Source organism: Clostridium ihumii AP5 (assembly GCF_000612845.1).
GTDB lineage: Bacteria > Bacillota > Clostridia > Clostridiales > Clostridiaceae > Clostridium_J > Clostridium_J ihumii.
This window is the reverse complement of record NZ_CCAT010000045.1, coordinates 1-230,686: the sequence shown is the minus strand read 5'-3', so window position 1 is coordinate 230,686 and position 230,686 is coordinate 1. Positions and strand designations below refer to the sequence as shown.

The 230,686-nt window shown below is 25.3% G+C and carries 212 protein-coding genes, 1 riboswitch and 1 other annotated feature (1 of these 214 cut by a window edge); of the genes, 158 read left to right on the top strand and 54 right to left on the bottom strand.

Annotated elements, in window-relative coordinates:
* The 5 genes from BN346_RS08950 to BN346_RS08930 all read left to right on the top strand — a co-directional run.
* Positions 1–176, top strand: the 3' portion of a protein-coding gene (locus BN346_RS08950) for a heavy-metal-associated domain-containing protein (protein WP_040327982.1). The gene continues 28 nt to the left of window position 1, outside the view; only the last 176 of its 204 coding nucleotides appear in the window; the start codon falls outside the window, past its left edge; it ends in the stop codon at positions 174–176.
* A gap of 195 nt (positions 177–371) precedes the next feature.
* Positions 372–803, top strand: a complete 432-nt coding sequence (locus BN346_RS08945; protein WP_040327981.1) for a nucleotidyltransferase domain-containing protein — start codon at positions 372–374, stop codon at positions 801–803.
* The gene (locus BN346_RS08940) at positions 787–1,242 is read left to right on the top strand and encodes a HepT-like ribonuclease domain-containing protein (protein ID WP_040327980.1); all 456 of its coding nucleotides are present in this window, start codon (positions 787–789) and stop codon (positions 1,240–1,242) included. Before BN346_RS08945 ends, BN346_RS08940 begins: the two co-directional genes overlap by 17 nt.
* A gap of 43 nt (positions 1,243–1,285) precedes the next feature.
* Positions 1,286–2,065 (top strand): pseudouridine synthase, encoded by a 780-nt coding sequence (locus BN346_RS08935; protein WP_040327979.1) that lies wholly within the window; start codon positions 1,286–1,288, stop codon positions 2,063–2,065.
* A 101-nt stretch (positions 2,066–2,166) separates the two neighbouring features.
* Entirely contained in the window at positions 2,167–2,559 is a 393-nt protein-coding gene (locus tag BN346_RS08930) for a hypothetical protein (RefSeq protein ID WP_040327977.1), read from the top strand.
* Positions 2,560–2,608: 49 nt separating this feature from the next.
* Here the strand turns inward: BN346_RS08930 and BN346_RS08925 are convergent, their stop codons facing one another.
* The gene (locus BN346_RS08925; RefSeq protein WP_051540220.1) at positions 2,609–3,133 is read right to left on the bottom strand and encodes a DUF6512 family protein; all 525 of its coding nucleotides are present in this window, start codon (positions 3,131–3,133) and stop codon (positions 2,609–2,611) included.
* Positions 3,134–3,301: 168 nt separating this feature from the next.
* Here BN346_RS08925 and vanR point away from each other — a divergent pair, with 168 nt between their 5' ends.
* The 3 genes from vanR (at position 3,302) to BN346_RS20505 (ending at position 6,216) form a co-directional block, all read left to right on the top strand.
* A complete protein-coding gene (gene vanR / locus BN346_RS08920) occupies positions 3,302–3,994 on the top strand; it encodes a VanR-ABDEGLN family response regulator transcription factor (RefSeq protein WP_040328069.1) in 693 nt (230 codons plus the stop codon).
* A complete protein-coding gene (locus tag BN346_RS22320) occupies positions 3,987–5,081 on the top strand; it encodes a sensor histidine kinase (RefSeq protein WP_423219651.1) in 1,095 nt (364 codons plus the stop codon). The genes vanR and BN346_RS22320 overlap by 8 nt, the downstream gene beginning before the upstream one ends.
* 217 nt (positions 5,082–5,298) lie before the next feature.
* Positions 5,299–6,216, top strand: coding sequence for a VanZ family protein (locus BN346_RS20505; RefSeq protein WP_051540218.1), 918 nt, complete (start codon positions 5,299–5,301; stop codon positions 6,214–6,216).
* A gap of 44 nt (positions 6,217–6,260) precedes the next feature.
* On the opposite strand, the gene BN346_RS08905 is transcribed toward BN346_RS20505, so the two are convergent.
* The 3 genes from BN346_RS08905 to BN346_RS08895 form a co-directional block, all read right to left on the bottom strand.
* Positions 6,261–6,770: a QueT transporter family protein gene (locus BN346_RS08905; RefSeq protein WP_040327975.1), complete on the bottom strand. Its 510-nt coding sequence runs from the start codon at positions 6,768–6,770 to the stop codon at positions 6,261–6,263.
* On the bottom strand, positions 6,760–7,464 hold the full coding sequence (locus BN346_RS08900) for a radical SAM protein (protein WP_040328064.1): 705 nt from the start codon (positions 7,462–7,464) through the stop codon (positions 6,760–6,762). Before BN346_RS08900 ends, BN346_RS08905 begins: the two co-directional genes overlap by 11 nt.
* A gap of 154 nt (positions 7,465–7,618) precedes the next feature.
* Positions 7,619–8,260, bottom strand: a complete 642-nt coding sequence (locus BN346_RS08895) for a PHP domain-containing protein (RefSeq protein WP_040327974.1) — start codon at positions 8,258–8,260, stop codon at positions 7,619–7,621.
* Positions 8,261–8,470: 210 nt separating this feature from the next.
* On the opposite strand from BN346_RS08895, the gene BN346_RS08890 reads away from it, so the two are divergent.
* From BN346_RS08890 to BN346_RS08850, 9 genes are all read left to right on the top strand, one after another.
* The gene (locus tag BN346_RS08890) at positions 8,471–9,538 is read left to right on the top strand and encodes an ABC transporter substrate-binding protein (protein WP_040327972.1); all 1,068 of its coding nucleotides are present in this window, start codon (positions 8,471–8,473) and stop codon (positions 9,536–9,538) included.
* Positions 9,525–11,198: an ABC transporter permease gene (locus BN346_RS08885; RefSeq protein ID WP_040327970.1), complete on the top strand. Its 1,674-nt coding sequence runs from the start codon at positions 9,525–9,527 to the stop codon at positions 11,196–11,198. The genes BN346_RS08890 and BN346_RS08885 overlap by 14 nt, the downstream gene beginning before the upstream one ends.
* Complete coding sequence (locus tag BN346_RS08880) at positions 11,188–12,144, top strand: ABC transporter ATP-binding protein (protein ID WP_040327968.1); 957 nt, start codon at positions 11,188–11,190, stop codon at positions 12,142–12,144. The genes BN346_RS08885 and BN346_RS08880 overlap by 11 nt, the downstream gene beginning before the upstream one ends.
* A 276-nt stretch (positions 12,145–12,420) precedes the next feature.
* Positions 12,421–12,711, top strand: coding sequence for a hypothetical protein (locus BN346_RS08875; protein WP_040327967.1), 291 nt, complete (start codon positions 12,421–12,423; stop codon positions 12,709–12,711).
* Between the two features lie 141 nt (positions 12,712–12,852).
* On the top strand, positions 12,853–13,461 hold the full coding sequence (locus BN346_RS08870; RefSeq protein WP_040327966.1) for a hypothetical protein: 609 nt from the start codon (positions 12,853–12,855) through the stop codon (positions 13,459–13,461).
* A gap of 286 nt (positions 13,462–13,747) precedes the next feature.
* Positions 13,748–14,677, top strand: a complete 930-nt coding sequence (locus BN346_RS08865) for a DUF2156 domain-containing protein (RefSeq protein ID WP_242838412.1) — start codon at positions 13,748–13,750, stop codon at positions 14,675–14,677.
* Positions 14,678–14,700: 23 nt separating this feature from the next.
* Complete coding sequence (locus BN346_RS08860) at positions 14,701–15,246, top strand: GNAT family N-acetyltransferase (protein WP_040327963.1); 546 nt, start codon at positions 14,701–14,703, stop codon at positions 15,244–15,246.
* Positions 15,247–15,363: 117 nt separating this feature from the next.
* Positions 15,364–15,696, top strand: coding sequence for a phage holin family protein (locus BN346_RS20500; RefSeq protein WP_051540215.1), 333 nt, complete (start codon positions 15,364–15,366; stop codon positions 15,694–15,696).
* 189 nt (positions 15,697–15,885) lie between these two features.
* Positions 15,886–17,172, top strand: a complete 1,287-nt coding sequence (locus BN346_RS08850) for an alpha-L-fucosidase (RefSeq protein WP_040327961.1) — start codon at positions 15,886–15,888, stop codon at positions 17,170–17,172.
* A 50-nt stretch (positions 17,173–17,222) separates the two neighbouring features.
* On the opposite strand, the gene BN346_RS08845 is transcribed toward BN346_RS08850, so the two are convergent.
* Positions 17,223–17,678 carry a VOC family protein gene (locus tag BN346_RS08845; RefSeq protein ID WP_040327959.1) on the bottom strand — a complete coding sequence of 152 codons (456 nt, stop codon included), beginning with the start codon at positions 17,676–17,678 and terminating at the stop codon, positions 17,223–17,225.
* 47 nt (positions 17,679–17,725) lie between these two features.
* On the bottom strand, positions 17,726–18,772 hold the full coding sequence (locus BN346_RS08840; protein WP_040327957.1) for a YdcF family protein: 1,047 nt from the start codon (positions 18,770–18,772) through the stop codon (positions 17,726–17,728).
* A gap of 277 nt (positions 18,773–19,049) precedes the next feature.
* Between BN346_RS08840 and BN346_RS08835 the strand changes: the two genes are divergently transcribed.
* Positions 19,050–19,325: a hypothetical protein gene (locus tag BN346_RS08835; protein ID WP_051540213.1), complete on the top strand. Its 276-nt coding sequence runs from the start codon at positions 19,050–19,052 to the stop codon at positions 19,323–19,325.
* Positions 19,326–19,398: 73 nt separating this feature from the next.
* Here BN346_RS08835 and BN346_RS08830 read toward each other — a convergent pair whose 3' ends face one another.
* Positions 19,399–20,109 carry a metallophosphoesterase family protein gene (locus BN346_RS08830; RefSeq protein WP_040327955.1) on the bottom strand — a complete coding sequence of 237 codons (711 nt, stop codon included), beginning with the start codon at positions 20,107–20,109 and terminating at the stop codon, positions 19,399–19,401.
* 673 nt (positions 20,110–20,782) lie between these two features.
* On the opposite strand from BN346_RS08830, the gene BN346_RS08825 reads away from it, so the two are divergent.
* The 7 genes from BN346_RS08825 to BN346_RS20495 all read left to right on the top strand — a co-directional run bounded on the left by BN346_RS08825 (position 20,783) and on the right by BN346_RS20495 (position 27,180).
* Positions 20,783–21,004 (top strand): YdbC family protein, encoded by a 222-nt coding sequence (locus tag BN346_RS08825; RefSeq protein ID WP_040327953.1) that lies wholly within the window; start codon positions 20,783–20,785, stop codon positions 21,002–21,004.
* A gap of 345 nt (positions 21,005–21,349) precedes the next feature.
* Positions 21,350–22,198: a GNAT family N-acetyltransferase gene (locus BN346_RS08820; RefSeq protein WP_040327952.1), complete on the top strand. Its 849-nt coding sequence runs from the start codon at positions 21,350–21,352 to the stop codon at positions 22,196–22,198.
* 22 nt (positions 22,199–22,220) lie between these two features.
* Positions 22,221–23,189, top strand: coding sequence for a GNAT family N-acetyltransferase (locus BN346_RS08815; RefSeq protein ID WP_040327951.1), 969 nt, complete (start codon positions 22,221–22,223; stop codon positions 23,187–23,189).
* Between the two features lie 45 nt (positions 23,190–23,234).
* Positions 23,235–23,996, top strand: coding sequence for a class I SAM-dependent methyltransferase (locus BN346_RS08810; protein ID WP_051540211.1), 762 nt, complete (start codon positions 23,235–23,237; stop codon positions 23,994–23,996).
* A gap of 157 nt (positions 23,997–24,153) precedes the next feature.
* Positions 24,154–24,711, top strand: coding sequence for a sigma-70 family RNA polymerase sigma factor (locus tag BN346_RS08805; protein WP_040327950.1), 558 nt, complete (start codon positions 24,154–24,156; stop codon positions 24,709–24,711).
* 2 nt (positions 24,712–24,713) lie between these two features.
* Positions 24,714–25,751 carry a DUF4179 domain-containing protein gene (locus tag BN346_RS08800; protein WP_040327949.1) on the top strand — a complete coding sequence of 346 codons (1,038 nt, stop codon included), beginning with the start codon at positions 24,714–24,716 and terminating at the stop codon, positions 25,749–25,751.
* 25 nt (positions 25,752–25,776) lie between these two features.
* Positions 25,777–27,180: a VanZ family protein gene (locus tag BN346_RS20495; RefSeq protein WP_051540209.1), complete on the top strand. Its 1,404-nt coding sequence runs from the start codon at positions 25,777–25,779 to the stop codon at positions 27,178–27,180.
* A 51-nt stretch (positions 27,181–27,231) separates the two neighbouring features.
* Here BN346_RS20495 and hflX read toward each other — a convergent pair whose 3' ends face one another.
* Together hflX and BN346_RS08785 are read right to left on the bottom strand one after the other, a co-directional pair.
* Positions 27,232–29,034, bottom strand: a complete 1,803-nt coding sequence (gene hflX, locus BN346_RS08790) for a GTPase HflX (protein ID WP_040327948.1) — start codon at positions 29,032–29,034, stop codon at positions 27,232–27,234.
* Between the two features lie 505 nt (positions 29,035–29,539).
* Complete coding sequence (locus tag BN346_RS08785) at positions 29,540–30,529, bottom strand: alpha/beta fold hydrolase (RefSeq protein WP_040327947.1); 990 nt, start codon at positions 30,527–30,529, stop codon at positions 29,540–29,542.
* Between the two features lie 255 nt (positions 30,530–30,784).
* Between BN346_RS08785 and BN346_RS08780 the strand changes: the two genes are divergently transcribed.
* From BN346_RS08780 to BN346_RS08765, 4 genes are all read left to right on the top strand, one after another.
* Positions 30,785–32,209: a phospholipase D-like domain-containing protein gene (locus BN346_RS08780; RefSeq protein ID WP_040327945.1), complete on the top strand. Its 1,425-nt coding sequence runs from the start codon at positions 30,785–30,787 to the stop codon at positions 32,207–32,209.
* Between the two features lie 782 nt (positions 32,210–32,991).
* Positions 32,992–34,014, top strand: coding sequence for a GH25 family lysozyme (locus BN346_RS08775; protein WP_051540207.1), 1,023 nt, complete (start codon positions 32,992–32,994; stop codon positions 34,012–34,014).
* Between the two features lie 442 nt (positions 34,015–34,456).
* A complete protein-coding gene (locus BN346_RS08770) occupies positions 34,457–34,918 on the top strand; it encodes an 8-oxo-dGTP diphosphatase (protein ID WP_040327943.1) in 462 nt (153 codons plus the stop codon).
* Positions 34,919–35,435: 517 nt separating this feature from the next.
* Complete coding sequence (locus BN346_RS08765) at positions 35,436–36,791, top strand: nucleotide sugar dehydrogenase (protein WP_040328054.1); 1,356 nt, start codon at positions 35,436–35,438, stop codon at positions 36,789–36,791.
* A gap of 42 nt (positions 36,792–36,833) precedes the next feature.
* Here BN346_RS08765 and BN346_RS08760 read toward each other — a convergent pair whose 3' ends face one another.
* From BN346_RS08760 to BN346_RS08740, 5 genes are all read right to left on the bottom strand, one after another.
* Positions 36,834–37,421 carry a hypothetical protein gene (locus BN346_RS08760; RefSeq protein WP_040327941.1) on the bottom strand — a complete coding sequence of 196 codons (588 nt, stop codon included), beginning with the start codon at positions 37,419–37,421 and terminating at the stop codon, positions 36,834–36,836.
* A 102-nt stretch (positions 37,422–37,523) separates the two neighbouring features.
* The gene (locus BN346_RS08755) at positions 37,524–38,261 is read right to left on the bottom strand and encodes a hypothetical protein (RefSeq protein WP_040327940.1); all 738 of its coding nucleotides are present in this window, start codon (positions 38,259–38,261) and stop codon (positions 37,524–37,526) included.
* 144 nt (positions 38,262–38,405) lie between these two features.
* Entirely contained in the window at positions 38,406–38,984 is a 579-nt protein-coding gene (locus BN346_RS08750) for a DJ-1/PfpI family protein (RefSeq protein WP_040327939.1), read from the bottom strand.
* A gap of 12 nt (positions 38,985–38,996) precedes the next feature.
* A complete protein-coding gene (locus tag BN346_RS08745) occupies positions 38,997–39,542 on the bottom strand; it encodes a DUF2087 domain-containing protein (protein ID WP_040327937.1) in 546 nt (181 codons plus the stop codon).
* Positions 39,543–39,950 carry a hypothetical protein gene (locus BN346_RS08740; protein ID WP_040327935.1) on the bottom strand — a complete coding sequence of 136 codons (408 nt, stop codon included), beginning with the start codon at positions 39,948–39,950 and terminating at the stop codon, positions 39,543–39,545.
* 402 nt (positions 39,951–40,352) lie between these two features.
* Between BN346_RS08740 and BN346_RS08735 the strand changes: the two genes are divergently transcribed.
* From BN346_RS08735 to BN346_RS22235, 5 genes are all read left to right on the top strand, one after another.
* Positions 40,353–40,826, top strand: coding sequence for a GNAT family N-acetyltransferase (locus BN346_RS08735; RefSeq protein ID WP_040327934.1), 474 nt, complete (start codon positions 40,353–40,355; stop codon positions 40,824–40,826).
* A gap of 28 nt (positions 40,827–40,854) precedes the next feature.
* A complete protein-coding gene (locus BN346_RS08730; RefSeq protein WP_051540203.1) occupies positions 40,855–41,685 on the top strand; it encodes a DUF2785 domain-containing protein in 831 nt (276 codons plus the stop codon).
* A 109-nt stretch (positions 41,686–41,794) separates the two neighbouring features.
* Entirely contained in the window at positions 41,795–42,634 is an 840-nt protein-coding gene (locus BN346_RS08725) for a DUF2785 domain-containing protein (protein ID WP_040327933.1), read from the top strand.
* Positions 42,635–42,738: 104 nt separating this feature from the next.
* Positions 42,739–43,308 (top strand): GNAT family N-acetyltransferase, encoded by a 570-nt coding sequence (locus BN346_RS08720; RefSeq protein ID WP_040327932.1) that lies wholly within the window; start codon positions 42,739–42,741, stop codon positions 43,306–43,308.
* 6 nt (positions 43,309–43,314) lie between these two features.
* Positions 43,315–43,446: a hypothetical protein gene (locus tag BN346_RS22235; RefSeq protein WP_278245511.1), complete on the top strand. Its 132-nt coding sequence runs from the start codon at positions 43,315–43,317 to the stop codon at positions 43,444–43,446.
* A gap of 65 nt (positions 43,447–43,511) precedes the next feature.
* Here BN346_RS22235 and BN346_RS08715 read toward each other — a convergent pair whose 3' ends face one another.
* The 4 genes from BN346_RS08715 to BN346_RS08700 all read right to left on the bottom strand — a co-directional run bounded on the left by BN346_RS08715 (position 43,512) and on the right by BN346_RS08700 (position 49,685).
* Entirely contained in the window at positions 43,512–46,157 is a 2,646-nt protein-coding gene (locus tag BN346_RS08715) for an acyl-CoA reductase (RefSeq protein WP_040327931.1), read from the bottom strand.
* Between the two features lie 2 nt (positions 46,158–46,159).
* Entirely contained in the window at positions 46,160–47,287 is a 1,128-nt protein-coding gene (locus BN346_RS08710) for a LuxE/PaaK family acyltransferase (protein ID WP_040327930.1), read from the bottom strand.
* Positions 47,288–47,301: 14 nt separating this feature from the next.
* Entirely contained in the window at positions 47,302–48,804 is a 1,503-nt protein-coding gene (locus BN346_RS08705; RefSeq protein ID WP_040327928.1) for an ATP-binding protein, read from the bottom strand.
* Positions 48,805–48,962: 158 nt separating this feature from the next.
* Positions 48,963–49,685 carry a LytR/AlgR family response regulator transcription factor gene (locus BN346_RS08700; protein ID WP_040327925.1) on the bottom strand — a complete coding sequence of 241 codons (723 nt, stop codon included), beginning with the start codon at positions 49,683–49,685 and terminating at the stop codon, positions 48,963–48,965.
* Between the two features lie 381 nt (positions 49,686–50,066).
* On the opposite strand from BN346_RS08700, the gene BN346_RS08695 reads away from it, so the two are divergent.
* The 6 genes from BN346_RS08695 to BN346_RS08670 all read left to right on the top strand — a co-directional run bounded on the left by BN346_RS08695 (position 50,067) and on the right by BN346_RS08670 (position 54,452).
* Positions 50,067–50,894 carry a sugar nucleotide-binding protein gene (locus BN346_RS08695; RefSeq protein ID WP_040327923.1) on the top strand — a complete coding sequence of 276 codons (828 nt, stop codon included), beginning with the start codon at positions 50,067–50,069 and terminating at the stop codon, positions 50,892–50,894.
* Between the two features lie 188 nt (positions 50,895–51,082).
* Positions 51,083–51,304 carry a hypothetical protein gene (locus BN346_RS08690; RefSeq protein ID WP_040327921.1) on the top strand — a complete coding sequence of 74 codons (222 nt, stop codon included), beginning with the start codon at positions 51,083–51,085 and terminating at the stop codon, positions 51,302–51,304.
* 172 nt (positions 51,305–51,476) lie between these two features.
* Positions 51,477–52,424, top strand: coding sequence for a GNAT family N-acetyltransferase (locus BN346_RS08685; RefSeq protein WP_040327920.1), 948 nt, complete (start codon positions 51,477–51,479; stop codon positions 52,422–52,424).
* Between the two features lie 131 nt (positions 52,425–52,555).
* Complete coding sequence (locus BN346_RS08680) at positions 52,556–52,762, top strand: hypothetical protein (protein WP_040327918.1); 207 nt, start codon at positions 52,556–52,558, stop codon at positions 52,760–52,762.
* 335 nt (positions 52,763–53,097) lie between these two features.
* Entirely contained in the window at positions 53,098–54,024 is a 927-nt protein-coding gene (locus tag BN346_RS08675) for a GNAT family N-acetyltransferase (RefSeq protein WP_040327916.1), read from the top strand.
* Positions 54,025–54,245: 221 nt separating this feature from the next.
* On the top strand, positions 54,246–54,452 hold the full coding sequence (locus tag BN346_RS08670; protein ID WP_040327915.1) for a hypothetical protein: 207 nt from the start codon (positions 54,246–54,248) through the stop codon (positions 54,450–54,452).
* A gap of 77 nt (positions 54,453–54,529) precedes the next feature.
* On the opposite strand, the gene BN346_RS08665 is transcribed toward BN346_RS08670, so the two are convergent.
* The gene (locus tag BN346_RS08665; RefSeq protein WP_040327913.1) at positions 54,530–55,138 is read right to left on the bottom strand and encodes a class I SAM-dependent methyltransferase; all 609 of its coding nucleotides are present in this window, start codon (positions 55,136–55,138) and stop codon (positions 54,530–54,532) included.
* A 195-nt stretch (positions 55,139–55,333) separates the two neighbouring features.
* Here BN346_RS08665 and BN346_RS08660 point away from each other — a divergent pair, with 195 nt between their 5' ends.
* From BN346_RS08660 to BN346_RS08590, 15 genes are all read left to right on the top strand, one after another.
* Positions 55,334–56,113: a GNAT family N-acetyltransferase gene (locus tag BN346_RS08660; protein ID WP_040327910.1), complete on the top strand. Its 780-nt coding sequence runs from the start codon at positions 55,334–55,336 to the stop codon at positions 56,111–56,113.
* Positions 56,114–56,135: 22 nt separating this feature from the next.
* Positions 56,136–56,786 carry a hypothetical protein gene (locus BN346_RS08655; RefSeq protein WP_040327909.1) on the top strand — a complete coding sequence of 217 codons (651 nt, stop codon included), beginning with the start codon at positions 56,136–56,138 and terminating at the stop codon, positions 56,784–56,786.
* Between the two features lie 3 nt (positions 56,787–56,789).
* On the top strand, positions 56,790–57,308 hold the full coding sequence (locus tag BN346_RS08650) for a GNAT family N-acetyltransferase (RefSeq protein WP_040327907.1): 519 nt from the start codon (positions 56,790–56,792) through the stop codon (positions 57,306–57,308).
* 23 nt (positions 57,309–57,331) lie between these two features.
* Positions 57,332–57,958 carry a YdcF family protein gene (locus tag BN346_RS08645; protein WP_040327905.1) on the top strand — a complete coding sequence of 209 codons (627 nt, stop codon included), beginning with the start codon at positions 57,332–57,334 and terminating at the stop codon, positions 57,956–57,958.
* A gap of 293 nt (positions 57,959–58,251) precedes the next feature.
* Entirely contained in the window at positions 58,252–58,530 is a 279-nt protein-coding gene (locus BN346_RS08640) for a CD3324 family protein (RefSeq protein ID WP_040327903.1), read from the top strand.
* A 166-nt stretch (positions 58,531–58,696) separates the two neighbouring features.
* The gene (locus BN346_RS08635; RefSeq protein WP_040327901.1) at positions 58,697–59,866 is read left to right on the top strand and encodes a hypothetical protein; all 1,170 of its coding nucleotides are present in this window, start codon (positions 58,697–58,699) and stop codon (positions 59,864–59,866) included.
* A 23-nt stretch (positions 59,867–59,889) separates the two neighbouring features.
* Positions 59,890–60,816 carry a GNAT family N-acetyltransferase gene (locus tag BN346_RS08630; protein WP_051540201.1) on the top strand — a complete coding sequence of 309 codons (927 nt, stop codon included), beginning with the start codon at positions 59,890–59,892 and terminating at the stop codon, positions 60,814–60,816.
* Positions 60,817–60,912: 96 nt separating this feature from the next.
* Positions 60,913–61,452: a GNAT family N-acetyltransferase gene (locus tag BN346_RS08625; protein ID WP_040327900.1), complete on the top strand. Its 540-nt coding sequence runs from the start codon at positions 60,913–60,915 to the stop codon at positions 61,450–61,452.
* A gap of 41 nt (positions 61,453–61,493) precedes the next feature.
* Positions 61,494–63,239 (top strand): ABC transporter ATP-binding protein, encoded by a 1,746-nt coding sequence (locus tag BN346_RS08620; RefSeq protein ID WP_040327898.1) that lies wholly within the window; start codon positions 61,494–61,496, stop codon positions 63,237–63,239.
* On the top strand, positions 63,236–64,996 hold the full coding sequence (locus BN346_RS08615; RefSeq protein WP_051540199.1) for an ATP-binding cassette domain-containing protein: 1,761 nt from the start codon (positions 63,236–63,238) through the stop codon (positions 64,994–64,996). Before BN346_RS08620 ends, BN346_RS08615 begins: the two co-directional genes overlap by 4 nt.
* A gap of 44 nt (positions 64,997–65,040) precedes the next feature.
* A complete protein-coding gene (locus tag BN346_RS08610) occupies positions 65,041–65,643 on the top strand; it encodes an HAD family hydrolase (protein ID WP_040327896.1) in 603 nt (200 codons plus the stop codon).
* Between the two features lie 183 nt (positions 65,644–65,826).
* The gene (locus BN346_RS08605) at positions 65,827–66,795 is read left to right on the top strand and encodes a transposase (RefSeq protein ID WP_040327895.1); all 969 of its coding nucleotides are present in this window, start codon (positions 65,827–65,829) and stop codon (positions 66,793–66,795) included.
* Positions 66,796–66,994: 199 nt separating this feature from the next.
* Positions 66,995–69,022, top strand: a complete 2,028-nt coding sequence (locus tag BN346_RS08600) for a sigma-54 interaction domain-containing protein (protein WP_040327894.1) — start codon at positions 66,995–66,997, stop codon at positions 69,020–69,022.
* 237 nt (positions 69,023–69,259) lie between these two features.
* Positions 69,260–69,991 (top strand): gamma-glutamyl-gamma-aminobutyrate hydrolase family protein, encoded by a 732-nt coding sequence (locus BN346_RS08595; RefSeq protein ID WP_040327892.1) that lies wholly within the window; start codon positions 69,260–69,262, stop codon positions 69,989–69,991.
* Positions 69,992–70,008: 17 nt separating this feature from the next.
* Positions 70,009–71,316 (top strand): APC family permease, encoded by a 1,308-nt coding sequence (locus BN346_RS08590; protein ID WP_040327891.1) that lies wholly within the window; start codon positions 70,009–70,011, stop codon positions 71,314–71,316.
* Positions 71,317–71,384: 68 nt separating this feature from the next.
* On the opposite strand, the gene BN346_RS08585 is transcribed toward BN346_RS08590, so the two are convergent.
* The 3 genes from BN346_RS08585 to BN346_RS08575 form a co-directional block, all read right to left on the bottom strand.
* Positions 71,385–72,344, bottom strand: coding sequence for an LCP family protein (locus BN346_RS08585; RefSeq protein WP_040327890.1), 960 nt, complete (start codon positions 72,342–72,344; stop codon positions 71,385–71,387).
* A gap of 424 nt (positions 72,345–72,768) precedes the next feature.
* On the bottom strand, positions 72,769–72,972 hold the full coding sequence (locus BN346_RS08580) for a hypothetical protein (RefSeq protein WP_040327889.1): 204 nt from the start codon (positions 72,970–72,972) through the stop codon (positions 72,769–72,771).
* Positions 72,973–73,169: 197 nt separating this feature from the next.
* Entirely contained in the window at positions 73,170–74,243 is a 1,074-nt protein-coding gene (locus BN346_RS08575; RefSeq protein ID WP_040327888.1) for a VanZ family protein, read from the bottom strand.
* 318 nt (positions 74,244–74,561) lie between these two features.
* On the opposite strand from BN346_RS08575, the gene BN346_RS08570 reads away from it, so the two are divergent.
* The 11 genes from BN346_RS08570 to BN346_RS08520 all read left to right on the top strand — a co-directional run bounded on the left by BN346_RS08570 (position 74,562) and on the right by BN346_RS08520 (position 85,661).
* Complete coding sequence (locus tag BN346_RS08570) at positions 74,562–75,248, top strand: response regulator transcription factor (RefSeq protein ID WP_040327886.1); 687 nt, start codon at positions 74,562–74,564, stop codon at positions 75,246–75,248.
* 167 nt (positions 75,249–75,415) lie between these two features.
* Positions 75,416–76,306, top strand: coding sequence for a sensor histidine kinase (locus BN346_RS08565; RefSeq protein WP_242838411.1), 891 nt, complete (start codon positions 75,416–75,418; stop codon positions 76,304–76,306).
* A 267-nt stretch (positions 76,307–76,573) separates the two neighbouring features.
* Entirely contained in the window at positions 76,574–77,236 is a 663-nt protein-coding gene (locus BN346_RS08560) for an ABC transporter ATP-binding protein (RefSeq protein ID WP_040327884.1), read from the top strand.
* Between the two features lie 12 nt (positions 77,237–77,248).
* Positions 77,249–79,828 (top strand): ABC transporter permease, encoded by a 2,580-nt coding sequence (locus BN346_RS08555; RefSeq protein ID WP_040327882.1) that lies wholly within the window; start codon positions 77,249–77,251, stop codon positions 79,826–79,828.
* A 250-nt stretch (positions 79,829–80,078) separates the two neighbouring features.
* On the top strand, positions 80,079–81,953 hold the full coding sequence (htpG, locus tag BN346_RS08550; protein WP_040327880.1) for a molecular chaperone HtpG: 1,875 nt from the start codon (positions 80,079–80,081) through the stop codon (positions 81,951–81,953).
* 128 nt (positions 81,954–82,081) lie between these two features.
* Positions 82,082–82,165, top strand: a riboswitch (cyclic di-GMP riboswitch).
* Between the two features lie 24 nt (positions 82,166–82,189).
* A complete protein-coding gene (locus BN346_RS08545) occupies positions 82,190–82,672 on the top strand; it encodes a carbohydrate-binding protein (protein ID WP_040327878.1) in 483 nt (160 codons plus the stop codon).
* A 308-nt stretch (positions 82,673–82,980) separates the two neighbouring features.
* Positions 82,981–83,496 carry a GNAT family N-acetyltransferase gene (locus BN346_RS08540; protein ID WP_040327876.1) on the top strand — a complete coding sequence of 172 codons (516 nt, stop codon included), beginning with the start codon at positions 82,981–82,983 and terminating at the stop codon, positions 83,494–83,496.
* Positions 83,497–83,599: 103 nt separating this feature from the next.
* Entirely contained in the window at positions 83,600–84,412 is an 813-nt protein-coding gene (locus tag BN346_RS08535) for a GNAT family N-acetyltransferase (protein WP_040327874.1), read from the top strand.
* 11 nt (positions 84,413–84,423) lie between these two features.
* Positions 84,424–84,957, top strand: coding sequence for a GNAT family N-acetyltransferase (locus tag BN346_RS08530; protein ID WP_040327872.1), 534 nt, complete (start codon positions 84,424–84,426; stop codon positions 84,955–84,957).
* Between the two features lie 54 nt (positions 84,958–85,011).
* Positions 85,012–85,269 (top strand): hypothetical protein, encoded by a 258-nt coding sequence (locus tag BN346_RS08525; protein WP_040327871.1) that lies wholly within the window; start codon positions 85,012–85,014, stop codon positions 85,267–85,269.
* A 185-nt stretch (positions 85,270–85,454) separates the two neighbouring features.
* Positions 85,455–85,661 (top strand): helix-turn-helix domain-containing protein, encoded by a 207-nt coding sequence (locus BN346_RS08520; protein WP_051540197.1) that lies wholly within the window; start codon positions 85,455–85,457, stop codon positions 85,659–85,661.
* 119 nt (positions 85,662–85,780) lie between these two features.
* Here BN346_RS08520 and BN346_RS08515 read toward each other — a convergent pair whose 3' ends face one another.
* Positions 85,781–86,851 carry a DUF6709 family protein gene (locus BN346_RS08515; RefSeq protein WP_040327869.1) on the bottom strand — a complete coding sequence of 357 codons (1,071 nt, stop codon included), beginning with the start codon at positions 86,849–86,851 and terminating at the stop codon, positions 85,781–85,783.
* Between the two features lie 228 nt (positions 86,852–87,079).
* Between BN346_RS08515 and BN346_RS08510 the strand changes: the two genes are divergently transcribed.
* Positions 87,080–87,724, top strand: a complete 645-nt coding sequence (locus BN346_RS08510; RefSeq protein ID WP_040327868.1) for a hypothetical protein — start codon at positions 87,080–87,082, stop codon at positions 87,722–87,724.
* A gap of 33 nt (positions 87,725–87,757) precedes the next feature.
* Here BN346_RS08510 and BN346_RS20490 read toward each other — a convergent pair whose 3' ends face one another.
* A complete protein-coding gene (locus tag BN346_RS20490; protein ID WP_051540196.1) occupies positions 87,758–88,645 on the bottom strand; it encodes a hypothetical protein in 888 nt (295 codons plus the stop codon).
* Positions 88,646–88,901: 256 nt separating this feature from the next.
* Here BN346_RS20490 and BN346_RS08505 point away from each other — a divergent pair, with 256 nt between their 5' ends.
* The 5 genes from BN346_RS08505 (at position 88,902) to BN346_RS08485 (ending at position 93,522) form a co-directional block, all read left to right on the top strand.
* Positions 88,902–89,219: a MazG-like family protein gene (locus BN346_RS08505; protein ID WP_040327867.1), complete on the top strand. Its 318-nt coding sequence runs from the start codon at positions 88,902–88,904 to the stop codon at positions 89,217–89,219.
* 213 nt (positions 89,220–89,432) lie between these two features.
* Positions 89,433–90,890 carry an NAD(P)/FAD-dependent oxidoreductase gene (locus BN346_RS08500; protein WP_341350017.1) on the top strand — a complete coding sequence of 486 codons (1,458 nt, stop codon included), beginning with the start codon at positions 89,433–89,435 and terminating at the stop codon, positions 90,888–90,890.
* Positions 90,890–92,128 (top strand): NAD(P)/FAD-dependent oxidoreductase, encoded by a 1,239-nt coding sequence (locus BN346_RS08495; RefSeq protein WP_040327865.1) that lies wholly within the window; start codon positions 90,890–90,892, stop codon positions 92,126–92,128. Before BN346_RS08500 ends, BN346_RS08495 begins: the two co-directional genes overlap by 1 nt.
* Positions 92,128–92,490, top strand: coding sequence for a DUF1667 domain-containing protein (locus BN346_RS08490; protein ID WP_040327864.1), 363 nt, complete (start codon positions 92,128–92,130; stop codon positions 92,488–92,490). Before BN346_RS08495 ends, BN346_RS08490 begins: the two co-directional genes overlap by 1 nt.
* Before the next feature lie 93 nt (positions 92,491–92,583).
* Positions 92,584–93,522 (top strand): AEC family transporter, encoded by a 939-nt coding sequence (locus tag BN346_RS08485; RefSeq protein WP_040327862.1) that lies wholly within the window; start codon positions 92,584–92,586, stop codon positions 93,520–93,522.
* Positions 93,523–93,598: 76 nt separating this feature from the next.
* On the opposite strand, the gene BN346_RS08480 is transcribed toward BN346_RS08485, so the two are convergent.
* On the bottom strand, positions 93,599–94,339 hold the full coding sequence (locus BN346_RS08480) for a FadR/GntR family transcriptional regulator (protein ID WP_040327860.1): 741 nt from the start codon (positions 94,337–94,339) through the stop codon (positions 93,599–93,601).
* A 527-nt stretch (positions 94,340–94,866) separates the two neighbouring features.
* Here BN346_RS08480 and BN346_RS08475 point away from each other — a divergent pair.
* From BN346_RS08475 to BN346_RS08455, 5 genes are all read left to right on the top strand, one after another.
* On the top strand, positions 94,867–96,585 hold the full coding sequence (locus tag BN346_RS08475) for a methyl-accepting chemotaxis protein (protein ID WP_040327859.1): 1,719 nt from the start codon (positions 94,867–94,869) through the stop codon (positions 96,583–96,585).
* A 233-nt stretch (positions 96,586–96,818) separates the two neighbouring features.
* Positions 96,819–97,799 carry a hypothetical protein gene (locus BN346_RS08470; protein WP_040327858.1) on the top strand — a complete coding sequence of 327 codons (981 nt, stop codon included), beginning with the start codon at positions 96,819–96,821 and terminating at the stop codon, positions 97,797–97,799.
* A 176-nt stretch (positions 97,800–97,975) separates the two neighbouring features.
* A complete protein-coding gene (locus BN346_RS08465; RefSeq protein WP_040327857.1) occupies positions 97,976–98,158 on the top strand; it encodes a (2Fe-2S)-binding protein in 183 nt (60 codons plus the stop codon).
* 137 nt (positions 98,159–98,295) lie between these two features.
* On the top strand, positions 98,296–100,527 hold the full coding sequence (gene pflB / locus BN346_RS08460) for a formate C-acetyltransferase (RefSeq protein ID WP_040327856.1): 2,232 nt from the start codon (positions 98,296–98,298) through the stop codon (positions 100,525–100,527).
* A gap of 134 nt (positions 100,528–100,661) precedes the next feature.
* Entirely contained in the window at positions 100,662–101,468 is an 807-nt protein-coding gene (locus tag BN346_RS08455; protein WP_040327855.1) for a MerR family transcriptional regulator, read from the top strand.
* Positions 101,469–101,507: 39 nt separating this feature from the next.
* Here the strand turns inward: BN346_RS08455 and BN346_RS08450 are convergent, their stop codons facing one another.
* Complete coding sequence (locus tag BN346_RS08450) at positions 101,508–102,065, bottom strand: NAD(P)H-dependent oxidoreductase (protein ID WP_040327853.1); 558 nt, start codon at positions 102,063–102,065, stop codon at positions 101,508–101,510.
* A 423-nt stretch (positions 102,066–102,488) separates the two neighbouring features.
* Here BN346_RS08450 and BN346_RS08445 point away from each other — a divergent pair, with 423 nt between their 5' ends.
* Positions 102,489–102,818, top strand: a complete 330-nt coding sequence (locus BN346_RS08445) for a hypothetical protein (RefSeq protein WP_040327851.1) — start codon at positions 102,489–102,491, stop codon at positions 102,816–102,818.
* A 151-nt stretch (positions 102,819–102,969) separates the two neighbouring features.
* Here BN346_RS08445 and BN346_RS08440 read toward each other — a convergent pair whose 3' ends face one another.
* The gene (locus BN346_RS08440) at positions 102,970–106,173 is read right to left on the bottom strand and encodes a DEAD/DEAH box helicase (protein ID WP_051540194.1); all 3,204 of its coding nucleotides are present in this window, start codon (positions 106,171–106,173) and stop codon (positions 102,970–102,972) included.
* Positions 106,174–106,508: 335 nt separating this feature from the next.
* Between BN346_RS08440 and BN346_RS08435 the strand changes: the two genes are divergently transcribed.
* Together BN346_RS08435 and fsa are read left to right on the top strand one after the other, a co-directional pair.
* Entirely contained in the window at positions 106,509–107,705 is a 1,197-nt protein-coding gene (locus BN346_RS08435; protein ID WP_040327850.1) for an iron-containing alcohol dehydrogenase, read from the top strand.
* A gap of 178 nt (positions 107,706–107,883) precedes the next feature.
* Complete coding sequence (fsa, locus tag BN346_RS08430) at positions 107,884–108,531, top strand: fructose-6-phosphate aldolase (protein ID WP_040327848.1); 648 nt, start codon at positions 107,884–107,886, stop codon at positions 108,529–108,531.
* A gap of 152 nt (positions 108,532–108,683) precedes the next feature.
* Here fsa and BN346_RS08425 read toward each other — a convergent pair whose 3' ends face one another.
* Entirely contained in the window at positions 108,684–109,295 is a 612-nt protein-coding gene (locus BN346_RS08425) for a PilZ domain-containing protein (RefSeq protein WP_051540193.1), read from the bottom strand.
* Between the two features lie 264 nt (positions 109,296–109,559).
* On the opposite strand from BN346_RS08425, the gene BN346_RS08420 reads away from it, so the two are divergent.
* Together BN346_RS08420 and BN346_RS21915 are read left to right on the top strand one after the other, a co-directional pair.
* Entirely contained in the window at positions 109,560–110,360 is an 801-nt protein-coding gene (locus BN346_RS08420) for a DUF368 domain-containing protein (protein ID WP_040327846.1), read from the top strand.
* Between the two features lie 451 nt (positions 110,361–110,811).
* The gene (locus BN346_RS21915) at positions 110,812–110,961 is read left to right on the top strand and encodes a hypothetical protein (protein ID WP_187372132.1); all 150 of its coding nucleotides are present in this window, start codon (positions 110,812–110,814) and stop codon (positions 110,959–110,961) included.
* 128 nt (positions 110,962–111,089) lie between these two features.
* Here the strand turns inward: BN346_RS21915 and BN346_RS08415 are convergent, their stop codons facing one another.
* Complete coding sequence (locus BN346_RS08415) at positions 111,090–112,763, bottom strand: glutamine--tRNA ligase/YqeY domain fusion protein (RefSeq protein WP_040327844.1); 1,674 nt, start codon at positions 112,761–112,763, stop codon at positions 111,090–111,092.
* 79 nt (positions 112,764–112,842) lie between these two features.
* Positions 112,843–113,108, bottom strand: a binding site (T-box leader).
* A gap of 277 nt (positions 113,109–113,385) precedes the next feature.
* Here BN346_RS08415 and BN346_RS08410 point away from each other — a divergent pair.
* Both BN346_RS08410 and BN346_RS08405 read left to right on the top strand, forming a co-directional pair.
* Positions 113,386–115,416 (top strand): methyl-accepting chemotaxis protein, encoded by a 2,031-nt coding sequence (locus tag BN346_RS08410; protein WP_040327841.1) that lies wholly within the window; start codon positions 113,386–113,388, stop codon positions 115,414–115,416.
* 135 nt (positions 115,417–115,551) lie between these two features.
* Complete coding sequence (locus BN346_RS08405) at positions 115,552–116,097, top strand: phosphatase PAP2 family protein (RefSeq protein ID WP_040327839.1); 546 nt, start codon at positions 115,552–115,554, stop codon at positions 116,095–116,097.
* A 55-nt stretch (positions 116,098–116,152) separates the two neighbouring features.
* On the opposite strand, the gene BN346_RS08400 is transcribed toward BN346_RS08405, so the two are convergent.
* Entirely contained in the window at positions 116,153–118,594 is a 2,442-nt protein-coding gene (locus BN346_RS08400; RefSeq protein ID WP_040327837.1) for an ABC transporter substrate-binding protein, read from the bottom strand.
* A 268-nt stretch (positions 118,595–118,862) separates the two neighbouring features.
* On the opposite strand from BN346_RS08400, the gene BN346_RS08395 reads away from it, so the two are divergent.
* The 14 genes from BN346_RS08395 to BN346_RS08330 all read left to right on the top strand — a co-directional run bounded on the left by BN346_RS08395 (position 118,863) and on the right by BN346_RS08330 (position 136,608).
* On the top strand, positions 118,863–119,591 hold the full coding sequence (locus BN346_RS08395; RefSeq protein WP_040327835.1) for an HAD-IB family hydrolase: 729 nt from the start codon (positions 118,863–118,865) through the stop codon (positions 119,589–119,591).
* Positions 119,592–119,745: 154 nt separating this feature from the next.
* Positions 119,746–120,186: a DUF134 domain-containing protein gene (locus tag BN346_RS08390; protein ID WP_040327833.1), complete on the top strand. Its 441-nt coding sequence runs from the start codon at positions 119,746–119,748 to the stop codon at positions 120,184–120,186.
* 339 nt (positions 120,187–120,525) lie between these two features.
* Positions 120,526–121,281, top strand: a complete 756-nt coding sequence (locus tag BN346_RS08385) for a hypothetical protein (protein ID WP_040327831.1) — start codon at positions 120,526–120,528, stop codon at positions 121,279–121,281.
* A gap of 383 nt (positions 121,282–121,664) precedes the next feature.
* Positions 121,665–122,633 carry a DUF2971 domain-containing protein gene (locus tag BN346_RS08380; RefSeq protein ID WP_040327830.1) on the top strand — a complete coding sequence of 323 codons (969 nt, stop codon included), beginning with the start codon at positions 121,665–121,667 and terminating at the stop codon, positions 122,631–122,633.
* Positions 122,634–122,759: 126 nt separating this feature from the next.
* Complete coding sequence (locus BN346_RS08375) at positions 122,760–123,191, top strand: hypothetical protein (RefSeq protein WP_040327829.1); 432 nt, start codon at positions 122,760–122,762, stop codon at positions 123,189–123,191.
* A 469-nt stretch (positions 123,192–123,660) separates the two neighbouring features.
* The gene (locus tag BN346_RS08370) at positions 123,661–124,365 is read left to right on the top strand and encodes a response regulator transcription factor (RefSeq protein WP_040327827.1); all 705 of its coding nucleotides are present in this window, start codon (positions 123,661–123,663) and stop codon (positions 124,363–124,365) included.
* On the top strand, positions 124,362–125,834 hold the full coding sequence (locus BN346_RS08365) for a HAMP domain-containing sensor histidine kinase (protein WP_040327825.1): 1,473 nt from the start codon (positions 124,362–124,364) through the stop codon (positions 125,832–125,834). The genes BN346_RS08370 and BN346_RS08365 overlap by 4 nt, the downstream gene beginning before the upstream one ends.
* 43 nt (positions 125,835–125,877) lie before the next feature.
* Positions 125,878–126,936, top strand: a complete 1,059-nt coding sequence (locus BN346_RS08360) for a LolA family protein (RefSeq protein WP_051540191.1) — start codon at positions 125,878–125,880, stop codon at positions 126,934–126,936.
* A gap of 41 nt (positions 126,937–126,977) precedes the next feature.
* The gene (locus BN346_RS08355; protein ID WP_040327823.1) at positions 126,978–128,108 is read left to right on the top strand and encodes an efflux RND transporter periplasmic adaptor subunit; all 1,131 of its coding nucleotides are present in this window, start codon (positions 126,978–126,980) and stop codon (positions 128,106–128,108) included.
* Positions 128,101–128,781 carry an ABC transporter ATP-binding protein gene (locus BN346_RS08350; protein WP_040327822.1) on the top strand — a complete coding sequence of 227 codons (681 nt, stop codon included), beginning with the start codon at positions 128,101–128,103 and terminating at the stop codon, positions 128,779–128,781. The genes BN346_RS08355 and BN346_RS08350 overlap by 8 nt, the downstream gene beginning before the upstream one ends.
* 1 nt (position 128,782) lies before the next feature.
* Positions 128,783–129,967, top strand: coding sequence for an ABC transporter permease (locus BN346_RS08345; RefSeq protein WP_040327821.1), 1,185 nt, complete (start codon positions 128,783–128,785; stop codon positions 129,965–129,967).
* A 569-nt stretch (positions 129,968–130,536) separates the two neighbouring features.
* On the top strand, positions 130,537–131,478 hold the full coding sequence (locus BN346_RS08340) for a GTP-binding protein (protein WP_040327819.1): 942 nt from the start codon (positions 130,537–130,539) through the stop codon (positions 131,476–131,478).
* Between the two features lie 86 nt (positions 131,479–131,564).
* On the top strand, positions 131,565–132,587 hold the full coding sequence (locus BN346_RS08335) for a threonine aldolase family protein (protein WP_040327817.1): 1,023 nt from the start codon (positions 131,565–131,567) through the stop codon (positions 132,585–132,587).
* 592 nt (positions 132,588–133,179) lie between these two features.
* Complete coding sequence (locus BN346_RS08330) at positions 133,180–136,608, top strand: pyruvate carboxylase (protein WP_040327816.1); 3,429 nt, start codon at positions 133,180–133,182, stop codon at positions 136,606–136,608.
* A gap of 143 nt (positions 136,609–136,751) precedes the next feature.
* Here the strand turns inward: BN346_RS08330 and BN346_RS08325 are convergent, their stop codons facing one another.
* Positions 136,752–137,273 carry a TetR/AcrR family transcriptional regulator gene (locus BN346_RS08325; RefSeq protein ID WP_040327815.1) on the bottom strand — a complete coding sequence of 174 codons (522 nt, stop codon included), beginning with the start codon at positions 137,271–137,273 and terminating at the stop codon, positions 136,752–136,754.
* A gap of 253 nt (positions 137,274–137,526) precedes the next feature.
* Between BN346_RS08325 and BN346_RS08320 the strand changes: the two genes are divergently transcribed.
* From BN346_RS08320 to BN346_RS08310, 3 genes are all read left to right on the top strand, one after another.
* The gene (locus BN346_RS08320) at positions 137,527–137,718 is read left to right on the top strand and encodes a helix-turn-helix transcriptional regulator (RefSeq protein ID WP_040327814.1); all 192 of its coding nucleotides are present in this window, start codon (positions 137,527–137,529) and stop codon (positions 137,716–137,718) included.
* A 138-nt stretch (positions 137,719–137,856) separates the two neighbouring features.
* Complete coding sequence (locus tag BN346_RS08315; protein ID WP_040327812.1) at positions 137,857–138,726, top strand: radical SAM protein; 870 nt, start codon at positions 137,857–137,859, stop codon at positions 138,724–138,726.
* 439 nt (positions 138,727–139,165) lie between these two features.
* Positions 139,166–139,825, top strand: coding sequence for a flavin reductase (locus BN346_RS08310; protein ID WP_040327810.1), 660 nt, complete (start codon positions 139,166–139,168; stop codon positions 139,823–139,825).
* Between the two features lie 56 nt (positions 139,826–139,881).
* Here BN346_RS08310 and BN346_RS08305 read toward each other — a convergent pair whose 3' ends face one another.
* Positions 139,882–140,091: a cold-shock protein gene (locus tag BN346_RS08305; RefSeq protein WP_040327808.1), complete on the bottom strand. Its 210-nt coding sequence runs from the start codon at positions 140,089–140,091 to the stop codon at positions 139,882–139,884.
* 358 nt (positions 140,092–140,449) lie between these two features.
* On the opposite strand from BN346_RS08305, the gene BN346_RS08300 reads away from it, so the two are divergent.
* From BN346_RS08300 to BN346_RS08290, 3 genes are all read left to right on the top strand, one after another.
* Positions 140,450–143,761 (top strand): collagenase, encoded by a 3,312-nt coding sequence (locus BN346_RS08300; protein ID WP_051540187.1) that lies wholly within the window; start codon positions 140,450–140,452, stop codon positions 143,759–143,761.
* A 136-nt stretch (positions 143,762–143,897) separates the two neighbouring features.
* Entirely contained in the window at positions 143,898–144,275 is a 378-nt protein-coding gene (locus BN346_RS08295; RefSeq protein ID WP_040327807.1) for a hypothetical protein, read from the top strand.
* A 415-nt stretch (positions 144,276–144,690) separates the two neighbouring features.
* Positions 144,691–145,401 carry a GNAT family N-acetyltransferase gene (locus BN346_RS08290; protein ID WP_040327804.1) on the top strand — a complete coding sequence of 237 codons (711 nt, stop codon included), beginning with the start codon at positions 144,691–144,693 and terminating at the stop codon, positions 145,399–145,401.
* 21 nt (positions 145,402–145,422) lie between these two features.
* Here BN346_RS08290 and BN346_RS08285 read toward each other — a convergent pair whose 3' ends face one another.
* A complete protein-coding gene (locus tag BN346_RS08285) occupies positions 145,423–146,196 on the bottom strand; it encodes a DUF4931 domain-containing protein (protein ID WP_040327802.1) in 774 nt (257 codons plus the stop codon).
* Between the two features lie 582 nt (positions 146,197–146,778).
* On the opposite strand from BN346_RS08285, the gene hpdB reads away from it, so the two are divergent.
* From hpdB to BN346_RS08265, 4 genes are all read left to right on the top strand, one after another.
* Positions 146,779–149,466: a 4-hydroxyphenylacetate decarboxylase large subunit gene (gene hpdB / locus BN346_RS08280; RefSeq protein WP_040327801.1), complete on the top strand. Its 2,688-nt coding sequence runs from the start codon at positions 146,779–146,781 to the stop codon at positions 149,464–149,466.
* Positions 149,467–149,470: 4 nt separating this feature from the next.
* A complete protein-coding gene (gene hpdC, locus BN346_RS08275; RefSeq protein ID WP_040327799.1) occupies positions 149,471–149,728 on the top strand; it encodes a 4-hydroxyphenylacetate decarboxylase small subunit in 258 nt (85 codons plus the stop codon).
* Between the two features lie 11 nt (positions 149,729–149,739).
* Complete coding sequence (gene hpdA / locus BN346_RS08270) at positions 149,740–150,675, top strand: 4-hydroxyphenylacetate decarboxylase activase (protein ID WP_101541689.1); 936 nt, start codon at positions 149,740–149,742, stop codon at positions 150,673–150,675.
* A 99-nt stretch (positions 150,676–150,774) separates the two neighbouring features.
* Positions 150,775–151,419, top strand: a complete 645-nt coding sequence (locus BN346_RS08265) for a Crp/Fnr family transcriptional regulator (RefSeq protein WP_040327796.1) — start codon at positions 150,775–150,777, stop codon at positions 151,417–151,419.
* A 60-nt stretch (positions 151,420–151,479) separates the two neighbouring features.
* On the opposite strand, the gene BN346_RS08260 is transcribed toward BN346_RS08265, so the two are convergent.
* The 3 genes from BN346_RS08260 to BN346_RS22230 all read right to left on the bottom strand — a co-directional run bounded on the left by BN346_RS08260 (position 151,480) and on the right by BN346_RS22230 (position 154,071).
* Positions 151,480–152,379 carry an FAD-dependent oxidoreductase gene (locus BN346_RS08260; RefSeq protein WP_040327793.1) on the bottom strand — a complete coding sequence of 300 codons (900 nt, stop codon included), beginning with the start codon at positions 152,377–152,379 and terminating at the stop codon, positions 151,480–151,482.
* 13 nt (positions 152,380–152,392) lie between these two features.
* Complete coding sequence (locus BN346_RS08255; RefSeq protein WP_040327792.1) at positions 152,393–153,811, bottom strand: NAD(P)/FAD-dependent oxidoreductase; 1,419 nt, start codon at positions 153,809–153,811, stop codon at positions 152,393–152,395.
* A 137-nt stretch (positions 153,812–153,948) separates the two neighbouring features.
* Positions 153,949–154,071 carry a hypothetical protein gene (locus tag BN346_RS22230; protein WP_278245510.1) on the bottom strand — a complete coding sequence of 41 codons (123 nt, stop codon included), beginning with the start codon at positions 154,069–154,071 and terminating at the stop codon, positions 153,949–153,951.
* 1,031 nt (positions 154,072–155,102) lie between these two features.
* Here BN346_RS22230 and BN346_RS08250 point away from each other — a divergent pair.
* The 3 genes from BN346_RS08250 to BN346_RS08240 all read left to right on the top strand — a co-directional run bounded on the left by BN346_RS08250 (position 155,103) and on the right by BN346_RS08240 (position 157,333).
* A complete protein-coding gene (locus BN346_RS08250; RefSeq protein ID WP_040327790.1) occupies positions 155,103–156,410 on the top strand; it encodes a hypothetical protein in 1,308 nt (435 codons plus the stop codon).
* Between the two features lie 48 nt (positions 156,411–156,458).
* A complete protein-coding gene (locus tag BN346_RS08245; RefSeq protein WP_040327789.1) occupies positions 156,459–156,938 on the top strand; it encodes a tetratricopeptide repeat protein in 480 nt (159 codons plus the stop codon).
* A gap of 191 nt (positions 156,939–157,129) precedes the next feature.
* Positions 157,130–157,333: a hypothetical protein gene (locus BN346_RS08240; protein ID WP_040327787.1), complete on the top strand. Its 204-nt coding sequence runs from the start codon at positions 157,130–157,132 to the stop codon at positions 157,331–157,333.
* Between the two features lie 89 nt (positions 157,334–157,422).
* On the opposite strand, the gene BN346_RS08235 is transcribed toward BN346_RS08240, so the two are convergent.
* From BN346_RS08235 to BN346_RS08205, 7 genes are all read right to left on the bottom strand, one after another.
* Positions 157,423–157,686 (bottom strand): hypothetical protein, encoded by a 264-nt coding sequence (locus BN346_RS08235; protein WP_051540185.1) that lies wholly within the window; start codon positions 157,684–157,686, stop codon positions 157,423–157,425.
* Positions 157,687–158,050: 364 nt separating this feature from the next.
* Positions 158,051–158,767: a DUF6320 domain-containing protein gene (locus BN346_RS08230; RefSeq protein ID WP_040327786.1), complete on the bottom strand. Its 717-nt coding sequence runs from the start codon at positions 158,765–158,767 to the stop codon at positions 158,051–158,053.
* A gap of 18 nt (positions 158,768–158,785) precedes the next feature.
* Entirely contained in the window at positions 158,786–160,081 is a 1,296-nt protein-coding gene (locus BN346_RS08225) for a hypothetical protein (RefSeq protein WP_040327785.1), read from the bottom strand.
* A gap of 246 nt (positions 160,082–160,327) precedes the next feature.
* Complete coding sequence (locus tag BN346_RS08220) at positions 160,328–161,044, bottom strand: DUF6320 domain-containing protein (protein WP_040327784.1); 717 nt, start codon at positions 161,042–161,044, stop codon at positions 160,328–160,330.
* A 21-nt stretch (positions 161,045–161,065) separates the two neighbouring features.
* Positions 161,066–162,349: a hypothetical protein gene (locus tag BN346_RS08215; protein WP_040327783.1), complete on the bottom strand. Its 1,284-nt coding sequence runs from the start codon at positions 162,347–162,349 to the stop codon at positions 161,066–161,068.
* 115 nt (positions 162,350–162,464) lie between these two features.
* A complete protein-coding gene (locus BN346_RS08210) occupies positions 162,465–163,697 on the bottom strand; it encodes an aminopeptidase (RefSeq protein WP_040327782.1) in 1,233 nt (410 codons plus the stop codon).
* 502 nt (positions 163,698–164,199) lie between these two features.
* On the bottom strand, positions 164,200–165,006 hold the full coding sequence (locus BN346_RS08205; RefSeq protein WP_242838410.1) for an N-acetylmuramoyl-L-alanine amidase: 807 nt from the start codon (positions 165,004–165,006) through the stop codon (positions 164,200–164,202).
* A 489-nt stretch (positions 165,007–165,495) separates the two neighbouring features.
* On the opposite strand from BN346_RS08205, the gene BN346_RS08200 reads away from it, so the two are divergent.
* The gene (locus tag BN346_RS08200; RefSeq protein ID WP_040327779.1) at positions 165,496–166,200 is read left to right on the top strand and encodes a response regulator transcription factor; all 705 of its coding nucleotides are present in this window, start codon (positions 165,496–165,498) and stop codon (positions 166,198–166,200) included.
* Positions 166,172–168,307 (top strand): sensor histidine kinase, encoded by a 2,136-nt coding sequence (locus BN346_RS08195; RefSeq protein ID WP_051540183.1) that lies wholly within the window; start codon positions 166,172–166,174, stop codon positions 168,305–168,307. The genes BN346_RS08200 and BN346_RS08195 overlap by 29 nt, the downstream gene beginning before the upstream one ends.
* Before the next feature lie 50 nt (positions 168,308–168,357).
* On the opposite strand, the gene BN346_RS08190 is transcribed toward BN346_RS08195, so the two are convergent.
* Positions 168,358–169,029, bottom strand: a complete 672-nt coding sequence (locus BN346_RS08190; protein ID WP_040327777.1) for a hypothetical protein — start codon at positions 169,027–169,029, stop codon at positions 168,358–168,360.
* Between the two features lie 364 nt (positions 169,030–169,393).
* Here BN346_RS08190 and BN346_RS08185 point away from each other — a divergent pair, with 364 nt between their 5' ends.
* Positions 169,394–170,290, top strand: a complete 897-nt coding sequence (locus BN346_RS08185; protein WP_040327775.1) for an RNA methyltransferase — start codon at positions 169,394–169,396, stop codon at positions 170,288–170,290.
* A 43-nt stretch (positions 170,291–170,333) separates the two neighbouring features.
* Here the strand turns inward: BN346_RS08185 and BN346_RS08180 are convergent, their stop codons facing one another.
* The gene (locus BN346_RS08180; RefSeq protein WP_040327773.1) at positions 170,334–171,410 is read right to left on the bottom strand and encodes a M24 family metallopeptidase; all 1,077 of its coding nucleotides are present in this window, start codon (positions 171,408–171,410) and stop codon (positions 170,334–170,336) included.
* 821 nt (positions 171,411–172,231) lie between these two features.
* On the opposite strand from BN346_RS08180, the gene BN346_RS08175 reads away from it, so the two are divergent.
* The 4 genes from BN346_RS08175 (at position 172,232) to BN346_RS08160 (ending at position 176,970) form a co-directional block, all read left to right on the top strand.
* Positions 172,232–173,338, top strand: coding sequence for a HEAT repeat domain-containing protein (locus BN346_RS08175; protein ID WP_040327772.1), 1,107 nt, complete (start codon positions 172,232–172,234; stop codon positions 173,336–173,338).
* 98 nt (positions 173,339–173,436) lie between these two features.
* The gene (gene nagA, locus BN346_RS08170) at positions 173,437–174,531 is read left to right on the top strand and encodes an N-acetylglucosamine-6-phosphate deacetylase (protein WP_051540181.1); all 1,095 of its coding nucleotides are present in this window, start codon (positions 173,437–173,439) and stop codon (positions 174,529–174,531) included.
* A 30-nt stretch (positions 174,532–174,561) separates the two neighbouring features.
* Positions 174,562–175,812, top strand: a complete 1,251-nt coding sequence (locus tag BN346_RS08165; protein WP_040327771.1) for a Gfo/Idh/MocA family protein — start codon at positions 174,562–174,564, stop codon at positions 175,810–175,812.
* Positions 175,813–176,328: 516 nt separating this feature from the next.
* A complete protein-coding gene (locus tag BN346_RS08160) occupies positions 176,329–176,970 on the top strand; it encodes an undecaprenyl diphosphate synthase family protein (RefSeq protein ID WP_040327770.1) in 642 nt (213 codons plus the stop codon).
* Between the two features lie 45 nt (positions 176,971–177,015).
* Here the strand turns inward: BN346_RS08160 and BN346_RS08155 are convergent, their stop codons facing one another.
* On the bottom strand, positions 177,016–178,653 hold the full coding sequence (locus tag BN346_RS08155) for a SulP family inorganic anion transporter (RefSeq protein ID WP_040327769.1): 1,638 nt from the start codon (positions 178,651–178,653) through the stop codon (positions 177,016–177,018).
* Positions 178,654–179,057: 404 nt separating this feature from the next.
* Here BN346_RS08155 and BN346_RS08150 point away from each other — a divergent pair, with 404 nt between their 5' ends.
* The gene (locus BN346_RS08150) at positions 179,058–179,993 is read left to right on the top strand and encodes a patatin-like phospholipase family protein (protein WP_040327768.1); all 936 of its coding nucleotides are present in this window, start codon (positions 179,058–179,060) and stop codon (positions 179,991–179,993) included.
* A gap of 45 nt (positions 179,994–180,038) precedes the next feature.
* Here BN346_RS08150 and BN346_RS08145 read toward each other — a convergent pair whose 3' ends face one another.
* Positions 180,039–181,643, bottom strand: coding sequence for an amidohydrolase (locus tag BN346_RS08145; RefSeq protein WP_040327767.1), 1,605 nt, complete (start codon positions 181,641–181,643; stop codon positions 180,039–180,041).
* 548 nt (positions 181,644–182,191) lie between these two features.
* Here BN346_RS08145 and BN346_RS08140 point away from each other — a divergent pair.
* The 5 genes from BN346_RS08140 (at position 182,192) to bioA (ending at position 187,707) form a co-directional block, all read left to right on the top strand.
* Positions 182,192–182,377 (top strand): hypothetical protein, encoded by a 186-nt coding sequence (locus BN346_RS08140; protein ID WP_040327765.1) that lies wholly within the window; start codon positions 182,192–182,194, stop codon positions 182,375–182,377.
* A gap of 82 nt (positions 182,378–182,459) precedes the next feature.
* Positions 182,460–184,457: a methyl-accepting chemotaxis protein gene (locus tag BN346_RS08135; protein ID WP_040327763.1), complete on the top strand. Its 1,998-nt coding sequence runs from the start codon at positions 182,460–182,462 to the stop codon at positions 184,455–184,457.
* 190 nt (positions 184,458–184,647) lie between these two features.
* Positions 184,648–185,640 carry a biotin synthase BioB gene (gene bioB, locus BN346_RS08130; RefSeq protein WP_040327761.1) on the top strand — a complete coding sequence of 331 codons (993 nt, stop codon included), beginning with the start codon at positions 184,648–184,650 and terminating at the stop codon, positions 185,638–185,640.
* A 16-nt stretch (positions 185,641–185,656) separates the two neighbouring features.
* The gene (gene bioD, locus BN346_RS08125) at positions 185,657–186,343 is read left to right on the top strand and encodes a dethiobiotin synthase (protein WP_051540179.1); all 687 of its coding nucleotides are present in this window, start codon (positions 185,657–185,659) and stop codon (positions 186,341–186,343) included.
* Between the two features lie 11 nt (positions 186,344–186,354).
* A complete protein-coding gene (bioA, locus tag BN346_RS08120; RefSeq protein WP_040327760.1) occupies positions 186,355–187,707 on the top strand; it encodes an adenosylmethionine--8-amino-7-oxononanoate transaminase in 1,353 nt (450 codons plus the stop codon).
* Between the two features lie 45 nt (positions 187,708–187,752).
* On the opposite strand, the gene BN346_RS08115 is transcribed toward bioA, so the two are convergent.
* Entirely contained in the window at positions 187,753–188,829 is a 1,077-nt protein-coding gene (locus tag BN346_RS08115) for a DnaD domain protein (RefSeq protein WP_040327758.1), read from the bottom strand.
* 925 nt (positions 188,830–189,754) lie between these two features.
* Here BN346_RS08115 and hcp point away from each other — a divergent pair.
* On the top strand, positions 189,755–191,398 hold the full coding sequence (gene hcp / locus BN346_RS08110) for a hydroxylamine reductase (protein WP_040327756.1): 1,644 nt from the start codon (positions 189,755–189,757) through the stop codon (positions 191,396–191,398).
* Positions 191,399–191,684: 286 nt separating this feature from the next.
* The gene (locus BN346_RS08105; RefSeq protein WP_040327755.1) at positions 191,685–192,383 is read left to right on the top strand and encodes a hypothetical protein; all 699 of its coding nucleotides are present in this window, start codon (positions 191,685–191,687) and stop codon (positions 192,381–192,383) included.
* A 667-nt stretch (positions 192,384–193,050) separates the two neighbouring features.
* Here the strand turns inward: BN346_RS08105 and BN346_RS21595 are convergent.
* Positions 193,051–193,191, bottom strand: a complete 141-nt coding sequence (locus BN346_RS21595) for a hypothetical protein (RefSeq protein WP_158644468.1) — start codon at positions 193,189–193,191, stop codon at positions 193,051–193,053.
* Entirely contained in the window at positions 193,184–194,488 is a 1,305-nt protein-coding gene (locus BN346_RS08095) for a hypothetical protein (RefSeq protein ID WP_040327753.1), read from the bottom strand. Before BN346_RS08095 ends, BN346_RS21595 begins: the two co-directional genes overlap by 8 nt.
* Before the next feature lie 232 nt (positions 194,489–194,720).
* Between BN346_RS08095 and BN346_RS08090 the strand changes: the two genes are divergently transcribed.
* The 26 genes from BN346_RS08090 (at position 194,721) to BN346_RS07970 (ending at position 220,649) form a co-directional block, all read left to right on the top strand.
* Positions 194,721–196,073: a D-serine ammonia-lyase gene (locus tag BN346_RS08090; RefSeq protein ID WP_040327752.1), complete on the top strand. Its 1,353-nt coding sequence runs from the start codon at positions 194,721–194,723 to the stop codon at positions 196,071–196,073.
* A 785-nt stretch (positions 196,074–196,858) separates the two neighbouring features.
* Positions 196,859–197,755 (top strand): LysR substrate-binding domain-containing protein, encoded by an 897-nt coding sequence (locus tag BN346_RS08085; protein ID WP_040327750.1) that lies wholly within the window; start codon positions 196,859–196,861, stop codon positions 197,753–197,755.
* Positions 197,756–198,085: 330 nt separating this feature from the next.
* On the top strand, positions 198,086–199,036 hold the full coding sequence (locus BN346_RS08080) for an L-lactate dehydrogenase (RefSeq protein WP_040327748.1): 951 nt from the start codon (positions 198,086–198,088) through the stop codon (positions 199,034–199,036).
* Positions 199,037–199,254: 218 nt separating this feature from the next.
* Complete coding sequence (saoT, locus tag BN346_RS21840) at positions 199,255–199,512, top strand: thioredoxin-like (seleno)protein SaoT (protein ID WP_242838409.1); 258 nt, start codon at positions 199,255–199,257, stop codon at positions 199,510–199,512.
* Positions 199,512–200,609 (top strand): efflux transporter SaoE, encoded by a 1,098-nt coding sequence (gene saoE / locus BN346_RS08075; RefSeq protein ID WP_040327746.1) that lies wholly within the window; start codon positions 199,512–199,514, stop codon positions 200,607–200,609. The genes saoT and saoE overlap by 1 nt, the downstream gene beginning before the upstream one ends.
* Positions 200,610–200,633: 24 nt before the next feature.
* Positions 200,634–201,089: a Cys-Cys-COOH (seleno)protein SaoC gene (gene saoC, locus BN346_RS08070; protein WP_040328033.1), complete on the top strand. Its 456-nt coding sequence runs from the start codon at positions 200,634–200,636 to the stop codon at positions 201,087–201,089.
* Positions 201,090–201,168: 79 nt separating this feature from the next.
* Positions 201,169–202,338, top strand: a complete 1,170-nt coding sequence (gene saoX, locus BN346_RS08065; protein WP_040327744.1) for an ABC transporter substrate-binding subunit SaoX — start codon at positions 201,169–201,171, stop codon at positions 202,336–202,338.
* Positions 202,339–202,363: 25 nt separating this feature from the next.
* Positions 202,364–202,543, top strand: coding sequence for a hypothetical protein (locus BN346_RS08060; protein ID WP_158644467.1), 180 nt, complete (start codon positions 202,364–202,366; stop codon positions 202,541–202,543).
* 21 nt (positions 202,544–202,564) lie between these two features.
* Positions 202,565–203,122 (top strand): ABC transporter substrate-binding (seleno)protein SaoB, encoded by a 558-nt coding sequence (gene saoB / locus BN346_RS08055; RefSeq protein WP_341350018.1) that lies wholly within the window; start codon positions 202,565–202,567, stop codon positions 203,120–203,122.
* The gene (gene saoP, locus BN346_RS08050; protein WP_242838408.1) at positions 203,080–203,889 is read left to right on the top strand and encodes an ABC transporter permease subunit SaoP; all 810 of its coding nucleotides are present in this window, start codon (positions 203,080–203,082) and stop codon (positions 203,887–203,889) included. Before saoB ends, saoP begins: the two co-directional genes overlap by 43 nt.
* A complete protein-coding gene (saoA, locus tag BN346_RS08040; protein ID WP_040327736.1) occupies positions 203,886–204,665 on the top strand; it encodes an ABC transporter ATP-binding protein SaoA in 780 nt (259 codons plus the stop codon). The genes saoP and saoA overlap by 4 nt, the downstream gene beginning before the upstream one ends.
* A gap of 16 nt (positions 204,666–204,681) precedes the next feature.
* Positions 204,682–205,320, top strand: a complete 639-nt coding sequence (gene saoL, locus BN346_RS08035) for a MerB-like organometallic lyase SaoL (protein WP_238493465.1) — start codon at positions 204,682–204,684, stop codon at positions 205,318–205,320.
* Positions 205,321–205,349: 29 nt separating this feature from the next.
* Complete coding sequence (saoD, locus tag BN346_RS08030; protein ID WP_242838407.1) at positions 205,350–205,685, top strand: DsrE-related protein SaoD; 336 nt, start codon at positions 205,350–205,352, stop codon at positions 205,683–205,685.
* Between the two features lie 219 nt (positions 205,686–205,904).
* Positions 205,905–207,053, top strand: a complete 1,149-nt coding sequence (locus tag BN346_RS08025; RefSeq protein WP_040327734.1) for a double-cubane-cluster-containing anaerobic reductase — start codon at positions 205,905–205,907, stop codon at positions 207,051–207,053.
* 34 nt (positions 207,054–207,087) lie between these two features.
* Complete coding sequence (locus BN346_RS08020) at positions 207,088–207,846, top strand: acyl-CoA dehydratase activase (RefSeq protein ID WP_040327732.1); 759 nt, start codon at positions 207,088–207,090, stop codon at positions 207,844–207,846.
* 107 nt (positions 207,847–207,953) lie between these two features.
* Positions 207,954–208,130 carry a hypothetical protein gene (locus BN346_RS21590; RefSeq protein ID WP_158644466.1) on the top strand — a complete coding sequence of 59 codons (177 nt, stop codon included), beginning with the start codon at positions 207,954–207,956 and terminating at the stop codon, positions 208,128–208,130.
* A gap of 468 nt (positions 208,131–208,598) precedes the next feature.
* The gene (locus BN346_RS08015) at positions 208,599–210,290 is read left to right on the top strand and encodes a peptide-binding protein (RefSeq protein ID WP_040327730.1); all 1,692 of its coding nucleotides are present in this window, start codon (positions 208,599–208,601) and stop codon (positions 210,288–210,290) included.
* 84 nt (positions 210,291–210,374) lie between these two features.
* The gene (locus tag BN346_RS08010; protein WP_040327728.1) at positions 210,375–211,337 is read left to right on the top strand and encodes an ABC transporter permease; all 963 of its coding nucleotides are present in this window, start codon (positions 210,375–210,377) and stop codon (positions 211,335–211,337) included.
* A 10-nt stretch (positions 211,338–211,347) separates the two neighbouring features.
* The gene (opp4C, locus tag BN346_RS08005; RefSeq protein ID WP_040327726.1) at positions 211,348–212,175 is read left to right on the top strand and encodes an oligopeptide ABC transporter permease; all 828 of its coding nucleotides are present in this window, start codon (positions 211,348–211,350) and stop codon (positions 212,173–212,175) included.
* Between the two features lie 10 nt (positions 212,176–212,185).
* Positions 212,186–213,130, top strand: a complete 945-nt coding sequence (locus BN346_RS08000; protein WP_040327725.1) for an ABC transporter ATP-binding protein — start codon at positions 212,186–212,188, stop codon at positions 213,128–213,130.
* A 34-nt stretch (positions 213,131–213,164) separates the two neighbouring features.
* Positions 213,165–214,151: an ABC transporter ATP-binding protein gene (locus BN346_RS07995; RefSeq protein ID WP_040327722.1), complete on the top strand. Its 987-nt coding sequence runs from the start codon at positions 213,165–213,167 to the stop codon at positions 214,149–214,151.
* A 34-nt stretch (positions 214,152–214,185) separates the two neighbouring features.
* A complete protein-coding gene (locus BN346_RS07990; protein ID WP_040327720.1) occupies positions 214,186–215,157 on the top strand; it encodes a nucleoside hydrolase in 972 nt (323 codons plus the stop codon).
* 663 nt (positions 215,158–215,820) lie between these two features.
* Complete coding sequence (locus tag BN346_RS07985; protein WP_051540171.1) at positions 215,821–216,237, top strand: HIT family protein; 417 nt, start codon at positions 215,821–215,823, stop codon at positions 216,235–216,237.
* Positions 216,238–216,631: 394 nt separating this feature from the next.
* Complete coding sequence (pckA, locus tag BN346_RS07980) at positions 216,632–218,221, top strand: phosphoenolpyruvate carboxykinase (ATP) (RefSeq protein ID WP_040327719.1); 1,590 nt, start codon at positions 216,632–216,634, stop codon at positions 218,219–218,221.
* Positions 218,222–218,515: 294 nt separating this feature from the next.
* Positions 218,516–219,658, top strand: a complete 1,143-nt coding sequence (locus BN346_RS07975) for a hypothetical protein (RefSeq protein WP_040327717.1) — start codon at positions 218,516–218,518, stop codon at positions 219,656–219,658.
* 97 nt (positions 219,659–219,755) lie between these two features.
* A complete protein-coding gene (locus BN346_RS07970; RefSeq protein ID WP_040327716.1) occupies positions 219,756–220,649 on the top strand; it encodes an undecaprenyl-diphosphate phosphatase in 894 nt (297 codons plus the stop codon).
* A 394-nt stretch (positions 220,650–221,043) separates the two neighbouring features.
* Here BN346_RS07970 and BN346_RS07965 read toward each other — a convergent pair whose 3' ends face one another.
* Positions 221,044–221,904, bottom strand: coding sequence for a ComEC/Rec2 family competence protein (locus BN346_RS07965; RefSeq protein ID WP_040327714.1), 861 nt, complete (start codon positions 221,902–221,904; stop codon positions 221,044–221,046).
* Positions 221,905–222,566: 662 nt separating this feature from the next.
* Between BN346_RS07965 and BN346_RS07960 the strand changes: the two genes are divergently transcribed.
* Entirely contained in the window at positions 222,567–223,277 is a 711-nt protein-coding gene (locus BN346_RS07960) for a lysophospholipid acyltransferase family protein (protein ID WP_040327712.1), read from the top strand.
* A gap of 57 nt (positions 223,278–223,334) precedes the next feature.
* Here BN346_RS07960 and BN346_RS07955 read toward each other — a convergent pair whose 3' ends face one another.
* Both BN346_RS07955 and BN346_RS07950 read right to left on the bottom strand, forming a co-directional pair.
* Entirely contained in the window at positions 223,335–224,783 is a 1,449-nt protein-coding gene (locus tag BN346_RS07955; RefSeq protein WP_040327711.1) for an NADP-dependent glyceraldehyde-3-phosphate dehydrogenase, read from the bottom strand.
* A gap of 93 nt (positions 224,784–224,876) precedes the next feature.
* Positions 224,877–225,200, bottom strand: a complete 324-nt coding sequence (locus BN346_RS07950; protein ID WP_040327709.1) for a hypothetical protein — start codon at positions 225,198–225,200, stop codon at positions 224,877–224,879.
* A gap of 58 nt (positions 225,201–225,258) precedes the next feature.
* Here BN346_RS07950 and BN346_RS07945 point away from each other — a divergent pair, with 58 nt between their 5' ends.
* Positions 225,259–225,708, top strand: a complete 450-nt coding sequence (locus tag BN346_RS07945) for a hypothetical protein (protein ID WP_040327708.1) — start codon at positions 225,259–225,261, stop codon at positions 225,706–225,708.
* Between the two features lie 233 nt (positions 225,709–225,941).
* Here BN346_RS07945 and BN346_RS07940 read toward each other — a convergent pair whose 3' ends face one another.
* Positions 225,942–226,166, bottom strand: coding sequence for a DUF378 domain-containing protein (locus BN346_RS07940; protein WP_040327707.1), 225 nt, complete (start codon positions 226,164–226,166; stop codon positions 225,942–225,944).
* A 162-nt stretch (positions 226,167–226,328) separates the two neighbouring features.
* On the opposite strand from BN346_RS07940, the gene BN346_RS07935 reads away from it, so the two are divergent.
* The 4 genes from BN346_RS07935 to BN346_RS07920 all read left to right on the top strand — a co-directional run bounded on the left by BN346_RS07935 (position 226,329) and on the right by BN346_RS07920 (position 230,258).
* A complete protein-coding gene (locus tag BN346_RS07935) occupies positions 226,329–226,694 on the top strand; it encodes a hypothetical protein (protein WP_040327706.1) in 366 nt (121 codons plus the stop codon).
* Positions 226,695–226,973: 279 nt separating this feature from the next.
* Positions 226,974–227,417: a hypothetical protein gene (locus tag BN346_RS07930; protein WP_040327705.1), complete on the top strand. Its 444-nt coding sequence runs from the start codon at positions 226,974–226,976 to the stop codon at positions 227,415–227,417.
* A 509-nt stretch (positions 227,418–227,926) separates the two neighbouring features.
* Positions 227,927–229,333 (top strand): cysteine--tRNA ligase, encoded by a 1,407-nt coding sequence (gene cysS, locus BN346_RS07925; RefSeq protein WP_040327704.1) that lies wholly within the window; start codon positions 227,927–227,929, stop codon positions 229,331–229,333.
* Positions 229,334–229,586: 253 nt separating this feature from the next.
* The gene (locus BN346_RS07920) at positions 229,587–230,258 is read left to right on the top strand and encodes a DUF3298 and DUF4163 domain-containing protein (RefSeq protein ID WP_040327702.1); all 672 of its coding nucleotides are present in this window, start codon (positions 229,587–229,589) and stop codon (positions 230,256–230,258) included.
* The last annotated feature ends 428 nt before the right edge of the window (positions 230,259–230,686 follow it).

The following is a 230,686-nucleotide window of genomic DNA, read 5'->3' as shown; positions in this document are numbered from 1 at the left end:
GAATTGGAAATCAAGAAGTGAAAACACAAATAAAAAATGCGTTAGAAAAAATCGATGGTGTAAATAATGTATGTGTCGATATGGCAAGAGGAAGTGTTGAAGTTATTTATAATAATCCAGCAACACCAGAAGAAATTAAAAACTGTATTGAAAATGCAGGATGCAATATTAAATAATATGAGAAATAGATGTACTTTTATTAAATGAGAAGTATATCTATTTTTTTATAAATTATATTTTAATTTTGATAGATGAAATAAACCATTAAAAAAGAACAATAAATTCAAAAAAGCCATATTGTTTAAATGATTAAGTTAATAGGATATAATATTATTGAATGGAAATTTTAAATATGAAAAGGAGGATAAGTTTTGAATAAAACACAATATATATATGAATTAAAAAAACTTAATACCATAATAAGTGTTTGTGAATTTGGAAGTTATAGAACTAAGTATTGGGTTGAAAACAGGAGTGACATAGATTTAGCCATTGTATTGTATCCTAATGTTAGTTTTGATGATACTTTAAATATAGAAGATAAAATAGAAGAATTGAGCAAAGAATATTATAAATATGATAATATTCATTTAACGTTTATTATATTTAATGATTTTGCAAATAAATATGCAAGAATGGCAGTTGATAGTGATATAAAATATATAGTGAACGAAGAAAAATGGTATGATTTCCAACATTATGTATTAAAATTTGCTAGGAATAATAGAGAGTTTGAAAAGACTTTAAAGATAGATGAACAATATTTCTATTTTGGAGGTATTATAGATGAGTCCTTATTATAAATATAAAAAAGAAAAATTTTTGGAAAAATATAAATGTGCTTATGATAACTTAGGAGATTTAAAAGATACTATAAAAGAATATAAAAAAAATAATAGCAGAATAATAAGAAGGGCAATGTTTGCATTTTTTCAAGACTTTACCGAATATGTAATAGATATGTGTGAAAGCTATATAGTTATAAATGAAGGAAAATTGACAAGTTCAACTACATCAATAAAACTTATTGAACAAGCTTCACTTATGGGTTTTTTTGACGAAAATCTTAAAGCATATTTAATAGTTGCAGTTAAACTTAGAAATAGGTACACACACGATTATTATCAAAGAGAGTTTAGTGAAGAACAAATAGAAAAATTTTGCTTTGAAGAGTTAGCTTATTTAGAAATATTTTTAGAAGAAAGTAAAGATAAAGTCATACTAAGATATAAAAAACTGTAGATGAATTACAAATTTATTTTACAAAAGATAAGAGTGAGGAAACATGAGATTAGATAAATTTTTAGCAGAAGCATCAGTTGGAACACGTAAAAATGTTAGAGAGTACATTAAAAAGGGATTAGTGAAAGTTAATGGCAAAGTTACTAGAGAACCTTCATTAAATATTAATGAAAAGGTAGATAGTATAAAATATAATAATAATGTCATTGAATATAAAGGAAAAGTATATTATATGTTTCATAAACCACAAGGATGTATAACAGCAAGAAAAGATATAAATACAAAGACAGTTTTAGACTTTTTTGAAGATACTGATATGGATGGGATATTTCATGTTGGAAGATTAGATAAGGATACAGAGGGATTACTTTTATTTACTAATGATGGTGAGTTTGAGCATCACTTGATGTGTCCTGAAAAACATGTTGAAAAAAAATATTTTTTTATAGCATTAGGATCTTTAAGTGAAGAAGATGTAAATAAAATAGAAAATGGACTTTATATTGGACAAGGTGAAAAAATTACTAAGCCTGCAAAGTTAGAAATTATAAAACATGGTGAATTTGAAGAATTTGAAGAAATAAATATTAGAGATTTTTATAAAGCTAAAACTGATAGATACAAGCAACCTGTTATATCAGGGCATCTTACAATTTCTGAAGGAAGAAAACATCAAGTAAAACGTATGCTAAAAGCTGTAGGTTGCTATGTTATATATTTAAAAAGAGTTGCTATTGGAAATTTAATTTTAGATGAAACATTGGAAAAAGGTAAATATAGAGCTTTAACAGAACATGAGGTTGAAAAATTATTTAAACAATAAAGAATTAATTTGGCTATGGAAAAATAAAATCCAAAGTTAGGATTATTAATTTATAAAGATAATATTTTAATTTTGAGTGATGTAAGAAATGGGTGTGAATAGTGGAGAAAAATAAATTAGTGAAATGTACAAGATTTTTATATTCTACATTTTTAATTTTAACTATAATTATGCTATTTATGGTTTATAAAGATTTTAGTGGCAAGATGGGTTTAACATTAGGAATGATATATGTTTTTTTTACTTTCTTTATAATTTTATATACCATTATAATAATTGTTGTAAATTTTAAAAAAAGCAAAGACAAAAATATAGTAAAAAGATTAACAAGATTTATTATGATATTTTTATTAGTAGGTATTTTTAATTATATTTTAGATAAAATATTTACACCTTCTGACATAAATTTAGTGAAAAATTTTTCAATAGCTCTTGGATTAGCTATTGGTGTATCATTTTTTGATGTTATACTTTTAAAAAATAAAGAAAATTAATATATAAAAATAATAGCCATTAACTTAAATATGGCTATTTATTTTTTTATTATTTTCCATAGGTTTTAGATACAGGATCAAGAAATAATCCAATATGAGGTGGATAAAAAGTAAATATAAAAAAACAATAAGTTAATATGATAATACCTATCCAACCAAGGCGTATAGAAATTAATGAGTAGAAGCAGTTTGTTTGTAGAAAATGAAAGCTAAAATAATAAGCAACAAGTACACCTAATATGAAAGTACCAATATCAGCTATAAGAAAATGATTTCCGATAATGCCTACATAGGTATAAAATGAAGTGATTATTACAAATATACCTAACAAAATAGAAAGCAACTTTACTGGAACAAAATTCACAATGTTTTTTCCATATAAAAAATATTCAAAAATGCTGAAAATAAGCATAGGCGTAAAAAGCAACTTTAAGTGTTCAAAAGTACTTTCATTAACAGCACTAAATATTGCAACTAAATTGTTTTTACCAGACCACTGATAAGTAAAATGCAAAAGTGTACCTAAAACTATTGTGAAAATAGCACCAAGAATATGGTAATATTTTAAACTCATAACAAATATCCCCCCTCAAAATATTTTATGATAAGGAAAAATTCATTATGTCACTCTCCCAATAAAAGTTTATTACCATATATAGATAAAAAAGTATTATTTTTGTATAATTGAATTATTATTATGAAATTTACAAATTAGAAAATTTATAGATTGAAAGGGGATTTTATAAATTTGAATATTTTATTAGTGGATGATGAAAAGGAGATTGCAGATTTAGTAGAGGTTTATTTAAAAAATGAAAATTTTAATGTATATAAATTTTATACTGGAAAAGAAGCAATTGAATGTATAGAAAAAGTTGATTTTGATCTTGCTATATTAGATGTTATGCTTCCAGATATTGATGGATTTAAGATATGTCAAAAAATTAGAGAAAAATATTTTTTCCCAATAATTATGTTAACAGCTAAAATTGAAGATATTGATAAGATAAAAGGATTAACATTAGGTGCTGATGATTACATAACTAAACCATTTAATCCATTAGAACTTTCAGCTAGGGTAAAAAGTCAATTAAGAAGATATACAAGATATAATAAGGTAGAAGAAGAAAATAATTTAAATGAATATGATTTTAATGGATTATTAATTAATAATGAAACACATAAATGCATTTTATATGGAAAAGAAATATTATTAACACCAATAGAGTTTTCGATTTTGTGGTATTTATGTGAAAACAGAAGTAAAGTAGTTTCATCAGAAGAACTTTTTGAGTCTGTTTGGAAAGAAAAATATTTAGATAACAATAATACTGTTATGGCTCATATTGCTAGATTGCGTGAAAAAATGAATGAGCCATCAAGAAAGCCTAAATTTATAAAAACAGTATGGGGAGTTGGTTATACTATTGAGTAATGAGAGGAAACCTATAGATAAGAGTTTAAGAAATACAGTATTATCTAAAATATTTATTACAATATCAATCACTACAGTGATATTTTTTATTTTCTTAGCAATTGCTTATATTATATGTCATATGTTTACTTTTAAAGGGGACGAGCCTATATATATTTTGGGTGGTATAATCAAGTATGTATTTCCATTTATATTAATAGTTATTTGGTTTGTTGAAATTTTAATAATTATTATTTCATATTGGAAAAAAGCTTTAAGGTATACAGATATTATTATAGAAGAAAGTAAGAAACTTATAAAAAATGATGATGAAAAAGTAGAATTACCGTTGGAACTAAAAGATGTAGAAGAACAAATGAATAGTGTAAAGCAAATAGCAATTAAAAACATGCAATTAGCAAAAGAGGAAGAACAAAGAAAAAATGATTTAATATTCTATTTAGCACATGATTTAAAGACGCCTCTTACTTCTGTTATAGGATATTTAACACTTTTAAATGATGAAAAAGAAATATCAAAAGAATTAAGAGAAAAGTATTTAGCCATTTCTTTAGATAAGGCGGAAAGGTTAGAAGAATTAATTAATGAATTTTTTGAAATTACAAGATTTAATTTAAGTAGGTTAATTTTAGAGAGGCAAGAAGTTAACTTAACGAGAATGATTGAACAAATTTCATATGAGTTTAAACCATTATTTAAAGAAAAGAATATTGAATGCAAATTAAATATTGAATCAGATCTTAAAATCCAATGTGACGTAAATAAAATGGAGAGAGTTTTTGACAATTTAATAAGGAATGCTATTAATTACAGTTTTGATAATGCTATAGTTGAAATCGAAGCCAAAAGATATAAAAACAAAATATACATGTGTTTTACAAATGAAGGTAATACTATACCAGTAGAAAAATTAGAACGTATTTTTGAACAGTTTTATAGGTTAGATAGCTCTAGAGAATCTAAAAAGGGTGGCTCTGGATTAGGGCTTGCAATAGCAAAAAAAATAATTGAACTTCATAATGGAACAATAAAAGCAAATAGTGCAGATAATAAAATAAAATTTGAGATATTAATTCCAGGATCGTAAGAAAATCGTATGATTTTAGTAATAAAATGATAAGTAAATAGTTTTAAATAAAGAATAAAAGGCATTTTGAATCTTGATATTATAATAGTATCAAAGTTCAAAGTGCTTTTTTATTGTATAGGAATTTGAATTTTTATGAATAGAAAAGTTGAGGTGTGTATTGATATTTGAGAATAATATTATTCCAAGAAACGCAATTATTAAGAGGGGGACAATTATGAAAAACAAAGCAAGAAAAACGAATTTAATGAGTAAAATGATTAATATTATTTTAGGTCTAATAACTATTGTATATATATTAGCAGTATTAAAGATTATAGTTTTTAAAAGTGGTTTTATAACAGGTCTTAGAAGTTTAAATCTTAAACCATTTGGACTTATTAAAGATGTATATTTAGAAAATGAAAATTTAGATGTAATTTTTAAAAATATACTTGGTAATTTCGCATTATTTATTCCAATGGGAATATTAATTCCTTCATTATTTAAAAAAGTTGATATGAAGAAATCTGTGATTATATGTTTTTTTGTAAGTTTAAGCTTTGAAATAATTCAATATATTTTTGGAATTGGATTAAGTGATATTGATGATTTAATATTAAATACATTAGGTGGATTTATAGGGACATTAATTTATTTTAAATTTCTTAAAAAAGTTGATAAGAAATTAAATATGAGGATAAGCACAGTGTGTTTTTTAAGTATTTTTGGTATATGTGGAGTTGTAGCTTTGTATTTGTATCAACCTAATATGCTACCATCACAAATTAAGTTTGTTAATAAGGAAATATTAAATGGATTAGATATAAGTAACAGTGATGTAGAGGGTTTATGCTTAGAGGTTTATGATAATTCTTTCAAAGTTGATATAGAAAAAAGATTTTTTAGGGATGATTATATAAATAGAAATATTGATGGAATATATGAATTAGAAAAAGATGCTCAATTTTTTCTAGAGGAAAAAGAATTCAAATATTCGCCTAATGGAAACATACAAAAAATAAAAATAACATATTCAAAAATATCAAAAGAACAATTTAAGAAAATAATTGAAGAGAAAGAATTAAGTATAAATTTTTGGACTTCACAAGATAATAAATGCAAAAATGTTGTAATAAGAAAATTTTTAAATTAGAAATAACGTACCTTTATTCCAAATGAATGAAGGTACGTGTAATTTTATTTTCTAAATTTTAATATTTCTATTAAATTTCTATTTTTATTAATTAAATTTAATAAAGGTACACCAACAAGTGTTATAACAACAAATTCTCCAATGGCAACCATAAAGGTCCAAAACCAAAAAGATTCTTGTGCACCAAAAACTACTGTAATTTCAAAAGCAACTATAAAACTAAAAAAAGATGGCCAAAGACTGGCGATAAATAAACTTTTTAAGTTGTCTCCTAGAAGCTTTTTAGTTTTTACAATCATTAATAATCCTAATAATGATGCAGTTGAGCCAAAAAGTGCATCTATAATTCCAAAAGGTCCAAGCATATTTGACATAAAGCATCCAATTATTAGTCCAGGAATATAAAGTGGATCTATAAATGCAAGCAATACCATAACCTCAGAAATCCTAAATTGAATTGCTTGATAACTTAAAAAGTAAAAAGCAAATGTAACAACAACATATAATGCAGCTACCATAGATGTTCTTACAAGAAAGTTTGTTTTATTCTTCATGTTTTTCTCCACCTACACCAAAATCAGTGTTGTTCCATAAAATTTCTATTGAAGGATTATTTTCAAGATGTCCATATTCATTTTTAAACCATTTAATTAAAGTAGGATCAGCTTTAATATCTGTAGAATTATTAATATAAACATTAATACATCCACGCTGAAAATATTTTTGAAGTATTTCCATATCATTTTTAATCATTTCTTTTGTTTGACCCTTTATACCAACCATAAGGCAAATGGAAGGAAAGTAACTTGCAACTTCTTCTGGATTACTAAATATGACACCTTTTTTTAAGACTTTGTTTCTGAAATGATCATCAAAGGTTTCAATTCCACACTTAAAAGTAATAGGAATTTGAAAAAAATCTCTCATTTCATTTAACCGTTCACGATACATGTAATGACTCTCAAAGTAAAGATGTTGAATTCCTTTTTCAACAACAACTTTTTTTATGTCTTTAAGAGTTTCCATTGGTAACTCAAAGCAACTTCCTGAATTTATAACTTCAAGACTTTTAAAGTTTCCAATTACATGTTTTAATACTAATTGATTTGTAGCAATTATATCATTCATATCTTCTGAATTATCATCAATATAATCACAAAAAGAACAATGCCCCCATTGACATCGCCTAGATTTTAATAGGACGATTTCACGGGGGTTTTTACGATCAATAATACTATAACGTTCTATTGACATATATATCAACCCCTTGTTTTTTAATAGTGGGTACCAAGGAAACACTCTTAAAGACAAAATTAATTATAACATATAGGTAAAGGATGTAAAGAATTTTGGAATAAAAAAAATAAAGCTACAAATATTATGTAGCCCTATTTATGTAGATTTATTTTAATGTATCAAATATGTTAATTCTTTCAAAAGAACAGCCTTTTCTTATAACAGGACAATAATTTTTTTCTTTAACTGCTTTTATAAAGTCAGCTTCATTTTTTATGTTTTCTTTAAATTCAGTGGCAAAACATCCAACTTTTTCAGTTATATGTGAGTCTCCAGCACCAAAGCAACCTAAATTAAATTCAGTAGCAATTGAATAAGCATAAAGATTAGCATGTGGCATTGTACTTCCATTAAAAGTTTCAACTCCATCTAAAAGATTATGAAGTGTTTTAATATTATCACCGAGACCTCTATTATTATTTCTATATGGATGAGCGCAAATTGCAACACCATTTTCTCTTTTTACTATTTCTAAAAGTTCTTTGGCATGAAGTTTTTCTTTTGGAAGTTCTTCTAATCCAAAAACCAATATATCTCCTTCATAAGTTAGTATTTCTGCGCCAACTATAACTAGAATTCCATCCATTGTAAAAGAAGAACCTAAATCTCTTCTTAAACCATTGCTTTCATGGTCGGTTACACAGATACCATCTAAACCTATTTTCTTTGCTGCACAGATAGCTTCTTCTAAAGACATCAAACTATCACTGGAATATCTATTTTCATGTAAATGAGTATCTATTATCATAAGTTTTACCCCCTAAGTTAGAACAAAATATAATAAAAATATTTTTATGTTAATATTTTCATTATAACATTGAGGTGTAGGAAAACTTCATAGGAATATCCAATAAATAAAAAATAACTATTGGAAAAATGAATAGGTTTACAGGTGATGATATGATATAATTAAAAAATAATAGGAAAATTAAATAAATTTGCAAGGGAGAATGTCACAATGAGTAAGACGAAACGACTTTTAAGTATGATTATGGCAGGAATGCTTTCATTTTCATTAGTAGCTTGTGGTTCTAATTCAGAAAATAAGAATGCATCAAAAGAAAAAACAAATGCTGGGGAAAAAGTTGAAGGTACTTTAAAAATAGTTACAACTTCAGAAAGTTATAAAGAACTATTTGATAAATTTACAAACGAAACAGGAGTTAAAGTAGAATTCTTGTCAATGTCATCAGGTGAAGTTTTATCAAGAACTTTAGCTGAAGGAAATAAACCTATGGGAGATGTTTGGTTTGGAGGCGGAATTGATGCTTTCATGGAAGCTAAAGAAAAAGGTTTATTAGAACAATGTGATTTTGAAGGCTCAGATAAAATTGCAGAACAATTTAAAGATAAAGAAAATTATTGGTTTAGTAAAGGGTTAACTATAGTTGGATTCATTACTAATGATGATATATTAAAAGAAAAGAATTTAGATGCACCTAAAAAATGGTCTGATTTAGCTGATCCTAAATATAAAGATGAAATATTAATGTCTAACCCAGCTGTTTCAGGAACAAACTATGCAGTAGTTAATTCATTACTTCAAAATAAAGGTGAAGAAGAAGGATGGAAATACTTTGAAGAATTAAATAAAAATATACCATTCTATTCTAAAAGAGGAAAAGATCCTAATCAAAAAACTGCAGCAGGAGAAGTTGCAATAGGAATTACATATTTAGATAATACTGTTGAAAAATTAAAAGATGAGCAAAATGTAAGTATAATATATCCAGAAGATGGTATGCCATGGATGCCAGATGGAGTAGCTGTATTTAAAAATGCAAGTAATACTCCGGCAGCAAAGAAATTTATATCATGGTTATTTGAAGATGAGAACTTAAAAGAACTTGCAAGAATAGATGGTAAAGATACAGTTAAATTAGTAAAGCCAAGTCTTGAAGGTGTTGAACTTTCAATATCAAAGGACAAGCTATTAAAACAAGATTTATCACTATTTGGAGAAAAAAGGGATGCCATATTAGAAAAATGGAACAAGATGGCTGGAGATAAAAGTGAAACAAAATAGTGTTAATAAAAAGGTATCTAGTTTAGGTACCTTTTTTAATAAAATTTTTGAAAAAGGATTATTTATAATAGTTGTAGTCCTTATATTAATTTTTATATTATGGCCTATTTTAAATGTTATAAAGGAAAGTTTTTTATTAGATGGCAAGTTCACTTTAAATTTATATAAAGAGTTAATACAAAATAAAAGTAGGCTTATATATAATAGTGTTTTTGTAGGGGTATTAACAATGATATGTTCTACAATAATATCTATATGCATAGCTATTTATGCATCATTTAGTGATAATAAAATTAGAAAAATAATTACGGTAATATTAATGATTACTATGATATCTCCACCATTTGTATCTTCATTGGCATATATAAATTTATTTGGAAGACGTGGGCTTATAACACATGGAATTTTAAATTTAGCAATAAATCCATATGGATGGAAAGGTATAGTTATGATGCAAACTATATCAAATGTATCAATAAATAGTTTATTACTTATGGGAATAATAAGTGGTATTGATAAAAATCTTTTAATGGCATCACAAGATTTGGGTTCATCACCATCGTATGCTATAAGAAAAGTGCTTTTACCATCAATGATTCCAGGAATTATTGTTTGTGCACTTTTAACATTTATTAGATCATTATCAGACTTTGGTACACCAATGGTTATTGGTGGAGCATTTGATGTTTTAGCCACAGAAGTTTATTTAAATATAATAGCAAATTCCAATATTGCAATGGCATCTGCTATGAGTGTTCTAATATTAATACCTTCATTAATTGCTTTTTTTGTTTATAGATATTATATGAAAAAATCTAATTTATTAGTGGAAGGAAATAATAAGATTATTTCTAATGATAATGAATTTAACCTAAAGGGTGCAATGAAAATATTTTTAGTGAGTATAACTTTATTTTATATCACTGTAATGTTACTTCAATATGGTAGCATTTTTATATCATCCATTTCAAAATTTAGGAAAGGTAATTTTATATTCACTTTAGAAAATTATCAAAATCTGAAAAATTATAATATGAGTTGTTTTATAAGAAGTATAGTGTACTCACTAATTACAGGTGTGGTAGGTAGTATACTTGGAATGATAATTGCATATTTTACAGAACGAAGAAAAATAAGAGGAATGAAAACATTAGATTTTATTTCAACATTACCATATATAATTCCAGGAACATTCTTTGGAATAGGATATATATTGGCCTTTAATGGACCAATAATTTCTTTAACTGGTACTGCTACAATAGTGATTTTAAATTGCATTTTTAAACAAATGCCAATGACAACAAAAGCAAGTAGTGCTGCTATAGTACAAATAAATGGAGAAATAGAAGAGGCAGCGAAGGACTTAGGTGCAAGTAATATACATGTTATAAAAGATATTATAATTCCAAACTTGAAAACTGCATTTGTAGTTGGATTTGTAAATAATTTTACTGCAACAATGACAACAGTTGGAGCTATAATTTTCTTAGTTTATCCAGGTCAAAAGGTAGCAACACTAGAAATGTTCGATGCAATTCAAACAGGAAATTATGGAGTTGGTGCTGCTATTGCAACTATAATAATTATTATAACGTTATTTGTTAATTTAGTAGTATCTAAAGTGATTTTAGGAGAAAAGAGGTGCAAAGATGTATCTTAAATTGAGTAAATTGAGTAAAAGCTTTGGGGATAAAAAGGTTTTAGATAATTTAACGCTAGACATAAAAAAGGGAGAATTATTATGTTTACTTGGTCCATCAGGTTGTGGAAAAACAACTGCACTTAAACTTATTGGTGGATTTTTAAAAGAGGATTGTGGAAGCATACAAATAGATAGTGAAGAAATGACATCTTTAGAGCCAGAGCATAGACCAGTATCTACTGTTTTTCAATCTTATGCACTTTTTCCTCATATGACAGTTTTAGAAAATGTTATATACGGATTGAAATTTAAAGGATATAAAAAAAGAGAAGCTATAAAAGAAGGAGAGAAATATTTAGATATTGTTGACTTATTAGAACATAAAAATAAAAAAATAGGACAACTAAGTGGTGGACAACAGCAAAGAGTTGCACTAATAAGATCACTTATAGTAAAACCTAAGGTATTATTACTTGATGAGCCATTAAGCAATCTTGATGCAAAGCTAAGAGTGAAAATGAGAGAAGAAATTAAAGCATTGCAAAAACAATTTAATATAACTATGATTTTTGTAACTCATGATCAAGAGGAAGCATTAAGTATTTCGGATAAGATAGCTGTTATGAATGGTGGAAAGCTTGAGCAAATAGGAACACCAGAAGAGATATATAATAGACCAGTCAATAGTTTTGTACTTGATTTTATAGGAAATTCTAACATTATAAAAGATGGAAATGGTAAAAGTATATTTGTAAGACCAGAACATATAAAGATTAATAAAAGTTCAGGAAATTTAAAAGGTAAAATAATTTCTAGAATATTTATGGGGTCATATTTAACTTATATAGTTCAAACAGAACAGGGAATTATAAATGTAAAAGAAACAAATGTTCAAAATGAATTTTATGAAGTAAATGAAGAAATATATCTAGAGTTTTCTAAATGTGGCTCATTTGAAGAATAAATATAATAAATTAAAACTATCTAAAGAAAAATTTTATTTTAGATAGTTTTTTATTTTATATAAATTTAAAGAACAATATGTGTTAGCACAAGATTTTTAAATGATATATCAAAATAAAGGAATTTATTGGATAAATTTATGCAAATATATTATAATAAATAGGAGAGTTGAATTCATGAAAATTTAAAAATAGTATTTAAGTAAAAGTTATAGATAGGATAAAATAAAAAGAAGGGATATACTAAATTAAATCAGTATATTATAGGTAAAATATAAATGTTTTTTATGGTACTTATTAGTGCTATATTTATTACAAAATTCCAATATGGTAGCTTTATAAATTGTTTAGGTATGGCCATTATTGGTGGCCTAGTAATTTATAAAGGACTAGAAAAAATTAGTTCAACTGTTAAGATAAAGAATACAACAAATTTAGTAATGGGAACAATAATTATACTTGGAGCAATTGCTAATTTATTTTTAGAAAATTATATGGAGTTAGTTATGTCAATATTAATTATATGTGGAATAACTGTTAGTTTGATTCTAGAGAAGTCTCAAAGTTAAATAATAATATTATTTATAAATGCTGTTAATAAAAGGTTATTAACAGCATTTATATTTTATATAGAAAATACTTCTAGGATATTTTAATAATATTAGAAAAAAATAATTATATAATAAAATATTTAAGGAAGGATTTATTATATGTCTAAAAAACCGCGCTATTTTGTTATAATATCACATTGTTTATTGAACCCTGGAACTAGAGTACATTTATTAGGAAAAAGCTTTGGATTATGCAAAAAAATAGTTGATTATTTCTTGGATAAAAATATTAGTATTATTCAATTGCCATGCCCTGAGTTTACGGCTATGGGATATTTAAGAAACCCTCAAGGGAGACAGCAATATGATAATATATTTTTTAGAAAGCATTGCAGAAAAGAATTAGAGTCTTATGTGGATATGATATGTGAATTAAAAAATAATGATAATACACCATTATGTTACATAGGTGTACAATCAAGTCCAACTTGCAGTATATATTGGGGAAAACATAAAACAAATAAATATAAAACAGAATCTATGAATCCTGATCCAGATGCTAAAGAAGGTGATGGTGTTTATGGTGTTATGACTAGTGTTTTAGATGAAATGTTAAAGGAAAAAGGAATAAATATTCCTTATTTAGAGGCACCGGTAAAAGAAAGTATTGACTCAGAAAAAAGTATAAGATTTTTCAATCAATTATATGATTTATTTAATGTGCCTAAAGAATATAGGCATTTAGAAAAATTCTTAGAAAAAAAATAATATATCAAATTAAAAAATAAAATATTGGCATAAAGAAACATGTATATTACTAGATTTATTTAACTGTATAAGGTTAAATAAATCTAGTTTTATTATATTGCACAGTATTGGTTTTAGAAATTTGATTTCTATGTAATAAGTAGTAGAAAAAAAGTAAAAATAAATAATTTTCAATCTTATAAACAAAAATATAAAATATGTGTTAAAATAATTAATAAAGATTATTAATAAAGGTTAAATATTAATTAATTTGAATTATTAACCAAGATATGAAAATTATTTACAAATGTTTTTGCTTAATATGGGAAAGGTTGATGAGATGAATTTTAAAAAACTTGAATTAGAAGACAAGAGTTTATTTGAAAATTATATATATCCGTACAATTTTTTAAGTTGTGAGTATTCATTTACTACATTATATATATGGAAAGATGCATGTGATGTTCAATATACAATTTATATGGATGCATTGATAATTAAGAAAAAAGACTTTGAAGGTAACTATCATTTTATGCAGCCATTAGGTTATAAAGATGAAGACTTAGAAGTTATATTAGAGGAATTAAAGAATTATAAAGAAAATAACAATATGAAATATATATTTAAGGATTTAGATGAAGAGTTTGTAGAAAAAACAAAAGTAATCCTTACAAATCATGAAAAAGTTCAAATTGAAGAGGATAGAGATAACTTTGATTATTTATATGAATCAGAGAAACTTATAAGTCTTTCAGGAAAGAAACTTCATAAAAAGAAAAATCATTATAATGCTTTTGTAAAGAAATATGAGTATGAAGTTAAAGAAATAAATAGTAAAGAAATAATTGAAGATGTAATTGAAGTAGCTAATGAGTGGTTTAATAAAAATGAACATAAAGATGAAATACTCTATTATGAAAATTTAGGGATAAAAAATATTTTAAGAAATATTGAATTTCTAAATTTAAAGGGAATTGCTACTTATGTAGATAATAAAGTGGTTGGAGTTACTGTGGGTGAAAAATTAAATAATAATTTAGCTATTATACATATAGAAAAAGGTGATATAGACTATAGAGGGATCTATAGTTTTATAAATAGAACTTTCATTATGGATTATTTTAGTGATGTTAAGATAATTAATAGAGAACAAGACTTAGGTATCGAAGGGATGAGAAAAGCTAAAATGGCATATTATCCAGTAAAACTTGAAAAGAAGTTTATTTTAAATTGGTAATTTTAATATGAAAGGTTGATTTTATGAAAAATTTATTACAAGGAAAAAGAATAAAACTTACGGCTATAGAAAAGAAAGATATACCTAAATTTACAGAATGGTATAATGATACTAATTTTATGAGACATTATGATGTTATAAGTGCAGTTCCTAAAACAACAGAAGAAGTAGAAAAAATAGTTTATGAAGTTACAAATTCCAATGAACAGTATATTTTTGCTATAAGGGATATTGAAAGTGGTGAATTTATAGGAGTTACAGGATTTGAAAATATTCTTTGGAATAATGGTACAGCACTTATATACATAGGTATAGGAAATGAAAAGTATAGAGGAATGGGCATTGGCGAAGAGGCTATGCAGTTAGCCATTGAATTTGGATTTAGAGAATTTAATTTTTATAAAATATGGTTAACTGTGTTAGAATATAATTTTTCAGCAATTAAGTTGTATGAAAAAATAGGATTTGAAAGAGAAGGAGTAAATAGAGAATTTATATATAGAGATGGAAAAAGATATGATTTATATAATTATGGATTATTCAGGAGTAATTGGATTTTAAAAGCATAAACACATTAAAAAATAACTTTTGTAATTAACAGTATCGAATTGAATTGATGAAGAATATATTAATAATATGCTATAGCAATTAGATTTTAGTTATAGTTAATTACAGGAGTGATAATAATGGAACAAATAAAGATTATATTACAAAGGTTAAAAAATCCATCCGTTATAATGAGTATAGTATCACAAATTATTACTATATTAGTACTTTTAAATGTAAATGTGGACAAACAAGCAGTTACAGGAGTTGTAACTGCAATATGTACTATTTTAGTTTTATTAGGTATATTATCAAATCCTGATACTAATACTAAAGGATATGGTGATGATATGATACAATGTGATCATTGCAATAAACTTACTAAGCATGTGTTAGTTAACGGTAAAATGGTTTGTAGTGAATGTGGAAATGAAAACAGTAATAAAAGTGAAAATAATGATAATAAAATATAGATAGAAATCTAGTAGGGTGTAATATTATGCCCTACTTTATTTATATTGTTGTTTTTTTATTTGAAATTATAATAAATCTTTATATAAATTAACAATTATTTAATTTAATATATTTCTGATGTAATGAATAGTATTTATTGATAAAATTTAATAAGAGAGTCTGTAATTATGGGGAATGGGGGAAGTAGGATGGAAAATAATATTTATCTAGAGAGAGAAGAGAGAACATTGTGGTTTCAAGAAGCAAGGTTTGGTATGTTTATACATTGGGGATTGTATGCAATACCAGCTTTAGGAGAATGGATAAGGTCACAAAAGAATATAACAAATGAAGAGTATCAAAAGTACTTTAATGAATTCAATCCTAAAAATTATAATCCAAAGGAATATGCAAAGCTAGCTAAAAGAGCTGGAATGAAGTATGCAGTTATGACAGCAAAACATCATGATGGATTTTGTCTATTTGATTCAAAGTATACAACATATAAGTCTACCAATACTAAATGTAAAAGAGATTTAATTAAAGAATATGTAGAGGCTTTTAGAGAGGAAGGTATTAAAGTTGGACTTTACTATTCATTATTAGATTGGCATCATGAAGATTATCCAGCTTATGGTGACAGACATCATCCAATGAGAAATAATGAAGAATTTAAAAATAAGACACATAAAATTGAGAATTATGTAAAGTATTTTCATAACCAAGTCAGAGAATTGCTTACAAACTATGGGAAGATAGATATTATGTGGTTTGATTTTTCATATGATGATATGACTGGTGAAAGATGGCAAGCTACAAAGCTTATGAAAATGGTTAGAGATCTCCAACCACATATTATAGTAGACAATAGATTAGATGATAAGAAAAATATAAAAAAAGCAAATTTATCACCGTATACTGGAGACTTTGATTCACCAGAACAAATAATTCCCCCAAAAGGAGTTGTTGATGAAAATGGAAATAAAGTTCCTTGGGAGGCTTGTATAACTTTAAATAACAATTGGGGTTATTCAGCATTTGATAAAGATTTTAAAAGTACTAAACAAATAGTTAGGGCATTAGTAGAATGTGTGAGTAAAAATGGAAATTTAATTTTAAATGTTGGACCAGATGCAAATGGAGAAATTCCTAAAGAATCTTCAGATATATTAGAAGAAGTAGGTAATTGGATGAAGTATAATGGTGAAAGCATATATAAGTGCAAGGCTAGTATGTATGCAAAACCTGAATGGGGACGTTATACTCAAAATGAGAAAAATCTTTATTGTCATATATATGATAGAGGAATTGGTTATGTAAATTTAAATAACTTGAGAAATAAAGTTGAATTTGCAACATTGTTAAAAGATGGAAGCGAAATAGAGATTGATTTTCCTTGGATGGCAGAAGAGTTTGTTAAAGATGCTTTTTTAAATCTTAAAACTTCAAAGTTACCAGATGAAATAGATACAGTTATAAAACTTAAACTTATTTAAAAAAATATAGGGATAATTCATTTAAATAATGAAATTAATCCCTATGTTTTTTAATCTACACACTCCATAAGTTCAAGAATTATGCCATCTGGATCTTTAAAATAAACTGCTTTACTTTTTCCAAAACCTTGATTTGTAAAATCAAAGTATTGAGGAGTTGATAAAAATTCAACACCTCTAGATATTAAGTCCTCATAGACTTTATCAATATTTTTTACATAAAAACATAATTCAGATATTGATGTTTGTGTTAATGAATTTTTAAAAGTAGTTGTATCTGTAGAAGCAAATTGAATTAACTCAACGGGTGGAGTCATAATATGATTGCTACCATTAAGATAAGCAACTTTAACTGAGCAATTTTTTAATCCAAACAGAGCATCAGTAGATTCACCCTCCATAACCATTTGACCCTTAAATTTTAAACCTAAAGTATTTTGATAAAAGTCGATTGAACGATTTATATCAGATACAGTTAAGCCAACATGAGCGATATTTTTAATCATAAAAAACCTCCAACAATATAAGTTTTATAAAACTTATTAAATTCATTTTATAAATAAGGTGCAACAAAGAAATGTTGAACTAAGGCTGAAATTAAACTTAAAATAAAAATTGAAGAGACTACAATAATATGTCTTTTCTTATGCATTACCATAATAGCTATATATTCTCTAATTAAAGCATTAGGCAAAAAATAAAGTGCTGTTTTAGATCCAATTCCATTACTTTTTAACCCAGCCATTTTTGCATATAAAGCAGCTCTAAATAAATGAAAATTATTTGTAACAAAAATACTATTATATTTTTTACCTGTACTATTATCCATTATTTGCTTTGAAAACTTCATATTTTCAAAAGTGGTAGTTGATTTATCTTCTATCAATGTATTTTCGAAAGGAATTCCTTTATCAATAGCATATTTTTGCATAGCTAAAGCTTCTGAAATTTTCTCGTCACTTCCTTGTCCACCAGAGAATACAATCTTAGGTGGAGTTGTAATTTTACTTTGCTTGTTATAAAAGGCTATAGCTTTGTCAATACGACTGGCAAGAAGTGGTGGGACTCTATCACCTATTAGTCCACTACCTAAAACAATTATAAAATCTTGATTTAACTTCGGTTTATTAAATTGATAAATAAAAGATATCATTAAGAAATTAAATACATCTAGGAAATAGTAAATTGCTATAAAAGTAAAACTACTAAAGAAAATATTTACTTCAGGTGAAAATACATTCTTTGATAATACAAAAGTTAAAATTAGATATAAAACTAGTCCCATAGCTATAAAGAAGGTTAATAAATTAGAAAGTCTTTTACCTTCACGACTTATAAGAATTTTAGCATTTATAAACAATCCAACAATAAGAGCGTAAATTCCAAATGCAAAAATAAATAAAGCTAATAGTATAAAAATAAGAGTTATACCAATAAGAAATGGATTTCCAGTGGTAAATGCAATGTATACAGTTGATAACATAGCAGTAAATAAAAAAACATTAAACAAAAATCCATTTATAAGTTTTCGAGAGTCTATCATATATGAAGCAAAGAAAACTATGAATGTAAATATTGTTAATACTAATAAAAAGTACATTATAAACCTCCTAAAAATAATTTCAAATAATATTAATTTATCATAAAAGTACATAAATTATAATAGAAAAAAATAACTTATATAGTTATTTATAGTTAATATATTAGTTTTATTTACATATTTATTAAAAAAATTAATTTATTAACACAAATGTTACAAAATTTTATACAGAATTCGATAAAAATAAAAAAGTTTTGATATTAATATATAGCATATGATTAAAAAGATGGGGTGATAAAATGATTAAAGATTTTTTAAATAATGAATGGGATGTTAAATGTTAGAATTATCAAAGCTTATATATGAAACCAGAAATGCTATCAAGAAAATAGGAAAGAATGAGTATATAACTATAATTCAGGAGGAACAATCAGGTCATTTACATATATGGTTATTTCCTAGATGCCAGTGGATGAATGAAAAATTTGATGATTCATTAAGCTCAATTAGAGATATAATGGATTATGCAAGGAAAAATCTAAAAAATCAAGAACAAATTGAAAATATATTAAAAACAGTAGAAAAGATAAAAATAGAAATTAATAAGAAATAGTACTATATATTAAAATAATAGAAAGGGTATATAAAAATAGACTCTTTCTATTATTTTAAGAATTAAATTTCAATTATTCAACATAAAATTCTTTTAAATCATCTAATCTTAAACATGCCATTCGTCCATGGTCACAACAGTTACCAGTGTCTATACAAATTTTATTTTTATAAACTTCATCATACCAAATCTTATATGGAAGTTCAGAGGTTAGCTTGAGTCTACGATTTAAAGATGGTCTTGGGGTATGTCCAAAAATTATAGTGTAGTTATTATAATTTTTAAGACCTTCTGACTTTAAAAATTCATCACGTATCCACAATAATTCATGAGCTTGAGCATATAAAGCATTTTCAAAATCCATAAATTCAATATCTAATTTTAAAAGAGAAATATCAATCCCTGCATGAACTAATAAAAATTTATTATTAATAATTTTAAAGTATTCAAGTGAGTTCAAATAATCTAGAATTTTATTCTGTTCTAATTTATTTAATTTATAAAAATCCTCTTTAGTTTTATCATTTCCATTAATATCCCAATGATTCATTTCATATTTATCATTTAAATTTAAAGCATCAAGCATCATGCGTTCATGATTACCCATTAAAGATATTATATTATTATGATTCATTACATATTTAATAACGCCAATAGAATCATTTCCTCTATCTATCATATCACCTAAAATATATAATGTATCAGAAATTTTAAGATTAATAACTTCCACTAATTTTTTTAATCTATCAAGCCTTCCATGAATATCGCTAACTACATAAATCATGTTATCACCACATTTCTATAGAATAATTGGTATAATTTTATATTATTTTAAATGATTTGTCACTTTATTCAAATAAATAGATTTAAATATAGGGTTCCAAGTTCATCATCATAATTATTAGTTCCAAAACTTGGATACCCTTAAGATTGAGACTAGCTCGGAATCATTTTATAGTAAGTATTTCTTTTGAAAGCAATATATTTACAGCTAAAAGAATAGTTTTGAATTCGAGCTTGTTTCCCTATATATATATAGCTTTCCAAGTTGAAAGATGAAATTATTCTTATTCTAATTGAGAAAGAACAAATTAAAGTGTTATATAAAAATTAACAATGAAAGATAAAACTGAAGTCTCAGTTTTTGAAATCAAATTTTACAATAATTTTTAAAGCAAATAATTTAAATATCATATAAAAACTAGTTTTTATGTGTTTATATTTTTAGATATTAGGAACAAAGAGAGTAATATCTACCATAACCTTTCACTCTTAGTTCTTAATTGGTTCCAAATATAAAAATAGGAATAACATGTAATTTTAGTAGTATCATTTGATAAAAAGATTACTTTAAATTTGAACACTATATAATTTACAAGAAAAAGTATTATAATTATGTTATTAGGATAGAATTTAAACTAATAAATAAGTAAGATTCTAAGAAGAGGTGGAGTAAAATGGCAGATATAAAATTTGAAATTGAAAAAGAAATTGGCAATATTTCTGAATCATCAAAAGGATGGACAAAGGAATTAAATTTAATAAGTTGGAATGGTAAAGAAGCTAAATATGATTTAAGAGATTGGGCACCAGAACATGAAAAAATGGGTAAGGGTATTACCTTGTCTCTTGAAGAATTAAAAAAACTTAAAGAAATACTTAATAGTATGGATATATAGAAAAGTCTTAAGTTAAAATAATTTTATGAACAAGAAAAAGCATCTATAGTATAAGTTGAAATCTATAGGTGTTTTATTTTTGTATAAGAATTTGAATTTTAAAAAATGGAAATTAGTCTAAGACTAAATAGAAATTAATTTTTAAATATTAAGAATAAATCTAGTATACATATAGGATAGAATTTATTCTTGAACAATTGATGGTAAACTTAAGAAATAATTTAATTTTATATAATAAAGTTTGTGTTTGCAAATTAAATAATAAGAAAATTTTGAAAATTTTACGGATTGTGATACAATTAAAAAGTAAATTTACAAATTATAACATATATAAGAGAGGGGAAAATGAAGAAAGTAGAAGTATTAAATTTAATAGAAAAGATTTCACCACATGCTAAGTTATATGTGAAAAATGAGTTTGAAAAAGAAAGTGTACAAGTTATATATGCTAGTCCTAATAATAATGGGGTATTTATATGTGTTGATAATGATGATTGTTGTATTTTTTATACAATATTTATTAATGAAAGTGGTGTAAAAAAAAGTTTACAAATAATAGAATGTACAATTAATGAATATATATCTAAGGGGCTATCAAAAGAAGTATGTTTTAATGTTTATGGTGAAAATATTGAAATTATTAAATTAGTAAGAAATTTAGGGTTCAAATTAGATATGGAAGGATATCATCTTGAATATCAAAACAAAAAAATATTAAATTTAGAAGAATGTGAATTAATTGAGAAAAAATTTGAAGAGAATATGGTAGATTCATTTATTAAGCTATTTGATAGTGCATATTATAAGCTTAATTTAGAAAATAATTGGGAGTTAAATAATCATCTTAAAAATAAAGAATACTTTGAGAGAAAACTTATTGAATTAAGCAAGTTAAATGCAGTAAGTTCATTTTGGTTAAATAATGAATTAGTTGGTGCATATATTTTTGAAGATGATTATATTACAGATATAGTTGTAGAGCCTTTATTTCAAAATAAAGGTTATGGAAGTTATATATTAAAAAAATGCATTGAAAATATGATAGAAAACAACTCTATTAAAAATATAAGACTTAGAGTTGCAAAATCTAATGTTGGTGCAAAAAAGTTATATGAACTAAATGGATTTAATGAGATTGCATATTTTTCAGAACACACATATGAAAATTACCAAGGAAATAGTTTAAAGCCTTGATTTTATAAGGAGAAAATACAAAATGATTAAAGATATAAAAGTATGTAAAATGATAGAAAAAGATGTTAATGAAGCAAAGGAAATTTGGATGAATCAGTATAATTTATATTGTAATAATATTAAATTTCCTTCATATTGGAAAGAAAAAAGTGAGTTATTAGAAAATTTTTTGAACTGGAAAATAAAAAATGAAAATGCTATTGTAGCAAAATTAAATGATAAAGTAATAGGATTTTTAGCTTATGATGAATTTCCATTCAATGGAGAGAAGTCTACATTTTGTCCTGCGATAGCACATTCAGCAGTTGAAGAATACAAGGAAAGTGTATATTTAGAAATGTATAAAAATGTTTCTCAAAAATGGGTAAATAGAAATATTTTCAATCATATGTGGACAATATTTTATAATGATGAAAAACTTAAAAATATTTTATTTGATTTAGGATATGGATCATATTTAATAGATGCATTTAATGATGTAAATATAAGTAATATTATTTATGAAAAATCAGGATATAAAATAAAAAAGGCAACTATTGAAGATGTAGATATATTATATGATCTTGTGGAAGAATCAAATAGATATTATGCTTCTGCTCCATTATTTTTAAAAAGAGATGAATTAAATAAAAATGAAATTGAAGAAATAATAGTAAAAAATAATGTTCTTATCGTATGGGATAAAGAAATAGCAATAGGATTTGTAAATTTAACTATAGCAGATGAAAATAATTTTATAGATATGTCTATTATAAATTGTGCACTAATAGATGAGATAGGCATTTATATAAAATTGGAATATAGAAATAAAAAAATAGGAATTGAACTTTTAAGGGAAATAATTAATTATTGTAAAGAACATAAAGTGGAATATATTCATGTTGATTTTGAAACTGCAAATTTATATGGAAATAAGTTTTGGAGAAAGTATTTTACTCCAATGTTGCTATCCATGAGAAGAACAATTAATAAAGATATAAATGATATTTAAAAAAGTAGCTTAATTTCAAATATATATAAAGTGAGGAAAAATTTTATGTACAAAGATAAATGCAATTCAAAAAACAGATTTAGTGGTATGGCTGAAAATTATAATAGATTTAGACCAACATATTCAAGTGATACTATAAGATTTTTAAATGATGCTATTGATTTTAATGAAAACTTAGTTTTAGCAGATATAGGTGCTGGTACAGGAATTTCAAGTAAAATGTTTTTAGAAAATGGAAATGAAGTATATGCAGTTGAACCAAATGAAGATATGCGAATAGTATTGGAAAGAGTACTTAGTAAATATGAAAAGTTTCATTCAGTTGAAGGATCTTCAGAAGTTACCAATTTACAGTCTGAATCTATTGATGTTGTTATATCAGCACAGTCACTCCATTGGTTTAATCCTAAACTTGCCACAAAAGAGTTTTCAAGAATTCTTAAGTCTAATGGAATGATTGTAGTGCTATACAATATTAGAAGAAATAACTTAGAAGGATTTATGAGTGAATATTCTGATCTTATTAGTAAATATGGTGAAAAATATATTAATAAATCAGATGATAATTTAATATCAAAGTTTTTTGGAGAAAGAAAGGTTTATGAAAAAATATTATATAATCCTCAAGTAGTTAATTTTGAAGAATTAAAAGGAAATTTAACATCATACTCATATGTACCAAAAGAAAATAATCCTAAGTTTAAAAATATGATAGAAGAGCTGAAAAATATATATGATAAATATAATAAGGATGGAAAAATCACTTTGGAATATGATACATACGTAAGTTGTTGCAAAATTAAATAAAAAAAATAATAAATTATAAAAACTAGGCATTTAAAAAATTAAGTGTCTAGTTTTTTTATTTAATAATTTAATATTTTTAAGTTCATATTGATAGATATTACATATTTGGATACGAAGTATTATATAGATAGAGATTATATAGATAAGGAAGGCAAAAATGAAAATAAATGAAAATAACTTTATAGATGAATTAAAGAAAAAGAATGACAAAGCAATAGATTATATTTTAGATAGTTATGGTTGGATAATAAAGACAATAGTTAAGAAATACTTATATAATTTTGAAAATATTAAGGATGAATGTATAAACGATATACTTATGGCTGTTTGGACTAATATAGAAAGTTTTGATGATTCAAAAGGAGATTTCAAGAATTGGCTAGGTGGAGTTTCAAAATATAAAGCAATTGATTGTAAGAGAAAATATGGAAGATGTTTGGAGTATGAAAACATTGATGATATGGAAATAGCAACAAGTAATAATGAATATGAAAAATTTATAGAAAATGAATTAGATGAGGATATAGATGAACTTTTAAATTGTCTTAAAAAAGAAGATAGAGAGCTTTTTTTAAAACTATATGTAGAAGAAAAAGAGATTAATGATATAAGTAGTGAAATGGGCATAAAGCGAGAAGCTGTTTATAATAGAGTTTCTAGAGGAAAAAAGAAATTAAAAAAATATATGAAGTTTATAAATTTTAGAGGAGTATAGAAATGAGTAAAAGTATTTATGAAATGTTTAATGATAGCAATATAGATTTAAACTTTGAAGAAGTAGAAACATTTAATGACATTGAAAAGCAAAACATAAAAAGAACTTTTAAAAAGAAGGTTAAAAATAATAAAAGCAATAAAAAATTTAAAATAGCGATGGTTATGGGGCTTCTGATAGTTACAGGTTTGTTTGGAACTAATATGGGAAAAACAGTATTAGCTGAAATAAATATAGTAAGTGTAGATATAGCTAATAAATTGGGAATAAATAAAAATTTAGACGAGTATAAAACTGTAATAGATAAGAGTATTACTAAAAATGGTATAACAATTAAATTAAATGAAGTGATTTTAAACGAAAATGAATTAATAGTTTCTACAACATTAAAATCACATGATAAAAAAATGGATGAATCTGATATGCACTCATTTGCTGAGCTTTATATAAATGGAAAAGAAATAAAAAGTACAGCTAGTGGAAGTGGCAAAAGGGTAGATGATTATACCATGGAAGAAGTAATAAGTTATAGGTTAGATGATGATTCTATAAGTGGAGATATAGATGTAAAAATAAAATATAAAAATGTATTATTAAAAGGTAATGAAGTAAGTGGTCCATGGATTTTTGAATTTAAAACTAATGGTGATGAGTTAGCCATAGATACAAATAAGATAAAGCTTGCATATAAATTTAAACTTGATGATATGTCACAAGTAAATTTAAAAGAGTATACAAGCAATAATATAGGAGAAAAAATATATTATACAAAAACAAAATCAAAAAATAATGTAAATTATGATTTAATACTTAAAGGAACTGATGATTTAGGTAATAAAATAGAGTTTTATATGTCTAGTGAGGTAGATGGAGAAGGTATATTCAAGAGAGATAGTTTACAAGAGCCTTTATCTAAAGATGCTAAAATTTTAACTCTTACACCATACGCATCAGAATTTCCTAAAAAAGGTGGAAAACTAGATAGTAATTTTGTGAAAGTAGGAGAAACATTTGTAATTGATTTAATTAATAAAAAATAGAAGTATGTATTTAGGGGGAAAGTCCATGAATTATATTATGGAAGTAATGCCGATATTTCCAATAGTATTTGCAATTACTTTAATTATTTATTTTATAATATGTAAATTAATAAAAAATAAGAGAAAAAAGCCATCAAAATATAAGAGTGTTGCTGAGTTCACACTTGTTGGGTGGAGTGTAATGTTCTTATATGTTACACAAATTATGACCTTTGGAAATGGATTAGGTGAAAGGATAAACTTACAACCATTACAGCCTTTTTATATAGGTGCAAAATATGGATTGAATAACGCAGGTTTGATTAGTCAAATATTGCTTAATATAGCAATGTGTATACCACTTGGAATTTTAATTCCTATTGTTTTTAAAAAATGTAGCAATTTTATAAAAGTATTTATAGTATCCTTTGGTATTACATTTGTTACTGAGCTAAGTCAACTTTTAACAGAGAGAAGTGCCGATATTGATGATATTATAGCAAATACATTAGGTGGAGTTTTAGGATTTTCTATATATGTTATTTGTTATGGAATTTACTACTTAATTAAAGAAAAAAAGCATGGAAAGGTTATAGGAATAAAAAAATATTCAATAAAATTAATTGGAGCTTTTATAGTTATAGTTTTAACTATAAGTCCATTTGTAATTATAAAAATTATAAATGTTAAGAGTGAATTAGGTTATGTATATTATGGGCATTTAAAACCTAAAAAAGTAGAAGTTAGTGATAATATTAGTAATGAAGAAAGTACAGGAATTGTATATAAGTATGAAAAGAAAGAATCTATTGAGGATTTGAAAAGTAGACTTATAAGTTTAACAGGATTTTCAGGAGAGTTTTATAATGAAAATGATACTTATGTTTTAAAAAATGGAGAGAGTAAGAGAATATTTATTTATGACTATAATAGATGGAGCGTAGACTATAATTATGGTGAAGAATTAGAAGTTAATAAATCAAAATTACTAAAAGGTGATGATGCAGTTAAATTGGCTATAGAGCATCTTGAAAAGTTTGGAATAAAAAAAGAAAATGTAAAATTCAAAGAAATTTCAAATGAATATGGAGATGATAATTTACATTTAATTTTTACAGATAGAAAAAACAATGAAAATGAAATAGTTTGGGGAGATTTAGCTGTAGCACTTAGTGAGAATGGCAGACTTTTAAGTATTGATGACAATAGAGTAAATTTTAAGAAATATAAGGACGTGGAAACTATTTCACCTAGAAAATCAATTGATATTGCATGTGATGTTGGTGTTGGTGATTGGAATGGAACAGCATATGTATCAGAAATAAATGCATCATATTATTTTAATAAGGATACAGGATTTTTAATTCCTACTTGGAAGATAGAATCCACCTTAAAAGCAGAAAGTAACAATGAATATGAATGGAAACCAAATATTGATGCAACTAAATAAAATATTAGAGGACTACTTAACTTAAGTAGTCCTCATTATTTTATTGGATTTCTAAATTTCAAAATTACTACATTTTTTATAAATTTCTTCATTAAGAAGTGTTTTTATATAAGTTCCATCTTCGGTGAATTCTTCTTTAATAATATTAGAATATTTATGAAGAATAGGAATTAAATGCTGACTGTCATATGGAATGACAAATTCCTTTTCACTCATATTAATAGGAATTTCCTCACCTATAATGTCTAGTAATTTATCTAAATTTATATTGTTTAATGCACTAACTTCAATTAATTTTTTATCCTTTAGAGCTTCTTTTAATGTATTTAAGTTTTCAGTAGAAACATTATCAATTTTATTTAGTACAAGTATAGTATTTTTATCTTTAGCACCAAGCTCATCGAGTACAGTGTTAACAGAATTAATTTGAGATAAAACATTTTTATTTGATGCATCAACTACGTGTAAAAGTAAATCAGCATCTACAACTTCTTCTAATGTAGATTTAAAGGCTTCAACAAGTTCATGAGGAAGTTTATTTATAAATCCTACAGTATCAGAAATTGTAATTTTTCTACTGTCATTTAAAGTTATAGCTCTTATTGTAGTATCTAATGTGGCAAATAGCATATCTGCTTCAAAAACATCTTTTTTGCTTATAGTATTAGATGCTGATGCCTTACAAAGCTGATTTCTAAGTGTTGATTTTCCTGCATTAGTATATCCAACGATAGCTACACTACTTATATTATTTTTAACACGTTTAACTTTTTGAACACCTCTAGTGTCAACTATTTTAGAAAGTTCATTTTTTATGTCTTCTATTCGTTGTTCAATATGACGTTTATCAGATTCAAGTTTCTTCTCGCCAGGACCTCTTGAACCAATACCTCCTTTAACACCAACACCACCTTTTATTTTATCAAGATTAGCATTTGAATTCCTTAATCTAGGAAGTTTATGATTAAGCATTGCAAGTTCTACTTGAAGCATGCTTTCTTTAGTTTTTGCACGTTTAGCAAATATATCTAATATTAAATTTGTTCTATCAATAACTTTGCAATTTAAAACATTTTCTAAGTTTCTAACTTGAGAACCAGAAAGTTCATCATCAAAAATTATTAAATTTGCATTTTTTACTTGTTTAATAGTTAGTATTTCATTAAGTTTACCTTCACCTATATAATAAGTTGGATTTATAGTACTCCTTTTTTGAAATATTTTTTCTAAAGGCACAATATTACAAGCTAAAGAAAGATTATATAGTTCTTTAAGACTTTCTAAAGTGTCAGTACCTATTAAAAGAGCTCTTTCTTTAGTGTTATCTGTAAGATTTAAAGATAATATATTTTTTTCAATATAAGAAACTTTTTCTAAAAAATTTAAGTCAAGAACTTCTTCTAATGTTTGTGTTTCTATAATTTTAGATGTTAAAATATTATCGCATATATCACAAAAAGCCATATTTATTTTACAATCATTAATATTATCATTAGTTACTACAGATAAGAAAGCATCTAATTTTAGTGATAATAATAAAGAAGTATCTATTGAAGAAGTTTTATTATTCATAGGTAAATGAGTATGAATAACTCTAAAACCACTTAATTTATTGGCTGAAATTTCAGTAATGTTTATTTTTACTGTATTAATATTGCCTATTGAAATATTGGTTATATTTCCACGTCTATCAATTACCACATTAAGTTCTTTTTTTAGTAAGTTACTAATAGTATTTAATTCACTTATCAATTCATAAGAAGCAATACAGTTTTTATCTATTTTTAATTCAAATAATTTTTCAAGCCTTTCAAGTATAAATTTTTTTACTCCATCTATATTTCCAGTTATCATATAAAATCCTCCGTTTCAAAATAAAAGTTTAAGAAATTAGTATATTTATAAAATTTTTAAGCTCATTCTAATGATCCTCCTACATTTTATAAAAAATAAAAGCCGCAAAACCATATTGCAATAAAGCAATACACTTTGCGGCTAAAATATTAGCTATTTAAAATGTTAATAATTTAATTAAATTTATAGAGTAAGTTTATATGAAATAAAAATAAACTTAATTATAAATTTAATTTCTAAAATTAAAAACCGCAGGTGCTAAGCCTACGGTCAAAATTCACAAATTTAATAAACTAAATATTATTATGTTTAATTTATAATATTAGCTTTTGACGGTAGACTAAATATTTTATTATTTGAATAGTTTTTAATTCTATTATTATTAATTAACATTATTAAGTCTCCTTTCAAAACTAATATATTTTTTATACATTTGATAAATTTATTATATCATATAAGAAAACAAAAAGTAAAAATATTCCATGAAAATATTAAGAATATTTTGTTAACTAATATTATAAATTTCATCTAAAAATTTTTTGCTTTCATTTGCAATGATTTCAGGTGTATATAAATATATTGAATGTTTGCCAGGAGAAGTAATTAGTTTACTATGTTCAAATTTTGATAAATAATTTTTATAATAGTCTACACGGCTACTTATCAAATTAGATTTTTCTATTCGTTCTTTTTCAGTTAATGGAACAGCAAGAAAAATACATATAGGAGTTTTAGTTGGTAATTTTAAGTTAAGTGATTTTTTAGAGTTTGATATTGCTGAACTAAATTCATTGACAACGTTATTAGAAAGCAAATTTTTATATGTTAAAGCTTTATATATTTTTTTATCATTATCAGATATCAAATTTGAATTTAGAACATTGCAATCAAAAGTAATAGATGGAACCAATCTATGAACACCGAGTTTTACAAGTAATGATTGTAATTTTATTAATAATATTTCTGAAGATTTAATACCTTGAGAAACATATGCTTCAGGAAAACCAATGTCAAGTCCAATTATTCCTTTAATTTCTTTAGGATACTTTTGTGCCCAGTAAATTGCCTCAATACCAGATATTGAATGAGGAAATAACACATAAGGTGGTTTTTCACCTGCTAAATTTAATGCATTCCTAGTTTCATATATAATTGTATCAAGATTTCTTGGATCACTTGATGTGGCACTAAAGCCATAGCCTAATTTATCAACAAGTGCGATTCTATAATCATTAGATAAATTTTTATAAAGAGGTTTCATATCTATTATAGATGCGGTATTGCCTAAACCAGACATAAAAACACATGTAAGATTGCCTTCACCCTCAGCATAAACATGAATAGTTTTCTTGTTTATTTTTACTAATTTGCCAATAGGTTGTAATATAGTTGATTCTTTTTTTAGTTGTATTTTATTGTTTATATAACATAGGAAAATAACAGAAAGTAAGAGAATAAAAGAATTAACAACAATTTTTTTGAAATATTTTTTCATGAAATTCACCATCCTTAAATAATAAGTAAATTAATTTTAACATTCTAAAATTAAGGGGAATTTTAGAAAAGATTAAGAATTTATTAAATTAAAGGGAAGTTGAAAATTTATATTATATGAAATTATTAAATTTATAATAATTAGTACATATAAAGTAAACTTAAATATTAATTAGCATATATTATGGTAAATAATAACTTATATAAAGATTTAAGTTAGTGATTAGAGCATAGTTAAATTGAGGTGAATATTTATATGATTAAACATTCAATTAAATGGATATTACTTATGATATTATGTTATTTTCTTGTATTTGGAGTATTAATTTTTGATTTTAGCAAAGAAGTTAGTGAAGAATATAAAAATACTTATAATGTAGAAAGATTTTATTCAAATAATGTTGGACCAGATAGAGCATTAGTAGTAGATTCACCTAAAGATGCAGCATTAACAAGAATAAATGTAATAGCAAACACAAATGAAACTTTAGATATAGCGTATTATGCTATAGAAAATGATGGGTCAACAGAAGCATTTATAGGTCTTATATTAGATGCCGCAGATAGAGGAGTACATATAAGAATATTATTAGATGGAATGACAACAACGATAAAATATAAAAATGATGCAAGTATATATGCACTTTGTAATCATCCTAATATTGAAGTTAAAAAGTATGAACCACTGAAAATATTTATGCCTTGGCGTATAAATAATAGACTACATGAAAAATATATTATTTCAGATAATGAAATTGTTATACTTGGAGGAAGAAATATAGGGGATAGGTTTTGGGGACCTGAAAATTATGATGGAGAAATTACCTATGATAGAGATGTACTTGTTTATAATAGTGATAAAACAAGTAAAGATAGTGTATTGCCTCAGGTTTCACAATATTTTAATGACAATTTTAATGGAAACTATAGTAAACCGTATGTAAAATGGTTATCAAAGAAGCAAGTAAATGATGGGCAACATAGAAACATTGAATTAAAAGAAAATATAGCTTTTATAAAAAGAAAATATGGAAAATATTTTGAGTCAAATATAAATTGGAAAGAGATTACATGTGAAACTAATAAAATAACACTTATTCATAATCCTGTTAATAGATTTAAAAAGGAACCTTGGATATTGTATGAAGTAAAAGAACTTATAAAAAATGCAAAAAATAAGGTTTTTATACAAAGCCCATATATTGTTTTGGGAGATAAAAGTATGCAGGATATATTTAATAACAAAAATAATGTAAGGATAGATGTATTAACTAATTCAGAAGCATCAACACCTAATTTACCAGCATATGGAGGATACTTAAACTATAGAGATAAAATTGTAAAATCAGGTGCTAATATTTACGAATATCATGGAGAATATTCCATTCATGCAAAGACATATATGATAGATGATGATATAAGTTTAATAGGTTCATTTAATTTAGACCCAAGAAGTGCATATTTAAGTACAGAAACAATGTTAGTCATAAATAGTAAAGAATTAAATAATGAATTAAGAAAAGTAGTAAATAAATATATGGATAAAAGTTTAATTGTAGGTAAAAAGGGAAAATATGAAGTGTCACAGAAAAGTATAGATAAGAGAGAAATAGGAAAATTAAAAAAAGTAGCATTAGAATTTACATCACTTTATGCTAAATTTTTTGAATTCTTATTATAAATTTACTTTATTAAAGATAATAAATCCCTTTAAAATAGATTATGTTATTTTAGAGGGATTATATGAATTTGTAATCTATACTAATTTTTATTATAATTAAGAATTTTCTTTAAATTAAGGAAGAGGAGAAACAATAAAATTATACATATAAATATACATATTATGCCATCATAATGCATTATAAAATTTATATCCGCTCTAGTTGAGTCTTTAATATAAATAATTTCTAGAAATAAAAGTCCAAGTAAGTAATAAGTAACAAATTTGTTGCTTGTAGTTCTATTTATATATAGTATCTGACAAAATGAAAATACTAATAAAATTATTAAACGAAAAATAAAGTTTGAAAAACTCAATGATATAGGGTAAATGATTTCTATACGCATATTTAGTAACACTATTAGTATAGTTATTATAAATAAAAAGAGATTTAAAATAAAATTTTTATAAAAATTCATGACAAAATCCTTTCTATACTGTAATGAAGTCATATTACAACAAAATTACATTAAATTCAATTTATTTAAAATGTTTAAACAAATATTAAGAACATTATTAAAAACGTAATCATATTGAATTTAAAACTTTTATATTTAGTACATTTTTACAAGATTATTATAAAATTTATATTTGAAAAAGTTATATTGTAAATATATGTGAGTCACTAATTTGTATTAAATAATATAATAAAGTGTAGTAAAAATAATAATATATTAAAATGCACTTTAGATAATAAAGATTTATATAAAATTATTAAAATGTAATTTAAGGAGGAAGAAGATATGCAAAGTAGAAGTTCCTCAAATTACCAAGGCATAGATATTTCTAATTGGCAAGGAAATGTAGATTTTAGTCAAGTGAAAAATTCAGGAATAAAAATAGTTTATATGAAAGCTAGTGAAGGTATAAACTATAAAGATACTTCTCTAGAACAAAATTATAGTAATGCTAAGGGACAAGGATTAAAAGTTGGATTCTATCACTTTTTTAGAGGAGATGCTATAGGTGAGGCTCGATGGTTTGTAGAATGCATTAAAAATAAAGTTTCAGATTGTTTATTAGCATTAGATATAGAATCGGATTGTGGGATGGATGCAAGTACACTAACTAGTGCATGTATAACATTTTTAGAAGAAGTAAAAAGATTAACAGGAAAAAATGTTGTAGTATACACTTACACATCTTTTGCAAATGGAGCTTTAGATTCAAGACTTTCAAAATATCCAGTTTGGATAGCTCATTATGGTGTTAATACTCCAGGAGATAATCCTATTTGGTCATCATGGGTAGGATTTCAATATAGTGATCAAGGACAAGTTTCAGGTGTAAGCGGAAATTGTGATCTTGATGAATTTACTAATGGAATTTTTAATGGTGAGGTAACTCTTGAAAAAAATGAAGGAATTGTTACAGCTAATGTATTAAATGTTCGAAATAAACCAGATGGAGAGATAATAGGAACATTAACCGATGGACAAGTTATAAAAATAGATAAAAAAGTAGATAATTGGTATTCAATTTATTTTGGAAACAGTGGGGGATATGTAAGTTCAAATTATATAAAAACAGAGTTTGGAAAGGATAATAGTAGAAAGGAGTCAGTGGATATGAAAACAATAGTACTTTATGTTGGTGATATGGATGCAAATGCAGCTATATATGTAGCACAAAAAAATCAATGTCCTATGATGAAAAAAAGCGATTTTGAATCTAGTGGATTAAAAGCGGATAAAATAATAACTATAGGTGGAAAACCTGGTTCAGATAGATATACAAGTTTAAAAGATGCAGCTAGTTTAGTTTAGAATTTTAAATAAAAACTTTAAAAACTCTTAATAGTTTAATGCTACTAAGAGTTTTTTGACGTATATCATTAGTGAATAAATAGCAATACAAAACAAAGAAAATTTTGAAAAATATAGCAATATATATTATAATGTTAGAGATTAGAAAACTAAGGGAGATATTTACATGGGAGATATTATAACAATATTAGGTTTAGTTTTAGCAATATTTTTTATAATGGTATGAAAAAGTAGAGGTAAAAAAGCATATAAATACATAGGTATAGGGATAATTTTATTATGCTTAGTGTATATAATTCCTAGTTTTGCAAGAGGATTTGTTAAAGGATATATGGAAAGTGGAATATAAATAAATTATAAAAGGACTAAATAGAAAAATTTAGTCCTTTTATAATTATATATATTAATTAAATTTATGAGAAAGATTTTAGGAGTGGGTTTTATGGAAAATTTAGAATTAACCAATATGGTTATGATAGTAAATGAAAAGGATAATAAAGTGCTTGTTCAAAATAGAGTTAAGGGTGGCTGGACAGGAATTGCATTTCCGGGGGGGCATGTAGAAAAGGGAGAATCAATAATTGATTCAGCTATAAGAGAAGTTAAAGAAGAAACAGGGCTTGATATTAATAATTTAGAGATTTGTGGTATAAAAGACTGGTATATAGATGAAAAAAATAAAAGGTATATGGTAGTACTTTTAAAAACAAGCTTTTATAGTGGAACTTTAATTGAAGATGGAGAAGAGGGAGATGTCTTTTGGGTGAATTATGATGAGATTCATTCATTAAATTTAGCAGATGGATTTGATAAAATGATAGATATTATGTTTAACAAAAGTATTAATGAATATTTTATATTTAAAGATAAAAATACATTAGAGTGGAAGGAAATATTGAAGTGATATAGTAGGTTTACATGGTGAAAAATGAATTTGTTAAAGTATCAAATAATAATTCTAATTAATTTAGTTGAAAATTGAAGGTGAATATTAAAATTAAAGCCTGCTAAGGTTAAAACATCAAATATGAAGGTGCTATAGCTTTTAGACATAAAAGAAAAATAACTGTTAAACATTTTAAAATGAACAATAATTTTAAAATTATTTTCATGAAATTAATAATTAAACTATAAAATTAATTTAAAAAATATGTAATAGATTGCAGATGTTAAGAATATATTAAAAGTTAACTGATATGTTACAAAGATAAAGCTATAATTCAACAAAAAATACTATGAAAGAAGAGTAAAATTAATTTACAATAAATTTATTTTTATAATATAAAAGTTAATGTTATAGATGTCAGTATAGTGTTTAAAAATAATTTTAATATTTGAACAATCTTTAAGTTAAAACTAGCTTGTGAATATATTAAATTTAAAATATTTTCCTATAATATTAACTATAGATGGGGGAAGTTATTAATATGTTAAGTGAACTAGTAGACCAAAACACAAAGCTTGCTGTAGTTGGATTAGGTTATGTAGGATTGCCTTTAGCAATAGCATTTGATAGAAAAGTAAAAGTTGTGGGATTTGATGTTAATTCTGAAAAGATAAATAAATATAAGTTAGGAATAGATCCAACAAATGAGGTTGGAGAAGAAAAAATAAAAAAAGCAACTATTTATTTTACTAGTGAAGAAAAGGATCTGAAAGAATGCAAATTTCATATAGTATCAGTACCAACACCAATCAAAGATGATAATACTCCAGATTTATCGCCTGTAATATCAGCAAGTGAGATAATAGGAAGAAATTTAACTAAAGGATCAATTGTTGTATATGAATCAACTGTATACCCAGGAGTTACAGAAGATATATGTGTGCCAATATTAGAAGAAAAATCAGGATTAAAATGTGGAGTAGATTTTAAGATTGGATATTCTCCAGAAAGAATTAACCCAGGTGATAAAGTAAAAAGATTGGAGAAAATAGTGAAAGTAGTTTCAGGAATGGATGATGAAACTTTAAATGATGTAGCTAATGTATATGAACTTGTAATAGAAGCTGGAGTTTATAGAGCTAAAAGTATAAAAGTTGCAGAAGCTGCAAAAGCAATTGAAAATGCACAAAGAGATATAAATATTGCATTTATGAACGAGCTATCTATTATATTTAATAAAATGAATATAGACACTAAAGCTGTAATAGATGCTGCATCTACAAAGTTTAATTTTATAAAGTTAAATCCAGGATTAGTTGGCGGACATTGCATAGCTGTAGATCCATACTATTTGATATATAGTGCTAAAAAAGCAGGAATAGAATCTCAGGTAATTTCAGCAGGAAGAAGAATAAATGATAGTATGGCAAAGTTTGTAGTGGAAAATACAGTTAAAAGCTTAATAAAAGCAGATAAAAGGATAAAAGGTTCTAAAGTAGCTGTATTAGGAATGACATTTAAAGAGGATTGTCCTGATACTAGAAATTCAAAGGTTATAGATATCATTAGTGAATTAAAAGAATATGATATAGATGTAATTGTGACTGATCCATATGCAGATAAAGAAGAAGTGAAAAAGTATTATAATTTAGCTTTAGTAGATCTAAAAGAAATAAAAAATGTTGATGCAATAATAATTGCTGTATCTCATAGTGAATATAGAAATCTAGAAGTTAAAGATTTAATAAAATTATATGAAAAAGAACAAGTGTTAGATGAAGTTGCAGTAGATATAAATAATGAAGAGAAAAAACTAGTTTTAATAGATGTTAAAGGTATTATAGATAAAGATGAATGTCTTAAAAACAACATAAATTATTGGAGTTTATAACAAACGGCTTAAGTGGATCATATAAGAAAATATGATCCATTTTTATTTTAAGAGATATAAGTCTTCAGGTATTATCAAATTAGAGATGTCTAAAATTTCTGAAGAAGAAAAGTTCATACTTTCAACAATCCAATGATTATTTTTCTTTGAATAAGTTATATCTAAAATTTCAGAGTTACGTAATTTATGTTCACTAATGGCATTTCCATCAGAAGTTTCTATTATTGTTGTGTAGGGATCTATTTTAAGAATATCCTTAAAGGTTGATTGTGAAGGGATAATATTATTAAAACAACATTTAGTCAAGAATTTGTTTAATTGCCATATATCAAGCACGTTGTTGGTGTCATTATCATAGGAAACAATAAGTTTGCTACCATCCTTAAGTTTTCGTATTTCATAAGTTATATTTGTAAGTTTACGTGTTACAAGTGGAGATCCATAAGTTTCATCAATAGATTCTTTTTTTAACGATAAAGAAATCAATTTTCGTATATCAATAGGTATGTTAGGCTTTAATATATTCAATGTATCAACTCCTATATAAGATTTAATATTAAGATTATAATAGAAAATTGTGGTTATTATTGCAAAAACACATATTAAAATTGTTAATAAAAATTTTTTCATATATTACACCTGCATAAAGTATGGAATTTTTATAAATTAAAAATCTACAATAATATATTTATTTGGTAAATTATTGTAGACTTTATAAAAGTATTTGTCAAATTATTTTACAACAGCTATATAAATAGTATCACTATTATAGAAATTTTTAATATAAGTTCCTAAATCCCAACTATAAGTACTAGGATTTATCATTCCTAAGTATTGAGATGGAGTTTGACCAGGTTTATGACACCAGCCACCATCACTGCATTGTAACATAAAATGATAATCATACATGCCTTGTTGATAACCAACTCTTAATGCAATTCTATACTCATTAGAATTTATAGGTGCTGTTGCAGAATTTATTAAACGGCTAGATCTGTTAGCTTTAGATAAATCATTTAAAACATATTTGGCAACTGTATTTACATCAGCCTTTTGACCTCTTCCAATAGGGCTACCAGATGAATAATATAAATCACCAGGATTTAAAAATGCATTAAATCTTGATGCATATCCATAACAATTTATTTTAGTAGTTGTAACAGAAGTATAATCCCAAGCAGCACCAGTATCTGAAGTTGACATTGGAACATTGTATAAGTTAGAATCATTATTATTTTTATTTAGCAAATTATTATTAACATCATTTAGAATGCTATTTATTAAATCTTTATCAAAATCTGAAGTAGAATTAATATATTTTTTTACCTCATTTTTACTAACTACTTCCCCAGATGAAGTTTTTATAAAGTCATTATTCTTTTGTGAATTATCATCTGAGGCAAAAGCAGGAGATGATAATGAAAGTGTAATTGCAATAGCCATAATTACACTTAAAAATTTTTTAAACATAATAAGACCTCCAAAATATTTTTAATTACATACATATTTTACCATATATATATTTTGAAATATTGTTTTAATAAAAATTTAACAATTTAAATTGAAAAAATATATTAAAAATAACAGTCATTAATAATAATGACTGTCGCTAAGCTACTTATTAGTTATTATTTTTATAAATTCAATTTTATCATTTTCATCTTCAAACATTTTAAAATAATCTAAAATTTCAATAGCAAAGTCTATAAATGCATATCCTTGAGCAGTTATAATATTATTATCTTTTACAACTCTATCATAAATAAAGTTTTTCCTAGGAAATGGGTCATCTATTTCATTAAATTGTTTTATATGTGAGTCAGTCCAGGTAGTAATTGAGGTGGTGTATTTTTTATTATCTAGAATGGAAGCTTTAGCAAGAAATAGTGGAGCTGAACATATGGCACCTATAAGTTTATTGTTTTTATCTAACTTTTGTATTAATGTTATTAATTCTGGGCGTAATTCTAAATTCCAACCACCAGGAATAATTAAAGCATCAACATCTTTAATTAAGACATCACTAACAAGGCTTAATGATTTATAAATAAGTCCTGATTTACTTTTAATTAATTTACTTTCATAAGATATTGAAATAATATCTTTATTTAAGTTAGCACTTAAATTATGAACTAAAAAGTTAACTTCAAAATCAGCCATTTCATCATAAATGAATAGTAATATTTTCCCCATAAATAAATCCTCCTAATTTAACTCATATATATTATTTTCCCTTTTAAGGATTTTTTCTTCAATAAGGCCTCTACGTAAAGTACAAAAATCATCATAAAAGTCAGCAAGGATTAGATTAACTTCTTTTTCAGTATATTTTTTATTAGAGGAAAAATTTTTGCCTATTTCTTCTAAGATAATTTTTCTTTTCTTTTGCTGAACAGGAATAGATTTTAACTTTCCATATTCAAAAAACGAATTTAAAACATTATTTTTATACTCATTTTCACGCTTTATTTGTATATCACTTTCAAAAGTGTTCATATTAATTACATCATTTAAACTTAATGCAAGTATAGTGTTATTTAAATGATACAAAGTATAGTATTGTTCCTTAGTAGAAGATACTAATTTGGCATCTTCAAGTTTCTTTAAATGAAAAGATACTGTAGATGCTGATAAATCTAATCTTTCAGCTAATAACTCAACATACATAGGTGATTTTGATAAATTATCTATTATTAGAAGACGAGATTTATCGGAAAGGCATTTAAATATCTTTATACAATCAATATCCATTTAATTCTCCTTATAATACTTATTAAAGCAGTTTATAAATATTTGCTTTATTTCATTTGCAGTTTCTAATTTAACTTTTTCTTTGTAGTATTCATCTATCATTCCAAATTCTTCATCTTTTATTAATTTTTCTTTCCAAGACTTTGGAAGTTTATTAAAAAAATCAATATAGTTATTAAATAAATTTTTAAGTTCTATATTTTCAGAGGTTTTATTAATACAACTTTGTTTATAACTTACATTGAATACAGTAGAAAAAATCTTACAGATATTAATTTTAATATTTTCAAGTATTGCTTCATCATTGCGATTTTCATTTGATAAGGTTGTAGCATTGTTTTTAAAATTTGTCATCAAAGTAGTAAGTTCTTCTAAATAATCTTTTCTTAATTCTTCAATAATTATCATAATTGTTACCTCCATATATGATTATATAAATATAAAATAGAAATAATTAAATTTATTTCTATAATCATCTAATTAAATTATAAGAAGTATTTCAATATTAATCAATATATTTAGAAAATTGAGAAATTAAATTTTTATTAATAGAGAAAGAAGTACTTTAAAGGTAAACTTTAAGTTATGAAAAGAATTATTTTCAAATGAATATATCTATGTAGACAAATAAATTTAAATTCTAATGTAGACCAAATAATGATATTATAGTAGTTACAAGGTTTATTGAATAATTTAACTTTGTAAGGAATTACTGGATTTAAATTTCTAAAAAATTTTAGCTAATTTGTCTATTATTTTTTAGAAATTTAAAATTTAATAACAAATAGCAGTCAGAATAGAGGGAAAATTATGAATTTTAATTTTAAAAAAATGCAGAAAAAGTATGCTAAAGAAATTTTAAAATGGCACTATGATGGAAAGTATTCTTTTTATGATATGGAATTTGATAAAGAGGATTTAGAAGATTTTCTAGAAATAATAGAAAATGACAACTGGGACAATTATTATGTGGCAGTAGATGAGAAAGAAAATCTTATAGGTATGTTTACTTATAATTTTAATATGGATGTTATGGAAATTGGTTTAGGATTAAAGCCTAGTTTAACAGGTAAAGGTATAGGAGAACATTATGTAAAAGCTGGGATTGAATATGGTTTACTGGAACTTGGTTTTGAAGGAAAACAAATAAAATTATCTGTTGCCAACTTTAATAATAGAGCTATAAAAGTATACAAAAAAATTGGTTTTAAAGAAGTAGGTAGATATATTCAAACTATAAATGATGAAAAATATGAGTTTATAACTATGATTAAAAATGTGTGAATAAAAATAAGAAAGTGAGAATATGTAAATGAAATCAAATTTGAAGGAAACAATTAAAAGTATAAGAGAAAATGATTGGATAATTCCAGAAGGTATCAACAATTATGAGCTAACTTTAGAAATGCTGAGAAATATAGGGTCTACTGATTCAGAATTTAGAGATGATTTAATACTTACATTACTTATTAAAATAATTATAGGAAATAGGATATCAAAAGATGAAATAATGAAACTTTTAGATATTTGTTTAGGAAAAGATTATTTATTTTATAATATAGGACAAACTTCTGATGATTCAGTATTTAAACGAACATTTACTTTATTAGCAATAGAAGTAATTATATATACCAATAATCAATGTGAAAAACAATTTATTAAAGATGAAAAAGTATTAGATGTTTATAGAAAAATATTAAGATACACTAATTTAGAAAGAGATGTACGCGGGTATGTTAATATTAAGGGATGGGCTCATTCAAGTGCTCATACATCTGACGTACTATGTGTTTTAGCAGAATCTAAAGCAATAGGACATGAAGAGTTAATTAAAATTTTAGAAGTTGTAAGAGAAAAAGTATTTATAGATTACTATACTTATATAAATCAAGAAGATGAAAGGCTTGCAAGAACAGTTACTTGTGTATTAGATAGAAAAATTATAAGTGATGAAGAAATGATAAATTGGATAAAGAGTTTTTATATAAAAGATAAAAAATATACTAATGAGGAAGAACATTTAAGAGAAAATATAAAGATATTTTTAAGAAGTTTATATTTTAGATTTAAAAATTTAAATTATGACAAAAATTTTATTTCTAACATAGAAAAACAAATTGATATGCTACCAGCATATTTTTAAATAGGTTATTGGAGGAACAGAAAAATGAAATAAACTTTACAAATACTGAGGAAACTATAAAAAAATATATAAGAATTTTCTTTAAAATTCTAATTATGGGGTGTGAAGGATGGATTATAGAGATAATTTAAAAGAATATCTTATAAATATAAAAAATAATAATTTTGAAATTCCAAAAGAAGTTGAAGTATATGATTTAGTATTAAATATGATGAAAAATATAGGGACTATTGATTCAGAACTTAGGGATAATTTTATATTTACATTAATCTTTTACATAATAAAAGATAGAAAAATTTCAAATGATGAGATGAAGAAACTTTTAGAAATATGTTTAAGTGAAGATCATTTATTTTACAAAATTGGCAACATTGAAGATGACTCAGTGTTTAATAGAGCGTTTAGTGTTTTAGTTATAGATGATATTATTATGGCTAACAATGGAGAGAAAACTAAGTTTTTAAATAATAATGAAATAATTGATGTGTACAATAAAGTTTTAAATTATTTTATAGAAGAAAAAGATTTGAGAGGTTATGTAAATGAAAAGGGGTGGGCTCATTCTGTTGCTCATACGGCTGATGCATTATGTAGTTTAGTAAAATGTGAATGCATCAAGAAAAAAGAAATAGGTAATATTTTAAAAGCAATAAAAGAAAAAGTGTGTGTAGATAATTATACATACATTAATGAGGAAGATGAAAGATTAACTAATATTGTTGTTGAAATATTAAACAGAGATATCATAAGTAATGATGAAATATTACAGTGGATACAGTGTTTTAGAAATGTTAATTATAAAGGTAAATATCCAGAAGATGGACATTTAAAAGAAAATAGAAAAAAGTTTTTAAGAAGTCTATATTTTAGATTAATTAAGTTAGGATATGATAAAAAAATTGTTGAAGAAATAAATACAATATTAAGAGAAACATCAAATTTTTATTAGAATCATGTTTAAGACAGAAATGTTTATAACATTATATTAAGATAATTATTATATTAAACTTAAATTAGCAATTAGAAAAATAACTTATTATAGGGGGAGTATTAATGGGGTTTGTAAAAAAAATAGTTGGAGATAAATGCTATCTTTCACCAGTTGATGAAACTGATGTAGAGAAGGTAACTAAATGGAGTAATGATTTAAGAGTATCCATAAGAACTGGAGATATTTCAGATATGATAACTTCAGATTTACAAAAAGAATATTTGAAGAATATGAGTAATACAGGATATGCTTTCTATATAGTTGATGCTGAAGATGATGAAGCAGTTGGTATTATAAGAATTATGAGAATAGATCGTATTAATAGACATGGTGTTTTGGGAGCATTTATTGGCGAAAAGGATAAAAGAAATAAAGGAATCGGAACAGAAGCAACAAAATTAATATTAGACTTTGCATTTAATGTAATTAACTTGCGAAATATTATGATAGAAACTTTTTCTTTTAATAATAGAGTTATTAATATGTGTAAAAAAGTTGGATTCAAGGAGATTGGAAGAAGAAGAAATGTAATTATATATGGTGAAAATGAGTTTGATGAAGTTTTTATGGATATATTAAACTCTGAATTTAATAAATTATATGTATCAAATATATGTGAAGCATTAAATTAAAATGCAATGTATAACGAAGATGGGCATAGCACATATGATAGTGAATTATTAAAAGCAAATAAAATAATTAAGCATCATAATATGGTTCTTAGTGAATGGTTTGTAGATTTAAAATTAACAAAGGATATAGTATTTTAATATTTAAAATTAAGGATATACAAATTTAAAAATTTGTATATCCTTTTATAATAAAAGAAAAAAATTTATAAAGAAATTCTTTTATCTACAACTCTTCTTAATTTATTAGTTCTAGAAACACGTTTTATTTCTTTAGGTTTTAATATATTTACATTTAATTCTTTGATCAAATTATTTTTTAAATCTTTATTGAGAGCTACACATTCATTTTTTAGTTCAAATTTAACTTTATTTGCAAGCAAACTTTTGTCTAATTTAATAGAACTATCTTTTAATTCTATATTACAATTAAATTTAAGCATGTTTTCTAATGGCTCAATAGTTACTTGATAAAATGAAGATAATGGCTCAAATTTTGAAATAACTGTATCAAGTTGTTTCAAATGTATATCACTAGCATTAAATCGAATAATATCGTCACTTCTACTTAATAATCTGAATTTTTTAGAGGTTCGTCCACAAGAACATTTTTCATCAATCCAGTCTATTTTATCGCCAACTCTAAAGCGAATTATAGGGTGTAGTGTTCTTCCTAAAACTGTTACTAATGCATCACCATCTGTACTTCTTTCTAAATAGCACCAATCTTCGCAAACATGATGTTCACGATCATCACAGTGAGGACATGTAAAGCCAATAGGACCAGTTTCTACGGCAGCATAACCCATAGAACAAATTTTTTTAGCTTTTAAAGTTTTCTTTAAATACTCCTTTGCAGGTTCAGTTAAATGATCACCGCTGTAATAAATATTTTCAATAGTAATAGCTAAAGACTTTTCTTCTATTCTTTGAGCTAGAAGTATTATATTTCCAGGGATACTCATTATTGAATTAGGTTTAAATAATTTTAAATATTCTATAGTTTCATCTTCATCTTGATTTGAGGTTATGGAAAGAATTTTACATCCTGTTTCTTCAAGACCATCATTTACAGCTATATAACCAGTCCAAAGTGCACCAGATTTCATATAATTTGCAACATAGTCATTTTCATTTATACCAGCAGCTCTAAAACCTTGACCAAAAACTTTTTTAGCTTCTTTAAATTCTGAATTACTATAGTTTATATATTTCATTTTCCCAGTGGTTCCACCAGCAGAGAAGGTGTATGCATTATTGGGAACATCTGTTAACATAACAGAAGACTTGTCTATACTATTCTCAAATAAATGCTTTTTCTCAAGGATTGGAAGTTTACTAAAGTCATTTAATGATTTCAGTGGTAATTCAATATCTTTATATAATTCACTGTAGAAAGGTGATTTTTTAGCTGTTAACAATAAATTATTTAATCGAGAAAGTAAAATTCTATCTTTTTTATTAGTATCTAAATAATCTATGCCTAAGGAATCTATACATATGTTTTCTGTATTTATAAATTTAACAAGAAGAGTTGTAAGGTACATTCCATCATGTGGTGAAGCTGGATCATCACTACTAGACATCATACCTGGTTTGCAAAAACGCATGACACCAATATTCATAAAATCTTCAATTATATCTTGAATGTTGTTATTACAAGCAATAGCAGTTGTGGACATATAATATTTAAAATTAGTCATATTACCATGCAATATATCTTTATAATTTTTAATTTTATTGATATAAATTGTTCTATTTAATGGCGAAGGAATTATATCATCGCTATTTTGAATTATTAAAGTATGATTAGCGTTATTACCTTCAATTAATTTAGTTTTACCATTAAACTCATTCCACTTATTTAATTCTCGAACACTTTTTATTTCAATAGCTGAATGCAAATCTATTTCAGGCTGAGGACATTTTAAACTTAGATTTTCTAGAGCACTATATAAAGCATTTATAAAAACATCTGTATTTTCATCTTCTTCAATAAAAATATTTTGACAACTTGTACAAGCCCGTTGTTCCCAATAAACAATATCATTTGCAAAACCTTCAGCGGCAGAAAGTATTTCTTCATAAGATAAGTTTTTACAAACTAAACCATAGCTTAATTTAGGACCAAAGTCATATAATTTTGTTTTTGCTGAAAGGCCATTTTTATAATTTATAACAGAATCCTCGCCACCAAATAATAAGATTGCATCACAAATGCTTTTAATGTAACCGGTTACTTTTTCGTTTTCTTTATTCCAGTAAGTTAAGCATATATATGGATATATTATATTATTTGTATCAGCTTCCATAAGTGCATCTAAAAATATAGATGGAAATATGAAATCTTGACTAGAAACTTTTAAAATATTTATATTTTTAGTTATGATTCCATAAATTAAAGAATCTACTGCACCTAGAAAAACATTACCAGCGGCAACATGACATAAAAGACCTATAGGCATAGCTCTTTTAATCTTTTGATTATATTCATATACAAATGTATCTAAACAATGATAATTTCCAAGTGAAGACAGTCGTTTACTTAGATTTTCTCTTTTTAATATATCTTGAAGAATATATAAACCTTCTTCAACCATAGAGTGAGAATAAGAAAGCAAATCTGGCAATGAACTCATTATTTTCTTAAAATAGATAGAGTTTTTATCAGATATTAATGTACCAACTTTTTCTAAGACAATAAGAATATCATCTATAGGAACATCATTAAATTTTTTCAACTTGTCTTTAAGAATTTCTTCATTTAAGTATTCTTTAAATACATCTAAGTCTAAATCTTTTGATTCATTTAAAACGTTTCCAAACAAAACATGTTTAAAATTATTATTCATAACTATGCCTCCTTTTGTTTATTAAGAATTTCTTGAGCTGCAATTGAACAACCTTTATGTTTTTTTAAGCCACCTCGAGAAATAGATTTTATATAAAGTCCATCTATACCACAAAGACAGTTTTCACCTATAGTAACAACATCCTTTGATAATACAGATAAATTAGGTTGAGCTGTATTATAAGGTGTAAATAATTGCAATAAACCTTCTTTATAAGTTGGTTGAATTTTCATGGTTAAAGGGTCTCTCACTATTAAACGACTATATATAGGTATATGATAATGACCATATGGGCAAGAACAATAAGGAACACCATGTTCAGCCATTCCATAAGTATCACCTATATTTTGTGATGGAAGTTTAATTGTAGATTCTATATAATTAGAGAATTCGTTTAATGTCATTGATTTTCCAAGATGGTTTTTCCAACCACCACCAGCTACAATGAAGCTATCTTCATGAACAGAAACTGATGTACTAAGTTTTTTAACTTCTTCTAAAAGCTTGTACATATAAGCTGGAAATCCCAATAATCTAACGGGTGCATCACTGGAAAGCTCTATAAATTTTCTGGCCCATTTCTTTTCATCAAAATAATAAGTTTTTTTCTTTTCATCCCATTCAATAAGCCAATGAGTAGACTTACTAGGAGCTAAAGACATAACAAAATTATCGCTCCAAGAAGTACCTACATCGCTAGCTTTTCTTATATCATAAGCCATAACAAAATAGTGAACAGGTTTTGAACTAGTGTAACCCATTTTCTTGAAAGTATTATAAGATAAGGTTTCTAATCTAGTAGTAGAATCTTTATCAAAAAATGATTGAGTTTTTTGACCACCAGTACCAGAACTTTTTAAGGTCATGTGTATATCCTTAGGTTTTACACTACAAAAACCATGGTATTTCATAGTTTCAACAAAAAGAGGTGGTATATTAAAAATATCATCAATAGATTTTATTGAGTTAATATCAATATTTGATTTATCGTATAAATATTTTATATAAGGTTGCTTTTCTAATTGAAATGAATAATTTTCAATCATAGCATCAATAAAAAGTTTTTCAGACGTTGTATTTAAATCAAAGGATTCAATCTGAGAGCAAAGTTCATTTATTTTAGTAAACATATTTATACCTCCTACTAATTTATATTTTCTTTAATAATATTAATGTTTGGATCAGAATTCATAACATAATTTAAAATTTTATTGCCTATTTCAGATTCTGTTTTAATACTTGAGTAATCAATTAATATATTATTTAGATATTGAAGAACTAATTTATTATTACCAACATCCCCAGGAATAACCCCGGCAAAAAAGAATCCTATGTTCTCTAAATCATTAATATAAAGTGGTGTATTTGGATTTTCTAAATCAAGATACAAATAAATCACTTCAACTTTACTGCAACATAATTTTTTAGTTTCTTTATGCAAGCATTCAATTAAATTTTTTCCATATGAATTGATATGAATAGAAGCAGAGTCCATAGAATCAAAATTTAAAGTATATTTACATGGTGTATTTTTTATATGATTTATTTTAGAATCTATAAAAGTAACATCAATATTAAATTGAGAATATATTTCTTTGATAATTTTCATATGGTGCTTACATATATATAGTTTTAATTTAAAATTAGTCTTTAAATATTTATAAGACATTAAAAGATTGTCTCTATAAGATGAATTAACTTCAAAATTTTTAAAGTCTAAAGATTTAATTTTACATAAAAATAATGCACAATCTTTAAAATTATAATTATGTGCACTTTTTTGTGAATATGTATGGACACATACAGCATTAACATATACACCAGTTAAATTTAAACTCTTGCATTCACAAATAAGATTTTCAACTATTTTATTAAGGCAATTTAGACCTCTGTATTTTGGATGTGTAAAAGCTGCTAATAATTCACCACTATCATTATTGGGTTTTAAGCCAACATGAGAAATTATTTTATTAGTATCTGTAACAGCAACATAAGAAATTAATTTATTAGTATTGTTTAAATTTTCTATTTTATCAGGATAATAGATGTCTTCATCCATATAACTATATCCATAACTACTATAGGCACACCTAGAAACTTCTAAGGCTTCATCACTATGCATTCTTCGTACAATATAATTTTTATTATCTATATTTAATGATTTAGAACAATTAGAAATTGTATTATAATCATTTTCTATGAATTCATCATAAGATTTAATAATGGTAATTTTTCGTCCATTTACCCCTAAATTATCAAAATAGATGTTATCTACATAATTTTTAATTTCACAATTCCTAAAACTATGTGTAAATTTTTTAAATAAAGTTTTATTACAGTTATATAGTAAAGTGTTAAAGCTATAAGGCATCCCTTTTTCTTGAATAATAATTTTTAAATACTTAGAGTGTTTTTCAAAATCAATAGAAATTGAATCAATATTATTTTCTTTATATCCATTGATAATAATATTTTCTAATATTGTTTCAATACATAAATTAATATTTTCAAGATTTAAGATATTAGAAGGAATACCAAAAGTAAAATCTTCTAAAATATTGATAACTAAAGGTATTTGCTTTAATTTTGCATTAATTGATATAGACATATTTTCAATTAGTATATTTTGTAATTTTTTGTATTCCATAAATACACCTCCATTCAATATTTATAATAGTAATCAAATAAAATTTTCAAAATTTAAACAATAATATGAATAAATTATAAATTATATAGATAAAAATTCAATATTAATGTCATGAGAAGGAAGAAAAGAGGTATAAGATATATTTATATCATTATAAATTATTTCATCCATTTCAACATATTTTTTCTAAAATTGTAGCTAAGTGGAATTATTTCACTATAATTGTCAAAATATATATTAGATTTCTTATAAGATATATTTTCTATTTTCTTTATTTTTGTTATATTAACTAAAAAAGACTTATGACATTTTACAAAATAACAATTATTAATCATATTAGATAGTTTTTTTAGAGATACATTTTGCACAATATATTTTTCTTTTATAGTGTGAATAATTGAAGTTTTACCAAACACTTCAATGAAAAAAATATCATCTATAAATATCTTAAATATAATATCATCTATGGTTAATGTTAAATATTGCCTAGGAATTTCAGATGTAGAAGTATCATTGGAATTAGTTAAAATATTTATAATGTCAATAATTTCATTATCATCATAGGGTTTTAAAATATAGTCATAGCAATGAACTTTTTTAAAACAATCCAAAATATATTTCATGTTATAAGTTGTGAATATAATCCATGACAATGTATATTTAGGTATATCTCGCAATTTAAGGCTTAGATCTAGCCCAGAGGAATCTTCTAAAAAAATTTCCACAAAAAAAATATCAATTTTATTTTTAATTGATATTTTTAAAGCATCTTCTTCATTAGTAGCTTCAAAGATATTTAAATTTGATTTTGACAAAAGTAATATTTTTTTAATATGGTCTCTATCTTCTAGGTGCTTATCTACTATTAATATATTTATCATTTTATATACCTCCAAATGTAATATAGGGTTCTAAGCCCAAGTTTTAAATAATACCATTATCAAGTGACAATTGTAAAATTATATTTAAATATAAGTTAAGTAATTTAAACATTATATATTAATTATAGGTTAACTATTGCGTCAATAAATTTAGTGCCCAAAATACTATTTTAAAATTATTTAAATAATATGAGTATGAAATTGAATAAAAACAACTATATAATTTTAAAATAAATTTAATGAAATATAAATGAAATGGAAATTTAAAGTTTAATTTAATATTTATAAAAACAATCAATAATAATTAAATTTATGAAGGGAAAGCAAAAGTGGAATAGAATAATGTTTATATAAAAATACTTATGTTAGGGAGCAGAAAGAATGAAAATTTTAATTTTAGGGGCAAGTGGTTTTCTAGGTGGACATTGTTTTGAACTTTTAAAAACTGAATTTAATGTATTAGGCACTGTAAATAGTAGTAATAGTAATGATGAATTTATAAAATTAGATGTAACAAAGGAAGAGGAAGTAAAAGATATAATTGAAAATTTTAATCCAGATATAATTTTATGGACACTTATGAGTAATACTAGTGAAAAGTACTTAGTTGAATTAGGATTGAACAATGTTTTGAAATATATTTCAGATAATAAAAAGATAATATTTATATCAACAAATGCTGTTTTTAGAGGAAAAAATGGAGATTATAAAGAAAATAACAAACCAGAATACAGAAATAGTAGGGATGCTTTAGCAGAATACTCTAATGCAAAAATTGATGGAGAAAAAATTGTTATAAGTCATGGGAATTATATAATTATTAGACCAGGAATGTTGTATGGAAAAGATATAAATGGAATTTGGGATAAAAAAACTACTAATCTAATTAATTTATTAGAACATAATAAGGAATTTGTTAGAACAGAAAATATGTATAATACTTTTGTGAAAGTAGAAGAAATGGCAAAGGCGATAGTAAAGTTAATTAAAATTGATTATAAGGGAATTATTCACTTGGGGCCTTTAAATAAAAATAGTTATTTTGAATTTTATAAGGATATGGCAAAGCAATTAAAACTCAATAGTAATTTAATTAAAAGTAATAGAAAAAGTATATATGAATGTATAAAAGAAGATAATTACTTAGATTTTTCACTGAACACATTTAAAGTAAATAAATTATTGGGTGAAATATTTAGTAACATATAATTTAAGATATATGTTCATTTTAAGACAGTTGCGAATTAGTGTTATATTAAGATATTAAAAATATATTAATAGCAATTTCAATAATGTATATTTAGTTAAAGATTCATTAAAAATTTATTGAAAATGGTACAATAAAAGTAAAAATATGTTAATGTATAAGTATCAAATTTTAAAAGGGGGAATAAAAAATGAAAAAGAAATTTAAAAGTTTATTAATGTGTATGTTAACTGTATGTATGTTGTTTGGTACAACATCAATAGTATTAGCTGGTCCAGGTCCAGCTAATGATGGCTATGGTAGTACATGTGCACATAAATTTCAAAAGGTAGGAAATAGAATAGATAAAGAAACTGATAGAATGTTAACTATATTTAGATGTACAAAATGTGGATATGTAAAGGCAGAATAAAAATAAAGTGAAAAATACAAGGTAATTAATTACCTTGTATTTTTCATTTTATTTTTATTCAACTTTAATGCCGAATTATTTTTGAAATAGATTATTTTATATTATAAACATATAATTTTTATAATAAGGGTATTACACTTAAATATTTATATATGAAAGGTTATGAGAATTTATGAATATAACATGTAGAAGATTTAATGGCAGAGAAGACTATTTTAGATTAAGAAAGTTTATAGAGGAAAGTATTTCAGAGTCAGGATCAAAATTTTATTTTAATATAAATTCATTAGAGTTTGGTATTGACCATAAGGAAAATAAAAGTTATATAGAAGCTATTTCAGAAGACTTACATGATTCTTCATTTCTTCTATTTGAAGGTGATAAACTTATGGGTGGAGCAATGATATACGAAAGAAACCAGTTATTTATAAATCAAAAAAATAAACATAGATTTAGTGAAATGTTTAAAGCTTTAGAGGAAGAGGTGAATAAGTGTATAAGAGATGGAAGTGTAGATCTTGGAATTAGTAGTTTTAGTGAATCTTCATGGCGTCCTTTTGATGGTGATGTTAATATAGAAAAAGTTTTAATAGAAAATGGATATTATAGAACAGAAGAATATTGGGTATTAAGAGATTATTATAATAAATATCCTATAAGTGAACCTGAATTGCCAAAAGGATATTATATAAAATCCCTTTGTGATATTTTAGATATAAGTAAGGTAATTGAAATATATAATGATTGTCTAGGGATGGAATTTGATGAAGTTTCATTAAGAAAAGCAAGAGAATCTTATGCACATAGAGATGAATTAGATATTGTAGTTATGTCACCAGAAAATAGTCCGGTAGCATTATGTAGTGGTAGATATGATGAAAAAAATAAAATGGCTAGTTTTGAAGCAGTAGCTTGTATTAAAGAGCATAGAAGAAAAGGAATAAGTAAAGAAATGATGTTATATGCATTAAAGAAAGCTAAAAATTTAGGTGCCACAGTATCAACAGTGTTAACACTTTGTCCAGAGCAATTTCCAGCACCTAATAAATTATATGAATCAGCAGGATTTACATTGGTAGGAAATAGACATACCTGGGAAAAGTTAAAGAATAATAAATAATAGACTTAATATAATATGAAAATAATGTAAACTTAATTAAAAATAAATTAAAAGACATAAATAACATCTATATTTTAGGAAAAATATGGTAATATATAAAGGTAACTCGAATTTAAAAGGGGGAAAGAAAAATGAAAAAGAAATTTAAAAGTTTATTAATTAGTATGTTAACTGTATGTATGTTATTTGGTACAACATCTATGGTATTTGCATCAAATGCTTCAGATGGCGGTGGTGCTGGTTGCAGACATCAATTTAAAAATGCTGGATCAAGGTTAGATAAGAATGGAAATGCTGTAACTATGTTTAGATGTGTAAAGTGCGGATATATAAAATAGAAATAAATAGAAGATACAGGGGGATTTAGTACCCTGTATTTTTTTGTTCAAATTTAATACTGAATTATATTGGTAATATTATATGAAGTTATATAACAATATAATTAAAATATATTAAATAAAAAATGGAGGAAGTAAGACATTATTAGAAACTATTGAAATAGGAAATTTAAAAAATCCTTTTTGACAAAGACAGTATGAAATGTGTTATAAAACCTATTAAAAAATGGTTATTTGAAGTTGAAGAAATGTTATAAATTAAAATTAATTTATTATCTAGAAATTTAATTCAGAGAAAGGATATATGTTTTAATGTAAAAGTGGGGTGAATTCATATGAGCATTAACTTTAGATTTTATAATGATAAAGATTTTATGAAGATTGAAGAGATGATTTTAGAAAGTTATAAATGGAGTTTGCCAGCATGGGGACTTAGTAGGCATGAGTTTACTAGAGGTGCACATATTGCTTGGGGAAATGTATGTGATAATTGGAGACATACAATTGGAATTTGGGAAGAAAATAATAAAATTATTTCAGCAGTAATAAGCGAAGCAATTTGGAATAGTGAATGTTTCTTTTTATTTGATAGCTTAGAAAGGCAAAATAACACTAAGTTATTAGAAAGTATGTTTCATCATGCTGAGACATATTTTTCATGCTTTAAAAAAGACTATAAAGATAACACACGACATTTAAGATTATTATTAACACCAGAATATAAAAAAGTTAAGGAAATGGCTATTAGTAGAGGATTTAAAAAAGAAAATGATTTAGAGCGCTTGCTTATTATGCCATTTGGTACAAAAGAGTTTGAGATAAAATTACCAGAAGAATATAAAATTTTAGATGGTACACAAACTCCAGATTTCTACTTGTCAAACACACATATGTTTTCTTTTAATTATACACTTCCTACAGCGGAAACAGGTGAAATAGGATTTAGTGAGCTTAGAAAAATGCCAAATTATAATCCTAAGTTAGATTTATGTATCGTTGATGAAGAAGAAAAACCAGTTGGTATGGCAATTATTTGGTATAATGAAAAAATGCCATATTGTGAATTAGAACCATTGGGAGTAGTGTGGTGGTGTAGAAGAAAAGGAATTGCTACAGCACTTATACATGAGGCTGCCAATCGAGTAATGAAGATAAATCCTAAATGCAGAGGAATGTTAGGTGGGGATCAAAAGTTTTATTGGGATTTAGGATTTAAAGTTGAAAGTACTTCAGAAATTTGGCATTGGCAAAAGAAATTCTAGTATATTTAAAATAAGTTAAATTTTTTATTATTTATGAATGTGTTTTGATAAATAAGATTGAAATAGTTCTATAGTTCAAATAGAAATATTAAAAAAATATTAAAATTAAATAAAAAAGTGAATAAAAGGTAAAAAAATAATTAAAAGATAAAACATAATATGAAACAATTTCCAATATGTGTTAGTATCTATTTATAGTTAAATAGAAGGGGGGAATAAAATTGAATAAGAAACTAAAAAAAGTAGTAATGACTATACTTACAGCAACTATGTTATGTGGAGTTTCATCTTTAGCATTTGCAGATGAAGGTCATCATCCAGGATTGGATGATGGACATGATCATAAATATCAAAAGGTGTATGTTATGAATAATGACGGTAATTATGTTTTAAAATGGATATGTAAATATTGTGGTCACGAAGCTTAATTTAATATTTGTGAAGTAGTAGCAAAATATACAGGTATTTGACCTGTATATTTTGTTTAATTTTATTTAGAAATAAACTATTTTTGTACTATATAATCAATATAACCTTGTGTTATTTTTTCACCTTCATAGATTCTTTGAAGAATTCTACTTTCTTTAAATAAAATATTCATATCGTTAAAATGTTTTTCTGCTTCATTTAATTCATAGTAAGTATGAATAATCTTTTCATCACCTTCATCTTGCAAAAATTCTCCATGGTTTACTTTTTCACCTTTCCCATAATCAGAGTCATATATAGAAAGAAAATTTATAAAGCAAAGTCCATTAGGTTTTAAAACTCTTTTAATTTCATTTACTGATTGAGTTATTTCTTCTTTTGTCATATGAAAAATAGTATTGTAAGAGTATATGAAGCTAATAGAATCATTTTCAAAAGGAAGATTTCTAATATCACCTTTTGAAATATTAAGAGACAATTTATGTTTATCAGAAAAAATATTGGCTTTTTCAATTTGAGTTTCACGAAGTTCTATTCCATAAGTTTTATAACCTTGACTTGAAAATAAAGCAAGAGGTGGCAAGTTTCCACCAGCACCACAGTCTAGAACCGTTTTGTCTAAATCAATTTTATTACAATAGGATAGGAAATTATAAAGCTGAGTTTGTCTGAAAATTAAATTCATATGAAACCTCCAATAAGTTTATATTTAAGCTAAGCCAATTAGCATGTAAGATATTATACACTTTTTTACATTAAATTACATCATATAAAAATATTTACTTTAATGATATAATATATATTGATATTTTTAAATCACTTAATATTCTGAAAATATTAAGGATATTAAGTTAATTTTTATATATGAAAGGATGAATTTATGATTTATAAAGCAAAGAAAGATACAAGAAAAAATTTAATTGATATGTTTAGACATATGGATGATACAATGATACTTTCATGCTTGCAAGGATATATGGGAGATGCTTGGGTTGATAATATTAAAAATCCTAAAGTAGCTCAAGTTATAGTTGGAGTTTTTGTTTTTTATGCAGGAGATTGTAGTTTAAAAGAAGCAGAGGAATTGTTATATAATTTACCTGAATATGCACTAATAATTGTAAATACACCTGAATGGAAAAGAAAAATAGAAACTATTTATAATAATCGTGCAGAAAAATTTCAAAGATACTCATTTAAGAAAAATCCTAAGTATTTAGATGTTAATCATATCAAATCTTTTCTACAGAGAGTACCAGATGGATATGAGTTGAAAAGAGTAAATTCATATTTAGCACATTCATTTTCATTTCAAGAGCTTTCTAAAGATTTTACTAGTCAATTTCAATCTATAGATGACTATCTTAATAAGGGCATTGGATATTGTATTTTAAAAGATGACAAAGTTATATGTTGTGCATCATCTTATAGTGTATATGATGATGGAATTGAAATAGAAATAGATACACATCCTCTATATAGACGAAAAGGTCTTGCAACTATAGCAGCTTCTGCATTGATTTTAGACTGTCTAAATAGAGGCAAATATCCTAGCTGGGATGCAGCAAATATGGAATCTGTTAAGTTAGCTCAAAAGTTAGGATATGTGCTAGAAGGTGCATATGATACTTATTGTGTTAATAATGAAAAATTTAAATAGTATAAGTTGGGAGTAGTTTGATATGAAAATTTTAATAGCTCAGCCAGTACATGAAGGAGGAATTCTTCAATTAAGAAAAGATATTGAAAATAATGAAGATGTAGATTTAGTTATATATCCAGAAGGATATATATGTGATGAGATTTTATTAGAAGATACTTGTAAATTAGCAAGATTACACAATACCATGATAATTACTTCATATAAAAAGGACTTTAAAGACAGAGCATTAATAATTGATAAAGATGGAAATAAGATTTTAGAAAGATGGAAAACTCCAGCAGAATTTAAATGTGAATTATATGAACCTTTAGTGGTTGAAACAAATAAACTATGTATTGGATATTTACTTTGTATGGAAATTTTAAAAGGATATAGAGATTTAGAAAAAGCAAATAGAAAAATTGATTTTATTGTTCATCCAATTGGAGTAGGTATGTTTAGTAATGAGCAGTTTAATCTCTGGATAAATGAAGCAAAGAAAATTGCTAAAAAATATAATACAATGATAATAGGGACAAGTCATGCAGATGGGTCATATAGAAATTGTGGAATTTCAATACCAATTTCTTATTGTATAGATAAAAGTGGTGAAGAAATATATATTTCAAAGAGTGATACTAGAACACGAATAATAGATTTAAATACAAAAACCATAATTGAAAGGGGATAAAATATGATAAAACTAAAAAATGGGGATGAACTAATAATTAGATATGGAATAAAGGAAGATGCTCTTGAAATAATAAATCTCGTAAAACAGGTTATGGAAGAAGTGGAGTTCTTCCCATCAACTTCTGAAGAATTTAATATTACTATTGAAAAAGAAGAAAAATATATTGAGGAAACAGCACTATTTTTAGTTGCAGAAATAAACAATAAAATAGTTGGTTGTATTACATTACATAGGGATAATAAAATTAAAACTAAACATGTAGGTATTTTAGGAATAACTATTTTAAAAAAATATAGTGGCTTAAAAATAGGAAGTATTTTAATGGAAGAATTAATAAACTGGTGCAGAGAAAATGAAATTGAAAAAATAGAATTAGAGGTTTTTGAAAAGAATACTGTTGCAATTGGACTTTATAAAAAGTTTGGATTTATTGTAGAAGGTGTAAAAAATAATGCTATAAAAATAAATGATAAATATGAAAATTTACTATTATTAGCTAAATTTTTAAAACTTAACTAGATGAATAAAAGGAGTGATATTTTATGAAGTCTATAGATGATATTGGTAATTTTATATTTTTAGAAGATAAACCTGAGAGGTCAGATATTATATTTATCCCAGGAGGATCATATTCAGAATTAGGAGAAAGGGCTGCAACTCTATACCAAAATGGTTACGCAAATCTAATACTTCCATCAGGAAAATACAATCCTAAAAGAGGATGCTTTGCAGGCCCTTCATCAAAAATTAACATATACAATGAAGAATATAAAACAGAATGGGAATTCTTTAAAGGTGTTTTATTAAAAAACAATGTAGATGAAAATGCAATTTTAAAAGAAGATTGTGCAGAAAACACCTATGAAAATGCATTTAAATCTCGACAAGTTACAGATGAACTAGGATTAGATATAAGAAAAGCAATAATATGTTGTAAGTCTTTTCATTCTAGACGTTCATATATGTACTATAAGTGGGCATATCCAGAAACTAAGTTAATTATGTGCACTTCAGATGTAAATGATATAAAGAAAACTAATTGGTTTGAAACAGATAAAGGCATAGAGAAAGTTATGAATGAATTAAGTAAATGTGGTTCTCAATTTAAAAGTTATTTTAAAGAAGTTATATTAGAAAATGAAGTTCATAAACAATTTACCGAAAATTGAAACTATTTAAAGGTATTTTAATATATATCTAGAATAAGATGAATTGAATAGAGATTTATTAATGAACAAAAGGAGTGGTGCTTTATGAAATGTTATAATTTATTTTATGCTACTGTAAATAAAATGCTTCAAGCAAAGGCCAAAATGACTCAGTCAGCTATACTTTGCTTGGAGCCTAATTTAAAATTTTAGCTGAAATAGGTTCCTTTACATGCTTAGGCATTAATTAGTAATTATGCTTACTGTTTCATGGCCTTTGCCTTAATTAAAAAAATTAAGGAGGGGCAAATTTTATGAAACATGTTAAAGCACATAATGTGTTACCAAAGGAAGTTATAGAATTAATTCAAAAGTATATAGATGGAGAATATGTATACATTCCAAGAAAAAGTGAAAATGAAAAAGCTTGGGGTGAAAAGAATGGAACAAGAAATAGTCTTAAAAAGAGAAATAATGAAATTTTCAAGAAATATATTAGTGGATATAAAGTAGCGTTATTAGCAGAAGAATATTTTCTATCGGAACAAAGCATTAGAAGAATAATAAGTCAAGAGAAAAAAGCATGTTCGTAAAGACATGAAAAACATTTATAAAAAATAACACCTAATTTGATTGATTTCAAATAGGTGTTATTTTTGTTTAACTTTAATACGGAATCAAGTTGGATATATAAGATAAAGCTGTTAAATAATATAATTTTAATATGAAGAGAAGATTTAGTAAGGGGATGAGATAAAAATGACTAAAAACAATGAAACAATAAATATTATAAAAGAAACTTTAAGAAATTTTGAAAAAGAGTATATAAAAAATGATTTAAAAAATATTGATGATTTTGTTAATAATTTTTTTGTAAATGAAGATGATACAAGTTTTATAGGGAAGGGATTAAATGATTGGCATTTTGGGGTAGAAAATATAAAAAGTGCATTTAAAATTTATTGGGATGATAGTAATAAACTTTTTAAAAATATAGAACTAGATATAGATAAGTCAATAATTAGTGTTGAAGGAGATATTGCAAGTGTAGCTATTAATGGTAAAAGCACATTTATTAATACTGAAAATGATGTTAGTAAAAATATGGTGAATTGTATGGCTGAAACATTAGACAAAGGTGCATCAAGAAGAGATTTGCTAAAACTCTCAGATGAAATTTCAAGAACTTTATATAATATAAGTTTAGGTGAAACTTATATATGCCCATTTAGAGCAACTATTGTAATGATCAATAACAAGAATATATGGAAGATTAAACATATGAATATTTCTTGTGCATTAGATGGAAGAGAAATAGTTTTAGATGATGAAAATTTAGATGATACTTTAAAAATTTTAGAAATAAGACAAAAAGATAATGAAGATATAAAAGAAATTAAAAAAATATTAGACATTTTTCAAGATGGATATGATAAACGTGATGAAAAATTAGTCAATATTTATGGAGAAAAATTACTTTGGAATGATGAAAATTTATTTATATTTGGAACAGACCAAGGTGAAGATTTTTATGGATTTAATGAAGGAAAAGAATTATTTGAAAGTGATTGGAAATATTGGGGAGATTTTAATTTAAATAGAGAAAATGCTTATATTTATGTTTATGAAAATGTAGCAGTAGTTTTATCAAAAGCATTTATAACATTTAATTTTAAAGAAGATAAAGTATGTACTTGGCCAAAACAAAATTTTGATTATTATAAAAAGCAGGATAAATCAAAGATAGAATTACTACAAGATGTTTTATTTTCAATAAATAATGCATTGAATTGTATGCAAGATGAAAAACAAATGCTACCGATGAAATTTGTTGGTGTTTTAGTAAAAAAAGAAGGAAGCTGGAAGTTTAATCATATGCATTTTTCTGACATCATTGAAGATGGTCAAGAAGTTAGAAAAAGTGAATAATTTAAAAGAAAGGTGTGATATAAATGAAAAATTTAAGTGAAATACAAATATATGATTTAGAAGAGGATTACCAATTAGAAAAGGCAGATTACAAAGAGTTTTCAAAATATTATGCCACCTATTGTGGTCTTCAAAAAGAAGATAACTATTTTAAAAAAAGTTATGAAATGATGCGTTCTAGTGTATCAGAAGATGATGGTTGTTTTTGGATTGTAAAAAATCATAAGAAAATTGGTGGGGTTTTTATAGAATCAAATTATATAGAAGGGTTATTTCTTATACCTCCATACAATAATGAATATGAAATTTTAAAAAAATTAAAGAATGCATTAATTAAATGGTCTGATTTATCAAAGCCTATAATAGCATCAGTAGTGGATTCATCACAAATAGATATTTATGAAAAGTTAGGATTTAAAAAGTTTGAAAGTGGTAGGTGGATGATAAGAATAACAGAAATAATTAGTGATAATTTAAATGAAAAGTATGATATATGTTTACCTAAAAGAGAAAATGAAGTTGAAATGGGAAAACTATTATATGAAGCATTTGAAAATAATGATGGATTAAATTTTAAGTATAGTTTAGAAGAATATACTTCATGGGTTAAAGATTACTTTGATGATAACTTAGAAAATGATTTTTTAAATAGAGCTTCCACTTTGGTATATGATAAAGAAACTAAAGAACTTGTAGGACTTTGTTATATATCAATTTTTCAGGAGTGGCCATTGATAAGTCAAATAGCTGTAAAGCCTAGTTATCAAGGTAGAGGGATTGGTAGTGATATGATAAAGAAATCATTGACAAATCTAAGTGAAAAGTATCCAGTAGTTAGATTATATGTTGATATAGGAAATGAAGCAGAAAATGTTTATTACAATTTAGGATTCATGAAGGGTGTAGAATTATCTGAAATGGAACTAAAAGTTATGGAAAATAATATATAAAAAATAATAAAGTTCATTAAGAGTTTAAAAGATTTTTAGTGAACTTTATTTGTGGAAATTTGACTATAGATTATAAGTTTTATGGAGGGGGAACAAATGGAGTTTAAATTTGTTGATATGAATTATGCTTATGCAAGCGAAATGATTAATAATTGGAAATATAAAGATGAATATAGTATTTATGATTATTGCAATGAAAAAGAAGAATTATTAGATGAATCATTATGGGGGTTAGGAAGATTTGCAGTTTTAAATGAAAAAAATAATCTTATAGGGGAATTGACTATCGAATTTTTTGAAGAAGAAAATGAGGAGTCAGAAGATGATGGATATGTTGAATATGAGACGATATTAAATGATGATAAAAAGATATATGAAATGTGGATGGGGTGGGGATTAAAACCAGAATTATGTGGTAAAGGTTTAGGCAAGGAATTTATTTTAAGTTGTATTGAATTTGCTGTAAAAAAATATGACTATCATGGTGATTATATTAGATGTGCTGTAGCTGAATTTAATAAAAGAGCAATAAAAGTTTATGAAAAGTTGAATTTTGAAATCTTTGAAATATGTAATGTAGATATTGACAATAAAGAAACAAAAATTTTTAGAATGAAAAAAAAGATAAAAATATAAAATGAAAATTTAATTTAGATAGCACATGAAAGGGGCATAATATGGAGGGAAAAAAGAAAAGTTATATTAAATTTTTTTATAAGTATTTAAAAGAACAAAAAATTATGCTGATAGCAATGTTTATTATGTCGTTAATAAATATTTTTATGCAAATTATAAATCCACAAATATCAAGATATTTTATAGATGAAGCAACTAATGGAAATGTGGGTAAGAATTTAATATATGCTGCTTCCATGTTTTTAGTAATTGCATTTTTTACTCAAGTATTTAGTGTTTTAACAGTATATATAGGAGAAAAGGAGGCTTGGAAGATAACTAATAACATAAGATTAGATTTAATTGAACATTGTATAAATTTAGATATGTGTTTTCATAAAGAGCATACTCCAGGCGAACTTTTAGAAAGAGTAGATGGTGACATATCACAAATGTTTGATTTATTTTCAAGAATTATATTGAATATGATAAATAATCTAATACTTCTTGTTGGAATTTTAATAATTTTATTTAAAGAAAACATGTTTGTTGGAGTAAGTATAACTGTCTTTTCTATTTTTTCTATACTAATTTTATGGAAAACAAAATCAAAAACAGAGAAATATTGGATAGATGAAAGTAAAGCAAATGCTGAATTTTATGGAAGATTGGGAGAATATATTTCAAATACTGAGGATATAGCAGCAAATGGAGCTAAAAAATATATAATGGGAAAATTTTATGATATAACGAGAAAAATATATCCAGTAACACGTAAGGCTAAATTAACTTGGGCTACATTATGGTCAGTTATTTTAATTATATTTGCTACTAGTACAATTATATCTTTCTCTGTATCTTTGCATTTATGGAAAAAAGGAATTATAACTGTGGGAACAGCATATTTGATATTCAATTATACAGAAATATTAAGAAGGCCTTTGGAACAAATTAGAGTTAATCTTCAAGAATTACAGTTATCAGGTGCTAGTATTATAAGAGTATTTGATTTATTTCAAGTAAAATCAAATATAAAATATGGAAAGGAATTTCTAAATCAAAAAGACTCCTTAGAGATACAGTTAAAAAATGTAGATTTTCAATATGAAGAAAGTATAGATGTATTAAAAGATATCTCAATAAAACTGGAAGGTGGGAAGGTACTTGGAATATTGGGACACACAGGAAGTGGAAAAACTACATTAGCTCGTATTATTGTTAGAATGTATGATGTGAAAAAAGGCGTAATTTTATTGAATAAAAAGGATATAAAATCATTAAATGAGCAGGTATTTACAGATAATATAGCATACATAACACAAGATGTTGAGATTCTTAAAGGTACAATAAGAGAAAATATAACTATGTTTAAAAATTACATTGATGATAAACAAATACTAGATAGCATATATAGTTTGGGATTTGGAAAATGGTATGAAAGTTTAAAAAATGGATTAGAAACTAATTTAGAAATGGGTTCAAAAAGTATATCAGTAGGGGAAGCACAATTAATAGCATTTACTAGAGTATTTATAAAAAAACCTAAACTTATAATTCTAGATGAAGCAACATCCAGAATAGATGTTGAAACTGAAAAATTAATAGAAAATGCACTGAATAAAATTTTAAGAGATAGGACGTGTATTATAATAGCACATAGATTATCAACACTTAATAAAGCAGATAAAATTATGATTCTTGAAAAAGGGTGTGTAATAGAATTTGGTGAGAGAAAAAATCTTTTAGAAGATAAAAACTCAACATATTACAACTTGATTGAAGGTGGAATAGATGAGGTACTTGTATGAATATGAGAAAAAAGAATAAAAACAAGTACATTATTAATTTAATAATGTACAAGCCAATTTTATACAGTGTTAATATTTTTATGGAACTTTTAATGGCAACAATACCTTTAGCAGAAGGAATTGTTGTAAAAGAGTTTTTTGATATTATGGGTGGAAAAGTTAATTCAAATTTTAATCAATATCAGTTAGTTTTTTTTATGGTACTAATTACAATCATTCATGTTATTATAAAAAAAATATACTTTATAAATAGTAATTTAAATCAGTTTTATATAACTACATTATTAAGAAGAAACATGCTAAATTTAATATTAAAAAAGCCTGGATCAAAAGCCATAAAAACTTCAGTTGGAGAAGTGCTAAATTGTTTTAGAGATGATGTATCCCAAATAGAAACAACGGTTTCTTGGTTAGGAACAGTTATTGGACAAGTTGTACGTGCAATTGGAGCTATTATTATTTTAAGTTATATAAATGTAAAAATCACATTTGCTGTTTTTATACCATTAATTTTAGTAATAAGAATAGCTCAAAAATCAGAAAAGAATATTGAAATTAATAGAGAAAAAGGAAGAATGGCAACTGGAGAAGTTAATGGATTTATTTGTGAGATATTTGATTCTATTTTAACTATTAAGGTGGCAGGTGCAAAACAAGATATAATTAGAAGATTAAGAGTTTTAAATGATAAAAGACATAAGATCATGATTAAAGATACTATTTTAACTCAATTAATAGATTCTATATATAATAATGCAATAAATTTAGGAACAGGAGCAATATTACTTTTATGTGCTAGTTCTATAGGTGAAGGAACTTTTACAGTAGGTGATTTTAGTATATTTGTTTACTATTTAGCATTTGTAACTGATAGTATTGAATCACTTGGAAACTTTATTGTATATTTAAAACAAACTAATGTAGGCTATAGGAATATACTAAAGCAAATTGATATAAATGAAAATTCAAATGAATTATTAAAATATAAAAATATAAATTTGAAAGAAGAAATATTAAAAGAAAGAAATATTGAAGTAAATAATGAAAGTATTATGGATTTATTAATTGTAGAAAAATTAACTTATATATATGATAAATCACAAAATGGAATAAAAGACATAAGCTTCTCATTAAAAAAAGGAGAAATTTTAGTTGTTGCAGGCAGGACTGGGTCAGGAAAGAGTACTTTGTTAAAATCTTTACTAGGACTTTTACCAAAATCAAAAGGAGAGGTTTATTATAATAATAAATGTATAGAAGATAATAAAAGTTTCTTTATACCACCCATAAGTGCATATATGCCACAAATCCCCAGTTTATTTAGTGACACAGTAAAGAGCAATATATTTTTAGGAGTTTCAGAAAATAGCAAGGATTTAGATAAAGCTATATGGGAAGCTGTCTTTGAAAAGGACATTGAGATTTTAGAAAATAAATTAGAAACTGTAATAGGGACAAAAGGAACAAAATTGTCTGGAGGACAAATTCAAAGATTAGCAGCAGCACGTATGTTTGTAAGGAAATCACAAATTTTTATTTTAGATGACATATCAAGTGCTCTTGATATAAGTACAGAAAAAACTTTCTGGACAAGATTACTTAAAAATAATGAATCTAGTTTTATTATTGTATCTAATAAAAGATTTATACTTGAAAAGGCCAACAAGATAATTGTTTTAAAAGATGGTAGAATTGAAAGTGAAGGAACTTTTAATGAACTAATTGAGAAGTCAATGGAATTTAAAAATATTGTTTAAAGTTCATTAATTACATATATTCAAGGGGGGGGATATGATCTGTTATGATTAAAAATGTAGTTTTTGATTTAGGTAATGTTTTGCTTACATTTAAGCCTATGGAGTATCTTAAGTCAAAATTGAATGATGATAAACTAGCAGAAAAAATTTATAATATTATTTTTAAAAGTGATGAATGGATAATGTTAGATAATGGTGTTATTAAAACAGAAGAAGCTACTGAAAAATTTTGCATGAGAATGAGGAATAAAGAAAATATAATAAAAGATGTAATGAATGATTGGCACAATCTACTTAAACCAATAGATGAAAATATACAAATTTTAAATGATTTAAAGGAAAAGGGATATAAAATTTATATTTTATCAAATTTTCATGATATAGCTTTTGATAATGTATATAAAAAATATGATTTTTTTAAGGATGCAGATGGAATTGTTATTTCAGCCAAGATTAAATGCATAAAGCTAGAAAAGGAAATGTTTGGAAGTTTAATCGATACCTATAAAATTAAATATGAAGAGTCAATTTTTATAGATGATGTTAAAGAAAATGTAGACATGGCATCATCTCTTGGAATGGATACAATACATTTAGAGGATTATAAAAAATTAAAAGAAAAATTAAATTTAAAAGGTTTCTTATAGAATAGTACTTATGATTTAATATAAATTGGGAGTGAAGATATCCTGTATTATCATCAATCTCAATTTATATTAAGTTTAATGACTGTCACCTAAATTAATAGTGGTATATAAATGGAAAAGTTGTTTATATATGTTTTACTTGGCTATACTCATAAATAAAACATATATAAAGGAGAGATAGTTTTGTCACGTTATGCAAGGATAACTGAAGAAAATGGAATATATCATATAGTAATAAAGGAATCAAAACCAAAGAAGTTATTTTGTAATGAAAAAGATAAAGAAATGTTTATGGAAAAAATGAGAGAAAGTCAAATAAAATATCAGTTTAAAGTATATGGATATTGCCTAATGGATACCCATGCACATTTTTTAATAGATTCCAATGGTGAAAAAATATCAGTAATAATGAAAAGCATAGGACTTAGATATGTAAAATACTATAATAAGAAACATAAAACTAGTGGTTCACTATTAAAGGAAAGATTTTTTAGTGAATTAATAAAATCAGATGAACAAATGTTAAAGGCATCATTATATATTCATGCTAATGCAAGAGATATTAAAGGCTATAGGGATAAAGCAGAGGAATATAGATTTTCAAGCATGAAATGCTATTTAGGAAAAAAAGATGAATTTAAAGTAATAGATACAGATTTTGTACTTAGTATACTGGCTACGACAAAGAGGAATAATAGGGAATATTATGCAAAACAATCATACTTAGAGCTATTCAAATTTACACTTACACAAAAGGTAAATCATTTCAATGAATTAAATTTAGATATTCCAATTAAAATTATGAATAAAAATATAGAAATAATACTAGAAGATAAAACATTTGAAAAACCAAGAGAAATATTAAAAAGAGATTTTCCTATAGAAAAAGTAGTAGATTTTGTTGAGAAAGAAACAGGTATATTAAAAAGTTTATTTTTAACCAAAGATGAACATGGAGTAAAGGAAGCTAAGTCACTATTTGTATTACTATCAGGAATATATACAAGAAAAACAACAAGACAAATTGGTGATATGTTAGAATATATGTCTATAGAGGAAGTAAACATATTAAGTAATGAAGGAATTAGATTGATATTAGAAAATGAAAAATATCAATATATAATAGAAAAATTTTATAGAGAAAATAAATAATAAAAAATTTTGATAAATTGCTTGAAAATAATTATAATAAACTAAAAATGTACAAGCTATAAAAAAAAGAAATAAAACACATAATAAATAGTGATAATTAATAGTTGATTTATTATTAATTTATAAAATGCACCTAAAAAGTGACAGTCATTAATAAAAATGACTGTCACCTACAATAATAAATTTTGTGGAGGATTTAATGAAGGAGATAGCATTAATAACAGACTCTAATTCAAGGTTGGCAAGGGTTTTAAAAGAAAATTTAAAGGAAGTTTTTGCTGATAAAATAGTTGTAAATAATTACTTTTTAAAAGAATTTAGTGACGATTTTATTATAGATGAAGAAATTGTACTAGTAATGATAAAGGAAAGGGCTTTTGAGATAAGAAAGCACATAAAACCAAATTCAAAAGTGACAGTCATTAAAAGAACTATTGAAACGAGAGAGATGCCTAAGATATTTTCAATTCCCGAAGGAACTGATGTTTTAGTAGTGAATGACAATAAGGAAACTACATATGAAATAATGAGTTTATTTTATGAACTTGGAATAAATCACTTAAATTTAATTCCGTATTATGAGGATATAGATTATAAAAGTACATATATAGCAATAACACCAGGAGAAAGCAATAATGTTCCTAGTCATATAAAAAATATAGTAGATGTAGGTGATAGAAAGATTGACGTTTCAACTTTTATAAAGTTAATGTCATATATAGATATTAAAGATGAAGATAAGAAATTTTTACATAGTAATCTTATAAAGTACTCAGAAAAATTAGTTAACTCTGATGTTGGAATTAGTGAAAGATATAAAGAATTATTTTTAAGAAATGAAGAATTAGATACGGTAATAAATTTATCTGAAAATGGAATTATATTTACATATTATGATGGAAAAATAACTATATGTAATGAGAAAATGAAAGATATTTTAGGAATAAACAGAAATATTATTGGTGAAAGTATAGATAGTGTATTTAATGATAAATTAAATTTTCTGTTAAATAAAAATGATTTTAAAGATGAAGTTATAGAGTTTAATAAAAGATTTATAAATGTAAATAAACATACTATATGCAGTTTTGGACTTGAAAGTGGGGTATATTATCATTTTCAAGAAATTACATACATAAGACAGCTAGAACAAAATTTAAGTAAGAAGATTAGAGAAAAGGGGCATATAGCAAGATATAATTTTAAAGACATAATAACAAAATCAAAAAGTATGAATGAAACAATAAAATTATCACAAAAAATATCTACATCAGACTTAACTGTACTGATATTAGGTGAAAGTGGAACTGGAAAAGAATTATTTGCTCAATCTATACATAATAATTCACTTAGAAGTAAGCAACCATTTATAGCTGTAAACTGTGCTGCTATGCCAGAAAATTTATTGGAAAGTGAACTTTTTGGATATGAATCAGGAGCATTTACTGGAGCATTAAAGGACGGAAAACAGGGATTGTTTGAGCAAGCTAACAATGGAACTATATTTTTAGATGAAATAGGTGACATGCCATTATATCTTCAAACTAAACTTTTAAGAGTATTGCAAGAAAGACAAGTAACGAGAATAGGTGCAAATAAGGTAATAGATATAAATATAAGAGTTATAGCGGCAACAAATAAAAATCTGTTACAACTTGTAGAGGAAGATAAATTTAGGGGAGATTTATATTATAGATTAAATGTATTACCACTAAATATTCCTCCACTAAGAAAAAGGAAAGAAGATATAGTTGATTTACTTATTCATTTTATAAATAGAGAAATAGAAATAGAAGATTCGGCTAAATATGCACTTGTTAACTATGATTGGCCAGGAAATGTAAGGGAACTTCAAAATTTAGCATCCTATCTAGAGTTAATGTGTGAAAATGTTATATGTGTAGAGGATTTACCATATTATTTTCAACATGATACTGTAAATAAAAATTTTGAAGAGGAAAAAATATTTTTGGAAAATAAGCATAACTTTAACGTTGTTGTTGAGGTATTAAAGGAAATTAATTTTTTCAACAATTTAAATCAAAATATTGGAAGAAATAATATAGTTAAGATATTAAATAAAAAGAATATAGACATAAGTGAAAATGATGTAAGAAAAATATTATTAGATTGCAGCAAGATAGATTTAATTATAAGTGGAAAAGGAAGAAAGGGAAGTGTTATATCGGAAAAAGGTATTAAGTTTCTTGAAGAATTCAATAAATAGGTGTAAAAATAGGTGTGTTTATTTTAAAATACACCTATTTTTACACCTATTGAAAATAAAAAGTAAATTCAGAAATTAATTAAGATATTAATATTTTCTAATTAATAAATAAAACTACATGTATTTATTCAAATTATAAATAAAAAGATTCATTTCAATAAAGTTGGCACGCAAATTGCTTTATAAATAATTGAGGTAACAAAAGATAGACTTTAAATTATTTAGGAGGAGTAATTCATGAAGAAAAAGCCCATTATAGGTATTTCAGGAAGTATGATTATTGATGAAGGGGGAATGTTTCCTGGATACAAAAGATCATATGTAAATAATGATTATGTTAAGTCAGTAATTGAGGCAGGTGGTATTCCATTTATAATACCAATGAATAATGATGAAGAAGTTATAGAAAATCAATTAGATTTAATTGATGGATTAATATTATCAGGTGGACATGATGTAAACCCTTTATTATTTAATGAAGAACCACATCAAAAATTAGGAGGCATATATCCAGAAAGAGATGATTTTGATTTTAAAGTAGTAAAAAAAGCTATGAATAAAAACATGCCTATCATAGGTATTTGTAGAGGTCATCAAGTTATAAATGTAGCAAATGGAGGAAGTCTTTATCAAGATTTATCTTTAATTGAGGGATGTTATATTAAACACAATCAAGGATCATTACCAAGTCAAGCTACTCACACAGTAACTGTTGAAAAAGATTCTGTTTTAGGTGGGATTTTAGGTGAAAAAACATATTCAAATTCTTTTCATCACTTAGCAGTAAAAGATGTAGCTGATGGATTTAGAATAGTAGCTTTAGCTGAAGATGGAGTTGTAGAAGCTATTGAAAGAGAAGAAAAGCCACTAGTTATGGGAATTCAATGGCATCCAGAAATGATGTCAGGAGTAGATAAAGGAATGATGGATATATTTAAATATTTTATAAATGAATGCAAAAATAAATAAAAAGAGGTGTGATTTTTATGGGTAATAAGAAGAAAATAGGTTTTTGGAGTATAGTATTACTTGGTATTAATTCAATTATAGGATCAGGAATATTTCTTTTACCAAATCAAGCTATGGAACTTATAGGTCCAGCAAGTTTATTAGTTATATTGTTTGACATGTTATTAGTTGTTAGTATTGCGTTATGTTTTGCAGAAGTTGGTGGAATGTTTAATAAAAACGGTGGACCATATGTTTATGCAAAAGAAGCATTTGGTGACTTTGTAGGGTTTGAAGTAGGATTTATGAAATGGGCTATAGGAATTATAGCATGGGCAACTATGGCAGTTGGATTTGTTACAGCATTATCAGCAATATGGCCAGCAGCTGGTGAAGGTATGACTAAAAATATAATAATAGTAGCGATTCTAGGGGGACTAGGAGTAGTTAATATTTTAGGTGTAAATATATCAAAAGTTTTAAACAATATAATAACAGTAGGTAAATTATTACCATTAATTATATTCATAGCAGTAGGTATTTTCTTTATAAAAGGTTCAAATTTCACACCAGTATTTCCTAATGGAACATATGTAAGTGGTTCATTTGGTGCAACAGCTCTTTTAATATTCTATGCATTTACAGGTTTTGAATCTATAGCTGTTGCAGCAGAGGATATGGATAATCCAGAAAAAAATATACCAAAAGCAATAATTACAGTAATGATTATAGTATCAGTAGTTTATTTATTAATACAAACAGTATCAATTGGAATATTAGGACAGGGACTTGCAGTAACTAAAACTCCAGTTGCAGATGCTTCATCAATATTTTTAGGATCTTGGGGAGGAATATTAGTAAGTGCAGGAACATTAGTATCTATAGGTGGTATTAACATAGCATCATCATTTATTACTCCAAGAACAGCAGTAGCACTAGCAGAAGATGGATTACTTCCTAAATGTTTAGCAAAATATAATAAAAAAGGAACACCATATATATCGATAATAGTTACAGTTGCATTAACTATACCAGTTGCTTTATCAGGTAGTTTCACAAAGTTAGCAGCTATTAGTGTTGTTTCAAGATTTGCACAATATGTACCAACATGTTTAGCGGTACTAGTTTTAAGAAAGAAAAGACCAGATTTAAAAAGTTCATTCAAAATTCCACTAGGACCTGTAGTTCCAATACTTGCGATATGCGTAAGTATATGGCTATTATTCCAATCATCAACGGAAAAAATATTATGGGGACTAGGTGGTTTAATAATAGGAATTCCTATATATTTATTAATGATTAAAATGAATAAGAAACATAAAAATGATGTAGAAGATGTTGCTTAAAAGTTTATAGAAATATAATTGATAAAATAGAGGTTACATAAAATATAATTAATGTAACCTCTATTTTTCTATTTAGGTTTTATATCTTCGAATATATATTTATGAATTTGATCTTTAACATTTTCTTTATCGAATGTTAAATAGAATACATCATCAATAATTTCACCACTAGAATATTCATCAGTAGGAAAGCGTTCTTGTTCTAAATTTTTCATTCCAGATGTTAAAATAATTGTACCAGTTTTTATTATTTCAGTAGTTGAAAGACTTGTTTTAACAAGTGGGAGTATAGTATCTGCTAATGACATATAATCAGCAACATTTTGCTCTTTGAATTTTTCAAACAAGCTGTTAAGAACTGCTCTATGTCTTTCGGTTCTTTCATAATCGCCATTTCCATCATATCTTATTCTACAGTAAGTTAAAGCTTGTTCTCCATTTAAGGTATATTCACCAGGAGAATATATACCATATGTTGATAAACTAGGAATTTCATAATCTTTTATATTTATATCTACACCACCTAATTTATCTATAATTTGAGGTAACGTAGAAAAGTTAACCATAGCATAGTCATTGATATTAAGATCAAAGTTAGAGTTTAATGTGTTTATTGCTAGTTCTGGTCCGCCGAAGGAGTATGCATGATTAATTTTATCCATTCCATGATTAGAAATATTTACATAAGAATCTCTCATTATTGATGTAAGTTTTAATTTATTATGAACATTATCTATAGTAAGTATCATTATTGAGTCTGAACGTCCATTTTCATTTTTATCATCTGGCGAGTCAACTCCAAATAAAGCAATATTAGTTATATTTTTAATATCTGGATTTGAATCTATTTTTTCTTTAAATTCTTTTGAAATTCCTAAATCTGTATCATTTTTAGAAATATTGTGCTTTTGAACTTTATTTGATAAATATAGAGTATACATTGTTAAAGTAGTAATTATTAATAAAACAACAACAATAATAGATATTAATATTTTTTTGGATTTATTTGATTTATCCAATTTAAACACCTCTCCTATTTATGTTAAACATTAGTAAAAATAGTATAGCATACAAATAGCAAAAATGTGTTGAAATTTAGAAAAATATAAATTGTATAAAAATCTAAATTAAAAAGTAGTATTGTTAAAGAAAATTATGTACTCTAAAATAAAATCACTACAATAATTATAGTTTAGTATAAAAAATAGTTAGGATATATACAAATATCAAAATTAAAAAAATAAAATGATATCAAAATTTGATATCATTTTATTTTTTATACTATTTATAATAATTTCAGTTTCAATTGCCACAACAATATCTAATAGCAAAATTATTTATAAGATATAATTCACTTAATAAGTTGTTAACTATATAAGAATATTCAATATTGATAACAGTTGTTAAAATAATGACACTAACTAAAAGAATTATATTGTAAAATACAAAGTATTATTTACAGTATTTCCAGTCGGTCCACCAATCACAATTTTTACAGTGGTATCTCATAGTACATTTTCCAATTTTCCAGGATTCTATATCAGGATTATCACACATACAAACAGGTCTAGCACTAGCAACAGTTGTTAAGCCAATTCCACCAATTAAAAGAGCAGCACATGACAGAACAGAAATTTTTTTTATAAGTTTTTTCATAAAAATACCTCCTTCTAATAAAATGTAAAATAATTTAATAACTGTATATATTTTACTATTGAAACAAAAAATATTCAACAGTGTTTCATAAATATATAGTTAATTTTATGTAACAATATTGTAAAGTTACAATTTATTAATAATTTAGAAATATAAAAGAGTGTTTAAGTTAAATTTTTAAACACTCTTTTATAATATTAAGATAAGTTTATATTTTCTACATGGCTGATTTTATCATGTAAGAGTATAGGGTTTCTTTTAAAAATATGGCTGACTAAGTGTATAAGTGCAAAACTATTTAGTAGTATTTGCATAATGAATAGTAATATAAAAAAATCATATTTTTCTATTCTAAGTAAATAATCAATTCCATTGTTAAGTATGTAAGATGAAAGAAAAAATCCATATAGTAAAATACCATATCTTTTAAATACTTGTTTAAAACTTAATTTGTCAGTTGGTCCTTTTAGCTTAATTTTTAATATATATTTTCCAAGCGTAAATCCATTTGAATAGTATGGTACTAAAATGAAATATATAAAAGTTATAAAAATAAATGAAAAGATGTTTTCTTCATTAAAGAAAAAGAAACATATATTCCAATCGATTAAAAAAGCTAAGATGCGTTTAGAATAACTTGGTGAAGAGCCTTTATTAAATGTTTTAGATTTTATAATGTTTATATCAGGTAAAATATATTTAAATAGTGGTGTTATTGAGTACCCAATTAATCCACCCAACGTATTTATCATAAGGTCATCTACATCAAATAATCTATAAGGATATTTGTAAATTCCATATATACCAGTTAATTGTGTAACCTCAAAAAATACAGCTACCAAAAAAGATATAAGTAAAGTTTGTTTAAAACTTTTTTTGAAATAGTATCTAAGATAAACTCCTAAAGGTATTGTAAGTACAATGTTAAAGAAAACTTGCATAAAAGCTGGCTCAGAAAATATATGCAAGTATGTATTAGGTTTAGTTAATATAACACTTGTTTCAGATAAAAAATCTTTTATAAATGTAAAGGGTATTAGTTGAGTATTAGAGCCTGTAAAAAAAGGTTCATCAACTTGTGGTAATGGCAATAAAGTCATAAAAAAAGCTGTAATACAATAAAAAACAAATGTATAAAAAATAAATATTTTAAATTTGTTGTTTGTTCCATATTTTCTATAATTGTATACAGCATATGGAATGCATATTATAGAAGTTAATATTGGAAATAATAATACTGCTACTTTTATTGGAAATAAATAAGCACTCAAAATAGAAAACCTCCTAAATTTTAAATAGTTCATAAATAAATTAATATGTTTAACTATATTTTGTACAGTGAAACAATTAATATGATTATAATAATTTCGTTAATTTTAGTGTATAATTAAGTAAAAACAACAAAAATTTATAAAAAAATTCTGTTAGATGATATTTTAAATTTACTTTAATCTTTAATTTATCTTTTTTTATGGTAGGAAATTTTAATAATTTTATTTGTTTTGAAAATAACTTAATAAAGATATAAGTATGTAATTTTATAGCTTGCATAAATCAAATATTCCAAAATTATACAAAGGGGAGTGGACATGTTGTATAGTATATTGATAATTGAAGATGATAAGATGCTGAATGAAGGAATTGCATTTAATTTAGAAATGGATGGATTTAAGGTTATTTCAGCATTTAGTTTAGGCGAAGCTAGAATTAAGTTAATTAATGATAAAGTTGATATGATAATCTTGGATGTTAATTTACCTGACGGAAATGGTTTTGAATTTTGCAGAGAAATAAGAAAAAAATATGAAAAACCAATCATATTTCTCACAGCATGTGATATGGAAACAGATATTATAACTGGATTTAAAATAGGTGGAGATGATTACATAACAAAACCTTTTAGTATAAGCATTTTGAGAGAAAGAGTTTTAGCTATATTTAGAAGATATGGATTAAATAGAACAATAAATATATTTAGAAGTGGAGAGTTCGAATTTGACTTTGAAAAAATGACAGTGCAAAAAAATAATAAAAATATATTTTTGGCACCAACAGAATATAAAATTCTTAAAAAACTTGTAACTGCAAAAGGTGATATTTTAACAAGACAAGAATTGATGGATGAGATATGGCAAGAAGATGAATATATAGAAGAACATGCGCTTACAGTAAATATCAATAGAATTAGAAGAAAAATAGAGGAAGATTCTTCTAAACCTAAATATATTAAAACTATCTATGGAATAGGTTATTCTTGGGAAGGTGAACAAAATTGAATAAAATGAAAAATTTTATTTTGGATAAAATGCATGTAATTTTTATTATGTTTATGTTAGTTTTTAGTAGTAGTATAATTTTAACTATTATTCTAAAATTAAATTGCATTAACACTTATAATTTTAAAAAAGTAACAAATGAAATATTATTTTTAATAATATGTTTTGTGGTATTAGTTTTTAGTATATGTATTATTGGGGTAATGCTTATAAGAAATGAAGTGAAAAATTTTTCTAATAGAATTATTGAGATTATAGAAAAAATTATAAATAAAGAAGAAAATATAGAATTTAATATAAATGAAGAATCATTATTGTCTAAGTTAGAAAATAAATTTAAACAACTCTTAAATATATTAGATAATGATAGAAATGTATATCTTAAAGAAAAGGATAGTATAAAATCATTGATTTCAGATATATCACATCAGATAAAAACTCCTATAACTAATATAGCTATGTATAATGATACATTAATTGAAAGAGAACTTGAAAAAGAAAAAGAAAAAATATTTTTAAGAAATATGAGATTTCAAGTATCAAAGCTTGAATGGCTTGTGCAATCATTAATAAAAATGTCTAGATTAGAAAGTAATATAATAGCAATTAATAAAGAAGAGACATTTTTAAAAGATACTATAACAGATTCATTAAAAGGAATATATTTAAAAGCTGATAGAAAAAACATAAATTTAGTGGTTAGCTGTTGTGATGAAATAAAGTTATGTCATGATAAAAAATGGACAAGTGAAGCTATATTTAATATTGTTGAAAATGCAGTTAAATATACAGATGTAAATGGAACTATAGAAATATCAGTAGATAAGTGGGATTTATTTACGAAAATTGATATTAAAGATACAGGAATTGGAATAGAAGTTACTGAAATAAATAATATATTTAAAAGGTTTTTTAGAGGTAGAGAAGTAATAGAATTTGAAGGGGTAGGAATTGGTTTGTACTTAGCAAATGAAATAATCACAAAACAAGGTGGATATATTAAAGTAAAATCTAAAAAAAATGAAGGAAGTACTTTTTCAATATTTTTAAGCAATTAAAAAGTAGTAACAAAATAATGTTGCTGCTTTTTTTATTGTATAGGGATTTTAACTTTTTTAAATCATTCAAGTTATTAAATTTTAAACTTATGTAAAAAGATATATTTAGCAATTTGAGATGAATTTTATAATTTACGAAAATAAAAATAGTTAAATATAACAATGTTGTTATATTTAAAGGATGAATGTCTCATTATCGTGAGGACTGTTATTAAGATGAAATGATAAAATTAAGGTGTTGAATTAAAGATAATGGAGGGAATAAATATGAGTATATTAGTGACTGAAAATTTAAAAAAATACTATGGTGAAGATGAAAATTTAGTTAAAGCACTAGATGGCATTAATATTAAAATAGATAAAGGTGAATTTGTTGCAATCGTTGGAACATCTGGATCTGGTAAAAGTACATTACTACATTTAATTGGAGGATTAGATAGAAGTAGTGAAGGTAAAGTAATTTTAGATAATAAAGATATACTTTCTATGAATAGTGATGAGTTAACAATTTTTAGACGTAGAAATATAGGTTTTATATTTCAAAATTATAACTTGATTCCTATATTAAATGTTTATGAGAATATTGTTTTACCAATAGAATTAGATGGAAATAAAATTGATACTAAATATGTTGATGATGTAGTTGAAACTCTTGGATTAAAAGACAAAATTTATAGATTACCCAATAATCTTTCTGGTGGTCAACAACAAAGAGTAGCTATTGCAAGAGCATTAGTAACAAAGCCATCTATAATACTTGCTGATGAACCAACAGGAAATTTAGATTCAAAAACAGAGCAAGAAGTTTTAGGATTAATTAAAATAACAAGCAAAAAGTTTAATCAAACAATTGTAATGATCACACATAATGAACAAATAGCACAAATGGCAGATAGAGTAATTAGAATTGAAGATGGCAAAATTGTTTAGGGGGAAGGACATATGCTTTACAATAATAATAAAGAAATTATTAAGCGATTAGTAAGAAGAAGTTTAAAAGCTAATAAAATGAGAAATATATGTGCAATATTAGCTATAGCATTGACCACAATATTAATAACAGTAACTATAGAAGGTGCAATAATTGCATCTAAAGCAGATGAAAAATATAATATAATTTCAAGATACAACATGGATTGTGATGGCTATGTAAGCATGTATAACAAAGATAAAGATGATTTAAAATCAATAACAAATATTAAAAAAATAGGAATATGTGAAAGGGTCAGTATAAAAGGTGTTAAAAATAAAGAACTAGTAAATGAATATGTAAATTTTATGGTAGCTGATAAAACTGCATATGATATGATAGGTGTTTATCCTATAAAAGGTGATTATCCTAAAAATGCTGATGAAGTATTAGTTCCAACATGGATTTTAGAGGTTTTAAATGTTGATAAAAAGGTTGGCGAAAAAATAAAGTTAGATATAGCAATAGGTAATAATATAAAACCTATAGAATTTAAATTATGTGGATATTATGAAACATTTTTAGGAAAGGGGTCGGATAAGGCTAAAATATTTACACATGAAGATTTTATAGATAAAAACAATATAAAAATAAACAAAAGTCAAAATGCTAGAATAGCTATGATTAATTTAAAAGATGTAAAAAAAAATTCTAGCTTTAAAGAAGTTGAAAATAAGATTGATAAAATTGCAAAAGAATTAGGTGTTGAAAAATATCAAGCAAATCCTAAATATGATAAAGAAAAATTTGATATAGGTGAGTACGTTAAAAAAGTCATAGCAGTTGGGTCAGCCATATTAATAATTATATTTACTGGATATTTAATAATATATAATATTTTTTATATATCTGTATCAAAAGATGTTAGATTTTATGGATTGTTAAAAACTATAGGAACTACATCAAAACAATTGAAAAAAATAGTAATAAACCAAGCTTTGTTATTATGTATTATAGCTATACCAATAGGTTTGTTTTTAGGGTATTTGACAACAATTATTATGATGCCAATTGTATTAAGTTCATTAACATTTGGTAATTTTATAGTAATTGAGCCAAATTTATATGCTTTTTTATTAGCAATAATTTTTTCATTAGTGACAGTTATCATTAGTACAAGAAAGCCTGCCAAAGCTACATCAAAAATTTCCCCAATAGAAGCAGTAAGATATGTGTCTGGTGACTTTAAAGCATCAAAGAAAAAAATAAAAAAAGGAATTGGTGGAGCTAAAGTTCATAAAATGGCTTGGAGTAATATAGTAAAAAACAAAAAACGTGTCACATTATCTATATTTTCAATTGCATTAAGTGCTACAACAGTTATAGCTACTATTAATGCAACAATGAGTTTGAATCCGCAAAAACATGCTGATAGCCAAATGGGGATGGATATAGAAATAGAAAATGATCCAATAATGTACACAAAGGAACAGGATTACAAACCTATAACAGAAGGGTTTATAAATGATATAAAGAATTTAGATATTGTAAAAAATGTAAAAACCTATTATAGTGGTATAACACCATTAGAAGATGGAAAAATATTAATTTTTGAAGTCGAATTTTCATTTGATGGACTTCTAAAAAAAGAATTTAAAAGTTATGGAGATCCTGAAAAAAAACATGTTGGGTATAGAGAAATGAAAGGTGATAGAGTTAGAACTTCTGTAAATTCAATAAAAGAAGAAGATTTAGAGGAAGAATTAAAAAATTTGAAAGTAATTGATGGGAAAATAGACAAAGAAAAGTTTAAAACCGGAGAGTATATTATTTGTTATCCATATCCTAATATGGGCAAAATGGGAGTTTTAAAAGCTGGAGATGTTCTTCCTTTGAATTTTATTTTAAAAGATAAAGATGGAAAAGAAGTAGAAATGAAAAAAGAATTTAAAGTTATGGCAGTGGTTGCAAAAAATAAAGAGTTAAGTCCTAATAATTTAGAGATAATAAATTTAGAAGAAAATCAATTCAAGAAAATATTTACTAATTATAAAGAGTGTGTAAATAAAATTGGCATTGAATTAAAAGATAATGTTGATATAAAAAAAGCAGATGAAATAATGTCAAAGATGCTTGTGAATAGTGAGAATGAAGTATTGAAACTAAGATCTAAAAGTGCATATATTAAAGAAATGGAAAACTTTAAGTTAATAATTGCTACAATTGGAGTTTCTATTTCAAGTATATTAGGATTAATAGGTGTTATAAATGTTATGAATACAATATTTACAGGAATATTCTCTAGACAAATTGAATTTGCAATGCTTGAATCAATAGGAATGACTAAAAAGCAACTTAAAAAGATGTTGCGATTTGAAGGTTGGTATTATACGTTATTAAGTTCTAGTTTAATAATACCATTAGGAATTTTTGCATCAATTATTGGTGGAAATTTAACTGATGCACATTATGGCATGGATATAAGAATATGTATAATATCTATAATTATAGCTATAGTTATTATAACAGCATTTATGCTTATAATACCGTTAATAGGATATAATTTAATAAACAAAGAAAATATAATAGATAGGCTCAAAGTTACTGAATAAATTCAATAAATAAATAAGATGATTTCTGAAAACATAGAAATCATCTTATTTTAGGTTATATAATCTATAAAGTTATTAATAGAATTACATAATATATTTATAAAAAACATCAATTAATGAACTTGACATGCATTTTTAAATATGGTATATAAAAGATATACTGTTAGCACTCGTTGTGATATAGTGCTAACAAAATAGAAATAAAAATAAATTAAATATATAGTCTTTATGGTGAAGGGAGCATTTGAAAATGGAAACTAAACAATTTAAAGCAGAGTCTAAGAGATTATTAGACATTATGATTAATTCAATTTATACTCATAGAGAGATTTTTTTAAGAGAGTTATTATCTAATGCAAGTGATGCAATTGATAAGATTTATTATAAAACATTAAGTGATGATTCGTTAACTTTTAACAAAGAAGATTATTATATTAAAGTAATGCCAGAAAAAGAGAATAGAGTGTTAAGAATATGTGATACTGGTATTGGAATGACTGAAGAAGAGTTAGAAAACAATTTAGGAGTTATTGCAAAGAGTGGTTCACTTCAATTTAAGAAAGAAAATGAATTAGAAGAAGGTCATGATATAATTGGCCAGTTTGGTGTTGGGTTTTATTCAGCATTTTTAGTAGCGGATAAAGTTACTGTTATAACTAAAGCTTTTGGAAGCGATAAAGCTTACAGATGGGAATCACAAGGGGTAGAAGGATATACAATTGAAGAATGTGATAGAGATTCTGTAGGTACAGAAATAATATTAAAAATTAAAGATAATACAGAAGATGAAAATTTTGATGATTATTTAGATGAATATAGTTTAAGAAATTTAATTAAAAAGTATTCTGACTTTATAAGATATCCAATTAAAATGGAATTAACAAAAAATAAGTTAAAAGAAGGTAGTGAAGAAGAATACGAGGAATATAAAGAAGAAGAAACAGTAAATAGCATGGTTCCTATTTGGAGAAAAAATAAAAATGAACTTACTGAAGAAGACTATAATAACTTCTATAGTGAAAAACACTTTGGATTTGATAAACCTATAAAACATGTTCATATTAGTGTAGATGGTATGGTAAGTTATAATTCAATATTATTTATTCCAGAAAAAGCTCCATATGATTTCTATACAAAAGAGTATGAAAAAGGATTAGAGCTTTATTCAAATGGTGTTTTAATAATGAATAAATGTGGTGATTTATTACCAGACTACTTTGGATTTGTAAAAGGTATAGTTGATTCAGAAGATTTTTCACTTAACATATCTAGAGAAATATTACAACATGATAGACAATTAAAATTAATAGCTAAAAATATAAAAAATAAAATAAAAGGTGAACTTGAAAATCTATTAAAAAATGATAGAGAAAAATATGAGAAATTCTATAAAACTTTTGGCTCTCAATTAAAATATGGTGTATATAGTGAATTTGGAAGCAATAAGGATGTACTTCAAGATTTATTAATGTTCTATTCATCTAAAGAAAAGAAAATGGTAACTTTAAATGAATATGTATCTAGAATGCCAGAAGATCAAAAATACATCTACTATGCTGTTGGTGATTCAGTGGAAAGAATTGAGAAACTTCCACAAACAGAATTAGTATTAGATAAAGGATATGAGATATTATACTTTACTGAAGAAGTAGATGAATTTGCAATTAAAATGATGATGAATTATAAAGAAAAAGAATTTAAATCTGTATCTAGTAGTGATTTAGGAATAGAGACAGAAGACGATAAAAATTTATCTGAAAATGAAGAGAATAAAGGAGTTTTTGAAGCTATGAAAAATGTATTGGCTGATAAAGTTAAATCAGTTAAAGCTTCAAAGAGATTAAAAAATCATCCAGTATGTTTATCTAATGAAGGTGAACTTTCAATAGAGATGGAAAAAGTTTTAAAAGCTATGCCAAATGGTCAAGATGTAAAAGCGGATAAAATTTTAGAGATAAATGAAAATCATGAAGTATTTAAAGCTTTAAAAGATGCTCATGAAAAAGATGAAGAAAAATTCAAATTATATACAGATTTATTATATAATCAAGCTTTACTTATAGAAGGATTAGCTATAAATGATCCAGTAGAATTTACAAATAACATCTGTAAAATAATGAAATAATGTGATATTAAAATGGTTTCTATTATTTAGGTAATAGAAACCATTTTATATTTTATAAATAAAGATCCTTTTAAGGAAAAATAAGAAAATAAAGAATTTTATTTACAAGGAAAATAAAGTATTATATAATAAATTTAGGAAATGAAGAAGTATAATTTGTATGTGGGCACTTAAATTATATGGAGTTAGTAGTGCAACCGACCTAATTATAATTAAAAAAAATTAGGAGTGTTAATATGAAAAGTAAACAAGTTAAAGTTATTACATCATTATTTTTAGGTACAGCAATGGTATTTGGAGGAATGATTCCTACAGTTACAGCTAAAACAATGGAGAGTTCTAAAATTCAATATAATGTAGTAGATGAAGAAAGTCCAATGAGTATTTGGAACGCACAAGAAGGATTAAATCAAAATGAAAAGAACCCTTACATAAAAGGTAGTATTGCAATTTATAACGGTAAAGTATATGAATGCAAAAGATTTCATTATCCTCAACTAGGCTGGAATCCAAGTGAAGCAAGAATGTTTTGGAAATCAGTAGGTGTTGTGCCAGAATGGTATGCAGATGAAACTCACGTTGAAAGTAGCAAAGTTCCATATCAAAAAGGTGATATTGTAAGTTATAATTCAAATATTTATAAATGCAAAAGATTCCATTATGCACAACCAGGTTGGAATCCATGTGAAGCACCAATGTTTTGGGAGTTAGTTAAATAGAAAAGTAGTAAGCTATAGTATAAATAATATTGTACTATAGCTTTTTATTTTATTTGAACAATAATTTGAATAAATGGAAATTAAGTTGACAATTTATTGGAAAATGTATATTATAAATACATAAAGTGAGTGTGTCTAAGCAAAAGTGAGCGACACAGGGATTAATCCTACACGTAGATACCACTACGGAGTCACTACTAAAGTGAATTCGTAGTGTTTTTTTTATATAAATTTTAAATTTAGTGAATTGAATGAAAAATACTTCAAGAATAATGTTAAGAAAATTTTGTGATTTAGGGGATGATTAAATGAACTTTTTAATAAGGCCAGTAGTAAAAGAAGATGCAGAGTTTATAAATGAAATAAGACGTCAAGATGGTGTAAGAGAAAATACAATGGGGATTGTTAGTGAAAGAATTTCAAGATCACAAAGAATTATTGATAATCTTACAGAAAATGATCATATGATAGTGGCTGAAATATTAGAAGATGGAGTGAAAAAAGTTATAGGAGTAGCTTCTTTATCTGTAAACAAATCTAATAGAGTAAGACATTCAGGAAGTATGGGAATAAGTATAGGAAAAGATTACCAAGGAAATGGTATTGGAACAGCGCTTATGAAAGAATTACTTGATATAGCAGATAATTGGTTAATGTTAGTTAGAATAGAGTTAGGCGTATTTGTGGACAATGAAAAAGCTATAAGCCTTTATAAATCATTAGGATTTGTAATTGAAGGAAAAAGAAAATATGCAATCATAAGAAATGGAATTTATGAGGATGAATATATAATGGCTAGATATAATTATAAACTTATTAAGTAGATTTAAATATTTGACTTGTATATTAAATTTAAAAAAATATTTTTAATACATAAGTCAAATTAATATAAAAAAATTAAAATTGTATAAAAGGGGATGGGGATATATGTTAAGTTGTTTTAAAAGTGATAGTGATGTTTTACTTAAAAAACCATTTAAGGATTATGATGTCCAATTTAATCTTTTTTATAGAATAAGTGAGGGAAATGAAGTTTTAGCTTTAAAGACAGAAGAAGATGATTTAATAGCAATGTGCAATCCAGGGCATGATATGTGGATTTGGGCAATACAGGATATGGCTGAGGAAAAGCTTGATATTGTAACAAATGAGCTTTGTGATGTACTTAATGAAAATAGCATAAGTGGAGTATCAGGTGAACCTGATTTTATATCAAAAATATCAAAAGTTTATGAAGATAAGTTTAATGTAGAATGTAAAAAATATATAGGAATGGGTGCATATAAATGTACAAAAGTAATATTAGACAAGTACTCAAAAGGGAAAATGGTTAAAGCAAATTTAAATCATACAGATATAGTTTCACAGTATTTATCAGATTTTAATGAATCATCAGGTGGAGAAGGAATAGATAGAGAAAGAAAAATATTAGAAGCAATGGAAATTATAAATAATAATGATTTATTCTTATGGGAAGTAGATAAAAAGATTGTAGCAATGGCAAGGGTCGTTCATAAAACTTTAGAATATGCTAGAATAACTAGTGTATATACAAATAAAAATGAAAGAAATAACGGATATGCAAGTTCGTTAGTTGCTAAATTAAGTGAAAAATTATTAGAAGAAGGATTAACACCAATGCTGTATGCAAATTTAAATAATAAAACAGCAGTAAATGTATATAAAAATATTGGATATGAAGAATGTGGAGATGTAGATAGTGTTATGTTTATATATTAGGAGGAGAAAATATGTATAAAGGTGAAAAGATAAGGCTTAGAGAATATAAAAAAGAAGACATTAAATTGGCACAGGAGTACGTTAATGATTCAGAAATAAAAAAACTTTTAAATCCAGGAATTCCTTTTCTGTATACTTATGAAGATGAAGAAAAATGGTATGAAAATTTAAGTGCAAGTAAAGATACTTATAACTTTGCAATAGAAACATTAGAAGATAAAAAATATATAGGTGGTTGTGGTATAAATGAAGTAGATTGGAAAAACAGTTACGTAGTGGTAGGGATTTTTATAGGAGACAAAGATTATTTAGGAAAAGGATATGGAACAGATGCTATGAAAGTCTTAATGCACTTTATATTTGAGCAAATGAATATACACAAAATAAAGCTAAATGTATTTTCTTTCAATAAAAGAGCTATAAAATCTTATGAAAAATGTGGATTTAAGGTTGAAGGCATATTAAGGGACGAACTTTTTGTTGATGGAAAATATCATGATGAAGTTTCTATGGGAATTTTAAGAGAAGAATATTATAATAGTTAAATATGTAGTAAGATTTATGGTTAGAATGTTATAATTTAGGAGTGATGAAAACAAATGATGAAAAAAAAGTGGGTACAGTTAAATATGAAGGAGCAAATAAAGATTTCCACAATGCTTAGAGAAAGGTATATTAATTTTATAGTAGAAAATAAAAGAAAACCTAGCAAAGATGAAAGAAGAGTTATTGCAGGAAATGTATATTTAGAGATTCAAGAAGTAGGCTGTGAGGTAAGTGATAATGAGATATGCAAGTATTTTGAAAGCAAAGTTTCTAAATATGATAAATCAATAGAAAAAATGGATTTGTATTAAATATAGCACTTAAAACTGTGAATTTGATTTGTGATGTAAGTAGATGGAAATCAACCCAATTAAAATTAACAATTATATTATGCAAGAATTAACATTATATTAATTTTTTACATGGACAACTTATGTCTCATTAAAATAATATAATTTATATAGAGAGATTTTTAATGAGAGTTGGGGTAATATAAATGATTGGATATAGTAACTTTTCGAAAAACTTAAAAAAGTTAAGAATAAATTTAAACTTAAGTAAAGATGAACTAGCATATGAACTAGGTCTTAGTATAGCAACTTTAGAAATGTATGAAAACTTAGAAGCGTATCCAGATGAGATGACAATTAAAAAGATTGCGGAGTTTTTTAATTGTAGTAAAAATGAATTATGTATAAGCTAAAAAATAAGGTGTTGAATTAACACCTTATTTTTTATAATAAAAGTAATACAACTATGAAAACTAGAGTTCTGGGAACATTTAAGTTATTTTTTGTGAAACTAAATGTTTATTGCTCGTATTTAATCGTTTTGTATAGCTGAAGTTTCCTTTTTCATGTTCCATTGAGATATAAATTTATTATAATCTTTTTTATATAGATTATTAAGTTTTTCAGAATATCCGACAAAAGTTTTAGAACAATTTTTGGATATATGGCAAATGACATCATCTATCAAATTATTGCCTTTTGCAATATTTATTGTATAAGTTTTCTTATCGGAAAAGTTAAGAACTAACATATTACTTTTGGCAACAGTTATAATTCCACCTGCTTTTTGTTTCACAGTTTTTTTGTATGCCCAAACTAATTCTTTTAAAGGAAGTGCTAAAGTTATTTGTTGTGTATTAACAACTATATAATTTTCAGTAATATAAATTGGTCCATTTATATATGTATTAGGTAGATTTAATTCTTTATCAATTTGAATTAGAGCTTCATCTAAATTACCTAATGAAAAATTTTTAAGACTTTTTAAAGCAATGTTATTTTTTCTCATAACAAAGAAGTAAAGAAAAGAAATAAACAATAAGCATAAAATAGCACAAGTAAAGCAAATTAAAGCTGATTGTAATGGGGTTTCATAATGTAAATATTGATAATAGGGTTTTAATTGTGAATTAGTACCTAAAAATTCATTTTCTGAAATTGATGTTTTAATTAAAGCTAAGTCTTCATCAGGAAGCTCACGTAGGTGACCAGTAAATATGTATGAGTTTGATTTTCCTTCAGAGAGTTCAAAATAAATTTTATTTGGCAAATCTATTGGCAGAATAAAAGCATCTAATTTTATTGCCATTAAGTGAGATGTAATTCTTTCATTTAATTTTATCCCAAATTTGCTAGTTGTTTCTGTAGTAGAAATATTTAAATCATATAAATCATTAGATGATACTTGGATATAAGAATGATTATTAAGGGCCATTTTATAATCATCTAAATTTTTAACTATCATGGGGTTAGTTGAGTGATCATAATAATTATACAGTCCTGCAAGTATAAATCCTAAAATTATCAACATACAAAATGATAATGCTAAAATTTTAGAATGCCATCTTTTTTTATAAATTTTCATAAAGCTTGTTTGTCTCATAAATAAAGTCTCCTTTTTATACCTTTTAATACTTATTATTTAAAAAAATATAAAATTTTAACAATAAGTATATTATAAAATTCGATTAAAAGTTACAAAAGTTGATAGTTAAATTGTATATATATTATTTTTTTACAATATAATAGATTATATAACTTTTAAATAACTAAATTGTAAAAAAATATAAAAATTGTTATAATGTTAAAAAGTCTAGGGGGATAAATAAATATGGTTATAAGAAATTATAATAAAAAGGCATATGTAGAGTTAAATGATGTAAAATTAACTTTTTATAAAAAGTTTAGAACAAAAGAATATGATGTTAAGGATATAAAGGCTGCTTATTTAGATGATAATTATATTTTTAAAATGTTATATAAAAATAAGGTAGTTACACATAATATTGTGAACACACTTTCAGAAGATAAATATTTAGTAGAAGCGTTATTACTTGAACTTAATAAGGAAAAAAATATTTTTTATAGTAGTTATTATCAAGATGCAAGAGGTGTAGGGTATGCATGGTTAGTAATGGCTATAGTAAATATTATTCAAGCAAGAAGTTCATGGATAAGTATATTATTTTGGTCAGTTTTATTTATATGTTCAATTTCTTTAATATTAGGAAAATCATATGACGGAAAAATATTTTTATATAAAACTACAGAAAAAAATATTTTTATTGGAAATAAATTAGATAAAAAAATAGATGAATTTAATATAAATACTGATTTCAATTTTGATTTTAAAAATAGTGGAAATTGCTATATATTGAAAAATGGAAAAAAGAAAATGCATATAATAAATAATGTACTTTATCCAAGATATTATAAAGAGGAATTAGAAAATTTATATAAAAATAAAGCTTCTTAAAAAAAGTGCTGAGATTTTAAACTCAGCACTTTTTTATGCAGGATGGGGTAAACCACTATGAGGATTGTTGTAATTTACAAATTCTAAGTCTTTACCTTTATTAAAATATTCACAACCATTAAATGGGGATAATCTATTATATATTGCGCCAGCTAATGGATTGTGGATTTTTTTATAATAACAATATATTTCTTCAGATAATATATTTGTAGGATATTCTCTTCCTTGTATTTTAAAACTATCAACATAAGGTTCAAACATATAAATATATTCTGGTGGTATATATATTAAATCATCTTTATTAATATTTTTTAGACAAGGAACTTTTGATGATGTTTCTTTAGTACTACTCCAATGGTCTTTAGCAGATTTACAATTATAAACACAATAAGAATTTGCTATTAATGTATATTTATAAAAGCTAGGCAATTCTTTTAGTTTGCATAATGCTCTGTTAAATGGAAAGTGCAAAACTATTTTGTCATACATAGAATAATCATTTTCCCATAGATCTTTTGCAGATAATATCTTGGTAATTGAAGCTACTACTTTAAGCTTAGAGTCTATTTTTTTTATATTTTTAGCAAGTTCATCAGAATTCACGATAAAAGAATCTACTCCAAGTTTTAAATAATAGTCTAGTATATTACTAGCTATAGGGGTATCCTCTTGAAAGAGTATAGCTGGTTTTATTCCATGTTTTTGTATTTCTTTTATAAAGTTTGTATAATCATCTCGTGAATTTGGAACGGTGTATGTCCAATTTGATTTAGCAACTCCTTCAACATGACTTCTAGCATTACTACTATCATCTTTGAAAGGTGATAAAAATAAAAATTCAATCCAGTCTTTATCTATATTGTCATCAATAAAATTTAGTAAATTTAAATCAAAATTAAATGGTAATTCGTATTTTACCATAATAACACCTCTTTATATGTAAAATTATTCAATAAAATTACTTTTAATACCTTTTAATTTTACTCCTGAAAAATCAAAAATTATAATTTAATTTAGGGTTGTTTTAACCTAAAAATAGTTATTTCAACTTATTATATGTAAGTTATCTTATTTATTTACAAATTTATAAAAAATAATCATAAAATTAGATATTTTACTTAAAAGTTATTAGAATATAATTTATAAGATAAAATGTAAAGTAAGAAGGAGATAAATAATGAAAAATAAAGTGTTAGTAGATTTTGAAGTTATAGAAAATCTTACAAAACTAGATAAAAAAAATTTGATTGAAAGAGCATTAAAACTTTCGGAGGAAGTAGGAGAAGTATCTGAGGCAATATTAAGTTATTCAAATGCATGTGGATGTGGATATAAGAATAAAGATAAAAAAGATGTAATTGAAGAATGTTTAGATGTAATTATAGTTGCAACTTCTTTAATAAGTCAAGTTAGTGATAATGATGTAGATGAAAAGTTAGTAGAAGAGTTGTATTCTAAAAAAATAAATAAATGGAAACAGAAATCTGAAGAATAAAAATAATATATAAAAAACTCTAGGTAAAGTAGAACACCTAGAGTTTTTTTAAAAAATGCTATATTTGAATAGATTTTAATATTAAAATAGAAATTTAAAATATTTGGAAATATAATTGACAAAATATTCAGAAATGATTAAACTTAAAATTAAGTTAATTAAGTATACTAATTAAACTAAATTAATTTTATATTTCAAGATGAGGTGAGGAAAGTGACTAAAAAACAATATGATGTAATAGTTATTGGATCAGGTGTAGTTGGTAGTGCTATTGCAAGAGAACTTTCAAGATATGATTTAAATGTAGGGGTATTAGAAAAAGAATTGGATGTAGTATGCGAAACTAGTGGGAGAAATAGTGGAGTACTTCATGCTGGCTTTAACAATAAACCAGGTTCGCTTATGGCAAAATTTTGTGTAGAAGGAAATCAGGGTTTTGATAAAGTAGCAAAAGAACTTAATATACCTTTTAAAAGAACTGGTAAGTTAGTAACTGGTTTTAGTGATGAAGATATAAAAGTATTGGAAGAGCTAAAAGAAAAAGGAGATAAAAATGGTGTTAAAGGTTTAGAAATTGTATCTGAAAAAAGAATTAAGGAATTAGCACCAAATGTTAAAGGAACAAAAGCATTATATTCGCCAATGACAGGAATATTGGATCCATTTATATACACGATTGCATTAGCTGAAAATGCATGTGAAAATGGAGTTGAATTTTATTTAGGTAGAGAAGTTAAAGAGATAAAGAGAAAAGAACAATACTATGAAATTATAACAAATAAAGAAACATATTTTACTAAATGGGTAATAAATAGTGCTGGATTAAATTCAGATAAAATAGCTAGAGTGTTAGGGATTACAGACTATACAATATATCCATGTAGAGGAGAATATTTTATTTTAGATCAAAAGGCAGGAAAATATTTAAATATTCCAGCATATCCAGTACCAAATAAAAAAGAAGGTGGACTAGGAATACATCTTACACCTTCAATACATGGAAATATATTTATAGGTCCAAGTGCTGATTATATAGATGAAAATGATAACTATTCAGCTACTGAAGAAGTTATGGACATGCTTGTTAGGGAAGGTAGAAAAATATTACCACAAATAAAAAGAGAACATTTTATTAGAAATTTTTCAGGTATTAGACCAAAACTTGTTAGTAAAGAAAAAGGGGGATACGCTGATTTTGTAATTGAGGAAAGAAAAGAAATACCAAATGTAATTAATTTAGTGGGAATTGAATCTCCAGGATTAACATCAGCAGTACCTATTGCAAGATATGTAGTAGAAAAAATAAAAAACAAGGAAACTTTAAAAGAAAATAAGAAATTTAATCCTATAAGAAAAGGTATAGTGAAATTTTCAGAGCAGTCAGAAGAAAAACAAGCAGAATTAATAAGAGAAAATCCAGATTATGGTGAAATAATTTGTAGATGTGAAACTATTACTAAAGCAGAAATACTTAGTGCTGTTAGAAATCCTTTAGGGGTAGGTACTGTAACTGGAATTAAATATAGAACTAGGGCTATGATGGGAAGATGTCAAGGAGGATATTGTCAAACTAGAATTGCAGAAATTATTATGAAAGAAAAAAATAGTAATACAGATGAATTAAAATATTCAAGGGAAAATGGAAAGATGTTTGTAGGGAAGGTGAGATAATGGAAGCTATATTAAAAGATGCAATTATTATTGGTGCAGGGCCTGCAGGACTTGCAGCTGCTTTGAAATTAAAAGAAAAAGGGATAGATGACATACTGATATTAGAGAGAGAAAATAAGGAAGGCGGTATACTAAGACAATGTATTCACGATGGGTTTGGTCTTGTAAGATTTAATGAAGCACTTAGTGGGCCCGAATATGCAAATAGGTTTGCATTATTAGTTAAAAGTGCAAATATTGAAGTAGAAACAGGTGCAACTGTAATAAATCTTACTAATAATAAAGAAGTTGTAGCAGCTACAAGAAATGGACTTAAAAAGTATAAAGCTAAAGTGGTTGTTTTAGCTATGGGATGCAGAGAAAGGACAAGAGGAGCAATTAGCATTCCAGGTACTAGACCAGCAGGTGTATTTACAGCAGGGGTAGCTCAAAATTATATGAACTTAAAAAATATTATGGTAGGAAAAAAAGTAGTTATATTAGGTTCTGGAGATATAGGACTTATAATGGCAAGAAGACTTACATTAGAAGGTGCAAAAGTTTTAGCAGTAATAGAAAAGTTACCATATCCAAGTGGACTTCCAAGAAATATTCAGCAATGTTTAAATGATTATGATATTCCATTATATTTAAGTCATACAGTAACTAATATTAAAGGGAAAGAAAGATTAGAATCTGTAATTGTAAGTAAGATAGATGAAAAAGGACAAGTAGTAAATGGTAGTGAGACAGAATATAAATGTGATACTTTAATATTGTCAGTAGGTCTTATTCCAGAAAATGAATTATCAATTAAAGCAGGTGTTGAACTTGATGAAAGGACTAAAGGACCAATTGTAGATGAAAACCTACAAACTAGTGTTGAGGGAATTTATGCTGCTGGCAATGTACTTCATGTACATGATTTAGTTGACTTTGTATCTAATGAGGGAGAAAAATTAGGTGAGTCAGCAGCAAGATATATAAGGTGTCAAAATGAAGAGAAAAGCAAAATACTTGTAAGTGGAGATAAAACTATTAATAATGTAGTTCCACAAAAAATAAGTGGTGAAAAAGATATAGAAATTTCTTTAAGAGTATCAAAACCTTCAAGAGATGGTGCTATAGAGATTAGACAAGGTGATAAACTAATTAAAGTGAAAAAACTTAAAAAATTAAATCCAGCTGAAATGATACACATAACATTAAAAAAAGAAGAAATTATTAGCAAAGAACATATTAAGGTGGTGGCTGTTTAATGAAAAAAGAAATGACATGCATAATTTGTCCTAATGGATGTGAATTGTGTTTAGATATAGAAGGAAAAAACATAAAAAATATAATTGGAGCATCTTGTAAAAGAGGTATAGAGTATGCATCACAGGAGATAACAAATCCTAAGAGAACAATTGCATCATTAATTAAGGTTAAAAATGGTGAAGAATCTTTAGTTAGTGTGAGAACTAATAAAGCTATACCTAAAGAAAAGATATTTGATGTTATGAAAGAAATTAAAAACAAAGAGATTGAAGCACCTATAAAAGTAAATGAAATAATTATTGAAAATGTTTTAGGGCTTAATTCAAATATTATTGCAACAAAAAATATATGTAAGAAATAGATTTGTAAAAATTTCAAATGTGAATTAGAATTATCATATAAAAAATAAAAACAATAGTTTAGTATAATAATAAAATTACTAAGGGGGATTGTTATGGAGCTTTTAACTGCATTTGGGAGTATATTTAGTATTATAATAATGATAGCTATTGGATATATTTTGACTAAAAAGGAATGGATAGATAAAAAGGGAGCAAAATTATTTTCAAGAATTGTAATAAATGTATCCTTACCAGCATTAATGATCAATAATCTTATGTCTGATTTTGACAGAGCAAAACTTTTAAGTTTAGGTAAAGGATTAATAGTGCCATTTCTTTCAATAGCACTTACTTATTTGATTGGTAAAGTGTTTATAAAAGTGTTTAATATTACACCTAAGAGAAAAGGAACATTTTTATCAATGTTTTTCGTATCAAATACTATATTTATAGGATTACCAGTTAATTTAGCATTGTTTGGTTCAGAAAGTGTACCTTATGTTTTATTATATTATATAGCAAATACTACATTTTTCTGGACTATAGGAGTTTTTGAAATAAGCAAGGATGGTGGTGGAGAGCTACAAGGCTTTTTATCACTAAACACATTAAAAAGAATATTTTCACCTCCGTTAATGGGATTTATAGTTGCTATAATATTAATTATGTTAGCAGTTCCAGTACCTAAATTTATCATGGATACTTGCAAATATTTAGGTAACTTAACTACACCTTTATCAATGCTATTTATAGGTAACACAATGTTTTATATAAATTTAAAAGGGTTACATTTTGATAAAGATATATGGGGTGTTTTATTAGGAAGATTTATTATATCACCATTATTAGTTGTAGTATTATGCAAATTCTTTCCATTACCTAGTCTTATGGCAAAAGTATTTATTATACAAGCGGCAATGCCTGTAATGACTAATACAGCTATAGTATCAAAATCATATGATGCTGATTATCAATATGCAGCTATTATGATTACAATATCTACAATATTGAGTTTATTTATAATTCCTATATATAAAATACTTTTACAATAAAATATAATATTAGTCATATAAAAAATCACCAACCTTAAAAGTAGTTGGTGATTTTTATATTTAAAACAAATTAAATTTAATTTGTTTTAAATGTGTTATGAAAAACACTCGGAAGTTCTTTTGTAACACCATATGCGTGTTCAAGATGGCTACGCATAGCATTTCTGGCTAGTTCTTCATTTCTAGATATAAGTGCGTCATAAATAGCTTTATGCTTTTCTATAGTATTGTTTCTATCATCATTTGTTAATGCCATATGTATTTGCTCTAATTGGTCATAAATTAAAGCATTGAGTGTATTCATTAACTTACAACATAATTCATTTTTAGAACTGTTTAAAATAGTTATATGAAATAATTGATCAAGTTTAGTAAAATTTTTAATGTCGCTTTTGTCTAAATCAATTAATTTATTTGATATATCCTTTAGTTTATTAAAATCTTCATCTGTTGCTCTTTTAGCTGCTAAACCAACCATTTCTAGTTCAATAGACATTCTAAGTTCAAATAAATCAGTATTACTTGTTTTTTCAAATGCCAATATATAAGTTAAAGGTAAGTAATAATTGTTGTTTTTAGGGTCACTAATTGATATTCCTTTTCTTGGAGAAACAACTACAATTCCAAGGAACTCCATGACACGTAAAGCTTCACGCAATGTTGGTCGACTAACATTTAATATTTCCATTAACTCTGGTTCGTTATATAATTTTTCACCATATTCAAGTTGGTTACTAATTATTAGGTTAATAAATGTTTCGATTATCTGAAAATATGCTTTTTTATTTCTTATTGGTTGTATATTTAAGTTATTCATGATTCACCTCAAAATATTTTTTGTTATATTAATAAAAAATAGTAGAAAAACTTCAATTGATTTATGTTTAATAATTATTTAGGTAATAAAATAGAATTAAATTAAAGCTTGAAAGTAGTTCACTATATATGTATTATATACTTTATTTTAAATGTTAGGTTATGAAGTGTCTATAAAGATGTATAAATTTAAAATTGTATGCATATTAAAATTTGTGAAGTTTTAGTAAATACTTTATTTATTATTAAAGTTATAGTTTAATAATACGAGTATATTTTAGTTAAGGTTCAAATAATATTAATGAAATTACAGTAAAATAAATTATTTTTATAATGTTTTTCTTATAAAAGAAGTACAAATAAAATAGATAGTTTTTTGTATACATAGAATACATATAATGGATTAATTATATGTATTCTATGTAGTTTTTTCGTGGAAATAAAGTTAATTTAAAAAAGAGCAGCTTTTAGCTTAAAAAAATATTTGAATCTACAATACTTATAGATGAAAGAAAGGGCGAAGTACAAATGAATTTAAAAAAAATTAAATTATCAACTAAGCTTATAATGGGCTTTGGAATGATTATATGTCTTATGATGATAATATCATTGACAACTATATTTGAATTAAAGGGTATAGAAAAATCATTAGCAGAAATAACTATAACAAATAGTGAAAAACAAGAAGTTATAAATAATATGAGAGCAGATATAAATGAAATATCAATATCTATAAGAAATTTATGTATTAGTAATAGCAACGAATTTATGAAAATGCAAAAAGAAAATATAGATAAAAAAGTAGAGGATTATATGAAGTTAGAATCCCAACTTAAAGAAAACATTACAAGACCACAAGGCAAAGAAATAATGGCTAAGATTGAAAAAAGCAGAGTGGATGGAATAAATATAGTATACAAGGCTATTGAAGATGGTATGAAGGAAAATGTAAGTAATAAAGAATTAGAAAATATAGTATCAAGTTTAGAAACACAAGGAAATCAATGGTCAATAGATATAAATGAAATGCTAAATTGGATAAATGATATAAGTAAAGGAGTAGCAGGCAAAACTAGCTCTGATATGAATAGGTTTATAAGCATTTTAGGAGTTTTATCTATTGTAGGAATAGGAATAGGAGTTTTCTTTGGATATTTAATATTAAAAACTATAAAAGAACAAATGAGGGAAGTTGCAGAGGCTACTAAAAAGATAGAAGATGGAGATTTAAGTGTAGAAATAAAATGCTATGCTAAAGATGAAATAGGTCAGACAGTAATAGCTATTAACAATGCAATTAAAAAGTTAAAAGAAACAATGATTTCAGTAAAAAGTGAAAGTAATGATATAGCAAAAAGTGTTAAAGTCACTAGTGAAATGTTTAATGATGTATATGATGAAATACAACAGGTATCAGCATCAACAGAAGAAATATCTGCTGGAATGGAGGAATCTTCAGCATCAGTTCAAGAAATTACATCTATGGCAAATACAGTTAAGCAAGAGGCAGAAACATCTTCAGAAAGGGCTAAAGAAGGTCTTGATATAGCTATTGGTATACAAAAAAGAGCTGAAAGTATAAAAAATAATTCATCTAAATCTAAAGAGAATGCTGAAAAAATATATGAAATTTCAAAAAATAAACTTGAAAAAGCTATAGAAGATTCTAAAGTTGTAGAAAATATTTTAGATATGGCTAATAGTATTTTAGGAATATCAGAACAAACTAATCTTTTAGCATTAAATGCAGCTATAGAAGCAGCTAGAGCAGGGGAACATGGAAAAGGATTTGCTGTAGTTGCAGAAGAGGTTAGAAAACTTGCAGAAGAATCATCTAATGCTGTTACAGAAATACAAAGTAATGTTAATAAGGTTTTAGGTGCAGTTGAAGAACTTTCAAGTTCTTCAAAAGAAGTGTTAAAATTTATAGAACTAGATGTACTTAAAGATTATAATGAACTTATAAATGTTAGTATTGAATATAAAAATGATGGAGATACTGTGAAAGATTTAGTAGAAAATTTTGCTAAGGTAGCAGAGAATGTTTCAAATTCAATAGATAATATAGTAATGAGTATGGAAGAAGTATCTACTTCTGTAGCACAAGTTACTGCATCATCAGGTGATATAGCTGAGAGCGTTTCAATGGTGAATAATAAAAATAATACTATTGTAAACGAAACAGAAAAAAATTCAGTAATAGCATCAAATTTAATTGAGTCTGTATCTCAATTTAAACTAGATTAAAAATATAGAGGATTATGGATTTTGTTTTAAATAATTAAATCCATAATCCTTTTTTATTAAAGTTGCAAAGCAAATTAGTTGAAAACAATATAAAAATAGCAATAAACTTTAATTATAACAGTATCATTTTATAAAAGGGTTAGTTTAAATTTGAGATTGGAAGCCTATGGTGAAATATGTTAATATTTAACTATGTATACATTTGGTAAAAGTTTTGAAAGGTGAATGAGAATATGAAAATAAGAAAAAGAAAGCTTTTGGAAGTAATAGTAGTTACAGTGTTAACAATGTTAGTTATTATTTTTTTCGATAAAGAAGATCCAAAGAAATATATTGAATTGGGAAGTAGTGAAAAATATTATTACGCTATTTATGAAAAGCCATATTATAATAAGGTACGTTTAAAATTAGAGATTTATGATAGAAAAACTAATAAAAGGAAAATCAAAGATATAAAAATAAATGGAACTAATAGTGTTATAGGTTTTAGTAAAATTAGGGTAGATGATAATACAATACTAATTTCAGATATTAATGGTCAAAAAATTGCAGGAATATCCTTGACTGATGGAGAAGAAAAAATTTTATTGGAAAAATTGTTTGATGAAAAAAATATATATTGTATAAGAAATTTTTCAATATACGATGATAACTTGGTTTATTCATATTTTACTGAAGGAAAAGGATTTATAGAATTAAAAAATATAAATAGTAATGAAACTAAAGTAATAGCAGAGATTGAAGATGCTATGGAAATGCCAGTTAATATTTATAAAGATAATTTAATATGGATAAATAAAGGCTATATAAATGTATATAATTTAAATAGTAAAGAAACTAAAAAAATTTTTAAGTGTGAAGAAAATAATTCATTAATTATGCAGGATGATAAAATATATATAATAAAAGAATCAGAAACTAATTTAAATAAATTAATTGAAGTTGATTTAAATGGAAATGAAAAAACTATTGTTGAATCTAAATATATAATTCACGATTTATATTTAGATAGCAATAGATTAGTTTTTCATACAAATATAACAGGAGAATTTAAGAAGTTTTTTTATGATTTAGATAAAGAAAAATTATATTATTTTATAGGAGAATCCAATATATATAATTCTAGATTAATGGGAGATTATATATATAATTGTAATAATAAAAAAAGTAAAAAAATTATTTTAAATGAAGACTATATAGAATATACAGAATAGAACGTGCTTTTAAGCGCGTTCTATTTTTGTTAAATATAGAGAAAATACTTAATTACCATAATTTATACATTATATTTCGCGATAAATTTTGATAGAATTAAAATTAAGGCTAAAAACATAAATGAATTTAAAAACACAATAACACTAATACTAATATAAAAAAGGAAGTGTTAAATATGAGTAAAGAAAACATACTGTGTTTATGCAATCATATAACAGAAGAACAGATTATTGAAGCTGTTGAAAATGGAGCTGGAAGTATAGATGAAATAAAAGAGAAAACTCTTGCAGCTACAGGGATTTGCAATGGTTGTAGATGTATCTATAAGATTAAAAGAATTATAGAAGAACATAATTAAAAAAATATTTAATATAACAGAAAAAAATCTGTTGCAATTTTAAAATAGGTATGATATTATTTATTCAACAAGAGTTATTACATAATATTCATTATTAATAAATAATGAATTAAAGATAAGAAAAGAGGTAGCTATTTATGCAAGAACAATGGAAAAACTTTAAACAAGGAAATTGGACAAAAAAAATAGACGTAAGAAATTTCATTCAAACAAACTATACTCCATATGAAGGGGATAGCAGTTTCTTAAAAGGCGCTACTGAAAATACTAAAAAACTATGGGATGAAGTAAGTGAATTATTTAAAAAAGAAAGAGATAATGGCGGAGTTTTAGATGTTGATACAAAAACAGTATCTGATATAAACGCATATGATCCAGGATATATAGATAAAGCAATTGAAAAAATAGTTGGAGTTCAAACAGATGCACCATTAAAAAGAGCTGTAATGCCATATGGTGGAATAAGAATGGTTGAAACTTCTTGTAAAGCTTATGGATATGAAGTAGATCCTTCAATACCAGAAATATTTACTAAATATAGAAAAACTCACAATCAAGGAGTTTTTGATGCTTATACAAAAGATATGAGAGCAGCTAGAAAATATGGAATCATAACAGGACTTCCAGATGCTTATGGTAGAGGAAGAATAATAGGAGACTATAGAAGAGTTGCACTTTATGGTGTTGATAGATTAATACAAGATAAAATAGAGCAAAAAGATACATTAGAAGTAAGCTGTATAGATGAAGAAGTTATCAGATTAAGAGAAGAAATTTCTGATCAAATAAAAGCTTTAGAAGAATTAAAAGGATTAGCTTTAACATATGGTTTAGATATATCAAAACCAGCTACAAATGCAAAAGAAGCTATTCAATGGTTATACTTTGGATATTTAGGTTCAATAAAACAACAAAATGGAGCAGCAATGTCACTTGGTAGAACATCTACATTTATAGATATCTACATTCAAAGAGATTTAGAAGCTGGATTAATAACAGAAGAAGAAGCACAAGAGTTAGTAGATCATTTTGTAATGAAATTAAGACTTGTTAAATTCTTAAGAACTCCAGAATATAATGACTTATTCTCAGGAGACCCAACTTGGGTAACAGAGTCAATTGGTGGTATGGGACTAGATGGTAGAACTTTAGTTACTAAGAACTCATTTAGAATATTAAATACATTATATACTTTAGGAGCTTCACCAGAACCAAACTTAACAGTTTTATGGTCAACACATTTACCACAAGGATTTAAGGATTTCTGCTCAAAAGTTTCAATAGACACAAGTTCTGTTCAATACGAGAATGATGATTTAATGAAACCATACTGGGGAGACGATTATGCAATAGCTTGCTGTGTATCTGCTATGAGAGTTGGAAAGCAAATGCAATTCTTCGGAGCAAGAGTTAACTTAGCTAAAACATTACTTTACACTATAAATGGTGGAAGAGATGAGAAGAGTGGAGTACAAGTTGGTCCTAAAATGGAAGGCATTTCAAGTGAATACTTAAATTATGATGAAGTAATGGAAAAATTTGATGTTATGACAGATTGGTTAGCAAACCTTTATGTAAATACATTAAATGTAATTCACTACATGCACGATAAATATTCTTATGAATCATTACAAATGGCATTACATGACAGAGATGTATTTAGAACAATGGCATGTGGAATAGCTGGATTATCTGTATGTGCAGATTCATTATCAGCAATTAAATATGCTAAAGTTAAGCCAATAAGAAATGAAGAAGGAATAGCAGTTGACTTTGAAATAGAAGGAGACTATCCAAAATACGGAAATGATGATGATAGAGTTGATGATATAGCAGTATTCTTAGTTGAAAACATGATGAACAAAATCAGAAAGAATAAGACATACAGAAATGCATACCATACTCAATCAGTATTAACTATAACATCAAACGTAGTTTATGGTAAGAAAACAGGAACTACACCTGATGGAAGAAAAGCAGGAGAGCCATTTGCACCAGGAGCTAACCCAATGCACGGAAGAGATAACAGTGGTTCATTAGCATCATTAAATTCAGTTGCTAAATTACCATATGAAGATTCTCAAGATGGAATATCAAACACATTCTCAATAATTCCAGATGCATTAGGAAAATCTGCTGATGAGAGAATAACAACTTTAAGTGCTATGATGGACGGATACTTTAGTCAAAATGCACATCACTTAAATGTTAATGTGTTCAATAGAGAAACATTATTAGATGCAATGGATCATCCAGAGTTATACCCTCAATTAACAATCAGAGTATCTGGATATGCAGTTAACTTCATAAAATTAACTAGAGAACAACAATTAGATGTTATAAATAGAACATTCCATAAAAAAATGTAATATAAAAAATATGTAAAAAATAGACTTAGGGATTATATCTCTAAGTTTATTTTTTTATGTTGACTTTAACGTAACGGAAAACATTATAATTTAAATATAGTTAACTAAGAAGTTTATTTATGGAGGTAAAAAATATGCTTTCAATAGGAGAATTCTCTAAAATTTGTGGAGTGACAACAAGAACTTTAAGACATTATGATGACATTAATCTTATAAAACCTAAAAGAATAAATGAGGAAAATGGATATAGATTTTATGATATATCTCAAATTCGTAAGATGCTTTTAATCAATAGACTCAAAGGATATGACTTTTCTCTTGAGGAGATAGCCTCTATTATGAAAAAAAATAATGATAAGTATACGTTACAAAAGATAACAGAAAAATTAACTTATATAAATGAAAAAATTAGTCAATATGAAAATATGGGAAAAAGTATTAAAGAGGATATTGTAAATTTAAGAAATGGAGTGGATATAATGGCATTTATTGAGAATATAAGTGTAGAATTAGTTACAAAAGAGGACCAAATAATATTATCTAGTAGACAAAGAATGAGCACTGAGGATTATGGAAAGTATATAGGAAGATTATTTGAAATAGTAAGTAAAGAAAAAATTAAAGTGATAGGAGCACCAATGTCTATTTATCATGATACGGAATTTAATCATTTAGATAATGATACAGAGGTAGCAATTCCTGTATTACAAGAATGTAAAAATACAAGAATATTAAAAGGTGGTTTATGTGCAAAAGGTATTTGTAAAGGAGCATATTCAAATCTAAATAATGTATATGGAAAATTAATGGAGTGGGTAGAGAAAAATAATTATAAATTAATAGATGCTCCTTATGAGCAATATATAAAAGGCTTTACAACTACAAATAATATAGATGAATTTATAACAGAAGTATATTTTCCAATTAAAAAAATTAAATAGAGTAAAAAAGGCTGTAGTAAAATACAGTCTTTTTATATTTTAAATTAAGGAATCTATAAAGTTTATTATTTCATTTTGAACAGTTTTACACTTTATAAGTTCACCTTTAATTGAACTTTGATTATAATTATGACTTTGAAGAAGAAGAACAGACTCATAGGTATACTTCTTTTCTTCATTAAGTAAGATATTCACAGTATCTAATCCACCAGACGTTTTGTTTCCTAGAACAATAAAGGCTTTTTTTACATCAGTATAATTTTTATAAAATGTATCACTTTTAAAAACGCATTGGGAACGTTCTCTAAAAGCAAAGTACAATGAAGGTGGAGCTTCACTATATGTAGGTACTAAAAAAATAGTTAAATCACTATTTATTATTTTGTTATATATTAATTCTATATCATCATTAATATAAGGACAAAGTAAAGAAGAATTAAAACATTGATAATTACAGTTAAAACATCCATGTATGTTTAAATTCTTTATATTTATTGATGAAACTGAATGTGTATCATAATGGTGAGTTATAAATTTTAAAATACCATTACAATTGCCATTGTCTCTTCCACTAAAAGATAACAAAAGAATATTCATAAAAAGATTACCCCCATATTTAACATTTCAAAAACATAATATCATAAACTTATTAAAATAAAATTAAATTTTAACTATAGAAATATAAATTTGTTATATAAATAGAAGTATTTAGTGTTTTTTTTATCAAACATAGTATTTAGAAAACAATTACATTGTAAGGCTTATGAGAAAAGAAATTATGATAAAAGTGATGGTTTGAAAAATAAAAGAATGAAAATAGAATGTATTTAAGTAACTTAAAGCTACTTAAATACATACAATAAATAAAATAATAAAATATAAAAATATATTGACAATAGTTAGATAACATAATATTATAAATGTAAGGGGATTGTTATAAATATAACAGGTGAATTTTCAATATTTAGAATTTTAAGCAAATTTATAAAATTATAAATATTTTACAATAGGGGGGTTATTATGTGTAATGAAAATTTAAATACAATTGGGGAAAATATATTTTATATATCTATAATGGATGTAGATAATAAAAGGCATACTGTAGCAAATATTAGACAATGTGATGAAATTAAGCGTTTCAACCCATTAGGAGATAAGGATATGCTTGTTACAGATATAAGTTTAAAGTATATAGCTAATTTTAAATATTATAATAAGTGGTTTTTAGGAGAAATTACTGAAAATGTATCAATTAATGAAAGTATACATTTTGAATCACCTTTAAAATTAGAATTAGCAGTAGAGGGAATTTTAAATCAAAGTGGATTACAACATTTATTGAATAAATAGATTTTAGAATTAATTTTAAGCCTATAAAAAAATTAGATAGATATAAAAAATCAAGTATGTTTTAATACTTGATTTTTTATTTTATAAGCATTGGAATTATTACATTTGTATATATATGTAGTAATATATATAATGAAAATGGTGTAGACAATTAACTTAATAACATATTTAAATCATCCTCAGTCATTTTTGAAATTATATTATCAGAAGAAGCATTTTCTTCAACAGTCATATTAAAAATTTCTTGTTTTTTGGATTGAAGTATTTGAATTTTTTCTTCAATTGTTCCTTTAGTTATAAGTTTTATTACATCAACTTTTTTAGTTTGACCAATTCTATGGGCGCTATCGGTAGCTTGGTTTTCAACAGCTGGATTCCACCAAGGATCAAAATGAATTACAGTATCAGCACTAGTAAGATTAAGTCCATTTCCTCCAGCTTTTAATGAAATTAGAAATACACTACCTACACCAGAATTAAATTTATTAACAAGTTCTAATCTCTCAGAACTTTTAGTACTTCCATCTAGGTATAAAAAATATATATTTCTATCTTCAAGTTGTTTTGATATATTTTTTAAAGTAGAAGTAAATTGAGAAAAAATAAGAACTCTATGATTTTCGGAAATGCTAGAATCTAAAATTTCCATAAGAGAATCAACTTTAGAACTACTTCCAGAATAATTTTCTATAAAACTAGATGGATCACAACATAATTGACGAAGTCGTGTTAATAATGAAAGTATTTTAAGTTTACTTTTATTAAATCCATTTGAATTTACTTCATTTTCTATTTCTTTTTTATAATTTTCAACATAAGAATAGTATAATTTTTTTTGTTCTTCATTTAAATCTATTAATATGGTTTGTTCCATTTTATCAGGAAGTTCTTTTAAAACTTCTTTTTTCCTTCTTCTCAGTATAAAAGGTTTTATATGTTTATTAAGCTCTTCAAGAGCATTTTTATCATTATTTTTAAATATTGGCTTTTCATAATTATTTTTAAATTTATTTAAGTTTAACATATATCCTGGCATTATAAAATCAAATATAGACCAAAGTTCAGTAAGAGAATTTTCTATAGGTGTTCCAGTAAGAGCAAACTTACCAGTAGCTCTAATTTCTTTAATAGCATTGGTTGTTAAAGAGTCAGGATTTTTTATTTGTTGTGCTTCATCTAAAAAACAGTATGAAAAATTAATTTTTTTATAATTATCTATATCAATTCTAACTAAGGGATAAGAAGTTATTATTACATCAAAATCAGATAGTAATTCTAATTTTGATAATCGTAAATCCTTATTACCACTAATAACTAAAGTTTTTATATGGGGAGCAAATTTATTAAATTCACTTTCCCAATTATAAACAAGTGATGTAGGACAAATAACTAAAGTTGGTTCTTTAAATTCTTTGTGTATAGAATCTATAAATGTTATTGATTGTAGTGTTTTACCAAGACCCATTTCATCAGCTAATATTCCACCAAATCCAAATTGAGAAAGAGTTTTAAACCATTTAAAACCTATCTCTTGATATTCCCTTAGTGATGCATTAATCGAAGAAGGTACTTTAAAATCACTTTCATCTACAGATTTGAAGTTTGTTATTAAATTTCTAAAATTTTTATTTTTTTCAACCTTTAATGTATTGTTGTTTTGAAATTTATTATCTAAATATAATGCATTATACTTAGATAACAATATACTATCATTTTCTAAATCTTTAGATTTTAAGTTCAAGTAATCAATTGTATTTGTAAAATTAACTAAATCAGGGTTATCTAACAACAAAAAAGAACCATTTTTAAGTCGATGATATTTTTTATTAAGTTTTATAGATTTTAAAACATCCTTCAATTCATTTTTACTAATATTATCTATTGAAAAAGAAAAATCTAACAAATTATTATCAGTTAATTTTATAGAAGAATTAATTCTCGAATTTTTATGTATTTTTAATGTTTTAAAATTTTCAGAGTAGTATATGATACATTGATTTTTAAGGTCATCAATGCCTTTAGATATAAAATTAATAATAGAACTTTCATCTTCCATATAATAAGAGGATTCTTTTTTATCAAAACCAAAAGTTTCAATAAATGAAAGTATAGAGGTTTCTTTTTCTATGTCTCTTATTATAAGTCCTTTAGAATCAATTGATTCATTTAATGGATTAAACTTTATATCACCATAACAAAATTCAATTTTTAATTCAATTGAGTCATCAATTTTATCAAGGTATAAATTAATAATTAGAGGATCATCTATTATAATTTCTTTAAGATTATCTGTTATATTAATTTTATTAGAAATTGCCTTTATTGTTGGAAGTATAATTTTTGATAATCTATTTATTTCATTTTCAGGAATAATTACTTTGTCACAATTGCAGAAAGCTTTTAAAAATTTTCTTTGATTTTCATTAGGGTAATATAGGGTAGAACCATATAAATAGTATTCACCATTGAAAATAGGAAATATATTTTTATCTTTCAAATTTACTGTGATTTCACTATTTCCCTTAGAAATGTCAAAGGAAATAGGTAGGTCTTCACATATAATGGTTTTAGCTCCAAAGTCAAAACTATTGTATTTTAGAAAAAACGACTTTTCTTTCAATATGTTAAAAAATCTCTTTCCAATAGAATTTGGCAATATAATATCCTTACCACTTATCAGATTTTTATTATTATAATAAGTGTTTGAATTAATATTTTGAATTTCTAGTATAGAACTAAGTAAAGAAAAAACTTCTTTATCTATTTTAGAAAATTTATGAATTTGAGGATTAAAGGTAAAGCCTTTTCCAAACTGTAGTGGTAAATTTGAGTCTAAACAGTTTAAAAAGTTTTTAATAGATTTAATTACATATTTTTTATTTTCACCTACCTTAAAGCTTAAAGAACAAATACAATCATTTTTTAATTCATTATTTATATTTAAATGAATTTCTAAATCTAATTCTTTTTTCTCAACATCAACTGAAGAAATATTTTCATTTATATTAGAAATTAAAGTTAAATAGTTTAGTTTATTTACTATTTCAGGTTGATTTGAAATTTCATAATTGTATTTTAGTGCCAATGCATAAATGTGAGTACAAGGTTCATTTGTGTCATAATCATCACAACTACAATGCATATTTAAAACTGAACCATCATGACTAACAGTAATACTAGTTTTATACAATGAATTATTTGAATCTTTAACTATTCCAGAAGCAAAGAAACAATTAATATCATTTACATCTATATTTGTTATAGCTACCTTATCTTTTCTAAATAAAGAACATCCATCTGAATATTTATAATAAAAACAATTTGCAAGTAATTTTTCAAAATCTACAGAAAACATATATTAATATACTCCTTTAAAACAAATATATATCTAATATATCATAAAGTATAACCAATTAAAAAAATAGAAAACAAAAGTAAGAATAATATTATCAAAACTTGTTAAAAAAAATACAAAGAATTTAAAAAAAAACAAGTATCTTGTAGAAAACAATGTATTTTATTAAATTATTTTAAAATTTTTAAAATAAAGAAAAAAATACAATAGAAAATTGATATTTTTTTAACGAAATCTATTGAATATGCTCTAAGTTTATATTAGTATATTAATATAATAAATTTCAAATATTCTTAAAATAAAATCAAATTTATATATATTGGAGGAGTTATATTATGTGGGAAAAAACTATGCCAGTTAATGAAGTGAGAGAAATTATTACAAAAACACATTTATATTTAGGGGCAGGAGCAATACAAAAATTTAATGATATAGCTAAAGATTTAGTGAACAAAGGAATTAAAAAAGTTGCAATTCTTACAGGAAAAGCAGCATATATAAAAACAGGAGCTTGGGACGTTGTATCAAAAGCTTTAGAAGAAAATGGAATTGAGTATTTACTTTATAATAAAATTACACCAAACCCTAATTCACATGATTGTGATGAAGCAAGAGACTTAGCTGTAGAATTTGGTGCAGAAGCTATAATAGGAATTGGTGGGGGAAGTCCAATCGATTCAGCAAAATCTGTAGCTATTATGTGCTGTTATAAAGAAAATACAACAGCAGATTTATATGAATATAAATTTACACCAGATAAAGCATTACCTATAATTGCAATTAACACAACTCATGGAACAGGTACAGAAGTTGATAGATTTGCTGTTGTAAGTTTACTTGAAAAGGAATATAAGCCAGCTATAGCTTATGAAGTATGTTACCCAATGTATGCAATAGATGATCCAAATTTAATGGTTGGACTTGGAAAAGGACAGACTTGCTATACTTCTGTAGATGCTGTTAACCATGTTGTAGAAGCAGCAACTTCATTAGTTACAAGTCCATATTGTGTAATGTTAGCAAAAGAAACTATAAGACTTGTACATCAGTATTTACCAGTGGCATTAGAAGAACCTAACAATATAGAAGCTCGTTATTTCTTGACATATGCATCTATGATAGGTGGTGTATGCTTTGATAATGGAATGCTTCACTATACTCATGCATTAGAACATCCATTAAGTGCTGTAAAACCAGATATTACACATGGATTAGGACTTGCAGTTTTATTACCAGCAGTAATAAGACATATATATCCAGCATGTAGTGAAGTATTAGCAGAAATACTTAGACCAATTGTACAATTAGAAGGAAAAGAAAATGAAGCTGAAGAAGCAGCATTAAAAGTTAAAGAATGGCTTGTATCAGTTGGAATAAAAGAAACATTAAAAGATTTAGGATTTACAGAAAAGGATGTACCTAAATTAGTTGAATTAGCATTTACAACACCAAGCCTTGATTTATTATTATCACTAGCACCAGTTAAGGCTACAAAAGAAGTTGTAGAAGCAATATATAGAGAATCTTTATAATAAAATATTAAAAAGTGGATTCCTTTATTGAATCCACTTTTATTTTTATTATATTCAAATAAAAAATAAGATTATAACTTTATAGATATGAGTTTAAATGAAACTTTGTAAGGATATACTAGATTAAGATAATATGATATAATTACAAAGTAAATTTATTGAAAGGTGTGAAATATATATGAAATTATTTATAGATACAGCTATAACAGAAGAAATAAAAGAAGCTAATGATATGGGAATAATTTGTGGAGTTACAACAAACCCATCTTTAATAGCTAAATCAGGAAGAGATTTTAAAGAAGTTATAAAGGAAATTACATCAATAGTAGATGGACCTATAAGTGCAGAAGTAATAAGCTTAAATTCTGATGAAATGGTTAAAGAAGCTTTAGAGTTAGTGAAAATACATAAAAACATAGTTATAAAAATTCCTATGTGTCAAGAAGGATTAAAAGCTACTAAAATATTAACTGAAAAAGGAATAAAAACAAATGTTACATTAATATTTTCAGCGGCACAAGCATTACTTGCAGCAAGAGCAGGAGCTACATATGTAAGCCCTTTCTTAGGTAGATTAGATGATATTGGAATGGAAGGACTAAATTTAATAGAAGAAATAGTAGATATATTTGATATGCATGGAATTGAAACAGAAATAATTGCAGCAAGTATAAGAAATCCAATGCACGTTACAAAAGCAGCAAGAGTAGGAGCTCATATAGCAACAGTTCCACTTAATGTATTAAAACAAATGACTAAACACCCATTAACTGATTCAGGAATAGAAAAATTCTTAAAGGATTGGGAAGGTGTTAATAATAAATAAATTTTATTATTAATTAATATAATAAAAATAGCCTAGAAAACTTAAATATAAAAAGTTTTCTAGGCTATTTCTATTTATTCAAAAATCTCATAAAACGTATACATTTATAAGACTTTTAAAAAATTGATAAGTTGAAATGTATTTATCTATATTTATAATAAATTTTTATATTTTGATTGAATCAATTTATTTTTTAATATAAATTTTCCTAATAACATTTCATCAAATTCACTTTCTAGTTTGAATTGACATCCATAATAATACATACTTTGTTTAAAAAACTTTCTTTTACAGTTTGCAGTAAGATTTATGGATTTATTATTAATAGGAAATTTTAAAATAAATATAGAGGTGCTTGGTAAATCTAAAGAACATTGTAATAATACACCATTTATACTTAAGTTTTTAGCAGTCATTAAAATTGGTTTACTTAAAGCAAAAACATTATTACCAACATATACTTCGAAAACTTTCAGAGAAATATTTACCAAAACCCTATTAGAATCTCTTCTTTCCTTCGAAAACAAAAATATAGTACTATTAAAAAACAATTTATTATCAGAAATTTCATTAAGAGTAGCTTCATATGTTGATATTCCGCTTTCTTCAGAAATAATATGTATGAAATATTGAGTGTTTAATGATAGACTATGGCAATTTTCAGTAGAAATTACCAAAGTTTTGTTATAAAAATTTTCAAGTATACCAGATGTAATATTGCATGTATCAATGTCTTCGATTTTTACTAAACAATACTTATGCATATATCCCCCTTAGATGTAATAAAAATCTAAATATATTATCGACATAAATAACAAAAATTTAATATAAAATCTTCCAATATTATAAAAAAAAATAAAAGTTTACAAAATTATTAATATGTAATCTAAATTTAAAAAAAATTTACTAGTAAAAAACAATATAAGGTTAAGTTTTTGTTAAATATAAATATTAGTATATTTATATTAATAATTTGAGGTTATATTAATTAATATGAATAAATTTTAAAGTGAATATAGAGGTGAAATATGAGATTTATTTCTAATTTTTTTAAGGGAGTTGCTATAAGTATCTCTCAAATAGTACCAGGTGTTAGTGGTGGAACTATAGCTATAATACTTGGAATTTATGATGATTTAATACATGCTATTAATAATATTTTAAAAGATTTTAAAAATCAGTATAAAATCTTATTACAGGTAGGGCTAGGTGCAATAGTTGGAATATTTTTATTTAGTAATATAATAACAACTATAATAGATAAGTATAATATTGAAATGGGATATTTATTTACAGGAATTATTTTAGGTGGAGTTCCAATAATATATAAAAAAGCAGTGGAAGATAATAAGGGAAAAAGTAATATACTATATTTAATCCTAGGAATAATTATAGTTTTAATTATGAGTGGAAATTATGAAGATAAATCTTCAATAATCAATCAAATAACAGTAATTAATTTCATATGGTTATTTGTAGGTGGAATTGTAGTTGCCATAGCCCTTATATTACCAGGAATAAGTGGATCTTTTGTTCTTTTAATATTAGGCCTTTATAATACTACTATGGAAGCAGTTGCAAAAATGAATTTTAGTATTATACTACCAATTGGATTAGGTGTAGTAGTAGGAACACTTCTTACAGCAAGAGGAATAGAAAAATTACTTAAAAAATATCCAAGTCAAACATATATGTTAATTTTAGGATTTATATTAGGTTCAGTAGTTGAAATATTTCCTGGTTTTACAGAGATAGGTAGGGAAATTATATCTATAGTACTATTAATTTCAGGATTTTTTACAATACATAAAATAAGTAAGAATATATAGGAATACAAGTTTAAACTCTAAGTTATTCATGTTTCAGTTAAGAAAGTGTTATACAAAATTAACAATTAACGATTAACAATTAACAATGAAGGATAAAACTGAAGTCTCAGTTTTTTTAAATCAAATTTTATAATAATTTGCAGAGCAAATTAGTGGAAAACAATATAAAAACGTAGTTTTTAAGTATTTCTATTTTAGATATTAAGAATGAAGTGAATAATATCAACTATAACTTTTTACTTTTCACTCTTAACTCTTACTTGGTTCCAAATATAAAATAGAAATGATATGTAATATTATTAGTATAATTTGTATTTAAAATTTGAAATTTATATACGTTTCCAAGCTTGAATTTAAGTTGTTTATTTAGGCTAAAAAATTTTTAGCTAGAATAAAATAGTCTATTAAAAACAATAATAAGATTATAAATATTATTATTGTGGAGGTAGAAATGAATAGAGAGCAAAAAAATCAATCTTATAAAAAAGCAAAACAAATGATAATAGATGGTGAAGACTGGAATAGTATAATGACTGAAACTCGTTTAAGATTAAAAGATTTAAAAAAAATTCAAAGAGAAGAGATAGATCCACATTTTTAAAACTAATTCAATTATTAATGTTATATAAGTTTTGTAATTAATAAGTTTTAAGATGAGATTAAAATTCTATGATATTATTAAATAAAAAAATGTTAACTTATTTTTAAGTTAACATTTTTTTATTAAAGTTATTTCTTATTTTTCCATGAATCTTTTAGTGAGACAATTCTATTAAATACTAAGTTTTCAGAAGTAGAGTACTTTTTATCTACACAAAAATATCCATGACGAATAAATTGAAATTTATCTTCTAAGTTTGAATCTTTTAAAGATGATTCAACAATACAATCTTTTAATACAACTAAAGAATTTGGATTTAATTTTTCATTCCAAGTTTTAGAAGAGTCTTTTAGTAAAGTATCATCTAATAAAAGTTTATCATAAAGATGAATTTCTGCTTTTATTCCATTATTCTTAGAAACCCAGTGAATAGTACTTTTTACTTTACGTTCATTAAAGCCAGTTCCACTTTTGGTTTTTGGATCATATGTGCAATGAAGTTCTATAATATCACCATTTTCATCTTTTATAACTTTATTACATTTAATAAAATAAGCTCCCTTTAATCTAACTTCAATATCAGGAGAAAGTCTTTTAAATCCTTTTATAGGATTTTCCATGAAATCATCTTTTTCTATATAAATTATTTTTGAAAAAGGTACAAGTCTTTTACCTAGTTCTGGATTTTCAACATTATTTTCAATTTCTAATAATTCACTACTATCTTCATCATAATTAGTTATAACAACTTTTAATGGATTTAATACTACCATACGACTTTCAACTTTAGGTTTTAAATCTTCTCTTAAGCAATGTTCAAGCATTGAAATGTCAACAGTACTTTGATTTTTAGATACACCAATTTCATTTACAAAATTTTTAATACTTTCAGGAGTAAAACCTCTACGTCTTAATCCTTGAATAGTTGGAAGTCTAGGATCATCCCAACCATCTACATAGTTATTAAAAACAAGTTCTTTTAAATAACGTTTACTAGTTACAACTCCTGTTAGATTTAATCTACCAAACTCTCTTTGTTTTGGAGGGAGAGAGAAATCTAACTCATTTAAAAACCATTCATATAATGGTCTATGATCTTTAAATTCCATTGAGCATAGAGAATGTGTAATTCCTTCAATAGCATCTTGTAATGGATGAGCAAAGTCATACATTGGATAAATACACCAATCGTTATTAGTTCTGTAATGAGATGCATGCAATATTCTGTAGATTACAGGGTCCCTAAAATTTATATTAGGTGATGACATATCTATTTTTGCTCTTAATGTTTTAGTTGAATTTTCAAATTCTCCATTTTTCATTCTTTTAAACAAGTCTAAGTTTTCTTCAATACTTCTATTTCTGTATGGACTATCTTTGCCAGGTTCAGTTAAAGTACCCCTATATTCTTTTATTTCTTCAGGACTTAAATCACAAACATAAGCTTTTCCTTTTTCTATAAGTTTTACGGCATAATTATAAATTTTATCATAATAATCAGAACCATAGAAAATTCTTTCATTAGGAGAAAAGCCAAGCCAATTCATGTCCTCAATTATAGAATTAACATATTCAATATCTTCTTTTAAAGGGTTAGTATCATCAAGACGTAAATTAAAATTTCCTTTATATTTTTTTGCTATAGAGTAGCTTATATTTATAGCATAAGCACTTCCAATGTGAAGGTAACCATTAGGTTCAGGTGGAAATCTAGTACAAATATCTCTATCATAATAGTTTATATTTAAATCATCATCAATTATTTTATGCATAAAATTTGAATTAATATTATTATCACACATTTTAAAACCTCCTAATAATAAAACAATATATATTTAAAGTAAAATAAAAAAACTCTCACCCCCAAGACTATTTTAAAGTCTTGGGGACGAGAGATATAATTCGCGGTGCCACCCCAGTTTATTAATATGTTGCCATATTAACCTCTTCAAGTACGGCAATAAATAAATAGATTTATTTAAAGTGATACTCTAGCTCTATAACAGGAGCTCCTGTCACACTATCCCTAAAAGTTCCAATGTGAAGCTCAAAGACTTGCTTCAATTAAAAATTTTTTGCTTCTTCTCACCAATTAAAGCTCTCTGTAAAAAAATATAATAATCTACTCTTCTTATCATCGCTGATATTTATAATAATTGTTAATTATAATATCAAAGAAAATAGAGAATGTCAAGAATATTTTTAAAATAGAAATATTATTTAGGTAATTTATATTACATGAAATTGAGGATATCTTAAAAAACAGGTAGTAAATATAAAAAAATCATACAAAAGTCAGTAAAAAATAGGTATAGATGTATTCAAAATGAAGTATTGTTAAAAAATATTTGACTGAAATGAGTTTTGAATATAAAATGGTATTGATAATCAATATCAATTGAAATGTGTGGAGGGATTGGGAGTATGAAATTAAAAAAAGAAAAAATCTCTATGAGGAAGAGCATTATAATATTAACCAATTTTTTTATTGTGTTAGCAATTGTAATGTTAACTACGGTTAATGTTGTTAAATTAAAGTCAAATTTAAAAGGTATGATACAAAATGCTGGGTATAGAATAGCAGAAGATGTTAGAAACAAGATAAAGGATAGTTACATAATTGATGAAACTTTAAATGAAAGTTTAAATGAAAAAAGCTTAGCTGTAGCATATAGTTGTGAATTTATGGATTTTAAAACTATAAATAATGAAAAGCTTAAGGAATTAGCTAATAGTGCTAAGGTAACATATATAAGTATAATAGATAAAACTAAAAATGTTATATACAGCAATAATGAAAAAGCTATAGGGTTTAGTTTTAAAGATGATCATGAAATGAATAGTTTATTTGAGGGGAAGAAGACAGTTTGTGTGGAAGAAATAAGAGAAAGTATACTTGAAGGAAAAAGAGTTAAGTTTGTTGGAGTAGCTTTAAAAAATGGATATTTTGTTCAAGTTGGAACAGATGTAGAAAATTTAATGAATATTAGAAGTAAGATTAATATGGATACAGTTTCTAAAAATGCTGCAAAAAGCGATGAAATATTGTATGTAGGAGTATTAGATACTAATATGATACAAATAGCTGGAAGTGATGATGATAATGGAGAAAAATATGAAAATAAATTTGTTGAGGAAGCTATTAAAAATAAGAAAGAATATAAAAATATAAAGTTTAGTGACAAATTAAAGGCTAATACATATGAGATAGTATTGCCACTAGAAGTAAATGATGAGTATATTGGTGGAATTGAAGTACAAATGTCTTTTGGAAGATTAGAAAAGACAGTTAAAAAGAGTATAATAAACACTGTAGGATTAGCCATAGTAATTATAATTATATGTACAGTAATATTATCTTATATTATTAGAAAAAGATTGAAACCATTAGTTTTAATAGCTAACAATTTGAGATATATGTCAGAAGGCGATTATAGTAAAGAAATGGATGAGAATTTAGTACATTCAAAAGATGAGATTGGATTGATTTATAAGTCAGCATTAAGTATGAAAAAGAATACTGTTAACCTAATAAATGAACTAAAAGATGCTTGTGAAGTTTTATTTCATTCTTCAAGTACATTATCGTCTATAACTGATGATTCTGAAAGAGCTGTAAAGGAAATAGCTATATCTATGGAAAATATAACACAAAAAAGCAGTGAACAAGTTGTATATATTGATGATATAGTAAACAAATCTGAAACTCTTGAAAATGAAATAAGTGAAACAATAGAACATTTAGAAGAGTCTATTGAAATTTCTAATAGAACAGAGTTGCTTGGAGTTCAGGGATTAGAAATTGTAAAAAATTTGGAGTATGAAAGTAAACTAGGTATAGGAAAAATAAGTAATATAACTAGTATTATAAAAGATGTAAATAGTTCAGCAGATAATGCTCAATATATAATAGATATCATAAATAATATTGCAAAGCAAACAAATTTATTAGCACTTAATGCAAGCATTGAAGCTGCAAGAGCAGGGGAGGTAGGAAGAGGATTCTCAGTAGTTGCAGAGGAGATTAGAAAATTATCAGAGGATACTTCTAATGCAACTAATAATATTCAAGATTTAATAGGAAATATTCAATATAAAGTAAAGGATGCAGTTGATTCTATAGAGGGCATAGGTAATGCTGTAAATTCACAAGAAGAGGCAGTATCTAAGACTACAGAAATATTTAATAATACATCTGTAGAAATTAAAAAATTAGTTGGATATTTAAAAGATGTAAGGGAACATGCCAATAATATGGAGGAAAGTAAAGAAAAAATAAATAGTGCAATAAGTGAGATTTCAATATTATCAGAAAAAACATCTCAAAGTACACAAGAGGTTTTAGCATGTACTGAAGAACAATTAGCATCAGTAGAGGAAATTTCATGTCAATCAGATGAAAGTCAAAGTTTATCTAGGAAATTAGATGAACAGATTAATATGTTTAAAATATAGAAAAAATGTCAATATAGAAATAGAACTAAGTAATTATTTAGTTCTATTTTTAATATTAATAAACTTAAGTAACTTTACTAATATTAACAGGACAAGATATAATAAGATACATACATTAGAATTAGGAGGTTAAAAATGCATTATATTCAAATGATGGATAATACTATTTTAAATTTTATACAAAATAATATGCATAATAAAGTTTTAGATAAGATTATGATAGCTATAACTTCTATGGGAAATATGGGATTAATATGGATAATAATATCAATAGCGTTAATTATAAATAAAAAGTATAGAAAAGTAGGAGCATATAGTTTAATAGCATTAATTTTAGTTACTGTACTAGGAGAGGGAATATTAAAACATTTGTTTGAAAGACCAAGGCCGTGTGTAAATATTCTACAGTCACAGCTATTAATTAAGAAACCAACATCATATTCTTTTCCATCAGGACATTCAGGTTCATCTTTTGCATGTGCTGTAGTTCTTAGTTATTATTTTAAAAAATATGCAGTTTTAATTTATGGATTTGCTACAACTATGGCTTTTTCAAGATTATATGTTTATGTTCATTATCCAAGTGATGTTTTAGTAGGAACCATATTAGGCTTATTAAGTGGATGTTTAGTTGTATTTATGTGGAAAAAATCAGAAACTAAAAAGAATACTATTATATAAAATAAGTTATGATTGAAGTTAATTTCAGTCATAACTTATTTTTATAAAGTGCATTTTATTCTACGATTATATCATCCATTAAAATATTATTTATTGGATTGATTATTATATTTTTAGCTTTTTTAGAGTTATATATAATACCACATTTAGGATTAAATAAGAAAATAGCTGGACAATCATCAAGTATTGTGGTATTAAGGTCCTTATAAATTTCATACCTTTTATCAGGAATTATGCATCTAGCAGCCTGATCCATAAGTTCATTTGCTCTTTCACTATCATAACCATGTTTATAGAAAGTTTCATTTTTGCTAAATAGTGGTCTTAAATAGTTATCTGCATCACCAGTATCAGCTATCCAGTTAGCTGGAAATAAATCAGCTTTTATATAAGTATTAGGATCAGAAAGAAGATTTCTTTCAACTATAAGTCTTTCGCAAGCAAATCCAGCAGCTTCTAAATATTTTATTATTCCATCAGCGTAGGAATCTTCTTTTGAGCATAATATTTTAAGTTTATCTTTACTTTTTGAATAACCAGATTTAGTTAAAAGTTCTTTAGCTTTTTGTGGGTTATAACTAAAAATTTCACTACCATTAAAATCTAAGATAGCCTTAGGAAATATAGATTTAAAGAATTCAGCATTATCACTAGCTAATGTTTTTATTAAAGCACTTTTATCTATTGCGTAGTTAAGAGCTTGTCTAACTAAATTATTGTTTGAAAAAATACTGTTCTTTTTAAAGTTTATGAAATACATATTAGTTAGTAGTGATGGAAATACGTTTAATTTTAAATCTTGATGTTCATCACATAATGATAGAATTTTCTTATTAAGTGTAGCTATTTTATGAAAATCTATTTTGTCTTCATTTATTAATTCAGCAATAGTTTTATCTTCATCTACAATTTCAATTTCATCTACATAAGCGCGTCCGCCATAGTAATCCTCAAAGGCTTCTAAAGTTAATCTATTTGATGATTTTGAAGTTATCTCATATGCACCACAAGCCACAAGTTTCTTATTTGTTTTAAATGCATTTTCACTATAAATTGAACAAGATACTTGAGTTAAATTCTTTAAAAAACCAGAATATGAGTAACTTAATTTTATATCTATAGTGTAATTATCAATAATTTTTATTCCACTTATATGATTAGATTTTCCAGATTTAAAATCATCTACACCTTCTATTGAAGATAATAACCAATGATTAGCTGCATTTAATTTTGGATCGCATAGTCTTTCAAAAGAAAATTTAACATCATTAGCAGTTAATTTACTTCCATCATGAAATTTTACATTATCTTTAAGTTTAAAACTCCAAGTTAAATTATCATCATTTAAGTACCAAGTTTTTGCTATGCCTGCACTTACTTCAGAGGTATGTCTTTGAATTAGAAGTTGAGAGCATACATTGAAAAGAACTATGGCTTCGTCAACACTATATGTTAATGCTGCATCTAGTGGAAGATTACAAACTTTTAAAGAAGTTCTTAGTTTTGTTTTAGGTTTACTTAAATTAGAGCAATCTTTAATATTTATATTTGTACAAAGGTTTACAAATGAATCAACTGAAGTTTTAGCAAATTGAGAATTAATCATAGAATTTTCTATAAGTCCAAAAGCTTTTTCAGATATATCTTTCATATCATTTGTACAATTAGCTATATAGTCTACAGATTTTAATTGATCTTCAATAGAATCACTTATTTCCTTTATTATAAGTTGAGTATTTTTAGTTGCATTAGATATATCATTAAATGATGTAGTAGTATCTTGAGCTAAATTTATACCATCATTAATTAATTTATCACTGTCCTTAATAGTTTGTGATGTATTATTAACACTTAAATTTATTTCTGAAATTATATTTTCAATATTTTCAACAAAGCTTTGACTTTGAGTTGCTAGATTTTTAACTTCATTTGCAACAACACCAAAGCTTTTACCATATTCTCCAGCTCTAGCAGATTCTATAGATGCATTTAAAGCTAAGAGATTGGTTTGTTTTGAAATTTGTTTCATTTGAACTAATATATCATTGATGTTTTCTATTTTATTATTTAATGTAGTAACTTCATCTTTTATGTAAGTTACGGATTTAATAATATTAAACATAGCATCTATTGTTTTGGAAATAGAATTTATACCTATATCAACTTTAGTTATAGTTTCTTCAGATTGTTCAGTTGATGTAGATATGCTTGCTGAAATTTCTTCTGCAAGAGCAGAGTAATTTTCAAATTCTTGTATAACTGTATTTATGGATTTTGCTTGTTCATTTACAGCAGAATTTATAGAATTTATAGACCTTATAAGGTTTTCAATAGAAAAATAAGATTCCTCTACTCTTTTGTTTAATTTAGTTAAAGAAATTTTTTGATTATAAGAAGAAAAATCAAAATTATTTATAGAAGAGTCTAATGTTTCAATTTTAACGGCAGTTTCATTACTGTCATTTTTAAATTTTTTATTTTTCAATAATGAGAACATAAAATTTCCTCCTAATGTTAATTGAATATGAACGATTTATAAAAAATCAAGAACATCTGTACATAATAATTCCATTTTAGTCATAATATGATTATAATATTAATGTTAAAATAGTTCAATAATAAAAAAATATTATCAAAACTAAATAAATTATAAATAATTTGTAAATTTATTTTAATTTTAAAGTTTAATAATATAAATAATTGTATTTTTGAAAATATGTGATAAAATTTATTAAATCGATAAAATATGAGGGGAGAATTTAGAAATGAAAAATATAGCAGCATTTTTTGATATAGATGGTACTATTTATAGAGAAGGATTAATAACAGAGGTTTTTAAAAAAATAATAAAATATGAATTGGTAGAAGAGAAAAAATGGTATAGAGATGTTAGACCAGCATTTCTAAAATGGGACAAAAGACAAGGTGACTATGATGATTATTTATTAAAAATGGTAGATATTTATGTAGAAGCAATAAAAGGAATAGATAGGCATCACATTGAATATATAGCTAAAAAAGTTATAGAGCAAAAAGGTGATAGAGTGTATACTTTTACAAGGGAAAGAATAAAGTGGCATAAAGAACAAGGACATAAAGTTATAGCTATATCTGGTTCACCAATAGAACTTGTAAGAGAAATGTCTAATAAATATAATATGGATGATTTTAGAGGATCTATATATTTAAAAGATGAAAATGATACATATACAGGAGAAATAATTCCAATGTGGGATTCTGTTAGTAAAGAAAATGCAATAAATGAGCTAATTGAAAAATATAATATAGATCTTGAAAAAAGTTTTGCTTATGGTGACACATCTGGAGATTATACAATGTTCGAATTAGTTGGAACTCCATATGCAATAAATCCAACTAAAGAGCTTTTAGGTAAAGTAATAAATAATAAGGAAATATCAGAAAAGATAAATGTTATAGTTGAAAGAAAAGATGTAACATATAATTTAGATATAAATAATATAAAATTTTCATAAGAAGGAGCTGTATTAGAATAATATTGTATTATTTTAATACAGCTTTTATAATTTGAAAAAGTTTATAATTTAAATGTTTGGGATAGTAATAAAATATATGATATGCTATAAAAGAAGTAATTTTATAAAAATAGGAGGATTTTAAATAAAGGTTATGGTTAGACCAATAAAAATTAGAAAAGTTGAAAGTTTTCCAGAAAATAACTATTTTATACCTTTTGGAAAATCTAAATGTCAGCTTGAAGAAGTTACATTAAAAGTAGAAGAATTAGAAGCCATGAGGCTTAAAGATATAGAAAAATTGAATCAAGAAGATTGTGCTAAAAAAATGGAAGTATCTAGACAAACATTTCAAAATATAATTGAAAGTGCTAGGGAAAAAGTAGCTTTAGCTTTGACAGAGGGGAAGGCTATTAAGATAGCTGGGGGAAATTATACAACTAATATGTGTAAATTTAAATGTATGGAATGTGGAGAAATTTATAGTATAAACTATGAAAATGATAGATATAAATGCCCAAATTGCAGTAGCAATAAAGTTGTTTGCAGAAAAAAAGCAAATTTCTGCGGTAAATGGTGCACAAATAAAAAATAAACTATAGGGTTAAAAGCTGAAAAATAAATTTTATAAAATATTCAAAGTAATAGTTATATTTACTATTAAAACTATGGTTAGTAAGAATATTATAATGGGGAATTTATTCTCCAAAATGAACTTTTTATGGATAAATATTATATTAATTTTATTTGAAGTTCAAATAAAACATTGTAGCGGGGATTTCAATCCCCAGAGATATTCAATATCATTGTTAATTGCTAACTGTTAATTGGTTCCAACCATGATAATAGAATAAATAATATCATTTGAGAAAGAGATTACTTTGAATTTGAACTTGGAACCACATATATTATATTAAACAAGGAGTTAATGAAAATGACACAATACACTTTTAAGCAAAAAAATTTTTTGGATTATTGTAAGAATTTAAAGAAGGAACAAATAAAAGCTTTATCAGATAAAACGTATAATTGGTTTTATAATATTACAAAATTAGAGGCAACTTTTGATGATAAATGTTTTGAGTATGTAGCAGCTGTTATATTAAAGAGGTATTATGAACCTTTATCTAGTGAAGTAGATCAAAGAATACTATTAGTGTTTGTAGAAATGTATAGACCAATAATGTTTAGTTCAAGTATGGAAGATTTAATTTTAAAGAGCTTTTTAGATTATAATAGTGATTGGAAAAGTGTTATAGAATTTTTAAAAGAAAATCATTCATGGATAATTAATGAAAAGTATGGGAAGAAAATAGAAGGTGAAATAGCTAAGAGTGCAGGACCTTTTGTTTTAATTGATTTAAATATAGAAGAAGATCAAAATACATATAAATTTTCTAAACTTCATAGTAAATTTGAAACATCTAAGTGCATTTGTCCAAAATGTAAAGAAAATTTACAAAAAGCAATATTTGAACAGGGAAAAGAGTTTCAATTGTCTACATTAGAAGGAATAAAAAATATAAATGAAATATATACTTGTGAAAATTGTAATATATTCATAGGTTCTAATGAGGAGCATAAAATAAATAGTGGAAAGATTTATTATAAAAAAATAGTTAGCAAAGAAAATTATAAAATTCACTTGAATATATTTAATGAAAATGCAAAAGATTTATATGTAGATTAATTTAGAAATTTAAGTTTAAACTCTAAGTTATTCATGTTTCAGTTGAGAAAGAGCAATTTAAAGTATTATACAAAATTAACAATTAACGATGAACAATTAACAATGAAGGATAAAACTGAAGTCTCAGTTTATTTGAATCAAATTTTATGATAATTTGCTAAGCAAATTAGATTGAAAACAATATAAAAACGTAGTTTTTATGGAATTCTATTCATAAATATTAGGAACAAAGGTGAATAATATTAACCATCATTGTTAATTGTTAACTGTTAGTTGTTAATTGGTTCCAAATATTATAATAGAATAAACTGTAAGCTTAATAATATCACTTGATAAAAATGTTATTTAAACTTCAAACTTGGAACCCTATAGGAGGTGCTTTTATGGAGGACTTCAATAAACTTTATACTGAATTAGGTGAAGATATTTTTAAGCATTTTTATACAGATAACAATTTAGATGGTGTAAAAGTATATCATTATACAAATATTAATGCATTATATGAAATTTTAGAAAAAAAATCGTTGAGACTTACAAATAGTGAATTTTTAAATGATAGAGAAGAAATATTGTATAGTATTGGAATTATTGAAAAAATATACGAAACCTTAGATAAAAAGTATATGAATATAAACTTATTAAAAAGAATGATAGAGCAATCATTAAAGTATAAATTTATTTTAAGTTTTTCCATAAATAAAGATTCTATTGCTCTTTGGGGAAATTATACTAATTTTGAAGGCTATAATATTGAAATGAATATGCAAGAAGTATTTGAAACAGCTTCTAAGAGAAGATATATAAGTATAATAAATTCAAATGAAGAAGCCTATGATTTAGAAAACTGTTTAGATAGTAAATCTTTTGGAAAAGTTATTTATGATGTAAAAAAGCAAAAAGTAATCTTAAAAGAATTAATTGAAGCATTAAATTATTCTTTTAATGATGATATAGAGTTAGATAGTACAGCAAGAAATGTTATAAGAAGGGAAGCTTTAAAAACATTGATTCATTTTATGAATATATTTAAGCATCCAGGATTTGAACAAGAGGAGGAGTATAGGTTAGTATACACTCTTAACAAAAAAAGTTATAGCAAATTAGTTATGTTTACAAATAGAAATGGTGTTATTGTACCATATATACAAATTGCACTTATGGATAGATTTAACAAAATAGGGAGAATACCTATAAAATCTATAACGATAGGACCAAAAAGTAATATGCAAATGGCATCAAAAGGATTAAAAAGATTTTTAGAAATTCAAAAATATAAACCTATTGAAATGGATGAAAATAAGCATTATTCTAATGGAGTTAAAATATTAAAATCTGAAATACCATATAGATAAAGAGTAGTAGATACTTAAAAGAAAAGTATTTACTACTTTTTTTATTTATAAAGAATGTATAAAATTTCAAGAATATATATAAGTTGCATATATAATAAATCTATGACAAATGAGGGGGAAAGATTTATGGAAAATGTAAAAAAAGAAAAGTTAGGTGCAGGGATTTTAACAATATGTATAATACATATTGTGTGTTTTATTCTATTTATATTTGGAGTTGTAAGCACATTAGTTTTTAAAGATAAAATTTCAGAATTGCAACAAATGGAAGCAGCAGGAATAACATTATCTAGTTTACAGTTGAACATATCAATTATTACTTCAATTATAATGTTTATATCAATTATATTAATTTTGAGAAGAAAAGCATTAGGTGTATATGGGTATTTTACAATTCAAATGATTAATATAATATATCCTATAATACTAAATGGATTTTATATATCAATATTAATAAGTTCATTAATATTTCCTATATTAATGGGAATTTGTATATATAGGAAAAGACATATATTTGGATTTGGCTGTAGCAATTTGAATATGGATAAAGATATGTAAAGTTTATACATTATAAAGCCAAGAATTTAAAAGAAGTAGGTTTAATTTATATTTTTATAAAAATATAAAATGAAAATAATGTTATTTCAATTAAGAAGAAACAATTAAAAGTTTTGTACAAAATTAACAATGAGCAATAAAGTTTTTAGATATTAGGAAGAAAGTGAGTAATAGCCACTATAACTATTCACCCTTACTTCTTAGTTTATAATTTATTCCAAATATTAAATAAGAATAATGGTAGTAAATAAAGCAGTAATTAGTTAAAACATTATTCATAAAAATTTCAATGAAAGAAAAAAAGTTTTTCAATTGATAAATGTATTATTTAAAATTTTAGATTGTAACCCTATAATAATATCTTTAAATTTAGAAATATTTTTCTACATGGTATAATTATAAAGAATTTATAAAGTTTTACACTTAAATACTTAGTATTTTATATAATCTCGTATAGGAGGATAAGAATATGAAAGGAAATATATTAATTGTAGAAGATGATATAGAAATCGCAACAATTATAAAAGATCATTTTAAAAGAGAAAAGTATAATGTGAATTGGGCATCTAGTGGAAAAGAAGGATTAGAAGACTTCAAACAGAATAGTTATGATCTTATTATTTTAGATATTATGCTTCCTGAGATGAATGGATTTGATGTGTGTAAGAATGTTAGATTATTAAGTAACATTCCTATTATTATATTAAGTGCAAAAAAAGATGAATTTGATAAAGTTAAAGGATTAAAAATAGGAGCAGATGACTATATGGTGAAACCATTTAGTCTATTAGAGTTGGAAGCTAGAGTTGAAAATGCGATAAACAGATATAAAAGAGGAAGAAATATAAATATAGATAATGAAAAATGGTATTATAAAGATGGGTTAACTATAATAAAAGATGAAATGAGAGTTTTAATAAATGAAGAGGAAGTTGAATTAACAGCAAAGGAATTTAACTTATTGTTATTGTTAGCTCAAAACGAACAATATGCATTTAGAAAGAGTGAATTATATGAAAATGTGTGGAATGAGATGAATTGTGAAGGAAATAATACAGTTACAGTACACATTAAAGAACTGAGACAAAAAATAAAAGAGGATGTAAAAAATCCTAAGTATATACAAACAGTATGGGGAGTTGGATATAAGTTTATTGGAGAAAGAATACTATGAGAGTAAAGAAATGGCTTACTTTATCATATGTAATAGTTATGATAATTCCAATCATTACAGGTTTTTTAATTTATAAAGCTATTAGATATTGTAGTGAAAATGTAGAATTTAATGATTATATGACTTCAATAAATAAAATTCAAAAATACGAGAAAATATTAGAAAATCCTAATTTGTATATTAAAGTAAATAAAAACTTAAATATATTAAAAGATGAAGATTTGGATATGATACAGATTGATTTATATAATAATTTAGGTGCGAAAATATATTCATCTAATACTCAATTTAATGATCAAGGTGTATTTCTATCAAGCAATGAACACTTGTATAGAAATTTATATGAGTTTCAAAGAGGATATAGGGCTAATACTATAAAGAAACCAGTTTTCTTAAATGGTGATATAGTAGGAATTTATGAAATTACTATAGTTAGAAACAAATTAGTTGAAAATGTAAATAATGTATGTATTATTGCTATAACAATATTTGTTTTAATATTAATATTACTATTTATTTTTATAATGTATATTTTAAATAAAAAACTAACAAAACCTATAAAAAAGCTTACTTCTGCTATGAAGTTCTATGCAAAAGGGGAAAGTGATATTTCAATTGATTACAATAAAAATGATGAAATTGGTGATTTAATAAATCACTTTTTAAAGATGAAAGATGATATTGATAAAAGTAAAAAGGAATTAGAAATGCAGCAAAAAGATAAAGAATATTTAATTGCTGCTATATCACATGATTTAAAAACGCCACTTACAGCAATTAGAGCATATGGAGAGGCTTTAAAGGAATATGAAAATTTATCTAAAAGTGATGTAGGTTTATATACATCTGTAATTATAAATAAAAGTGATTATATGAAAAATATGTTGGATGAGCTTTTTACATATACAATTTTGAATAATCAATATGTACTAGAAAAAGTTGAGGTTGATTGTGAAGAATTTATGGATATGCTTTTTTATGGTTATAATGAACTGATAGAATCTAAAGGTGCTAAACTTGTAAAAAATATAAATGTAATTGGAGAAGTTAATGTAGAAGTAAAGTCTATGATAAGAGTTGTAGACAATCTTATAAATAATGCATTAAGATATGTACCTTTAGGAGGAACTATTGAGCTTGGAGCATATTCAGAGCAGTATAAATTACCTGTAAGTCTTGGATATAATATTATAAATCAATTAGATGAAATGAGAAAAAATTCTTTAATTATATTTGTACGAAATGATGGAAGTCCAATTGAAGATAAAGAAAAAGAAAGAATATTTGATGCTTTTTATCAAAGTGATGATTCAAGAAATAAAAAAAACAACAATGGTACAGGTCTTGGATTAAGTATAGTAAAGCTAATTATAGAAAAACATGAAGGAATTATAAAGCTTATATCTAACGATGAAATTGGTACTTTAATTGCTTGTATAATTCCAATGTACAAAATAGAATTAGTTTAAAGGAGGTGTACATATTATAAAAAGATATTTAACAGCAATTGTAATGTTATTAGCACTAACATTAGTTGGATGTAATGAAAATGAAAATAACAAAATGACAAAAGCTATAATCCCAGAAGAAATAATAACGAGAGTAGTAGGAAGTAATGAAAAATCAAGTAGTTATTATGGAGAAGCTAAAATTGAAAACTATGAAAACAAAAAGAAAACCTATGAATATGTTATGAAAGAATGGGTTTCTAGTGATAATAAAGAAAGAACAGATATTATTTCAGATAGTGAAAATAGTACAGTAGTTTCAGATGGTAAAACTATAGCTATATATATGAAAAATGAAAATGAGTTAATAAAAAGTAGTGTACTCAAAAGTAATAGTATACCTAAAAACTCAAAAGATATGGTTATGAATGAACTTGAAAGAATAAATAAAACTCATTTAATAGAAAATAAAGGTGAAGAAAAGTTAAATGAAAGAAAAGTATATCATTTATATGGAAAACCTAAAAATAGTAATTCTTTATTTGGAGATGTAGAATATTGGATTGATAAGGAGCGGTGGTTTATAGTAAAGTCGATTACTAACTCAGGAAATATTACTATTTGTATGGAATATACTAAACTAGATTTTGATGTAGATATAGATGATAAAATTTTTAATATTGATATGCCAAAAGATGTAAAGATTACAAATACTGATGAAATGGAAGAAAACAAAATAATTACAGTAGATGAATTAAGTAGTAAATTAGGAATAAAGCCTTTAATTTACAAAGGTAATGACTACAAGTTAAATAGGATAGAGTATATAAAGGGTAATGATTTAACAGATGATGAATTCACTGAAGTATATACGGATATAAATGATATAGAAGCATTTAGTATAAGTGTGTTCAAACAAAGAAGTATTGAAAATGATGAGATATTTTCAAATGAACAAAAATTAAAGGTGAGAAATACAGAAGGTTTATGTATGGAGTCAAATGATTTCAAAATAATATCTTGGAATGAAAATGGTCTAACATATAACGTATTTACAATAGCACCAAATATAAATACAAAACAGTTAAAGGAAATTGTAGAAAAACTTAAAGAATTAAGTTAACAATTTATTATAAAAATCATAATAATTTTAGGGGGAAATCAATGGAAAACAAAATTAAAAGTAAAAATAAGAAATACTTAATAATTTCAACAATAATTGTTATAGTGTTAATTAGTTCAATGGGAATTTATGGATTAAAAAAACACTCAGAAAGTAAAGAGAAAAATAGTTTGGAAATGTACACAGTGCCATCTAGTGAAAAAGTATATGTAAATGGTGTTATAGAGCCACAAAAAAGTGAAAAAATATTTTTAGATGCAACTAAAGGAAGTGTAAATGAATTATCTGTAGAAAATGGACAAGTAGTAAAAAAAGATCAGTTATTATTTACATATAAAAATGAAGCTATAACAGAGCAGGTTTATGGAATTAAAGGTCAAATAGATACTGCTAAGCTTCAAATAGAACAATTACAAAATCAGAAAGAAAAAGCAAGACAAAAAATAAATTCACAAAAAAATCTAAAAGTGCCTAGTGGAGAAGTACCAATGCCAGTTGTAGATGAAAGTCAGCTTGAAGAATTTGATAATCAAATATCTTCATTACAAGCTCAAGTAAATTCACTACAAGAGCAAATAAATCATCTATCAGAAAAAGAATATAGCAGTGTATTATCACCTATAGATGGAAAAATTATTTTAAACAAAGATGCAAAGGATCCAACAATGCCATATATAATAGTTGAAACATCTAATTTTTATGTAAGAGGAAAAGTTAGTGAGAAAGAACAACCTAAAATAAGTAAAGATAAGGTAGCAAATATAATTGTATTGTCAACTAATAAAGAAGTTAAAGGAAAAATATCTTATGTTGATAATAGACCATTATCGCAGGAAATGTCTGTAGGAGCTGTGCAAGGAGCATCACAAGATATATCTTATTATGGAGTTAATATAGCATTAGACAGTCAAGAGAACTTAACTAATGGCTTCCATGTTCAAGCAACAGTTAATTTAGGTGATTCAACTGTAAAAATACCAAAAACGTGCATTATAGAAGAAGATGGAAAAGAATATGTATTCAAAAATACAGATAAAAAAGCTAAAAAGCAGTTAGTAGAAACAGAAAAAATTAATGAAGATGAAGTTATTATAAAAAGTGGATTAAGTGAAAATGATGTTATTGTTAAGAATCCAACTTCAGAAATGAAAGAAGGGGATGTACTTGAATAATGTTATTGAGCTTAGAGATATAAACAAATATTATTTTATGAAATCTATGAAATTACATGCATTAAAAGATATAAATATTGACATACCACAAGGTGAATTTTTAATGATAATGGGAAAGTCGGGTAGTGGTAAAACTACACTTATGAATATATTAGGATTTTTAGATAGATTTGATAGTGGTACATACACTTTCAATGGAAAAGATGTTACTAATTTAAGTGAAAATGAGAAATCTGAATTAAGAAATGCATATATAGGATTTATATTTCAACAATTTCATCTTATAGAATCACTTACTATAGGTCAAAATGTGGAATTGCCACTTTTGTATAAGGGAAATGTATCTATAAAGGAAAGAAATAAATTAGTAGAGAAATATTTAGATATTGTTGGTTTGTTAGATAAAAAAAACAGGAAACCATCTGAGTTATCTGGTGGACAACAGCAACGTATAGCTATAGCAAGAGCACTTATAAATGATCCATATGTAATTTTTGCAGATGAACCTACAGGGGCATTAGACAGTGCTACAGGTACTGAAATAATGGAACTTTTGACTAAATTGAATAAGGAAAATAAAACTATAATTATGGTTACTCATGATGAAGATTTAAAGAAGTATGCTAGTAAAATAATCCATATAAAAGATGGTTTAGTAGCAGAGGTGAATTGATATGTCTATAATAAATTTAATAAAAACATCTATTTATAGTTTAAAATCCCATAAATTAAGAGTATTTCTAACAATGATAGGAATAATCATAGGTATAAGTTCTGTAGTAACCATACTTTCCATAGGTGATGGTTTAAAGGCAAAGGTAAATTCAACAGTTGAAGATACTAATTCTAATAAGATTAACATTAGATTTATTCCAGAAAATTATGATATGGACATGTCATTGGTTCAACCATTTTCACAGTCAGATATATACGATATAGCTAAAATTGAAGGAGTTCAAAAGGCAGAACAAAGTAAAGGTATGGGTGGTGGATTTAATTTTTCAGCATCTGAAGCAAGATATTTTGATAAAAGTACGTTTGTTGTATTTGATGGATACAAAGATGAAAAATTAGATATTGAGCTTGGAAGAACTTTTGATGATAATGATGAAAATAAAAAATGTATAATATTAGATTGCGAAGTTTCAAAACAGTTATTTAAAAATGGTGAAAATCCTATAGGTAGAGGAGTAACTATTGATGGTTTAACCTATGAAGTTATAGGAGTGTTAAAAAAGGCATCTGATTTTTCTTTAACTGGAGGTATGAGTTATGTACCACAGAAAATTAAAGAAAATATGAATAAAAAGGATTTTATAGATTCTTTAGATATTTATGTTAAACCAGGTTTTGAGAATAAAAAAGTTTTTGATGATGTAAATGAATATTTGAAAAAAGCGCATGGTAAATTAGATGGAAAATATGAAATGGAAGATCCACAAGCAGTAACTAAAGCATTTGAGCAAATTATAGGTGGACTTACTGCATTTGTAGCATTAGTTACAGGTATTTCATTATTTGTAGGTGGAATAGGAGTAATGAACATAATGTATGTATCTGTATCTGAAAGAAAAAGAGAAATAGGAATAAGAAGAGCAATAGGGGCTAAGCCTAACTCTATATTGCTTCAGTTTTTATTTGAATCTATTTTAGTTACTGGACTCGGAGGATTAATAGGAATTTTATTTGGATTCTTATTTTCAAAGCTTATAGGCGTATTTTTACCATTTGCACCAATATTAACAGCAAAAAGTTTTATAGGAGCAACTTTAACTTCAGTAATTGTAGGAATAGTATTTGGTATGATACCAGCTTATAATGCATCAAGGTTAGATCCTATTAAGGCTATATATAAATAAATATTTAAAGTTTAAAGACTGCTTTATAAATTATATAAGCAGTCTTTTTTTAGAAATTTAAGTTACGTATATTTTAATCTATATTTTTTAAAATTGACAGTGGACAGTGAATGTGAAAATTGGATTTCCAATTTTAAAGAATGATCTTTTATTAAATTTGCTAAGCAAATTAGTTGAAAATAATATAAAAACGTAGTTTTTATGTATTTCCATTTTAAATATTAGGAATGAAATGAGTAATATTAACTATAACTGTCAATTTTCAATTTTCAATTTTCAATTGTCAACTGGTTCCAAATATAAATATAGCAATAAACTGTAAGATTAGTACTATCATTTGAGAAAGACATTACTTCAAATATTAAATGAAAATAATGTTATTAAAGGAAATAGTAATTATTTATAGGTGAGGTTAAATACTTTTTCATGTAGAAATTAATCCATTATTAGTAAAATTAGGATGATAACATATAAATTTAAAATGATTTACAAAAGATGTTCATTAAAAAAATTATATGTAGTAGAATAAAATTAGTAAAATTCAAATAAAATGTAGGTTGGTGTTTGTGATGACAAAGATAGATTTAATTTCAGGATTTTTAGGAGCAGGAAAAACTACTTTTATAAAAAAGATTATTGATGAAAAAGATGAAAATGAAAGAATAATTATTATAGAAAATGAATTTGGTGAAGTTAATATCGATAGTGAAATTTTAGGTGAAACTAAAGTTGAAATAGAAGAAGTAACTGGCGGGTGTATATGTTGTACATTAATAGGAAATTTTAAAGAGTGTATAAAAAATATTTTGGAGCAGTATACTCCTGATAGAATAATAATAGAACCATCAGGAGTAGCAATGCTATCAGATATTTTAAAAATATTTAATATAAAAATAGAAAATGCATATTTAAATTCTATAATAACAATAGTAGATGTAGAAAATTTTGATGAATATATAGATAATTTTGGAGAATTTTATAAGGATCAAATAATAAATTCAAAAACTATTGTTTTAAGTAGGGTAGAAAATATATTGAAAGAGAATTTAAATTGCGTAGTTGAAAGAATTAAAGAATTAAATAGTAAAGCTAATATAATAGCATCTACATTGGAAAATATATTAGTAAAAGAAATACTTAAAATTGATGAAAATAGATTTGATGATAAAAAGGTAGATATGAATTTGAGTAAACCTAATTTTAAGCCAATGAAAGTTATGAAAAAGGCAAAGATTAGTGCTGATGATACTTTTGAAAGTATTATAATTAAAACATCAAAAGTTTTAAAAAAAGAACACATTGAAAGAATTGTAAAAGAGATAAATCTAGATAATAATTATGGACATATATTAAGAATAAAAGGAATAGTAAAAAGTTACAATAATGAATTGATACAATTTGATTATGTGCCAAATGATTTAAGTATGAAAAATATAAATGCCACTAAATATGGAGATATTTGCATTATAGGAACTGAGTTAAAAAAAGAATTACTAAAAAAATTATTTTAATATAATGAAGTATGTACTTGTATTTAGTAAGAATTTAATGTATTTTTGAAATATAATGAAAAAAACATGGTTTTGGAGGGGAAAAAATGAAAACTTTTATAAGTGATAACGTATCTGGAGTTCATCCTAAGGTTATGGAGGCTTTATTAAATGCAAATTGTGAACATGAATTTTCGTATGGAGGAGATAAATATACATTAAAAGCAATTAATAAATTTAGAGATATTTTTTCAAAAAAAGATTTAGGTGTGTATTTTGTTTTAAATGGAACAGGATCTAACGTTACAGCAAATTCAGCTGCTATAAGGTCATATGAAGCTGTAATTGCAACAGATATTACACATTTACATACAGATGAATGTGGTGCATTTGAAAGAATAAGTGGTTCGAAAATAATTACAGTTCCAAATAAAGATGGAAAAATCACAATAGAAGCTATAAAAGAAGTATTACATAATAAAGGGAATTTCCATCATTCACAACCTAAAATAATAACAATTAGTCAATTAACTGAGGTTGGTAGTGCATATACAATAGATGAATTAAAAGAATTATGTTCTTTTGCTAAAGAGAATGATTTATATGTTCATATGGATGGAGCAAGAATTGCAAATGCTGCAGCAGGACTAAATGTAACATTTAAAGAAATGGTTACTGATACAGGTATAGATATAGTATCTTTTGGTGGAACTAAAAATGGAATGATGTTTGGAGAAGTAATATTATGTTTTAATGAAGAAATAGACAAACATATGAAATATATGATTAAACATAGTAATCAATTGCTTTCTAAAATGAGATTTATATCAGCTCAATTTTTAGCATATTTAGATGAAGAAGTATGGAAAAACAATGCTAAGAATGCAAATGAAGTAAATAATTATTTAAAAGAGAATTTAGAAAAAATAAAAGGAATAGATATGCCATTTTCAGTAGATGGAAATATGATACTTGCAACTATGCCAAAAGATATAGAAGAAAAAATTGTAGAAAATAAGAAGGCTTCCATAGTTAATTGTGGAGGGGAATATGTTAGATTAGTTGCTTCTTTTGATTCTACAAAAGCAGATGTTGATGAGTTAATATCACTTATAAATCTGAATAAATAAGAAGAAAAGCTATTAGTTAAAAATTAACTAATAGCTTTTTTACACATAATTAGTGTATCACAATGAATAAAAAGCACCAACATTGAAATAGCAATAAAAATAAAATTTCATAATGATTATAATAAGGTAGGAAATAACCTATAAAATGAAATTTTTTAAAAAATGTATTGCAAAATTTTGAATGAGGGTTTATTATAATTAATAGATATTATAGGAATCCAAGATGTAAAATACAATTACTCGTATTTCATTTGAGAAAGAGAGAGTTTGAAGTATTGTACAAAGATTAACAATTAACGATAAAACTGAAGTATCAGTTTTAAAAATCAAATTTCATGATAATTTGCTAAGCAAATTATAGGGAAACAAGCTGGAATTTAAAACTATTATTTTAGCTGTAAATATATTGTATTCAAAATAAATGATCAATTAAAAACGATTTCGAGCTAGTAGCACTCTTGAGGGTGTCCAAGTTTTGGAATTAATAATTATAAATTTGAAATTGGAATCCTATAACAGGAGAAAAATTAAAATTTGTTAATTGTATTATCTATTTATATTAATATAACGATATAGGATGGGGGAATTTTAAGTGAAGTTTAAAAAGATTCTTGTTGCAAATAGAGGAGAAATAGCTATAAGAATATTTAGAGCATGTAAGGAACTAGACATTAGAACTGTAGCTATATATTCAGAGGAAGATAAAAAAGCATTATTCAGAAGTAAGGCAGATGAGTCTTATCAAATTGGATTTGGAAAAAAGCCAGTAGATGTATATTTAGCTATAGATGAAATTATAGAGTTAGCAAAAGAAAAGAATGTTGACGCAATTCATCCAGGATATGGATTCTTATCAGAAAATATAGAATTTGCAAAAAGATGTGAGGAAAATCATATAGAATTTATAGGTCCAACATCTGAAATGATGGAGATGCTAGGGGAAAAGATAAAATCAAAAATAGTTGCTAAGTCAGCAGGGGTAAAAACAATACCAGGTGTAGATAAACCAATTAATTCATATGAACAAGCTTTAGAGTTTGCAGATATTTGTGGATATCCACTAATGATAAAAGCTGCTGCCGGTGGTGGTGGTAGAGGAATGAGAATAGTAAGAGAAAAAGAAGAACTATTGGATGCGTTAGAAAGTGCTAAAAATGAGGCTAAAAAAGCATTTGGTATAGATGATGTTTTTATGGAAAAATATGTTGAAGACCCTAAGCATATAGAGGTTCAAATTATTGGAGATAAAAGTGGAAATATTGTTCATTTGTTTGAAAGAGATTGTTCAATACAAAGAAGGCATCAAAAACTTATAGAATATACTCCAGCATTTTCTCTTCCAAAAAAATTAAGAGAATCTATATGCAAAGATGCTTTAAAAATAGCAAGAGCAGTTAATTATAGAAGTGCAGGTACAGTTGAATTTTTAGTTGATAAAAGTGGAGAATACTATTTTATTGAAATGAATCCAAGAATACAAGTTGAACATACGGTTACAGAAATGATAACAGGCATTGATATAGTTCAAACTCAAATTTTAATAGCAGAAGGATATATGCTAAATTCTGATAAAATAGGAATACACGGTCAAGAAGATATAAGTCTTAGAGGATACTCTATCCAATGCAGAATAACAACAGAAGATCCTAAAAATAATTTTGCACCAGATACTGGAACCATAGATTTGTATAGGACTAGTTCTGGCTTTGGAGTAAGATTAGATGGTGGAAATGGGTTTACTGGTGCAGTTATAAGTCCATATTATGATAGTTTACTTGTAAAAGTGATAACTCATGGAAGGACATTTGAAGAGACAATAAATAAGGCTAGAAGATGTATTAAAGAAACTGTAATAAATGGGGTAAAAACAAATTCAAGTTTTTTAATAAATGTTTTAGATAATGAAATGTTCAAAAGTGGAAAGTGTACAACAAATTTTATAGATAACAATCCATATTTAACAGATGTATCAGAAAATGATGATGATGAATTAAAAGTTTTAAAATTTATATCACAGAAAACTATTAATAATAGTAAAAAGTTAAATAAAAGAGAAAATGAAATACATATTCCTAAAGTAATGAATGAAAATACATTATGTGGAACTAAACAAATATTAGATAATGAAGGTACGGATGGATTAATTAGATGGATAAAAAATCAAAATAAACTTTTAATAACAGATACATCTATGAGAGATGCACATCAATCACTTATGGCTACTAGAGTAAGAACAAAGGATATGTTAAATATAGCAAAACCAACTGCTAATATGGCAAATGATTTATTTTCATTAGAAATGTGGGGGGGAGCTACTTTTGATGTAGCTTATAGATTTTTAAGAGAAAACCCATGGAATAGACTTGAAAAATTAAGAAAAGAAATTCCAAATGTATTATTTCAAATGCTTATTAGAGGTTCAAATGCTGTGGGGTATAAAAACTATCCAGATAATGTAATAAGAGAATTTATTAAAGAGTCAAGTAATAGTGGAATTGATATATTTAGAATTTTTGATTCATTAAATTGGCTAAAAGGTATGGAAGTAGCTACTGATGAAGTAATTAAAAATAATAAAATAGCTGAAGTTTGCATGTGTTATACAGGTGATATATTAGATAAATCTAAAACTAAGTATGATTTAAAATATTATATAAATATGGCTAAAAATATAGAATCAATGGGTGCACATATTCTTGGAATAAAAGATATGTCAGCTTTATTAAAACCATATGCTGCATATGAACTTATAAGTGCACTTAAGGAAGAAATATCAATTCCAATACATTTACATACACATGATACTACTGGTAATGGAGTAGCAACAATACTTATGGCTAGTGAAGCAGGTGTTGATATAGTTGATACAGCATTTAATGGAATGTCAGGTTTAACAAGTCAGCCTGGAATGAATTCAATAGTTGCAGCATTAAAAAATACTAAGAGAGATACAGGTATGAATGAAGATAATCTTCAAATTATATCAGATTATTGGCAAGAAGTAAGAAAGATATATAGTGAATTTGAATCAGAGTTAAAATCTCCAAGTGCTGAAGTTTATAAGTATGAAATACCAGGTGGACAATATTCAAATTTAAAACAACAAGTTATGAGTTTTGGAATGTATGATAAATTTAATGATATAAAAGATATGTACAAAGAAGTAAATGAAATGTTAGGTGATATAGTAAAAGTAACTCCATCATCAAAAATGGTTGGTGATATGGCAATATTTATGGTTAAGAATGAACTTGATTCTAGAAATATTTTAGAAAAAGGAAATGATTTTTCATATCCTGATTCAGCTATAGATTATTTTAAAGGGATGATGGGACAACCTGCATGTGGATTTCCTAGTCAAATACAAAAAATAGTATTAAAAGATGAAAAACCAATAGAATGTAGAGCTGGTGAATTGTTAAAAGATGAAGATTTTAATAATATAAAAGTACATATTGAAAATAAATACGGAATAAAAACTACTATGAAGGATGCATTAAGTTATGCACTATATCCTAAGGTGTTTGAGGAGTATTTGGAGTATATAAATAAAAATGGAGACTTTTCTAATTTAGAAAGTGAATTATTTTTCCACGGTATGGACGAAGGAGATACAGTGGAAGTTGAGATGTATGAGGGGAAAAAAATAATAATTAAACTTTTAAAAATATTAAAGGATGATTTAAATAATACACTAATATTTGAGGTAAATGGATTTAGAAGAGAAATAAAAATAGAAATCAATAAAAGTAATTTAGTTAATTCAAATACAGTTAAAAAGAAGATGGCAGACAAAAATAATCCGTTAGAAATAGGGGCAAGTATTCCAGGCAATGTAGCTAAAATATTAGTAAAAGAAGGACAAAAAGTTTCTAAAAATGAAAAATTAGTAATTATAGAAGCTATGAAAATGGAAACTAATATAAATGCAAAAGTAGAAGGCATTATTGAAAAGATTGAAGTTGTTGAAGGGGATAATGTTATTAATGGAGAATTGTTAATATCATTAAAAAGTAATTAATTTTAATGATAGTGTGATGCTATATACTAAGGGGAGTTTTGTAGTTTAAAATTACGTATATGTATAGCTTAATTAATAAACTAATTTAATAAAAAAGTGTGTGTAAAAACACACTTTTTTATTAAGTTAAAAAGTAAATTAAATTATATGTTAATAAAATCAAATAAATCATCAAAAGATAAGTTTGTTGCACTACATAAATATAATAAATTAGAAGTTATTAGTCTTGATAATTTTTTATTAGAAAGTTGAGAAGAAATATCACCGTTTAATCTGTGAAAAGCTATTAACTCTTCTAACAGGGAGTAAATAGGAGTTAATATGTTGTAAATATGTACACTATAAAGACTCATTTCGGCTAATACGGTAATATAACTTTTAGAAAGTTTTCCAATATATGAATATATTAGAAACAACTTTTCTCTAAATGATTGTTCTGTATATAAAAACTCATGAGTAGATGTACATATAGAATTCCAATCTGATTCAAATATACTTAATACTAACATATCTTTATTTTTAAAATAATTATAAAATGTACCAGTTCCAATACCACAAGCAGATGTTATATTTCTAATATTTAAATTTTTATAACCAAACTCTAGAAGTTGAGATTTACCTTCAAGCAATATAGTTTCCTTTAAATTCTCTATGATTTTAGGCATTGTAAAAACTCCTTTAAAATGAATTTAGATAAATTAAATGAATATATTTAATTGTGAGATATATTATTACAATATCATTATATTATTTAAAATAAAAAATATATACCCAATAATAATATATATTAGTATTGTCTAAATATTAAATAATTATTAAATATTTGACACATTTAAATAGATAAAATACAATAATTGTAAAAGAATGTTTGAACAATGTTTAAAAAGTAAGTAATATTATTGTAAATGGAGAGAATTTATGGGTGTAAATAATGTAAAATTAGCTAGAACTCAAAAAGAATTAACGCAAGAAGAGTTAGCTAGGTTAGTAGGAGTTACAAGGCAGACAATAGGACTTATAGAAGCTCAAAGATATAATCCAACATTAAATGTATGTATCAAAATTTGCAAGGTTTTAGGTAAAACGTTAAATGACTTATTTTGGTTTTGATAATAAAACTCATATACTAATATAAGGTTTTTATTAGAGATAAATTTTATAAGAATCAGTAATAAAAAGGTTTTAGGGTTAAATTTATAGAATGGGAGGGGGATAAAAGTACACTTAAAAAGTACTTTTAAAGAAAATATGTTATATGATATGCCATTATATAGACCTCCAAGTGAGGCTTACAGTTTAATAATTCAAGTTACACTTGGATGTTCACATAATAAATGTAGTTTTTGTAGTATGTATAAATCTAAAAAATTTACAATTAAATCATTAGAACAAATAAAAGAAGAGATAGATTATTTTAGAAAACAATATAGCAATGTTGAAAAAATTTTTTTGGCAGATGGTGATGCATTAATTATACAAACAGAAAAATTAAAAGAAATATTTAAATATATAAAGTTTAAATTTCCTGAATGTGAAAGAATAAGTTTATATGGATCACCAAAATCTATTTTAAGAAAAAGTGTTGAAGAACTAAAGGAGTTTAAAGAGCTTGGATTATATATGATTTATATGGGAATAGAAAGTGGAGATAACTTTGTTTTACAAAGTATAAAAAAAGGATGTAATTCAGATGAGCTATTAGAGGCTGCTTTAAAAGTAAAAGAAAGTAATATAGTGTTATCTACAACAGTTATTGCAGGGTTAGGCGGAGTAGAAAAAAGTAAAAATCATGCAATAAATACTGGGATTTTAATAAGTAAAATTAATCCTGATTTTTTAGGAGTTTTAACATTAATGTTAGAAGAAAATACAGAATTATATGAGAAAAATAAAACTGGACATTTTAAACCTTTATCAGATAAAGAAATATTAGAAGAAATAAAAGAGCTTGTAAAAAATATAGATGTTAAAAAGAAATGTGTATTCAGAAGTAATCATGCTTCTAACTATATATCTTTAAAAGGAGTTTTACCAAAAAATAAGGAAAATCTTATTAGAGATATAAATGTTAGCATAAAAAATAATTATTTTAAAAGTGAAAATCTTAGAGGTTTATAATTAATTGTTGTACAAAAATTAACAATGAAGGATAAAACTTAAGTATCAGTTTTAAAAATATTAGTTATATGTACTATTAACACTATGATTAGTAAAAATATTATGATGGGGAATTTATTCTCCAAAATGAACTTTTTATGGATAGATACTATATTAATTTTATTTGGACTACAAATAAAACATTGTAGCGGGGATTTCAATCCCTGAGTATATTAAAATTTCAAAGAAACTTTAATAAATCTATTATTTAAAATTTGAACTTGTAATCCTATATTTTAAAAGTTAATAATTTTAAATTAAAATCCTTACTTTTTAGTGGGGATTTTATTTTGTTATATAATTATGATATTTTGAATAATTATATAAATGTATTGTAAAAAAAATATAATAGAGTATAATTATTATATAATAATAATTATTAAAAATGGAGGGGAATTTTATGGAACAAAGTGCATTATTTAGTATAACTTATGGCGTATATATATTAGGGGTTGAATATGAAGGAAAGAAAAATGCTTGTGTTATAAATACTTTAAGTCAATTGACACAAGAGCCAATAAAAGTGAGTATAACAGTATTAAAGAAAAATTTAACTCATGATATGATATTAAATTCTAAGAAATTTAGTGTATCAATATTAAGCAAATATGCACCATTAGATACCATTGCTAGATTTGGATTTAAAAGTGGTAAGGAAACTGATAAATTAGAGGGATTTAATTACAAAACAGATTTACTGAAAAATCCAATAATTGAAGATGGTGCGGTAGCTAATATATCATGTAAAGTAGTTAATTCTATAGATTTAGGTAGTCATACTTTATTTATTGCTGATGTTGTTGATGGATATAAATTAAAAGATGAAGAATCAATGACATATGCATACTATAGAGATTTGAAAATGGGAAAAGTTTCAAATGAAAAATTACCAGAAAAACAAAAAGATAAAGACATTGTAGAAACAGATAAAGCAAAACCAATGTATCAGTGCTCAGTTTGTCATTATGTTTATGATGGTGATATACCATTTGAAGAATTAGATGAAGATTATTTATGTCCATTATGTAATCAGCCTAAGTCAGCGTTTGTAAAAAAATAGAAATAAAAATAGGAGAAATTAATGTTTATTAATTTCTCCTATTTTTATTCATTATATTAAAGTTTTTGAACGTTTATTGCCATAGGGCCTTTAGCTTCATCTCTTATATCAAAGGATACTTGTTCGCCTTCATGTAAATCTTTATCATCACCTTTTTCTTTAACTTGAGAGTGATGAACAAAAACATCATTTCCATTATTAGCTGATATAAAACCATAGCCTTTTGAATTATCAAACCATTTAATAACACCATTATACATAGTCATTTTTAAAATCTCCTTGTAAATATAAAATAATTAATAGAGATAGTATTTGTTTTTATAAAATAAATATTCAATAAAAATAAAAATGTTTAATAAAGTAAAAAATACAAAATATATATATAATATGTATCAAAAATAATTTATGTAAGTATTTAGAAAAAAGTTAAAGATACGAAATATTAGATTGTAATGTAAATTTAGTGCTTTAAAAGTATGTAATTCTTAAAGGTAACAAATATTTAGTGCGCGCATAAATATAATTTAGAAAACAAAATGTAAATATAAAAATTGACAAAATACAATAACATTACTTTAAAGCAAAAAAAGTATCTTAAAACAAAATTTAAGGGGGAATTAAAAAATGAGAGGTAAGGGATTTAAAATTATTTCATGTCTGTTAATTAGCTCTATGATAATGTCAGGAAGCATAAGTGTATCAGCAATAACTGATATGAGGAATTTAAGTAGTAATAATGTTAACATGAGTCAGAATGTGAAAGATGAGGATGCATTAAATTGCTATGGATTTGAACAATTTAAAAATGAAAGTGATGCTATTAAAGATGATTCTAAGGAATTAGTTGGAAAACAAGATACAGATAATTTAAAAGAAGAAAAAGTTAAAATATCTAGAAATGTTAGACAAAATGATAATTTTACTTTTAAGGATTTAAATAAATTAAGTTATGAAGATCTTATAGATACGTTATCTAATTGTCAGTGGCATCAGATTTCAGGAATTTTTGAGTTAAGTGATGATTCATATGAATTTTATTCAAATGATGAACGTATTAATGCAATTATTAATGCTTTAGAAGAAAAGGGTAGTCAATATACAGCAAGTGATGATAAGGGAATTCCAACACTTATAGAAGTTTTAAGATCTGGATTTTATTTAGGATATTATAATGATTCACTAAGTAAGTTATACAAAAGAGAATACAGAGAAAAAGTTATTCCAGCAATGATAGCAATTGAAAACAATCCTAATTTTAAATTAGGTGAAGTTGGTCAAAATGAAGTTATCAAGTCTTTAGGAATGTTAATAGGAAATTCAGCTTGTAATGTTCAAGTTGTGAATGGAACAACTAAAATATTAAAAGATTATAGAAATAATATATCAGAGTATGAATCAGATTATAGAAAAGGACAAGCTACTTTTGAATTAATAAAGGGAATTCAATATGATTTACAATCATATTCATATAACAATAGAATAGAAGCAGATAAAACACCATGGTTTGGGAAAATAGATAATTTTATTAATGAAGTTAGCAATTTAGCACTTTTAGGCAATGTAAGTGAAGAAAGTGAATGGCTTGTAAACAACGGAATATATTATACAGGAAAGCTTGCAGGATTTCATAGTGATAAAATATCAAAGCAAAAAGATGTAGAAAAAGCTCTGAAAATATATCCATACCTAGGTGAGCAATATTTTACAGCATTACAAAGTATAGAATATGATTTTAATAGCACTATGACAAATGGTGAAAAAGTAGACGTAAGTAAAGCAAAAGAAGAAGGAAAAAAACACTATCTTCCAAAAACTTATACTTTTGATGATGGAAAAATGATAATAAAAGCAGGCGATAAGATAAGTGAAGATAAAATTAAAAGATTATACTGGGCATCTAAAGAAGTTAATTCTCAATTCTTTAGAGTTGTAGGTAATGATAGTGCTTTAGAAAAAGGAAATCCTGATGATATACTAACTATGGTTATATATAATAGTCCAAAGGAATATAAAATGAATTCTAAGTTATATGGATATAGCACAGATAATGGTGGAATTTATATAGAAGGTGATGGTGCATTCTTCACTTATGAAAGAACAGAAGCAGAGAGTATTTTTAGTTTAGAAGAATTATTTAGACATGAGTATACTCACTATTTACAAGGAAGATATTTAGTTCCAGGTATGTGGGGAACAGCAGATTTTTATAAAGGAAAAGATGGAAGGATAACTTGGCTTGAAGAAGGATCAGCAGAGTTCTTTGCAGGATCTACAAGAAAAGATAATATACTTCCTAGAAAATCAGAAGTTAGTGGATTAAGCAGAAATCCAGAAGAAAGATTTTCAACAAATAAATTAGTTCATTCAAAATATGGATCTTGGGAATTCTATTATTATGGATTTGCTTTCTCTGATTATATGTATAATGAAAATATGCCTTTATTTAAAACATTTATAAATCAAATAAAAAACAATGATGTTAGTGGATATGATGCGTATATAGAGAAGGTTGCTAAAGATAAAGAAATTGATGCTGGATATCAAAAGCATATGCAAAGATTAGTTGATAAATATGAAACATTAACAGTACCTTTAGTTTCAGATGATTATTTAAAAAATCATGATAATAAAAATTCTAAAGAAGTTTATGCTGATATAGAATCAGTTTCAAATTTAAAAAATGTTTCAGTTGATGAAGATGCTGGTGATTTCTTTAATAGTTTTGAACTAAGAGGAACTTATGAAGGCAAAAGAAGTAATGGTGAATTAGAAGATTGGAAAGAAATGAACAATAAAGCAAATGAATTCATAGAAAGACTTGAAGATAAATCTTGGAGTGGATATGAAACAGTAAATTGTTATTTTGTAAACTATAGAGTTAATAAAAATAATAATTATGAATATGATGTTGTATTTACAGGTCTTAATAAGGGAAACAAAATAGATAATGAAAATAGTGCACCAAATGCAAAAATAGAAGCTACTAATTATGGTAAAGTTGGAGAAACTATAAACTTTATAGGAGAAAAATCTAATGATGTAGATGGTAAAATAGTTGAGTATGCTTGGGATTTTGGAGATGGAAGCACAAGTAGTGAAAAGAACCCAAGTCATATCTATGAGAATGAAGGAACTTATTTAGTTAAGTTATCTGTAAAAGATGATAAAGGAGCAATTGGAAAGGGAAGTACAACTATAAATATAAAAAAAGAGTCTACTGGTGATAATAATGATGGTAAATTAGATGTAGAACCAAATAATAAGTTTGAAAATGCATCTGGTCCAATAGTTTCAAATACAGTGGTTTATGGTGATTTATATGGTGATGACAACATTGATATTTATTATTTTGATGTAGATGAAATAGGTGATTTAAGTTTCCAATTTGTTAAGGAAGAAAATTCAAGCATAAATTGGATATTATCTAGTGAAGAAGATAAAGATGGAATGCTTGCATATCCAATAAATGAAAATTTAGATGGTAGTTATAAAGTTACAAAACCAGGAAGATACTATTTAAAAGTTTACAAATATGAGGATAAAGATGAACAATATGGCTTTAGGATAAATGGAAAATTGAAAGAGAAAGAGCCAGAGAAAATAAAAGAAAAAGAAGATAATAATAGTTTTGAAAAAGCAAATAGTATTATTATGAATAAAACTGTTTTAGCTAGCTTAAGTAAAGAAGATAATAATGATATATTTAAGTTTAGTGTGGATAGTGATAAGGATGTAGAAATAATATTAAACAAGTTAAGTGATAAAGGTATGAACTGGTTATTATACAAAGAAGATGATTTAAATAATTATATAGGTTATGCAAATATAAATGATAAAGAATTAAGTAATAAATACAAATTAACTAAAGGAAATTACTATTTATATGTTTATGGATATGATGATGGAGCATCAGATTATAACTTTATAATAAAATAGAATTTATGGGAACTATCTTAGAGATAGTTCCTATTTTTTTATCAAAATTTTTTTAGAAAGTATAATTTATATTTTAAAATTTAATATTAAGTCTATATGTATTTATTACAATATTTAAAAAGAGAAGGATGATAAAGTGGATAAGACAGTTAAGTTTGAAATTATAACAGGGATAAATGAAGGATATTTTCATAATAATGAAGTAGTAAATGGACTTGAAATGTTAGGAGTACTATGGCAAGAGATAGCTATAAAAGAGTATGAGGAAAGTGGTATATATGTATCAGCTGTAATTTGCAGTAGTAAAACTGTATATAGTGGAATGTGGGGATGCCCTAAAGGCGGAGAAGATACAATTATTATAGCTGGCACACTTAATAAGGAATACACAAGTGATATTGAAGGATTTAAAACATCTGTTTTAAGATTAGCTAAGGAAGTTAAAGAAAAATTGAAACAAGAAAGTTTAACCTGTGATTTTACAGAAGTAGAATTGTTTTATTTGAAAGATTGATATTGTATGAAAAGTAAGTTTTATAAAATATTCAAAGGAGTAGTGATATTTACTATTAAAACTATGGTTAGTAAGAATATTATGATGGGGAATTTATTCTCCAAAATGAACTTTTTATGAATAAGTATTATATTAATTTTATTTGAAGCACAAATAAAACATTTTTATGAATAAGTATTATATTAATTTTATTTGAAGCACAAATAAAACATTGTAGCGTGGATTTCAATCCCCAGGTGTTAATTGAGAATTTAAGGCGAATGTTGAAATAGAGTTTCCAAGTATTTATATTCTTAAATGTCATTACCACTTTTGTAGGTGAGAATTCATTAAATTTTAAGATTATAAATTAATAAGTGTGTAGATTAAAATATTGGAATAGAAACATATATCATAGTGTTTAGGAGGATGATGAATGAGGGATTTTTATAATTACTATTTAAATTATTTGGATGTAATAAGAGATGATTTGGATAATGGAAAAACTATATTTAAAAGTAAGCAAAGAGATGTTCCTATAAATAATTATTATTTTCATTATTTAATAATTACTAATATAGAAAATAAAGAAGTTTTTTCAATATCACCTAGTTTTTATGATGAATTTATACATTTAAAACACATGAATTTAGAGGAGATAAAGAAGTTTTTTTATAAAAAGTTAAAAGATTATAGTTCAAGGTTTATGTATAGAATGACAATAGAAGAAAATATATTTAAATTTGTAGAGATAGATAATAAAGTTCAAAGACTTACAGAAGAAATTCTGATGAAAAATTTGAAAGGAAGAAACAAGAATGAAATTGAAGATATATGGAAGAGAAAAGAAAAAGAAATTTTAGAAGGAAGAGAATTTGTAATTTTAAAGGATGATAAAATAGTTTCTTATTGTAAAATATCAAATATAGATTATAATGGTGGCAATTTAACAGTATGGACAAATCCTAAATATAGAGGCTATGGTTATGGAAAACAAGTTACAATAGCTGCTACAAAATGGTGTTTTGATAATAATATAATTCCTATATACTTAGTGTATAATGAAAATTTAGCATCATTAAATCTTGCAAAGTCTATAGGTTTTAAGATTTTGTCAAAAGAATTTATAATATCAAAAGAAGCATAAATTTTATTCATGCTTCTTTTTTTAGTCTGATTTAGTATAATATAGCTTTTTTATTTTTTTTATAACTTCTTTTGAATTATTAGGAATTTGTTTTAGTGAATATCCTAGTAAAAGTGGAGAAGTAACAAAACGAGGAACTATTTTACATATTATTTGTTCATCAATTTTATAGAAAAATAAATTAAAACTATCACAGTGAGCATTATAGTTATTTAATATATAGTGAACAAGTATCTGTACGTTGTCAGCAAGTGCATTAACATTATTAATATCATTTATTATTACATTGAATTCTGTAAAACAGTTTAATGGCTTAGTAGATAGATTTACTTCACATAAGTCATTTTTGTATATAGTAGAACCTTCGAAATATTCTTGATGTATTAAATCCTCATAGTTAATATCATACAAACCTATTATTTGCATATGAGAATGTTTTAAACTACCACCAGACATAGGACCATGATTTTTATATAAAATTACTGATTTAAATTCATTGCTTTCTATTATTTCTAACCAATGATTAATAGCAAAGGTAAATAATTTTCTGTTATGAGGTTTAGAATAAGATGATATATTTAAGCCACATTTTTCAGTTTCAATTATTACTAGTTGAAGTGTATTCTCTAAAGTTGGATATTTGTTTTTTAAGAGAATTATATCATCAGATTGTTCTATAATGTTTTGTAATTCTTCCTTGTTACAGAAGGGACAACCATTATCTTCTTTGTGTAAATCATTAGGCTTAGATTTACCTATACTATAAAAGAAATTTATATATTTATCACTATTCATATAGTCACCTACTTAATAAATATTACTGAATATAAATTATATTATAAACTAAAATAATTATTTATATTATAACACACCTTGAGTTCAAATCTTCTTATATTAACAATATTTAACTTAAGTATGGTTTGTATTATTTCAACATGATAGCTTAACTTATGAATACAAGCTAAAAATGCAATTACTGTTGTTTCAGTTGAGAAAGAGATAACTAAATTATTATATAAAAATTAACAATTAACGATTAACAATGTAGGATAAAACTGAAGTATCAGTTTTAAAAAATCGATTTTTATAGTAATTTGCAAAGCAAATTAATTAAAGATTATATAAAAACTTAGTTTTTATTAACTTGTATTTTTAGATATTAGGAACGAAGTGAGTAATATCAACTATAACTTTTCACTTTTCACTCTTAACTCTTACTTGGTTCCAAATATAAAAATAAACTGTAAGCTTAATAATATCACTTGATAAAGATATTATTTTAAATTTGAACTTGGAACCCTATAGTGTAATTTACACTAACGATTTAAGAGTTATAGAGAGTATATTAAAAGTGAATAAATATTTGGGGGGATTGAGATGTTAAAGGATAAGGAAGATAAGATTAGAGAAATTCTTAAAAGTAATGGGATTGAATCTAAAGCAAGCAATGATTGCATTGAAGTGAGAAAAACTCCAACTAAGAGAGCAGAAGATTTAAGAAATGTGTTTTACAATACATTATCTACAGCAGATATGGAATTTCCATATTGGTATACTAGGACTTGGAATGAATTAGATGGAGAGATAACGGTAGTTAGAAGAGCTAAAGCATTGAAGTCAGCATTTACACATATGACACCGAATATAATTCCAGGTGAAAAACTAGTTATGCAAAAAACTTATAATTATAGAGGTTCTTTTCCAATGCCATGGTTAAGTGAAAGTTTCTTTATAGCACAAGGAGATGAAATCGAAAAAGAAGCGTGTAAGACTAATAGTGCAGATGAACTAAGTCAATTTGGACAAGGTGGAGGAAACGTAACTAAAAGTTTTGGAGAAGTTGTATCTATAGCAGGAAAATTTGGTATGAGAAAAGATGAAATACCTGCACTTTTAAGAGTTGCTCGTCAGTGGGAAAACAAATCAGTAGAGGATGTAAGTCTTAGATATGAGAAATTAGTACCTGAATATGAAACTAAAAAAAATATAATGGATAGTTTAATTTGTATGTTTGATTCAGGATATACAATTCCACAAGGTAGAGAAGTTATAAACTATTATTATCCACTAGAGTATGGATTAAATGAATTAATAAATATGGCAAAAGAATGTATAAAAGAAGTAGCAGGTAATGCCGATGGTGATGGCATAATAGGAATGGATAGACTTTATTTTTATGAAGCTGTAATAAATGTAATAGAGGGAATACAAAATTGGATTTTAAATTATGCAAAACATGCTAAATTTTTAGCTACATTAGAAAATGGAGAAGAAAAAGCAGAATATGAAAATATAGCAAATGTATTAGAGCATATAGCATATAATAAACCTAGTACATTTAGAGAAGCACTTCAACTTTGCTACACTATACATATTGCAGCAGTAAATGAAGATGCTATATCAGGAATGTCTATAGGAAGACTTGGACAAGTACTATATCCTTGGTATGAACAAGATATAAATAATGGAACAATTACAAAAGAAGAAGTAGTAGAGCTTATGGAGCTTTACAGAATAAAAATAACTTGTATAGATTGCTTTGCATCAGCTGGAGTAAATGGAGGAGTTTTATCAGGAAATACTTTTAATAATTTAAGTATGGGTGGACTTACTAAAGATGGTAAATCAGCAGCCAATGAATTAGAAATGCTTATATTAGAAGCTGGAATTAGTTGTAAAACTCCTCAACCAACGTTAACAATAATTTATGATGAAAAGTTACCAGAAGAATTTTTACTTAAAGCAGTTGAAAGCAATAAAACTGGAGCTGGATATCCTGCATGGATAAATAATAGAAATGCAATAGAATTTCTTATGAATCAGTTTGCAGAAGAAGGTATGACTATAGAGGAGGCAAGGGCAATTGCTATAGGTGGATGTTTAGAGACATCTCCATGTTGTTTTAAACCACTTCACTTAAATAACAAGACATACTATGTTCCAGGGGGTGCAGGTCAGCCAACAAGCGTAGGTGTACATTTTATAGCAAACCCTAAAATAATTGAACTTGTTATAACAAATGGTAAAGATTATAGAACTGGCACACAAGTTTATAAGCCACATAATAAGAAATTAGAAACTTTTGAAGAATTCTTTGAAACTTTTAAAGAATACTATGAAGAAACTATTAAAATTTTAGATAAGACCAACAATATAGAGCATGACATTTGGAGAAAACAAAATATGTCTGTTTTAAATTCATTTTTAAAACCAGATTGTTTAGAAAAGGGACAGCACATTGGAAATATGGGTTATAGATATAATGCAACTTTTAATGTAGAAAGTTGTGGAACTATAACAATGGTTAACTCATTAGCTGCAATTAAAAAAGTTGTTTATGAAGGAGAACATACACTGGAAGAATTAAAAGATGCTATGGTAAATAATTTCGGATTTAAAAATGCTTCAGAAGTTGGCAGTTATTCTTTAGTAGATCAAGTAAAATTTGATGATAGCCATAAATATGACAAGATATATGGTGAATGTTTAAAAGCACCTAAGTATGGTAATAACGATTTTTATGCAGATAGTATATTGTTAGAATATGAAGAGTGGTTTAGTAAAGTATGTAGAAGTGTGGAATCATTGTATGGCAAAAAACTATATCCATGTCAAATATCAGTTTCAACACATGGTCCACAAGGAGCTGCAACACTTGCAACACCAGATGGAAGACTTAGTGGAACCACATATTCTGATGGATCTGTATCAGCATATCCAGGAACAGATAAAAATGGTGTATATGCATTATTTGAATCAGCTACAATTTGGGATCATACTACATCTCAAAATTCTCAAATGAATTTAAAGTTACATCCAACAGCACTTAGAGGAATGCAAGGAAGTAAGAAGTTGTTAGATTTAACAAGAAGTTATTTAAGAAAAGGTGGGTTCCATATTCAATACAATATAATAGATTCACAAATGCTTAAAGATGCACAAAAAAATCCAGATGGATATAGAGATTTAATGGTTAGAGTTGCAGGATTTACTCAATATTGGTGTGAACTTGGAAAACCTATACAAGATGAAGTTATATCAAGAACAGAGTATAAAGGAGTGTAGAAAAATGAATTTAAAACATAATGATTGCTTAAATTTTTGCGCTATAGATGCTTCAAAAGGTATTTGTAGGATTTCTAAAGAGTTTATAAATATAGATAGTGAAGTTTGTAGTAGCTTTAAAGAGATGGCTAAGTGTAAGAATTGTATAAATTTTAAAGATGAAGATGAAAAAGGTATGGGCAAATGTGTAGGGTTAAAAAAGGAAAACTGGACATTTAAAGAATTAAAAGCAATTACATGTGAAGGACATAAGTTTAAATAAAGGTGGATATTATGAAAAATAAGGCTAAAATTTTTGATATACAAAGTTTTTCAGTTCATGATGGACCTGGATGCAGAACAACTGTTTTTATGAATGGATGTCCACTTAAATGTAGATGGTGTGCTAATCCTGAAAGTTGGAATAAGAGTAGCATAATGTTTAGTGAATTATCTTGTAAGTATAAAACTGATTGTAATTTATGTAAAGATAGTTGTGAAAAGAAAGGTATAAAGTTTGATAAGCTTAATAAACCTATATTAGATTTAGAACTATGTAAAACATGTAATGATTTTTCATGTGTGAAATCTTGTTATTATGATGCATTAAAGCTTTGCTATAAAGAGTATTCAGTTGAAGAACTATTAAAGATATTACAAAGAGATTCAAATAATTGGAGAAGTAATGGTGGTGTTACTTTTAGTGGTGGAGAACCATTGATGCAAAGTGAATTTTTAATAGAAATATTAAAAGAATGTAAAAAAAGAGGATTTCATACAGCTATAGAAACTAGTGCTTATGCAAAAGAAGAAATATTTATGAATGTTATGAAATATATAGATTTTGCTTTTATAGATTTAAAGCACATGGACACTAAAAAACATAAAGAAAAAACTGGAGTAGATAATACGATTATAAAAAATAATATAAGAAAATTAGTTTCATCTAATTGGAGTGGTAGATTGGTTTTAAGAGTACCTGTTATAGATAAATTTAATAATTCAGATAAAAATATAGAGGAAATTATTGAATTTATGAAGGAAAATAATTTAGTGGAAATAAATTTACTACCATTTCACAGAATGGGTGAAAGTAAATGGAATCAATTTGGAGAAAACTATGATTATAGTGAATATGGTGATGTAACAAATGAAGAGTTAGAGAAATTTCAAGATATGTTTTTAGAAAATAATATTGCATGTTATATATCAGATAATACGTTATTTTAATTACAAAGGCTTTTAACTAAAGTGTTAGTTAAGAGCCTTTTATAGATTTATATGTTATTATATAATGGTAAATTATTTCATTATGATTTGGAGGAATTTATGAAGATAAGTGACACATGTATATATGATCATATAGAGATGTATAAAGATGAAATTGAAAATGTTATATATAAAAAAGGAACGTATATAGTGCAAAGTGAAGATGATTTTGATGAGATATTTTTTATACTTAATGGAAGCGTAATGGTGGAATGTTTAACTATGAATGGGAAAAGGCTACTTGTGGATACTCTTTCAGAAAATGAATTTGTAGGTAAGATAAGCTATATGTATGATCAAGATTTTAGGGGAGATATTATAGCAATTACAGATGTTTCTTTACTTAAAATAAATAAACAAACATTAGAAAAGCTAAAGAAAAATGATAAATTTCTAAGTCTATTTTTATTTAAAACTAGCAAGAGAATATATTTAATTTATAAAAAATCACTTATAAAGAATCTTTTTAAAATAGAAGAAAGATTAGCACATTATATATTGGAAAATTCAGAGAATGGTATATTTAAATGCAAAAGTATGTATGAGTTATCAAAACAACTATATATGAGTAGAAAAAGTATATATAATACAATAAATAAATTTTTAGAAAAAGGGTATATAAAAAAGGAGCAAGATAAATTTATTATTTTAGATGAAAAAAAATTATGTGAAATATCTAAAGAAGTTAGAAATTTTTTGAAATAGAATTAAGCCTATTAGGGGTACTAATAGGCTTAGAAGGATGTATGTTAAAAATATTTAATATTATTTTAAAGTATTAAATATTATATAGGAAACTTTTTTAGAATTTAATTCAATTTCTTCTATAGAATTATGTATATAAGCAGCATTTCCAATAACAAATATATTACTTACCTTTGTTTGAAAATTCTCATTTAAAATAGGAACTCCATTTTCAAGCGGAATGTTACTACGCATTGCAAGTAATGAATCAGGAATTGCCGGTTCTGACAATATTAATGTATCACAAGATAATACCTTTTTATCATAATTATTAGTAATTTCAATAGATGTTAATCTACCGTTTCCATTTACTTTAACTAATTTATAATTTTTATAAATTAACTCAGTAGGAATATCATTTAGTGTATCTAAATCATCAGTACATATTATAGAAGAAATATGGACTCCTTTACTTTTTAAAATTTTAAAAATTTCTTTTCCAGTATCAGAAAAACCTAAAAAACTTATATTTTTACCTGGTAAGGCATGAAAAGAATTTAAGATTTTTTCAGTAGCAACTGTTGTAAAGATTCCGGAAGGTCTATTGCTATCTATATTTAAAGTATTTATGCCTTTTTCTTTTGAGCCATTACAAAGCACAATTACTTTAGACATTATATTAAAAATTCCATCTAAAGAGTTAGAAACAGTTAATGTATTTTTGTCTATTTTAGTTACAAGGGTATTAGTTAAAACTTGTATAGCATTTTGTTTTATTTTAGTTAATAAATCATCTTTATACTCTACACCTATAATATTTGCATTTTTACTTATGTTGTAAGTTGCTGTATTTAAACGACCACCAATTATAGGATCTTTTTCAACAATTAAAAGATTTTTAATTCCAAGTTCCATTAGATTTAAGGCTAAATTTAATCCACTAGCACCAGAACCAATTATAACAACATCAAATTCTTTCATATGAATCACACTCCTATTTAGTTACTATAAATGAATTAGTATTATTTTTGTTAATACTAGTTATATCTTTATTTAGTTCACGAGATAGTATATTTAAAACTGGTAACATACAACCAGTACCTTGACACCCACCCATAGTAGCACGAGTACGTCTTTTTACAGCATCTAATGTTGTTGCACCTAATGGTCTATTTATTGCATCAACTACTTCACCTTCAGTAATCATTTCACATTGGCATATAATTTTGCCGTATAGTGGGTTTGATTTTATTAATTTATTTTTTTCAGATAAAGATAAACTAGAAAACTTTAAAATTCCTTTTCTGATATCTTTAAAATTCTCTTTTTTTGTAGTGAAAATTAAAGATTGAATTATAGTAGATACATATTCACCTATAGCAGGTGCCGCAGTTAACCCAGGGGAATCAATGCCTAAAACATTTATAAAGTTTCTAACATCAGAACATTCTTCAATTATAAAATCAGTGTGTTCTTGAAGTTTAGGTCTAACCCCTGCAAAGGTAGTTATAACTCTATTAGTTTGTAGATTATTAACATAATTCTTTCCTGTGTTTAAGATATTACTTAATGTACTAGAAGAAACATAGGTATTACTTAAGCCATCGGTAGACTCAGCATTAGGTCCTACTAATAGATTTCCATCAGTAGTAGGAGTTACCAAAACACCTTTACTTTCTTTAGTTGGAATTGGATATAAAGTTGAATTTATAATACCACCAGCAACTTTATCAAATAAGCAATATTCACCTTTAACTCCAATGGAATGCAATTTGTTTTCACTTAAAATATTATTTATAGTGTCTCCATAAATGCCAGCAGCATTTATTATGATTTTACTTTCGAATTTATCAGTTTCAGTAAAGACATTAAAAATGTCATTATGTTTTTCTATATTAATAACTTTAGAATTAAATTTAAAGTTAACACCATTTTCACATGCGTTTTCAGCAAGTGCTATTGTCATTTCATAAGGGTTTACAATAGCAGAAGATTTACAATATAGAGCTGCAATTACATTAGCATTTATGTTAGGTTCCATATTTAAAATTTCTTCTTTAGTAAGGAGTTTTGTATCAATTCCACGCTTATCTGCATTTTCTTTAAATTTAGCTAAAACTAATAAATCATCATTATTAAAAGCTAAAACTAAAGAACCATTTTCTTTAAATGGAAAGTCTAATTTTTTTGATAAATCTTTTATTAAGGTTTTTCCTCTAAGACTTAATTTTCCTTTTAAGTTTGTATCATCAAAATGAAATCCAGCATGGACTATACCACTATTAGCTTTAGAAACTTCAACAGATACGTCTTCTCCTTTTTCAAGAACTAAAGTATTTAAATTATATTTAGATACTTCTCTAGCAATTGAAGAACCAATTACACCAGCACCAATAATTATTACATCATACATATTAAAATCCTCCCCGTAACACTTTATGAATAAATTATATGTGGATTTTTACGTTGTGTAAAATATAGAAATTTTATGACTATCATTAATAAATATAATGATAATAAAACAAACTACTAAAAATATTAATTATAGTATTATTTTTTGTTTTTGCATTTTTTATATTTTCTTATAGAATTAACAATTACACATATAACATAAATGTTTAAAATTAGGGCAACTAATAAAATAGGTATAAATAAAATGCTTTTTATTGTCATTATAGAACCTCCTAAAATTTAAATTTAGTAATAATTATATTATATATTTAAATTAATTTATATACATTTATAATAAACAAGAAGAATATAGAGTTTCAAGTTCAAAGTAATATTTTTATCAAATGATACTATTAGTTTACAGTTTATTCTGATATCATGTTGGGAACCAAGTAAAAAGTAAGAGGAAATAGCGAAAAGTGATGGTTAATGTTATTCATTTCATTCATAATATTTAAAATAGAAACATATAAAAACTACGTTTTTATATTGTTTTCAACTAATTGGCTTTGCAAATTTAATAAAAAATTATTCTTTAAAATTCTCAACTGAAACTTTAAGTTATGAATACTTTAGTTGAGAAAGAAAGATTTAAATATTGTAGGAAATTTAACGATGATCGATGGAGGATAAAGGATAAAATAAGTTCATAAAAATATTTAGAAAATTAAGTCAAATATGATATAATTATCAATAATAATATAATTTTCATATATTTATAAATAAAGGTAGTTAAAATAAAGATATAATAAATAATTTTAAATTATAATAAATGTATAGTATAGGAAAATATTAAATTATTATATATTAAATTATATAAATAATATTAATTATGACTGCCAATTAGCAATATTTTAAAGAGTTAAATAGAAAAGATTTAAAGTAAAGTAAATGATTTAATTATTAACATACAATTAAATTTTTGTACTATTTGTGGTTATATTTTAAATTATAAACTAAGTCTATTTACTATTTTCAAAATATACATTAAATTAGAAGTATAACTATATAATTACATAATAGGTATATAGTTGATAATAATTAAATTGTTATTTTTTATAGCATTTATAGATATGTAAGTAAAAAAATATATTTTTATATATTACATAAATAAAATAAATAATTAATTAATAGTTAAGTTAAAAGTATAAGTTTTATTAGAAATTATTGATGAATTTTAAATTTAAATTTTCACTATAATTTTAAGGAGAAGTAGTTGTAATATAATCAATTATAGAATGAGAGGTGTTTGTATGCAGAATATAGAAATTCTGAGTCCGGGGGAAAAGATTAAAGTAATTAGAAGAAAATTTAAAATAAAACAACAAGATATAACTGGTGGAGAGATTACAAGAAATCTTATAAGTATTATTGAAAATAATAAAGCAAATTTGACTGAAAATGTTGCTCAAATACTATCAAATAATATAAATAAATTTTGTAGTGAAAAAAATATAAATTTTTCTATAACACCAGAATATTTACTTGAAGATGTACATTCTCAAGTAAATAAAATTTGTGATGACTATATTGAATTTATTGAGAGCACACCTATTAATAAAATTGACACAATAGAGTATTCATTTGATGAACTAGAATATTTTTTAAAAAAATATAATTGTAGAGAAAAGAAATGCGTTATATTTAAAAAAATAGGAGATAAATTTTTAAGTTGTGATAATAAATCTAAAGCATATAATTATTATATTAAAGCATATGAAAATTATATTATTGGTGATGAAGGTATTTTGATTTTTAGTTTATTGATTAATTTAATTAGATGCTGCATAGAATTAGAGAAATTTGATGAAGCTTTGAGATTTATAAATTTTGCCGAAATAAATTTAATAAAACTTAAAGAAGAGGAATCATATGAACTTCATTATAATAGTATAATTTGTTACAAATACTTAGAAAATTATAGCTATCAACTTGAAAAAATAAAACAATTAGAAGAAAGATATACTAAGTATTTAAATGAAAATTTATATGAAAAAATTAATATATTAAATTTAAAGGCAATGTGCTTAAAAGATAAAAAGTCATTTTTAGAAGCATTATTAATAGAAAAAGAAATTTGCAAGATAATTCCTTCTAATAATATTGAACTTCAATTATTATATATATCTAACATTTTGGAGATATATGGTTGTTTGAAAGATAGGAAAAATTTACAGAAATATTTAAATAAAGCTTTAAAAATATGCAAAGAAATTAATGGTACAATAAAAAATGAAGAAAAAATATATTATGATATGGCTATGGCACTAAAATTACTAAATACAAAAGAAGAATGTGCAGAATATTTTAAAAAATCATTAAAGTGTGCAATTGAAGTTAAAAATAAACATATTGTATTTGAAGCTATATTAAATTTATTTAATATAAATATGGAAGAAGAAAATATAGAAGAGATGGGAAATCTAAAAAATATGGTATTAGAATTAATATCAAATAACATGTTAGAAAAAAATACAGATTTAATTTTCTATTTAATAAAATATTATAATGAAATAAAAGATTATGAGAGTATAGAAGACATAATACATTTTATAATATAAAAAGTTAAATGAAGATGTAATCAATATAGGGTAAAAGGGGATAAAAAGTTGAGTATAATAAATTCAAATACAATTAATATTGATGAAATTGATTTTAGGGTTAACGAATATAATAATCCTTCTAATTTTAGTAGTATTAATGGTTATTGCAGATTTAATAGGGAAGTAGATATTTATTATAATCTAGCAAATAAATATAGGGAAGTAAGAAATTTTAATAAAGCAATAGAGTTTTATAATAAGGCATTAAATAAGATCAGATATTCAGATAAGATAATATTTGACTTAATAGTAATGTATGTCAGCACATTATATGTTAGCAATAAATTTAATGAAGCATTAAGTGTTTCTAAAAAATATTTAAATAAATATCCAAATTTTAAACAATTATATTTATTAAATACACTTATTTTTAATAAAATGGGGAATGAAATAGGTCAATATAAAAATCTAAAAAAACTTAATTCAATAGAAGAAGATGTTAAATATTCTAATATATATATGGAATTGATAAACCGTATGAATTAATATTAAAAATACTTTATATTATAAAATGCTTGAATTTATTTCGATTTGAGCATTTATTTTTTATGAAATTTTGATATGATATTATATGAATCCAAGTTAAAACTTAGTTTTTAGGTATTTCAACTTTAAATATTAGGAATGAAAGGTATTATTTAAACATTAAACTTGGAATTCTATAAGGGATGATTGCTGTGAGAAAGAAGGATAAAATTACTATGGATGAAAAAAAATTAAAAAAATTTAAGATAGGTTTAAATTTTGAAATAATTATATTTTTGATTGGAATATTATTTGCAGGTTATAAAAATTCAATATTTTTTATAACAGTGTGTGCATTTATAGTTATAGGTGATATTATAGCTATTTTTTTAATTGATAAACAGTTAAAGAAATAAATTTTTAAAATTAAAAAGAAAGGAATTTAAAAATATTAAAATCCTTTCTTTTTAATTTAAAAGCTTTACCACTTTAAATAAAACAGAAACTATTTGCTTTCTTTTTTATTTTCAGCTTTGTTGTCAGCTTTTTTGTTATCAGCTTTGTTGTTAGCTTTTTTGTCGTCTTCTTTTTTGTTATCTTCTTTTTTATTATCTTCTTTTTTATTTTCAGCTTTGTTGTTAGCTTTTTCTTCAGTTTTAGTGTTGTTTCCTTTAGTTGCGTTGTTTTCAGTTTTTGTGTTGTTTCCTCCACAAGCTACTAAAGATAATGTTAAAACTGATGCTAATACGATTGAAAGAACTTTTTTCATTTTCAAATCCTCCTAAAATTAAATAGATATTTTTTCCTACGACCTTATTATACTCCTATAGAATAATAAAATAAATATAAACTTTAACAAATCTCGGTAAAATATCTAATGAATGCTCCTGTTTCATACAAATTCTAGCTGAATTTAAAGAAATGCAAAAAAGAATTATATATTTTACAGTTACCAAGTGAAAGAATGTAAAAATATGTAGAAAAAACTAGAAAAATAACGAATTATAATGTAAAAAGGAATTAAATTAATATTGAGAATATTTTAAATATTAATTTTGCATCAAAATTATTTAAAGCATTTTGAAAAAACTTATTTTAGAGGCAAAATATACAACTAAAATAAGCTTTAAAAATTATATATGAAATTTCTTTTTAAACTTTTCTTTGTATTTAGCTGGTAGTTTATAATGTATATATAGTAATGAAATAAACAAAGGTACACAAATAAATGAAACTATTAGTGACCAAGTAAGTCGTATATCATTTTTAAAATTATAACAAATTAAAGAATCTATCCATATACAATATAAATTAGAAAAAAGTATTATATATGCTGCTATATTGAAACCACGGATGTCACTTTTACGTATTATCTTTATAATAGCTATAATGAAAATAGTAGCTAATAAGGTAAAAGGTAATCCAAGTGTTATAGACCAATCTAAGGTGCTATTTAATGCATCTAATAATACCAATAGAAAAAATGTATTAGCTCCAAATGCACATATAAAATTATCTAAAGATAGATTAGCTTTAAGTATTATGTAAAGATATATTATACCGCAAAATAATGATACTGTACTGTATTTAGACCAAGTTATAGTTTTATAAAAATAAATATTTTGAAGTATTGCTATTACAATAATACAAATTGCAATAGACATAGAAATTAAAAAAATAGTTTTCTTTAGTTGTTCATGATGATGTGGATATGTATTAATAGCTTTAGGAAATTTAGAAACAGGTTCTAAATTGTCTTCTAAAGGCACTTTGGGAATTGAAAATTCACATAGTGGACACTCATTAATATTATAATCTACCTCAACACCGCACTTAGGACAATAAGGCAAAAGAATCACCTCCAAATTTTAAAAAGTATCGTTAGTTTCTATTTTTATATTAAGTCCCATTTTTTTTAGTTTGCTAAAAAATATTCTTTCTATATTTTTATCAGTAGTAAGTTTACCAAAAGTTATATATAAATTATCTTTATAACTAATAGTTACTATTTTTATTTTGTTACCTTCACTAGGTGGTGGATAAGCTTCAAATCGTTCAATATATGGTTCTAGTTCTTTAGGTACAGATATTTTACCTAAATTAGATAATCCACTGGTATAACTTCCTTCAGCTAATCTACTATATGCAAAAGGCAATACTAAATTTTTAATAAAAAGAGGAGTAATTCTATTTAAAATAGATAGTTCACTTTTTATATTTTTAGAAATATATTGATCAATAAAACGACGATTAACTTTATAATTCATATAATTATGTACATAAGCTAGTATTTCTTCAAAAGAATATTTAGATAGCCTAGGATCAATGTTAGGTGTTACAGTTGTAAAGAAATTTCTAAGTGTACTAGAATTATATAGATTTCTTAAATTTACAGGTACATTTAAAACTATAGGATTAAGTTTTAAGTTTGGATTTTCTATTTTTAATATTTCTATATAATCAAGTATAGTTTCAAAATAAACAGCAATTAGAAACTCAGTAAGTGTAACATTAAATTTTTTAGAAATGGACAAAATATCACGTACAGGAATTATGCCTGTAACTATATGATATACACCTTTGTTCTCCAAATTAACTGGAAAATGAAAGGCTTTTGGTAATTTATTTGGTACTGGTATATTTTTGTTATAATGTTTCTTAAATGAGTCTTCAAATTCTTCAGCCTTAGGATAGTCTGAATAATTAAAGAAATCATTTTTAGGCTCTGAAGAAAAAATATTTTTTTCTTTAAAGTACTCTTTAAGTAAACTTTGAAGAAAAATTATGCCGCCAGTACCATCAGTAATGCTATGAGAAAATTCTACTGAAATCTTTTTATTATAGTATAAAACTCTAAAAGGAAATTGATTTTTCTTTTTTAATTTTAAACACATACAAGGATAGTATATTTCCTCTTCCACTTTAGGAATATTTTCAGTGTAGTCAAAATAATACCAAAATAGTCCTGGCCTTAAATTAACTTGAAAATATGGAAAGCGATTTATTATTTTTGATAAAGCATTTTGAAGAATATCTTTATCTACAGTTTCTGTTAAAGTAACAGAAATTCTAAATAATGTGCTAACTCTCCAAGACATTATAGATGGATAAAGTTTGCCAGCATTATCTAAAGGATACCAATTTGATTTAAAATTATCTTTCATAGATTACCTTTCTAGAAAATCAATATAAATACATGATTTAGTGTAATTTTGTATATTAAATAAATTAGTAAAAATAACTTTATTTACTTATAAACATATAATTAAATTATATATTTATTAAATTGAATTTACTATATTGATTTAATAAAATTTTAATAAATTTTATTAAAATAAAGAAATTGCTAAATATAAATCTTATTTTAGTATTTATTGATTCATAAGATTTAATTCAGCAATTTGAAGTATTTATAAATGAAATTTTTTCTTTAATTTCAATTTAAGTGAGTTAGGTAGTTTGTGATGAATATATATAAGTAGTAATCCAAGAGGAATTAATATTATTGAAACAAATATTGACCAAGTAAGTTTAAATATGCCTTGAATACTTAATGAGATAAATCCATTAACACCAATGCAATATAAACCTAAAGCTATTAAAGTATAACCAGCTACATTAAAAAATTTATTTTTAGTGAATTTTATGACCTCGTAAACAATTGAAAGCAAGCATACAGTCATTACAATAAAAGGCAGACCTAGTCTAATTGACCAGGAAAGATTTCCATCAAAAATATCAAATAGTAAAAGTAAAATAAATGTATTAATGGCGCCTCCAATTAAAAAATTTTTAAAATCCCATTGCAAATCTAACATTAAATAGAAATATAGCATTGCAGCTATTATACTTACACTGGAATATTTAGACCAAGTAAGTTTTCCCGAAACGTAGAAATTATAAAATATAGTTATAAAAACGCTGCATATGCAAATAGCTTTAATTACAGAATAAAGTATTTTTTTAAATTCCTTAACTTTTTTATCATATATATTTTGTGCATTAGGAAAATTCTCATAGCTTTTTCTTGTGTAATCTGGTTCAAGTGGTGGAAGTGAAAATTTACATAAAGGGCACTTTTTTACACCATAATTGATTTCAACTCCACATTTAGGACAATAGGGCATTTTAAAACCTCCTTTAAGATTTTAGTTTGTTTCGATTTTAATTGGTATTCCAAGCTTTCTTAATTTTGTAAAAAAGATTCTTTCTATATTAGAATCAGTTGTAACTTTACCAAAACTTATAAAAAGATTTTCTTTAAAGCTTAATACAACGACTTTTATTTTATTTCCAAGGCTTGGAGGAGGATAAGCTTCAAATTTTTCAATAAAGCCTTCAATTTCTTTAGGTAGAGTTATTTTTCCTAGATTAGATAGACCACTTGTGTAAATTCCTTCAGCAAAAGTATTATAAGCTAAAGGCATAAGCAAATTTTTAATTACTAAAGGTACAGTTCTATTTATAAAAAATAATTCACTTTTTACATTTTTACTTATATGTTGATTTATGAATCGTTTATGTGTTTTTATTTCCATATAACTTTTAACAATTTGTATTATTTCTTCAAAAGTATAATCACCAAGGCGAGGATCTAACATTGGTGTTACAGAAATAAAAAAATTTCTTAATGTAGTTGAATTATACATTTTTCTTAGATTTACAGGAACATTTAAAATTATGGGTCTCATACTAAAGGGAATGTCATTCTCCTCTAATAATTTCATATAATCTATTATTGTTTCAAAATAAATAGCAATCAAAAATTCTGTAATAGTTGCAGAGTAGCTTTTAGATAGTTTTAAAACTTCTGTTAGAGGTAAAATACCTGTTACTATATGATAAACACCTTTAGTGTCCAAATCCATAGGAAAATGAAAGGCTAAAGGCATAAGGGTTGGACTAGGTATATTAGTATTGAAGTGCTTTTTAAAAGAATCCTCGAATTCAGCATTACTAGGTATAGAATCATATTTAAAAAAAACTTCATTTATAGGTGATGTTTTTACTCCTAGCTTATTAAAATATTCATTTAATAAACATTTAAAAAAAACTAAGGCCCCAGTACCATCAGTTATTGCATGAGTAAATTCAACAGAAATTTTACAGTTAAAATAAAATACTCTAAATGGAAAGGTGTCATTTCTCTTTAATTCCATTCCAGTACAAGGATAGTATTCTTCCTTTTCAACAAGTGGTTTTTTATTGGTTTGATCAAAATAGTACCAAAAGAAACCAGGACGTAAATTCACTTGGAAATATGGAAATCTATTTATAATAATATTTAATGCAGATTGTAGAGCATCTTTATCTACTAACTTTTTTAAAGTAACTGAAAATCTAAAAACAGTTGTAACTCTCCAAGACATTATAGAAGGATATAATTTTCCAGCATTATCAAGTGGATACCAATTAGAACTTTCATACTTCATTATTTAATAACCTCTATTAAATTGTTATATATTATTAATATTATTTTATATAGAAAAAATTCATAAAAAAATAAAAGAGGAAAAATTCCTCTTTTATCTTTTTATGAATTTAAAATTAAAAAGCCCAGTTTCCGTTTTTGAATACATAGAATTCTTCATCATTTTCAGTTATTCCAATGATATCTAAATCGCTTGATCCTATCATAAAGTCAACGTGAGTTAATGATGTATTAGCACCAGCATTTATGAATTCTTCTTGAGACATTTCGCTTCCATCTACTAAACATGTTGGATAAGCATTTCCAAATGCTAAGTGACAAGATGCATTTTCGTCAAATAATGTATTAAAGAATACTATGTTTGAGTTAGAGATTGGAGAATCGTATGGTACTAAAGCAACTTCTCCTAAGTATCTAGCTCCTTCATCAGTATCTAATAATTCTTTTAAAGTATCATATCCTTGTTCAGCTGTGAAATCAACAACTTTTCCATCTTTAAATGTTAAAGTAAAGTTATCAATTAAATTTCCGCCATAGTTAAGTGGTTTTGTGCTTGAAACTTTTCCGTTAACACCTGTTTTTAATGGTAAAGTGTAAACTTCTTCAGTTGGCATGTTAGCAACGAAGAAATTTTTCTTTCCGTTGAATTCTCCACCACCTGCCCATAGGTGTTTTTCAGGTAATTCAATAACTAAGTCAGTTATTGCTGATTTGTAGTGTAATTTTTTGAATTTCTTTTCATTTAAGAATGATTTACTTTTTTTGATTGTTTCTAAGTGCTCATTCCAAGCTTCAACTGGATCTTCTTTGTCAACTCTAACTATTTTGAAGATTGCATCCCATAATTTATCCATTGCTTCTTGTGAAGAAGTGTTAGGGAATACTTTTTTAGCCCAAGCTTCTGTTGGAACAGATACTATGTTCCAAGAAACTGTACTGCTCATTGTATATTCTCTAAATTCTTTTAAAGCTATAGAACGTACTTTATTAGCAGTAGCTATTCTAGTTGGATCTACAGGTTTTAATATTTCTGGATCTTGTGCATATATAGTTAAGAAAGCTGCATCATTTTTAGCTAAATCAGCAAGTTCATCAGCTTCAAATTTAGAAAATTCATTAAATGCTTCTTCTGGTGCATTTAAATATTTTATTAATGCAGATTTTTCATCATTCCATCTCATGATAACGTTTTTAGCACCTCTTTTATAAGCTGCTTCAGATATTGCTCTAGCAAACTCTGCACATTCGATAGGTGAGTTAACAACTAGTGTTTGATTTTTTTGTATATTGATACCAACACCAACTGCAAGGTCTGCATATTTTTTTAAACTTTGTTCAAAATTATTCATTAGTAATACCTCCAAAAATTAAAAATTCATTATTTTAAGAAAATTATAAAATATGTAAATATTATTATAACTAAATATTCAAATTCATATTTAATTATTTATGTAAATATTAGTACAAAACTTATATTAACAAAAAAAAATAAATATAGCAATAAAAAGTTAACAAATTATTAACAAAAATATAAAATTATATTTAATTTATATTTTTAATATTATTTAATATAGTGAAAGTTTTCTAATAATTTAATTGATAAAAATTAAATATAAGTAATTAAATGGAAATAAATATGTTATTTAAATATATTTATTTATTTGATTTCTTTAAAAAAGTGTATATATAATAGTGAGTTTTAGTATAGTTGTAAATATGTATATAATTTTAATTATATAATAATTAATTTTATTAACTAAAAGTTAAAATATAAAAATTTCAATTAATTGAAATTTTAATTTATGTTACATAATAAAAAGATGCCTATAAGTTTTATAGACATCTTTAATATTATAATTTATTCATATATTTTAATACAGCTTTTAATGTTTCATATCTATCGCTGCCATAAAGTGCTAAAGTGCCTTTAGTTTTCACTCCTCCACCTACAGTAATTATAGTTTCAGCTTTTAATGTGTTAGAATCATAGTTAGTTTCATTTATTGTTGCACATTTTAAATAGTCAGCAAGATATTCAGCAGCACGTTTATCAACATCATTATTATATATTACTAAGTATTTCACTTTATTCACCTCATTAGAGTTAGTGTTTTTGATAACTTTAGGGTCAATTCCATTGGCAATTGCAAATCCCAACTCCTCAGCACCATATTTTTTATAAATGGATACATCTGTTGTTGCTTCACAGAAAAAACATTCAATTATCATAGCTTCCATATTTGTTGAGTTAAGTTCAGCAAGTTCAGAAGAAGTTTTAACTCCACGATTTAAAAAGCCTAAATTCTTTAAATTATTTAAAATTCTATTAGCAATAGAGATAGTTGAACTGCTAGCATTAGGATGAACCCATACTTCAGCACCTATCGCACCATTATATATATCATAAGCTTTGTTTAGATGAACGGAATAGAATAAATCTACAGAGTTTGAATTAGCTTTATTTATTCCATACATCAATTCTGTATTTGCATTATTCATATTTCCAGGATAGCAATCTACAAAAGAATTGTACTTTTCTAGATATGATTTAGAAGATAAAAAAATTTTTCTATCCTCTAAAGTTTCATCAATGATACCAGAAGCTCCTGGAGCTAGAGGATTATGACCTGATCGTCCACCAATTTTCAATAAAAACACCTACCTAAAATATAAAATTTATTGAAAAAATCATATCAATATGATTTAACACACTAATGTATCGATGTACTAAATTAAATTTTGCTTATTAAATAATATATTCATACAAGAAAAAAATAGACAATTAAATTTGTGAAAACTTTTCATTTAAACATAAACATTATAAAATCATATATAAGAAATAATTGTAAGAAATTCTTAAGAAATATAATAAGTAGTTTGTAAGATATGGAAGGTATTATATAAATATAACTAACCTAAACAGAGATACACTTATGGAAAGCAAGCTTGAATTTAAAGTAGTTTAGTTATTCTTAAATCATATTAAGAATAACTTCAAGCTTGTTTTATCCTTAATGTTATGCATTTACTTGTTCGTATTTCAATTGAAAATGAAAAAAATATGATATAAAAATTAAGGATAAAGAATTAATAGTGAATTACAAATCATTGTTAATTAGTTATGAATGGTAAATAAGGGGGATATTAATGGAAAATTATAATGTGTTAGTTGTAGATGATGATAGGGAAATAGTTGATTCTATAGAAATTTATTTGAAAAATGAAGGTATAAATGTGGTGAAAGCTTATGATGGATTATCAGCAATGGAAACTTTGATGGAAAGCCAAATACAGTTAATACTTATGGACATTATGATGCCTAATATGGATGGTCTTAGAGCAACTATGAAAATAAGAGAAGAAAAAAATATACCTATAATATTAATTTCAGCAAAATCAGAAGATACAGATAAAGTTTTAGGATTAAACATGGGTGCAGATGATTACATTACAAAGCCATTTAATCCTTTAGAATTAATAGCAAGAGTTAAGTCACAGCTTAGAAGATATACTATTTTAGGGAATTATAAAAGTGAGAATGATTGTGAAGAAATTAGAAGCGATGGTCTTACAGTAAACACAAGAACAAAAGAAGTAACTGTTGATGGAGAAAATATAAAAATTACACCAATTGAATTTAAAATATTGAAGCTATTAATGGAAAATCAAGGTACAGTTTTCTCTATAGACAGTATATATGAAAAAGTTTGGAATGAACCAAGCTTTAATGCTGAAAATACTGTGGCAGTTCATATAAGAAGAATTAGAGAAAAAATAGAAATAAATCCTAAAGAACCAAAATATTTAAAGGTGGTGTGGGGAATTGGATATAAAATTGAAAGATATAATTAATAATAAATTTTTTAGAACATTTGTATTATTTATAGTTATATCAACATCTATAGTTACTGGTGTAAAAACCGTAAGAATTCTAAAAAATAGGGAACTAAGTGAAAGAAATTTTATAAAATCTAATGTTTTTAATGCCAAATTAGAAGATATAATAAATTCCGCTGAAAGTATGGTATATAATTATATTCCATCTAATTTGGAAATAGAAAATAAAATGAATTATAACAAAAGTAAACTCAATGATGAAAAGAAAAAAGTTGAAACAGAGTATAAAAACAAAATAATGGATGCTACACTTGAAAATGACACAGAATCAAAGAAACAATATTGGGAAAAAATAGATAGCGAAGTTGAAAAATTAAAAACTAAGTATCCAGAAAATGAAGAAAGAATAGTGGGAGACTTAATAGCAAACAGAAAAATTAAATTAAAAGATGTAAGAGTAGGATTGAAAAATTTAGAAAATATAAAGTTTATTATAGAAGAAAAGACAACAAAAAGTAAATTTAGTAATACTGACTATAAAGACCTAGAAGCATTCAGAACAGCATATGAAAATAGTGGTTTATTATATGTTAAAAATTATGGAAATAATTTAGTTGGAGTTGATGAAGAAGGAAATAAGCTAAATATAAATTCAAATGATTTTCAAAATTACAATTTAGAATTAGTTGTAATTAACCCTATAGAGGAAAATGATCAAATATATGAAATGTATAATAATTATAAAATCAATACTAGAAATAATCAAATAATTATTTTCGTTTTTGTAATTTCTCTAATAATATTATGTACAATAATGAAGAAAGAGAAAATTGAAGAAGATAAACTTTTATGCAAGGATAATTTAAAGGAAATGTTTTATAAGATAAATAAAATAAAATTAGAAATTAGATGCATTTTAATTTTATTTTGTTTAGGGATTATAGCTAATTTTGGTTTGATTATTGTAAGTATTTTTAGTATAGCAATAATATTATTAATTATATCTAGCATGATTTATCATTTTAGAAATTTAGAAAATAAAGTAGATTTTTTAAAAGCAAGTTATACATGGGATTTAATAATATACTTTAGAACTGTTTCTGAAAAATTTTCATTTGGTAAAAAAATAAATTTAATATTTATAATAATATTAATTATAGAATGTATTGCAGGTATTATAAGTATACTATCCATGCATAATGGCAATATATTATCCATTTTATTTCTAGGATTAATAGGATTTATATGCGAAGCTTATATTTATGTATATTTTACAAAACAGGCATTAAGTATAAAGAAAATAACAGTAGGTACTAAGGAAATTGCTAATGGAAATTTAAATTATAAATTTGATTTGGCGGAGTTTAATGAGTTTTTAGAGTTAGCATCAAATATTAATAATATTGGTGAAGGATTAAAAAAAGCTATAGAAAATGAAGTGAAAAGTGAAAGAATGAAAGCTGAACTTATAACTAATGTATCACATGATTTAAAAACACCATTAACATCTATTATTAATTATGTAGATATATTAAAAAAAGAAAAGTTAACACCTGAATATGTACAAGATTATATATTAATTTTAGATAAAAAATCTCAAAGATTAAAAGTTCTAATACAAGATTTATTTGAAATATCAAAAGCTAATAGTGGAAATGTAGAATTAAGTTTAGAAAAAGTAGAAGTTAGTGAGTTGTTAAATCAAAGTTTAGCAGAATTAGATGAAAAGATAAAAAAATCAAAATTAAACTTTAAAACAATTTTCCCAAAAGAAAAAACATATATTATAGCTGATGGCAAAAAACTTTGGAGAGTTTTTGAAAATATAATAGGAAATGCAATTAAATATTCGCTAGAAAATACTAGAGTTTTTATAGATTTAATAGTAGAAAATAACATAGCAATTATTACTGTGAAAAACATATCTAAATATGAATTAAATTTTAAATCAGAAGAAATAATGGAGAGATTTAAAAGAGGGGATGAGGCTAGAAGTACAGAAGGTTCAGGATTAGGTATTGCAATAGCTAAGAGCTTAGTTGAAATTCAAAATGGAAAGTTTAATGTAAAAATTGATGGAGATATGTTTAAAGTTCAAATAAAATTTAAAATAGCAGAATAAAACATAAAATAAAGATAGTCTTGTAACTATCTTTATTTTTATTCATTAAATTAAATTTCAATATATTTGAAAGTAGATTTAAATATATTTTCATCTAAATTTATATATTCCCCATCTAAAGTAAGAATTTTAATTCCATCTCTTTCTTGAAGTTCAAAAATATCTAATGAATTAGATTTTTTAAATATACTTCCGACATTAAAATTGAATATATCATTAATAAAACAAGGAACTTGTGAAAATTTGCACTGTACAATATAAGTTCCAAGGGGAACTTCATTATCGTTACATTTCAATATTTTATGATTTGAATTAGCATTATCTTTATCCCAATAAACATCAAAATCTAGCAAATTAAATTTTTCATCACAAGAATTGTCATATACATGAAATTTTGAACCAATTGGAAATTTTAAAATTTCATTAAAATCTAATAACAATTCATTAGATTCATCGAGAAATTCATTCCAGGAAACTATATGATAACTATTGTTTTTATAATAGTTAATTGAGTTTATTTCTATAGCATCATATAAATTAATGGTAATACAAGTGTTCTCGCCATAGCTAGAAAATTCATCAAGATAATCATTAGAACTTTTATTTTTATTTAAATATCCTTTTTTTTCTAGTATACATAATAATTCTTTAAAGCAAAGAACAGTATTACAATTTATTGCAATAACATGTTCTACTAAACCAGTATATAAAGCTATATTCATTTATTTTCCTCCAAAAAATAATTTATAGAAATCTATAGTTTCTACAATAAAATAATATCATATTAGAACTTTTAAAAGTAATAAAATATATAAATTTAAGGTTAAACTTTTAAGTTATTCACATTGTAGTTTTAATAAATAGATATTTTAAATATTGATGATTAGTGATGAAATATATAAATATTAAATCACATTTTTAAATAAATATGATTAAGCTTAAAATCAAATATAATATAAAGAAAAAAATATCTATAATGTAGGATTTTATCGTAAAAAATCAATATTAATCGCCACTAAATGACAGAAAATTTAGACATAAATTTGTATAATAAAGTTCAGATTAATTAGCTAAAAGGAGCATAAAATGGAATATAAGTTTGAAGATTTAAATAAATACACATTAGAAGAAAAAGAAAAAATAGTTTTAGATAGATATAAAAGCAAAGTTATATTTGCAGGAAAGCAACATGGAGTAATAAAGAAAATTAATAATTTAAATAATAATACAAAGCCTAATCCAGAAAAGTTAGCTGTTTTAGAAGGAATATGGGGTTTAGATTTAATACTAAAAAATAATATTAAAATAAAATATTTTATTTTTTGTATAGAAGATATTCATACAATAGAAGCACAAGAAATATTACACAAATGTATTAATATAGCAGAGGAAGTTTTTGTTGTATCAAAAAAAGTATTTTTATCCATTAGCGAAAAAGGAAATCCACAGGGATTGTTAGCAGTATGTTATATGCCTAATAAGACATTTGATGATATAAATTTAAAAAGAAATAATCTTGTAATTGTATTAGATGGTCTTGAAATTCCAGGCAATGTAGGAACAATTATTCGTTCAGCAGATGCAACTAATATAGATGCTATAATAATTAATAATAGAAAAACTAGGATGAATCATCCAAAACTTATAAGAAGTAGTATGGGATCATGTTTAAGCATGAAAATTATTGATAGTACATTTGAAGAAACAAAAAAATGGCTTGATAAAAATAAATTTCAAGTTGTTTTAACAGACACAAGAGCAGAAAAGGAATATTATGAACTTAAATATGATAATAGAGTTGCTATTGTTATGGGAAGTGAAAAATATGGAATATCTAGAGAGTGGTATGATACAAAATATACTGGTGTATCAATACCTATGCTTGGAGAGTGTGATTCATTAAATGTTGGAGTGGCAACAACAATAATTTTATATGAAGCATCACTTAAAAATAAAAGTATATTAAATAGAAAAGAAGCATAAATAAAAAAAGAGTATAGATTTTTAAATCTATACTCTTAAAATGCTATTCTATAACAACTAATTCTTTATTATATTTGTTTAACACTTCACAGCCATCTTCAGTAACTAAAACTAAGTCTTCTATTCTTACACCAACTTCTCCAGGTATGTATATACCAGGTTCTATTGAGAATATCATTCCAGGTTTAACTTCTTCAGTATTTACAGCTGATACGTCTCCAAGATCATGAACTTCAAGTCCTATTGAGTGTCCAGTTCTGTGAGTGAAGTATTTTCCGTAGCCTTTAGATTCAATATAATCTCTAGCAGCTTTATCTATATCACAGAATCTAACACCTGGTTTCACTATAGATATAGCTCTTTTGTTAGCTTCAAGAACTGTTTCAAAAACTTCTTTAGAATGTTCAGGAACAGATTTATAGAATACTGTTCTTGTCATATCAGAGCAGTATGAATCTTTAACACAACCCATATCAATGATTACAGAGTCTCCTTCTTTAACCATTGAGCCATCATTACCATGATGTGGGTCAGCTCCATTTGCACCATAAGCTATTATAGGTTCAAATGAAAATCCTTCACAACCAAGAGATTCATATATTTCAGATAGCTTTTGAGCCATTTGCTTTTCAGATAAACCTTCTTTAACAAATTTTTGGATTTGTTCCATTGCAAGGTCATTAAGATGAGATGAAGTTCTCATAAAATCTTTTTCAGCTTCATCTTTAAACATTCTACATCTATCTACTATTATAGAACCATTAACAACGTTAGTGTCACCTTTTAATTCCATAAGTCTTAGTAAGAATCTAGCTGGCCAGTTTTTGTCAACACCAATAGTTTTATCTTTTTCGATGTTATCACATATTATAGAAACACCGTCATCATTATCAGTAAACCAAACTTTTTCAACACCTAAATCTTCGTGTACTGGGAATAATTCGTTAATAAATAATTTGTTATTTCCATTTATATTTATGTATAATGCTAATAATCTTTCACCAGGATGAATCCATCTTCCAGTTAAGTAAAATATAGCAGCAGGATCAGAAATTAATAATTGAGGAATTCCTCTTTCTTTCATGCCTTCTAAAACGTTATTAAGTCTTCCTTGTTTCAAAACAATCTCCTCCAAACGTAAAGATAAATTTATACTTATTCCATTAAATAAGCACATTACGATTAATAAATATTTAAAATTATTAATTTAATGATATATTAATTTAATGATAAAATCAAGAATTTTAAAATCATACTTTGCAATTTAAAGAAAATTTTAAAAACGTAAGAAAAATATTTTTAAACTAAATTTAAAATATAGTAGAAAATCATTTTAAAATTTGGAAATCCAATTTTAATATATACTGCAAACTAATCTTAATTTAGTTGAGAAAGAGAAATTTAAAGTGTTGTACAAAAATTAACAATTAACGATGAACAATTAACAATGAAGGATAAAACTGAAAGCTCAGTTTTTTTAATAGATTTTAAAATAATTTGTAGAACAAATTATTTAAGGATTATATAAAAACTAAATTTTGTAAAATATTAAAAGTAATAGTTATATTTACTATGAAAACTATGGTTAGTAAGGATATTGTAATGGGGAATTTATTCTCCAAAATGAACTTTTTATGGATAAGTATTATATTAATTTTATTTGAAGTACAAATAAAACATTGTAGCGGGGATTTCAATCCCCGGTGATATTTATCATTATTATTAATAATTCATCATTGTTAATTGGTTCCAAACATTATAATAGAATGAACTATAAGATTATTAGTAGTATCATTTGATAAAACTATTATTTTAAATTTGAGTTTGGAACCCTATAGAAATATAATTTTTAATGTTACACTTAATTAAAAATTAATAATTATCACATATAATTGATTTAATAATTGATTTAAAAGTAATCAATAAAAGGGGATGAGAGAAATGCAAAAAGATAAAGATTCTATAGTTAAAGAAAATATAACTTCACAAGATTTTATAATAAGATCATCGGCTATAGGGTATTTTAATGAAAGTTTTTCAAAAGACAAAGAAGTTACAGAGTGTGTTATAGAAAGTATAAGAAAATATGAAGATCAATTTGAACGAAGTTATATTATTAGAAATTGTGAAAATTTAAATATAAGTAAGGATGGATGGAAAAAGTTATTGAACTTTGGAAGAGATGATGAGATCTTTAATATAAACGTAGCATCACTTATGATTACTAATGGATTAGATGTAATAGAGGAATTTTATGATGAAATAATTAATGCATTTTTAAAAAGAGAGGAATTAAAGAATTTTGATATTTTTAAATATGTAAATTTTTTAAGGGGAATTAGAGAAAGTTCAACAAATGATCTTTTAAAAATGCTAAAAAAGCATGTTGAAAATGAGAAAAAGAAAATTAATGATTTTGATTTAAATTATGGAATGTATATTGTAAATGAATTAAGACTTAGAACGGATTTAGATTATAATTTTATAAAAAGACAAATAAATAAATGTAAAAGCCAATATTATAAATTTTATTTGATTGAATTATTAAGTGAATTAAAAGATGAAAAACTTATAAATTTTTTAATAAGTCAGCTAGACGAAGACAATTATTTAGTAAATGAAAGTGTAGGTAGAGCTCTTGCAAAAATGGATAGTGATAAAGTTATAGAAGAAGTTAATAAAATATATTTTGATTCTAGTTATGATATAAGAGTTTATTTAACTATGGTATTCGATAGGATAAAAACTCCTTTTGCTGAAAAATTATGCTTTAATATTTTAAAAGAAGAAGAGCATTTTGATATAAGAAGTATTTTAGCATCTCAACTTTGTAGAATGTATAGTAAAGATGCCATAGAGTATGTGTACAATATGATAGAAAAAAAAGATTATGATGAAAGTATGGTTAATCTTAAAAGAGAATTATATGTAAGTACAAAGATTAATAATGTAAAATATAAGGAAGTGGAAAGTTGGAGAAAAGAAATAGATATAGAAATGGAAAACATTAAAAATTCTAAACTGTATTTAAAATTTTCTTTAAAGTAAAATGAAAATACGCAAAGTTCGACATTGGAAAAAGAAATAAACATAAGGTTTGTAGTGAATTTTAAGAATAATCACTTATTTGAAGGGTGGCAAGAAGTTTGGGAAACGTTATAAGAAGAGGATGTATATATACTAAGTATGGAGCTATAAGTAAATATGGAGAAAAAATAGAAATACCTAAAAATTGTATTGCTATTCCTGGATTTATAGATATTCATACTCATGGTGGATATAACATAGATACTATGGATGGGAGTCTTGATGGAATAAAAAAATGGAGTTATGAAATTTTAAAAGAGGGGACAACTAGTTTTTATCCAACAACAGTAACAGAAAGAACAGATAATATAATTAAAGCATTAAGAAATATTGAAGAATATATAAAAAAAAATAATACAATTGGTGCTGAAGTTTTAGGTGTACATTTAGAAGGTCCTTTTTTAAATGAAAAATTTAATGGAGCTCAAGATATAAAATATTTAAAAAATCCAAGTATAGAACAATTCAAAAATTTTGAAGAAAACAGTGATGATATAAAGATAGTAACTTATGCAATAGAAAATGATAAGGATTTAAGGTTTACTAAATATTTAAAGCAAAAAGGAATAATATCATCTATTGGACACAGTAATGCTAATTTTAAAGAAATAGAAGAGGCACTAAGTATAAGAGATTTAAACATTACTCATTTTTATAATGCTTGTAGTGGGTATCATCATAGAACACCTGGAATAGTAAATGCAGGTTTATATTTTGATAACATTATGATAGAACTTATAGCCGATGGAATTCATGTTGATAGAAGTGTTATAAGAGAAACAGTTAAATTAAAAGGAGTAAATAAAATTATATTAATAACAGATTCTATGAGGGCAAAAGGGTTAGATGATGGTGTTTACAAACTTGGACCTTTAGATGTAATAAAAAAAGGAAATTCAGCTAGATTAAAAAATGGAAACTTAGGTGGAAGTATACTTTCTATGAATGAAGCATTTAAAAATATTATAGAGTATACAAATTGTTCATTGGAAGAAGCAGTTTTAATGACAAGTACAAATGCATCAATAAGAATGAAAATAAATAATAAAAAAGGCAGTTTAGATCTTGGTAAAGATGCAGATATAGTAATTCTAGATGAAAATTTAAATGTTTTAAAAACATATTGTAAGGGTATTTTATGTTATGAAAAATAATAAGGTTTAAATTTGAGGAGGTAATTTAACATGGGGAAAATAAAAATAGCATTAATAGGAGCTGGAGCAAGGGGAATGTATGCATATGCTCCATATGTAAAGGCAAATCCAGAAATTGTTGAATTTGTTGCAGTAGCAGAACCAAATGAAACTAGAAGAAATCAATTTAAAGAGGAATATAATATAAAAGACGAAAATGTGTTTGATACTTGGGAAAAACTTTTAGAAGGTGAAAAATTAGGTGATGCTATAATAATAGCTAATAATGATGAATCACATTATGAACCAACAAAGATTGCATTAGAAAAGGGTTATCATGTGTTATTAGAAAAACCTATGAGTAATAAATTAGATCATATAGTTAAATTAGGAGAGCTTGCTAAAAAATATAGTAATCAAGTTTTTATGATATGTCATGTATTAAGATATACACCATTTTTTAGTGAATTGAAAAAAATTATAGATTCAAAGGAACTAGGACAACTTATAAACATACAACATAATGAAAATATAGCACATTGGCACTTTGCACATAGTTTTACAAGGGGAAATTGGAGAAATAGTGATGAGACAAGCCCTTTAATTTTAGCAAAGAGTTGTCATGACATGGATTTATTGTTATGGTTTGCTGAAAGTAATTGCAGAAAGATAGCATCATTTGGACATCTCTCACATATGAATTCAAAGAGTTTTAAAGAAGGAATGGCAGATAGATGTTTAGATTGCAATTTTAAAAATCAGTGTCCATATTCAGCGGTTAAACTTTATTTAGGTGAAAAACCAATATTTAAAACGGTGGTACATCCAATACCTACAAAAGAAAATTTAGAAGAGGCTTTAAGAACTGGTCCTTATGGAAGATGCGTATATAAATGTGATAATAATGTAGTGGATCATATGGTAACTATATTAGAGTTTGAAAATAATATAACGGCAACATTTAATTTATCAGCATTTACTGATGAGTGTAATAGAACATTAAAGCTTATGTTTACACATGGAGAAGTAAGAGCACATGATGGGAAAAATATAATAGAAGTTAAAAACTTTAATGAATCTGAATGGAAAACAGTAGTACCAGAAGTAGTTAAAAGTGGACATCTTGGAGGAGACACTGAGATTATGAAGAACTTTATAAATATTATAAGAGGCGAAAATGGACAAGTTAAGACATCAGCACTAACATCAGTTGAAAGTCACATAATGGCATTTGCAGCAGAACATTCAAGACTTAACAGTGAAGTAGTTAATGTAAAAGAGTTTTGGGAAAAAAATATATAAAGTTGTAGAAAGATAAAATAAAATTTAAAATTAATAATTTTAAAAATAAAATTGGAACACTATTATAAATGAAGAAATTTAAAACGCTATTCTGTGAAATTTTAAAAGAAACTCTAAATGTATTTTTCTTTAATTTTTAAGACTACCTTCAGATGCGACGTCCTGTCTTAACTTCAGCTTGCCCCGTCCTTGGGGCAAGGTCGTAAAAATTAAATAAAAATCCATAAGATTTTCTAATTAAAGTTTAAATGAATAGCTTATTTAAATTTTTCATTATAATAAATTTGTGCATTCATATAAATATATTATTTTAAATTGTAAGTGGTAATTAATCTATAACATATAGTATTATTTACAATTGGACAATGGAATTTTAATAAGGTAATGAAGAGATGAATTTAGAAGTGTTATAAGAAAATCTAAAATTTTCATAAAAAATAGAAATAAAATAATTAAATTATGGAAACAATATTTTTATGATTATTAAAATATTTATGAGAATTTAGAGGTGAGTTTATGAGACTTCCGAAGCACATAGGAATTATACCAGATGGAAATAGAAGATGGGCTATGGCAAATGGTTTAAGCAAGGAAAAAGGATATGATAGTGGAATAGAGCCGGGATTAAGTCTTTTTAATCTTTGTAAAAATGCTGGAATTGATGAAATAACATACTATGGTTTCACGACAGATAATGCTAAAAGACCAGATAATCAAAAAAAGGCTTTTACAGAGGCGTGTATAAACGCAGTAAAAATATTATCAAAGGAAGATGCAGAGTTATTAGTTATAGGAAATAAAGATTCTAAGGTGTTTCCAAAAGAGTTAGTGCCGTACACACAAAGAAAAGTGTTTGGCAAGGGGGGAATGAAGGTTAATTTTTTAGTGAATTATGGTTGGGAATGGGATTTAAATGAATTAAAAAGTGGAGATGTAAGTAAAAAGAATGTAGATAACAATATAAAATCTAAAGATATATCAAGGATAGATCTTATAATTAGATGGGGTGGTAGAAGACGGTTAAGTGGATTTTTACCAGTTCAATCAGTATATTCAGATTTTTATATTATTGATGATTATTGGCCAGAGTTTAAACCAGAACATTTTTATCAGGCACTACAATGGTATGATAAACAAGATGTTACATTAGGTGGTTAAAGTATTAAAAAAGGAACTAAGTTTTTTCTTAGTTCCTTTTTAGCATTATGCAATAGAGTTTTTTTCAAGCATAATAGAATTAGCTAAATCAATTGCATCATCTATACAATTAGTTATATAACTTTCTTTAAATCTTTTAACCATGCCCATATTATTTAAAATTTTAAATGGCTGAGGTTGAATTCCGCATAATATAAGTTTTATATTATTTTTAGAACAGAATTTTTCTATTGATTCTAGTGCATTATAAGCACTTATATCCATAACTTTAGTGTTGTTCATTTTTAATATTAATATTTTATTTAATGATTCTGTTAAAATTGAATCATTTAAAGTGTCTGTTACAGCAAAGAAAAGAGGACCATCTATTTCAAAAATTGAAATGTTATCTTTAAAATCTTCTTTGATATTTTTATGATTAACTACTTCAGTTACTTCTGTATGAACAGTCATTCTTCTAATGAATAGACACATTGCAATAAGCATTCCGGCTTCTATTGCTATTACAAGATCAAAGATAACTGTTAAGAAGAATGTTGCTAAAAGTACTATTAAATCACTTTTAGGTGCTTTAATCATTTCTTTCATTTCTTTCCATTCACCCATATTATAAGAAACAACCATAAGGATTGAAGCTAGGGTAGTTAAAGGAATGAATTTTGCTAGAGGCATGAATACTTTCATTATTAAAAGTAATGTTAAAGCATGTACAATTCCTGAAATAGGACTTCTACCACCATTTTTTACGTTAGCAGCAGTTCTAGCAATTGCACCAGTTGCAGGAATACCTCCAAATAATGCAGAGCCTATGTTACCAACACCTTGAGCAATAAGTTCCATGTTAGAATCATGTTTATCATCAATCATTTTATCAGAAACAACAGCTGATAGTAATGATTCTATTCCAGCAAGTATAGCAATTGTAAATGCTGGTTGTATAAGCTTAGTTACAGTGCCAAAATCTATTTTAGGAATAGTTGGCATTGGAATCTTAGAGCTTATTTCTCCAAATTGACTTCCAATTGTTGCTACAGGCAAATCAAATATATATACTACTGAAGTTGCAATTATTAGTGCAACTAAAGAACCTGGTATAGTTTTATTAATCTTAGGCCATAAAAGTATTATAGCAAGAGAAAAAACACCAACTAATAAAGTAATTAAACTAGTAGTATTTATATTTGATATAAATGAAACAACCTTAGGTATAAACTCAGAAGGTACTTTATCAATTGAAAGTCCTAAAAAATCTTTTATTTGAGTTGTAAATAAAGTTACAGCAATTCCTGAAGTAAATCCAACGGTTATTGGATAAGGAATAAATTTTATAAGTGAACCAAGTTTACAAATACCAAATAATATAAGGATAATTCCAGCCATGAAAGTTGCAATTATTAAACCATCTACTCCATGTTCTGCTATTATTCCATAAACAATTACAACAAATGCTCCAGTAGGTCCACCAATTTGAACTTTACTTCCACCAAGAAATGAAATGAAGAATCCAGCTATAATAGCCGTAATTAATCCTTTTTCTGGACTTACACCAGAAGAAATTCCAAGAGCCACCGAAAGAGGTAATGCAATAATAGCAACAATTATTCCAGCAATTACATCTTTGAAAAGTTGCTCTTTAGAAAATGACTTGTCATTAACTAAATCAAAAATTTTAGGTTTAGTCATTAAAAATCCCTCCTATTAAATTTTAATAGTGCATAAAAAACAAATATATTTAGACACGGAAAAAAAACAATTATGTTTTCTTTAAATATTAAATAAAATAATTGCTAAATTTATAATCTAAAATATTTTATTTTTAAAAGCACGTGCTTTTTTACAAACCATTTATAATTATAATACTTATATAAAAATCTTCAAGAGAAATTTAAAAAATAGTTCATAAAAAGTTAAATAAATAAATATTTACAAAAAATTAAACAAAAAATGAGAATTTTATTTAAAAATAATCAGAAAAATTTAAAAAATATGGATTATTTTTGGTATAATATATTAAAGGGTTCAATGTATAAACTAAAATATTAACTTGGAACCACAGTGTAGCATTTAAAGGGAAGGGTGGCAATTAGATGAAGATAGGATTAGTTTTAGCAGGTGGTGGAGCTAAGGGGGCATATCAAATAGGTGCTTTTAAAGCTTTGAAAGAATTGAAGATAGATAAATATATAAGTGTTTTGGCAGGTACTTCTATTGGTGCTCTTAATGCAATGCTTTTAATGCAGGATGATTTGGAGTTATCAGAAAGTATATGGGGGACTATAACTCGTGAAAAGATTTTACCTATAGATGAAAAAGATTTAAATAAGAAAAGTTTCCTTATATCATTAGGATTAAAGAATATTAATTTTATAAAAAAACATATGCCAAAGATGATATCAGGTGGAAATATTTCAAGAGAAGGTCTTGATGAGATAATGGAAGTTTTAGATTTTAATAAAATAAAGGAAAATAAAATGGTTTGTTATGCTGCATGCACAGAGGTACCATCATTAATGCCAAAATATTTTAAAGTTAATGATTATGAACCAGAAGATATAAAAAAAATATTACTTGCAACTTCAGCATTACCAATGATATATGAATGTGAAGAAATAGAATGTACTAAATATTTAGATGGAGGTATAGTTGATAATATTCCAATACAACCAGTTTATGGAGAAGGATGTGACATTATAATAATAATACATCTGTCTAAAGAAACTCCAGTAAATAAAAAAATGTATCCTAATACTAATATAATTGAAATTACTCCATCAGAAATAGAAGAAGGAGTACTGGATGGAACATTAGACTTTACTATAGAAAGTGCTAAAAAGAGAATGAAATTAGGATATGATAATACTATGGAAATGTTTCAGCCAATATTTAAAATTTTTGAATTTATAAAACAAAATGAAATAGCAGAGGAATTAAATAAAAAAGTTGTAAATGAAGAAATTTGTGAGAATAGAACAGAAGGTTTTGTTGAAGGCATAAAACATATATTTGCTAAGAAAAAAGATTAAAATTATAAATAAAAGCATGAATTTTTATGTTCATGCTTTTATATTTTATATAAGTTTATTTACTTTAATTTCTCCATCAACTATAGTCATTAGGATGTTGATGTTTTTTATTTTATTACTTTCTATAGAAAAGATGTCTTTATCTAATACAACCATATCAGCAAGTTTACCTGTTTCTAGTGTGCCTTTTATATTTTCTTCAAAAGAGCTATAAGCACCGTTTATGGTGTATGATTTTAGAGCATCTAAAACAGAGAGTTTTTCATTTGGCAGCCAACCGTTTTTAGGATAATTTTGAAGATCTGTACGGTTAACAGCACAGTGAATGCCATTCATAACATTAAAATGTTCTACGGGGCAATCTGAACCACTAGATATAGAGATCCCCATGTTATTCATTGTATTAAAGGCATAAGTGTCTTTTGCTTTTTCTGTGCCAATTCTATTTTCAACTATGTGTAAATCATAGTGAAGGAATATTGGTTGTATATATGCAAGCGTATTTAATTTTTTCATTTTGTTTAAAGAATTTTTAGTTGTAAGTTGACAATGAACAATACCATGACGTAGTGGGTTGGAAATTTCAGAAAATTTTTCGTAGGAATCTAAAACCCAATCTATGGCTTTATCACCAATGGCATGAACAGCTACTTGCATATTGTTATCATTAGAAATTTTAATGAATTCATCTAAAGTAGATTTATCTAAATTTGCAATTCCTAAATTATTTTTATCATCTTCATAAGGTGTATTTAGTAGAGCAGTTCTACCACCTAAAGCACCATCTAAAAGTAATTTTAATGGACCTATCTTAAAGAAATTGTTTCCACTATGAAATTTAATTTTATTATTATTAAGATACATTTTAAATTCTGAAATATTTTCAAATAAACATTGTTCATAAACTCTTACAGGAAGTTTGTTTTCTAATGAAAGTTCACTGAAAGCTTTCAAAACAATATCACAATCTCGAATTGGCAATGCACAAAAATCATCACTTTGTACTGAGGTTATACCATTTTCTAATAGTTCATTACAAGTGAGTAAAATCATTTTTTTCAATTCTTCTAAAGAAGGATTTTTTATAATGCTATTAAGTAAATTAAGTCCATCTTCGGAAAAAAGTCCTTTTTCTAAGTTAATATGATTATTTTCTAAACATTCGTTAGTAGTTTTTAAAAGCTCTATAGCTTTTGAATTACAAATAGATATATGGCCACAAGCTCTTTTAAGGATTATTGGAATTTCAGTAGATATTTTATCTAAATCTAACCTTGTAGGAATTCTTTTTTCTTTAAAATTATCTTGATTCCAGCCACGGCCTATAAGCATATCATTTTTATTTAATTTATTATATATAATATAATTTTTAGATTCAGTAATTAAATTATCTATAGATGTGCAGTTAGATAAATTTAATTTTGATTTAAAGTATCCATAACCTAAAAGATGCATATGACTGTCATTAAAACTAGGTAACATAACTTTATTATCAAGATTAATAATTTTTTCATATTCATGCTGAACATTTTTTATGTCACTTTTATGTCCAAGAAAAGAAATAGTATTATCTTTAATACCTAATACTTCATAAGTAGAATTATTCTCATCTAAAGAATGTATGTTACCATTAATAAATAATATATTCATTACAATATCCCCCATAAATTTAAATAAAAGTTATATATTATAGTATATCAATAAAATATTTCAAATTACATAGAATTCTAAGTTTGAATTTTTATTCATGTTTCTTGATGAAAGAAAAAGTTTTTCAATTGATACTAGAAACATTACAGTTTGTTAATATAGTTATATTTGGAACCAGTTTACAATTGAAAATTGAAAGTTATGGTTAATATTAAAACTATGGTTAGTAAGAATATTATAGTGGGGAATTCATTCTCCAACATGAATTTTTTATGGATAAATATTATATTAATTTTATTTGAAGTACAAATAAAACAGTGTAGCGGGGATTTCAATCCCTGAAGATATCCATCATAATTAATTCCCAATATAAAAAGAAGACTAAAATGTAATAGTAGTATCATTTGATAAAGATGGTATTTAAAAATTGAAAACCTATAAATAGATTAAGAAATATATATAAATATTTATAGTTATGGTATAATTTAAGCACGAAAAAAACATAAATTATAAATATAATGTCATTAAAAGGAGATTGAAGAAGATTTATGGAGCTAAGTGTATATTTAAAAGAAAAAAAAGAACCTGTAGTTTATAAAGGTGATAGAATAGATGTTTTGGATTTTACAATGAATGGTGTAAAATATAAACAAATAAGGTACTTTAGAAATGGATTTAGCAAAAGTGAATTAATAGAGGAAAGTTTAATAAATAAAACCCAATTAAAAAAGTAAAATAAGTCTCATTTAAAATAGATGGGACTAAAAATAAAATACAGAAAATTTAAACAAAAGGGTTGTTGATGGGGGGAGAAGTATGGGGAAAAGGAAAAGTTTAAAATTAAAAAATGAATTGATTATTATTGTTTTAATAGCAAGTATAATTCCAATAGCTATATTAGGTATTAATCTTATTAAATCGGAATACAAAACGGCTAAAGAATTATTCGTAAATGAAACATATGAAAAACTTAAGGGTGTTGAAAAAGAAATTGAATCATTAGTCATAAAAAATAGAGAATTTATAGAGGTATTATCAGAAACACCATATATTAGAGAAGCATTTAATAGTAATATTAATAATGAAAACACATTAAAAGTGTTCAAAACTTTAAAAGAATCTAATATTAATATATCATCTGTTTATATGGGGGGAGAAAATAAGCAAACATTGCTATATCCTAATAATGGATTGGATGATAATTATGATCCAACCACAAGGGAATGGTATATAAAAGCAAAAGAACAGGATACAACTTTGGTTACACCACCATATTTAGATGCATTTACATCAACAGATATAATAACAATATCTAGAAAAGTATTAAGTGAAGATAAGAAATTAATTGGTGTATTAGCAATAGATATTCAATTAGATAAACTTTCAGAAATAGTGTCAAAGTGCGAAATCGGAGAAAATGGATTTACATTTATGGCATATAATGATGAAAATATAATAGCTAGTAGTAATAAGGAATTTTTATCAAAAACTGTTAGTGAACAACAATTTGGAAAAGCATTAAAAGGTATAGAAAAAGAGGGAATAGTTAAATTAAATGATAAAAAGTATGTTGTTGAAAAAATAAAAAATGATAATGTTGGTTATACAACATATGGATTTATAGATGAAGAGGAAATATATTCATTAAGTATAAAAAATATAATAAGTCCATTAATAATGATACTAGTATTGTTAATAATTATAGGGATAATAATTGTTTTATTTTCAAAAAGAATTGAACAAATATGTACTAGAATAACCAATGTTTTAATAGAATGTAAAAATAAAAATTTTACTAAAAGAATAGATACTAATAATATAATCACACAGGAATTTAGTGATATATCTGAGTGTACTAATCTTATGATAGATGATATAGTGAAAATTTTAGGTGTGGCAGGAAATACATCAAAGGAATTAGCTAGAGAATCAGAAGAAGTAAATTCAATAGTAAATGAATTTAAAGAAGTTATAAATAACATAGCAGAAGCAATGTCACAGTTATCTAATGGAACTATAGAGCAAGCTAATTCATTAGAAGAAAGTGTTGAATTATCTTTAGAATTAGGAAATCAATTAAATGAAGCTACAAAATCTTCAGAGCAAGTTAAAAACATTTCCAATAATGTTGAAGATAAAACTCAAATAGGGAAAAATACTATTGTTGAATTAAATAATATACAAAAAGAAAGTGATGTTTCTATATGTAATGTGGTAGAAAAATCTAAAGTATTACATGAAAATTCTAAAAAAATAAATAGTATAATTGATACTATGAAATCTATAACAGATCAAACTAATTTGCTTGCGTTAAATGCAAGTATAGAAGCTGCTAGAGCTGGAGAAGCAGGAAGAGGATTCTCTGTTGTTGCAGATGAAATAAGAAAATTAGCTGAACAATCAAAAATATCTGCAAATGAAATAGAAAATATAATAAATGTAAATATAAATGATATAGATATGGTTATATTAGAAATTAAAAAATCCAAAGAAAGTATAGAAGAAACTTCTAATAATGTAGATGGAACATTTAAAATTTTTAATGATATAAATGAAGCTATAAAAAATTTAAATAATTTTATTATTAAAGTAAATGAAAATTTAATAAAAATAGATGAATCAAAAAATTTATTTATTGAAAAAATACAAAATGTTTCAGCAGTATCAGAAGAAGCAGCAGCTTCTACAGAAGAGGTTACGGCATCTACAAATAATCAAGCTGAAAAAATAGAGGAATTAAATATATCATCTCAAAATTTAAAAAAATTAGCTAATAATATCTATGATATTATAGATGAATTTAAAATAGAGTAAATTTTATACAAAATAGTTATCTTAAATGTTAAGGTAACTATTTTGTATTTATATGTAAAGTTGAAGTTTTTATATTTTAAAGATAATTATTTTACGTATGTATCAAATATTGACCAAATTATAAAAAAATAGTAAACTAATTTTGTAAACTAGGTAAACGATAAAAGTTTACAAAATGGAGAGGTAAGTTATGAAAAACAAAATAAGGGAATTAAAAGATAAAATTTTAAGTGGACAAGATATTAATTTAGAAGAAGCTTTAGAAGTAATAAATATAGAAGAGGAAAATAAAGAAGCTTTAGAGGAACTTTTTATTGGTGCTAATGAAATAAGGAAAAAGTTTAATGGAGATATAGTAGATCTTTGTACAATTATGAATGTAAAAAGTGGAAGATGTAGTGAAGATTGCAAGTATTGTGCTCAGTCAATTCATTATAAAACAGGAATAGATGAATTTTCATTATTAGATGAAGAGGAAGTTTTAAAGGAAGCTAAAATTAATGAAGGGGAAGGAGCAAATAAGTTTTCTTTAGTTTCAAGTGGTAGAGGAATAATCAATGAAAGTGAATTTGAAAAATTGCTTAAAATATATAAAAGGTTAAAAAAAGAAACCAAACTTCATTTGTGTGCATCTCATGGAATTATTACATATGAGCAGGCAGTAAAGTTAAAAGAAGCTGGTGTTGAAATGTATCATCACAATATAGAGAGTTGCGAGAATTTTTACAAAAATATATGTAGCACACATAGTTATGAAGATAGAATAAATACTATTAAAAATGTAAAAAAGGCAGGTCTTAAGATATGTTCAGGAGGAATTTTAGGTCTTGGAGAAAGTAGAGAAGAAAGAGTTAAGATGGCTTTTGAACTAAAAGAATTAGATGTAAATTCAATTCCTTTAAATATATTAACACCTATTAAGGGAACACCTTTTGAAAATAATGAAAAGGAAAATCCAATTGAACTTATAAAAACTATGGCTGTGTTTAGATATATAAATCCAAAGATAGTAATAAGATATGCAGGCGGTAGAATGCAATTAAAGGAAAATCAAAGATTAGGATTAAAAGCAGGTATAAATGGAGCTCTTACAGGAAATTTTTTAACAACTATAGGAAGCACTATTGAGAGTGATAAGAAAATGATAGAAAGTGAAAATTTAAAAATTATAGAAAATATTTAGATTAGGAAGTGTTTAAATGAAATCATTATTTATTGTTGGAACTGATACTGATGTTGGAAAGACTTTTATAAATGGATTATTTACATATAAGTTAAAGGATTCTAATGTAATTTCTTACAAGCCTGTACAAAGTGGGTGTATGGAAAATGGTAAGTTTTATATTTGTGATGTAGAGTTTGTAAATAAACTTTGTAAATTTAATGATGAAAAGAAAAAAGATATGAACACTTATGCGTTAGGTGAAGCTGTATCACCACATTTAGCAGCTGAAATGGACGATGTAAAAATATGTAAAGAAAAAATTATTAAAGAATATGGTAAGTTGAAAAATAAATATGATTATGTAGTAGTTGAAGGGGCTGGAGGGTGTATAGTTCCAATAATTAGAGATGAATATTATATGTGTGATTTAATAAGAGATTTAAATATTTCAGTTGTGGTAGTTGCAAGTACAAAAGTAGGTTCAATTAATCATACATTACTTACTATAGAATATTTAAAATCTAAAAATATAAAAATCAATGGTATTGTGTTTAATGGATATTCAAATAATTTTTATGAAGATGATAATATAAAAATCATATTAAAAAATAGCAAAATAGATAATTATCTAGTTGTAGATAAATTAGAAAGTTTAGATATAGATGATATAAAAGTATATTTTGATAAAATTCAAAAACAAGATATAGAAAAGTTTTTTTAGGAGTGAATAATATGAATGAATTACAAAAGAAAGATTTAGAATATATATGGCATCCATGTTCTCAAATGAAGGACTATGAAAAATTGCCACCTATTGTTATAAAAAATGGAAAAGGTGTTTACTTAGAAGATGTAGATGGAAATAAGTATATAGATGCTGTTTCATCATGGTGGGTAAATTTATTTGGACATAGTAATGATAGAATAAATAAAGCATTATATAATCAAGCTAGTACACTTGAACATGTTATTTTTGCAGGGTTTAGCCACGAAAAAGCAATAGAATTATGTGAGAGAATTATAAAAGTTGCACCAAAGGGAATGAAAAAGGTTTTGTTTGGTGACAATGGTTCATCAGCAGTGGAAATAGCATTAAAGTTAAGTTTTCAATATCATATGCAAGTTGGTAAAAAGAAAAAGACTAAGTTTATAGCAATTAGTGATGCATATCATGGTGAAACTATGGGAGCATTATCAGTTGGTGGTGTTGATTTATTTAGTTCTATGTACAAGCCATTATTAATAGAGACAATAAAAGTTAATGGACCAGATTGTTACAGGTGTCCATACAATAAAAATAGAGAAACTTGTAATGCTGAATGTTTTGAAAGTATGGAAAAAGCTATTAAAGAAAACCATGAAGAAATTACAGCTGTAATAATAGAGCCAATGATTCAAGGTGCTGCTGGCATGAAGATGTATTCACCAAATTATTTGAAAAAGTTAAAAAAGTTATGTGATGAATATGATATAAATTTAATTGCTGATGAAATTGCAGTTGGTTTTGGACGAACTGGAAAAATGTTTGCCTGTGAACATGCAGGTATTTCACCAGATATAATGACTGTATCAAAAGGTCTTACAGCAGGATATATGCCAATGTCATTAGTTTTAACTGCAGATAAAATATATGATGCTTTTTATGATGATTATGAAACAATGAAAGCATTTTTACATAGCCATAGTTATTCAGGAAATCCATTAGGTTGTGCTGTAGCAGTAGAAACTTTAAAGATATTTGAAGAAGAAAATATTTTAGATACAATAGATAAAAAATCTAAGTATTTAAAAGAAAAAATAGAAAGCACATTGTTAGATATAGAATATGTAGGTGACTATAGACAACTTGGAATGATTGGTGCTATAGAACTTGTTAAAAATAAAGAAACTAAAGAAGCTTTCCCATGGCAAGATAGAATAGGATATAAAATTTATCAGCTTGCACTAAAAAAAGGCGTGCTTCTAAGACCACTTGGAAATGTTATATATTTTATGCCACCATACATAATAACAAAAGAAGAAATAGACATAGTTGTAGATACTGCAAGAGAATGTATAGAAGAATACTTTAGTAATAATAAATAATTTTTAGGGTTCATTTAGTTTTAAAATTAGATGAACCCTTGTTTTCTACCAACCTAAAAGGTCTTTTTCAAGTTGTTCAAAGTCATATTTTCGTTGTTCAAAGTTATTGAAGCTGTCTTTTTCCTTTTTGTATAATTTATTTTCAAAGTTATCTATAGTAGGTTTTTGTGTTTTGTTTTTCCAGTTTTTAAGAATGCCTTCTACGTAGTTAAGGTTTAAAACATTATTCTTAACAGCTTCAGTCATGGCATTTTTCAAAGTTTCATCACCATAGTTTTTTGATAGTGAGTCAATTATAGATTTAGTAACATTAGTTAAAGGAGAAAAACCACAATCATTATAATAACTATAAAGTTCATTTTCACAAGTATCAGTATTTAAATCCTTAGAGGTATTGTAATTAAAATCCATATCTAAATTACAATTATTAGTATTTAAGTTGTTATTATTATTAACTCTATTTATAGAGTTAATATCTAAATCTTTAGATTTAGATAAATTATAAAATAACGAAGTTATTTTATTTAATATATTAAATATATATTTAGCTAAGGACTTTAATCCAAGGAGGGACGTGAAAAAATCCTTAGCTTTGGATAAAAAATCTATACCTATGGATGTGTTTTCATCATCATATGAAAATAAATCCAATACAGAAAAGTCGTCAATTGGGCTAGTTGTTTTAGACGTAAGAATAGCATTTAGGATATTTTTAAAGTCTTTTTCTTTAGAATTTTTAGCATCACAATTAGATGTAGCAGTTTTTGGGCTACATTCTGTTTTAGTTTTTTCTTTAACATTTATAAAAATATTATGAAATTCATTGCTCAAGGCATAAAAGGAGTATGTACCTCCAGATTTTAAAGTTTTATGTTTTAGAATGTTAGCTTTGCAAAGTTTTTTTAGTTTTCTATAAAGTGTATCCTTTTTTATATTAAGTATAGGAAATGTATTTATAACATCACTATAATTTAGCCAATAGTATTTTTCATTATCAATAACCTTACAAATAAACTCATCATTATCAATTCCCTTTTTAAAATAATCTAAAATAAGTAAGTCATCTAGTGACAATCCCATCTCTTTGCAATAAACTTGATTAATGTTTGAAATTGAAAACATAATAAAACCCCCTAAAAGTAATTTAAAAGCTACTGCTTCAATCTCTATATAGGTAAAAAAAGCAAAAAACAACAAAATGAAAATGGGAATTTTCAAAAAGTTTACAATTACATGTAAAAAGTACATAAATTTAAAAGATACTTAACTTTATTTTGTAATATAGGGTTCCAAGTTCAAATTTAAAGTAATGTATTTCTCAAATGATAGTATTTAGCTTACAGTTTATTCTGATATCATGGGTGAAACCAACTAAGAACTAAGAGTGAAAAGTGAATAGTTATGGTGAATATTACTCGCTTCGCTTTTAATATCTAAAAATAGAAATATAAAAAAACTAGTTTTTTTTATATGTTTTAACTAATTTGCTAATCAAATTATCATAAAATTTGATTTAAAAAATTGATACTCCAGTTTTATCCTTCATTGTTAATTTTGTATAACACTTCAAATTACTTTTTCTCAACTGAAACATGAATAATGTTAGTAAAAAAACAGGAATTATTTAAATCGTTATTTATAAAAATTTCAAAGAAACTCTAATTAATTTGCTATTTTATTTCCAATATTAAACGGCTATTAGTAAATTAAATTAAGAGTAAATTTAATAAGCAAGAAATTTTAAATAGACAATGTTTTTGAAAAGAATATAATTGCAATTGAAGAAATAAATTTGAATTAAAGATTATTTTCTTTAGATAATTAAAAAATAATTTGAAAAATATTTAAGAAGTAATTATGGGGAAAAATTCATTTAACTAATAAATTGAAATAAATAATTAATAGTAACTTACGTTACCGAAATAATATATACGTTAATTTATAATAAGTTCATGAAGTGATTCAGTATTTCCACGGAAATATTTTAAAAAGAAAATTTATTAAGTTAATGAACAATTAATTATATATTATTAGGAGGAAGTAAGTTATGAGTATGTTTTGTTATCAATGTCAAGAAACAGCAGGATGTAAGGGTTGTACTATAAAAGGAGTTTGTGGAAAGGATGATACATTAGCTAAGTTACAAGATTTATTAGTTTATGTAGTTAAGGGAATAGCAGTAGTTAATGAAAGAGCAAATGCTGTTAATGTTAATGATAAAGAAGTAGACAAGTTTATAATAGAGTCATTATTTGCAACTATAACTAATGCAAATTGGGATAAGAAATTCTTTATTAATAAAGTATCAGAAGGATTAAGATTAAGAGAAGGATTAAAGGAAAAGGTTAAATCAAATAACGGTGATTTAGAAAATTTAGCTGAAGCTGCAATTTGGTATAGTGAAGATGAAACTGAAATGATGGCAAAGTCAGAAAAAGTAGGCGTTTTATCAACTGAAAATGAAGATATAAGATCTTTAAGAGAGATGATTACTTATGGTATTAAGGGGTTATGTGCTTATATGAAGCATGCTAATCATTTAGGATATGATAATGATGAAATAAGTAGATTTATGGACAGAGCTTTAGCATCTACTGTAAATGATGATTTAACAATAGATGAACTTATTGGAATTACATTAGAAACTGGAAAGTTTGGCGTTGATGGTATGGCTTTATTAGATAAAGCAAATACTGAAAGCTATGGTAATCCAGAAGTTACAAAAGTAAATATTGGAGTTAAATCTAACCCAGGAATATTAATTAGTGGACATGATTTAAAAGATATAGAAGCATTATTAAAGCAAACAGAGGGCACAGGAGTAGATGTGTATACACATAGTGAAATGTTACCAGCACATTACTATCCAAAATTAAAGAAATACTCAAACTTAGTTGGTAACTATGGAAATGCATGGTGGAAACAAGATGAAGAGTTTGAAAAGTTTAATGGACCTATATTAATGACAACAAATTGCTTAGTAATGCCAAAAGAGTCTTACAAAGATAGAGTTTACACAACTGGTGTTGTAGGTCATGAAGATTTAAAACATATTAAAGCAGATAAAAATGGAGTTAAAGATTTTAGCGAAATTATTGAACATGCAAAAAGATGTAAAGCACCAACAGAAATAGAAAATGGTGAAATAATAGGTGGATTTGCACATGAGCAAGTATTTAGTTTAGCAGATAAAGTTGTAGAAGCTGTAAAAACTGGAGCAATTAAAAAATTCTTTGTAATGGCAGGTTGTGATGGAAGAGCTAAATCAAGAAATTACTATACAGAGTTTGCAGAGAGATTACCAAAAGATACAGTAATTTTAACTGCTGGATGTGCAAAATATAAATATAATAAATTAAATCTTGGAGATATAAATGGAATACCTAGAGTTTTAGATGCAGGACAATGTAACGATTCATATTCACTTGCATTAATTGCATTAAAATTAAAAGAGGTATTCGAGTTAAATGATATAAATGAATTACCAATATGCTATAACATTGCATGGTATGAGCAAAAAGCTGTTATTGTATTATTAGCATTATTACATTTAGGAGTTAAGAATATTCATTTAGGACCAACACTTCCAGCATTCTTATCACCAAATGTTGCTAACGTTTTAATTGAAACTTTTGGAATAGCAGGAATAACAACTGTAGATGAAGATATGAAAATCTTCTTAGGAGAATAATTAAAAATTAAAAAATAATTTTTATAATCAATAAAACAAGCTTTATTAGATTTAATAATAAAGCTTGTTTTATATTTTATAGGAATATAAGTTGAAAAATGAAATTATTCAAATATCAAATGAGAATAATGTTATTCCAAGAAACAGGAATTATTTAAAACGTTATTCATAAAAATTTCAGCTTGGAACCCTATAATAGGCTTTCATAGCATTTCTATAATAATTTTGATACAATATAAAATGGAAAATATGAAATAAATATAAAGAAATGGTATGAGGTGTATTTATGAAAAAACAATTAATTTTAATTTTATGCTTAAGTTTTATGCTTGTTTTTGTTGGATGTAGCAAGGATAATAGCAATAAAAATGGTATAAAAACTAATAAGGAAAAAAATAATGTTACTGAAAGTAAGAAAATAAAAGAAAATAATAAGGAAAAAAATTCTTTAAATAATAAACAAAAAGATAGTAAAAATACTATTGAAGCAAGTGATAATAAGGAAAATGAAGAACAGAAAAAAGATTCCAATGATGAAAAAATTGATAATACAAATTCAAATGAAGTAACTTCTAACGAAAATAATGATATAAAAAAAGAAAATGAAAAAAATTATATGGGAAAATGGCAAATTGATAAATATATTTTTGCTGGAATTGGAATATATAGCGAAGATGATGTTAAAGCTTTTATAGGTAAAACAGTGGAATTTACTAATGAAAATGCTAATTATTTTCAAGAAAAACGTGCTAATGAAATGAAAGTTTTAAAAAATCCAATTTATAAGGAAAATCAAATGAGTGTAGAAGAATATTTAAATGGATATAAACTTTCTAATGATGTAGTTGGATTAAATGGAAATACTGTTAACCAAATTCAGATTACAGATGAAAATGGAAATAGTGTTTTATCATTAGTAAAAGATGATAATAGACTATTTATACATTTACCTGGAGTTTTCTTAGAACTTAAAAAGGTTATATAAATGTGTATAAACTAAAATATTAAATTTAAACCTGATATTAGAATAAGGGGTGATGTATATAGATACAATTATCTTATTTGTACTATGTATATTTTTTATAATAGCTAGTATGATAGTATTTTATTTAATATTTAAACATACAACTTTAAATAAAACTAGAAAAATCTTAATAACTTTAAATTCAATTTTTTTAATTTTTAATGTTATAGTTTTATTTATATTTATTATACTATGTATAATATCTTATTATTTTATTGGTTAATGAATGAATTTAAAATATTTAAATATATAAAAGCAATTAAAGTGTTATACAAAATTAACAATTAACGATGAACAATTAACAATGAAGGATAAAACTGAAGTCTCAGTTTTTTAAAATCAATTTTTATAATGATTTGCAAAGCAAATTATTTAAACACAATATAAAAACGTAGTTTTTAGGTATTTCTATTTTAAATATTAAAAGTGAAGCGAGTAATATTCACCATAACTATTCACTTTTCACTCTTAGTTCTTAATTGGTTTTAACCATGATAGCAGAATAAACTATAAGCTTAAAAGAATCATTTGATAAAAAGATTACTTTAAATTTCAGCTTGTAACCTATAGAAAAGGCTATATAAGAATAAATTTGTAAAAATTAATTCTTATATAGCCAATTTTTATATTAGTATTTTTTTATAATTTCATCAATTATTTTAGGTTTATTAGAAAAGTCATTTATAAAGAGTTTATCATTTTTTCTATTTAACATAGAAAGTTTTTTTAAATATCTTAAATAGTAATCTTGAGTAGATTTTTTAATCATCAGTATATTCCTCCTTGCAATTATCTGGCATTTTTTTATAATAATTTTGAAAAAAATGATAGTTATATTCAGGTTTAAAGTAATGTTTTCGTTTTATCCAAATGAATCCATCACATTTAGATATAACGGCAACATCAACGGGACCACCAACAGTAGAAGATTTCTCATCTACTGCAACCTGACGTTTAAATGAAGTTAAATTAACTAGGGATTCAGCCATGGAAGATAAATCATCTATAGGAAGATAGCGTATTGCTTTTAGTACAGGGACTAAATATTCCTTTTGAGAATGTTTCATTATATCATCTAAGACTTTTTCCCAACGTAAATTTAATTCAGTTTTAATACATTTTTTATCATCTTCTTTTAATATGTCTTTATCTAAATTATCTATAAAGCCTAATATATATTTGTCGAAGGAGTTTTGTATTATATTTAAATAGTCTAAACTAATTCCTCTTAAAAAAGTATTAACTATATCAACTTGAGCAAATGGAATTATACATTGATCCATTTCTAGTGTTACATTTTCATAAATATCAACTTTATATTTTAAAAAGTTTTTTATAAATCCAGAAATTTTATAACAAACAAGAGATGGAAAATTATCTTTATCTCCAAATCCAGATATAACAACACCAGTATAATTACCTAAAAATATATCTTTTTGAAATATTAAGTTGCAAGTTGAAATAAGCTTATCTAAATGTTCATTATCCATAATATCAGTTCCAACTAACTCGCCAATGTATTTTTTGCATAGGTCGGAATAGGTTGATTCTATGCTGCAAGTTAGATTTTCAGGAACATCATCTAAATCTTTAGCATTATATATTTTATCAAAATATAAATCTATAATATTATTAGCTATTTTTGAAACTTCATCATGGTTAAGCTTTCTATCAAGTTTTTCTGCTAAATTAAAATATTCATCTTCAATTTTTTTGCTTATTTCATTTATTAAAGGCAAAACCATTTGAATATAATATTTTTTTTCATAAGTTTCAAATTTGTACTCATTTTCTTTCAATTTATTTATAAAGTTATCTCCATATTCAATAAGGTAATCTTTTTTTGAATCACCAAGATGACAACGATAATTTTTTATTATTATATCCCAAGGAATTCCCATAAACTCTGCATTATTGTAAATCATGATACCAAGAGGTTCATATTTGGATAACATAAATAGTTTATTTGCAGTATTATAAAATTTTGTTCTATCTCCTATAGTAACAGCACTATCAGCAGCTAGAGCTATGGCTCGTTTATTCATAATAGCTATTTCGGCGGTCATAACATCACCCCTTAAGCCTATAATTCTATTATTAATATATTAAAATCTTTTATGTTTTATATTATGAAGAAAGTCGTTTTAATGTCAATGTAAAATAAAAAAATAGTAAAAATATACTTTTTAACAAAATATTAAATATTTCTAAATGGTAAAAATTTTCTTTTAATGGAGGGTTTATAACTACATTCACAGAATAAAATAGTAATAAAGACTAAGGTAGGGTGGTATTTTTATGGTGAGTTTGAATAGTTTTAAAATGGATAATATAAATAACAAATGTGCAAAATTCAATAATTTAATAAGTATGAACGAAGTGTTTTGGTGTAATGATAAATATAATGATGATTATAAAAATCTAGAAATTAGTTTAGAAGAGATTTTAGATGCTGAAAGAAGGTTTGAAAGATTTGCACCATTTATAGAAGAAGCTTTTCCAGAAACTAAAAATAGCAAAGGAATAATAGAATCTACTCTTATAAAAATAGATAAAATGAAGAGTAAGCTAGAGGAGCTATATGAAGTTAAAATTAAAGGTGAATTATACTGTAAATGTGATAATAATTTGCCTATATCTGGTTCTATAAAAGCTAGAGGTGGAATTTATGAAGTTTTAAAATATGCAGAAAGCTTAGTTTTGGAAAGAAATATGATTAGTATTGAGGATAATTATAAAAAACTTAATAATGATGAGTTTAAGAAATTTTTTTCAAAGTTTAGTATTGTAGTAGCATCTACAGGAAATTTAGGATTAAGTATTGGCATTATTTCTAAAAAGTTTGGATTTAATGTAAGAGTTCATATGTCTAAGGATGCAAAGAAGTGGAAAAAAGATTTACTAAGAAATATCGGAGCTAAAGTTGTAGAACATGATGGTGATTATAGCACTACAGTAAGGTTTGCAAGAAATGAATTTAAAAAGCATAAAAATAGTCATTTCGTAGATGATGAAAATTCTAGAGATTTATTTTTAGGATATTCAGTAGCTGCATTAAGGTTGAAAAATCAATTAGAAGAAAAAAATATAAAAGTAGATAGCAATCATCCATTGTTTGTATATTTACCTTGTGGTGTAGGGGGAGCACCAGGTGGAATAACTTTCGGATTAAAAAGAATATTTAAGGAAAATGTGCATTGCTTTTTTGCAGAACCAACTCATTCACCTTGTATGCTTTTAGGATTTATGACTGGAATGCATGATAAAGTGAATGTAAAAAGATATGGCATAGACAATATAACAGATGCAGATGGATTAGCAGTAGGAAAGCCATCTGGATTTGTAGGAAAGATTTTAGAAAAAGAAATAAGTGGAATTTATACTGTAGATGATTCGCAATTATATAAGTTATTATTTTATGCAAATGAAGTAGAAGAATTAAGGTTAGAACCTTCAGCATTAACTGGTTTTATAGGTCCAATAAAATTAAATCAATCACCAGAAGGAAATAAATATATAAATGCAAGAAATCTTACTAATATTATGGAAAGTAGTACGCATATTGTTTGGGCAACAGGAGGAAATATGGTTCCAGAAAATATAATGAATGATTATCTTACTAAAGGATATAATATTGCTAAAAATTTATAAAGTTTATAAGGAAACAATTTAAAAAATGAAATTATTTTTATTTCAGTTGAGAATTCTAATTAATTTAATGGAAAATTGAAAGTGAATGTAAAAATTGGACTTCCAATTTTAAATAATGATTTTTTATTAAATTTACTAAGCAAATTAATTGAAAACAATATAAAAACGTAGTTTTTAAGCATTTCTATTTTTAGATATTAAAAGCGAAGTGAGTAATATCAACTATAACTTTTCACTTTTCACTCTTAACTCTTACTTGGTTCCAAATATAAAAATAGAAATAAACTGTAAGCTTAATAATATCATTTGAGAAAGATGTTATTTAAAATTTGAACTTGGATACTCTTAATAGTGAGACTAGCTCGGAATCATTTTATAATAAGTATTTCTTTTGAAAGCAATATATTTACAACTGAAAAAATAGTTTTGAATTCGAGCTTGTTTCCCTATATAATACCCTATATAGGAATCCAAGTTGAAACTTTAAGTTATTGATGTTTAAGTTTAGAATTGTAATTCTAAATTTTAAATAATGATTTTTTATTAAATTTGCGCAGCAAATTAATTGAAAACAATATAAAAACGTAGTTTTTAAGTATTTCTATTTTAAAATATTAGGAACAAAGTGAGTAATATCAACCATAACTTTTCACTATTCACTCTTACTTCTTACTTGGTTCCAAATATAAAAATAGGAATAAACTGTAATGCTAATAGTATCATTTCACAAATATATTATTTTTGATTTGAAATTGGAACCATATAATAAAGTTTTGGAGGTAAAGATGTTAGAAGAGTTAAAGACTTTTATAGCTGTTGTAGAATATGAAAATTTTACAAAGGCAGGTGAAAGTATAAATTTATCGCAACCAAGTGTAAGTGTACATATAAAAAATTTAGAAGAGTATTTTAATGCTAAGCTTATAACACGATCTATAAAGCAAAAGAGTATATCTATAACAGAAGATGGATATTTACTTTACAAAAGAGCAAAAGAAATATTAAAGCTTATAGATAATACTAAAGATGAACTTAAAAATATATCTAAAACTGTGAAGGGACATTTAAAGGTAGGAGCAAGTTTTACTATAGGTGAGTATTTTTTGCCAACATTTTTAGCTCAGTTTTCAAAAGAATATCCTGAAGTTGAATTTGAAGTTATAATAGAGAATACTGCAAATATTTGTGAAAAAATAAAGAGTATGAAGCTCGATATAGGTTTAATTGAAGGGGTAGCTCCTTCAGTAGATTTTAAACAAAAATATTTTTTAGAAGATAGAATGGTAATAATGACATCATTTAATCATGAACTTACTAAACAAAAATTTTCTTATGACAATTTACAAAAACAAAACTGGATAGCAAGAGAGCGTGGTTCAGGAACTAGAGAGTATTTAGACATGTTTTTAACCACTAAAGAAATAACACCTAAAAGTATGATGGTTTTAGGTAGTAATTGTGCAATAAAAGAAGCTGTAAAAAACAATTTAGGAATAACATTAATATCTAATTATGTTACAGAAGATGGTGTTAAAAATGATGAACTTTCTGTAGTAGAATTAGATGGTGAATATAAGAGACATTTTTCGTATATATTACCAAGGGATATAATGAAATCAAGAGCAACAGAAGTTTTTATAGAAAAATTAATAGCATATTCAGAAAAGAAAAAAGCTAAATAGAAAAGTAGGTGTATAACAGGAATACACCTACTTTTTTATATCAATTCATAACTATTTAATTAAAGCTTAGCCATAAAATGATATAAAAAAGATTGTTAAAAAAATAATTATATTTAAGTATAAATTTCACAGTTTTATTGGCATTTATTGTGAAAAAATATTAACAAAATTGCGAAAATAAGATAATGTATTAACAAATATGAATTTAAGGTGTATTATATAAATAAATTAATTTTGAAATGGGAAAAATTTTTTCGAATAGATTGATAAAAAATTAACAAATTGTATATGCATATATAATTTTAGTATTTTAGAAAGAGAGAGATGGATATGTCAATAAAATCTAGAAAAGTAGCTATAGTAGGAACTGGATTAGTAGGTTCTAGTTGTGCTTATGCTTTAATTAATCAATGTGTATGTGAAGAAGTTATAATGATAGATATAAATAAAGATAGAGCTAAAAGTGAGGCATTAGATTTAATGCATGCTGTAGAATATATGTCACTAAGAACAAAAGTTAGAGTAGGATCTTATGAAGATTGTAAAGATGTGGATGCTGTAGTTATAACAGCGGGACCTGCTCCAAAAGAAGGACAAACAAGGCTAGATACTTTAGATGTAAGTGCAAAAATTTGCAAGTCTATAGTTAATCCTATAATTAATAGTGGATTTAATGGATTTTTTATAGTTGCATCTAATCCAGTAGATATAATTTCATATTATATATGGAAGCTATCAGGATTCTCTAAAAATAAAGTAATTGGTACAGGAACAGCTCTAGATACTGCTAGACTTAAGTCTATTATTTCAGAAAAATTAGGAGGAATAGACACAAGATCTATACAAGCATTTGCATTAGGTGAACATGGAGATTCACAAATGGTTCCATGGTCAAGAGTAACAGTTGCAGGTGAATCTTTCTTTAAATTTACAGAGAGTAAAAAGAAATTTACAGAAGAAGAGTTAGAAGGAATTGTAGAAGAAACTGCTAAAGCTGGTTGGGAGATAATAAATGGAAAAGGTAGCACTTATTATGGAATAGGTTCAACTGTAGTTGGAATATTAAAATCTATATTCCATGATGAGAAAAAAGTTATTCCAGTATCTACATTAATAGAAGGTGAATATGAGGTTGAGGATATATACATGGGTGTACCAAGTATAATAGGAAAAGATGGTGTAGAAAGAATTATTGAACTAGAAATGGAAGAGAATGAAAAGAAAAAACTTAAAAACTCTGAAAGTGTTATAAAAGAATATATAAGTAAATTAAAATATTAAATTAGAGGCTATAGATATGGAATTTATCTATAGCCTCTATTATTTATATAAAAATATAATAAAATTTAATTTGAATTGCAATTCAAATAATTATACAATTATGTATTTAAATTACAAATAGTATTTTGTCTTTTATTAGTAAAAACAATAATTATAGTAAAAATATGTTGAACAATGTAAAATGGTTCATGGATTACAAGAAATAGGAGGTAATATTAATGAAGAAGAATTTAATTGAATTTATAAATGTATGTGCATGATGTGATACACTTACACCCTTCGTTGAAGAGTTAGGAAAAAAATATAAAGATCATGTAGACGTTAAAATATATAAAGCGGGAAAAGACTTCGATTATATAAGAAAATATGGAATGTTTAATAAAAGTGTTTTAATAGTAGATGAAAAAAAAGTTATAGATAATGTTAATAAATCTACTGTTGAAAAAACTTTTATGAGTATTGTGGGGAATATTTAATGATTATTTTAGAATTTTTAAAAGATTTATTTTGGTCATCATTGACTATTTTAAATGGAGCATCAGTATGGCTAGTTTTTAGTTTTGTACTAGCGGGTTTTCTACATGAAATCTTATCACCAGAAAAATTTCAAAAAATTTTAGGAAATAAAAAGATAAGTTCATTAATAAAAAGCACTATATCAGGAATGCTTTTACCAATTTGTAGTTGTGGAGTAATTCCATTAGGTATAAGCATGTATTATTCAGGTGCTTATCTTGGACCGACATTAGCATTTATGACATCAACACCAATGATAAATCCAGTAGCAGTTATATTATGTTATGGACTTTTAGGAAAAGAAATTACAATAATTTATGTTATAACAGGATTTTTAGCTCCTATTATAATTGGAATTATAGGAAATACCTTTGGAGGTAATGAGCTAAAAGCTCCAGGAATTGAAGAAGAAATAGAAAGAAGAGTTTTAGTGAAAGATGAAAAAACTTTTTTAGAAAAAATAAAAATAGGTATGAGTTGGTCATTAAATGATCTAGCCTTAGTTGTAAGTAAGTATGTTATTTTAGGTATGGTACTAGCATCTATTATATTTAATGTAGTTCCACAAGAATTTATACAAAAATATTTAGGAGAACCAACTGTTATATCTTTAGGTGGAGTTACTATTTTAGCGGCATTTATGTATGTATGTGCAGTAGGACATATACCGTTTATAGCAGCATTAGTTGCAAGTGGTGCAGCACCAGGAATTGCAATAACATTCTTAATGGCAGGAGCTGCAACAAATTTACCAGAACTTATAAGTCTTTATAAAATAATAGGAAAAAGAACTGCAATTATATATTCTACTGTAGTTGTTGGAATTTCATTAATTGTTGGGTATATAACAAATATTATGCTTATGCCAAACTTTACACCAGTATTAAATTTTGATGGAGTAAATAATTCTATAACTACTGCAAATAAATTTATGTTTATAGCCCCAATGTGGCTAAAATATTTATGTTCTCTTATAATATTTCTATTTGCATTAAAATCATTTTATAAAAGTTTTAATAAGTTTTTAATTAATAGAAGAACAGTTAAAAATAATTAAGTTAATGGAGCAAAGATGATATTTATGAAAAAGTTTTTAGGAATATTTATAATAATATTCACAATATTTTTACTTGGATGTGAAGGACAAGCAGAAAAAGAAAATGAAGTTCTTTCAAAATATAATGAAAATAAACTTTTAAAAGTTTTTAAGAATGAATTTCCAGAAAGAAAAGTAATTTTATGTGAAGCTGCTGATTTGACAAATGATAATATTGAAGATTTAATTGTAATTTTTAAAGAAGAAAAGGAAACTAGAATGGTTGTTTTAGTTGATAGTGGAGATGGCGTTAAGTACACAAATATTGTACCAGCACCAATAGAAGATCAAAGTATTAAACTTAAAAATATAGACAATAAAGATGAAATGGAGTTTATAGTATCTGGTTCAAAAAGAGGAAATATAGGATATGCAATTTTTAGAATTGAAAATATGAAAATTGTAGATTTATTTGGAGAAGGTATGGATTCCTGTTGTTAATGTAGATAAACAATGTATGAAATGTTTAGATTTAAATTTAATATATGAAAAATAAATTAATAATAAGGAGAAGGATTTTATGAGTAAAAAGGTTAGAAGATTATTAGCTGTGCTTTGCATAGTTGGAGTTACAACTGGGTTAGTAGGTTGTGGAAGTGGTAATGATAAAAATAATAATTCTAAGGCGGTTCAGAGTAGTTCAGCATCAGAAACAGAAGTAATTCAGTCAATAAAGGATATGAAACTTCCTAAATTAGAGGATGATTACACTGTTAAATTAGGATATTATAACTGCGATCATATGACTGCAGCATGTATAGGAAAAGATGCAGGAATATATGAAGCATTAGGATTAAATGTTGAAGTAACTGGTAATGGTAAAGTTCCACAAGCTATGTCAGCAGGTCAAATGGATGCAGGATACATATCATTCCAAAATGTAACTCGTGGAATAAATAAAGGAACACCTATAACAATAGCAGCAAATAATCATGATGGAGGTTCATATTATTTAGTTGTATCTAATGATGTAAAAGAGCCAAAAGATTTAATTGGACAAAAATTAGGTATAGGAACAGAGCCTGAAAAAAGTTGGTCATGGAGACAAATGGCTAAAGAAATGAATATTCCTGTAGAAGGTAAAAATTATGAAGGTATAAATTTTGATAGTGATCAAAATGCATACATGGCACTAAAAACAGGACAAATAAAAGGATATACAGCATGTGATCCATGGGGCTCCATGGCTGAATATGAAAAAACAGGAAAGATAATGAAAATATTTGATAGTGTTGATGGTGAGACTACAATATGTTGTGTTTTTGCACTAAATACTAACTTTATGAAGGAACATGAAGAAGTTGCAAAAAGATTAGTTTTAGCACATACAAAATCTATTGAATATTTATATACACATCCAATAGAATCAGCAGAAATATTTGCAAAGAATTATTCAGTACCAAAAGAAGTAGCACTATTAACAGTATATAAAAAGACTGTTGAAGAAGGTAGAACTATAACTTGGAAAGTTAATGAAAGTGCTGTAGATAAGAGATTAAAGGAAAATGTAGAGCATGGGGATTACGAAAATGTAGACAAAAAAGCGTTAATAGATAATTCATTATTAAAAGAATGTGGAGCAGATGAATTTGATACGTTTATAAAAGAAAAAGTAGACAAGATATTCCCAGTAGGAATGAGCTATGATGATTGGATGGCAAAGGCAAAAGAAATTGAAGGTAAAAATTAGATTTATATTACTTATAATAATTATTTTGAGCATAGGTTTTATTCTATGCTCAAAATTTAATAGTAAGGACAATATTAGAAAAGCTCTAAAAATAGGTGTAACAGACGGAATACCACAAGTAATAATGTCTAAAGTGGCAAAAGAGTATGGGGAAGATAATATAGAATTGGAAAGTATAGAAATGTATACTTTTCAAGATTGTTGAGGCAATAGTACACAATTAGCGCTGAGTTCAGACGCTATAGATTTAGCAATAATATGTTCTTCTAAAGCTAATGAATTTGTAAAAAGTGATAATAGATTTGAAATAGTATCACCTGTAATTCAAAATTCTAATTTAGTTGTTATGAAAAATGAAAAGATTAAAAAAATAGGAGTATCAGAAGGTCGTAGTTATGAAAAAGATATTGCTAAAAAAATGTTTAAAGAAACATTTGAAATTGTAGAATTACCAAGTAAGTCACTTCCATATGCTATGGAAAAAGGTGATGTTGGGGGAATTGTTATAGATTATCTTAAATCTTTAGAGGTAATTGGAGAAAGAAAAATTATAGACATAGGTGAAGACTATAATACTTTTTCTATAATAGTAAAAAAGGAAATTAAAGATAAAGAAGAATTTAAAAGATTTATAAGTGCTTATGATAGTACTATAGATTTTTTACAAAAAGAAGATAACTTTCTACAATCAATAAGTGAAAATCGGAAAAAAGATTATGTGAATGAGAGGAGGAGAAAAGAATGGAAGATGCTAAATATGAAAATGTTAAAGCTAAAAGAATAAAGTTTTCAGGAAACAGTAAAAAAGAAATTATATATAAAGTTACTATATTAGCATTTTTGATAATTATATGGGAAATCTATGCCACATCAAAAAACAATGCATTAATAATGCCTAAGGCTAGTGATACTATAAAGCAGTTTTTTTTATGTGTAACAGATATGGAAGTTATATTAAATATAACTATAACTTTAGGGCGTGTGTTAAAGGGATTTTTATGGGCTATGGTTATAGGTGTACCATTAGGTTTTGTAATGGGAATATCAGAATTTGCTAATAAACTTATAGGTGGACTTGTAGATTCTATAAGACAAATACCTGTAATGGCATGGGTTCCACTTACAATTGTATGGTTTGGTATAGGTGATGGTCCAACTATATTTTTAATTGCATTTACAGGTGTATTTCCAGTAATACTAAATACAATACAAGGCGTAAGAGGAATTTCAAAGGATTATTATAATGCAGCAAAATCTATGGGTGCAAGTAAGCTAAGTATACTTAAAGATATAATAGTACCAGCAACTCTTCCTGATATATTAACAGGAGCAAGAATTGCAATAAGTAGTGGATGGATGTCTGTAATTTGAGCGGAGTTTATAGCAACAAGCCAAGGTCTTGGCTTTTTAATGGTAAATTCTCAAACAATGATGCAAACAGATAGATTGATTGCACTTATGATATTTGCAGCTATAGTAGGCTTTGTTATTGATAGATTATTGAATCTATTAAATAAATATCTTTCTAGATGGAGGACTAACGAACAATGAAGATAAAAATAGATAATGTAAGTAAATCATTTAGAAATAATAAAAAGGTAAATGAAGTTTTAAAAAATATAAGTTTTGAAGTGAATGAAGGCGAATTTGTATCTTTATTAGGACCATCAGGATGTGGTAAAACTACACTTTTAACTATTATATCAGGTTTCAAGAAAGCTGATAGTGGAAATATATTTGTAGAAAATAAGAAAGTTGATGGACCAGGCGTTGATAGAGGTTTTATATTTCAGAACTATGCGTTATTCCCATGGATGACTGTAGAGAAAAATATATTATATCCTATGAAACAGCAGAAAGTACCTAAAGAAGATAGAGAAAAAAGGCTAAAAGAATTATTAAGCATATCTAAATTAGAAGGAAAAGAAAAATTATATCCAAGCCAATTATCTGGTGGAATGAAACAAAGAACTGCAGTGATAAGAGCACTTGCATGTAAACCAGAAGTTTTATTACTTGATGAGCCATTAGGTGCTGTTGATTTTCAAATGAGAAAAATATTACAAGAAGAATTAGAAAATATATTTTTAAAGGATAAAATAACAGCAATAATGGTTACTCATGATGTGGATGAAGCTGTTTATATGAGTGATAGAGTTATAGTAATGTCAACGGATAAAGGAAAAATAATAGAAGATTTAAAAATTGATTTGCCTAGACCAAGAGATAGAGAATGTGAAATCTATAATAAATATAAAGAAAATTTAACAAAAGTATTAACTACAGCTCTAGGATATGAAGAAGTTGCAGCTACAAAAGAAGATTAATAGATAGAGGTAAAGGATGAACGAAATAGCTAAAAAATTAGAAGTAAAAAATAAATGTGACCAATACAGTAATATAGAAAATAAAATTAGAAAAGAGATAATGAATTTTATTATTAATAATAAAAGAGCATTTAATATAGAAGATGATTTAGAAGCTCTTAAAGAAATTCAAGACTTAGATTTATTAAATCATATAAATAATTTAATAAAAGAAAATGGAATAGTAGTAGATGAAAATAAAAATGTAATATTTGCGTATCCAGTTTCAGCAGTTGCAACAAATCATCATGTGAAATTGAATGATGGAAGAGAGTTTTATGCTATGTGTGCAATTGATGCTATGGGATGTGCATTTACATTTCACCAAGATGTATTAGTAAAATCTAAATGTAGTAATACTTCAGAAGATGTATATGTAAAAATTACAAATGGAGAGATTAGTGAGTATTATCCTAAGACATTACATGCATTGCATGTAGATTTAAATAAACATACTGATTGGGGAACTACTTGTTGAAATATCATGAATTTCTTCTGTACGGAGAAAGATTTTGATATTTGGACAAGTAATATGAATATAAATATTGATAATATTTTTAAGTTGCATGTTACAGATGCAATAGAAGTGTCTAGAGAATTATTTGATTTTAGATAAATATTTTAAATGAATAAGGAGAGAGATTTATGATGAAGGTTGCTTATGTGATTAGTTCACAAAACACAAGAACAATATTAAATGATATGATTATTCCACAAATGGAACAAGGAATTCATGGTGCAGAAGTTATGGGTATGTTTTTTCTTTTCGATAATACATATATGTTAGAGAAAGATAGTGAAATAGGAAAAAAACTTCAAAAGCTTCACGATGAAAAAGGGTTAATATTATTAGCTTGTGATAAATGCGCAATTGAAAGAAATATTGATGAAAAATTAATAGAGGGAGCAGCGATAGGTTGTTTTCCAATACTTTATGCAACTTTAGAGTCAGCAGGGGTAGAACAAATAATAACATTATAATATTAAAAAATTCAAACTAGAAAATTAGTTTGAATTTTTATTTCAATTAATTATTCAAATGAATCAATGTTACTTATTTGAATAATTAATAATAATAGATAAATTGTTATAAATAATATAGCATTAAAAGTATAAGAAAAAGGAATTTTTATACTTTTAATTTTTTATAAAAAATTAATTTATACATAGTGAAATTTTAAAGGAGTTTTGGAGGATAATATGAGCGACTTTCCAAGTATTTTTAATGAGTTTAGTGAAGCAAGAAAAAATGGTTTTATAAAAGTTAAAGACTTAAAAGAACAAGGTAAGAAAGTAGTAGGAGTATTTTGTACATATACACCTTGTGAAATAATTTATGCATCAGGTGCAGTTCCAGTAAGTCTTTGTGGAATGAGTGAAGAACCAATTCCAGATGCAGAGAGGGATTTGCCTAAAAATTTATGTCCTTTAATAAAATCAAGTTATGGTTTTGCATTAACTGAGAAGTGTCCATATACATATTTTTCAGATTTATTAGTTGGAGAAACTACTTGTGATGGTAAAAAGAAAATGTATGAGTATTTAGGAAAGATAAAACCTATGCATGTAATGCAGTTACCACAAGCACAAGATAGAGAACATGGATTAAAAGTTTGGAAAAATGAAATGATTTTCTTAAAAGAAAAGTTAGAAAAAGAATTTGATGTAACAATTAGTGATGAAGATTTAAGAAAAGCTATAAAATTAAAAAATGAAGAAAGACTTTTACTTCAAGAATTTTATTCATTAGGAAAATTAGTGCCACCAGCAATTAGTGGTTATGAAATGTATAAAGTTTTAGAAGGTACAGGCTTTAGTTTCGATAAAAAAGAGCAAAATAATAATATAAGAAGAATGATAGATGACTTAAAAGCTGATTATGAGAAAAATGGAACTAAAGTTGATAAGAATGCAAAAAGAATTTTAGTTACAGGTTGTCCAATGGGGGGAACTGTAGATAAAGTTGTTAAAACAATAGAAGAAAATGGTGGCGTAGTTGTATGCTATGAAAACTGTGGTGGAGTTAAAGAAAAGGCAATGCTAGTTGATGAAAGTAAAGATCCAATGGAAGCTTTAGCAGAAAAATATTTAAGTATACCTTGTTCTGTAATGGCACCAAATGACGGAAGAATGGAACTTTTAAATACTCTTATAGATGAATATAAAATCGAGGGAGTAGTAGATTTAACACTTCAAGCTTGTCATACTTACAATATAGAAACAAAAAGAGTTAGAGATTTTGTTATAAATGAAAAAGCTATTCCATATATGAGCTTGGAAACAGATTATTCAAAAGCTGACATAGGTCAAATAAAAACTAGAATAAGTGCATTTATTGAAATGCTGTAGTTTTCATAACTAAAGTTAAAAAGGGAGTAAAGCAATGTATTATATAGGTATTGATATAGGTTCTACAGCAACAAAAGTTGCAATATTTGATGAAGATAATTTACAAGATACTATACTTATGAAAACTGGATGGAGTAGCAAGGAAACGGCAAATGAAATAGAAGAATTATTAGAGTCAAAGGGAATTATGAAAGAAAATCGAAAAGTAGTTGCCACAGGTTATGGTAGAGTTTCAGTTCCTTATGCAGATAAATCTATAACAGAAATTACTTGCCATGGTAAGGGTGCGCATTATCTTATGAATGGTGATGCTACAGTAATTGACATAGGTGGACAAGACACTAAAGTTATATCATTACAAAATGGAATGATAAGTAATTTTTTAATGAATGACAAGTGTTCTGCAGGAACAGGAAGATTTCTAGAGATTATGGCAAATGTTTTAGGGGTAGATATAAAAGAACTTTGTGATTTAGCCGAAAATGGAAGTGGAGTTACTATAAGCTCTATGTGTACTGTTTTTGCTGAATCAGAAGTTATAAGTCTTATAGGAAGTGGAGAAGCAAAAGAAAATATAGCTTTTGCAGTTATAGATTCTATAGTAAGCAAAGTAGCTTCACTTTGTAATAAATTTTCAAGTGAAAATAAATACTATCTTACTGGGGGATTAAGTAAAGCTCCATATATAGTTAAAAGCTTAGGTGAAAAATTAAATGCAAAAGTAGAAACACATGAACTTGCACATTATGCAGGTGCTATAGGTGCAGGAATTTCAGCAAAAAATATAAAATAAGCTATTAATCTATATTTTAAGAATTGACAATGGACAGTTAAGGTGAAAATTGGATTTTAAATGCTTATAGGAATCCAAGTTGAAACTTTAAGTTATTCATGTTTCAGTTGAGAAAGAGAAGTTTAAAATGTTATACAAAATTAACAATTAACGATGAACAATTAACAATGAAGGATAAAACTGAAGTATCAGTTTTAAAAATCAATTTTTATGATAATTTGCTAAGCAAATTAGTTAAAACATATAAAAAACTAGTTTTTTATATTTCTATTTTTAGATATTAAAAGCGAAGTGATTAATATCAACCATCATTGTTAATTGCTAACTGTTAATTGTTAATTGGTTCCAAACATGATAATAGAATAAACTATAAGATTAGTACTATCATTTGAGAAATACATTACTTTAAATTTGGAACCCTATATATAGAGTATAATCAGAATATTTATGAAATTTATATTGCCATATAAAAATAAAAATTGTTTTTATATGGGAGTACAAATAAGAAAAGTACTTCTTTTTATACTATTTTTATATGGTATAACGATTTCTATTTCGTCCGTATTTAAAAAAAGACTATATTATAGTCTTTTTTTTGTTGAATTTACTGAATATAAATACTATTTAAATTGTGAATGATTACATAAGTTACTATAGTTAATTTTTATAGTAATTGATATAAAATGTTAATTTTGTGATAATGAACAAGGAAAAGAGGCAAGTATTTAATTGTATAAATAAGGGGGACAAAAATGAAAAAGAGAAAAATAGTAGCATTAGTTTTAGCGGCATTAATACCAGCAACTATGTTAATTGGATGTGGAGCTAACAATAATGCAAAAGATTCTGAAAAAACAGTAACAACTGAATCGGGAAAAGTGAAAGATAAAATAGTTTATGCACTTACAAGTTCACCAACAGGAGTTTTTAATCCATTATTGAGTGATACATCTTATGATGATTCAGTTATAGCTCTTACATATTCATCACTACTTGAGTTTGATGAAAATTTAAATCCTGAGCCAGGTTTAGCTGAAAGTTATGAAATATCTAAGGATAATTTAAGCATAACATTTAAATTAAGAGATAATTTAAAATGGCATGATGGTGAAGCAATAACAGCAGATGATATTATATTTACATTTACTACAATTGCAAATAAAGATTATCCAGGTTCAAGATTTGGAAATGTTGAAAAAGTAGTTGGTGCAAAAGATTATCATGAAGGAAAAGCTGATAGTATAAAAGGTTTAGAAAAAATAGATGATAAAACTATAAAAGTTACATTTGAAGAAACATATGCACCTGCACTTTCTATAATAGGGGGTACAGGAATAGTTCCTAAACATATATGGGAAGGTGTGCCTGTTGCTACTTGGAAAGAAAAGAAAGATTTATTAAGTAAGCCAGTTGGATCTGGTCCATATAAAGTTGTAACTTTTAATGAAGGACAAGATGTTCAATTAGAGGGATTTGATGAGTACTATGGTGGAAAGCCAAAGACTAATAAATTCATATTTAAAGTTACAAATGAAGATACAGCACAAATTGAGCTATTAAATGGAACTGTTGATATAGTTGATGTTTCTAATTTAAAAAATCAAGATTTAGATGAAATAAAAGCTAAGGATAAAAGTATAATATCGTATCCTAATAGTATGTTCCAATACATGGGATTTAATTTGAGAGAAGAAAAATTTAAAGATAAGAATTTAAGAAAAGCATTTATGTATGCTATTGATAGAAAAACAATGGTTGATAAGCTTCTAGAAGGTCGTGGAACAATTGTAAACACACCAATGCTTACTACAAGCTGGGCATATCCAGATGAAAAAACTTTAAATGGTTATGATTACAATGTAGAAGAAGCAAAAAAACTAATAAAAGAAGCTGGTTATGAAGATAAAAATGGAAATGGAATTGTTGAAGATAAAAGTGGAAAAGAATTAAAAGCTACTTTATATTATCCTACTGGAAATAAATTAAGAGAGCAAACAGCACCTATAATTAAAGAAAGTCTTAAAAAGATAGGTGTTGATATAGAACTTGAAAGTATGGAATTCCAAGCACTTATGGAAAAGGTAGTTGCAAATCATGAATTTGATTTATATTTAATGGCTAATACTCCAGGGTCAGAGCCAAATCCAATGGCATTTTGGCACTCAACTTCTTCATCAGATGAAAAAGGAAATTCTGCATGGAATATTTCAGCATTTAAAAATAAAGAGGCAGATAAACTTATAGAAGATGGATTAAAAACTTTTGACACAGAAGAGCGTAAAAAGATCTATGGTGAATTTGCAAAGATAATGAATGATGAGTTACCTTGGGTATATTTATATGATCAAGATGTAACAAAAGCAACTAATTCAAAATTAAAAAATTATAAACCAATAGCACATGGAGATTTTATAGACGTAGAAAATTGGTATATAGAAGAATAAAAATAGAAAAGGTGATTTTAAAAATCACCTTTTTTAAGGTTTTAGGATGTTTGGAGATTTACAAAGTTAAAAAGAGGTGATGTGATGACTAAATATATATTTAAAAGAATTTTAATAGCTATAGGAGTGTTGTTTGGAGTTTCAGTAATAATATTTTCTCTTGTACATATGCAGCCAGGTAATCCTTATACTAGCATGATTGATCCAACAGTACCGCCAGAAGTAATTAAAGAGATGTTAACTAAGATAGGATATTATGACCCAATTCATATAAAATATATAAAATGGATTTCAAGGGCATTAAGAGGTGATCTTGGATATTCAATTCAATATGGACAACCAGTTTTACAAGTTATAAATAGTAGAATCTGGAATACTGTATTGTTATCGTCTTTTGCATTAATAATAAGTACTATTTTGGGAATTATTATAGGAATTATTTCAGCTATAAAGAAAAATACATTATTTGATTATGTTACTACTGTATTTTCATTTATAGGCATATCTATTCCTGCATTTTTCTTTGGGTTACTTTTAATAAAAATATTTGCATTTGATTTTCCTATTTTGCCAGTGTCAGGTATGAAAACTTTAGGTGAAGATTATACTGGAATAAAAAATGCATTAGATGTTTTAAAACATATGATACTTCCAGGGCTAGTTCTTGCATTGCTTCAAAGTGCAGCATTTGTAAGATACACAAGGTCATCTATGTTAGAAGTATTAGATAAGGATTATATACGAACTGCAAAAGCTAAGGGATTAACAAAGAAGAAATCTATTTTAAAGCATGGAGTAAAAAATGCACTGATACCATTAGTTACAATAATATGTATGCAGATACCATTTATTTTTTCAGGTGCATTACTTACAGAAACTATATTTGTTTGGCCAGGCATAGGAAGACTTAATTATGATGCAGTATTAAATAGAGACTATCCTCTAATAATGGGAATTTTAATGATACTTTCAATAATTATATTACTTTCTAACTTGCTTGCAGATATTTTATATGCAGTTATAGATCCAAGAATAAAGTATAAGTAGGAGAAAAGATATGATAAATAAATTTAAGAAAAATAAATTAGCTATGATAGGAGCAATTATTTTATTTATATTAGTTTTAATATCTATATTAGCTCCTTTATTAACTAAATATAATAGTGATTCAATAGATTTATATAACATAGCATCAAAGCCTAATAGTGAGCACTTATTAGGTACAGATGAAATTGGTAGGGATGTTTTTACACGACTTATTTATGGAGGTAGAGTTTCACTTTGTGTTGGTATATTTGCAACTATAATCCAGGTATCAATAGGAGTTGTTTTGGGAGTTATTTCAGGATTTTTTGGAGGAGTTATAGATGGAATTATAATGAGAATTGTAGATGTAATAATGTGTTTTCCATTTTTTATGGTAGCACTAGCATTAGCCGCATTACTAGGTCCAAATGTTCTAAATTTAATTATTATAATATCAATTCTTTCATGGACAGATATAGCAAGAATTGTTAGGGCTGAGGTTCTTTCTTTAAAAGAGAGAGAATTTATAATAGCATCAAAGGCTATAGGCGTAAATAATTTTCAAATAATAAAAAATCATGTTTTGCCTAATGTATTACCATCTATTTTAGTAGCAAGTACTTTGTCCATGGCTAATGCAATACTTATAGAGTCAGCATTAAGTTTTTTAGGAATGGGAGTAAGGTCTCCAATGTCAAGTTGGGGAAATATGTTAACAGCGGCTCAAAATATGAGAGCACTTAAAAGTCAATGGTGGCTTTGGATGCCACCAGGTTTTATGATTATAATTTCTGTTTTATCTATAAATTTTTTAGGTGATGGACTTAGAAAAATATTAGATCCAAAAGAAAAGGCGTAGGTGAATTGATATGATATTAGAAGTTAAAAATTTAAAAATAAAATTTAAAGATTCACTAAACTATGTTGTAAATGATGTGAGTTTTAAATTAAATGAAGGTGAAATAGTATCTTTAGTTGGTGAGTCTGGTAGTGGGAAAAGTGTAACATCACTTGCAATTATGGGATTATTGTCAGAGGAGTCAGAAGTTAGTGGTGAAGTAATATTTAATAATAAAAATTTATTAAATTTAAATGAAAAAGAAATGTGCACGATAAGGGGAAAGGATATAGGCATGATTTTTCAAGAGCCTATGAGTGCATTAAATCCCTTGATGACAGTTGAAAATCAAATTGGAGAAGTTATAACACAGCATACAAAATTAGAAAAAAAAGCTGTAAAAGAACGAGTTATTGAATTATTAGAAAAAGTAAAAATACCTAATCCAAAAGGAATGCTTAAAAAATATCCTCATGAGCTAAGTGGTGGAATGAGACAAAGGGTTATGATAGCAATGGCAATAGCTATGAGTCCTAAGATTTTAATTGCAGACGAACCAACTACAGCATTGGATGTTACCATACAAAATGAAATATTGGAGCTTTTAAAGGATATAGCTAAAGAAATGAAAATGTCAATTATATTTATAACTCATGATTTAGATGTTGTATGTGAAATGGCAAATAGGGTATTAGTAATGTATTTAGGAAATGTAGTTGAAGAGGCACCTATTTTAGAATTCTTTGATAATACTATGCATCCATATTCTAAGGGATTAATATTGTCTAGACCTAGCAATATATTAGAAGGTAATAGATTGTATTCTATAAGAGGAATGGTTCCAAGTGTAGATGAAATTCCTAATGGATGTAGTTTTAGTAATAGATGTAGTGAGTGCTTGAAAGAATGTACAAAAGATATACCAAAATTAAAAGAAATAAAAGCAAATCACAAAGTTAGATGTCATTTATATTAGGATATTTTTAAAGTGTATATAAAAGGAGAATGTTATGGAAAAAGATTATCTACTTAGAGTAGAGAATATAAAAAAATATTATAGAGTTAAAAAATCGTTATTTTCTAATAAAAATGTTTATGCAAAATCTGTAGATGATGTTTCTTTTAATATAGAAAAAGGAAAAGTTGTTGGACTAGTTGGAGAATCAGGATGTGGAAAGTCCACTATAGCAAAATGCATATTAAATCTTATAGAGCCTACAGAGGGAAAGGTGACTTTTGAAGATAAAGTTATTTATGATGTTAAAAATAATATAAAAATAGATAAAAAAGAGTTAAATGCATTAAGAAAAGATATGCAAATTATCTTTCAAGATCCATATTCATCTTTAGATCCTAAAATGAAGGTTGGGGATATAATAGCAGAGGGAATAAGAGCTCATAATATAAAAAGTAAGCATGAAGCATTAGAATTAGGAGAAAATATGCTACAGTTATGTGGCTTAGATAAAAAGTACATAGAGAGATATCCACATGAATTTAGTGGAGGTCAAAGACAAAGAATAGGTATAGCTAGAGCATTAGCATTAAATCCTAAGTTTGTAATATGTGATGAACCTACAGCAGCATTAGATGTTTCAATACAATCTCAAATTTTAAATTTAATGCTAGATTTAAAAGAAGAATTAAATCTTACATATTTATTTATTTCACATAACCTAAATATAGTTAAATTTTTTTGTGATGAAGTATTGGTTATGTATTTAGGTGTTATAGTTGAAAAAGGAAGTTCAAAAGATGTTTATGATAATTCATTACATCCATATACTAGAGGGTTAATTTCATCTATACCTAGAAGTCATCCATCCATAATTAAAGAAAAAATAATAATTGATGGAGTAGTTAAGAGTAATACAGAAGAATTTTCAGGGTGTAGATTTAGTTCAAGATGCCCATATGCTAGTGAAATGTGCTTAATGAGTGAACCTAAACTTAGAGAAATAGAAAAAAATCATTTTGTTGCTTGCCATATGATATAATTGAAAAAAATAGATGGTTATAGGAGTTTTGAGTATGAAAAGAAAAGTTATAATTGATTGTGATCCAGGGATAGATGATTTCTTAGCACTTTTATTAGCATTGAATTCAGATGAGTTAGATGTTTTAGGTATAACGATTGTTGGTGGAAATGTAGATTTAAAAACTTGTGGTGAGAATGCACTAAAGGCTTTAAAGTTTACTAATTCATTACATATACCGGTTTATCTAGGTTCAGATGCCCCACTTCAAAAGAAACTTGAAAATGCGGAAAATGTTCATGGTGAAGATGGACTTGGAAACACGAATATACCTAATGTTCAAGATGGAATTTTAAAAAATGGAGCAGTAGATTTTATAGTAGATACTTTAAATAAAGAAAAAGATGTTTCAATAATATCATTAGCACCACTTACTAATATAGCAAAGGCTTTAATGAAGGATAAAAAAGCTTTTGAAAATTTAAGTGAGTTTGTTTCAATGGGGGGAACATTTAAAGAATGTGGAAATTGTACACCTACATCTGAATTTAACTATTATATAGATCCACATGCAGCTAATTATGTTTTCAATAACTTAGGAAATAAAGTACATATGATAGGATTAGATGTGACTAATAAAGTAGTGTTAACACCTAATATGATAGAGTTTATAAAACAAATGGATGGAGAGTTATCAAAAACTGTAGTTGATATAACTAAATTTTATGGAGATTTCTATTGGAAAGCAGATAAAGTATTAGGTTCTGTAGTTAATGATCCTTTAGCAGTAGCATATTTTATAGATAGAGAAATATGTAATGGGTTTGAATGTTATACAGATATAGTAACAGAAGGAATAGCTGAAGGTATGTGTATAGTAGATAAAAATAATTTATGGAATAAAACACATAATTCTATAATTTTGGATGAAGTTGATGATAAAAGATTTTTTAGAATGTTTATTAAAGCGATTTTGAAAGATAAAGCTTTAGAAGTTGAAAAGTATATAAAACTATTAGAGTTATAAATATAAATTTAGGCAAGAATTTGATTCTTGCCTATTTTAAAGTGATGAAAAATTGTATGTTGTAAATAAGTATAGGGTTTCAAGCTCAAATTTAAAGTAAGCTTTTATCAAATGATACTATTAAGCTTATGGTTTACTCTGGTATCATGATTGAAACCAATTAAGAACTAAGAGTGAAAAGTAAATAGTTATGGTAGATATTAATCTCTTTGTTCCTACATTGTCAATTGTTAATTTTGTATAGCACTTTCTCAACTGAAACATGAATAGCTTAAAGTTTTAAATTGGATCCCTATATATAGGGTTCCAAGCTGAAAAATGAAATACAAATTAATAAGATTTTCTAAATCAATTTTTAAAGAAATACTAATTTAAATAATTCCTGTTTCTTTATGAAAGAAAAAAGTTTTTCAATTGATTAAATGTGTTATTTAAACTTTGAACCATATATCATAAAAAAATAGACGTAAATATTATTTCTGAATTTATAGAAAATTATTACTATTCCTACTAATTCAAAAGTTATGGAAAAACATTAGTAATTAATGTAAAATAGAAACATAAAAAATTATAAAAGTACAAGATAGCACAAAAATAAAAAATTAAGTCGATTCTTAAAAAATATGTTTTCATAACAAAATTATAGGGTGTGGTGATAAAATTATGTGTTTAGGATGTAAATTAGCCAATAAAGAAAATGTAGATGTTTACAGAATTTATGACAATGATTTTTTTAGTGTAATATTAAATAAAGCTCCTTTTAATGAGGGACATTTGTTAGTTATGCCAAAAAGACATGTTGAAGATTTTTGCGATTTAAAAGATGAAGAGTTAGCTTCACTTTCTATAACGTTGAAGCAAATGAGCAATTTAGTAAAAACGGTATTTGAACCAGATGGAATAACTATTTGTCAGCATGGTGGAATATACAATGATTTAGGACATATTAGTTTTCATGTTATTCCAAGATATGAAAATGATGGTGTAGATTTTGGAAAACCAACTAACAACTATTGTGCTAGTCTTATTTTAAATAAGACTCAAAAAAAATTATTAAATAGAATTGAAGAAGTAGTATAATATATATTTTAAAATAATAGAAAAGAATTTTATGAGCTTTTCTATTATTTTTTGCATTTTCATGTAAGATAATAGAAAAAATATTGAAAAATGTAATAAAAGTAATTAAAATAATAATTATAGAATAAATGTAATAAAATAGATATATAACTATTAAATTTTAAATTAATATCTAAAAGTAAAATAAAGTGTAACATTTTTAAAGAAAAAAATTTAAAATATACTGTACTTTTTATTAAAAAGTGTTATACTATTAATGTAGAAATTACAAAAAACATACTGAATGTAAATTATTAACCTTAGATTACTAAAATAAAATAAATTCAGTTGCAATAAATTTGAATTTGTTTTATTATGAGATATTATTTAAATTAAATTTATTGGGGGAGAATTAATGAATACGGATTTAATGGAAAGTTTAAAAATTAAAACAACAGAAAAGGTTTATACAAACTTAAAGCCTTGTGAACTAGTAGAATTTGCAATAAAGAAAAACGAAGGAAAATTAGATGCAAATGGTGCATTTGTAGTTGAAACAGGAAAGTATACAGGAAGATCACCTAAAGATAGATTTATAGTTAAACAAGAAAGTACAAAATCATTAGTAAATTGGAATGATACAAACTTATCAATAGAAGAAGAAGGATTTAATAAACTTTATAATAAGGTATTAAATTATTTAAATAGTAAAGATTTATTTGTTTTTGATGGATATGTAGGAGCAGATAAAGAATATAAAATGGACATAAGTGTAGTATGTGAGTATGCATCTCAAGCATTATTTGCTACACAATTATTTAGAAGACCTACAAAAGATGAATTAAAAGAGCATAAAACAGAATTTACAGTTATAGCAGCACCAGGATTTAAAGCTGATGCTAAAGAGGATGGAATAAATTCTGAAGCTTTTGTTTTAATAAATTTTGAAAAGAAAATAGTTTTAATAGGTGGAACTCAATATTCAGGAGAAATTAAAAAATCTATTTTCTCAATAATGAACTTCTTATTACCACAAAAAGGAGTATTCCCAATGCACTGTTCTGCTAATATAGGAAAAGATGGAGATACAGCAGTATTCTTTGGACTTTCTGGAACAGGAAAAACAACATTATCAGCAGATCCAGATAGAAATTTAATAGGTGATGATGAGCATGGTTGGAGTGATAAAGGAGTATTTAACTTTGAAGGTGGATGCTACGCAAAAACTATAAGATTAGATAAAGAAAAAGAATCACAAATATTTAATGCACTTAAATTTGGTGCAGTACTTGAAAATGTAATTTTAGATGAAAACAGAGTTCCAAACTTTGATGATGATAGATTAACAGAAAATACAAGAGGAGCATATCCTGTTGAATATATAGAAAATGCAGAATTAAGTGGAGTAGGACAAAATCCAAACACTGTAATATTCTTAACAGCAGATGCATTTGGAGTTATACCTCCAATATCTAAGCTTACTAAGGAAGAAGCAATGTATCACTTTATGTCTGGATACACTAGTAAGCTTGCAGGTACAGAAAGAGGAATAACATCACCTAAAGCTACATTCTCAGCATGCTTTGGTGAGCCATTTATGCTTATGAATCCAGCAGTTTATGCAAAATTATTAGGTGAAAAAATAGTTAAACACAACACAGAAGTTTATTTAGTTAACACTGGATGGTCTGGTGGAGAATATGGCGTTGGAAAGAGAATGGATTTAAAATACACTAGAGCTATGGTAAAAGCTGCATTAAATGGAGAACTTAGAAATGCAGAATATGAAGAACATGAAATATTTAAAGTTTTAGTTCCACAAAGTATAAAAGACGTTCCAAGTGAAATATTAAATCCAAAAAATACTTGGAGTGATGGAAATAAATATGATGAAAAAGCAATTGAACTTGCTAATAAATTCAATGAAAACTTTAAGAAATTTAAAGAAGTAAGTGAAGATATAGCTTCAGCAGGTCCAAAAGCAAAAGTGTTAAGCTATAATTAATTTACAAAACTCACAATTTGTAAATTTAAATATAGATGGAATTTCTATAATTGGCAAAGAAATTCCTATGTCTATACTTATTGTTACCAAAAATTATTAATAAGAGCCTCTTAAAACCAAAATATCACATAGAAAAATCTGTGTGATATTTTGGCTTTTTTATTATATAATATTTATTGTTAAGTTGTGAAATTATAGTGAACAAATTAATTAAATTTTATATATAATATTAATTAATTCCCATTTAGGGCGATAAAACATATGTATAAATAAAAATTAGATTAGGAGGATAATATGAGTAAACGTGAGGGCGGCAAAAAAGTTTTATTAGGAGTATTAGTTATAGCTGTTTGTATAGCAATATATGTTATTGGTAATAGTGGAAAATTTGGAGAATATAAACATGATTATAAAGTTAAGGTAGAAAGTTTTGATAATATTTATGAAGGTAATAATATAAGATTTTACTATATGGATGGAAAAAATGATTATCAAAAAAATTTAAAAGAAAAATATAAATTAAATGAAGTTATAGGTTCAGCAGGAAATGAAATTGAGAAAGCTATGGCTATTATTGATTGGGTAAATGAAAAAGCTGAATTTAATGTAAGTGCTATGGAAGTTGGAAAAACAACTGATGAGATTATGGAAAAGTTAGAAAATAGTAAGGCTCTTTCAGATGAAGGGTATTCAATTGTACTAGAAGAGACTTTATCAACATTAGATGTATTTGTAAGAAAAGGAACATATCTTACAGCTAATACTGTAAAACCAGATCCAAGTCAAAGTTATAAAGTTATAGAGGTTTGGAGTAAAGTACATGCTAAATGGGTAATGATAGATGCGGGAAACAAATGTTATATGACATTAGATGATGTACCTTTAAGTGCAGTAGAAATAATAGAAAATGGGCTAGATAAAGTAAACATTGTTGGATTAAAAAATGAAAAACAAGTAAAAAAATACAAAAAAGATATGAAGAAGTATTTTAATATGTATACTATGCCTATAGATAGCAATAAATATAGAGAGTTAAAAAGTAATTCATATGTAACATATGTTAAAAATTTAGATGATGTACAGCTAGAAAATCAAAAGGGATTCATATCTCCAATGATATTTGTTAATAAGAGAGATGTTTTTGATTTAAATCCAGAAATAATAAATGGAAATAGAAACAAAGATACAAAAGCTGCAATGATTTTGTCTAAAAAAGATTTAAAAGAGGATAAAGAAGGAGCAGTAGGATTTACTATAGGAGCATTTAAGGATAGTGTTATGTTAGAAAAATTCTATATAAGTATAAATGGTGGTAAATATTATGAGGTTAAAAATTATTATGATTTATCATTAGTAGAAGGTAGCACTAAAATAACATTATCAGAAGATGGAGTTAATCCAATTCGAGAAATAGTTCTTAAAAAGATGGGAAAATAGAGAATAAAGTATAAAAGCTTAATATAGTTAATATAATAAAAAGGAAATTATAATTAATTTCCTTTTTTTATTATGTAAATATATTGGGGGGAGAAAAGTGAATATAAATATTATTTTAATATTTAAGGCTATTATTATAGCTATAGTAGAAGGAATTACAGAGTTTATACCGGTATCATCTACTGGACATATGATTATAGTGGGAGATGTAATTAATTTTAAAGGAAGTTTTAGCAATGTTTTTGAAGTTGTAATTCAATTAGGGGCAATATTAGCTATTATAGTTTTGTATTGGGACAAGTTATTTAAATCTATAATTCAATTTTTGAAAGGAATAATATTATTTATAAAAAATATATGTATAAATATATTTTTACCTAAAAGTAAGAAAAAAGTTTTAAATGAAAAGGATAAACAGGGAATTACATTTTGGAAAAATATATTAGTTGCATGTTTACCAGCAGCAATAATGGGATTCTTATTTGATGATTTTATAGACAAGTATTTATTTAATTCATTTACTGTAGCAATAGGACTTTTGGTGGGAGGAATACTACTTATAATTACAGAGAATTACTTTAAAAATAAGTTTGTTACAAGAAATGTAGATGATTTAACCACTAGGCAAGCATTTAGAGTAGGAGTTTTTCAATGTTTAGCTTTATGGCCAGGTATGTCACGTTCATCATCAACTATAATAGGTGGATGGGCAAGTGGAGTATCTACAGTAGCAGCTACAGAGTTTTCATTTTTTTTAGCAATACCTATAATGGTAGGTGCGACTGGTCTAAAATTATACAAAAACTTTGGAATGTTTTCTAGTGGGGAAATATTAGTTTTAGTAATAGGCTTTTTAGTTGCGTTTGTGGTTGCATTAGTTGTTGTTGAAAAGTTTATTAATTATTTAAAGAAAAAGCCTATGAAATCTTTTGCTATATATAGAATTATTGTGTCTATAGTTTTGTTTATTTTAATTTTTAAAACTTACTAAAAAGATATAAGTTTATAGGGAAACAAGTTGAAAAATACAATTATGCTTGTTTTAATTGAAAAATAGAAATTTAAAGTGTTGTACAAAATTAACAATTAGCGATCAACAATTATAAATTAAGGATAAAACTGAAATCTCAGTTTTAAAATTATTTAAACAACACATAAAAACTAGTTTTTATGTGTTTCTATTTTTAGATATTAGGAACAAAGTGAGTAATATATACCATAACTATTCACTTTTCACTCTTAGTTCTTAATTGGTTTCAAATATAAAAAATAGGAATAACATGTAATTTTAGTAGTATCATTTGATGAAGCTATTATTTTAAATTTGAACTTGGAACCCTATAAAATATACTAATGGTTATTAAGAATTTTACAGTAGTTAAAAGTTATTTTTCTAGTAATACTTTTAAATTAGTTTTGTTGCATTTTACAAGAACTGTTCCATCTTTATCAGTTCTATATGTTTTTACATTATGATTATTTAATCTCTTCAGGACATCTTTATGAGGATGCCCATAGTCGTTACCCATGCCACAAGAAATTATAGCTATTTTAGGATTTACTTTAGATATAAAATTTTCAGTTGAAGAAGTTTTACTTCCGTGATGGCCTATTTTTAAAACAGTAGAATTTAAATCTATATTAGATGAAGTTAAAAAATTTTCTATTTCCTTTTCTGCATCTCCTGTAAATAAAAAAGAAAAATTATGATAATTTAATTTTAGTACAATGGAGTAATTATTTATATTATCATATGAAATTTCTTTGGGTGATATAAAGTTTAATGTTAAATTTTCATCTAAATTAACAGTTTTAGGTGCAGAAATAGGAGTTATTTTTAAGTTGTTATATTTAAGTTTTTTCGTCAGATTTACAAATGTTGGAGTGTTAGATGTTATTTTAGGTGCTAGAAAATTATCAACTTTTATGTAGTTAAGAACATATGGTAATGAGCCAATATGGTCATCATGAGGATGAGTAGCTATTATATAGTCTAGTTTTTTTACATTGTTTTTAGTAAGATAATCTATAAGCATATTAGAGCTATCAATAGGTCCACCATCTATAAGAATATTTGACCCATTATGTTGAATTAAAATACCATCACCTTGACCTACATTTATATAATGGATTTTAAGTTCATCATTTATAGTGTTATTATATTTGGGTATTAATAAAATGAAAGTTACACAAAATAGTGCTAAAACCAAAAGATACTTGTATCTTTTAAATAGACATTTAGACATTTATATATAACTCCTTTTTATACTAGTATTTACTAAAAATATTAATTTAAACAAAATATGAGAATCTAAGTTAAAACTTTAAGTTATTCATGTTTTAGTTTAGAATTCTAATTAATTTAATTGAAAATTGAAAGTGAATGTAAAAATTTGAGATCCAATTTTAAACAATGATTTTTTATTAAATTTGCACAGCAAATTAATTGAAAACAATATAAAAACGTAGTTTTTAGGTATTTCTATTCATAAATATTAAGAACGAAGTGAATAATATTAACCAGCATTGTTAATCTTTAATTGTTAATTGATTCCAAACATGATTATAGAATAAACTGTAAGCTTAATAATATCACTTGATAATGGCATTATTTAAACTTTGAACTTGAAACCCTATAGTTATATTTAAGTATAGGGCGTTTTTATGGACTTTTCTAAAAATATTGATATAATTATAAGGAAACAAGTTTAAACTTTAAGTTATTCATATTTCAGTTGAAAACTTTAAATTTTGGTTACATTAAATATAACTTTTAATTTTTAAGTGGTTTCAAATACAAATCTAGTGATTAGATTCAAACCTTAAATTATCAAATAATAAAAGTATAAACTAAAAATATGACTGAAAACCTTATGGATGCAAATAATAGTTAAAGAAGGTGTTAAATATGAGAAAATTTTTATTTATGTTTAAATCTGTAATATATACTCTTTGTTCGTTGGTTCTTATGCCTAAGGCACAAAGTATAAAGAAAAAGTCAGAAGAAGAATTTCAGAAGTATTGTCATCATAAGGCTAATGCATGGGCAAGACTTTTACTTAAAGCTACAGGGCTAAATGTAATAATAAATGGTAAAGAAAATAATATAGATGGACCATGCTTATATGTTGCAAATCATCAAAGTGTAGTAGATATACCATTATTAATTAGTGCCATAAATAAACCTGTAGGAGCAGTAGCAAAACAAGAATTAGAGAAAGTTCCAGTTTTATCTTACTGGTGCAAAGGCATAGGCTGTGTGTTTTTAAATAGAACTAATCCAAGAGAAGGAATAAAATCCATTTTGCAAGGAACTGAAAACTTAAAAAAGGGACAATCAATGTTTATATTTCCAGAAGGTACAAGGAGTCAAGGTGGACCTATAAAGGAGTTTAAAAAAGGTAGTGTAAAAATGGCAATAAAGGCGAATGTTCCAATAATACCTATAACTATTGATGGTACATATAAAATTTATGAAGGATATAAAGAAGCTAAAAAGGATAATAGAGATTGTGTTTGTACATTCCATAAACCAATATATATTAGTGAATTATCTAAAGAGGAACAAAATAACTTGTCAGAAACATGTTATGAAATAATAAAAAGTGAACTTAAATAGAGTATATAGAAAAACATTAAGAAATAAAAATAACTATTTCTTAATGTTTTTTTATTATTAATCATTATATGTAAAAATAACTGTTTTTAATCTGCTCATAGCTTCAATACTATACTTTATTCCTTGGGTTCCCATTCCAGAGGCTTTTATACCTCCAAAAGGAAAATGATCTGGTCCTCTTTCGGTTTTACTATTTATTTGTACAGAACCAACTTCGAGTTTGCTTGCTATATAAAATGCATCATTGATATTGTCTGTAAAAATAGAAGATTGTAAACCATACTCAGATTTGTTAGCTATTTCAATAGCTTCATCTATAGATTTTACTCTTATAATTGGTAAAACAGGACCAAAAGGTTCCTCCCATGCAATTCTCATATCTAAAGATACATTGTCTAGTAATGTAGGATATACTAAGTTATCATCTCGTTTATTTCCAATTAATAAAGAAGCACCCTTATTTAATGCATCTGAAATTAAATCCATAACAAAATCGGCAGCTTTAGAATCTATAAGAGGAGTTATTGTTGAATCATCGTATGGACTACCAATTTTTAGTTTATTTAGATTTTTTAATATCTCAGAACATAGTTCATTAGCAATTGTATCTAAAACTAATACTCTTTTAATAGCAGTGCATCTTTGTCCAGAATAACTGAAAGCACCAGAAACTATTTCCTTAGCTGTTTTTTCTATATTAGCATCTTCTAAAACTATGGCTGCATCTTTTCCACCTAGTTCTAATAAAGTAGGAGTCATTGTAGAAATGCTTGAAATGTGACTGCCTGTATTAGTTGAACCTGTAAAGTTTATAAAGTCTATATTTTTATGGGTTACTAAATAATCGCCAATTTCACTGCCTTTACCAGTAACGGTATTAAGTACACCTTTAGGAAGACCAGCATCATTAAAACATTTTGCAAGATATAATGCACTTATAGAACCTTGAGTTGGTGGTTTTAGGATAACAGTATTTCCAATAACAAGTGCAGGAGCAATTTTGGATGCTGATAAATTAATTGGGTAGTTAAATGGAGAAATACACAAAATAGTTCCAAGAGGAACACGAGTTACAAAAGCAAGCTTGTTTTTTGAAAATCCAGAAAAACTATCAGCAGAAATAGTTTTGCCTTCTAAATCTTTTGCGATATCTGCAGTATATCTAATAAAATCTGCAGTTCTTTTAACTTCAGAAATACAAGAAAGCTTATCTTTAGCTATTTCTAATATTAATGTTTCAGTTAATATGTCTATATTTTCATCTATAATATCTGCTGTTTTATATAATATTTCACATTTTTCATGAATAGGTACATTACACCAAGATTTTTGACTTTCATTAGAATTAAGTATGGAGTTATCTACATCGGATTTAGAAAAAGCAGGAATATCTCCAATAAATTTATTATTTATTGGAGAGTATATAGGTATTTTATTTTCACATGAAATCCATTGACCATTGTATAAATTGCAATAGCTGTTGTTAATTTTAAAATTATCAATCAAAATATTCACCTCACTAATAATTGATAGTAATAGTATTATCAATTATTGTGCAAATTATAAAGACTTTATAATTTCATAAATAAAAAATATAAATTAAATATCAGATTTCTTAGGATTTAATATGTCTTGAATTAAATGTATTTTACGATCAAGAGTAGATACTTCTTTTTGATACCCTTTAATAGTGGATGAAAGAGTATTTTCTTCATTCTTAAGCTTTTTTAATTTCTCTAATAAAGCTTCATTTGCAGTTAATCTTTTTTCAATTGATGGTTCATACATTTTTTTTATAGTATTTTGTTTGTTGAAATCAAATTTAATTCTATTATAATATTTAAGTATAGACTTACATATTTGTTTGGTGGAATCGATTGTTAAATCACAAAGTTTATCTAAGATTTTGTTGATTTCATTCATAATCATATCACCTCAACAATAATTGTATATAAATTTGTATATGAAAGGCAAGAATTTTATGTTAAGTAGTAAAAAATATTTAAGAAAAATAAATAAGCATATAAAAGAACTTGAATGTGAAAAAGAAAAAATAGAAAAAGATATAGAAAAAACTGAAAAAAGAATTGAAAATGAAAAGAAAGAAATAAATAGCATTGTAGAAAAAAAAGAAAAGTTAGAAACTACATTTAAAAGTTTAAAAAAGGTATTAGTTGAAAGAGGATTAACTTTTGAAATAGACAACGTAAAAGGCATAGCACAGTGGGATAACTTAAAAATATCGAAAAAGTCTAAAAAGTTTGTAATAACAAATAGTGAAAATCAGGTAGTAAAAGAATTAGATGAAGATATAAGTGAAATAATGAGTGATATAAAAAATGATAATGTAAATATAAGTACTTTAGTTTTAAGAAAAACCAATCAAAGTGCATTAGTACAAATTAGGTTTACTCCTTATGATGAAATATAGTGTTCCAAGTTTAAATCAAAAATAATAGCTTTATCAAATGACACTACCTATATTACAATTAAGTCCATTATTAGATAATGTTTTTAACTATATCCAAATAAAAGTCAGATACCAATGTGCTATAATTTTTAGTTACAAAAGAAAAATAAAATACAAAAATAAAGCCAAATTAAATTTAGCTTTATTTTTTGTTAATTTTATAGTATTTAGTATTGAAAAGTGATTTTGGAATATTAGATATCTCTTTCATTATGTATTTTACTGAAGAATGTAAGAGCATATATTCCAGCTAGGCCTACTAATCCATAAATAATTCTACTTACCATACTTATTGAACCAAATACACTAGAACCTGAGAATAGTGCAGCCACTAAATCGAATTGGAATAGTGCTACTAATCCCCAATTTACTGCACCAATTACAACTAATATAAGTACGATTGTATCTAAAAATTTCATTTTTAAAACCTCCTTAAAATAGTATAGTTTAATTATTACCAATAAATAATAAATTATTCCTTATATAATTTAAGGTGATTTTAAAAATAAAACTTGTTAGTTGGTTAATAAGATTATATAATGGAATTATTGCATAATAAAAGAAGAAAGAGGGAGTAATATATGCATATAGTTAAACTTATATTAGAAATACTACTTTATTCTATTCTTGCTTTGTTCGCTTATATTGCATTAAGAACATATGTACTTCAAAAGATAAAAGTCAGCAAATGGATAGTTTTAGTACTAGCATTTACTGTATTTTTAGTACCGAATTTACTATGGCCAACCATGCCGATGATTGTTTCAAGATATGTAATTCCACTTATATTTATCATACTATTCTTATGGTTTATGGATTTATGTGGATTTATGAAGGGTATGGAACAAGGTGAATCAAATAACAAGTACTATGATAAGTATAACAAGAGCAACAATAAAGTAATTAAGCCTAAAGCTAAGCCAAATAGAATTAAAAATAATAAATAATTTGGATATATAGGAAGATAAAATTCATTTAGACTTATTCAAATACAAATGTAAGTTTGAGTTTAAAGTTAGATGTATTTTAATTTAAAAATTGAACTTTGAAATTGAATAAGATTTAAGGTTAAATTAGAAACCTATAAATAAAAACACATTAACTTAAAAAAGTGATGTGTTTTTATTTTATTTATTACTATTTAATCTAAAAAAGCATATAAATAATAATATAGGGATATTTAGTTTTATCACATTTAGTTTATAAATAAATTCTGAGGTGATGTTTTGGATACTTTAATAATATTTTATGATAATAGCATATTGATGAAAATGTCAAAAGTATTGGAAAATAGTATTAAGTGTGAATCAAAAGCTATAAGAAATGTGTATAGTGTAGATAAACCAAAGGATAAATATCTTAAGTTTTATAGTGATAATTTACAAATTGAAGGTGTTGAGAAATCTTTATTGGAAGGGAAAACTAATGTGATAGTAATATTACCAATATGGTTTTATAAATCATATTTTAAGATGGAAAACAGTTCTTTAGTAAATAATTTAAAAGGAAAAAACATTATCCTACTTACGTTAGGAGAAGAAAATAAGTTGGATGAAGAAAAAATATTTTTATATTCCAATTTAGTAGGTAAAAAATATTTTAAAAAAGATGATTTATCAAATGAAGAGTGGTGTAAAAGTTTGATAGAATGGATTGTAAAATTAGTTTAATAATATAAAAGCATTATTAGGTGACTAATAATGCTTTTTAAAATTAAAATTATGTAAATTTAATAATAACATATGGAATAAAATATCATAAATTGAGATTAATTATTGTAAATTTATCTCAATATGATACAATTTAAATAGTTAAGGCACATGGAAGCAAATAATAGGACTAATATGAATAAAGATGTAATAAAAAGTATAAGGGTATATTTGTTTTATAAAATGATTAAAATAAATATTCTGAATTATGCATTTCGTGTTCAGAGTTTATAAGAAAATTTATATTTAAAAGTTTAAATTTAATATAAATAATTAAATTTTATATAATAATCTAAAATTTAGTATTTATTTTTATGAAATTTAAAGTATAATATAGTATATTTTATAGTTAATAAATAAATTTTATGTTTATGTATCTTTATGGAATATAAGGTATAATCATATTATTTTCTTGGTTATGCCTAAGTATAATTTAAAATTGAAAAATTTGTAAAAAAGGAGAGTTGACAATGAAGTTTTATGTATACAATACTATGACAAGAAATAAAGATGAGTTCATTCCAGTAGTTCAAGATAAAGTAGGTATGTATACTTGTGGACCAACAGTATATAATTACGCTCATATAGGAAATTTAAAAACTTATATATTTGAAGATGTTTTAAAGAAGTCATTAGAATATGTTGGATATAAAGTAAAACATGTAATGAATATAACAGATGTAGGTCATCTTCAATCAGATGGTGATGAAGGCGAAGATAAAATGGCATTAGGTGCATCAAGAGAGAAAAAGACAGTATGGGAAATTGCTAGATTTTATGAAGATGCATTTATGGATGATTGTAGAAAGCTTAACATAAAAAGACCAACAGTTGTATGTAGAGCAACTGACCATATAGAAGAGATGATAAAATTCATTCAAGTTTTAGAGGAAAAAGGATATACATATGAAGCAAACGGAAATGTATATTTTGAAATAGATAAATTTAAAGACTATACTAAATTAGCTAATTTAAGTATAGATGAATTAGAAGCAGGAAGTAGAATAGAAGTAGATGCTAATAAGAAAAATCCTTTAGATTTCGTTCTATGGTTTACTAATTCAAAATTTAAAAATCAAATAATGCAATGGGATTCACCATGGGGAAGAGGATTTCCAGGTTGGCATTTAGAATGTTCTACAATGTCAATGAAATATTTAGGAAAGAAGATAGATATACACTGTGGTGGAATAGATCATATTCCAGTTCATCATACTAATGAAATTGCACAATCAGAAGCATACACTGGAGAAAAATGGGTTAACTATTGGATGCATGCTGAATTTTTAGTTTTAAATGATGGTAAAATGTCAAAATCAAAAGGTGATTTTTTAACTATAAAAAGACTAGAAGAAGAAGGATTTACAGCATTAGATTATAGATACTTTATACTACAATCAAGATATAGAAAACAATTATTATTTACTTTTGAAAACTTAGACGATGCTAGAAAATCATTTAGAGCACTTAAAAAGAGAGTAGCAGCTGTATTAGAAAATGTTGATGAGTCATTAGAAATAAGACAAAGCAATATAGAAGAATATAGAGAAAATTTCAAAAAGCAAATAAGCGATGATTTAAATATACCTAATGCATTTACTGTACTTTTAGATGTATTAAAATCCGATGAATTAAACAATAAGGAAAAAAGATTTTTAGTAGAAGAATTTGATAAAGTCTTATCATTAGATTTAATGGTAGTGGAAAAGGATTTATCAAGTGTAGATGTTGAACTTGTAAATAGTCTAATTGTAGATAGAAATGAAGCAAGAAAAAATAAAGATTATCAAAAAGCTGATGAAATAAGAAATAAGCTTTTAGAAATGAATATTGAAATTCTAGATAGTAAAGAAGGAACTACTTGGAGACTTAAATAAAATATATTGTAAGTTAAAATACTATTAAGCATTTATTTTTAAATAGATACTTAATAGTATTTTTTTATCTTAAAAGACATTAAAAAATATAAAAATACTAAGTTAAGTGCGATTTAGGAATAAAATCTGTAGTACATGTCAATATTGCAAAGGAAATGTAAGAAAAAAATTTTTTTAGAATACAGAATAATTGTTATTTTTTGGGAATATAATGATAAGATATATATATTCAAATGTAGGGTAGGTGATAATTATGAGGAAAAAAATATATAAAGTTATAGCAATAGTCTCTATAACTTTAATCTGTAACCTTGGATTTTTTAACGTTGCTTTAGCTGAAGATACAGTAAACATAAAAAAAATAAATCAGAATGTTTGTGAAAAAACTTATGAATATAATTTAAACATACCTGAAGTTACAGGAATGAAGAATTCTAAGTTTCAAAATAGTTTAAATAAGAAAATAAAAGATGAATTAGAGAAAAACAAGGAATGTATTATATCAACAAGTATTGATGATTTTAAATATGCAAATGAAAATAATTATGATATAAAAAAATACAAATTTAAATCAGATTACAATGTAACAAGTAAAGGCAACATACTAAGCTTAACAATAAAAAGTCAAGAATATATAGGGGGAGAGTATTCTTTAGAAACTCAAAAAACATATAATATAGATTTGAAAAATAACAGATTATTAGAACTTAAAGATGTAGTTTCAGATAAAAATATAAAAAGAATAGAAGAGGAAGTAAATAAGAGTATACAAAATAATAGTAAATATTATAAAAGAGAAGTTAAAAAAAATATAGAAAATGAAACTAATTTTTATGTGGATGAATCTAATGTGTATGTATATTTTAATGCTAATGAGATAGGTCCATATACAATAGGAATACCAGAATTTAAATTTTCATTTTAACTTTTAGGTTAAAAATGAGCTATTTAAGAACTAACTAATTAAAGTAAGTTTTTAAATAGCTCATTTAAATTTAAAAATATATTTAAATAATTTTATAACATAGTTAATTAAGAAATATTAATTATTAGTTTTTGATACTTTTATAATTTACACTATGCCTAGAGTATCATTAAATATAAATAGAAGAAAATAAGAAAAAATAAAAGGATAACGTGTATAATTTTTATAAATAGTGACAAAATAATAGAAATAGAAAAGTAGATTGTATATAATAAATCTTGTCGCTGAGGCAAACAAGTAATTGAAGCCAAACGATGTAGAAATAAACTTCAAAAAACATTAAAAAAAATGTTGACAAGAAAGTTTAAATCTAGTAAAATAGGAAAAGTCGTCAGGTGATGATGACACATTGGTCTTTGAAAATTAAA

Bases quoted from the DNA above. Each gene is read 5' to 3' on its own strand.
- BN346_RS08715 (WP_040327931.1), bottom strand. From the start codon at position 46,157: ATGAATAATAATTTTAAACATGTTTTGTTTGGAAACGTTTTAAATGAA.
- saoE (WP_040327746.1), top strand. From the start codon at position 199,512: ATGATTATTTTAGAATTTTTAAAAGATTTATTTTGGTCATCATTGACT.
- BN346_RS08235 (WP_051540185.1), bottom strand. From the start codon at position 157,686: ATGAAAAAAGTTCTTTCAATCGTATTAGCATCAGTTTTAACATTATCT.
- bioB (WP_040327761.1), top strand. From the start codon at position 184,648: ATGAAAAACAAAATAAGGGAATTAAAAGATAAAATTTTAAGTGGACAA.
- BN346_RS07945 (WP_040327708.1), top strand. From the start codon at position 225,259: ATGTTAAGTAGTAAAAAATATTTAAGAAAAATAAATAAGCATATAAAA.
- BN346_RS08465 (WP_040327857.1), top strand. From the start codon at position 97,976: ATGAGTAAAGAAAACATACTGTGTTTATGCAATCATATAACAGAAGAA.
- BN346_RS08645 (WP_040327905.1), top strand. From the start codon at position 57,332: ATGAAGTCTATAGATGATATTGGTAATTTTATATTTTTAGAAGATAAA.
- bioA (WP_040327760.1), top strand. From the start codon at position 186,355: ATGAATGAATTACAAAAGAAAGATTTAGAATATATATGGCATCCATGT.
- saoX (WP_040327744.1), top strand. From the start codon at position 201,169: ATGAGTAAAAAGGTTAGAAGATTATTAGCTGTGCTTTGCATAGTTGGA.
- bioD (WP_051540179.1), top strand. From the start codon at position 185,657: ATGAAATCATTATTTATTGTTGGAACTGATACTGATGTTGGAAAGACT.
- BN346_RS08690 (WP_040327921.1), top strand. From the start codon at position 51,083: ATGAAAAAGAAATTTAAAAGTTTATTAATGTGTATGTTAACTGTATGT.
- BN346_RS07985 (WP_051540171.1), top strand. From the start codon at position 215,821: ATGTGTTTAGGATGTAAATTAGCCAATAAAGAAAATGTAGATGTTTAC.
- BN346_RS08695 (WP_040327923.1), top strand. From the start codon at position 50,067: ATGAAAATTTTAATTTTAGGGGCAAGTGGTTTTCTAGGTGGACATTGT.
- BN346_RS07950 (WP_040327709.1), bottom strand. From the start codon at position 225,200: ATGAATGAAATCAACAAAATCTTAGATAAACTTTGTGATTTAACAATC.
- BN346_RS07940 (WP_040327707.1), bottom strand. From the start codon at position 226,166: ATGAAATTTTTAGATACAATCGTACTTATATTAGTTGTAATTGGTGCA.
- BN346_RS08640 (WP_040327903.1), top strand. From the start codon at position 58,252: ATGAAACATGTTAAAGCACATAATGTGTTACCAAAGGAAGTTATAGAA.
- BN346_RS08810 (WP_051540211.1), top strand. From the start codon at position 23,235: ATGTACAAAGATAAATGCAATTCAAAAAACAGATTTAGTGGTATGGCT.
- BN346_RS08025 (WP_040327734.1), top strand. From the start codon at position 205,905: ATGAGCGACTTTCCAAGTATTTTTAATGAGTTTAGTGAAGCAAGAAAA.
- hpdC (WP_040327799.1), top strand. From the start codon at position 149,471: ATGAATTTAAAACATAATGATTGCTTAAATTTTTGCGCTATAGATGCT.
- BN346_RS08815 (WP_040327951.1), top strand. From the start codon at position 22,221: ATGATTAAAGATATAAAAGTATGTAAAATGATAGAAAAAGATGTTAAT.
- BN346_RS08580 (WP_040327889.1), bottom strand. From the start codon at position 72,972: ATGAAAAAACTTATAAAAAAAATTTCTGTTCTGTCATGTGCTGCTCTT.
- htpG (WP_040327880.1), top strand. From the start codon at position 80,079: ATGGAAACTAAACAATTTAAAGCAGAGTCTAAGAGATTATTAGACATT.
- BN346_RS08255 (WP_040327792.1), bottom strand. From the start codon at position 153,811: ATGTATGATGTAATAATTATTGGTGCTGGTGTAATTGGTTCTTCAATT.
- BN346_RS08250 (WP_040327790.1), top strand. From the start codon at position 155,103: ATGCAGAATATAGAAATTCTGAGTCCGGGGGAAAAGATTAAAGTAATT.
- BN346_RS08420 (WP_040327846.1), top strand. From the start codon at position 109,560: ATGAGATTTATTTCTAATTTTTTTAAGGGAGTTGCTATAAGTATCTCT.
- BN346_RS08850 (WP_040327961.1), top strand. From the start codon at position 15,886: ATGGAAAATAATATTTATCTAGAGAGAGAAGAGAGAACATTGTGGTTT.
- BN346_RS08805 (WP_040327950.1), top strand. From the start codon at position 24,154: ATGAAAATAAATGAAAATAACTTTATAGATGAATTAAAGAAAAAGAAT.
- BN346_RS08145 (WP_040327767.1), bottom strand. From the start codon at position 181,643: ATGAATATATTATTTATTAATGGTAACATACATTCTTTAGATGAGAAT.
- BN346_RS08590 (WP_040327891.1), top strand. From the start codon at position 70,009: ATGGGTAATAAGAAGAAAATAGGTTTTTGGAGTATAGTATTACTTGGT.
- BN346_RS08540 (WP_040327876.1), top strand. From the start codon at position 82,981: ATGAACTTTTTAATAAGGCCAGTAGTAAAAGAAGATGCAGAGTTTATA.
- hpdA (WP_101541689.1), top strand. From the start codon at position 149,740: ATGAAAAATAAGGCTAAAATTTTTGATATACAAAGTTTTTCAGTTCAT.
- BN346_RS08545 (WP_040327878.1), top strand. From the start codon at position 82,190: ATGAAAAGTAAACAAGTTAAAGTTATTACATCATTATTTTTAGGTACA.
- BN346_RS07995 (WP_040327722.1), top strand. From the start codon at position 213,165: ATGGAAAAAGATTATCTACTTAGAGTAGAGAATATAAAAAAATATTAT.
- BN346_RS08320 (WP_040327814.1), top strand. From the start codon at position 137,527: ATGGGTGTAAATAATGTAAAATTAGCTAGAACTCAAAAAGAATTAACG.
- BN346_RS08845 (WP_040327959.1), bottom strand. From the start codon at position 17,678: ATGATTAAAAATATCGCTCATGTTGGCTTAACTGTATCTGATATAAAT.
- opp4C (WP_040327726.1), top strand. From the start codon at position 211,348: ATGATAAATAAATTTAAGAAAAATAAATTAGCTATGATAGGAGCAATT.
- BN346_RS08160 (WP_040327770.1), top strand. From the start codon at position 176,329: ATGAGACTTCCGAAGCACATAGGAATTATACCAGATGGAAATAGAAGA.
- BN346_RS08740 (WP_040327935.1), bottom strand. From the start codon at position 39,950: ATGATAATTATTGAAGAATTAAGAAAAGATTATTTAGAAGAACTTACT.
- BN346_RS08150 (WP_040327768.1), top strand. From the start codon at position 179,058: ATGAAGATAGGATTAGTTTTAGCAGGTGGTGGAGCTAAGGGGGCATAT.
- BN346_RS08220 (WP_040327784.1), bottom strand. From the start codon at position 161,044: ATGCCCTATTGTCCTAAATGTGGAGTTGAAATCAATTATGGTGTAAAA.
- BN346_RS21595 (WP_158644468.1), bottom strand. From the start codon at position 193,191: ATGATTAAAAAATCTACTCAAGATTACTATTTAAGATATTTAAAAAAA.
- BN346_RS08570 (WP_040327886.1), top strand. From the start codon at position 74,562: ATGTTGTATAGTATATTGATAATTGAAGATGATAAGATGCTGAATGAA.
- BN346_RS08660 (WP_040327910.1), top strand. From the start codon at position 55,334: ATGATTTATAAAGCAAAGAAAGATACAAGAAAAAATTTAATTGATATG.
- BN346_RS08185 (WP_040327775.1), top strand. From the start codon at position 169,394: ATGGAATATAAGTTTGAAGATTTAAATAAATACACATTAGAAGAAAAA.
- BN346_RS08455 (WP_040327855.1), top strand. From the start codon at position 100,662: ATGCTTTCAATAGGAGAATTCTCTAAAATTTGTGGAGTGACAACAAGA.
- BN346_RS08340 (WP_040327819.1), top strand. From the start codon at position 130,537: ATGACAAAGATAGATTTAATTTCAGGATTTTTAGGAGCAGGAAAAACT.
- BN346_RS08000 (WP_040327725.1), top strand. From the start codon at position 212,186: ATGATATTAGAAGTTAAAAATTTAAAAATAAAATTTAAAGATTCACTA.
- BN346_RS08285 (WP_040327802.1), bottom strand. From the start codon at position 146,196: ATGAATAGTGATAAATATATAAATTTCTTTTATAGTATAGGTAAATCT.
- BN346_RS08735 (WP_040327934.1), top strand. From the start codon at position 40,353: ATGAATTTTAATTTTAAAAAAATGCAGAAAAAGTATGCTAAAGAAATT.
- BN346_RS08940 (WP_040327980.1), top strand. From the start codon at position 787: ATGAGTCCTTATTATAAATATAAAAAAGAAAAATTTTTGGAAAAATAT.
- BN346_RS08720 (WP_040327932.1), top strand. From the start codon at position 42,739: ATGGGGTTTGTAAAAAAAATAGTTGGAGATAAATGCTATCTTTCACCA.
- BN346_RS08725 (WP_040327933.1), top strand. From the start codon at position 41,795: ATGGATTATAGAGATAATTTAAAAGAATATCTTATAAATATAAAAAAT.
- BN346_RS08300 (WP_051540187.1), top strand. From the start codon at position 140,450: ATGAGAGGTAAGGGATTTAAAATTATTTCATGTCTGTTAATTAGCTCT.
- BN346_RS08080 (WP_040327748.1), top strand. From the start codon at position 198,086: ATGTCAATAAAATCTAGAAAAGTAGCTATAGTAGGAACTGGATTAGTA.
- BN346_RS22235 (WP_278245511.1), top strand. From the start codon at position 43,315: ATGTATAACGAAGATGGGCATAGCACATATGATAGTGAATTATTAAAA.
- BN346_RS08775 (WP_051540207.1), top strand. From the start codon at position 32,992: ATGCAAAGTAGAAGTTCCTCAAATTACCAAGGCATAGATATTTCTAAT.
- BN346_RS08445 (WP_040327851.1), top strand. From the start codon at position 102,489: ATGTGTAATGAAAATTTAAATACAATTGGGGAAAATATATTTTATATA.
- BN346_RS08905 (WP_040327975.1), bottom strand. From the start codon at position 6,770: ATGAAGAATAAAACAAACTTTCTTGTAAGAACATCTATGGTAGCTGCA.
- BN346_RS08135 (WP_040327763.1), top strand. From the start codon at position 182,460: ATGGGGAAAAGGAAAAGTTTAAAATTAAAAAATGAATTGATTATTATT.
- BN346_RS08190 (WP_040327777.1), bottom strand. From the start codon at position 169,029: ATGAATATAGCTTTATATACTGGTTTAGTAGAACATGTTATTGCAATA.
- BN346_RS08880 (WP_040327968.1), top strand. From the start codon at position 11,188: ATGTATCTTAAATTGAGTAAATTGAGTAAAAGCTTTGGGGATAAAAAG.
- BN346_RS08265 (WP_040327796.1), top strand. From the start codon at position 150,775: ATGAAGATAAGTGACACATGTATATATGATCATATAGAGATGTATAAA.
- BN346_RS08115 (WP_040327758.1), bottom strand. From the start codon at position 188,829: ATGTTTTCAATTTCAAACATTAATCAAGTTTATTGCAAAGAGATGGGA.
- BN346_RS08675 (WP_040327916.1), top strand. From the start codon at position 53,098: ATGAGCATTAACTTTAGATTTTATAATGATAAAGATTTTATGAAGATT.
- BN346_RS08520 (WP_051540197.1), top strand. From the start codon at position 85,455: ATGATTGGATATAGTAACTTTTCGAAAAACTTAAAAAAGTTAAGAATA.
- BN346_RS08440 (WP_051540194.1), bottom strand. From the start codon at position 106,173: ATGTTTTCTGTAGATTTTGAAAAATTACTTGCAAATTGTTTTTATTAT.
- BN346_RS08140 (WP_040327765.1), top strand. From the start codon at position 182,192: ATGGAGCTAAGTGTATATTTAAAAGAAAAAAAAGAACCTGTAGTTTAT.
- BN346_RS08165 (WP_040327771.1), top strand. From the start codon at position 174,562: ATGGGGAAAATAAAAATAGCATTAATAGGAGCTGGAGCAAGGGGAATG.
- BN346_RS08480 (WP_040327860.1), bottom strand. From the start codon at position 94,339: ATGAATAACTTAAATATACAACCAATAAGAAATAAAAAAGCATATTTT.
- BN346_RS08260 (WP_040327793.1), bottom strand. From the start codon at position 152,379: ATGAAAGAATTTGATGTTGTTATAATTGGTTCTGGTGCTAGTGGATTA.
- hcp (WP_040327756.1), top strand. From the start codon at position 189,755: ATGAGTATGTTTTGTTATCAATGTCAAGAAACAGCAGGATGTAAGGGT.
- BN346_RS07935 (WP_040327706.1), top strand. From the start codon at position 226,329: ATGCATATAGTTAAACTTATATTAGAAATACTACTTTATTCTATTCTT.
- BN346_RS07960 (WP_040327712.1), top strand. From the start codon at position 222,567: ATGAGAAAATTTTTATTTATGTTTAAATCTGTAATATATACTCTTTGT.
- pflB (WP_040327856.1), top strand. From the start codon at position 98,296: ATGCAAGAACAATGGAAAAACTTTAAACAAGGAAATTGGACAAAAAAA.
- BN346_RS08090 (WP_040327752.1), top strand. From the start codon at position 194,721: ATGGTGAGTTTGAATAGTTTTAAAATGGATAATATAAATAACAAATGT.
- BN346_RS08835 (WP_051540213.1), top strand. From the start codon at position 19,050: ATGTTAGAATTATCAAAGCTTATATATGAAACCAGAAATGCTATCAAG.
- BN346_RS08010 (WP_040327728.1), top strand. From the start codon at position 210,375: ATGACTAAATATATATTTAAAAGAATTTTAATAGCTATAGGAGTGTTG.
- BN346_RS08800 (WP_040327949.1), top strand. From the start codon at position 24,714: ATGAGTAAAAGTATTTATGAAATGTTTAATGATAGCAATATAGATTTA.
- BN346_RS08760 (WP_040327941.1), bottom strand. From the start codon at position 37,421: ATGAAAAAATTTTTATTAACAATTTTAATATGTGTTTTTGCAATAATA.
- BN346_RS20500 (WP_051540215.1), top strand. From the start codon at position 15,364: ATGGAACAAATAAAGATTATATTACAAAGGTTAAAAAATCCATCCGTT.
- BN346_RS08925 (WP_051540220.1), bottom strand. From the start codon at position 3,133: ATGAGTTTAAAATATTACCATATTCTTGGTGCTATTTTCACAATAGTT.
- BN346_RS08175 (WP_040327772.1), top strand. From the start codon at position 172,232: ATGCAAAAAGATAAAGATTCTATAGTTAAAGAAAATATAACTTCACAA.
- BN346_RS08770 (WP_040327943.1), top strand. From the start codon at position 34,457: ATGGAAAATTTAGAATTAACCAATATGGTTATGATAGTAAATGAAAAG.
- saoD (WP_242838407.1), top strand. From the start codon at position 205,350: ATGATGAAGGTTGCTTATGTGATTAGTTCACAAAACACAAGAACAATA.
- hflX (WP_040327948.1), bottom strand. From the start codon at position 29,034: ATGATAACTGGAAATATAGATGGAGTAAAAAAATTTATACTTGAAAGG.
- BN346_RS08335 (WP_040327817.1), top strand. From the start codon at position 131,565: ATGAAAACTTTTATAAGTGATAACGTATCTGGAGTTCATCCTAAGGTT.
- BN346_RS08225 (WP_040327785.1), bottom strand. From the start codon at position 160,081: ATGAAAGATAATTTTAAATCAAATTGGTATCCTTTAGATAATGCTGGC.
- BN346_RS08475 (WP_040327859.1), top strand. From the start codon at position 94,867: ATGAATTTAAAAAAAATTAAATTATCAACTAAGCTTATAATGGGCTTT.
- BN346_RS20490 (WP_051540196.1), bottom strand. From the start codon at position 88,645: ATGGTAAAATACGAATTACCATTTAATTTTGATTTAAATTTACTAAAT.
- BN346_RS08305 (WP_040327808.1), bottom strand. From the start codon at position 140,091: ATGACTATGTATAATGGTGTTATTAAATGGTTTGATAATTCAAAAGGC.
- BN346_RS07965 (WP_040327714.1), bottom strand. From the start codon at position 221,904: ATGTCTAAATGTCTATTTAAAAGATACAAGTATCTTTTGGTTTTAGCA.
- BN346_RS08505 (WP_040327867.1), top strand. From the start codon at position 88,902: ATGAAAAATAAAGTGTTAGTAGATTTTGAAGTTATAGAAAATCTTACA.
- BN346_RS08215 (WP_040327783.1), bottom strand. From the start codon at position 162,349: ATGAAGTATGAAAGTTCTAATTGGTATCCACTTGATAATGCTGGAAAA.
- BN346_RS08625 (WP_040327900.1), top strand. From the start codon at position 60,913: ATGGAGTTTAAATTTGTTGATATGAATTATGCTTATGCAAGCGAAATG.
- BN346_RS08085 (WP_040327750.1), top strand. From the start codon at position 196,859: ATGTTAGAAGAGTTAAAGACTTTTATAGCTGTTGTAGAATATGAAAAT.
- BN346_RS08895 (WP_040327974.1), bottom strand. From the start codon at position 8,260: ATGATAATAGATACTCATTTACATGAAAATAGATATTCCAGTGATAGT.
- BN346_RS08535 (WP_040327874.1), top strand. From the start codon at position 83,600: ATGTTAAGTTGTTTTAAAAGTGATAGTGATGTTTTACTTAAAAAACCA.
- BN346_RS08355 (WP_040327823.1), top strand. From the start codon at position 126,978: ATGGAAAACAAAATTAAAAGTAAAAATAAGAAATACTTAATAATTTCA.
- BN346_RS08935 (WP_040327979.1), top strand. From the start codon at position 1,286: ATGAGATTAGATAAATTTTTAGCAGAAGCATCAGTTGGAACACGTAAA.
- BN346_RS08755 (WP_040327940.1), bottom strand. From the start codon at position 38,261: ATGTTTAAAAAATTTTTAAGTGTAATTATGGCTATTGCAATTACACTT.
- BN346_RS08780 (WP_040327945.1), top strand. From the start codon at position 30,785: ATGATTAAACATTCAATTAAATGGATATTACTTATGATATTATGTTAT.
- BN346_RS08490 (WP_040327864.1), top strand. From the start codon at position 92,128: ATGAAAAAAGAAATGACATGCATAATTTGTCCTAATGGATGTGAATTG.
- BN346_RS08730 (WP_051540203.1), top strand. From the start codon at position 40,855: ATGAAATCAAATTTGAAGGAAACAATTAAAAGTATAAGAGAAAATGAT.
- BN346_RS08745 (WP_040327937.1), bottom strand. From the start codon at position 39,542: ATGGATATTGATTGTATAAAGATATTTAAATGCCTTTCCGATAAATCT.
- BN346_RS08635 (WP_040327901.1), top strand. From the start codon at position 58,697: ATGACTAAAAACAATGAAACAATAAATATTATAAAAGAAACTTTAAGA.
- BN346_RS08620 (WP_040327898.1), top strand. From the start codon at position 61,494: ATGGAGGGAAAAAAGAAAAGTTATATTAAATTTTTTTATAAGTATTTA.
- BN346_RS08615 (WP_051540199.1), top strand. From the start codon at position 63,236: ATGAATATGAGAAAAAAGAATAAAAACAAGTACATTATTAATTTAATA.
- BN346_RS08890 (WP_040327972.1), top strand. From the start codon at position 8,471: ATGAGTAAGACGAAACGACTTTTAAGTATGATTATGGCAGGAATGCTT.
- BN346_RS08370 (WP_040327827.1), top strand. From the start codon at position 123,661: ATGAAAGGAAATATATTAATTGTAGAAGATGATATAGAAATCGCAACA.
- BN346_RS08415 (WP_040327844.1), bottom strand. From the start codon at position 112,763: ATGTGTGATAATAATATTAATTCAAATTTTATGCATAAAATAATTGAT.
- BN346_RS08410 (WP_040327841.1), top strand. From the start codon at position 113,386: ATGAAATTAAAAAAAGAAAAAATCTCTATGAGGAAGAGCATTATAATA.
- BN346_RS08390 (WP_040327833.1), top strand. From the start codon at position 119,746: ATGGTTAGACCAATAAAAATTAGAAAAGTTGAAAGTTTTCCAGAAAAT.
- saoA (WP_040327736.1), top strand. From the start codon at position 203,886: ATGAAGATAAAAATAGATAATGTAAGTAAATCATTTAGAAATAATAAA.
- BN346_RS08530 (WP_040327872.1), top strand. From the start codon at position 84,424: ATGTATAAAGGTGAAAAGATAAGGCTTAGAGAATATAAAAAAGAAGAC.
- BN346_RS08700 (WP_040327925.1), bottom strand. From the start codon at position 49,685: ATGATAAATATATTAATAGTAGATAAGCACCTAGAAGATAGAGACCAT.
- BN346_RS08610 (WP_040327896.1), top strand. From the start codon at position 65,041: ATGATTAAAAATGTAGTTTTTGATTTAGGTAATGTTTTGCTTACATTT.
- BN346_RS08310 (WP_040327810.1), top strand. From the start codon at position 139,166: ATGGAACAAAGTGCATTATTTAGTATAACTTATGGCGTATATATATTA.
- BN346_RS08875 (WP_040327967.1), top strand. From the start codon at position 12,421: ATGTTTTTTATGGTACTTATTAGTGCTATATTTATTACAAAATTCCAA.
- BN346_RS08325 (WP_040327815.1), bottom strand. From the start codon at position 137,273: ATGCCTAAAATCATAGAGAATTTAAAGGAAACTATATTGCTTGAAGGT.
- BN346_RS08630 (WP_051540201.1), top strand. From the start codon at position 59,890: ATGAAAAATTTAAGTGAAATACAAATATATGATTTAGAAGAGGATTAC.
- BN346_RS08515 (WP_040327869.1), bottom strand. From the start codon at position 86,851: ATGAGACAAACAAGCTTTATGAAAATTTATAAAAAAAGATGGCATTCT.
- BN346_RS08290 (WP_040327804.1), top strand. From the start codon at position 144,691: ATGAGGGATTTTTATAATTACTATTTAAATTATTTGGATGTAATAAGA.
- BN346_RS08665 (WP_040327913.1), bottom strand. From the start codon at position 55,138: ATGAATTTAATTTTCAGACAAACTCAGCTTTATAATTTCCTATCCTAT.
- BN346_RS08860 (WP_040327963.1), top strand. From the start codon at position 14,701: ATGAAAAATTTATTACAAGGAAAAAGAATAAAACTTACGGCTATAGAA.
- BN346_RS08525 (WP_040327871.1), top strand. From the start codon at position 85,012: ATGATGAAAAAAAAGTGGGTACAGTTAAATATGAAGGAGCAAATAAAG.
- BN346_RS08385 (WP_040327831.1), top strand. From the start codon at position 120,526: ATGACACAATACACTTTTAAGCAAAAAAATTTTTTGGATTATTGTAAG.
- BN346_RS08685 (WP_040327920.1), top strand. From the start codon at position 51,477: ATGAATATAACATGTAGAAGATTTAATGGCAGAGAAGACTATTTTAGA.
- BN346_RS08485 (WP_040327862.1), top strand. From the start codon at position 92,584: ATGGAGCTTTTAACTGCATTTGGGAGTATATTTAGTATTATAATAATG.
- pckA (WP_040327719.1), top strand. From the start codon at position 216,632: ATGAATACGGATTTAATGGAAAGTTTAAAAATTAAAACAACAGAAAAG.
- BN346_RS08785 (WP_040327947.1), bottom strand. From the start codon at position 30,529: ATGAAAAAATATTTCAAAAAAATTGTTGTTAATTCTTTTATTCTCTTA.
- BN346_RS08020 (WP_040327732.1), top strand. From the start codon at position 207,088: ATGTATTATATAGGTATTGATATAGGTTCTACAGCAACAAAAGTTGCA.
- BN346_RS07920 (WP_040327702.1), top strand. From the start codon at position 229,587: ATGAGGAAAAAAATATATAAAGTTATAGCAATAGTCTCTATAACTTTA.
- BN346_RS20505 (WP_051540218.1), top strand. From the start codon at position 5,299: ATGAAAAACAAAGCAAGAAAAACGAATTTAATGAGTAAAATGATTAAT.
- BN346_RS08825 (WP_040327953.1), top strand. From the start codon at position 20,783: ATGGCAGATATAAAATTTGAAATTGAAAAAGAAATTGGCAATATTTCT.
- BN346_RS08375 (WP_040327829.1), top strand. From the start codon at position 122,760: ATGGAAAATGTAAAAAAAGAAAAGTTAGGTGCAGGGATTTTAACAATA.
- BN346_RS08450 (WP_040327853.1), bottom strand. From the start codon at position 102,065: ATGAATATTCTTTTGTTATCTTTTAGTGGAAGAGACAATGGCAATTGT.
- BN346_RS08315 (WP_040327812.1), top strand. From the start codon at position 137,857: ATGTTATATGATATGCCATTATATAGACCTCCAAGTGAGGCTTACAGT.
- BN346_RS08555 (WP_040327882.1), top strand. From the start codon at position 77,249: ATGCTTTACAATAATAATAAAGAAATTATTAAGCGATTAGTAAGAAGA.
- BN346_RS08435 (WP_040327850.1), top strand. From the start codon at position 106,509: ATGTGGGAAAAAACTATGCCAGTTAATGAAGTGAGAGAAATTATTACA.
- BN346_RS08345 (WP_040327821.1), top strand. From the start codon at position 128,783: ATGTCTATAATAAATTTAATAAAAACATCTATTTATAGTTTAAAATCC.
- BN346_RS08155 (WP_040327769.1), bottom strand. From the start codon at position 178,653: ATGACTAAACCTAAAATTTTTGATTTAGTTAATGACAAGTCATTTTCT.
- BN346_RS08380 (WP_040327830.1), top strand. From the start codon at position 121,665: ATGGAGGACTTCAATAAACTTTATACTGAATTAGGTGAAGATATTTTT.
- cysS (WP_040327704.1), top strand. From the start codon at position 227,927: ATGAAGTTTTATGTATACAATACTATGACAAGAAATAAAGATGAGTTC.
- BN346_RS08105 (WP_040327755.1), top strand. From the start codon at position 191,685: ATGAAAAAACAATTAATTTTAATTTTATGCTTAAGTTTTATGCTTGTT.
- BN346_RS08560 (WP_040327884.1), top strand. From the start codon at position 76,574: ATGAGTATATTAGTGACTGAAAATTTAAAAAAATACTATGGTGAAGAT.
- hpdB (WP_040327801.1), top strand. From the start codon at position 146,779: ATGTTAAAGGATAAGGAAGATAAGATTAGAGAAATTCTTAAAAGTAAT.
- BN346_RS22230 (WP_278245510.1), bottom strand. From the start codon at position 154,071: ATGACAATAAAAAGCATTTTATTTATACCTATTTTATTAGTTGCCCTA.
- BN346_RS08395 (WP_040327835.1), top strand. From the start codon at position 118,863: ATGAAAAATATAGCAGCATTTTTTGATATAGATGGTACTATTTATAGA.
- BN346_RS08865 (WP_242838412.1), top strand. From the start codon at position 13,748: ATGTTTTTGCTTAATATGGGAAAGGTTGATGAGATGAATTTTAAAAAA.
- BN346_RS08750 (WP_040327939.1), bottom strand. From the start codon at position 38,984: ATGGGGAAAATATTACTATTCATTTATGATGAAATGGCTGATTTTGAA.
- BN346_RS08470 (WP_040327858.1), top strand. From the start codon at position 96,819: ATGAAAATAAGAAAAAGAAAGCTTTTGGAAGTAATAGTAGTTACAGTG.
- BN346_RS08425 (WP_051540193.1), bottom strand. From the start codon at position 109,295: ATGCATAAGTATTGTTTAGTAAAAATCGAAGACATTGATACATGCAAT.
- BN346_RS08595 (WP_040327892.1), top strand. From the start codon at position 69,260: ATGAAGAAAAAGCCCATTATAGGTATTTCAGGAAGTATGATTATTGAT.
- BN346_RS08095 (WP_040327753.1), bottom strand. From the start codon at position 194,488: ATGACCGCCGAAATAGCTATTATGAATAAACGAGCCATAGCTCTAGCT.
- BN346_RS08830 (WP_040327955.1), bottom strand. From the start codon at position 20,109: ATGATTTATGTAGTTAGCGATATTCATGGAAGGCTTGATAGATTAAAA.
- BN346_RS08655 (WP_040327909.1), top strand. From the start codon at position 56,136: ATGAAAATTTTAATAGCTCAGCCAGTACATGAAGGAGGAATTCTTCAA.
- BN346_RS08680 (WP_040327918.1), top strand. From the start codon at position 52,556: ATGAAAAAGAAATTTAAAAGTTTATTAATTAGTATGTTAACTGTATGT.
- BN346_RS08200 (WP_040327779.1), top strand. From the start codon at position 165,496: ATGGAAAATTATAATGTGTTAGTTGTAGATGATGATAGGGAAATAGTT.
- BN346_RS21915 (WP_187372132.1), top strand. From the start codon at position 110,812: ATGAATAGAGAGCAAAAAAATCAATCTTATAAAAAAGCAAAACAAATG.
- BN346_RS08405 (WP_040327839.1), top strand. From the start codon at position 115,552: ATGCATTATATTCAAATGATGGATAATACTATTTTAAATTTTATACAA.
- saoC (WP_040328033.1), top strand. From the start codon at position 200,634: ATGAAAAAGTTTTTAGGAATATTTATAATAATATTCACAATATTTTTA.
- BN346_RS08400 (WP_040327837.1), bottom strand. From the start codon at position 118,594: ATGTTCTCATTATTGAAAAATAAAAAATTTAAAAATGACAGTAATGAA.
- BN346_RS08705 (WP_040327928.1), bottom strand. From the start codon at position 48,804: ATGGAATACAAAAAATTACAAAATATACTAATTGAAAATATGTCTATA.
- BN346_RS08210 (WP_040327782.1), bottom strand. From the start codon at position 163,697: ATGAATAATTTTGAACAAAGTTTAAAAAAATATGCAGACCTTGCAGTT.
- BN346_RS08495 (WP_040327865.1), top strand. From the start codon at position 90,890: ATGGAAGCTATATTAAAAGATGCAATTATTATTGGTGCAGGGCCTGCA.
- BN346_RS08820 (WP_040327952.1), top strand. From the start codon at position 21,350: ATGAAGAAAGTAGAAGTATTAAATTTAATAGAAAAGATTTCACCACAT.
- BN346_RS08600 (WP_040327894.1), top strand. From the start codon at position 66,995: ATGAAGGAGATAGCATTAATAACAGACTCTAATTCAAGGTTGGCAAGG.
- BN346_RS07975 (WP_040327717.1), top strand. From the start codon at position 218,516: ATGAGTAAACGTGAGGGCGGCAAAAAAGTTTTATTAGGAGTATTAGTT.
- BN346_RS08510 (WP_040327868.1), top strand. From the start codon at position 87,080: ATGGTTATAAGAAATTATAATAAAAAGGCATATGTAGAGTTAAATGAT.
- BN346_RS08710 (WP_040327930.1), bottom strand. From the start codon at position 47,287: ATGTTTACTAAAATAAATGAACTTTGCTCTCAGATTGAATCCTTTGAT.
- BN346_RS08840 (WP_040327957.1), bottom strand. From the start codon at position 18,772: ATGTACTTTTTATTAGTATTAACAATATTTACATTCATAGTTTTCTTT.
- BN346_RS08365 (WP_040327825.1), top strand. From the start codon at position 124,362: ATGAGAGTAAAGAAATGGCTTACTTTATCATATGTAATAGTTATGATA.
- BN346_RS08015 (WP_040327730.1), top strand. From the start codon at position 208,599: ATGAAAAAGAGAAAAATAGTAGCATTAGTTTTAGCGGCATTAATACCA.
- BN346_RS07990 (WP_040327720.1), top strand. From the start codon at position 214,186: ATGAAAAGAAAAGTTATAATTGATTGTGATCCAGGGATAGATGATTTC.
- BN346_RS08870 (WP_040327966.1), top strand. From the start codon at position 12,853: ATGTCTAAAAAACCGCGCTATTTTGTTATAATATCACATTGTTTATTG.
- BN346_RS08650 (WP_040327907.1), top strand. From the start codon at position 56,790: ATGATAAAACTAAAAAATGGGGATGAACTAATAATTAGATATGGAATA.
- BN346_RS20495 (WP_051540209.1), top strand. From the start codon at position 25,777: ATGAATTATATTATGGAAGTAATGCCGATATTTCCAATAGTATTTGCA.
- fsa (WP_040327848.1), top strand. From the start codon at position 107,884: ATGAAATTATTTATAGATACAGCTATAACAGAAGAAATAAAAGAAGCT.
- BN346_RS08360 (WP_051540191.1), top strand. From the start codon at position 125,878: ATGTTATTAGCACTAACATTAGTTGGATGTAATGAAAATGAAAATAAC.